The 226,120-nt window shown below is 64.1% G+C and carries 216 protein-coding genes, 1 tRNA gene, 1 pseudogene and 2 riboswitches (2 of these 220 running past the window's edge); of the genes and pseudogenes, 96 read left to right on the top strand and 122 right to left on the bottom strand.

Annotated features, from left to right (window positions below; genetic code table 11):
- Positions 1-201, bottom strand: the beginning of a protein-coding gene (locus GB927_RS06435) for a TetR/AcrR family transcriptional regulator (RefSeq protein WP_256115841.1). Its footprint begins 390 nt before the window's first position; only the first 201 of its 591 coding nucleotides appear in the window; the start codon lies at positions 199-201; its stop codon lies beyond the left edge, outside the window.
- Between the two features lie 118 nt (positions 202-319).
- Between GB927_RS06435 and GB927_RS06430 the strand changes: the two genes are divergently transcribed.
- On the top strand, positions 320-1,543 hold the full coding sequence (locus GB927_RS06430; RefSeq protein WP_256115840.1) for an MFS transporter: 1,224 nt from the start codon (positions 320-322) through the stop codon (positions 1,541-1,543).
- A gap of 63 nt (positions 1,544-1,606) precedes the next feature.
- Here the strand turns inward: GB927_RS06430 and GB927_RS06425 are convergent, their stop codons facing one another.
- Positions 1,607-2,362, bottom strand: coding sequence for an SDR family NAD(P)-dependent oxidoreductase (locus GB927_RS06425; protein WP_256115839.1), 756 nt, complete (start codon positions 2,360-2,362; stop codon positions 1,607-1,609).
- 133 nt (positions 2,363-2,495) lie between these two features.
- Here GB927_RS06425 and GB927_RS06420 point away from each other — a divergent pair, with 133 nt between their 5' ends.
- Positions 2,496-3,389: an AraC family transcriptional regulator gene (locus tag GB927_RS06420; RefSeq protein WP_256115838.1), complete on the top strand. Its 894-nt coding sequence runs from the start codon at positions 2,496-2,498 to the stop codon at positions 3,387-3,389.
- A gap of 51 nt (positions 3,390-3,440) precedes the next feature.
- Here the strand turns inward: GB927_RS06420 and pyrG are convergent, their stop codons facing one another.
- The 4 genes from pyrG to GB927_RS06400 all read right to left on the bottom strand — a co-directional run bounded on the left by pyrG (position 3,441) and on the right by GB927_RS06400 (position 7,552).
- Positions 3,441-5,069, bottom strand: a complete 1,629-nt coding sequence (gene pyrG, locus GB927_RS06415) for a CTP synthase (RefSeq protein ID WP_256115837.1) — start codon at positions 5,067-5,069, stop codon at positions 3,441-3,443.
- 148 nt (positions 5,070-5,217) lie between these two features.
- Positions 5,218-5,721, bottom strand: coding sequence for a preprotein translocase subunit SecG (gene secG / locus GB927_RS06410; protein WP_256115836.1), 504 nt, complete (start codon positions 5,719-5,721; stop codon positions 5,218-5,220).
- 123 nt (positions 5,722-5,844) lie between these two features.
- Positions 5,845-6,615, bottom strand: coding sequence for a triose-phosphate isomerase (tpiA, locus tag GB927_RS06405; protein ID WP_256115835.1), 771 nt, complete (start codon positions 6,613-6,615; stop codon positions 5,845-5,847).
- A 52-nt stretch (positions 6,616-6,667) separates the two neighbouring features.
- Positions 6,668-7,552 (bottom strand): prolyl oligopeptidase family serine peptidase, encoded by an 885-nt coding sequence (locus GB927_RS06400; protein WP_256115834.1) that lies wholly within the window; start codon positions 7,550-7,552, stop codon positions 6,668-6,670.
- 209 nt (positions 7,553-7,761) lie between these two features.
- Here GB927_RS06400 and parE point away from each other — a divergent pair, with 209 nt between their 5' ends.
- A complete protein-coding gene (gene parE, locus GB927_RS06395) occupies positions 7,762-9,825 on the top strand; it encodes a DNA topoisomerase IV subunit B (RefSeq protein WP_256115833.1) in 2,064 nt (687 codons plus the stop codon).
- A gap of 70 nt (positions 9,826-9,895) precedes the next feature.
- Entirely contained in the window at positions 9,896-10,327 is a 432-nt protein-coding gene (locus tag GB927_RS06390) for a hypothetical protein (protein ID WP_256115832.1), read from the top strand.
- Here GB927_RS06390 and GB927_RS06385 read toward each other — a convergent pair whose 3' ends face one another.
- Positions 10,328-11,455, bottom strand: a complete 1,128-nt coding sequence (locus GB927_RS06385) for a DUF2336 domain-containing protein (protein WP_256115830.1) — start codon at positions 11,453-11,455, stop codon at positions 10,328-10,330.
- Between the two features lie 132 nt (positions 11,456-11,587).
- On the opposite strand from GB927_RS06385, the gene GB927_RS06380 reads away from it, so the two are divergent.
- Entirely contained in the window at positions 11,588-12,238 is a 651-nt protein-coding gene (locus GB927_RS06380) for an aldolase/citrate lyase/malate synthase family protein (protein ID WP_256115829.1), read from the top strand.
- Positions 12,239-12,447: 209 nt separating this feature from the next.
- Here GB927_RS06380 and GB927_RS06375 read toward each other — a convergent pair whose 3' ends face one another.
- On the bottom strand, positions 12,448-13,056 hold the full coding sequence (locus GB927_RS06375; protein WP_256116180.1) for a flavin reductase family protein: 609 nt from the start codon (positions 13,054-13,056) through the stop codon (positions 12,448-12,450).
- Between the two features lie 4 nt (positions 13,057-13,060).
- Positions 13,061-13,645 carry a nitroreductase family protein gene (locus tag GB927_RS06370; RefSeq protein WP_256115828.1) on the bottom strand — a complete coding sequence of 195 codons (585 nt, stop codon included), beginning with the start codon at positions 13,643-13,645 and terminating at the stop codon, positions 13,061-13,063.
- A gap of 101 nt (positions 13,646-13,746) precedes the next feature.
- Between GB927_RS06370 and GB927_RS06365 the strand changes: the two genes are divergently transcribed.
- A complete protein-coding gene (locus GB927_RS06365; RefSeq protein WP_256115827.1) occupies positions 13,747-14,751 on the top strand; it encodes an RgsD C-terminal domain-containing protein in 1,005 nt (334 codons plus the stop codon).
- Here the strand turns inward: GB927_RS06365 and GB927_RS06360 are convergent.
- The 7 genes from GB927_RS06360 to GB927_RS06330 all read right to left on the bottom strand — a co-directional run bounded on the left by GB927_RS06360 (position 14,748) and on the right by GB927_RS06330 (position 20,922).
- A complete protein-coding gene (locus GB927_RS06360) occupies positions 14,748-15,590 on the bottom strand; it encodes a lysophospholipid acyltransferase family protein (protein WP_256115826.1) in 843 nt (280 codons plus the stop codon). The two genes, GB927_RS06365 and GB927_RS06360, sit on opposite strands and share 4 nt — an antisense overlap.
- A 75-nt stretch (positions 15,591-15,665) precedes the next feature.
- Positions 15,666-17,636, bottom strand: coding sequence for a threonine--tRNA ligase (gene thrS / locus GB927_RS06355; RefSeq protein ID WP_256115825.1), 1,971 nt, complete (start codon positions 17,634-17,636; stop codon positions 15,666-15,668).
- Positions 17,637-17,780: 144 nt separating this feature from the next.
- Positions 17,781-18,305, bottom strand: a complete 525-nt coding sequence (locus GB927_RS06350; RefSeq protein ID WP_256115824.1) for an ATP-binding protein — start codon at positions 18,303-18,305, stop codon at positions 17,781-17,783.
- A gap of 17 nt (positions 18,306-18,322) precedes the next feature.
- Positions 18,323-19,159: an AlbA family DNA-binding domain-containing protein gene (locus tag GB927_RS06345; protein ID WP_256115823.1), complete on the bottom strand. Its 837-nt coding sequence runs from the start codon at positions 19,157-19,159 to the stop codon at positions 18,323-18,325.
- Between the two features lie 346 nt (positions 19,160-19,505).
- Positions 19,506-20,033, bottom strand: coding sequence for a DUF1697 domain-containing protein (locus tag GB927_RS06340; RefSeq protein ID WP_256115822.1), 528 nt, complete (start codon positions 20,031-20,033; stop codon positions 19,506-19,508).
- A 58-nt stretch (positions 20,034-20,091) separates the two neighbouring features.
- The gene (yidD, locus tag GB927_RS06335) at positions 20,092-20,469 is read right to left on the bottom strand and encodes a membrane protein insertion efficiency factor YidD (RefSeq protein WP_256115821.1); all 378 of its coding nucleotides are present in this window, start codon (positions 20,467-20,469) and stop codon (positions 20,092-20,094) included.
- Between the two features lie 6 nt (positions 20,470-20,475).
- Positions 20,476-20,922, bottom strand: coding sequence for an iron-sulfur cluster assembly scaffold protein (locus tag GB927_RS06330; protein ID WP_256115819.1), 447 nt, complete (start codon positions 20,920-20,922; stop codon positions 20,476-20,478).
- Positions 20,923-21,254: 332 nt separating this feature from the next.
- Here GB927_RS06330 and folE point away from each other — a divergent pair, with 332 nt between their 5' ends.
- From folE to GB927_RS06315, 3 genes are all read left to right on the top strand, one after another.
- Positions 21,255-21,866: a GTP cyclohydrolase I FolE gene (gene folE, locus GB927_RS06325; RefSeq protein ID WP_256115818.1), complete on the top strand. Its 612-nt coding sequence runs from the start codon at positions 21,255-21,257 to the stop codon at positions 21,864-21,866.
- Positions 21,867-21,902: 36 nt separating this feature from the next.
- Positions 21,903-22,355, top strand: coding sequence for a phosphoribosyl-AMP cyclohydrolase (hisI, locus tag GB927_RS06320; protein WP_256115817.1), 453 nt, complete (start codon positions 21,903-21,905; stop codon positions 22,353-22,355).
- A 363-nt stretch (positions 22,356-22,718) separates the two neighbouring features.
- On the top strand, positions 22,719-23,681 hold the full coding sequence (locus GB927_RS06315; protein WP_256115816.1) for a patatin-like phospholipase family protein: 963 nt from the start codon (positions 22,719-22,721) through the stop codon (positions 23,679-23,681).
- Positions 23,682-23,758: 77 nt separating this feature from the next.
- On the opposite strand, the gene GB927_RS06310 is transcribed toward GB927_RS06315, so the two are convergent.
- Both GB927_RS06310 and GB927_RS06305 read right to left on the bottom strand, forming a co-directional pair.
- Positions 23,759-24,187, bottom strand: coding sequence for a CBS domain-containing protein (locus GB927_RS06310; RefSeq protein ID WP_256115814.1), 429 nt, complete (start codon positions 24,185-24,187; stop codon positions 23,759-23,761).
- Between the two features lie 189 nt (positions 24,188-24,376).
- Complete coding sequence (locus GB927_RS06305; RefSeq protein ID WP_256115813.1) at positions 24,377-25,117, bottom strand: rhomboid family intramembrane serine protease; 741 nt, start codon at positions 25,115-25,117, stop codon at positions 24,377-24,379.
- 292 nt (positions 25,118-25,409) lie between these two features.
- Here GB927_RS06305 and GB927_RS06300 point away from each other — a divergent pair, with 292 nt between their 5' ends.
- From GB927_RS06300 to GB927_RS06275, 6 genes are all read left to right on the top strand, one after another.
- Positions 25,410-26,045 (top strand): PAS domain-containing protein, encoded by a 636-nt coding sequence (locus GB927_RS06300; protein ID WP_256115812.1) that lies wholly within the window; start codon positions 25,410-25,412, stop codon positions 26,043-26,045.
- A 146-nt stretch (positions 26,046-26,191) separates the two neighbouring features.
- Positions 26,192-26,803: a PilZ domain-containing protein gene (locus tag GB927_RS06295; RefSeq protein ID WP_256115811.1), complete on the top strand. Its 612-nt coding sequence runs from the start codon at positions 26,192-26,194 to the stop codon at positions 26,801-26,803.
- Between the two features lie 485 nt (positions 26,804-27,288).
- On the top strand, positions 27,289-27,888 hold the full coding sequence (locus tag GB927_RS06290; protein ID WP_256115810.1) for a transglutaminase-like cysteine peptidase: 600 nt from the start codon (positions 27,289-27,291) through the stop codon (positions 27,886-27,888).
- A gap of 258 nt (positions 27,889-28,146) precedes the next feature.
- A complete protein-coding gene (locus GB927_RS06285; RefSeq protein ID WP_256115809.1) occupies positions 28,147-28,908 on the top strand; it encodes a hypothetical protein in 762 nt (253 codons plus the stop codon).
- Positions 28,909-29,042: 134 nt separating this feature from the next.
- Positions 29,043-30,509, top strand: a complete 1,467-nt coding sequence (locus GB927_RS06280; protein WP_256115807.1) for a D-alanyl-D-alanine carboxypeptidase — start codon at positions 29,043-29,045, stop codon at positions 30,507-30,509.
- Positions 30,510-30,680: 171 nt separating this feature from the next.
- On the top strand, positions 30,681-30,953 hold the full coding sequence (locus GB927_RS06275; protein WP_256116179.1) for a hypothetical protein: 273 nt from the start codon (positions 30,681-30,683) through the stop codon (positions 30,951-30,953).
- A gap of 12 nt (positions 30,954-30,965) precedes the next feature.
- Here GB927_RS06275 and GB927_RS06270 read toward each other — a convergent pair whose 3' ends face one another.
- Together GB927_RS06270 and GB927_RS06265 are read right to left on the bottom strand one after the other, a co-directional pair.
- Positions 30,966-31,403, bottom strand: coding sequence for a DUF1489 family protein (locus GB927_RS06270; protein WP_256115806.1), 438 nt, complete (start codon positions 31,401-31,403; stop codon positions 30,966-30,968).
- A 76-nt stretch (positions 31,404-31,479) separates the two neighbouring features.
- Positions 31,480-32,880, bottom strand: a complete 1,401-nt coding sequence (locus GB927_RS06265) for an L-serine ammonia-lyase (protein ID WP_256115805.1) — start codon at positions 32,878-32,880, stop codon at positions 31,480-31,482.
- 564 nt (positions 32,881-33,444) lie between these two features.
- On the opposite strand from GB927_RS06265, the gene GB927_RS06260 reads away from it, so the two are divergent.
- The 3 genes from GB927_RS06260 to GB927_RS06250 all read left to right on the top strand — a co-directional run bounded on the left by GB927_RS06260 (position 33,445) and on the right by GB927_RS06250 (position 35,728).
- Positions 33,445-34,134 carry a DUF599 domain-containing protein gene (locus tag GB927_RS06260; RefSeq protein ID WP_256115804.1) on the top strand — a complete coding sequence of 230 codons (690 nt, stop codon included), beginning with the start codon at positions 33,445-33,447 and terminating at the stop codon, positions 34,132-34,134.
- Positions 34,135-34,212: 78 nt separating this feature from the next.
- Positions 34,213-35,250 (top strand): acetyltransferase domain-containing protein, encoded by a 1,038-nt coding sequence (locus GB927_RS06255; protein WP_256115803.1) that lies wholly within the window; start codon positions 34,213-34,215, stop codon positions 35,248-35,250.
- A 4-nt stretch (positions 35,251-35,254) separates the two neighbouring features.
- Positions 35,255-35,728 (top strand): methyltransferase family protein, encoded by a 474-nt coding sequence (locus GB927_RS06250; RefSeq protein WP_256115802.1) that lies wholly within the window; start codon positions 35,255-35,257, stop codon positions 35,726-35,728.
- Positions 35,729-35,735: 7 nt separating this feature from the next.
- Here GB927_RS06250 and GB927_RS06245 read toward each other — a convergent pair whose 3' ends face one another.
- Positions 35,736-36,122, bottom strand: a complete 387-nt coding sequence (locus GB927_RS06245; RefSeq protein ID WP_256115801.1) for a MerR family transcriptional regulator — start codon at positions 36,120-36,122, stop codon at positions 35,736-35,738.
- 63 nt (positions 36,123-36,185) lie between these two features.
- Positions 36,186-37,616 carry a magnesium transporter gene (gene mgtE / locus GB927_RS06240; RefSeq protein ID WP_256115800.1) on the bottom strand — a complete coding sequence of 477 codons (1,431 nt, stop codon included), beginning with the start codon at positions 37,614-37,616 and terminating at the stop codon, positions 36,186-36,188.
- A gap of 301 nt (positions 37,617-37,917) precedes the next feature.
- On the opposite strand from mgtE, the gene GB927_RS06235 reads away from it, so the two are divergent.
- The 4 genes from GB927_RS06235 to GB927_RS06220 all read left to right on the top strand — a co-directional run bounded on the left by GB927_RS06235 (position 37,918) and on the right by GB927_RS06220 (position 39,403).
- On the top strand, positions 37,918-38,412 hold the full coding sequence (locus tag GB927_RS06235) for a peptide deformylase (RefSeq protein WP_256115798.1): 495 nt from the start codon (positions 37,918-37,920) through the stop codon (positions 38,410-38,412).
- 172 nt (positions 38,413-38,584) lie between these two features.
- Positions 38,585-38,962: a hypothetical protein gene (locus GB927_RS06230; protein ID WP_256115797.1), complete on the top strand. Its 378-nt coding sequence runs from the start codon at positions 38,585-38,587 to the stop codon at positions 38,960-38,962.
- A 2-nt stretch (positions 38,963-38,964) separates the two neighbouring features.
- A complete protein-coding gene (locus GB927_RS06225) occupies positions 38,965-39,135 on the top strand; it encodes a hypothetical protein (protein ID WP_256115796.1) in 171 nt (56 codons plus the stop codon).
- Positions 39,116-39,403, top strand: a complete 288-nt coding sequence (locus tag GB927_RS06220) for a hypothetical protein (protein WP_256115795.1) — start codon at positions 39,116-39,118, stop codon at positions 39,401-39,403. Before GB927_RS06225 ends, GB927_RS06220 begins: the two co-directional genes overlap by 20 nt.
- A gap of 66 nt (positions 39,404-39,469) precedes the next feature.
- On the opposite strand, the gene GB927_RS06215 is transcribed toward GB927_RS06220, so the two are convergent.
- Positions 39,470-39,554 (bottom strand) — tRNA-Leu (locus GB927_RS06215).
- A 195-nt stretch (positions 39,555-39,749) separates the two neighbouring features.
- Between GB927_RS06215 and lipB the strand changes: the two genes are divergently transcribed.
- On the top strand, positions 39,750-40,496 hold the full coding sequence (gene lipB / locus GB927_RS06210; RefSeq protein WP_256115794.1) for a lipoyl(octanoyl) transferase LipB: 747 nt from the start codon (positions 39,750-39,752) through the stop codon (positions 40,494-40,496).
- Here lipB and GB927_RS06205 read toward each other — a convergent pair.
- The 3 genes from GB927_RS06205 to GB927_RS06195 form a co-directional block, all read right to left on the bottom strand.
- The gene (locus GB927_RS06205; RefSeq protein WP_256115793.1) at positions 40,469-41,713 is read right to left on the bottom strand and encodes a hypothetical protein; all 1,245 of its coding nucleotides are present in this window, start codon (positions 41,711-41,713) and stop codon (positions 40,469-40,471) included. The two genes, lipB and GB927_RS06205, sit on opposite strands and share 28 nt — an antisense overlap.
- A 75-nt stretch (positions 41,714-41,788) precedes the next feature.
- Complete coding sequence (locus GB927_RS06200) at positions 41,789-43,741, bottom strand: acetyl-CoA carboxylase biotin carboxylase subunit (RefSeq protein ID WP_256115792.1); 1,953 nt, start codon at positions 43,739-43,741, stop codon at positions 41,789-41,791.
- A gap of 62 nt (positions 43,742-43,803) precedes the next feature.
- Complete coding sequence (locus GB927_RS06195; protein WP_256115791.1) at positions 43,804-44,754, bottom strand: DMT family transporter; 951 nt, start codon at positions 44,752-44,754, stop codon at positions 43,804-43,806.
- A 166-nt stretch (positions 44,755-44,920) separates the two neighbouring features.
- On the opposite strand from GB927_RS06195, the gene GB927_RS06190 reads away from it, so the two are divergent.
- The 6 genes from GB927_RS06190 to GB927_RS06165 all read left to right on the top strand — a co-directional run bounded on the left by GB927_RS06190 (position 44,921) and on the right by GB927_RS06165 (position 49,106).
- A complete protein-coding gene (locus GB927_RS06190) occupies positions 44,921-45,325 on the top strand; it encodes a helix-turn-helix domain-containing protein (RefSeq protein ID WP_256115790.1) in 405 nt (134 codons plus the stop codon).
- An 84-nt stretch (positions 45,326-45,409) separates the two neighbouring features.
- Positions 45,410-46,537, top strand: coding sequence for an S-(hydroxymethyl)glutathione dehydrogenase/class III alcohol dehydrogenase (locus GB927_RS06185; RefSeq protein ID WP_256115789.1), 1,128 nt, complete (start codon positions 45,410-45,412; stop codon positions 46,535-46,537).
- A 121-nt stretch (positions 46,538-46,658) separates the two neighbouring features.
- Positions 46,659-47,126, top strand: coding sequence for a YaiI/YqxD family protein (locus tag GB927_RS06180; protein ID WP_256115788.1), 468 nt, complete (start codon positions 46,659-46,661; stop codon positions 47,124-47,126).
- Complete coding sequence (locus GB927_RS06175) at positions 47,123-47,779, top strand: DUF1345 domain-containing protein (protein ID WP_256115787.1); 657 nt, start codon at positions 47,123-47,125, stop codon at positions 47,777-47,779. Before GB927_RS06180 ends, GB927_RS06175 begins: the two co-directional genes overlap by 4 nt.
- Before the next feature lie 18 nt (positions 47,780-47,797).
- Complete coding sequence (fghA, locus tag GB927_RS06170) at positions 47,798-48,631, top strand: S-formylglutathione hydrolase (RefSeq protein WP_256115786.1); 834 nt, start codon at positions 47,798-47,800, stop codon at positions 48,629-48,631.
- Positions 48,632-48,791: 160 nt separating this feature from the next.
- The gene (locus GB927_RS06165; protein ID WP_256115785.1) at positions 48,792-49,106 is read left to right on the top strand and encodes a DMT family transporter; all 315 of its coding nucleotides are present in this window, start codon (positions 48,792-48,794) and stop codon (positions 49,104-49,106) included.
- On the opposite strand, the gene GB927_RS06160 is transcribed toward GB927_RS06165, so the two are convergent.
- The 7 genes from GB927_RS06160 to GB927_RS06130 all read right to left on the bottom strand — a co-directional run bounded on the left by GB927_RS06160 (position 49,103) and on the right by GB927_RS06130 (position 54,585).
- Positions 49,103-49,486 carry a DoxX family protein gene (locus GB927_RS06160; protein ID WP_256115784.1) on the bottom strand — a complete coding sequence of 128 codons (384 nt, stop codon included), beginning with the start codon at positions 49,484-49,486 and terminating at the stop codon, positions 49,103-49,105. The genes GB927_RS06165 and GB927_RS06160 overlap by 4 nt on opposite strands.
- A 24-nt stretch (positions 49,487-49,510) precedes the next feature.
- On the bottom strand, positions 49,511-51,043 hold the full coding sequence (locus GB927_RS06155; protein ID WP_256115783.1) for an acyl-CoA carboxylase subunit beta: 1,533 nt from the start codon (positions 51,041-51,043) through the stop codon (positions 49,511-49,513).
- Between the two features lie 90 nt (positions 51,044-51,133).
- Positions 51,134-51,784: a hypothetical protein gene (locus GB927_RS06150; protein WP_256115782.1), complete on the bottom strand. Its 651-nt coding sequence runs from the start codon at positions 51,782-51,784 to the stop codon at positions 51,134-51,136.
- A gap of 71 nt (positions 51,785-51,855) precedes the next feature.
- Positions 51,856-52,641, bottom strand: coding sequence for an ATP12 family chaperone protein (locus tag GB927_RS06145; protein ID WP_256115781.1), 786 nt, complete (start codon positions 52,639-52,641; stop codon positions 51,856-51,858).
- Positions 52,634-53,299 (bottom strand): HAD-IA family hydrolase, encoded by a 666-nt coding sequence (locus GB927_RS06140; RefSeq protein WP_256115780.1) that lies wholly within the window; start codon positions 53,297-53,299, stop codon positions 52,634-52,636. Before GB927_RS06140 ends, GB927_RS06145 begins: the two co-directional genes overlap by 8 nt.
- Positions 53,299-54,291: an RluA family pseudouridine synthase gene (locus tag GB927_RS06135; protein ID WP_256115779.1), complete on the bottom strand. Its 993-nt coding sequence runs from the start codon at positions 54,289-54,291 to the stop codon at positions 53,299-53,301. Before GB927_RS06135 ends, GB927_RS06140 begins: the two co-directional genes overlap by 1 nt.
- 57 nt (positions 54,292-54,348) lie before the next feature.
- A complete protein-coding gene (locus GB927_RS06130) occupies positions 54,349-54,585 on the bottom strand; it encodes an Lrp/AsnC ligand binding domain-containing protein (RefSeq protein WP_256115778.1) in 237 nt (78 codons plus the stop codon).
- Positions 54,586-54,852: 267 nt separating this feature from the next.
- On the opposite strand from GB927_RS06130, the gene GB927_RS06125 reads away from it, so the two are divergent.
- The 4 genes from GB927_RS06125 to gcvP all read left to right on the top strand — a co-directional run bounded on the left by GB927_RS06125 (position 54,853) and on the right by gcvP (position 59,928).
- Positions 54,853-55,140 carry a hypothetical protein gene (locus tag GB927_RS06125; RefSeq protein ID WP_256115777.1) on the top strand — a complete coding sequence of 96 codons (288 nt, stop codon included), beginning with the start codon at positions 54,853-54,855 and terminating at the stop codon, positions 55,138-55,140.
- A gap of 149 nt (positions 55,141-55,289) precedes the next feature.
- Positions 55,290-55,391: riboswitch (glycine riboswitch) on the top strand.
- Positions 55,392-55,518: 127 nt separating this feature from the next.
- Positions 55,519-56,688 (top strand): glycine cleavage system aminomethyltransferase GcvT, encoded by a 1,170-nt coding sequence (gene gcvT / locus GB927_RS06120; RefSeq protein WP_439655472.1) that lies wholly within the window; start codon positions 55,519-55,521, stop codon positions 56,686-56,688.
- A 16-nt stretch (positions 56,689-56,704) separates the two neighbouring features.
- Positions 56,705-57,067, top strand: a complete 363-nt coding sequence (gene gcvH, locus GB927_RS06115) for a glycine cleavage system protein GcvH (protein ID WP_256115774.1) — start codon at positions 56,705-56,707, stop codon at positions 57,065-57,067.
- The gene (gene gcvP / locus GB927_RS06110; RefSeq protein WP_256115772.1) at positions 57,067-59,928 is read left to right on the top strand and encodes an aminomethyl-transferring glycine dehydrogenase; all 2,862 of its coding nucleotides are present in this window, start codon (positions 57,067-57,069) and stop codon (positions 59,926-59,928) included. The genes gcvH and gcvP overlap by 1 nt, the downstream gene beginning before the upstream one ends.
- Before the next feature lie 73 nt (positions 59,929-60,001).
- On the opposite strand, the gene GB927_RS06105 is transcribed toward gcvP, so the two are convergent.
- The 10 genes from GB927_RS06105 to GB927_RS06060 all read right to left on the bottom strand — a co-directional run bounded on the left by GB927_RS06105 (position 60,002) and on the right by GB927_RS06060 (position 69,648).
- Positions 60,002-60,409 (bottom strand): response regulator, encoded by a 408-nt coding sequence (locus GB927_RS06105; RefSeq protein ID WP_256115770.1) that lies wholly within the window; start codon positions 60,407-60,409, stop codon positions 60,002-60,004.
- Positions 60,393-62,258 (bottom strand): PAS domain-containing sensor histidine kinase, encoded by a 1,866-nt coding sequence (locus GB927_RS06100; RefSeq protein ID WP_256115769.1) that lies wholly within the window; start codon positions 62,256-62,258, stop codon positions 60,393-60,395. The genes GB927_RS06105 and GB927_RS06100 overlap by 17 nt, the downstream gene beginning before the upstream one ends.
- Positions 62,259-62,384: 126 nt before the next feature.
- Positions 62,385-62,777: a Fe-S cluster assembly scaffold SufA gene (gene sufA, locus GB927_RS06095; protein ID WP_256115768.1), complete on the bottom strand. Its 393-nt coding sequence runs from the start codon at positions 62,775-62,777 to the stop codon at positions 62,385-62,387.
- 78 nt (positions 62,778-62,855) lie between these two features.
- Positions 62,856-63,236 carry an SUF system Fe-S cluster assembly protein gene (locus tag GB927_RS06090; RefSeq protein ID WP_256115767.1) on the bottom strand — a complete coding sequence of 127 codons (381 nt, stop codon included), beginning with the start codon at positions 63,234-63,236 and terminating at the stop codon, positions 62,856-62,858.
- A gap of 12 nt (positions 63,237-63,248) precedes the next feature.
- Positions 63,249-64,490: a cysteine desulfurase gene (locus GB927_RS06085; RefSeq protein ID WP_256115765.1), complete on the bottom strand. Its 1,242-nt coding sequence runs from the start codon at positions 64,488-64,490 to the stop codon at positions 63,249-63,251.
- A gap of 15 nt (positions 64,491-64,505) precedes the next feature.
- The gene (gene sufD / locus GB927_RS06080) at positions 64,506-65,780 is read right to left on the bottom strand and encodes a Fe-S cluster assembly protein SufD (protein ID WP_256115764.1); all 1,275 of its coding nucleotides are present in this window, start codon (positions 65,778-65,780) and stop codon (positions 64,506-64,508) included.
- A gap of 21 nt (positions 65,781-65,801) precedes the next feature.
- A complete protein-coding gene (sufC, locus tag GB927_RS06075; RefSeq protein WP_256115762.1) occupies positions 65,802-66,557 on the bottom strand; it encodes a Fe-S cluster assembly ATPase SufC in 756 nt (251 codons plus the stop codon).
- A 48-nt stretch (positions 66,558-66,605) separates the two neighbouring features.
- Positions 66,606-66,767: a hypothetical protein gene (locus GB927_RS06070; protein WP_256115760.1), complete on the bottom strand. Its 162-nt coding sequence runs from the start codon at positions 66,765-66,767 to the stop codon at positions 66,606-66,608.
- 114 nt (positions 66,768-66,881) lie between these two features.
- The gene (gene sufB / locus GB927_RS06065; protein WP_256115759.1) at positions 66,882-68,351 is read right to left on the bottom strand and encodes a Fe-S cluster assembly protein SufB; all 1,470 of its coding nucleotides are present in this window, start codon (positions 68,349-68,351) and stop codon (positions 66,882-66,884) included.
- Between the two features lie 139 nt (positions 68,352-68,490).
- Positions 68,491-69,648, bottom strand: coding sequence for a cysteine desulfurase family protein (locus GB927_RS06060; protein WP_256115758.1), 1,158 nt, complete (start codon positions 69,646-69,648; stop codon positions 68,491-68,493).
- Between the two features lie 212 nt (positions 69,649-69,860).
- Here GB927_RS06060 and GB927_RS06055 point away from each other — a divergent pair, with 212 nt between their 5' ends.
- Complete coding sequence (locus GB927_RS06055) at positions 69,861-70,538, top strand: alpha/beta hydrolase (RefSeq protein ID WP_256115757.1); 678 nt, start codon at positions 69,861-69,863, stop codon at positions 70,536-70,538.
- A 58-nt stretch (positions 70,539-70,596) separates the two neighbouring features.
- On the opposite strand, the gene GB927_RS06050 is transcribed toward GB927_RS06055, so the two are convergent.
- Both GB927_RS06050 and GB927_RS06045 read right to left on the bottom strand, forming a co-directional pair.
- A complete protein-coding gene (locus tag GB927_RS06050; protein ID WP_256115756.1) occupies positions 70,597-71,775 on the bottom strand; it encodes a GGDEF domain-containing protein in 1,179 nt (392 codons plus the stop codon).
- A gap of 94 nt (positions 71,776-71,869) precedes the next feature.
- Entirely contained in the window at positions 71,870-73,003 is a 1,134-nt protein-coding gene (locus GB927_RS06045) for an anhydro-N-acetylmuramic acid kinase (protein ID WP_256115755.1), read from the bottom strand.
- 132 nt (positions 73,004-73,135) lie between these two features.
- On the opposite strand from GB927_RS06045, the gene tyrS reads away from it, so the two are divergent.
- Positions 73,136-74,389, top strand: a complete 1,254-nt coding sequence (gene tyrS / locus GB927_RS06040; protein WP_256115753.1) for a tyrosine--tRNA ligase — start codon at positions 73,136-73,138, stop codon at positions 74,387-74,389.
- A gap of 47 nt (positions 74,390-74,436) precedes the next feature.
- On the opposite strand, the gene GB927_RS06035 is transcribed toward tyrS, so the two are convergent.
- Entirely contained in the window at positions 74,437-77,829 is a 3,393-nt protein-coding gene (locus GB927_RS06035) for a DUF3971 domain-containing protein (protein ID WP_256115752.1), read from the bottom strand.
- Between the two features lie 149 nt (positions 77,830-77,978).
- Here GB927_RS06035 and GB927_RS06030 point away from each other — a divergent pair, with 149 nt between their 5' ends.
- The 5 genes from GB927_RS06030 to GB927_RS06010 all read left to right on the top strand — a co-directional run bounded on the left by GB927_RS06030 (position 77,979) and on the right by GB927_RS06010 (position 82,834).
- On the top strand, positions 77,979-78,446 hold the full coding sequence (locus GB927_RS06030; RefSeq protein WP_256115751.1) for a peroxiredoxin: 468 nt from the start codon (positions 77,979-77,981) through the stop codon (positions 78,444-78,446).
- Positions 78,447-78,467: 21 nt separating this feature from the next.
- Positions 78,468-79,295 (top strand): ferritin-like domain-containing protein, encoded by an 828-nt coding sequence (locus tag GB927_RS06025; RefSeq protein WP_256115750.1) that lies wholly within the window; start codon positions 78,468-78,470, stop codon positions 79,293-79,295.
- A gap of 97 nt (positions 79,296-79,392) precedes the next feature.
- Entirely contained in the window at positions 79,393-80,682 is a 1,290-nt protein-coding gene (locus GB927_RS06020) for a M23 family metallopeptidase (protein WP_256115749.1), read from the top strand.
- A 193-nt stretch (positions 80,683-80,875) separates the two neighbouring features.
- Positions 80,876-82,387, top strand: a complete 1,512-nt coding sequence (locus tag GB927_RS06015; protein WP_256115748.1) for a DEAD/DEAH box helicase — start codon at positions 80,876-80,878, stop codon at positions 82,385-82,387.
- 9 nt (positions 82,388-82,396) lie between these two features.
- Complete coding sequence (locus GB927_RS06010) at positions 82,397-82,834, top strand: NUDIX domain-containing protein (protein WP_256115747.1); 438 nt, start codon at positions 82,397-82,399, stop codon at positions 82,832-82,834.
- On the opposite strand, the gene GB927_RS06005 is transcribed toward GB927_RS06010, so the two are convergent.
- From GB927_RS06005 to GB927_RS05970, 8 genes are all read right to left on the bottom strand, one after another.
- Positions 82,809-84,926 (bottom strand): TonB-dependent receptor domain-containing protein, encoded by a 2,118-nt coding sequence (locus GB927_RS06005; protein WP_256115746.1) that lies wholly within the window; start codon positions 84,924-84,926, stop codon positions 82,809-82,811. The genes GB927_RS06010 and GB927_RS06005 overlap by 26 nt on opposite strands.
- Before the next feature lie 111 nt (positions 84,927-85,037).
- Entirely contained in the window at positions 85,038-85,355 is a 318-nt protein-coding gene (locus tag GB927_RS06000) for a TfoX/Sxy family protein (RefSeq protein WP_256115745.1), read from the bottom strand.
- A 3-nt stretch (positions 85,356-85,358) separates the two neighbouring features.
- Positions 85,359-86,969 carry an NTP transferase domain-containing protein gene (locus GB927_RS05995; protein ID WP_256115744.1) on the bottom strand — a complete coding sequence of 537 codons (1,611 nt, stop codon included), beginning with the start codon at positions 86,967-86,969 and terminating at the stop codon, positions 85,359-85,361.
- A complete protein-coding gene (locus tag GB927_RS05990) occupies positions 86,966-87,664 on the bottom strand; it encodes an XdhC family protein (RefSeq protein ID WP_256115743.1) in 699 nt (232 codons plus the stop codon). Before GB927_RS05990 ends, GB927_RS05995 begins: the two co-directional genes overlap by 4 nt.
- Positions 87,664-87,996 carry an XdhC family protein gene (locus GB927_RS05985; RefSeq protein WP_256115742.1) on the bottom strand — a complete coding sequence of 111 codons (333 nt, stop codon included), beginning with the start codon at positions 87,994-87,996 and terminating at the stop codon, positions 87,664-87,666. Before GB927_RS05985 ends, GB927_RS05990 begins: the two co-directional genes overlap by 1 nt.
- A 10-nt stretch (positions 87,997-88,006) precedes the next feature.
- Positions 88,007-89,233, bottom strand: a complete 1,227-nt coding sequence (locus tag GB927_RS05980; protein WP_256115741.1) for a vWA domain-containing protein — start codon at positions 89,231-89,233, stop codon at positions 88,007-88,009.
- Between the two features lie 9 nt (positions 89,234-89,242).
- The gene (locus GB927_RS05975; RefSeq protein ID WP_256116178.1) at positions 89,243-90,118 is read right to left on the bottom strand and encodes an AAA family ATPase; all 876 of its coding nucleotides are present in this window, start codon (positions 90,116-90,118) and stop codon (positions 89,243-89,245) included.
- Between the two features lie 78 nt (positions 90,119-90,196).
- Positions 90,197-90,679 (bottom strand): flavin reductase family protein, encoded by a 483-nt coding sequence (locus GB927_RS05970; RefSeq protein ID WP_256116177.1) that lies wholly within the window; start codon positions 90,677-90,679, stop codon positions 90,197-90,199.
- Positions 90,680-90,863: 184 nt separating this feature from the next.
- On the opposite strand from GB927_RS05970, the gene GB927_RS05965 reads away from it, so the two are divergent.
- The 7 genes from GB927_RS05965 (at position 90,864) to GB927_RS05935 (ending at position 96,682) form a co-directional block, all read left to right on the top strand.
- Positions 90,864-91,940, top strand: a complete 1,077-nt coding sequence (locus tag GB927_RS05965; RefSeq protein WP_256115740.1) for an ABC transporter substrate-binding protein — start codon at positions 90,864-90,866, stop codon at positions 91,938-91,940.
- Entirely contained in the window at positions 91,941-92,942 is a 1,002-nt protein-coding gene (locus GB927_RS05960; protein ID WP_256115739.1) for a P1 family peptidase, read from the top strand. It begins immediately after the preceding gene.
- A gap of 82 nt (positions 92,943-93,024) precedes the next feature.
- Positions 93,025-93,702 (top strand): ribulose-phosphate 3-epimerase, encoded by a 678-nt coding sequence (gene rpe / locus GB927_RS05955; protein WP_256115738.1) that lies wholly within the window; start codon positions 93,025-93,027, stop codon positions 93,700-93,702.
- Positions 93,699-94,433, top strand: a complete 735-nt coding sequence (locus GB927_RS05950) for a DUF2259 domain-containing protein (protein WP_256115737.1) — start codon at positions 93,699-93,701, stop codon at positions 94,431-94,433. Before rpe ends, GB927_RS05950 begins: the two co-directional genes overlap by 4 nt.
- 2 nt (positions 94,434-94,435) lie before the next feature.
- On the top strand, positions 94,436-94,966 hold the full coding sequence (locus GB927_RS05945; protein ID WP_256115736.1) for a hypothetical protein: 531 nt from the start codon (positions 94,436-94,438) through the stop codon (positions 94,964-94,966).
- Between the two features lie 59 nt (positions 94,967-95,025).
- On the top strand, positions 95,026-96,333 hold the full coding sequence (gene purB / locus GB927_RS05940; RefSeq protein ID WP_256115735.1) for an adenylosuccinate lyase: 1,308 nt from the start codon (positions 95,026-95,028) through the stop codon (positions 96,331-96,333).
- Positions 96,334-96,433: 100 nt separating this feature from the next.
- Positions 96,434-96,682 (top strand): hypothetical protein, encoded by a 249-nt coding sequence (locus GB927_RS05935; protein ID WP_256115734.1) that lies wholly within the window; start codon positions 96,434-96,436, stop codon positions 96,680-96,682.
- Positions 96,683-96,778: 96 nt separating this feature from the next.
- Here the strand turns inward: GB927_RS05935 and GB927_RS05930 are convergent, their stop codons facing one another.
- Entirely contained in the window at positions 96,779-97,582 is an 804-nt protein-coding gene (locus GB927_RS05930) for a DUF2189 domain-containing protein (protein ID WP_256115733.1), read from the bottom strand.
- Between the two features lie 171 nt (positions 97,583-97,753).
- Here GB927_RS05930 and GB927_RS05925 point away from each other — a divergent pair, with 171 nt between their 5' ends.
- Both GB927_RS05925 and GB927_RS05920 read left to right on the top strand, forming a co-directional pair.
- Entirely contained in the window at positions 97,754-98,314 is a 561-nt protein-coding gene (locus tag GB927_RS05925) for an RBBP9/YdeN family alpha/beta hydrolase (RefSeq protein WP_256115732.1), read from the top strand.
- Between the two features lie 95 nt (positions 98,315-98,409).
- Positions 98,410-100,998, top strand: coding sequence for a sensor domain-containing protein (locus GB927_RS05920; RefSeq protein WP_256115731.1), 2,589 nt, complete (start codon positions 98,410-98,412; stop codon positions 100,996-100,998).
- A gap of 60 nt (positions 100,999-101,058) precedes the next feature.
- Here GB927_RS05920 and GB927_RS05915 read toward each other — a convergent pair whose 3' ends face one another.
- Entirely contained in the window at positions 101,059-101,376 is a 318-nt protein-coding gene (locus GB927_RS05915; protein ID WP_256115729.1) for a DUF1476 domain-containing protein, read from the bottom strand.
- Between the two features lie 224 nt (positions 101,377-101,600).
- Between GB927_RS05915 and purC the strand changes: the two genes are divergently transcribed.
- The 5 genes from purC to GB927_RS05890 are packed head-to-tail and all read left to right on the top strand — an operon-like array spanning position 101,601 to position 104,037.
- On the top strand, positions 101,601-102,365 hold the full coding sequence (gene purC / locus GB927_RS05910) for a phosphoribosylaminoimidazolesuccinocarboxamide synthase (RefSeq protein ID WP_256115728.1): 765 nt from the start codon (positions 101,601-101,603) through the stop codon (positions 102,363-102,365).
- Positions 102,366-102,409: 44 nt separating this feature from the next.
- The gene (purS, locus tag GB927_RS05905; RefSeq protein WP_256115726.1) at positions 102,410-102,652 is read left to right on the top strand and encodes a phosphoribosylformylglycinamidine synthase subunit PurS; all 243 of its coding nucleotides are present in this window, start codon (positions 102,410-102,412) and stop codon (positions 102,650-102,652) included.
- Between the two features lie 19 nt (positions 102,653-102,671).
- Positions 102,672-102,929, top strand: a complete 258-nt coding sequence (locus GB927_RS05900) for a hypothetical protein (protein WP_256115725.1) — start codon at positions 102,672-102,674, stop codon at positions 102,927-102,929.
- On the top strand, positions 102,926-103,597 hold the full coding sequence (gene purQ, locus GB927_RS05895; protein ID WP_256115724.1) for a phosphoribosylformylglycinamidine synthase subunit PurQ: 672 nt from the start codon (positions 102,926-102,928) through the stop codon (positions 103,595-103,597). The genes GB927_RS05900 and purQ overlap by 4 nt, the downstream gene beginning before the upstream one ends.
- A 47-nt stretch (positions 103,598-103,644) precedes the next feature.
- Positions 103,645-104,037: a hypothetical protein gene (locus GB927_RS05890; protein ID WP_256115723.1), complete on the top strand. Its 393-nt coding sequence runs from the start codon at positions 103,645-103,647 to the stop codon at positions 104,035-104,037.
- A gap of 10 nt (positions 104,038-104,047) precedes the next feature.
- On the opposite strand, the gene GB927_RS05885 is transcribed toward GB927_RS05890, so the two are convergent.
- Entirely contained in the window at positions 104,048-104,263 is a 216-nt protein-coding gene (locus GB927_RS05885; RefSeq protein WP_256115722.1) for a DUF1127 domain-containing protein, read from the bottom strand.
- Between the two features lie 94 nt (positions 104,264-104,357).
- Between GB927_RS05885 and GB927_RS05880 the strand changes: the two genes are divergently transcribed.
- The 6 genes from GB927_RS05880 to GB927_RS05855 all read left to right on the top strand — a co-directional run bounded on the left by GB927_RS05880 (position 104,358) and on the right by GB927_RS05855 (position 110,459).
- Positions 104,358-105,776 (top strand): aminotransferase-like domain-containing protein, encoded by a 1,419-nt coding sequence (locus GB927_RS05880; protein WP_256115721.1) that lies wholly within the window; start codon positions 104,358-104,360, stop codon positions 105,774-105,776.
- A 104-nt stretch (positions 105,777-105,880) separates the two neighbouring features.
- Positions 105,881-108,118, top strand: a complete 2,238-nt coding sequence (gene purL, locus GB927_RS05875; RefSeq protein ID WP_256115720.1) for a phosphoribosylformylglycinamidine synthase subunit PurL — start codon at positions 105,881-105,883, stop codon at positions 108,116-108,118.
- 19 nt (positions 108,119-108,137) lie between these two features.
- Positions 108,138-108,371 (top strand): BolA/IbaG family iron-sulfur metabolism protein, encoded by a 234-nt coding sequence (locus tag GB927_RS05870; protein ID WP_256115719.1) that lies wholly within the window; start codon positions 108,138-108,140, stop codon positions 108,369-108,371.
- 6 nt (positions 108,372-108,377) lie between these two features.
- Positions 108,378-108,641, top strand: coding sequence for a hypothetical protein (locus GB927_RS05865; protein ID WP_256115718.1), 264 nt, complete (start codon positions 108,378-108,380; stop codon positions 108,639-108,641).
- A 152-nt stretch (positions 108,642-108,793) separates the two neighbouring features.
- The gene (gene grxD, locus GB927_RS05860) at positions 108,794-109,126 is read left to right on the top strand and encodes a Grx4 family monothiol glutaredoxin (RefSeq protein ID WP_256115717.1); all 333 of its coding nucleotides are present in this window, start codon (positions 108,794-108,796) and stop codon (positions 109,124-109,126) included.
- Between the two features lie 127 nt (positions 109,127-109,253).
- Positions 109,254-110,459: a multidrug effflux MFS transporter gene (locus GB927_RS05855; RefSeq protein WP_256116176.1), complete on the top strand. Its 1,206-nt coding sequence runs from the start codon at positions 109,254-109,256 to the stop codon at positions 110,457-110,459.
- Positions 110,460-110,626: 167 nt separating this feature from the next.
- On the opposite strand, the gene GB927_RS05850 is transcribed toward GB927_RS05855, so the two are convergent.
- From GB927_RS05850 to GB927_RS05810, 9 genes are all read right to left on the bottom strand, one after another.
- A complete protein-coding gene (locus tag GB927_RS05850; RefSeq protein WP_256115716.1) occupies positions 110,627-111,448 on the bottom strand; it encodes an inositol monophosphatase family protein in 822 nt (273 codons plus the stop codon).
- On the bottom strand, positions 111,445-112,305 hold the full coding sequence (gene ttcA / locus GB927_RS05845) for a tRNA 2-thiocytidine(32) synthetase TtcA (RefSeq protein WP_256115715.1): 861 nt from the start codon (positions 112,303-112,305) through the stop codon (positions 111,445-111,447). Before ttcA ends, GB927_RS05850 begins: the two co-directional genes overlap by 4 nt.
- Before the next feature lie 31 nt (positions 112,306-112,336).
- Positions 112,337-113,266, bottom strand: coding sequence for a glutaminase (locus tag GB927_RS05840; protein ID WP_256115714.1), 930 nt, complete (start codon positions 113,264-113,266; stop codon positions 112,337-112,339).
- Between the two features lie 72 nt (positions 113,267-113,338).
- Positions 113,339-113,956, bottom strand: coding sequence for a 30S ribosomal protein S4 (gene rpsD, locus GB927_RS05835; protein ID WP_256115713.1), 618 nt, complete (start codon positions 113,954-113,956; stop codon positions 113,339-113,341).
- Positions 113,957-114,177: 221 nt separating this feature from the next.
- Positions 114,178-115,689, bottom strand: a complete 1,512-nt coding sequence (locus tag GB927_RS05830) for an ATP-binding protein (RefSeq protein WP_256115712.1) — start codon at positions 115,687-115,689, stop codon at positions 114,178-114,180.
- A 139-nt stretch (positions 115,690-115,828) separates the two neighbouring features.
- Positions 115,829-116,551 carry a carbonic anhydrase gene (locus GB927_RS05825; protein WP_256115711.1) on the bottom strand — a complete coding sequence of 241 codons (723 nt, stop codon included), beginning with the start codon at positions 116,549-116,551 and terminating at the stop codon, positions 115,829-115,831.
- 96 nt (positions 116,552-116,647) lie between these two features.
- Positions 116,648-117,463, bottom strand: a complete 816-nt coding sequence (gene murI, locus GB927_RS05820) for a glutamate racemase (protein ID WP_256115710.1) — start codon at positions 117,461-117,463, stop codon at positions 116,648-116,650.
- Entirely contained in the window at positions 117,447-118,283 is an 837-nt protein-coding gene (locus tag GB927_RS05815; RefSeq protein WP_256115709.1) for an RNA methyltransferase, read from the bottom strand. The genes murI and GB927_RS05815 overlap by 17 nt, the downstream gene beginning before the upstream one ends.
- 68 nt (positions 118,284-118,351) lie before the next feature.
- Complete coding sequence (locus GB927_RS05810; protein ID WP_256115708.1) at positions 118,352-118,927, bottom strand: hypothetical protein; 576 nt, start codon at positions 118,925-118,927, stop codon at positions 118,352-118,354.
- A 217-nt stretch (positions 118,928-119,144) separates the two neighbouring features.
- Here GB927_RS05810 and GB927_RS05805 point away from each other — a divergent pair, with 217 nt between their 5' ends.
- Complete coding sequence (locus tag GB927_RS05805; protein ID WP_256115707.1) at positions 119,145-120,359, top strand: NADP-dependent isocitrate dehydrogenase; 1,215 nt, start codon at positions 119,145-119,147, stop codon at positions 120,357-120,359.
- A 114-nt stretch (positions 120,360-120,473) separates the two neighbouring features.
- On the top strand, positions 120,474-121,112 hold the full coding sequence (locus GB927_RS05800; protein ID WP_256115705.1) for a glutathione S-transferase family protein: 639 nt from the start codon (positions 120,474-120,476) through the stop codon (positions 121,110-121,112).
- 30 nt (positions 121,113-121,142) lie between these two features.
- Here the strand turns inward: GB927_RS05800 and GB927_RS05795 are convergent, their stop codons facing one another.
- On the bottom strand, positions 121,143-122,000 hold the full coding sequence (locus tag GB927_RS05795) for an AraC family transcriptional regulator (protein ID WP_256115704.1): 858 nt from the start codon (positions 121,998-122,000) through the stop codon (positions 121,143-121,145).
- 184 nt (positions 122,001-122,184) lie between these two features.
- Between GB927_RS05795 and GB927_RS05790 the strand changes: the two genes are divergently transcribed.
- Entirely contained in the window at positions 122,185-123,852 is a 1,668-nt protein-coding gene (locus GB927_RS05790) for a SulP family inorganic anion transporter (protein WP_256115703.1), read from the top strand.
- On the opposite strand, the gene GB927_RS05785 is transcribed toward GB927_RS05790, so the two are convergent.
- The 3 genes from GB927_RS05785 to recA all read right to left on the bottom strand — a co-directional run bounded on the left by GB927_RS05785 (position 123,849) and on the right by recA (position 129,247).
- A complete protein-coding gene (locus GB927_RS05785; protein WP_256115702.1) occupies positions 123,849-125,081 on the bottom strand; it encodes a GGDEF domain-containing protein in 1,233 nt (410 codons plus the stop codon). The genes GB927_RS05790 and GB927_RS05785 overlap by 4 nt on opposite strands.
- Positions 125,082-125,183: 102 nt before the next feature.
- Complete coding sequence (gene alaS, locus GB927_RS05780; RefSeq protein ID WP_256115701.1) at positions 125,184-127,847, bottom strand: alanine--tRNA ligase; 2,664 nt, start codon at positions 127,845-127,847, stop codon at positions 125,184-125,186.
- Between the two features lie 305 nt (positions 127,848-128,152).
- Positions 128,153-129,247 carry a recombinase RecA gene (recA, locus tag GB927_RS05775; RefSeq protein WP_256115700.1) on the bottom strand — a complete coding sequence of 365 codons (1,095 nt, stop codon included), beginning with the start codon at positions 129,245-129,247 and terminating at the stop codon, positions 128,153-128,155.
- A gap of 230 nt (positions 129,248-129,477) precedes the next feature.
- Here recA and GB927_RS05770 point away from each other — a divergent pair, with 230 nt between their 5' ends.
- Together GB927_RS05770 and GB927_RS05765 are read left to right on the top strand one after the other, a co-directional pair.
- Positions 129,478-130,425, top strand: coding sequence for a carbohydrate kinase family protein (locus GB927_RS05770; protein WP_256115699.1), 948 nt, complete (start codon positions 129,478-129,480; stop codon positions 130,423-130,425).
- A gap of 58 nt (positions 130,426-130,483) precedes the next feature.
- Positions 130,484-131,410: a pseudouridine-5'-phosphate glycosidase gene (locus GB927_RS05765; RefSeq protein WP_256115698.1), complete on the top strand. Its 927-nt coding sequence runs from the start codon at positions 130,484-130,486 to the stop codon at positions 131,408-131,410.
- A gap of 57 nt (positions 131,411-131,467) precedes the next feature.
- On the opposite strand, the gene GB927_RS05760 is transcribed toward GB927_RS05765, so the two are convergent.
- From GB927_RS05760 to GB927_RS05735, 6 genes are all read right to left on the bottom strand, one after another.
- Positions 131,468-131,956 carry an RrF2 family transcriptional regulator gene (locus GB927_RS05760; RefSeq protein ID WP_256115697.1) on the bottom strand — a complete coding sequence of 163 codons (489 nt, stop codon included), beginning with the start codon at positions 131,954-131,956 and terminating at the stop codon, positions 131,468-131,470.
- A 351-nt stretch (positions 131,957-132,307) separates the two neighbouring features.
- Positions 132,308-133,066, bottom strand: coding sequence for an amino acid ABC transporter ATP-binding protein (locus tag GB927_RS05755; RefSeq protein ID WP_305110712.1), 759 nt, complete (start codon positions 133,064-133,066; stop codon positions 132,308-132,310).
- Between the two features lie 29 nt (positions 133,067-133,095).
- Positions 133,096-134,217 carry an amino acid ABC transporter permease gene (locus tag GB927_RS05750; protein ID WP_256115696.1) on the bottom strand — a complete coding sequence of 374 codons (1,122 nt, stop codon included), beginning with the start codon at positions 134,215-134,217 and terminating at the stop codon, positions 133,096-133,098.
- On the bottom strand, positions 134,214-135,425 hold the full coding sequence (locus tag GB927_RS05745; RefSeq protein ID WP_256115695.1) for an ABC transporter permease subunit: 1,212 nt from the start codon (positions 135,423-135,425) through the stop codon (positions 134,214-134,216). Before GB927_RS05745 ends, GB927_RS05750 begins: the two co-directional genes overlap by 4 nt.
- 70 nt (positions 135,426-135,495) lie before the next feature.
- Positions 135,496-136,527 carry a transporter substrate-binding domain-containing protein gene (locus tag GB927_RS05740; RefSeq protein ID WP_439655471.1) on the bottom strand — a complete coding sequence of 344 codons (1,032 nt, stop codon included), beginning with the start codon at positions 136,525-136,527 and terminating at the stop codon, positions 135,496-135,498.
- 268 nt (positions 136,528-136,795) lie between these two features.
- Positions 136,796-137,740 (bottom strand): LysR family transcriptional regulator, encoded by a 945-nt coding sequence (locus GB927_RS05735; protein ID WP_256115694.1) that lies wholly within the window; start codon positions 137,738-137,740, stop codon positions 136,796-136,798.
- Positions 137,741-137,877: 137 nt separating this feature from the next.
- Here GB927_RS05735 and GB927_RS05730 point away from each other — a divergent pair, with 137 nt between their 5' ends.
- The 4 genes and pseudogenes from GB927_RS05730 to dsdA all read left to right on the top strand — a co-directional run bounded on the left by GB927_RS05730 (position 137,878) and on the right by dsdA (position 142,336).
- Positions 137,878-139,155: a 2-methylserine hydroxymethyltransferase gene (locus GB927_RS05730; RefSeq protein WP_256115692.1), complete on the top strand. Its 1,278-nt coding sequence runs from the start codon at positions 137,878-137,880 to the stop codon at positions 139,153-139,155.
- 16 nt (positions 139,156-139,171) lie between these two features.
- Positions 139,172-140,065 (top strand): bifunctional methylenetetrahydrofolate dehydrogenase/methenyltetrahydrofolate cyclohydrolase FolD, encoded by an 894-nt coding sequence (folD, locus tag GB927_RS05725; RefSeq protein ID WP_256115691.1) that lies wholly within the window; start codon positions 139,172-139,174, stop codon positions 140,063-140,065.
- Between the two features lie 26 nt (positions 140,066-140,091).
- Entirely contained in the window at positions 140,092-140,982 is an 891-nt protein-coding gene (gene purU / locus GB927_RS05720; protein ID WP_256115690.1) for a formyltetrahydrofolate deformylase, read from the top strand.
- Positions 140,983-141,024: 42 nt separating this feature from the next.
- Positions 141,025-142,336, top strand: a pseudogene (gene dsdA / locus GB927_RS05715) (D-serine ammonia-lyase).
- Here the strand turns inward: dsdA and GB927_RS05705 are convergent.
- Genes GB927_RS05705 through GB927_RS05695 form a run of 3 tightly spaced genes read right to left on the bottom strand, consistent with a single transcriptional unit; the run spans position 142,337 to position 145,949 of the window.
- Positions 142,337-143,497 (bottom strand): M20 aminoacylase family protein, encoded by a 1,161-nt coding sequence (locus GB927_RS05705; RefSeq protein WP_256115687.1) that lies wholly within the window; start codon positions 143,495-143,497, stop codon positions 142,337-142,339.
- Complete coding sequence (locus GB927_RS05700) at positions 143,494-144,741, bottom strand: Zn-dependent hydrolase (RefSeq protein ID WP_256115686.1); 1,248 nt, start codon at positions 144,739-144,741, stop codon at positions 143,494-143,496. The genes GB927_RS05705 and GB927_RS05700 overlap by 4 nt, the downstream gene beginning before the upstream one ends.
- Complete coding sequence (locus tag GB927_RS05695) at positions 144,738-145,949, bottom strand: diaminopropionate ammonia-lyase (protein ID WP_256115685.1); 1,212 nt, start codon at positions 145,947-145,949, stop codon at positions 144,738-144,740. Before GB927_RS05695 ends, GB927_RS05700 begins: the two co-directional genes overlap by 4 nt.
- 107 nt (positions 145,950-146,056) lie before the next feature.
- Between GB927_RS05695 and GB927_RS05690 the strand changes: the two genes are divergently transcribed.
- Entirely contained in the window at positions 146,057-146,524 is a 468-nt protein-coding gene (locus tag GB927_RS05690) for an Lrp/AsnC family transcriptional regulator (RefSeq protein WP_256115684.1), read from the top strand.
- A 14-nt stretch (positions 146,525-146,538) separates the two neighbouring features.
- On the opposite strand, the gene GB927_RS05685 is transcribed toward GB927_RS05690, so the two are convergent.
- The 12 genes from GB927_RS05685 to GB927_RS05630 form a co-directional block, all read right to left on the bottom strand.
- A complete protein-coding gene (locus GB927_RS05685) occupies positions 146,539-147,768 on the bottom strand; it encodes a CaiB/BaiF CoA transferase family protein (protein ID WP_256115683.1) in 1,230 nt (409 codons plus the stop codon).
- Between the two features lie 12 nt (positions 147,769-147,780).
- Positions 147,781-148,917, bottom strand: a complete 1,137-nt coding sequence (locus tag GB927_RS05680; RefSeq protein ID WP_256115681.1) for an extracellular solute-binding protein — start codon at positions 148,915-148,917, stop codon at positions 147,781-147,783.
- On the bottom strand, positions 148,914-149,774 hold the full coding sequence (locus GB927_RS05675; RefSeq protein WP_256115679.1) for an SMP-30/gluconolactonase/LRE family protein: 861 nt from the start codon (positions 149,772-149,774) through the stop codon (positions 148,914-148,916). The genes GB927_RS05680 and GB927_RS05675 overlap by 4 nt, the downstream gene beginning before the upstream one ends.
- Entirely contained in the window at positions 149,774-150,826 is a 1,053-nt protein-coding gene (locus GB927_RS05670) for an ABC transporter ATP-binding protein (RefSeq protein ID WP_256115678.1), read from the bottom strand. The genes GB927_RS05675 and GB927_RS05670 overlap by 1 nt, the downstream gene beginning before the upstream one ends.
- Before the next feature lies 1 nt (position 150,827).
- Positions 150,828-151,910: a hypothetical protein gene (locus tag GB927_RS05665; RefSeq protein WP_256115677.1), complete on the bottom strand. Its 1,083-nt coding sequence runs from the start codon at positions 151,908-151,910 to the stop codon at positions 150,828-150,830.
- Positions 151,910-152,668, bottom strand: coding sequence for an SDR family NAD(P)-dependent oxidoreductase (locus GB927_RS05660; RefSeq protein WP_256115676.1), 759 nt, complete (start codon positions 152,666-152,668; stop codon positions 151,910-151,912). The genes GB927_RS05665 and GB927_RS05660 overlap by 1 nt, the downstream gene beginning before the upstream one ends.
- 2 nt (positions 152,669-152,670) lie before the next feature.
- Entirely contained in the window at positions 152,671-153,450 is a 780-nt protein-coding gene (locus GB927_RS05655; RefSeq protein WP_256115674.1) for an enoyl-CoA hydratase/isomerase family protein, read from the bottom strand.
- Positions 153,451-153,453: 3 nt separating this feature from the next.
- Complete coding sequence (locus tag GB927_RS05650) at positions 153,454-154,281, bottom strand: carbohydrate ABC transporter permease (RefSeq protein WP_256115673.1); 828 nt, start codon at positions 154,279-154,281, stop codon at positions 153,454-153,456.
- Positions 154,278-155,162, bottom strand: a complete 885-nt coding sequence (locus tag GB927_RS05645) for a carbohydrate ABC transporter permease (RefSeq protein ID WP_256115672.1) — start codon at positions 155,160-155,162, stop codon at positions 154,278-154,280. The genes GB927_RS05650 and GB927_RS05645 overlap by 4 nt, the downstream gene beginning before the upstream one ends.
- Before the next feature lie 57 nt (positions 155,163-155,219).
- Entirely contained in the window at positions 155,220-156,437 is a 1,218-nt protein-coding gene (locus GB927_RS05640; protein WP_256115671.1) for an ABC transporter substrate-binding protein, read from the bottom strand.
- Between the two features lie 27 nt (positions 156,438-156,464).
- Positions 156,465-158,225 (bottom strand): substrate-binding domain-containing protein, encoded by a 1,761-nt coding sequence (locus GB927_RS05635; RefSeq protein WP_256115670.1) that lies wholly within the window; start codon positions 158,223-158,225, stop codon positions 156,465-156,467.
- A gap of 131 nt (positions 158,226-158,356) precedes the next feature.
- Positions 158,357-159,265: a LysR family transcriptional regulator gene (locus GB927_RS05630; RefSeq protein ID WP_256115668.1), complete on the bottom strand. Its 909-nt coding sequence runs from the start codon at positions 159,263-159,265 to the stop codon at positions 158,357-158,359.
- A gap of 129 nt (positions 159,266-159,394) precedes the next feature.
- Between GB927_RS05630 and GB927_RS05625 the strand changes: the two genes are divergently transcribed.
- The 4 genes from GB927_RS05625 to GB927_RS05610 all read left to right on the top strand — a co-directional run bounded on the left by GB927_RS05625 (position 159,395) and on the right by GB927_RS05610 (position 161,756).
- On the top strand, positions 159,395-159,874 hold the full coding sequence (locus GB927_RS05625; RefSeq protein WP_256115667.1) for a carboxymuconolactone decarboxylase family protein: 480 nt from the start codon (positions 159,395-159,397) through the stop codon (positions 159,872-159,874).
- Between the two features lie 65 nt (positions 159,875-159,939).
- The gene (locus GB927_RS05620) at positions 159,940-160,692 is read left to right on the top strand and encodes an SDR family oxidoreductase (RefSeq protein ID WP_256115666.1); all 753 of its coding nucleotides are present in this window, start codon (positions 159,940-159,942) and stop codon (positions 160,690-160,692) included.
- 56 nt (positions 160,693-160,748) lie between these two features.
- A complete protein-coding gene (locus GB927_RS05615; RefSeq protein ID WP_256115665.1) occupies positions 160,749-161,159 on the top strand; it encodes a cupin domain-containing protein in 411 nt (136 codons plus the stop codon).
- A gap of 237 nt (positions 161,160-161,396) precedes the next feature.
- On the top strand, positions 161,397-161,756 hold the full coding sequence (locus tag GB927_RS05610) for a VOC family protein (protein ID WP_256115664.1): 360 nt from the start codon (positions 161,397-161,399) through the stop codon (positions 161,754-161,756).
- 7 nt (positions 161,757-161,763) lie between these two features.
- Here GB927_RS05610 and cckA read toward each other — a convergent pair whose 3' ends face one another.
- The gene (gene cckA, locus GB927_RS05605; RefSeq protein ID WP_256115663.1) at positions 161,764-164,367 is read right to left on the bottom strand and encodes a cell cycle histidine kinase CckA; all 2,604 of its coding nucleotides are present in this window, start codon (positions 164,365-164,367) and stop codon (positions 161,764-161,766) included.
- A 296-nt stretch (positions 164,368-164,663) separates the two neighbouring features.
- Between cckA and GB927_RS05600 the strand changes: the two genes are divergently transcribed.
- Positions 164,664-165,668 carry a flagellar biosynthetic protein FliO gene (locus GB927_RS05600; protein WP_256115662.1) on the top strand — a complete coding sequence of 335 codons (1,005 nt, stop codon included), beginning with the start codon at positions 164,664-164,666 and terminating at the stop codon, positions 165,666-165,668.
- A 167-nt stretch (positions 165,669-165,835) separates the two neighbouring features.
- Here GB927_RS05600 and dksA read toward each other — a convergent pair whose 3' ends face one another.
- The gene (gene dksA, locus GB927_RS05595; RefSeq protein ID WP_256115660.1) at positions 165,836-166,255 is read right to left on the bottom strand and encodes an RNA polymerase-binding protein DksA; all 420 of its coding nucleotides are present in this window, start codon (positions 166,253-166,255) and stop codon (positions 165,836-165,838) included.
- A gap of 363 nt (positions 166,256-166,618) precedes the next feature.
- Between dksA and GB927_RS05590 the strand changes: the two genes are divergently transcribed.
- The 5 genes from GB927_RS05590 to GB927_RS05570 all read left to right on the top strand — a co-directional run bounded on the left by GB927_RS05590 (position 166,619) and on the right by GB927_RS05570 (position 172,489).
- A complete protein-coding gene (locus GB927_RS05590; RefSeq protein WP_256115659.1) occupies positions 166,619-168,589 on the top strand; it encodes a putative bifunctional diguanylate cyclase/phosphodiesterase in 1,971 nt (656 codons plus the stop codon).
- Between the two features lie 73 nt (positions 168,590-168,662).
- Positions 168,663-169,187, top strand: a complete 525-nt coding sequence (locus tag GB927_RS05585) for a SixA phosphatase family protein (protein ID WP_256115658.1) — start codon at positions 168,663-168,665, stop codon at positions 169,185-169,187.
- A gap of 67 nt (positions 169,188-169,254) precedes the next feature.
- The gene (locus GB927_RS05580) at positions 169,255-170,730 is read left to right on the top strand and encodes a YcjX family GTP-binding protein (RefSeq protein WP_256115657.1); all 1,476 of its coding nucleotides are present in this window, start codon (positions 169,255-169,257) and stop codon (positions 170,728-170,730) included.
- Positions 170,727-171,785, top strand: a complete 1,059-nt coding sequence (locus tag GB927_RS05575; protein ID WP_256115656.1) for a YcjF family protein — start codon at positions 170,727-170,729, stop codon at positions 171,783-171,785. Before GB927_RS05580 ends, GB927_RS05575 begins: the two co-directional genes overlap by 4 nt.
- 155 nt (positions 171,786-171,940) lie before the next feature.
- Positions 171,941-172,489, top strand: a complete 549-nt coding sequence (locus GB927_RS05570) for a hypothetical protein (RefSeq protein ID WP_256115655.1) — start codon at positions 171,941-171,943, stop codon at positions 172,487-172,489.
- Here the strand turns inward: GB927_RS05570 and folK are convergent.
- From folK to folP, 3 genes are read right to left on the bottom strand one after another with little or no spacing between them, the layout of a single operon-like run.
- The gene (gene folK / locus GB927_RS05565) at positions 172,482-173,000 is read right to left on the bottom strand and encodes a 2-amino-4-hydroxy-6-hydroxymethyldihydropteridine diphosphokinase (protein WP_256115654.1); all 519 of its coding nucleotides are present in this window, start codon (positions 172,998-173,000) and stop codon (positions 172,482-172,484) included. The genes GB927_RS05570 and folK overlap by 8 nt on opposite strands.
- Positions 172,990-173,358: a dihydroneopterin aldolase gene (folB, locus tag GB927_RS05560; RefSeq protein ID WP_023512200.1), complete on the bottom strand. Its 369-nt coding sequence runs from the start codon at positions 173,356-173,358 to the stop codon at positions 172,990-172,992. The genes folK and folB overlap by 11 nt, the downstream gene beginning before the upstream one ends.
- Positions 173,355-174,254, bottom strand: coding sequence for a dihydropteroate synthase (folP, locus tag GB927_RS05555; RefSeq protein ID WP_256115653.1), 900 nt, complete (start codon positions 174,252-174,254; stop codon positions 173,355-173,357). The genes folB and folP overlap by 4 nt, the downstream gene beginning before the upstream one ends.
- A gap of 146 nt (positions 174,255-174,400) precedes the next feature.
- Here folP and GB927_RS05550 point away from each other — a divergent pair, with 146 nt between their 5' ends.
- Positions 174,401-175,012: a DUF922 domain-containing Zn-dependent protease gene (locus tag GB927_RS05550; protein WP_256115652.1), complete on the top strand. Its 612-nt coding sequence runs from the start codon at positions 174,401-174,403 to the stop codon at positions 175,010-175,012.
- A 440-nt stretch (positions 175,013-175,452) separates the two neighbouring features.
- Here GB927_RS05550 and GB927_RS05545 read toward each other — a convergent pair whose 3' ends face one another.
- The gene (locus GB927_RS05545) at positions 175,453-175,773 is read right to left on the bottom strand and encodes a 2Fe-2S iron-sulfur cluster-binding protein (protein ID WP_256115651.1); all 321 of its coding nucleotides are present in this window, start codon (positions 175,771-175,773) and stop codon (positions 175,453-175,455) included.
- Positions 175,774-175,977: 204 nt separating this feature from the next.
- Positions 175,978-176,346, bottom strand: a complete 369-nt coding sequence (locus tag GB927_RS05540; RefSeq protein WP_256115650.1) for an Hpt domain-containing protein — start codon at positions 176,344-176,346, stop codon at positions 175,978-175,980.
- 526 nt (positions 176,347-176,872) lie between these two features.
- Between GB927_RS05540 and GB927_RS05535 the strand changes: the two genes are divergently transcribed.
- A complete protein-coding gene (locus GB927_RS05535; protein ID WP_256115649.1) occupies positions 176,873-183,466 on the top strand; it encodes an apolipoprotein A-IV repeat region-like domain-containing protein in 6,594 nt (2,197 codons plus the stop codon).
- A 183-nt stretch (positions 183,467-183,649) separates the two neighbouring features.
- Positions 183,650-184,639, top strand: a complete 990-nt coding sequence (locus GB927_RS05530; protein WP_256115648.1) for a Tim44 domain-containing protein — start codon at positions 183,650-183,652, stop codon at positions 184,637-184,639.
- A 63-nt stretch (positions 184,640-184,702) separates the two neighbouring features.
- Here the strand turns inward: GB927_RS05530 and GB927_RS05525 are convergent, their stop codons facing one another.
- The 4 genes from GB927_RS05525 to GB927_RS05510 form a co-directional block, all read right to left on the bottom strand.
- On the bottom strand, positions 184,703-185,320 hold the full coding sequence (locus tag GB927_RS05525; RefSeq protein WP_439618482.1) for an ABC-type transport auxiliary lipoprotein family protein: 618 nt from the start codon (positions 185,318-185,320) through the stop codon (positions 184,703-184,705).
- 135 nt (positions 185,321-185,455) lie between these two features.
- Complete coding sequence (locus GB927_RS05520; protein ID WP_256115647.1) at positions 185,456-186,826, bottom strand: MlaD family protein; 1,371 nt, start codon at positions 186,824-186,826, stop codon at positions 185,456-185,458.
- A 61-nt stretch (positions 186,827-186,887) separates the two neighbouring features.
- Positions 186,888-187,673 carry an ABC transporter ATP-binding protein gene (locus tag GB927_RS05515; RefSeq protein WP_256115646.1) on the bottom strand — a complete coding sequence of 262 codons (786 nt, stop codon included), beginning with the start codon at positions 187,671-187,673 and terminating at the stop codon, positions 186,888-186,890.
- Between the two features lie 8 nt (positions 187,674-187,681).
- The gene (locus GB927_RS05510; protein WP_369431629.1) at positions 187,682-188,770 is read right to left on the bottom strand and encodes an ABC transporter permease; all 1,089 of its coding nucleotides are present in this window, start codon (positions 188,768-188,770) and stop codon (positions 187,682-187,684) included.
- A gap of 201 nt (positions 188,771-188,971) precedes the next feature.
- Here GB927_RS05510 and dgcA point away from each other — a divergent pair, with 201 nt between their 5' ends.
- Positions 188,972-189,955, top strand: coding sequence for an N-acetyl-D-Glu racemase DgcA (gene dgcA / locus GB927_RS05505; protein WP_256115645.1), 984 nt, complete (start codon positions 188,972-188,974; stop codon positions 189,953-189,955).
- On the opposite strand, the gene GB927_RS05500 is transcribed toward dgcA, so the two are convergent.
- Positions 189,925-191,142, bottom strand: a complete 1,218-nt coding sequence (locus tag GB927_RS05500; protein WP_256115644.1) for an MFS transporter — start codon at positions 191,140-191,142, stop codon at positions 189,925-189,927. The two genes, dgcA and GB927_RS05500, sit on opposite strands and share 31 nt — an antisense overlap.
- Before the next feature lie 121 nt (positions 191,143-191,263).
- Complete coding sequence (locus GB927_RS05495) at positions 191,264-192,100, bottom strand: UDP-2,3-diacylglucosamine diphosphatase (RefSeq protein WP_256115643.1); 837 nt, start codon at positions 192,098-192,100, stop codon at positions 191,264-191,266.
- Between the two features lie 235 nt (positions 192,101-192,335).
- On the opposite strand from GB927_RS05495, the gene GB927_RS05490 reads away from it, so the two are divergent.
- Entirely contained in the window at positions 192,336-194,648 is a 2,313-nt protein-coding gene (locus tag GB927_RS05490) for an NADP-dependent malic enzyme (protein ID WP_256115642.1), read from the top strand.
- A 17-nt stretch (positions 194,649-194,665) separates the two neighbouring features.
- Here GB927_RS05490 and GB927_RS05485 read toward each other — a convergent pair whose 3' ends face one another.
- On the bottom strand, positions 194,666-195,028 hold the full coding sequence (locus GB927_RS05485; protein WP_256115641.1) for a winged helix-turn-helix transcriptional regulator: 363 nt from the start codon (positions 195,026-195,028) through the stop codon (positions 194,666-194,668).
- A gap of 110 nt (positions 195,029-195,138) precedes the next feature.
- Between GB927_RS05485 and GB927_RS05480 the strand changes: the two genes are divergently transcribed.
- Positions 195,139-195,846 carry a glutathione S-transferase family protein gene (locus GB927_RS05480; protein ID WP_256115640.1) on the top strand — a complete coding sequence of 236 codons (708 nt, stop codon included), beginning with the start codon at positions 195,139-195,141 and terminating at the stop codon, positions 195,844-195,846.
- A gap of 119 nt (positions 195,847-195,965) precedes the next feature.
- On the opposite strand, the gene GB927_RS05475 is transcribed toward GB927_RS05480, so the two are convergent.
- Together GB927_RS05475 and GB927_RS05470 are read right to left on the bottom strand one after the other, a co-directional pair.
- Positions 195,966-197,576, bottom strand: a complete 1,611-nt coding sequence (locus tag GB927_RS05475) for an ABC-F family ATP-binding cassette domain-containing protein (RefSeq protein WP_256115639.1) — start codon at positions 197,574-197,576, stop codon at positions 195,966-195,968.
- A 154-nt stretch (positions 197,577-197,730) separates the two neighbouring features.
- Complete coding sequence (locus GB927_RS05470) at positions 197,731-198,771, bottom strand: phytanoyl-CoA dioxygenase family protein (RefSeq protein ID WP_256115637.1); 1,041 nt, start codon at positions 198,769-198,771, stop codon at positions 197,731-197,733.
- Between the two features lie 295 nt (positions 198,772-199,066).
- Here GB927_RS05470 and GB927_RS05465 point away from each other — a divergent pair, with 295 nt between their 5' ends.
- On the top strand, positions 199,067-200,170 hold the full coding sequence (locus GB927_RS05465; protein ID WP_256115636.1) for a DUF2865 domain-containing protein: 1,104 nt from the start codon (positions 199,067-199,069) through the stop codon (positions 200,168-200,170).
- Here the strand turns inward: GB927_RS05465 and bluB are convergent.
- The 5 genes from bluB to GB927_RS05440 form a co-directional block, all read right to left on the bottom strand.
- Positions 200,163-200,855 (bottom strand): 5,6-dimethylbenzimidazole synthase, encoded by a 693-nt coding sequence (bluB, locus tag GB927_RS05460; RefSeq protein ID WP_256115635.1) that lies wholly within the window; start codon positions 200,853-200,855, stop codon positions 200,163-200,165. The genes GB927_RS05465 and bluB overlap by 8 nt on opposite strands.
- Before the next feature lie 45 nt (positions 200,856-200,900).
- Positions 200,901-201,122, bottom strand: a riboswitch (cobalamin riboswitch).
- Between the two features lie 61 nt (positions 201,123-201,183).
- Entirely contained in the window at positions 201,184-202,623 is a 1,440-nt protein-coding gene (locus GB927_RS05455) for a diguanylate cyclase domain-containing protein (protein WP_256115634.1), read from the bottom strand.
- A gap of 202 nt (positions 202,624-202,825) precedes the next feature.
- Entirely contained in the window at positions 202,826-203,653 is an 828-nt protein-coding gene (locus GB927_RS05450) for a TolB family protein (protein WP_256115633.1), read from the bottom strand.
- Between the two features lie 14 nt (positions 203,654-203,667).
- Entirely contained in the window at positions 203,668-203,994 is a 327-nt protein-coding gene (locus tag GB927_RS05445) for a hypothetical protein (protein WP_256115632.1), read from the bottom strand.
- Positions 203,995-203,996: 2 nt separating this feature from the next.
- Entirely contained in the window at positions 203,997-205,676 is a 1,680-nt protein-coding gene (locus tag GB927_RS05440; RefSeq protein ID WP_256115630.1) for an NAD+ synthase, read from the bottom strand.
- 302 nt (positions 205,677-205,978) lie between these two features.
- On the opposite strand from GB927_RS05440, the gene GB927_RS05435 reads away from it, so the two are divergent.
- The 4 genes from GB927_RS05435 to GB927_RS05420 all read left to right on the top strand — a co-directional run bounded on the left by GB927_RS05435 (position 205,979) and on the right by GB927_RS05420 (position 210,774).
- On the top strand, positions 205,979-207,913 hold the full coding sequence (locus GB927_RS05435) for an LTA synthase family protein (RefSeq protein WP_439655470.1): 1,935 nt from the start codon (positions 205,979-205,981) through the stop codon (positions 207,911-207,913).
- A 46-nt stretch (positions 207,914-207,959) separates the two neighbouring features.
- Complete coding sequence (locus GB927_RS05430) at positions 207,960-208,490, top strand: DUF1003 domain-containing protein (RefSeq protein ID WP_256115629.1); 531 nt, start codon at positions 207,960-207,962, stop codon at positions 208,488-208,490.
- A gap of 136 nt (positions 208,491-208,626) precedes the next feature.
- Positions 208,627-209,049, top strand: a complete 423-nt coding sequence (locus GB927_RS05425; RefSeq protein WP_256115628.1) for a TadE/TadG family type IV pilus assembly protein — start codon at positions 208,627-208,629, stop codon at positions 209,047-209,049.
- A 3-nt stretch (positions 209,050-209,052) separates the two neighbouring features.
- Positions 209,053-210,774, top strand: a complete 1,722-nt coding sequence (locus tag GB927_RS05420) for a pilus assembly protein TadG-related protein (RefSeq protein WP_256115627.1) — start codon at positions 209,053-209,055, stop codon at positions 210,772-210,774.
- Positions 210,775-210,777: 3 nt separating this feature from the next.
- On the opposite strand, the gene GB927_RS05415 is transcribed toward GB927_RS05420, so the two are convergent.
- The 5 genes from GB927_RS05415 to rpiA all read right to left on the bottom strand — a co-directional run bounded on the left by GB927_RS05415 (position 210,778) and on the right by rpiA (position 215,618).
- On the bottom strand, positions 210,778-211,173 hold the full coding sequence (locus GB927_RS05415; RefSeq protein WP_256115626.1) for a GFA family protein: 396 nt from the start codon (positions 211,171-211,173) through the stop codon (positions 210,778-210,780).
- Between the two features lie 122 nt (positions 211,174-211,295).
- Positions 211,296-212,669, bottom strand: coding sequence for a class II 3-deoxy-7-phosphoheptulonate synthase (locus tag GB927_RS05410; protein ID WP_256115624.1), 1,374 nt, complete (start codon positions 212,667-212,669; stop codon positions 211,296-211,298).
- 147 nt (positions 212,670-212,816) lie between these two features.
- Positions 212,817-214,205 (bottom strand): glutathione-disulfide reductase, encoded by a 1,389-nt coding sequence (gene gor / locus GB927_RS05405; protein WP_256115623.1) that lies wholly within the window; start codon positions 214,203-214,205, stop codon positions 212,817-212,819.
- A 135-nt stretch (positions 214,206-214,340) separates the two neighbouring features.
- The gene (locus GB927_RS05400; RefSeq protein WP_256115622.1) at positions 214,341-214,901 is read right to left on the bottom strand and encodes a DUF2059 domain-containing protein; all 561 of its coding nucleotides are present in this window, start codon (positions 214,899-214,901) and stop codon (positions 214,341-214,343) included.
- A gap of 18 nt (positions 214,902-214,919) precedes the next feature.
- Entirely contained in the window at positions 214,920-215,618 is a 699-nt protein-coding gene (rpiA, locus tag GB927_RS05395; protein WP_256115621.1) for a ribose-5-phosphate isomerase RpiA, read from the bottom strand.
- A 192-nt stretch (positions 215,619-215,810) separates the two neighbouring features.
- Here rpiA and GB927_RS05390 point away from each other — a divergent pair, with 192 nt between their 5' ends.
- Positions 215,811-216,485: an HAD family hydrolase gene (locus GB927_RS05390; protein WP_256115620.1), complete on the top strand. Its 675-nt coding sequence runs from the start codon at positions 215,811-215,813 to the stop codon at positions 216,483-216,485.
- A gap of 8 nt (positions 216,486-216,493) precedes the next feature.
- Positions 216,494-217,294, top strand: coding sequence for an APH(3'') family aminoglycoside O-phosphotransferase (locus GB927_RS05385; RefSeq protein ID WP_256115618.1), 801 nt, complete (start codon positions 216,494-216,496; stop codon positions 217,292-217,294).
- A gap of 4 nt (positions 217,295-217,298) precedes the next feature.
- On the opposite strand, the gene GB927_RS05380 is transcribed toward GB927_RS05385, so the two are convergent.
- On the bottom strand, positions 217,299-219,173 hold the full coding sequence (locus GB927_RS05380) for a L,D-transpeptidase family protein (RefSeq protein WP_256115617.1): 1,875 nt from the start codon (positions 219,171-219,173) through the stop codon (positions 217,299-217,301).
- 477 nt (positions 219,174-219,650) lie between these two features.
- Between GB927_RS05380 and fumC the strand changes: the two genes are divergently transcribed.
- The 3 genes from fumC (at position 219,651) to GB927_RS05365 (ending at position 223,329) form a co-directional block, all read left to right on the top strand.
- A complete protein-coding gene (gene fumC, locus GB927_RS05375; RefSeq protein WP_369431626.1) occupies positions 219,651-221,099 on the top strand; it encodes a class II fumarate hydratase in 1,449 nt (482 codons plus the stop codon).
- Between the two features lie 170 nt (positions 221,100-221,269).
- Positions 221,270-222,340, top strand: a complete 1,071-nt coding sequence (locus GB927_RS05370; RefSeq protein WP_256115615.1) for a GGDEF domain-containing protein — start codon at positions 221,270-221,272, stop codon at positions 222,338-222,340.
- Positions 222,341-222,681: 341 nt separating this feature from the next.
- Complete coding sequence (locus GB927_RS05365; protein ID WP_256115614.1) at positions 222,682-223,329, top strand: L,D-transpeptidase; 648 nt, start codon at positions 222,682-222,684, stop codon at positions 223,327-223,329.
- Positions 223,330-223,493: 164 nt separating this feature from the next.
- On the opposite strand, the gene GB927_RS05360 is transcribed toward GB927_RS05365, so the two are convergent.
- The 4 genes from GB927_RS05360 to GB927_RS05345 form a co-directional block, all read right to left on the bottom strand.
- Complete coding sequence (locus GB927_RS05360; protein WP_256115613.1) at positions 223,494-224,249, bottom strand: M15 family metallopeptidase; 756 nt, start codon at positions 224,247-224,249, stop codon at positions 223,494-223,496.
- A 28-nt stretch (positions 224,250-224,277) separates the two neighbouring features.
- Entirely contained in the window at positions 224,278-224,664 is a 387-nt protein-coding gene (locus GB927_RS05355) for a hypothetical protein (protein ID WP_256115612.1), read from the bottom strand.
- A 78-nt stretch (positions 224,665-224,742) separates the two neighbouring features.
- A complete protein-coding gene (locus GB927_RS05350; protein WP_256115611.1) occupies positions 224,743-225,351 on the bottom strand; it encodes a pyridoxamine 5'-phosphate oxidase family protein in 609 nt (202 codons plus the stop codon).
- Between the two features lie 73 nt (positions 225,352-225,424).
- Positions 225,425-226,120, bottom strand: the 3' portion of a protein-coding gene (locus tag GB927_RS05345) for an alpha/beta hydrolase (RefSeq protein ID WP_256115610.1). It continues 213 nt past the right edge of the window; the window shows 696 of its 909 coding nt (coding positions 214-909); the start codon falls outside the window, past its right edge — the gene reads right to left on this strand; its stop codon occupies positions 225,425-225,427.

Raw genomic sequence — 226,120 nt, 5'->3', positions numbered from 1 at the left:
GTCGATCTGCTGGATGACCGCCTGGAGCAGGCCCTTCTTGTCGCCGAAATGATGATAGAGCGCACCGCGCGTCAGCCCCGCCTCCGCGGTGAAATCATCCATCGACGCTTCCGCATAGCCGACGGTGCCAAAAGCACACCGCCCGGCGGCGATCAGCTTGGCTCTCGTTTCGGCGATCATTTCCTCGCGCGGCTTGCGCATGGCAGCTCCTTTTTACATACGCCGCGTATTTTATTTGACATACGTTGCGTATGCAACTATCTCCTCGACATACGCCACGTATGTAAGTGGCTGACCATTCATTTGCGAGGAGCAGGCCATGGCCAACCCGTATAAAGAGATTTTCAGCGTCCCAGGAACCGTGGGCTTCTCCGCCGCCGGCTTCCTCGCGCGCCTTCCCATCGCCATGGCGCCGATCGGCATCGTCGCCATGCTGTCGCAGACGCGCGGCGAATATTGGCTCGCCGGCGCCGTCTCCGCCACCTTCGCGCTGACCAACGCCCTCATCTCGCCGCAGGTCTCCCGCCTTGTCGACCGTTACGGCCAGGCGGCGGTGCTCACCCCGGCAACCATCGTCTCGGTCGTCGCCTTCCTGCTGCTGATCGCCGGCACCAACCAGGGCTGGCCGGTCTGGACGCTCTTCGCCAGCGCCTTCCTCGCCGCCGCCATGCCGAGCATCCCGGCCATGCTTCGCGCCCGCTGGAGCGAGATTTTTCGCGATCGGCCCGAGCTCAACACCGCCTTCGCCTTCGAATCAGCGGCGGACGAGCTGGTCTATATCGCCGGCGCCTCTCTGTCGGTCGGCCTTGCCGTCGCGCTGTTTCCGGAAGCCGGCATGCTGATCAGCACCGCCTTCCTCGCCGTCGGCAGCTTCTTCTTCCTGCTGCAACGCGGCACGGAACCGCGCATACAATACGTCGCCGGCAGCAAGCCGCAGAAATCGGCGATCCGCCTGCGCCCGGTGCAGATCATCACGCTGGCGCTGATCTTCGTCGGCTCCACCTTCGCAACCGCCGAGGTAAGCGCGGTCGCCATCACCAAGGAACTCGGCCAGCCGAATGCCGCAAGCCTCGTTATCGGCGTCTATGCCATCGGCTCCTTCGTCGTCGGCCTCGTTCTCGGCGCGCTGAACCCGAAGATGGCGCTGCAAAAGCAGTTGTTGATCGCCGTCGCCGTGCTGGCGCTCACCGCCCTGCCGCTGCCCTTCGCCGGCTCGGTGCCGCTGCTGGCCGTCGCGGTCTTCGTGAGCGGTATCGCCATCTCGCCGACCTTCATCACCGCCTTCGGCCTGGTCGAACGCCGCGTGCCCGGCGCCATGCTGACGGAAGGCGTCACCTGGGTCACCACCGGCATCGGCATCGGCATGGCTTTGGGCGCCTTCGTCGCCGGCTGGGCGGTCGACAATTTCGGCGCACAGAACGGCTTCTGGGTCTCCGTCGCCGCCGGCATCGGCGCCCTGCTGACCATCAGCCTCGGCCAGCGCACGCTCGCCGGAGAGGATTGCGACGACAGCGTCTGCCCGCTGGTGCAGGCCGCCGAGTAACCCTCGCCCCCCTGAACACAAAAAGCCCGGCCTGCGCCGGGCTTTTTCGTTTTGACGATGGCGTCAGATCACCTGGCCGCCCGACACCTCGATGCGCTGGCCGGTGATCCAGCGATTGTCGTCCGACAGCAGGCTCGCGATCATCGGGCCGATATCGTCCGGCACCCCGACCCGGCCCAGCGCCGTCATGTCGGCAAACACCGTGTTGAGATCGGGCATGTCGCGCACCGCACCACCGAGGAAATCCGTCTCGATGGCGCCGGGCGCGACCGTGTTCACCGCAATGCCGCGACTGCCAAGCTCCTTTGCAAGATAGACGCTGAGGATTTCCACCGCGCCCTTGGCCGCGGCATAGGCCGAGAAACCGGGATAGGAGACGCGGGTGAGGCCCGTCGAAAGATTGACGATGCGCCCGCCATCGGCAATCAGCGGTAGCAGCGCCTGCGTCAGGAAGAACACGCCCTTGAAATGCACGTCGACCAGGCTGTCGAACTGCGCCTCGGTCGTCTCGGCAATCGCCGCCATGTCGCCATGGCCGGCATTGTTGACGAGATGGTCGAAGGTCTCGCGCTGCCAAGTCTCGGCAAGTGCCGTGCGTAGCGCTTCGACGAAAGCCGCGAAGCCGGCGACCACGCCGGTATCGAGCCGCAGCGCAACGGCCTTGCGGCCCAGCGCCTCGATTTCGGCGACGACGATGCGAGCATCCTCCTCGCGGCTCCTGTAGGTAATGACGACGTCGCCGCCGCGGCGGGCGATGCTGAGGGCCGTATTGCGTCCGAGGCCGCGGCTGCCGCCGGTGACGAGAGCGATCTTTGTCATGGGAAACTCCTTCGGTTGGAATGGCCGATTGATACCAAGCGCCCCCGCCACTGGCGTTACCGGAAGCTCGCCGATCCTTGCCTGATCCTCCAAACCGATTTACGCGAGTGCCGGACGCGGCTAGGATGCCGGCATGACAGAGACGCTCCTTGCCACCGTCCGCCGCTATGTCGAGGCCAATGCCGACGCCACGGGCATCGCCCGCACGCCCGTGCCCGGCCTCACCACCATCCGCACCACGCAGCCTACCGGCCTCGACTACATGATCGCCCGCCCGCTGGTCTGCCTCGTGCTCCAGGGCAGCAAGCATGTGACGATGGGCGCAAACAGCTTCACGTTCCACGCCGGGGATTCGCTGCTGATCACCGCGGACGTGCCGACCGTCAGCCAGATCCTGCAGGCAAGCCCCGACGCGCCCTACCTCTCGCTCGTGCTGGACCTGAACCCCGCGGTCATCGCCGAACTCTGCGTGGAGATGCAGGCAACCGCCGCGCCCGGCGGACTGGCGATACGCTCCGCACCGACGGACAGCGAGGTAAGTGACGCGGCACTGCGCCTGATGCGCTTGCTCGATCGTCCGGCCGCCGTGCCGGTGTTGCATGCGCAGCTCGTGCGCGAACTGCATTACTGGCTGCTCGAAGGCCGTCACGGCGCGGCCATCCGCCAGCTCGGCTATCCGGATGGACAGGCGCAGCGCGTCGCCCGCGCCGTCGCGCTGCTGCGCGCGGAGTTCGCCCAGCCGCTGCCGGTCGACAGGCTCGCCGCCATCGCCGGCATGAGCCCATCCTCCTTCCACCAGCATTTCCGAAAAGTCACCTCGCTGTCACCCCTGCAATTCCAGAAGCAGTTGCGGCTGATCGAGGCGCGGCGGCTGATGCTGTCGCAAGGCGCCAATGCCAGCACCGCCGCCTATGCCGTCGGTTATGAGAGCGTGCCGCAGTTCACGCGCGAGTACCGCCGCATGTTCGGCCTGCCGCCGGCGCAGGAAACCCAGACAGCCCGCAGCCTCACGCTGGAATCGGCTTGACGCAAAAAGCCCGGCACAAGGCCGGGCTTTGTCATTCTCTCATCTCCGGCGTCAGACGAGCCGGCTCTGTTCCAGCGCCGCTTCCACGAAGCTCGCGAAGAGCGGATGCGGATCGAGCGGGCGGCTCTTCAGTTCCGGGTGATACTGCACGCCGATGAACCAAGGATGATCCGGATATTCGACGGTCTCCGGCAGAACGCCGTCCGGCGACATGCCGGAGAACACCAGGCCGCAGCCTTCCAGCCGGTCCTTGTAGTCGACGTTCACTTCGTAGCGGTGGCGGTGGCGTTCGGAAATATCCGTCGAGCCGTAGATGTCGGCGATCTTCGTGCCGCCCTTCAGCGAGGCGCGATAGGCGCCAAGCCGCATCGTGCCGCCGAGGTCGCCGGAGGCCGAGCGCTTTTCCAGCTCGTTGCCCTTCACCCATTCCGTCATCAGGCCGACGACCGGATCGGCGGTCTTGCCGAATTCGGTGGAGGATGCCTTCTCGATGCCGGCGAGATTGCGCGCCGCTTCCACGACCGCCATCTGCATGCCGAAGCAGATGCCGAAATAGGGCACCTTGCGCTCGCGGGCAAAGCGCGCCGCATTGATCTTACCCTCGGAACCGCGCTCGCCGAAACCACCCGGAACGAGGATGCCGTGCACCTTTTCAAGGTACGGCGCCGGGTCTTCCTTCTCGAAGACCTCCGACTCGATCCATTCGAGCTTGACCTTGACGTGGTTCGCAATGCCGCCGTGGTAGAGCGCCTCGATCAGCGACTTATAGGCATCCTTGAGGCCGGTATATTTGCCGACGATGGCGATCGTCACTTCGCCTTCCGGCGTCTTGATGCGATCGGAAACCGTCTGCCAGGCTTCAAGCCGCGGCTTCGGCGCCGGCTCGATGCCGAAGGCGGCGAGCACTTCGTCGTCCAGGCCTTCCTTGTGGTAGGCGAGCGGCACGTCGTAGATCGACGCGACGTCGAGTGCCTGGATGACGGCGGTCGCACGCACGTTGCAGAACAGCGAAAGCTTCTTGCGCTCGGCTTCCGGGATTTCGCGGTCGGCGCGCACCAGCAGGATATCCGGATGGATGCCCATCGCCTGCAACTCCTTGACGGAGTGCTGCGTCGGCTTGGTCTTCAGTTCGCCTGCGGCCGGAATGTAGGGCATCAGCGTCAGGTGGACATAGACGGCGGTGCCGCGCGGCAGGTCGTTGCCGAGCTGGCGGATCGCTTCCATGAAGGGCATCGCCTCGATATCGCCCACCGTGCCGCCGATCTCGCAGATGACGAAGTCGTAGTCGTCATTGCCTTCGGTTACGAAGTTCTTGATCTCATTGGTGACGTGCGGGATGACCTGCACCGTCGCGCCGAGATAGTCGCCGCGGCGTTCCTTGTCGATGATGTTCTTGTAGATGCGACCGGTGGTAATATTGTCGGTCTTGGTGGCCGAGCGGCCGGTGAAGCGCTCGTAATGGCCGAGGTCGAGGTCGGTTTCCGCGCCGTCGTCGGTGACGAACACCTCGCCGTGCTGCGTCGGGCTCATGGTGCCCGGATCGACGTTCAGATAGGGGTCCAGCTTCCTGAGACGCACGCGGTAACCGCGGGCCTGAAGGAGAGCTCCGAGTGCAGCGGCGGCAATGCCTTTTCCGAGGGAAGAAACCACGCCGCCTGTGATGAATACATATCGCGCCATGGGAGTCACCGGATACCTTTTCAAAATCGATTCCGCCACCGAAAAATCACCTTGGGCGTGATTTCGGAAGACGCAATCGTCGTTTTACACAAGAAGAAGGCCGGTTGGATTTCGCCAACCGGCCGGTTTGTTTTTCAGCCCCTGCGGCTTACTGGCCGCTCGGCACGCCGGAGTTCTGCTCCGTACCCGTTGCGCCGCCGGTCGTGCCGGTGCCCGTCGTCGTGTTGCCCGTGCCGGTCGTCGTGTTGCCGGTGCCCGTACCCGTGCCGGTCGCAGCGCCGCCTTCGGTCGGAACGGTGTCGGTGCCGGTCGTCGCAGGCGTCTGGTTGTTGTTCTGCGTGCCCTGGTTCTGCTCGGCCCCGCCGAGCGCATCGAGAACGCCGCCCGTGCCGGTCGTGCCGGGAATACGGTCGAGAATGTCGGTCGGCTGCGTCTCGTAACGGGCGAGGATGCCCATGCCGAGCGCCAGCACGAAGAACAGTGCGGCCAGGATCGCAGTGGTGCGCGTCAGGGCATTGGCCGTGCCGCGGGCCGACATGAAGCCGGAGCCGCCGCCGATGCCGAGGCCGCCGCCTTCCGACCGCTGGATCAGCACGACGCCGATCAGCGCGACGACGACCATGAGATAGATGACGAGCAAGATGGTCTGCATGTTTCAGGATCCCGGCCAGACGGCCCAAATTTCAGGTTTGCGGCTCAATATACCAAGCCGCGCACCATTCCAAGCCCTTACCGGCCAATCCGCCCGCCCTTTTGCGGGCAGGCCATTGGCGTCTCAGGCCGTGAGCTCTTCGTATGCCCGGTAGATGGCAAGGAAGTCGTCGGATTTCAAGCTCGCGCCGCCGATCAGCGCGCCGTCGACATTGGCCACACCCATCAGTTCCCTGGCATTGCCCGGCTTCACCGAGCCACCATAGAGAATGCGCATCGTGGCGCCCTCGCCGGCAAAACGCGCCGTCAGTTCCGCGCGCATGAAGGCATGCGCCTCTTCCACGTCGGCCGCCGTCGGCGTCAGCCCCGTGCCGATTGCCCAGACGGGTTCATAGGCGATCACGGTGTTGTCCGCCGTCGCCCCATCCGGCACGGAGCCGGCAAGCTGCGTCTTCAGCACGTCCAGCGTCTTGCCGGATTTGCGCTCGTCGCCGGTCTCGCCGATGCAGACGATGGCGACGAGGTCGTTCTGATGCGCGATCTCGGCCTTGGCGCGCACCAGCGCGTCGCTTTCCTTGTGATCCGTGCGGCGCTCGGAATGGCCGACGATGACGTGGCTGCCGAAGCAATCGGCGATCATTTCCGCCGAAACGTCGCCCGTATGCGCGCCGGAGGCCTTTTCATGGCAATCCTGCGCGCCGATCAGGAGCGGGCTGTCGTCGCAAAGCGCCGTCGCCACATAAAGCAGCGTTGCCGGCGGGCAGATCAGCGCCTCGACCTTTTCGGAAAGCGGTCCCTTCACGCCTTCGGCCATCGCCTTGATCTGGTCGAGCGACGCGCGCGTGCCGTTCATCTTCCAGTTCCCGGCAACGAGCGGGGTTACGTCCGGTGTCATGAGGCCTCCCTGTCCTTAAAGATTGTTGGCTTGCGGCGTAGCAAATCGAAGCCTACTGCGCAAACAGCCAGTTGAGCGTTTCGCGCCAATCGGTCATCCGCACCGGCGTGCCGTGGCCGCCGGTCTGGAACAGCACGAAGCGCGCCGGGACGCCCGCCTTCCTGAGCTTGCGGAAGACGGCGATCTGGTCGTTCGCCTGGTAGACGCTGTCGCTGTCGCCATGGGTGAAGAAGACCGGCAGTTTCGCCTTGAAGGCTGCGGTCTTGGCATAATCCCCATCCGCCGCCCCGCCCATCAGCACCATGCCCGAGAGGCTTTTCACCGCCGCTGGGTCGCGCGCCACGCGGGCGCAGATGAAACTGCCCATCGAGGCGCAGGCGAGGATGACCGGCGCATCCGGCGAAAGCGCCTTGGCGGTGAGGATGAGGCCGGAAATGCGCGCCGCCCCCTTGTCGTCGAAGGAGGGAACGCTCGCCGCATAATAGACCCCGCCACCCCGCACCGCGAGATTTTTGAGCCGGTTGAAATTGCCGCCGAAATTCCAGTCGTTGTTGCCGAGCCGCCGGTCGCCGCCGCGGCCGTGGATGAAGATGACGGTGAAGGCCGCGCCCTCGCCGTTGCCGGTCATCGCCACGTCGATCGGCCCGGCGGGTGTGTCGAGCGTCACATTCTTCTGCGCCTTCTTCACCGCCGTCGAGACATAGGCCGATTTCACCCGGCGCTCCGGCACCTGGTCGCGCCCGTTGATGTCGCGCATCTCCTGGTAATCGACGACGCTGAGCGCGCCGTCGTCGGAGGTCTCGATCACCGTGCCATAGCCGAAAAGCTCGTCCTTCCAGGGTTTCAGCGTCAACGCCGCCGCGTCCTGAACCGCAAGCGCGGTGAAAACCGCGGCGAAAACCAGCCGGCGAAGGCAATGAACTGTGGACTGAGGCATGAACTGTCGCTCCCTGGGGCTGGCGATACTTGCCATTCGCCCGCGCGCAACGCAATCCTCGCCCAGCGGTTGGCGCGGCCCGGCATCGCGAAAACCCACGGAATCTGGCAGAGTCGCGAGTGATTCGCCCGCGACCTCATTTGTGCCAAACCCCGATCTTCCCGGATCGGCGGGAGAAAATGGCAAACGGAACAAAATCTGAACGGCCCATGCAAGACGACAGCAACGACCTTTTCGCCAACGTTCCCCCCCAACCCGCCGCAGCGTCCCCTGCACCGGCGGAAAAGCCGGCTGCCGCCCCACCGCGCGAGGCGCGCGCCGTGCAGCCCATCAGCGAAGGCTCCGGCGGCTACGATGCCTCGGCAATCCGCGTGCTGGAGGGCCTGGAGCCCGTGCGCATGCGGCCCGGCATGTATATCGGCGGCACGGACGAAAAGGCGCTGCACCACCTCTTCGCCGAAGTCATCGACAACTCGATGGACGAAGCGGTCGCCGGCCATGCCAACTTCATCGACGTCAACCTCGATGCCGAAGGTTTCCTGACCGTCACGGACAACGGCCGCGGCATCCCGGTGGAAAACCACCCGCAGATGCCTGGGAAATCGACGCTCGAAGTCATCCTCACCGTGCTGCATGCCGGCGGCAAGTTCGACGGCAAGGCCTATGAGACCTCGGGCGGCCTGCACGGCGTCGGCGTCTCTGTCGTCAACGCGCTGTCCGACCATCTCGAAGTCGAGGTCGCCCGCAACAAGAAGCTCTACCGCCAGCGCTTTTCGCGCGGCAAGCCGGTCGGCGGCCTGGAAGAGCTTGGCGACGTGCACAACCGCCGCGGAACCAAGGTACGCTTCCACCCCGACCCGGAAATCTTTGGCGCCCACGCACGATTCGACCCCGGCCGCGTCTTCCGCATGGCCCGTTCCAAGGCCTATCTCTTCGGCGGCGTTGAAATCCGCTGGAGCTGCGACCCGTCGCTGCTGCTGGAAGGTTCGGAAACGCCGGAAAAGGCGGTCTTCCATTTCCCCGGCGGCCTGAAGGATTATCTCCAGGCGACGCTCGGCAAAGACTACACCGTCACCCGCGAAATCTTCGCCGGCAAAAGCGAAAAGTCCGGCGGCCACGGTTCGCTCGAATGGGCGGTCACCTGGTATGGCGGCGATTCGCTGATCCACTCCTATTGCAACACGATTCCTACGGCCGACGGCGGCACGCATGAGGCGGGTCTGCGCATCGCGCTCACCAAGGGTCTCAAGGCCTATGCCGACCTGACGCAGAACAAGCGCGCCAAGGACATCACCACGGACGATGTGATGATTTCCGCGGTCGGCATGCTTTCGGTCTTCATCCGCGAGCCGGAATTCGTCGGTCAGACGAAGGACAAGCTCGCGAGCGTCGAAGCCCAGCGCATCGTCGAAAACGCATTGCGCGACCCCTTCGACCATTACCTCGCCGACAACCCCGGCGAAGCGGCCAAGCTTCTCGAATGGGTGATCGAGCGCGCCGAAGAGCGCATGCGTCGCCGCAAGGAAAAGGAAGTCAGCCGCAAGACCGCCGTGCGCAAGCTGCGCCTGCCCGGCAAACTGGCCGACTGCTCGCAGAATTCCGCCGAAGGCGCCGAACTCTTCATCGTCGAGGGCGATTCGGCCGGCGGCTCTGCCAAGCAGGCGCGCAACCGCGCCAACCAGGCCATTCTTCCCTTGCGCGGCAAAATCCTCAACGTCGCCAGCGCCGGCCGTGAAAAGCTCGGCGCCAACCAGCAGATTTCCGATCTCGTGCAGGCGCTCGGCTGCGGCACGCGCACGAAATACCGCGAAGAGGACCTGCGCTACGAGCGCGTCATCGTCATGACCGATGCCGACGTGGACGGCGCGCATATCGCCTCGCTGCTCATCACCTTCTTCTACCAGGAGATGCCGGATCTCGTGCGCGGCGGCCACCTCTTCCTCGCCGTGCCTCCGCTCTACCGCCTCAGCCAGGGCGGCAAGACGCTCTATGCCCGCGACGACCCGCATCGCGAGGAGCTGATGCGCACCGAGTTCAACGGCCGCGGCAAGGTGGAAATCGGCCGCTTCAAGGGTCTCGGCGAGATGCTGCCGGCGCAGCTCAAGGAAACCACGATGGACCCGAAGAAGCGCACGCTCCTGAAGGTCGCAATCGACGACGTCGACTTCGAAGGAACGCGCACCGCCGTGGACGACCTGATGGGCACCAAGCCGGAAGCCCGCTTCCGCTTCATCCAAGAGCGCGCCGTCTTCGCCGACAACCTCGATATCTGAGGCATTGCCGCCTTATTTTCGCGGCAATGCCTGCCTCTAACCGGCAGCAACGAAGGCGGAAAGGACGGCCATGAAAGCTGCGCTCATCGTCATGACGATCATGGGCTGCGACGACAGCGCGACCCAGTGCCACTATATCGATACGGTCGGCAAGAGCTGGCAGACCGTGGCGCTCTGCGACGCGCAGGCCGAGACCTATATCAACCGCCACCAGGACAAGAACTATCCGGTGATCGTCGCCGTCTGCGAAAGCTCCGGCGACCGCATGACAGCGGATGTGGCAAAGCCAACGCCCGAGGCCAAACCCGCCGAAACCGTGACCACGGCCGAAGTGCCCACACCGGCCGAGACGGCCGAGGCCAAACAGGGCCTCGCCGCCCGCACGCTGAATTTCGTCAGGAAGGCCATCCCCGACAAGGCCGCGCTGAAGAACGCCGTCACAACGCCGGTGCGTTATGCCGAGGACGGCTATTCCTGGGTCGTAAAACGCTTCGCCGACTGATCAGGCCGCTTCGCGCGCCGCAATGAGCGCGTAGCTGCGCGCCGTCTGGCGCTGCTCGGCAATGGCCAGCCGCTCTACCAGTTCCAGCATGGATTGGCAGGAGGCATTGCCCGCCGCCCGTGCGCGCGACAGCAGGTGCTCGGACACCGAAAGCCCGTCGTCCTCGCCCTTCGCCTCGCGCCGCCAGAGCATGGTCGCCTCGGCGAAGAGCGCGCTGATATCCCGGCCGAGCCCGGCCGTTTCATAGAGCGCCCGCACCGCCGCCTCGCGGCCATCCGACAGGATGGAGCGGACGCGCCGCTCCGCCTGCCCCGAAAGATTGGTGATCGCCGAGGCGAAAAACTCGACGCGGCCGGTGCAGAGCGCATGCATGAGGAACACGGGCGTCAGCCGCCCGGTCAGGCGCAGGTGCTCGACCAGGGCCGGCATTTCCGCCGCGGCCACCTCGCCCACCATGCCGATCGTCGCCACGTCGCAGGCTTCGCGCGTGATGCGCTCGACGCGGCCGGTGCCGACCGCGGCCTGGATGAGCCCGAAGCCGGCCAGCGCCGTGCCGATCTTCTCGACCAGCGCATGGCGCGCATCGCTCGGCAGGTCCTCGCGGTCGAGCAGCAGCGCGCGGATTTCCGCATCGTCGCCGAGACGGTCGGCGATGCGCGTCAGGCTGCGCCGCGAAACCACCGCGCCTTCGTTTTCCAAAAGGGCGAGCACATCCGGCACTTCGCCGATCTCCGCAAGCGCTGCCGAAACGGCGCGCGAGACGAAGGAGCGGTTGGCGATCAGCATGCGCGTCACGTCATTGCCCTTGGCCGCCAGATCGACGAGATCGGCATCCGTCAGCAGCGACGAACATAGAATGATATGGGCGGCGATTTCCGGCTGGTCTTCCGCCAGCGGCAGGATCACGGCGCGCGGCGCATCCTCGCAGTCGGCAAGCGCCTCCGCCAGCGCAAGCCGCACCTTCGGCGCCGGATCGTCGAGCAAAAAGATCATCGCCATCTCGGCGGCGCGGCGATCGTCCGCACAGATCCGCGACCGTGCGTAAGCCCGCGCCAACACACTGGCCGCCTTCGCCCTGTCGGCTGCCCGGGCTGTCTCGACCCAACGGAGGAAAGCATGAACGATCAATGGACGCCCCAAACGCCTGCACCACAACTGCTACGAAAAACACGCTAGCGGCAAAGTGTTTAAGATTGGTTCACCATATCCGTTAACCGGATGGTCGTTGCCAGGAGCGGGCGCAAAGCCCTATGAAAAGGTATGGAACCGCTGCCCCACGCCATGCTTGAGACCGCCCCGCCCCCGGCGGGACGCGGCGCGCTGGTTTATGCCGGCGACTCAGGCATCAAGGGTCGTTTTGTCGTCGTAAACCCCGACGCCAGCCTCGAAATGCTCCGCCAAGCCTTTGCAGGCGGTGCCACCGGCATCGCCCTCACCGGCTGCCGCACGGGTGCCGACATCCAACGGCTGGCCGTCCTGCTCTCCGTAGCCGAAGCGGAAGAAAACCTAGCGGAAGGCAGTACGCCGATTCTCGCGATCACCGACGGCATCCTGCCGGCACCCGTGTCGCCGCAAGGCTTCTCCGGCAAAACCACACGGCTAGCCGGTCTGGTTTGGGACCAGAGGGGCCTTGTAAAAACCCTCGGCGTAGAACCGACCCGCACCGAAAGCGGCGAATGCCCCCCCACCTTCGCCGCAGCCCGCGCCGCCGTCCTGCTCACCGCCGCAGCCGCCTGCATCCCAGCCTACGATTCGGCCTCGGACCTCGCTGGAGAGCTTTTCCTGGCGGATTGCGACCGCTCACGCGACGACGGGTTCTTCGGGCGCCTCGCAAGCGACCCGGCACAGATGGCCATCATCCAAACAGTGTACGCAGGTGGCCGTGGATCCTCGGGTCAAGCCCGAGGATGACGGAGTGTGTGGGAACGACCGGCGAAACAGCACCGTCATGCGAGGACGACGGCCTGCGTGAGAACAGCGGGCAAAACAGTACGGTCGCGCGGGATGCATCAAGGGCGTCGGGGATATCAATAGGTGCGCTAACCCGCGCCGCGGCGCTCCCCCGACACAGGGCACCACCTCTCCTCCGTCATCCTCGGGCTTGACCCGAGGATCCACCCTCACCCAGCCTTCGGCCGCCCCATGGCGAAGACATCTGCCCCGCCGTCGCAATAATCCATGTAGCCCATCCGGCCGAGCGGGCGTGCGACCGCCATGTCGATCCTGCTGTCGCGCAGGATTTCCGGGCTGATGTGGATGCCGACAACCTGGCCGAACACCACCCAGTTGTCCGATTCCCGCCCGTCGAGATCGACCGGCCGCAGGATCTGCGTCGCGCGGCATTCGAGCGCCGCATAGGCTTCGCCGACATAGGGCGCATCGACGAGACGGCCGGTCACCGGCGTGAGCTTGGCAATGTCGAATTCGTCCACGCCGTAAGGAACGGCAACCGAGCTCGCATTCATCTCTTCGGCCAGATGCCGGCTCGCCAGCGAGCAGGTGAAGACGCCGGTCTCCTCGATATTCGTCACGCTGTCCTTGTGGCCGCTCGACGAGAACATCACGAGCTTCGGCCGGTCGCTGACCGCGTTGAAGAACGAATAGGGCGAGAGGTTCAGCCGCCCATCCCCCGCCTTCGTGCCGATCCAGCCGATCGGCCGCGGCGCGACGATCGCCTTGAAGGGATCGTGCTTCAGGCCGTGGGCGTTGTCCGCCGTCTCGTAGAACAGCGCGTCAGGTGTCATCGCCCACCCATGTGACGATCTCGGAAAGCTCCGGCCGCGGCCGTTCGGTCGGCGGCACGGTGGGCGTGCCGATATGGATGAAGCCGGCGATCTTCTCGCCCTCGTTGACGCCGAGGATCGCATAGGCGCGCGGGTCGTAGGCATACCACTCGGTCAGCCAGTTCGAGGAGAAACCATGCGCATTGGCCGCGATCACCATGTTGAGGCAGACGGCGCCCGCCGACATGAGCTGCTCCCATTCCGGAATTTTGAAGTGCGGTGCGGCGCGGCTGACGACGGCAACGACGACCGGCGCGCGGGTGAGCCGCGTGTTTTCCACCTTCACCATTTCCTCGGAAAGCTCCGGCTTGTCGCCGATCGCGATCTTGGCGAGTGCCTCGCTGATGCGCCGGCGCTCCTCGCCGCGATAGACGATGAAGCGCCAGGGGGCGAGCTTGCCGTGGTCCGGCACGCGCGAGGCGAGCGTCAGCATGGCCTCCACCTCGCCCTTCGAGGGGCCGGGTTCGCCCATCTGGAAGGCAGGGATCGACCGGCGGGTCGAAAGATAATCGATCAGCTTGATTTCGGTTTTCATCGGGAGGGAGTTCCAATATCTTGGCCCGCGGATGCGGCCTTGAAAATGCCATTAGCCGGGTCTTCAAGTGGAGCCTTACAGTCAGGAAGTCAACCGTCCCCATGCGCATGCCGCCCCATTCCGCCCCCCATTTCGGCATTGCCGTGAGCGTCGCGATCGTGACCCTTCTCTCGTCGTTGGCACCGGCTCGTGCGCAGGAATCGCTGGACAGTTTCTCCCAGATCGGCACCCCGCTGAAGAGCGGCAAGCTCACCTCGTTCAACCCGATCGTCACCGGCGAGGCGACGCCGGACAACCTGCGCGACGTGACCTGCGAGGCGCTGCTGACCAAGGACGGCAGCCCCATGCAGCACGGCCTCACCTGGCGCGTCTTCTCGCCGATCCCGGGTGCCGACGGCAAGCTGCCGCTGCTCGCCACCTCCGAGGGCGGCTCGGCCGCCTTCCAGCTGGTGCCCGGCGAATATTTCGTCAACGTCGCCTTCGGCCGCGCCGGCGCCACGAAGAAGTTGCTGGTGCCCACGGATGGCGACGTCGACAAGCAGGTCATGGTGCTCGATGCCGGCGGCATCATGCTGAATGCCGTGTCCGGCTCCGACGTGCGCATTCCGCCGAAGGAATTGAGCTTTTCGATCTTCGCCGCCGAAGTGCGCGAGGATGGCGAGCGCAACCTCGTCGTCGCCGAAGTGAAGCCGAATTCCGTGGTGCGGCTCAACGCCGGCACCTACCATGTCGTTTCCGACTACGGCACGGTGAACGCCGTGATCCGCGCCGATATCCAGGTCGAGGCCGGTAAGCTGACGCGCGCGACGATCCAGCACCGTGCTGCGAAGCTGACGCTGAAACTCGTCTCCGAGCCCGGCGGCGAGGCGATCGCCGACACGGCCTGGTCGATCCTCACCTCGTCCGGCGATACGGTCAGCGAAAGCGTCGGCGCCTTCCCGACGCTGGTTCTGGCGGAAGGCAGCTACATCGCTGTCGCCCGCAACAAGAACCGCATCTACCAGCGCGATTTCGCGGTGAAGGCCGGCGTCAATACCGATGTGGAAGTGCTGCTCGACGAAAACGCCAACGAGCAGAAGGCCGCCGCGGAAGACGTGGTGGACTAGCCTGCCCGCCGCATGAACGGTTTCGGCTTCGGCAGCGGCGCCATGGCGAAGACGGCCTCGTAGAGCCGCGCCATGATGTTCTTGCGGTCGCCCGCATCGAGCTCCGCCCAGGGAATGACGCCGCCGATGCGCGCGGCGATCGTCGAGCCGGAGAGTTTCTGGAACTCGCGGATCAGGAGCGACAGGCGCAGCGTCATCGAGACCTTGCTCGCCAGATGGAAGAGCCGGCCGTTCTGCCCCTCGAAGAAGACGGGAATGACGTTTGCCTGCGCCGACTGGATGAGCTTTGCCGGAAACATCTTCCACGGCAGGTCTTCCGCGCGGCCGAAAACCTTCTTCGCCGTTGCCACGCCGCCCGCCGGGAACACGATCACCGTCGTGCCCTCCTTCAGGAGCCGCACGGCTTCCGCCCGCGTCTTCATGTTGAGCGCCAGCGCCTCCTTGGTTTCCTCGAAGGAGACCGGCAGCGCATAGGGCTGCATTTCCGGCACTTTGAGCAGGTCGTTGTGGATCATCACCTTGAACGGCCGGCCGAGCTGCTCGGCGAGCGCCAGCACCGCAATGCCGTCGCCGATGCCGAACGGGTGGTTGGCGACGATGACGACGGGGCCTTGCGGCAGGTCCGGCGGCGGCCAGGAGCCCTGCACGCGCAGCCGCACATTGATGAGTTCCAGCATGTCGCCGAAGACCCGCGCGCTGTGCCCGACGATGGATTTGCGCCAGATGTCATAGAGCCGGGCGTAGCGGTTACGACCGGCGAGACCTTCCATGGAGCGGATGAACCATCGTTTGAGGCGCGGATCGTTTTCGTTGGCGTAGGAGAGTTCCTTGAACCGCACGGTATTCCCCAAAAAGATAATCCCGCACTAGCTAGCACGGGATCATTACAGTTTTCCGACAATCGGCGTAAACGTTCACGCCTTGCCGAGCTTGCGCTTCAGATCCGGGGCCATGGCTTCCAGCGTCAGCGCGGCGATCGCCTCGGTAAGCGACATCGCCGTCTGGTTCTGCGAACCCAGCCGGCGGATGTTGACGGAGCGTTCCTCCGCCTCCCGCTTGCCGCAGACCACGATGACCGGAACCTTGCTGACCGAATGCTCGCGGACCTTGTAGTTGATCTTCTCGTTGCGGAAGTCGGTCTCGACCGTCAGGCCCGCCTCGCGCAGAAGCTCCGCCACCTCGCGGCCGTAGTCGTCGGCATCCGAGGTGATGGTCGCGACCACCACCTGCATCGGCGCGATCCACAGCGGCATGTGCCCGGCAAAGTTCTCGATGAGAATGCCGAGGAAGCGCTCCATCGAGCCGCAAATGGCGCGGTGGATCATCACCGGCTGCTTCTTGTCGGAGTTCTGGTCGATGTAGAAGGCGCCGAACCGTTCCGGCAGGTTGAAGTCGACCTGCGTGGTGCCGCACTGCCATTCGCGGCCGATGGCGTCCTTCAGCGTATATTCGAACTTCGGCCCGTAGAACGCGCCCTCGCCCGGCAGGATGCCGGTCTTGATGTTGTTCGATTGCTGCTGGATCGTGTCCAGCACCTGCTTCATCACTCCCTCGGCCCGATCCCACAAGTCGTCGGAGCCGACGCGCTTTTCCGGACGCGTGGAGAGCTTGATCGTCACCTCCTCGAAGCCGAAATCCTTGTAGACCGAGAGGATGAGGTCGTTGATGCGCAGGCATTCCGCCGCCATCTGCTCGTCGGTGCAGAAGACATGCGCATCGTCCTGCGTGAAGCCGCGCACGCGCATCAGCCCATGCAGCGCGCCGGAAGGCTCGTAGCGATGCACATTGCCGAATTCCGCAAGCCGGACAGGCAGTTCGCGATAGGACTTCAAGCCATGCTTGAAGATCTGCACATGGCCCGGGCAGTTCATCGGCTTCAGCGCGAAGACGCGCTCGTCGTCGGTCTCGTCGCCGGCAACAGTCACCTTGAACATGTTGTCGCGATACCAGCCCCAGTGGCCGGAGGTTTCCCAGAGCGACTTGTCGAGCACCTGCGGCGCGTTCACCTCTTCATAGGTCCCGGCGAGACGGCGGCGCATATAGGCGACGAGCGTCTGGAACATGCGCCAGCCCTTGCCGTGCCAGAAGACGACGCCCGGCCCTTCCTCCTGGAAGTGGAACAGGTCCATTTCGCGGCCGAGCCGGCGATGGTCACGCTTTTCGGCTTCGGCGAGGATGTGCAGGTAGCTGTCGAGCTCCTCCTGCGTGCGCCAGGCGGTGCCGTAGATGCGCGTCAGCATCGGGTTGTTGCTGTCGCCGCGCCAATAGGCGCCCGCGACCTTCATCAGCTTGAAGGCCGTGCCGATCTGGCCGGTCGCGGCCATGTGCGGGCCGCGACACAGGTCGAACCAGTCGCCCTGGTAATAGATCTTCAGGTCCTGCCCCTCGGGGATCGCATCGACCAGCTCGACCTTGTACTTCTCGCCCTTGGCGGCAAAGACGTCCTTGGCCTTGTCGCGCGACCACACTTCCCGGGTGAACGGCTTGTTGCGCTGGATAATCTCCTTCATGCGCTTTTCGATCTTCGGCAGATCGTCCGGCGTGAAGGGCTCATCCTTGGCAAAGTCGTAATAGAAGCCGTTGTCGATGACCGGGCCGATGGTCACCTGCGTGCCCGGCCAAAGCTCCTGCACCGCCTCCGCCATCACATGGGCGGCGTCGTGGCGGATCAGCTCCAGCGCGCGATCGTCCTCGCGGGTGACGATCTCGATCCGGCCGTTCGAAACGGTCTCGGAGAGATCGCGCAACTCGCCATCGAGCGCAATCGCAATCGCCTTCTTGGCCAAAGACTTGGAAATCGCCTCGGCAACATCACGCCCGGTCGAGCCCGCGGGATATTCGCGGACGGAACCATCGGGAAAAGTGAGGGAAACGGGTGCAGACATCAAAAAATCTCCTATCCAGTCCCGCCAACGAATGCGGGTGGTATGCGAGGGTAAAGCCGGAATGCCGGCGCGTGCGTCGCGCGGTATAAGGGGAAAATGGGGGGATTGGAAGGGGTGGCAGTTCAGCACCCCACTCCTCTATCGCTAGGTAGTGGGCTTTCGCCAGGAGTGTTTTTTGCCTTTTACCTTAGGAACCTGCTCCAATTGGCCGCCATCCCTCAAACGATAGAACACGTTCTTCATAGTATTTTCCGACTTAATCCCAGTCAAATCGCGTGCAATCTGATTTGTTATTTCGTTGTTTTCCTTTAGGTACTCCAAAACAATTTGCTCTGGTGATGCCAAGCTTTCGTGACGCAAAATTACAAGAACTGAAGATTCAGTTTCTTGGAATTCCGGCCTCTTCAAGCGCAGCTTTTCCATGGCTTCAAAAGCGGTATTAATACCTTCGCCAACATCCTTATTTGGAGGATTCTTAAATTTATTGATAATCCTTACAATTCTAGGATTTCTGGCGAACTGTGTTTTCGCTATATTTCCAATTGTGACATGACCAGGTAGCTTTCCTGGGCTTTCTATCTCAACTCTATTATCAAATATACGAACTTGAACGTCCGCGGCAACACTATAATCACGATGAAGGACCGCATTAGTGAGAATTTCGTGCAAAGCTTCTTGTGGGTATTCTACTTTTCCATGCCAGCCGGGCCAATCTTCTCAATTCCTTCGATAATTTCCTTAACCCGGTCAACGGCATCATAGATTAGATTATATATCGGCCCTTCAATAGTTTCAGGGTCAGACGATAAGTAGTCCCTTTCAGCTTCGGCTTTCGTTTTATAACGCAATATCTTGATAGCTGAGCGCTTAGGTAGCGAGGCTTGAGGGTTGTCCGAAAAAAGAAGCACGCTCGCGACGGTTGGAGTGCCATCAATCAACAAAAATTGTTTCTTAAGCCACTCCGCAGGTTCTCCCGTCGGAACCGCATCAATAAGAAACTCGATAACAATATTCGAGTTTGTAACCTCGTCAGTCTCGACTGCCATCTTCTCATTTTCGTAAGATCGGACACCCTTATCGTATTTTAGGCGTTCAAGCGCTTCATCTTTTAACGGAAGGTTAGACGCATTATTTCGCCTATATACGCCACCATCAGTTGAATGAGCGACACTTTGTGTCTTTGAAATTGCCAAATAAAGAACTAAGCCAGGCGCGCCTTGATATCGAAGGAATTGGCCTGAAAAATTGCTTCCTAGTGGGTCTAATTCTGACATCACTTGAAATATGGCATTCGCCTCTTCCTGATCAGAAAAGCCATCCCAAGAACGCTTTTTTCCATCTGCGACGTCGAGCTCTTCAATGCCAACGTAAACTTCACCGCCACTTGCGTTTGCGAATGCTGAAATTGACCGAGACAATTTTGCGGGTGCAATTCGCTTACTTTTAAGGTCGCAAAAATAGCTCTCTTGTAACCCCAGAATTCCGCCAAATTCTTCTTTAGATACATCCCTTACGTCTACCACAATTCACCCCTTGGTTGTTGAGAACAGAATGCATCCCAGAATTTGGCTGTCAACGAAAACCCGCGACAAACAGGGGCAACACAGGCCTCAACGTCTAAATTCACCTCCATAATTTTCTCTGCCCCCAAACCTACCGTATCCTAAAAACCTCCTTCCGACGCCGGACGGATCGCGTAACGTGTCGATGCGGGCGAGAGGAGACACTTTCTTTTACTGCCGGGACATGTGGCAGGAGCGGAAGAGGCGCGAAACGCTGCGGGAATGCGAATTTCCGTTGTGACAGGCTTCCCGCTTCCCCGCGTACGCGAGGTTGGTTTAGAGCCGCCATGCAAGCCGCTCTGCCCCGTCAGCCGAGCATCGCCGCGAGGCCGTTGACGGTGTTGGCGTTGCGCAGCGTGCCGATGCCGAGTTTTTTGGTCGTCAGGTGCGAGAGCAGTTTCGTTTCGCTCGGCTTGCCGCGAAAGTCGATCCAGAGGTCGCCGTCGACGAGGGCGAGGCGCAGTTCCGGGGCGGCCAGCTTTTCGAGTTTTTCGAGGGCCGCGGGGCCGAGCGGTTCGCGCATCACGCGCACGCAGACATTGGCGCCGTCATCGCCCGGGAATGGATTGCCGGCGGCGAGCCGTTTCCAGGCGTCGGCGCGGCGCAGGATGATATCGACATGTTTGCCGAATGTTTCGCGGAATGCCGCTTCCAGCCGGTTTTCCAGCGTCGCGAGGTCCGCGTGCTGCGCATCGAAGACGAGGTTGCCGGTCGCGACCAGCGTGCGGGGATTGGCAAAGCCGAGCCTCTCGGCCATCGCCTTCAGCTCCGCCATCACGACGCGGCGGCCCGGGCCAAGCACGATCGAGTGCAGGAGGGCAACATGGCTGATCATGCGCGCCAGATATCCTGTGGCGCAGCGTGCGCGGCGTGGCGAAAATTCATCGGCACGGTCACGGCCTTGCCCCTTCCCGGCTTTTTGCCACGCGCCACAGCCGCCACGGCGCCCACCAGCGAAAGCGGCTCTCCAGCGCCTCCGGCACGGGATCGAAGCCATGCGTGCCGCCGGGGCCGCAGCGGGCGACGCGGAACAGCGCCAAAAACCCGCCCTGCCACAGGCCGTGGCGGGCGATCGCCTCAAAACCATATTCCGAGCAGGTCGGCAGGTGCCGGCAGCCATGGCCGATGAAGCCGGAGATTGTCAGCTGGTAGAGCCGGATGAAGCCCATGCCGGCAAGGCGGCCCGGCGTGCGGCGGAACGGCCCCGGCCAGTTGCGGCCCCTATAGGCGAGCCGCGCGCCGGCATGCCGGCAATCCGGGGCGTCGCACACCGCGCCTCACCCCGCCTTTTCCAGCCGCTTCGCCTCGATCTGGCCGATGGCATCCACCACGGCATCGAAGGTCAGCATGGTGGAGGCGTGGCGGGCCTTGTAGTCCTTGACGGGCTTCAGGAAGCGCATGTCCTCGAAGCGGCCGTCCGGCCCCTCGCCGTCCGCCTTCAGCATGGCGAGCATTTTTTCGCGCGCGTCGCGGATTTCGGCGGTCGTCGCGCCGATGACGTGGCGCGCCATGATCGAGGAGGACGCCTGGCCGAGCGCGCAGGCCTTCACCTCATGGGCGAAATCGGTGACGCGGTCGCCATCGAGCTTCAGGTAGATCTTGACGCGCGAGCCGCAGAGCTTGGAATGGGCGCCGGCCTCGGCATCCGCGTCGGCGAGCGTGCCGATGCGCGGGATATTGCCGGCGAATTCCAGGATGCGGCTGTTATAGATATCGTCCATCATGGCCCTGTTTTTCGCATTTTTTGCGGAATCTTCAATGATCCGAGGAGATTATTCCGGTGTCGTCGGTAAAAAAGCATGCCGCGTCGCATCGCGCCTCTTTCGCAGCCGTCGTTCGATACTATATGATAACTCGTATTGGGGTGAGCGTTTTGCAAGGCGCAAAACATTCACCTGTTGATTGGGAAACCGTGCCGGACGGTCAGCGCACTGATAAGCGAAGACCCGAAAGCCCCGGAGCCCGCCGACGGAACCCAAGCCTGCAGGGTTAGGCGAATGGCCAGTGGCGAGTCCGATATACAGGTCAGGTAGCCTGCAGAAAGGTCATTGGGTCCATGGACGCCATAGTCACCAATTTTCCGCGTGTCGACGATCCGTCCGGCCGCCCCTCGCAGAAAGAGGCGGAGGATGCCGTTCGCGTCCTGCTTCGCTGGGCGGGCGACGATCCGGAGCGCGAGGGGCTGCTCGACACCCCTGCCCGCGTCGCAAAATCCTATCGCGAGCTGTTTTCCGGCTATGACCTCGCCGCCGAGGACGTGCTCGGCCGCACCTTCGAGGAAGTTGCCGGCTATGACGACATGGTGCTGGTGAAGGACATTCCGTTCTTCTCGCATTGCGAACACCATATGGTGCCGATCATCGGCAAGGCGCATGTCGCCTATCTGCCGAATGGTCGGGTGCTGGGTCTGTCGAAGATCGCCCGCGTCGTCGAAATCTTCGGCCGCCGGTTGCAGACGCAGGAAACCATGACGGCGCAGATCGCGCGCTCGATCGACGAGACGCTGAACCCGCGTGGCGTGGCCGTGATGATCGAGGCCGAGCATATGTGCATGGCGATGCGCGGCATCCAGAAACAGGGCTCGACAACGCTCACCACCACCTTTACCGGTGCCTTCAAGACCGAACCGACCGAACAGGTGCGGTTCATGACGATGATCCGGAGCTAGGCGACAAGCCGGCTCCGCGCGACGGAGCCGACCGCCATGACGATCACCTTCAAATCCCCCTCCAAGGACAAGGCCGAGCTCGAAACCGGCCCGGACTTCACGCCGCGCTTCGACGAACACGGCCTGGTGACGGCCGTGGTGACGGATGCGAAGGACGGCGAATTGCTGATGGTCGCCCACATGAATGCCGAATCGCTGGCGCTGACCGTGGAGACCGGCATCGCGCATTACTGGAGCCGTTCGCGCAATTCGCTCTGGAAGAAGGGCGAAACCTCCGGCAACCTCCAGACGGTCGTGGAGCTGCGTACCGATTGCGACCAGGATGCCGTATGGCTGAAGGTCTCGGTCGCCGGCCACGACGCGACCTGCCACACCGGGCGCCGCTCGTGCTTCTACCGCACGGTTTCGAACGGCCCGGAAGGCGCGGTGCTGACCATTACCGGCGGCGAACCGCAGTTCGATCCGGCGGCGATCTACGGTAAAAATTAAGCATCTGCGCGGATTCCGTTCAGTTACGGCACGGATTCACCAATTGGCAACCGGTCGGGACGCCTAATGCACGCCATGGCGGCCTCTATCCCCGCCACGGATCAGGACCATGGAACCCAATCGCTGTAGTGCGTCACGACCGGTTTCCAACGCCGCCCCGCAGGGGACGACGATCCGACGGGCAAGCGCCCGCCTTCCGTTTCGACAGGACGCACACGGGAAACTCCGCAGACGGGTTTTTCTCGCCAAAGTTCCCCGCGTCACAGTCTGCATCTATCCTGTCATTTATTGTGTAGCGGATAGGCCCGAGGCTCTGGAACTGATTGCTTCGGCGCGAATTCCTCTTCGTAACGGAGGCCCGGCATGCTGAACTGGAGTTTCAATCGTAGTCTCGTAACGGCGGATGCATCAGATCCGGGCGGCCCTTCCATGAACGACATGTCTCACATTCCCGCGCCGGCCCAGCCGCGCAAACCCAAGATCGCTCTGGCGCTGGGCGGCGGTGCCGCCCGAGGCTGGGCCCATATCGGCGTGCTGCGGGCGCTCGACGAGGAAGGCATCCCCGTCGGCATGATCGCCGGCACCTCGATCGGTGCTCTCGTCGGCGGCTGCTACCTCGCCGGCAAGCTCGACGAGCTGGAGGCCTTCGCCCGCTCGCTCACCATGCGGCGCATCGCGAGCCTGCTCGATTTCACCATTCGCGGTTCCGGCCTGTTCGGCGGCATGCGGCTGACGAAGCGCATGCAGGAGCACCTGGAAAACCTGTCGATCGAGGATCTCGACCGGCCCTTCGTGGCGGTCGCGACCGAAGTCAACAGCGGCCACGAGGTCTGGATCAACAGTGGCTCGCTGATCACCGCCATCCGCGCTTCCTATGCGCTCCCCGGCATTTTCGAGCCGATAAAGTGCAACAACCGCACGCTGGTCGATGGCGCGCTGGTCAATCCCGTGCCGGTCTCTGTCTGTCGCGCGCACGAGGAGCCGCTGGTCGTCGCCGTCAACCTCAACTACGATCTCTACGGCCGCTCGGCGGTCATCAAGCACAGCGCAAGCCAGCAGAAGATCGACGATCACAAGCAGGAAGACAGTGCTGCGCGCCTCGGGCTGACGAGCGTCATGGTGCAGTCCTTCAACATCATCCAGGACCGCATTTCCCGCGCACGCCTTGCCGGAGACCCGCCGGATCTCTCGCTGCATCCCAAACTGTCGGATATCGGCCTTTCGGAATTCCACCGCGCCGGCGAAGCGATCGACCGCGGCTACCTGGAAGCCAAGGCGCGGATTTTCGAGATCAAGCGCATGCAGGAAGCCGTGCTGATGCGCTGAGCGCTTTCAGCATGCAAAAACACGAGCGGGCGGAGCGATTGACATCGGTCCGCCCGAAATCGTTCAGGATCTGGCGATTAGCCGGAGATATAGGCCTTGATGGCTTCCGCTTCGTGCTTGATCGCCCGTATATGGGACTTCACCACGTCGCCGATCGAGATGATGCCGACAAGGCGCCCTTCCTTTTCCACCGGGATATGGCGGGCACGCAGCTTGCTCATCATTTCCATGAGGCCTTCGACGGTCTGGTTCTCGTCGCAGCGATGGACGTTGCCCCACATGATGGAGGAAATGGGTTTGTCCAGGCATTCCGCCCCGTTGCGGGCGACGGCAGCTACGATATCACGCTCGGTCACGATGCCGGCGATGCGGTCGTTGCGATCGACGATGACGATGGCGCCGATATGGTTTTCATGCAGATAGACGGCAGCCTGCTTGACTGTGAGCTGCGGGCCGCCGGTCACGACGTTGCGGCCTTTTTCGTCCAATATCGTCTTTACATACATGCGTACCTCCCGTGTGCATCATAACGCAGAGAGGCGGGACACCCGTGCAGGGATGCCCTGCCAGTAACCGGCGCGACATCCGCTTCCTCCCGCGTTATGCCGCTCCCGTTCCGGTGTGCATGTGCGAACCGGAACACGTCCATGGTGCGCCACGATAGAGGCGATTGCAAGACCGCTAATGGACTATCGTTAATCCCGGCGGCTTTCGGCGACCGCGACGTCGAACAGCGGGAAGAACAGGAAGCCGAACAGGAAGCCGCCGATATGCGCTTCCCAGGCGATCGCGCCGCCGGCGACCGAACCAAAAATCTGGCCGAAGCCGATCGAAAAGTTGGTCAGGAACCAGATGCCGGAAAAGACCAGCACGGAGCGGTTGGAAAGCGCTTCGGGGATGGTGAGGCGGCGGTTGAGATGGGCGAACTGCCGGCTGATGCGGCCGCTCGGCGAGAAGACGAAGCGGGCCGCCGCCCCCATCAGGCCGGACACCACGCCGGACGCGCCGACGACGAGAATCATCGCCCCCCAATGCAGCGCCGCGTGAAAGGCGACGGCGGCAATGGCGGAGAGACACCAGAAGAGAAAGAAGCGCCAAAGGCCGATGCGCCGCACGACCGGCGCGCCGAAGGCGACCATCCAGAAAGCGTTGAAGATCAGGTGTTCCCAGCTGCCATGCAGCAGCGAATAGGTGATCGGGCTCCACAGCCAGCCGAGATCCTGCTCGGAAAAGGGAATGGAGTAGCGTCCGGGAATGAAGGCGAAATGCAGGAGCACCAGCTCGTCCGCCTGGGCCGAGATCAGATAGGTGCGTACGACATGGATGACGGTGAGCAGGGCCAGGATCGCGACGAGGCTGCCCGGCAGGTTGAATGCCGGCTCCCGCTTGCGGAGGTCCATCCCGCCGCCCTGCATTCCACCGCCATCATCCGTCATGACCGATCCACCAAATTCATAAAATACGAGTCGCGCTTATACAGAGAAAAGAAAGGCCGTGCAGCTTTCGCTGACGGCCGGTGCCCCCAATCCCCGGGGCTGAAATGATGTGCAGTAAACCATTCCCTCGTGGAGGGATGACCGGATGTTCCCCCAACCACGCCGACGATGCAATCGAAAGCATTGGTTAACCTTAACGGCGCTCTGGCACGAAACTCGCTCCTCTCTTCGAAAAACCACCGTACGCACGGCCTTTCGTGCCGGAACGGAACAGAATCGATTGGAAGCGCGCATGCAGACGAAGGCCGTCACGGCACTTTATGATTACTGGACACGGCAGCGGGGCGAGCGCGCCGTGCCGCTGCGCAGCGCCATAGAGCCCGCCGACATTGCGCCCATCCTGCCCGATGTCTTCATTCTGGAACACAACAGGCTGGACGATCCCCGCTTCCGCCTTGCCGGAACGCGCCTCTGTGCGCAGTTCGGGCGGGAGCTCAAGGGGTCCGGTTTCGACAAGCTTTTCGCGCCGGACCTGCGTAACCGCGTCGCCCGGATCACGGAAAATGTGATGGCGCATGCGGCACCTGCCATCATGCAGATCGCGCTCGTCGACGGCAGCCTGGACACGACGGAGGCGGAAGTCGTGCTGTTGCCGCTCGCCACCAAGGGCAAGGCGGCAGACCGCATCATCGGCGCTTTCGCGCCCCTGCCCGGCCAGCGGCAACCGCTTTCGGCCTTCCGCTATGCGACGCTCGGCGCGCTTTCGGTCATCGATCCGAGCCGGGCGAAGAATCTTGGCGGCAACAGGCCGGCCGTGCCTATGCCCACCTCGATCATGGCGGTCCGGCCGGCCGGCCTCGGCCAGACGATGAGCCGCGTGCTGCATCTGAGGATCTTCGAGGGCGGTCGCCAGGGTGACGATGGGTGAGGCAGAAACGCCGGACTACAACCCGAAACGCCTCTAAGTTGTCGAAATGCACGCGTGTAACGACTTTTCAATGTGCGGGAAAACCTTCTGTTAACCCCGAAAGATTAAGAGTTGGAAAGAGATAAGATCATCAGGCACGCGCGCACATGTATTCATTCCAGCAAGCATCGCCCGCCGTCCGGAAACCGCAGCCCGATCAGCGCAGCTTCCAGCGCGTCTCGGTGAACCTGCCCGGCCGCCTGATGCTGGCCAATCACGAAGAATATGAATGCACCGTGCTCGACATGTCGCCGGGCGATGCCAGCTTCATCTGCCTGGGTCGTCCGCGCATGGGCGAACGCATCATCGCCTATGTCGATCATCTCGGCCGCATCGAGGGCACCGTCGCAGCCCTCAGCGACGCCGGCTTCGCGATCCTGCTCAATGCGACGGACCGCAAGCGCGAAAAGCTGGCGGCACAGCTCACCTGGATCGCCAACAAACACGAGCTGGGCCTGCCGGAAGACCGCCGCCACAACCGCCTGACGCCGCGCAACACCAGCACCGACCTGACGCTCGACGACGGCCGGCGCTACCCCTGCCGCATCATCGACCTTTCGATGTCCGGCGCGGCGGTCGATATCGACGTGCGGCCGGCGCTCGGCACGCCCGTGCAGCTCGGCCATATGAAGGGCCGCGTCGTACGCCATTTCCAGGAAGGCGTCGCCATCGAGTTTTCGTCCGTGCAGTCGAAGGATGCGCTGACCGCATTCCTGTAGCATTTCGGGACGACCACAGCTCGTATTGTACCATGAGGGCCCTGCAGGGCCCTTTGCTGTTTCAGGACGAGACAGCGCACCCTTCTCAAAAATAATCGCAAAAATATTTTTGGCCGCCAAAAGCGCCTTCAGGCCCCCTCGCACGACGAAAGGGGTGCCGTAGCCCCGTCGCCGGCAGCAACGTCGGACTTCGTCCCATGTGCTCCAACGGCATCGCCCCCCATTATCGCACCGAATATCGCTTTGGTCTCGGCCGGAAATTTCTTTGGAATCAAGAGATTGCGCCGATTACGCCAGGATCGGTCCAACCGAAAATTCATTCAAATTTTAATCAAATGTATTTCAAGTACAACTCAAATTCATCTCGAATTTTATTCTTGTTTTATACTTATACCACCTTGATTTGAACTAAGTTATACTTCCGGTTTTCGCGCAAGCTCAAAACATCCCTGTCATTGTGACCTCATCGAACGGGGACACACACAATGAAAAAAACGATCAAGACAGGGACGTTTGCCTTTCTCTTCTCTCTGGCTGCCGCAGGCGCCGCGATGGCGCTGCCGGCCAATATTCCGCTGGCGGGCAGCACCAACCAGCCCATCGGCCACTACGAATTCTGCAAGCAATACAGCGACGAATGCGGCCCGACCGGCAAGGACAAGGGACCCTTGGCGCTGACGCAGGAAAGCTGGAAGACGATCCTCAACGTCAACTACACGGTCAACACGGACGTGCAGCCGCTGACCGACATGGAGATCTACGGCGTCGAGGAACAGTGGACCTATCCGGACACCGTCGGCGACTGCGAGGACTACGTGCTCCTGAAGCGCAAGCGCCTGATCGAAGCCGGCATCTCGCCGTCGAACCTTCTGATCACCGTCGTGCTCCAGCCGAACGGCGAAGGCCATGCGGTGCTGACCGTGCGCACCGACCGCGGCGACTTCGTGCTCGACAACATGCGCAACAAGGTCTTGCTCTGGTCGCAGACCGAATACCGCTTCCTGAAGCGCCAGTCCTCGGCGAATGCCGGCAAGTGGGTGAAGCTGCAAGACGGTCGTGCCGACGCCGTCGGTAGCGTCAAGTAATCCCCGGCGCCAGAGCGGCGCCGCATGACGAGATTGCCCGGCGGCCCCGCCGGGTAATAAAGGGCCCGGTCAGTCCCCCAATCCCCGTCCCGACCATGGCCCTGCGGCCGGTTCTGCTGTCCCGGAACCGGCCGCTTTCTTTTTCAGCACCCCACCTATGCCCGATCTCAACCGAAAATTAACCCTGTTGGCAGACGCTCCGGCAAAGGTCGCCGCCCCTTAAAACCGGCTCCGACCAGGCACAGCGAGGGATGCGAGATGACAGTGGCAGCGACCGGCAGTGACGAACACGCCCCCCTGCTTTCCAACCGCCTGCTGACGCGCCTGACGATTTCCGTCGCGGTTCTTGCCGGCGTGACCGTCGCCATCAGCCTTGCCGGCCGCATGCTTGGCGAACGCATCGCGCTTGCCGGCCATACGGAAAGCGCCCAGCCGATCGATATCGTCATCGGCCAGGACCAGATCCGGCTTCCCGCCAACACGATCCGCTTCGAGGAACAACGCCAGACCGGCCGCGCCGAACGGGTCGATCTCTACCTGACCTGGCCCGAAATGAAGGGCTATTCCAATGCCGAGCGCGTAAAATTCAACGATGCCAGCCGCCCCGAAAGCCTGATTTTCCTCAATCTTTCGCAAAGCACAATGTCGAAGGACATGTCCGGCCGGCTGGGACCGATCTACAGCCACCTCTTCGACGACCGGCCCGAGCCCGGCCCGGCGGGGCTGACTTTGCAGCCTCTGAAGGACACGTCTGGTTATGGCGGCGAGGTGTTCTTCACCGGCGTGCTGCCGGATGGGTCCGATTATGCGGTGCGCTGCATGATGCCTGCCGACCCGTCGCAATCGACGAGCGCCGACTGCCAGCGCGATATCCACATCGGCCGCGATCTTTCTGTGCTTTATCGTTTTTCGAGCAGACTTTTGCCGCAGTGGCAGGCCATGGAGGCGCGCGTTCGCGACTATCTCGGCCAGTCCTTCATCGAGGACGGCCATCCCTCGTCCGCCCGCCTGAACCGATAAACCCCGTCGATAAAACCCGGCCAATCTCAGAAACCAATGATTCATCATAAACCGATTGGTAACGCTATCCCACTACTGTGCTGGGAACGGTCGTTCCGGGAAGTCCACCTCCGGATCACATGTGCAATCCAAGCATGAAGAGTAGCCTAGTGTCCCGTTCCGTATTCCTCGATTTTCTCCCCCGCTCTTGTCAGGCAATTGCCACTGCGGCGAAAGGTCTGGTGATCGTGGGGATGGTCGCCACCGTAGCCGTCGCGACCCCGGCCGAGGCCAATCCGAAATATTCCGGCATCGTCATCGACGCGAAAACCGGCAAGGTACTCTACAGCGAAGACGCCGATGCGCTGCGTTATCCCGCTTCGCTTACCAAGATGATGACGCTGTACCTGACCTTCGAGGCGCTGGAGGCCGGAAAGATCCGCCTCAACACCCGCGTTCCCTTCTCGAAGAATGCCTCCAGCGAACCGCCGACCAAGCTTGGCGTGGGCACCGGTAATTCCATCACCGTCGAGCAGGCCATGCTCGGGCTCATTACCCGTTCGGCGAATGACGCTTCCACGGCGCTTGCCGAATTCCTCGGCGGCTCGGAAGAGCGTTTTGCCCGCATCATGACGCAGAAGGCGCGTGCGCTCGGCATGACCCGCACGGTCTACCGCAACGCGAACGGCCTTCCCAATACGGCACAGGTGACGACCGCCCGCGACCAGGCCCGTCTCGGCATCGCGCTGCGCCAGCATTTTCCGCAATACTATTCCTATTTTTCGGTGCGCAGCTTCCGCTTCGGCAAGCAGACCATCAACGGCCATAACCGCCTGCTCGGCAGCGTGCGTGGCGTGGATGGCATCAAGACCGGTTATACCCGCGCTTCCGGCTACAATCTCGTGACCTCGGCCGTCGCCGATGGCCGCAGCGTCGTTGGCGTCGTCATCGGCGGCCGTTCGGGTGCGGCCCGCGACCAGCAGATGCGCAAGCTGATCGCCACCTACATGCCGAAAGCCTCGCGCCGCGGCGGCGGCGACCTGATCGCCGAAACCAAGGATGCGCCGACGCTGACCGCCGAAGCCGTGACGAAGAAAACGGCGACCGCGTCGCTCGCCGGCGGTCTCGACCTGCCGGAAAACGGCCCGATCCCGACCTATCGCTACAACGAAGCCCGCATCGAGACGGCCTATGCCGCAACGGCGGACGAAGGCTCGGAAGTCGTCGGCAAGCGCGCGCTCGCCGCCACGCTGAAGATCCAGCGCGACAGCGCCGTTCCGCCGGAAGACCTGACCGAACAAGGCGACACCGGCGGCGACGTCGACAAGCTGACCACATCCTCCACCGTTGCCGCCGTCGCATCGGAATCCGTGCCTTCGGGCTGGGTGATCCAGATCGGCGCAACGCCGGACCGCGGCCAGGCGCAGGACCTGCTTTCCAAGGCGAAGGACCAGGGCGGCAAGGCGCTCTCCAGCGCACAGCCCTTCACGGTCGCCGTCAACAGCGGCAGCCAGCAACTCTATCGTGCTCGCTTCGGCGGCTTCGATGGCCAGGATCGCGCTGCCGCAGCCTGCAAGGTGCTGAAGCGCAAGGGTTTCGCCTGCTGGGCCAGCCAGCAGTAAAGACGATCGGAGCGCGCCAGCGTGTTCGGCGCGCTTTCAAAAAACTACCGCCTTGCGCCCGCGACGGCCACCGGACAGGTTTTGCATACCGGAGGCTGCGGGGCGAAGGCAGGCGGATACCGTGAAGACGGTTCTGCCATCCTCGATTTGGTATTGCGTACGAGGCAGATCATGGCGATGAACGAAAACCAGTTCGATGTCCCCCCGGAAGCGCGCGACGAAAAGCGCAAGTCGCTGAAGGGAACGCTTCACCCGCTGCACGAGGCGGCGATGCGGATTGCGGATATCGGGCTCGGCCGTTCACGCAACAAGACGAAGGATCTCGTCGGCATGCTGCTCGCGCACGGCGCCCGCGCCTGGCGCTCCGGGCAGCCCGCCGCCGGGATCCATCTCCACGTCGGCGTCAGCGGACGTCGCCATCCGGTGCGCCTGCGCATACGCTGAGCCAAAAAACGCTTAGAGAAGTCCGAGTTCGGCAAGTTCGCGCCGAAGCTCCAGCGGCAGGTCGGCCGTGCCGTCGCCCATGTTCTTCAGGTCACGCGGCGCATCGTCGTCGGTGAGATAGCGCCAGCCTTGAAAGGCGCGGCGCGGCTGGTATTCGGTCTCGATGACCTCCGGCCCCAGCACCAGTTCGCAGCGCGAAATGCCATCCACATCGGTAAAACTCTTCAGGCCGAGCAGCGGCTGGCGCGCCTGCACCTGGCCCTTGATCACCCAATAGAGCGAGCCGCCGTCGAGCAGCTCCTGGTCGCGCTTGGGGATCATGCGTGTGATATGGCTGGAATGCGGCTCCATGCCCGCCGCGATCGCGATCAGCGAGCGTTCGGACACCCATTCGCGCAGGTCCTCGATCGAGTCCGCGCCGACACAGAGTTTGATGAGATGCAGGGCCATGGCTCTTTGAACGCTCTTGCGGCGGCCGGGTCAAGGGGCCGCCGCGTCGCACTCCACAGGGAAGAAGTAAGGAGCCTCAGCACTCCACCACGTTGACGGCGAGGCCGCCGGTGGAGGTTTCCTTGTACTTCTCGTTCATGTCGACGCCGGTCTGGCGCATCGTCTCGATACAGGCATCGAGCGGCACGAAATGCACGCCATCGCCCTTCAGCGCGAGCGACGCGGCGGTGACGGCCTTGACGGCGCCCAGTGCGTTGCGCTCGATGCAGGGCACCTGCACGAGGCCGGCAATGGGATCGCAGGTCATGCCGAGATGGTGTTCCAGCGCGATTTCCGCGGCATTCTCCACCTGTTCCGGCGTGCCGCCCATGACGGCGGCGAGGCCGGCGGCGGCCATGGCGGAGGCGGAGCCCACCTCCCCCTGACAGCCGACTTCGGCGCCCGAGATCGAGGCATTGTGCTTGATGATGCCGCCGACGGCCGCTGCCGTCAGCAGGTAGTCGCGAATGCCGTCCTGATCGGCATCCTCATGGAAATGCAGATAGTAACGGATCGTGGCGGGCACGACGCCGGCCGCACCATTGGTCGGCGAGGTGACGACGCGGCCGCCCGCGGCATTCTCCTCGTTGACGGCCATGGCGTAGACGGAAAGCCAGTCGTTGGCGAGCAGCGGGTTCGCCTTGTTGGAGCGCCACTCCTCCTGCAGCTTGTCGTGGATCGAGCGGGCACGCCGGCGCACCTTCAGCCCGCCCGGCATGATGCCTTCGTTTTTCAGGCCACGGTCGATGCAGCTCTTCATCGCGCCCCAGATGCGGTCGAGGCCGGAATCCAACTCCATGCGCGACATGGTCGCTTCCTCGTTCGCCCGCTTCATCTGGGCGATCGTCATGCCGGAGCGCCCAGCCATTTCCAGCATCTGCTTGGCGGAGGCGAAGGGGAACGGCACTTTCTTGTCGCCGGCGCGCGCCTTGCTGGCGCGCATCTGTTCGAGCTCGGTATCGGTGACGACGAAGCCGCCGCCGACGGAATAGTAGATGCGCTTAAGGAGCAGCCGGTCGTCGCGGTCGTAGGCGGAGAAGGTCATGCCGTTGGCATGGCCCGGCAGCGGGTTCTTCTTGTCGAAGATCAGGTCGGTCTTCGGCTGGAAGGCGTAGCCGGGATGGCCGGGCGGCGTGATGCGACCGGTGCGCTCCACCTCGCCGATAATGGCGTCCATCCGGTCCGGATCGACCGAATCGGGCCGCTCGCCCATCAGGCCGAGCACGACGGCGCGGTCGGAACCATGGCCGACGCCGGTATAGGCGAGCGAGCCGTGCAGGCTCATGCGGATGGTCGCGACCTGCGCGCCGGCGGGGCGCGGCCAGTCGGACGAGAGGATGAGGTCGAGAAAGCGGTTCGCCGCCGACATCGGCCCCATCGTGTGGGAGCTCGAAGGCCCGATACCAATCTTGAAGACATCAAATACCGAAAGAAACATTCCCGGACTTCTCCTTGCCGCGGCAGGCCACGCTTTGATCCTTGAAGCTACGTTATCATGCGCCGCGCATAAGGCGATCTCCCGACATCGGGTTTTACGTGCGCGACATTGCCTTCAGGATCGGACGATAAAAACAAAAACAGCGCGCCTGGGAGAGCGCGCTGTTTATGTAAGGACGATGGCCCGGTGTTTTCAGATGCCGCCGAAGAGATAGGCGATAACCAGGACTGCGCCAAAACCAAGGACTGCACGGGCGGTGACGCCCCAGCAGGATTTCTGAACAGTGCTTTCCATGATTTCCCCGATTGGAAGACTATCGCGATGGCGTGTTCGGCCCCGCATGGCGCCCTGTTTAATGAAGATTTCATGAAACCGCAATCGCGAAAAATGGCGAAACCAAGGCTCCGGGCACATAGGAGCCCCGCGCAAATTGCATGACCTGTCGCAAAATCAGACAGTTATCGTTTCGTGCCGCCTTTTGAGGCCGCCGTCATTCCGCCCAAGGTCTAAACAAGCCTGCGGCGGCGCTTGCAAAATGCGCGATCCATGGCAAAACGCTGAGCCATGAGCACACCCGATCTCGTCGCCCTCGCCATCTTCATCCTCCTGTGGACGGGATATTCCTGGATCACGGAGCGGGCAAAGCTGTTCGACCGCGTCAGCCTCACAAGGGCGATGAGTTCGCAGCGCGCGGTTTGGATCCGCAATGCCATGCACCGCGACCTGCGCATGATCGACACGCAGATCATGGCCGGCCTGCAGAACGGCACGGCCTTCTTCGCCTCCACCTCGATCTTCGCGCTCGGCGGCTGCTTTGCGCTGCTCGGCGCCACGGAGCAGGTCTTTGCCATTTTCAGCGACCTGCCGCTGGTGTTCCAGGGCAGCCGCGCCGGCTTCGAGCTGAAGGTCGGCGGGCTTGCGGTGATCTTCGGCTACGCCTTCTTCAAGTTCGGCTGGTCCTACCGGCTCTTCAATTATTGCACGATCCTGCTCGGCGCCATCCCGATGAGCGGCGACGTGCACAAGGACCCGGCCGGCGCGGACCTTGCCGCCGACAAGGTGATCCGCATGAACATCCTTGCGGCGAAACATTTCAACATGGGCCTGCGCGCCATCTTCCTGTCGATCGGCTATCTCGGCTGGTTCATCAGCCCCTATCTCTTCATCGCGACCACCTTCGGCATCATCATCGTGCTCGTCCGCCGGCAGTTCTATTCGGAAGCGCGCCTTGCTGTGCTGGAACGCCTGGACTGACAAGGATCTCTCACCGGCCACCTTTCGGCCATCCGCCCGGCGCAAGCTTGGCGTGACATTCTCCCATGGACCAAAGCAATGCAGCGACCCCGAACCATGACGACGACGGTGATTGACGGCAATTTGGCAGAAGGAAGCGCCGCAACGCGCCGCCTGCCCCGCATCCCGTTGATCGACCAGCTCCGCGCCATCGCGCTGATCGCCATGGCGATCTATCATTTCACCTGGGATCTCGGCTTTTTCGGCTATATCGCGCCGGAGACCGCCACGACCGGCGGCTGGAAGATTTTTGCGCGGGTGATCGCCGGGAGCTTCCTGTTCCTCGCCGGTTTCAGCTTGGTGCTCGGTCACGCGCAGGGTTTTCGCCCGCGGGCGTTTTTCATCCGGTTCGGCAAGATCGGGCTGGCGGCAGCGATCATCAGCGTCGCCACCTGGTTCGCCTTCCCCGACACGTTCATCTTCTTCGGCATCCTGCACGCCATCGCCGCCGCGAGCCTCATCGGCCTTCTCTTCGTGCGCCTGCCGGTCGTCGTCACGCTGCTGGTCGCCGCGGCGGCCGTCGCCGCTCCCTTTTACCTGCGCGCACCGCTGTTCGACCATCCGGCGCTCTGGTGGGTCGGGCTCTCGGTCAACGTGCCGCGCTCGAACGACTATGTGCCGCTGCTGCCGTGGCTGGCACCGGTACTGCTGGGCATCGCGATGGCCCGGCTTTTCGTCGCCAGCCCGCTGCCGGAACGGCTTGCCGGCTATGGCGCTACAACGAAAGTCTGGTGGAAAAGCCTGCTGGAAAAAGCGGGCCGCCACAGTCTCGCCATCTATCTTATTCACCAGCCCGTGCTGATCGCGCTCGTCTATGGCTTTTCCCTCGTGGTGCCGGCGCCTGCGGCCGACCCCGTCGAGAGCTACACCAAGAGCTGCGTCAGCGCCTGCGTCAACGAACGCGGCGCCGGCTTCTGCCAGAGCTTTTGCGGCTGCACGCTCACCCGGCTGATGGAGCAAAATCTCTTCGCCGACCTGAACCGCGGCGCGATCGACGTGACGAAGGATGAGCGCATCGCTGCGATCTCGTCGCAATGCACGGCAAATGCCGAAACGGAAACCGAGCTGAAGGAATAGGATCATGAATGCCTATCGCATGAAGCCGCTGGCCTTTCCCTGGCCCCCGCTGATCTACGGCGCGGCCATAGCGGCGGCCTTCCTGCTGCAGGCGTGGTTTCCGCTGGCGGTGTCCGACACGAATATCTGGATTGCGCGCGCGGCCGGCGGTGCGTTGATCATCACGGCGATCGTTCTGGATGTCTGGGCCATGCGCACGCTGCTCGACAGCCACACAACGATCATGCCGAACCGCTGCTCGACCCATCTCGTGACCTCCGGCCCCTACCGCTTTACCCGCAATCCGATCTATCTCGGCTATACGCTGGCGACGGCCGGCATGGGCCTTGCCATGCTCAATCCCTGGTGCCTGGTCACGGCGACGGTCGCCGCCGTCGTCACCAGTATCGTGGCGATCAAGCGCGAGGAACTGCACCTGCTCTCGCGCTTCGGCATCGATTTCGAGCGCTACTGCACCGGCACGTCGCGCTGGATCTGAATGGGGATTAAGTGCCGACGCCGATCTCGGCTAGGCGCGTCAGACACGCTTCCTCGACATTGTCGAGTTCGGTCAGCGTTTCCTCGATGTCACGCCGCTTCTGGCGCAACTCCTCGCGCTTTTCACTGACCTTGGCCATCAGCAATTCGAGCTGACCGACTTCACCCGGCGGGTCCTTGTAGACGCGGATGATGTCGCGGATTTCCGCAATGGTGAAGCCGATGCGGCGCCCGCGCAGGATTTCCTGGATCAGACGACGGTCGGCCGGACGGAACAGACGCGTGCGGCCGCGGCGCTCGGGATGGATCAGCCCCTCGTCCTCGTAGAAGCGCAGGGTGCGGGTGGAAACCCCGAATTCGCGCGTCAGCTCGGTTATGGTATAAAACTTGTCCACGCCTGCTCCGATCTCGTCTGAGCGGGCATTTTATTGACTTTTACGTATAAGTCAATTTTTTGCCTATCTTATCGCAAACCACCATGTTGCGAGGCCCAGAAACGCAAAGAACCCGACGATATCGGTGACCGCCGTGACGAAGACGCTGGAGGAGACCGCCGGGTCGGCGCCGGCGCGGTCGAGCAGCATGGGGATGGTGATGCCGGCGAGCGCTGCGGCGCACATGTTGATCAGCATGGCGACCGCAATGACGCCGCCGATGTTGACGTCGTGGAACCAGAGTGCCGCCACGCAGCCGATCACGATACCGAAGGCGACGCCATGCAGCAGGCCGACGCCGGCCTCGCGTCGCACGACGCGCCAGGCATTGTGGATGTCGAGGTCACGGGTCGCAAGCGCGCGCACCGTCACGGTCATCGTCTGCGAGCCGGCATTGCCGCCCATGCCGGCGACGATCGGCATCAGCACGGCAAGCGCCACGATCTCCTCGATCGTCGCCTCGAACAGCGAAATGACGGAGGCCGCGAGGAAGGCCGTCAGCAGGTTGACCAGCAGCCACGGCGCGCGGGACCGCACGGTCTCGATGGTCTTGTCCGACAGTTCTTCGTCGCCGACGCCGCCGAGGCGCATCAGGTCTTCCTCGGCCTCTTCCTGGATGACGTCGACCACGTCGTCGATGGTCAGCACGCCGACCAGGCGGCCGTTCTCGTCGACGACGGCGGCGGAGAGAAGGTCGTACTGCTCGAAGAGCTGGGCGGCCTCTTCCTGGTCCATCTCGGCCGGGATCGGGTGGTTCGTCTCGCGCATGATCGCTTCGATCTTCGTGTTGCGCGAGGTGCGCAGCACGCGGTCGAGATCGATCGCGCCGAGCAGGCGGAAGGTCGGGTCGATGACGAAGATCTGCGAAAAGCTCTCCGGCAGGTCGGCGTCCTCGCGCAGGTAGTCGATCGTCTGGCCAATCGTCCAGAACGGCGGCACGGCGACGAATTCCGTCTGCATGCGTCGGCCGGCCGTGCTTTCCGGATAGTCGAGCGAACGGCGGAGCCGGATCCGCTCGGTGAACGGCAGCTTGGAGAGGATCTCCTCCTGGTCCTCCTGGTCGAGGTCTTCCAGGATGTAGACGGCGTCGTCCGAATCCATCTCGCCAAGCGCCGCGGCGATCTGGTCATTCGGCATGTGCTCTACGATGTCGAGACGGATCGCCTCGTCGACCTCGGTCAGGGCCGCAAGGTCGAAGTCGTCGCCGAGCAGAGAGACGAGCTGGCGGCGCTGTTCCGGCTGGATCGCCTCCAGCAGGTCGCCCATTTCCGATTCATGCAGGCGCGCGACGTGGCGGCGCAGGAAGAGCAGGTCGCGATCGGCAATCGCCGCGCCGACATACATCAGGAAATCCGAGCGGATCGAGCCGTCCTCGGCGTAGATGTCCTCGCCGTCGAAGGTACTGTGTTCTGCCTGTCCCTTATGGATGCGGTGGTCGTCGCCGGTGTTTTCCATCGGGCCGCTCCTTGCGTCGGGATCGTCCCACCTGGCGCGCCGGCCGAGCAGAAACGACAGGGATTACGTGCAGGGTTTCCTCGAAGCGCCCCTCGCCGGGCGCGCCGCTCACCATCGTGCTAAAGCAAAGCGCGCGGCCGGTCCATCACCGAAAGCGGCAAAAGCCGGCGTGGGACAAAAATTTCGCAAGCTGTTGCAATTTCATGAAAATCACACGATTCGCGGCGCCCGGAAGCACCCGGGATTTCCCGCCTGCCGCAAACAGGCTAGGGATGGGAGCCCAGACACAGCCGGAGAAACCATGGCGATCCTTCCCATCCTGCGCTACCCCGATCCGCGTCTGCGTTCGCCCTGCCGCAAGGTGGAGCTGTTCGATGCGCGGCTGGCGACGCTCGCCGACGATCTCGCCGCCACGATGCGCGCAGCACCCGGCATCGGCATCACCGCCGCCCATGTCGGCGTGCTTGAACGGCTGACGGTGATCGAGCTCGAAGGGCCGGGCTCGCTCCGCGTCTATGTGAACCCGGAAATCGAATGGTTTTCGCCGGAGCTGCAACGCCACACCGAGGGCAGCGTTTCCATGCCCGGCATGACGGACGAGGTGGAGCGCCCTGCCCGCATCCGCCTCACCTATCAGGACCTCGCGGGCGGCACGCACAGCGAGGAAGCCGACGGCCTGCTCTCCGTCTGCCTTCAGCACGAGATCGACCAGCTCGACGGCATTTTCTGGATCGACCGCCTCTCCCGCCTGAAACGCGAACGCCTCGTCAAGAAATACAACAAAAACAAGGGCTGAATCGGACACGGGAAACCGGTGTTGACAGGGTTCGGGCGGGCCTTGAAACGGCCCCAATTGATTCCTTGTCAATGCGCGACAACAAGCCCAGTGTGATGGCTCCAGCAGCCATTGCCACGGGCGCTGTTGTTTGAGGGTTGGTTACCCTGGCCCCAAAAGGAAGGAGGACGTCATGTCTTCCGACGCCAAACTTGCCGCTATTTCCGAAACAGACATGCAGACGATCCAGTCGGTCCTCTTCCGCGCAGGTTACGACGTGGGCTCCGGAATCGGCGACGACTACAAATATAGCGCGGCCGCACTTCTGTTGATGCAGAAGATTCGCACCGAAGAGACATCCGCGGTGGCGCTCGAAGCCTATCTCGACGACCGGTTCGGCCGCTCCACCAAATACAAGGTGCTCTTTGCGCCGCTCCTCCCGCGCTACGCGATCCAGGGTTTGCCGGTGGTCGCCAAGGCGCTGATGCGCCCGATCGAAAAGCGCCGCCGCACCAATCTCAAAGAGCTGAAAAGCTGGGAGAACGAGGGCGGCTCGACCAGCGGAGCATAGACATGTCTTCCCGTTTGACGATGTCGATCCTGCTCGTCGTGTTCTCGATCGGCCTCATCTGGTCCTATAGCCCGGACCAAAGCAGATATGAACGACTGAACCCCGCGGCGCTTCGCCAGCCGATTTCCGCGCAACAGGAAAGCGATGACGGAAATGACGGAACGAACGACTGAAACGGAAATCACCTTCGCCCACGCCTTCTCGCTGGATTCCCTCGTGGAGGCGTTGCAGGCGGGAACCTATCGCCTCGTCGTCGACGAAGAACTGATCGAAGGCCTCAGCTTCCCGGCCTACAGGCGGGTCGCCACGCATCTGGAAATCCCCGCGATCGCCATCGCCACCGGGAAGCGCCAGTTCCTGCAGGTCACGTCGAAAGAGATCGACGAGGCGCTCGCCGCGGATGCGGGACGACCGCCGGATGGGCCGCGCTTCGTTCCCTGATGGGAAGGCGTCAATCAGCATCAAAGGCCCAAAACAAAAGAGACCCGCCGAAGCGGGTCTCTTTTTTGGTGCGGTCGAGAAGACTCGAACTTCCACGGGTTGCCCCACAGCGACCTCAACGCTGCGCGTCTACCAATTCCGCCACGACCGCATCGTGGTAGGCGTCGTCTTGCGGCGACGGAGGTGCATGTAGCAAAAGCATTTGGGGTGCACAAGGCTGATGCGAAAGAAAAATGACGGAAAGCGAAACAATTTCAACAGGTCCTGTGCACAGCCCCGGAAACCCCTGAAATCCTTGCATGATCGCCCCTATATCTGGCAGAACGGAACGAAAAGGACGGGCCTCATGCAGCGGCAGGACATCTCCATTTCCCTTCTCGCGGTTCCCGGCTCGCCGCCGGTGCGCTGGCGCATCGCGCCGGACCTCGTTCCCTATGACGTGGCCATCGAAACCATGGAAAAAGAGGCTGCCGCCATCGCCAATGGCGAGGCTGATGAACTCGTCTGGCTGGTCGAACACCCGCCCCTCTACACCGCCGGCACGAGCGCGAACGCCGCCGACCTCATGGCGCCGGATCGGTTCCCGGTGTTTTCCACAGGCCGCGGCGGCGAATACACCTATCACGGCCCCGGCCAGCGGGTCGTCTATGTCATGCTGGATCTGAAACGCCGCCGGCAGGACGTGCGCGCCTTCGTGGCGGCGCTGGAGGCGGTGGTGATCGATGCGCTCGATTCGATGAACGTGCGCGGCGAGCGGCGCGAGGATCGCGTCGGCGTCTGGGTGCGCCGGCCGGAGCGCCCGGCCCTGCCGGATGGTTCGCCGGCCGAGGATAAGATCGCGGCGATCGGCATCCGGCTGCGTCGCTGGGTGAGTTTTCACGGCTTTTCGCTCAACGTCGATCCCGAGCTCGAACATTTCTCCGGCATCGTGCCCTGCGGCATCCGCGGCTATGGCGTGACGAGCCTCGTCGATCTCGGCCTGCCGGTTATGATGAGCGACGTCGACATGCGCATCCGCGATTCGTTCGAGCGGGTGTTCGGAGACACCGTTTCAGAAGCGGACTGTCAGCCGAGCAGCCTTTCGCAGGCATAGATGATCGCATAGCCGTGCAGCACGATGGCGGCGTAGAGGCCGAAGCCTGCCAGCAGGCGCTGCGGCGCCGTCATCGGATCGAGCGCCCGGCGCGGTTTGACGCCGCCGGCGCCGATCAGGCTCAGCGCGGTGAAAACGGCAAGGCCGGCGATCAGGAGCTGGAGCGGCAATCCGATCCGCCAGCCGACCCAAAGGATCGCCAGCGTCACGAGGAAACTTGCGACAAGCAGGCCGCGGCGTGTCGAGAAGACCTGGCGCAGCAACTGGCCGCCGTCGAACCGGTGCATCGGCAGCAGGTTCAGCAGGTTGAAGGCACCGAGGATCAGGAGGAAGACGACCAGCACGCCGCTCGCCGCGTGGCCCGAAGCATCGTGCAAGGCCACCAGAGGCGGTACGAGAAAGGCCGACATGCCGGCGCCCATCAGCGCGCAGACCGCCACCTCGAAGGTCGAATTGTAGGGTCGTCCGCCAACGGCGATGCCGCCCAGCAGCGGCACGAAGATCATGCGCACCCGCTGGTGCCCGAAAGCCCGATAGGCCGCCATGTGGCCGAGTTCGTGCAGCACGATCACCACGGTGAGCATGGTGGACAGCAGCAATCCGCGCGGGCCGAGCCCGAAGAACGGCCAGAGCAGCAGCGTCGAAAGCACGGCAAGGCCCACCTGGGTCAACGGGTGCTCCAGAACGCCGTGCACCTCGCCCTTGCCGGTCGCCAGCCACCGGTCGAGCGCCTTCATTTCCCGGCGCAGCTGGATGTAGCGGAACAGCAGGAAGGCGATACCGCGATAGCGGTCGGTCTGCTCGACGGTAAGCGCCGTGCCGCCCGGAACCGCGCGCAGAAAACGCCGCTCCACATAATTCCGCCAGAAGGAGGCATCGAGCGCGCTGTCCTCGACCACCCGCGTCTCGCAGGCGATGCCATCGGCATCCGTCGCCTCGCTGACCGAGAGCGTGCGCGTGATCGGATCGCCGCGGCGGTCGGGATAGGAAAAGGTCTGCTTCACGCGGTCGCCGGCCAGCCGCTCACTGGAAACGACCGAGGGATGCCAGTCCGCCTGTTCACCGAGCGGGCTGACCAGGGCGGCGATGCGGCCCGGCGGCGCGTGGAAGACGCGGGTGAGATGGAGGGTGCGCCTGCCGACCGGTGCGGCGATCAACAGCCAGATCAGCCCGAGATTGATCGTCAGAAGCAGGATCACCGAAAACGATATCGACATGCCGTCCTCCCCGACCGTCATGGCAGGCAGAAACGACGCTAACGGCAAAGTCCTAACAAATGTTAAGAACCGGCCTCACGCAAAATCCATGATGACCGCGTCGACCGCGAGGCTCTCGCCCGGCTTGGCGCGGATCGAGCCAACCGTCAGGTCGCGCTCGGCCCGCAGCACGTTTTCCATCTTCATCGCCTCGACGACGGCCAGCGTCTCGCCCGCCTTCACCTCCTGCCCCTCGCTGACGGCGATCGACACGACGAGACCCGGCATCGGGCAGAGCAGCATCTTCGACGTGTCCGGCGGCAGTTTTTTCGGCATCAGCGCGTCAAGTTCGGCAAGGCGCGGCGTGAAGACGCGGGTGCGCACGGAAAGCCCCTGCCAGTCGATGCGCAGGCCGTTCGCGAAAGGTCGAAGCTGCGCCGTCAAGCGACGTCCGTCGATCTCGCCGCGCCAAACCGATTGGCCCGGCCGCCAGTCGGCGGCGACGGCATCGCCGGCGGTGAGCGCATGGTAGGCATCGCCGATCTTTACCACCCAGTCCCTGCGCGCCGGCATTGTCGGGCGCAGCCGGTCGACATGGTTGGCACGGCGCTCGGCATCGACGAGATGGGTCGACAGAGAGACGCGGGCGAGGATGGCGGCCTCCTCATCTGTCGGCGCCATGGGCGCAAAACCGTCCGGATATTCCTCGGCGATGAAGCCGGTGGAAAGCCGGCCTTCCCGCCAGCGCGGATGGCGCATCAGGGCGGCGAGGAAGGGCACGTTGTGCTCGATACCGTCGACCGTAAAACCATCCAGCGCATCGCTCATCGCGTCGATCGCCTGGAGCCGCGTCGGCGCCCAGGTGCAGAGCTTGGCGACCATCGGGTCGTAATACATCGAAATCTCGGCGCCTTCGTAGACGCCCGTGTCGTTGCGCACGATCGCCTCGCCGCTCTTGCCTTCAACGGGCGGGCGGTAGCGGGTGAGCCGGCCGATCGAGGGCAGGAAGTTGCGGTACGGGTCCTCGGCGTAAAGCCGGCTTTCCACTGCCCAGCCGTTCAGCTTGATGTCGGCCTGCGCCAGCGCCAGCTTTTCACCGGCGGCGATGCGGATCATCTGTTCGACGAGGTCGATGCCGGTGATAAGTTCGGTGACCGGATGCTCGACCTGCAGGCGCGTGTTCATTTCGAGGAAGTAGAAATTGCGCTCGCGGTCGACGATGAACTCCACCGTGCCGGCGCTCTGGTAGTCCACGGCCTTGGCGAGCGCCACCGACTGCTCGCCCATCGCGCGCCGCGTCGCCGCGTCAAGGAAGGGCGACGGCGCCTCTTCCACGACCTTCTGGTTTCGCCGCTGGATGGAGCATTCGCGCTCACCGAGATAGAGCGTCGTGCCATGGGCATCGGCCAGCACCTGGATTTCGATATGGCGCGGATCGACGATGTATTTTTCGATGAACACGCGGTCATCGCCGAAGGAATTCTTCGCCTCCGAGCGGGCGCGCTCGAAACCGTCGCGCACCTCGGTTTCGTCCCAGGCGATGCGCATGCCCTTGCCGCCACCGCCGGCGGACGCCTTGATCATCACCGGGTAGCCGATCTCGCCGGCAATGCGCTCGGCATGCGCGCCATCCTCGATGACACCGAGGAAGCCGGGCACGGTCGAGACCTTTGCCGCATTGGCGAATTTCTTCGATTCGATCTTGTCGCCCATGGCGCGGATCGCCTTCGGCTTGGGGCCGATGAAGATAATGCCCTCCGCCTCCAGCGCCTCGCAGAAGCTTGCACGCTCGGAAAGGAAGCCGTAGCCCGGATGCACGGCCTGCGCACCCGTTTCCTTGCAGGCGGCGATGATCTTTTCCGCGGCGAGGTAACTGTCAGCGGCCGGCGCCGGGCCGATATGCACGGCCTCGTCCGCCATCTCGACATGCAGCGCGTCGCGGTCCGCATCGGAATAGACCGCGACGGTGGCGATGCCCATCCTGCGTGCCGTCTTGATCACGCGGCAGGCGATCTCGCCGCGATTGGCAATCAGGATTTTCTTGAACATGCTTTCCTCCGGCAGTCTCTAAAGCGAGTCTTAGCCACTCAACAGGAAGCGCTCAAGGCACCTCAGTCGAAGGCGATCTCAGCGGCGACCCTGCGGGTCCGGTGCTCGCGCCAAATGATGAACAGACCGGAGGCGACGATGACAGCGATGCCGAGCCATTTCGACGGCGTCGGGAAATCGCCGAAGATCGCATATCCGAGCACGGTCGCGGAAATGATCTCGAAATACTGGAAGGGGGCCAGCAACGAGAGCGGCGCCATGCGGAAGGCGCGCACGACCAGCATATGCGCATAACCCGACAGCGCGCCGAGGATGACGAGCAGCACCAGTGCGAAGGCGGATGCCGGCAGCGAGGGCGCAAAATCGGCGATGCCGGCCGAGTGACCGGCGAACAGGGCCACGCCCATGAAGATCGTGCCGCCGAAGCCGGCGATCGTCTGCATGGTCAGCGGGGAATCGGCGTCGCCGATGGCGCGGTTCATGAAGAGGTAGATCGAATAGAGGAAGGCGCAGGCGACCGGCAACAGCGCGGTCCAGCCGAAGAGCACGAAGCTCGGCTGGATGACGATGAGCGCGCCGCCGAAGCCGACGACGATGGCCAGCCAGCGCCGCCAGCCGACCTTGTCGCCCAGGAACGCCGCGGACATGGCGGTGAGGATGAAGGGCTCCACGAAATAGATCGCGAACACGTCGGCAAGCGGCATGTATTTGACGGCCGCGAAGAACAGCAGGCTCGCCGCGCCGTGGATGACGCCGCGCAGCAGGTTCAGCCAGGGGCGTTTCGGCCGAAGCGTTGCGCTGCCGGCTGCTGTGAAGATCAGCGGGATCGTGCAGACGACCTGGAAGAAGAAGCGATAGAAGGTCACCTGCCCCGGCGACATGTCGGCGAAGGTTGCCATGTATTTGGCGATCGCATCCATGCAGGGAAGCAGCAGCATGGCGACCGCCATGAGCATCACGCCCTGCATGGTGCCTCCGCCCGCCTGCTGGTTGGTGCCGGTTGCAGCGTTCATGATGCGACTCCCTCGTTCACCCCTGCATAGCTCTTTTCCACCGACAGGCAATGCCGGAAATCCAGCCCCGGAATGCCGGCGTGCGGGCGGCGCGAAGCGGCGCATTTGAGGTAGAATGCAATCCCGCATTGCCTGTAAACTCGCCTGATAAGAAATGGAGGCCGTGATGACGTTTCCCGGCGAAAACAACACCATCCCCTTCCCCTCGGGCCGCGCCGACGGCGACACGCTCGGCGGGCGCATCTGGCGCGCCCGCGATGCGCTGGCCCTGTCGCTCGAAGGCGTCGCTTCCCGCCTCGGCCTGCCGGAAGACACGGTGAGCGGCTGGGAACGCGACCACGCCGAGCCCGATACCAAGGCGATGTTCATGCTGGCCGGCGTGCTGTCCGTCTCGCCCTCCTGGCTGATCGCGGGCATCGGCGAAGCGCCAGCGGACCCGTCCGGCGACGAGCACCTGCATCCGCTGCTGCGCCAGCTCAACGAGGTCCACCGGCTTCACGACCAGACCGGCAAGGCCATCGCCGCTCTGGAGGCGGAGATCGCCAATTTGATCAAAAAAGATCAGGGCTGACTTTTTTCCATTTGCCGCACTTGAGGCCTCGGGCCGGCTCTGCAATGGTCCGCCCGAAAAGAATCCGCATGAGGAGAGACGAAGATGGACGTACGCGCCGCCGTTGCCGTTCAGGCCGGAAAACCGCTGGAAGTCATGACCGTGCAGCTCGACGGCCCGAAGGCCGGCGAAGTGCTGGTCGAGGTGAAGGCCACCGGCATTTGCCACACGGACGAATTCACCCTGTCGGGCGCCGACCCGGAAGGCCTTTTTCCGGCGATCCTCGGCCATGAGGGCGCCGGCATCGTCGTCGATGTCGGCCCGGGCGTCACCTCGCTCAAGAAGGGCGACCACGTCATTCCGCTCTACACGCCGGAATGCCGCGAATGTTATTCCTGCCTGTCGCGCAAGACCAATCTCTGCACGTCGATCCGTGCCACCCAGGGCCAGGGCCTGATGCCCGACGGCACCTCGCGCTTCTCGATCGGCAAGGACAAGATCTTCCACTACATGGGCTGCTCGACCTTCGCGAACTATACGGTGCTGCCCGAGATCGCGCTCGCCAAGGTCAACCCGGACGCGCCCTTCGACAAGATCTGCTATATCGGCTGCGGTGTGACCACCGGCATCGGCGCGGTCATCAACACGGCTAAGGTGGAAGTCGGATCGACGGCGATCGTCTTCGGTCTCGGCGGCATCGGCCTCAACGTGCTGCAGGGCCTGCGCCTTGCCGGTGCGGACATGATCATCGGTGTCGACATCAACAACGACCGCAAGGCCTGGGGCGAAAAGTTCGGCATGACGCATTTCGTCAATCCGAAGGACATCGGCGACGACATCGTGCCCTATCTCGTCAACCTGACCAAGCGCAACGGCGATACGATCGGCGGGGCGGACTACACGTTCGACTGCACGGGCAACACCAAGGTGATGCGCCAGGCGCTCGAATCCTCGCATCGCGGCTGGGGCAAGTCGGTGATCATCGGCGTGGCCGGTGCCGGCCAGGAGATCTCCACCCGTCCATTCCAGCTCGTCACCGGCCGCAACTGGATGGGCACGGCCTTCGGCGGCGCGCGCGGCCGGACTGACGTGCCGAAGATCGTCGAGTGGTACATGGAGGGCAAGATCCAGATCGACCCGATGATCACCCACACCATGCCGCTCGAAGACATCAACAAGGGCTTCGACCTCATGCACGAGGGCAAGTCGATCCGCAGCGTTGTGGTATACTGACAACAGCGCCGCTTTTGCTGTTCTCGCCTGCCGGGAGTTGCTAGACTTCCGGCAGCATCGTTTCAGGACGCCACCATGTCGCAGGGCATTGCCGTATCGCTGACCTTTAATGACTGACGCCATGCCCACCATCTATGTCGACGCCGACGCTTGCCCGGTGAAGCCGGAAATCCTGAAGGTTGCAGAGCGCCATGGCATGCCGGTGACTTTTGTCGCGAATTCCGGCCTGCGGCCCTCGCGTGACCCCATGGTGAAGAACGTCATCGTTTCCGGCGCCTTCGATGCCGCGGACAACTGGATCGCCGATAATGTCGGCGCGGACGACATAGTGGTCACGGCCGATGTGCCGCTGGCGGTGCGGTGTGTCGAAAAGGGCGCGCATGTGACCGGGCCGACTGGGCGCCTCTTCGACAAGGCGAATATCGGCATGGCGAGCGCCATGCGCGATCTTGGCGCGCACCTGCGCGAAACCGGCGAAAGCAAGGGCTACAACGCTGCTTTTTCGCAGCGCGATCGCTCCGCCTTCCTTGAAACGCTCGACCGCCTCTGCCGCCGGGCAAAAAATGCCAAGGCGGGACCAGCGGCATGAAGGAAGGGCCTGGACCCAGGATCTATGGGCGCCATGTGCCCTTTTATGTCGGCATCGGCGCCGCCGCCTTCAGCCTGGTCGCAGCACTCTGGCTGAAGCCGGATTTCGCCATCGATATCGGGGCCGTCGCCTTCTTCCTCTGCTATCTGCTGCTGACGGGCTGGCGCGTGCCGCGCCTGACGGCCGCCCATCTCGAACATTACGCGACGGACAGCGACGAGCCGGTGGCGATCATCTTCGCCGTGACCTTCGCAGCCGTCGCCGTCTCGATGGGCTCGCTCTTCGTCGTGCTGAACCGGCCGGCCGCCTCAGCGGCTGAATTCGTCCTCGCCTTCGCCTCCGTGGCGCTCGGCTGGCTCACCATCCACACGATGGCCGCCATGCACTATGCCCATCTCTACTGGCGGCCGGGCAGCACGGAGACCAGCCCCGATGTCGGCAGAAGCCTGGATTTCCCGGGCGATGCCGCGCCCGGCGCCTATGATTTCCTCTATTTCGCCTTCGTGATCGGTATGACGGCGCAGACCTCCGACGTCGCGATCACCTCCACGCCGATGCGCAAGGTCAACCTGCTGCACGCGATCGTCTCCTTCTTCTTCAACACCGTGCTGGTCGCCGCCGCCGTGAATGCGGCCGTGGCGCTCGCCTCTTGATACAACCGGAGTTTCTTGATGAAAGTGCTTTCCCAGAACACCGCCTTCAGCGGCATGCAGGGCGTGTTCGCCCATGATTCCGAAGCCTGCAATTGCGAGATGACCTTCGCGGTCTTCGTGCCGCCGCAGGCAATCCGCGAGCCGCGCCCGGTGCTCTGGTATCTCTCCGGCCTCACCTGCAGCCATGCCAACGTGATGGAAAAGGGCGAATACCGCCGCATGGCCGCTGAACTCGGCCTCATCATCGTCTGCCCGGATACCAGCCCGCGCGGCAACGACGTGCCCGACGAAATGACCAACTGGCAGATGGGCAAGGGCGCCGGCTTCTACCTCGACGCCACGGAAGCGCCGTGGGCAGAACACTACCAGATGTACAGCTACATCACGGAGGAACTGCCGAACTTCGCAAGCCAGCACTTCCGCATGGACATGTCGCGCCAGGGCATTTTCGGCCATTCCATGGGCGGCCACGGCGCCATGACGATCGCGCTCCGCAACCCGGAGCGCTTCAAGAGCTGCTCGGCCTTCGCGCCGATCGTCGGACCCTCGACCGCCGACTGGTCGGCCCCCGCCTTCGAAAAATACCTTGGCGCCGACAAGGCGACCTGGCGCCAGTATGACGCCTGCGCGCTCGTCGAGGATGGCGCGCGTTTCCCGGAATTCCTGATCGACCAGGGCAAGGCGGACGGCTTTTTGGAAAACGGCCTACGCCCCTGGCTGTTCGAAGAGGCGATCAAGGGCACCGATATCGGCCTGACGCTGCGACTGCAGGAGCGTTACGACCATTCCTACTACTTCATCTCGACCTTCATGGACGATCACCTGAAGTGGCATGCCGAACGCCTCGGCTAAAAGACTTGATATGGCGGGGGTGCATGGCTGACATGCCACCCCTGCCCTTGCCCTTGCCGTGCGGATCGTCAATAGTCCGCCCGGTAGACGGCTACCGCCGGACGTTTCGTCCGGTCACGATCGCGGGGACGGCCTCGCTCCTTTGAAACGGAGTGGCACCATGCCCTGGATTCTTCTGACGCTTGCCGGCCTTTTTGAAATCGGCTGGGCGATCGGCCTCAAATTTACCGACGGCTTCACCAAACCCCTTCCGACCGCGCTCACCGCCGGCTCGATGGTCATATCCATCGTGCTGCTCGGCCTTGCCGTGAAGACGCTGCCGATCGGCACGGCCTATGCCATCTGGACCGGTATCGGCACGGTCGGCACGGTGATGCTCGGCATCTTCCTCTTCGCCGAACCGGTGACGGCGATCCGCATGGGCTGTATCGCGCTCATCGTCACCGGCATTCTTGGGTTGAAGTTCGCGGCTTAACGCCGGTTGTCGAGGGCGAAAGCCCCCGGGCCCGCGGTCGTCAGATACAGGAAGACGAAGCAGAACAATACCGCGGCATCGCCGCGGTTGTTGATCGGGAAGAAGCTCTGCGGCGCATGCGCCATGAAATAGGCGACAGCCATGAAGCCGCAGAGCACGAAGGCCACCGGCCGCGTGAAAAGCCCTACGAGGATCAGCAGACCGCCGACGACCTCCAACAGACCCGCAGCGCCGATGAGATTCATCAGGTCGCCGAAAGGCTGCTCCGCGGGCGGAAAATTGAAGAATTTTTGCGTGCCATGCTCGATGAAAAGCAATGCTGCCATGATCCTGAGTGCTGAAAGCGCCTGCGGCTGGTAAGCGGAGAACCGATCGAACATGCGTGGACGTCCCTTCCGTTTCAGTCAGAGCGGAATGTTATCGTGTTTCTTCCAGGGATTTTCCAGATCCTTATTGCGCAGCAAACGGAGCGCACGCGCGATGCGCTTGCGCGTCGAATGCGGCATGATCACCTCGTCGATATAGCCGCGCTCGGCCGCCACGAAGGGTGACAGGAACCGGTCCTCGTACATCTTGGTGTGCGCCGCGATCTTCTCCGGATCGGCGATATCCTTGCGGAAGATGATCTCGACGGCGCCCTTGGCGCCCATCACCGCGATCTGTGCCGTCGGCCAGGCATAGTTGAAGTCGCCGCGCAGGTGTTTTGACGACATGACGTCGTAAGCGCCACCATAGGCCTTTCGCGTGATCAGCGTAACCTTCGGCACGGTCGCTTCCGCAAAAGCGAAGAGCAGCTTGGCGCCGTGTTTGATGAGCCCGCCATATTCCTGCGCCGTGCCCGGCAGGAAGCCCGGCACATCGACGAAGGTGACGACCGGAATGCCGAAGCAGTCGCAGAAGCGCACGAAGCGCGCCGCCTTTCGGCTGGCGTCCGAATCGAGCACGCCGGCCAGTACCATCGGCTGGTTGGCGACGAACCCGACCGTCGAGCCTTCGATGCGCCCGAAACCGCAGACGATGTTCTTGGCAAAGCTCTCCTGGATCTCGAAAAAATCACCCTCGTCGACGGTCTTGAGGATCAGTTCCTTGATGTCATAGGGCTTGTTGGCATTGGCCGGGATGAGCGTGTCGAGCGATTCGTCGATCTCCTCGACCGACTGGAAACACTCGATCTCCGGCACGGGCGACGTGTTGGACTGCGGCAGGAAGTCGATGAGGCGGCGGACCTGCAACAGCGTATCGACGTCATTGTCGTATGCGCCATCGGCGATCGAGGATTTCGTCGTGTGCACGGAGGCGCCGCCGAGCTGTTCGGATGTCACCGTCTCGTTCGTGACGGTCTTCACCACGTCCGGGCCGGTCACGAACATGTAGGACGTGTCGCGCACCATGAAGATGAGGTCTGTCATGGCCGGCGAATAGACGTCGCCGCCCGCACATGGCCCCATGATCACGGAAATCTGCGGGATGACGCCGGAGGCGAGCACATTGCGCTGGAACACTTCCGCATAACCGCCGAGTGCCGCCACGCCCTCCTGAATGCGCGCGCCACCCGCATCGTAAAGGCCGATGATCGGCGCGCGGTTCTTCAGCGCCATGTCCTGGACCTTCATGATCTTCTGGGCATGGGTTTCGGAGAGCGAACCGCCGAAAACAGTAAAATCCTTGGCGAAGACGAAGACGGTGCGGCCGTTGACCGTGCCCCAGCCGGTGACGACGCCGTCGCCGGCGATCTTCGTCTTCTCCATGCCGAAATCGGTCGAGCGGTGCTCGACGAACATGTCGAACTCCTCGAACGAGCCCTCGTCGAGAAACACCTCGATGCGCTCGCGCGCCGTCAGCTTGCCGCGCTTATGCTGCGCATCGATGCGCGCCGCACCGCCGCCCATGCGGGCGCGCTCGCGCCGGACTTCGAGCTCGTGGAGAATTTCCTTCATGATGCCTCGGTTCCTCCCGTGTCACCAAGGACTTAGCACGCGGAACCGGGGGCTTTGAAGGGGCGTTCGCCAGATCGATGGTCTAGACGATCAATCGCAGCTGATCGACTGGGTCACCACGCAGGGTGCGACCTTCTTCGTCGAGCCTTCAGCCAGCGCGCGCGAGCGCACCGTCAGCGCCGCTTCGGACGGAATGACGAGCGCGCGCTTCGGCGCGCCGGAATAGGCCTGGACGGAGCGCACCGTCGCCGTGCGACGCTTGCCGCCGGCATATTTGCGGCCCTTGCCGGGCCGCTTGCCATAGGAGGCCTTGCCCGCAGCGACCGGCGCCAGATGGTAGGCGAGCGCCACACGCTTGGCGATGGCATCGCCAAGTGCCGCCTCGCGGCCCTTGCGGGCCGGCATGAAGCTGTTGACCGTCAGCGTCTTGCGCGACGAGGCGCCGCCGCCGAGATCGGCGAGCGTCACCGTGACCTTTGCGGAACTGTGGCCATCGCCCGCCTGCTTCACGCCGATAATGCGGATATCCATGGCGGCGCGATCGATCTGCACCGGGCGGCGGGTCGCCTTGGCGGCGCGCTTCAGGTGTTCGCCGGTGCGCTTCAGCACCGTGTTGGGCACGCTATCATCGCCGCTCACCACGACCTTGCGGATATCGCGGACGGGATAGCCGTCATCGGCATGGGCGGCGGTGGAAACGAAGAGGCAGGCGGAGAGGAGAGCGCGGACAAGGATGTGCATGAAACTACCGGTATGCGATGTCGGATTTCGGCCGCGTGCCAAAATGGTGCGGAAGTCTTAACAAAGTCTTTTCAGCGCGGGATTTCCACAAGCACGGAGGCGGCCACGTCCATCTCCTCGCGGCGCAGTTCACGGCGGCGGAAGGCTTCGTCGTCCATGCCCCAATGCTCGATCTGCCAGTCCTCGTCGACATGGGCGAGCGACCAAGCCTTGTCGACATCGATGACACCTTCGGCCAGCGCCAGCGCCAGCAGCGCCGAGCCGGTGAGCGTGGTGACCGTGTGGAGGCAGGCGAGCGCCAGCGGATGGCGCCACGCGGAAAGGGCCGCAGAAAAGGCCGCAATCGCCGGCGCCGGCTGTTCCTGGTGGATGACGCCCTCGACGAGGATGAAGCGTGCGCCCTTGGCATCGGCCGCCCAGCGGATGACCGGATCCCAGCCGTCGCGCTGGCGCTCGACGAGGCCTTCGGGCGAATCGGCGCGATAGCAGAGGAGATCCGTGCCGGCGAAGCGCACGATCTCCTCGAAGACGGCGTCGAAATTGTCGGCGACGCCATCGACGGCGGTGTTGACGAGGCGGGTCACCGGCATCTTTGCCGGGTCGATTTCCTCGCCCTGCCCGTCCCACTCCGCCTTCAGGCGATCGGCGATCGGCTGTGCCGGCACCGCGAGCAGTTTCTTGGCCGGCGTGCGCACCGGGCGACCGTCGAGCAGAATACGGAAGCCTTCGTCCGCCAAATCGGTAGAGACGTCCTTGTAGAAACGCTTCGGCAGCGGGCGCTTCATCTGGATCTGTGCGCGGCGCACCGGATCGGGGTCGCTCATCGCGTCGGAAAGGTCGCTCAGGATATCACGCATCGGAAATCTCCAACCAGTCGAGGAGGTCGGCGGGCGTGCGCAGGATGTAGTCCGCCCCCGCCTCCACCAGTTCGGGCACGCTGGCATAACCCCAGGCGACACCCATGGCCTTGGCGCCCGCCGCCTTGGCCATCTGCATATCGTAGATCGCATCGCCGACCACAATGGTCTGGGCCGCATCGATGCCCGCTTCGCTGCAGCATTCCGTCACCATGCCCGGATGTGGCTTGGAGGGGCAATCGTCCGCCGTGCGCGAGACGAAGAAGGTCTTTTCGAAGCCATGCGAGGCGCGGATGAGATCGAGGCCGCGGCGCGACTTGCCGGTGACGGCGCCGAGGATGAGGTCGTCCTCGCGCTCCAGCCGCGCCATCAGGTCGGCGATGCCGGGGAAGAGCGGCTCCTGGAAGCCGGCCTCGGCACGCACGCCGCCATAGATCGCCTTGTAATGCGCGGTCATCGCCAGCGCCTCGTCGTCGACATGCGGCTTGCCCTGCATGCGGGCGATCGCGATGTCGAGCGTCAGCCCGATGATCGCCTTGGTCTCGGCAACGTCCGGCCGCGCATGGCCGAAATCGACGAAGGTGCGCGCCATGACCTCATGGATCAGCCCGACGCTGTCGACCAGCGTGCCGTCGCAATCGAAAAGAACGAGCCGCATCAGTCGTCGTCCCCTTCCGCAGCACTCAGGTCGAAGCCGAAGAGGTTCCAGGTCTGCACCATGTGCGGCGGCAGCGGCGCGGTGATCTTGAGGCGCCCCCCGGAGGGATGCGGAATGTCGATCTGGCGAGCATGGAGATGCAGCTTGTTCTGCACGCCGCCCGGGAAGTTCCAGTTGACGTCCGCATCGAAATATTTCGGATCGCCGAGGATCGGATGGCCGATATGGGCGGCGTGCACGCGCAGCTGGTGCGTGCGGCCGGTATAGGGCTCCATCTCCAGCCAGGCGAAGTTCTGCGCGGCCTGCTCGATGATGCGGTAGAAGGATACCGCGTGGTCGGCGCCGTCCTCGCCATGCTTGGCGATGCGCATGCGGTCGCCGTCCGGCGTCTGCTCCTTGACGAGCCAGGTGGAAATCTTGTCCTCGCGCTTCTTCGGCACGCCCATCACCAGCGACCAGTAGGTCTTCTTGGTGTCGCGCTCGCGGAAGGCGGCGGTAAGTTTTTGCGCGGCGCCGCGCGTGCGGGCGACGACGAGCACGCCGGACGTATCGCGGTCGAGGCGGTGCACGAGGCGCGGCTTCTCGCCCTTCTGGCTCGTCCAGGCTTCCAGCATCTGGTCGATATGCCGGTTGACGCCGGAACCGCCCTGCACGGCTATTCCGGCCGGCTTGTTCAGCACGATAACCTTGTCGTCCTCATGCAGCAGCATGCGCGACAGGAGCTCGCCATCCGGCGAATGCCTGAGGTCGCGACCGGCGATCGGCCCGGACTTCACCTTGGCATCGACCTCCATCGGGGGCACGCGGACCACCTGCCCCGGCTGAATGCGGGTGTCGCTCTTCACGCGCCCGCCATCGACGCGCACCTGGCCGGAGCGCAGCAATTTCTGGAGTTGGCCGAAGCCGAGGCCCGGATAGTGGACCTTGAACCACCGGTCGAGGCGCATGCCCGCCTCGTCGTTGTCCACCTGCCTGTGTTCGATGCCTGCCATCTTCGCCTTCTTTCGTTGCGCCGTGCTTTAGCGCAAGAACGGGCGGAGGGGAACAGCTTAGAAAGCGCGGAAAGTCAGCGTGGTCAGCGAGCGCACGATGCCGGGAATGGAGGCGACATGGTCGTTGATGAACTTGCCGATCTCTTCCTCGCTGTCGACATAGATCTTCAGGAGCAGATCGTACTCGCCGCTGGTGGAATAAAGTTCCGAGATGAGTTCCGTAGCGTAAAGCGCATCCGCGACCTCGTAGGTCTTGCCCGGAGCGCATTGCAATTGCACGAAAATCGGCTTCATTAGTCCTCCCGCGCCATTGGCGGCATGATTTTGTCTTGACGCAGTTCCGGGTGCAAAACCGCTTCACACTTTTGCTGAAACCGCTTTGTCCGCCCGATTCCGGCGGCATTCTGCGCCTGTTATGGCGGAATTGCCCCGCCGATGGCAAGGCCGACCGAAAGTCGCACAGACTGTTAAAATTCGATGAAAATACAACCATGAAGTTTTACATGCGGGAAAGGCGCAACTGATAAATTGCACCAACTCAAACCAACCCCGTTGAACGCCATGACTCAGATCGTGACAGTCTCGTCCGCCACCGCCGCCTATGCCTCGCAGGGAATGCGACCGCAGGTGCGTGCGAACACGCTGTTCGAGGAGCGCATCCACCACTGGAGCGAAGACGCCAAGATCCGCGGCGATGCCCGTGTGCTGGCCGTGCTCAACGTCATTCATCCGCCGGCGCTCGCGCTGGCGCTTATCACGGCGCCCGGCAGCACGCCGCAGGTGACCGTAGCCGAGGCGCAGCGCCTCTATGGCGAAAACGGATCTCCCCCACTGCCGGAAACCGTCTGATCCTCCCTCAGAAAAATCAGCCGTCCTCCAACTTTCTTGAAGGCCCCCGCCCCGGGGCCTTTTCTTTGCTCCTTTCCCCCTACGACAAAAAATTGCTCGGCAGCGACGCAGCGCTCTTGCCAAAGCGCAGGCAAGGTCGTTATCTGGGGCCGACCTCGCTGGGAGAAACCGGTCGCCTTTTACTAGGCAAGACCGGTGCCGAAGGAGCAACCGCCCCGGAAACTCTCAGGCAAAAGGACCAGCAAGGTGCCGTCGGAACTCTGGAGAGAAGCGTGAAAGCGCTCGCCGAAGGGATAACAATCTCAGGCGAAGGGACAGAGGGGGCTCAGGAGAACGGCGCAGGTGCGCCTGGATTGTGAGCCGGCGCCCGGAAGAATCATGGGCGCCCAAAGACTGGGAGGGCGCCTTTTGGACGTATCGTCAGACCTCAAGAAAACCCCGCTTCATGCGCTGAACCTGTCGCTCGGCGCCCGCATGGTGCCGTTCGCCGGCTATGAAATGCCGGTGCAATATGCGGCCGGCGTGATGAAGGAACATCTCCACACCCGCGCGGCCGCCGGCCTGTTCGACGTGTCCCATATGGGCCAGGTCACGGTGCGCGCCCGCTCGGGCGACAATGCAGATGCCGCGCGCGCGCTCGAAACGCTGGTGCCGGTCGATGTGCTGGGCCTCGGCGAAGGCCGCCAGCGCTATGCGCTTTTTACCAATGACGATGGCGGCATTCTCGACGACCTGATGATCGCCAACCGCGGCGACCACTTTTACGTCGTCGTCAACGCGGCCTGCAAGGAGGCGGATTTCGCTCATATGCAGGCGAAGATCGGCGATACCTGCGAGCTGACGCTGCATGACGACCGTGCACTGGTCGCGCTCCAGGGGCCGCATGCCGAGTCCGTGGTCGCCGAGCTCTGGGCCGATATCTCCTCGATGCGTTTCATGGACGTGCGCGCCTGCGACCTGCACGACGCCGACTGCATCGTCTCGCGTTCCGGCTATACGGGCGAGGACGGGTTCGAGATCTCCATTCCGACAAACCTCGCCGAAGCTGTCTGTCGCCGCCTGCTTGACCATCCGGACGTGCTGCCGATCGGTCTTGGCGCCCGCGATTCTCTGCGCCTCGAAGCCGGCCTCTGCCTCTACGGCAACGACATCGACACCGGCACGACGCCGGTCGAAGCGGCGCTCGAATGGGCGATGCAGAAGGTCCGCCGCAAGGGCGGCGAGCGTGCCGGCGGTTTCCCGGGCGCCGATATCATCCTCGACCAGCTCGAAAACGGCACGGACCGTCGTCGCGTCGGCCTCAAGCCGGAAGGCCGTGCGCCCGTGCGCGGCGGCGCCGTGCTTGCCACCGATGCCGAGGGCGAGGACGTCGTCGGCACCGTAACCTCCGGCGGCTTCGGCCCGAATGCCGATGGCCCCGTCGCCATGGGCTACGTCACCAAGGCCGCGTCCGCGCCCGGCACCCAGCTTTACGCCGGTGTGCGCGGAAAATTTCTTCCGATCACCGTATCGGCCCTGCCCTTCGTCAAGAACACCTTCAAACGCTGACCAGAAAGGTTCGTCCATGCTGAAATTTACCGAAGAACACGAGTGGCTGAAGATCGAAGCCGGCGTTGCGACCGTGGGCATCACCACGCACGCCGCCGAACAGCTCGGCGACCTCGTCTTCGTCGAACTGCCCGAGGTCGGCTCCACCTTCGAAAAGGGCGGCGATGCGGCCACCGTCGAGAGCGTCAAGGCGGCCTCGGACGTCTATTGTCCACTTGATGGGGAAATCGTCGAAGTCAACGAGGCGATCGTTGCCGATCCCTCCCTCGTCAACAGCGATCCGCAGGGCGCCGGCTGGTTCTTCAAGCTGAAACTCGCCAATGCGGCGGATGCCGACGGCCTGCTGGACGAAGCCGCCTACAAGGAGCTTGTCGGCTGATGTCTCTTCCCAAGGATTTCGCCTTTACCGATTACCAGCCCTACGACTTCGCCAACCGTCGCCATATCGGCCCCTCGCCGAAGGAGATGGAGGCGATGCTGGCGGTGATCGGCTATCCCACCCTCGATGCGCTGATCGACGACACCGTTCCCAAATCGATCCGTCAGGAAAAGCCGCTCGAATGGGGCGCGGCGATGACCGAGCGCGAGGCGCTCGACAAGCTGCGCGAGACCGCCAATCGCAACAAGAAGCTCGTCTCGCTGATCGGCCAGGGTTACTACGGCACGATCACGCCGCCGGTCATCCAGCGCAACATCCTGGAAAACCCCGCCTGGTACACGGCCTATACGCCCTATCAGCCGGAAATCAGCCAGGGGCGCCTCGAAGCGCTGATCAACTACCAGACCATGGTCTGCGACCTGACCGGCCTCGACGTGGCGAACGCCTCGCTGCTCGATGAGGCGACGGCCGCCGCCGAAGCCATGGCGATGGCGCAGCGCGTGGCGAAGTCCAAGGCGAACGCCTTCTTCGTCGACGAGAACTGCCACCCGCAGACGATCGCGCTGCTGAAGACCCGCTCCGAGCCGCTCGGCTGGCAGATCATCATCGGCGATCCCTTCACCGATCTCGATCCCGTCGACGTCTTCGGTGCGATCTTCCAGTATCCCGGCACCTATGGCCATGTGCGCGATTTCACGGGCCTGATCGCCCGGCTGCACCAGACCGGCGCGATCGCCGTCATGGCGGCCGACCCGCTGGCGCTGGCGCTCCTGAAGTCGCCGGGCGATATGGATGCTGACATTGCCATCGGCTGCACCCAGCGTTTCGGCGTGCCTGTCGGCTATGGCGGACCGCATGCGGCCTATATGGCCGTCAAGGATGCCTATAAGCGCTCCATGCCTGGCCGCCTCGTCGGTGTTTCCATTGATGCCCGCGGCAACCGCGCCTACCGCCTGTCGCTCCAGACCCGCGAGCAGCACATCCGCCGCGAAAAGGCGACGTCGAACATCTGCACCGCGCAGGTGCTGCTCGCCGTCATGGCCTCGATGTATGCCGTCTTCCATGGTCCGCAGGGCCTGAAGGCGATCTCGCAGAACGTGCACCAGAAGACCGTGCGCCTTGCCATGGGCCTGGAAAAACTCGGCTACACCGTTGAACCGGAAGTCTTCTTCGACACGATCACCGTGCATGTCGGCAAACTCCAGGGCATCATCCTGAAGACCGCCGTCGCGGAGGAGGTGAACCTTCGCAAGATCGGCGACGACCGCATCGGCATCAGCCTCGACGAGCGCTCGCGCCCCGTCACGCTGGAAGCCGTCTGGCGCGCCTTCGGCGGTGATTTCGAGGTGGCCGAGTTCGAGCCGGATTACCGCCTGCCGGAAGACCTGCTGCGCACCAGCGAATACCTGACGCACCCGATCTTCCACATGAACCGGGCGGAAAGCGAGATGACCCGTTATATCCGCCGGCTTTCCGACCGCGACCTCGCGCTCGACCGTTCGATGATCCCGCTCGGCTCCTGCACGATGAAGCTGAACGCAACAGCGGAAATGCTGCCGATCACCTGGCCGGAATTTGCGGAGATCCATCCCTTCGTGCCCGCCGACCAGGCGCAGGGCTACCGCTACCTGATCGAGGACCTGTCGCAGAAACTCTGCGACATTACCGGCTACGACGCCGTCTCTATGCAGCCGAATTCGGGTGCGCAGGGCGAATATGCCGGCCTCCTGACGATCCGCGCCTATCACCTCGCCAATGGTGATACCCATCGCGACGTCTGCCTCATCCCGACCTCCGCGCACGGCACCAACCCGGCATCGGCCCAGATGGTCGGCATGAAGGTCGTCGTCGTGAAAGTGTCCGACAATGGCGACATCGACATGGAGGATTTTCGCGCGAAGGCCGAGCAGCATGCGGACAACCTGTCATGCTGCATGATCACCTATCCCTCCACGCACGGCGTCTTTGAAGAGAACGTGCGCGAGATCTGCGAGATCGTGCACAAGCACGGCGGCCAGGTCTATATCGATGGTGCCAACATGAACGCCATGGTGGGTCTGGCCCGTCCCGGCGATATCGGCGGCGACGTCAGCCACCTCAACCTGCACAAGACCTTCTGCATCCCGCATGGCGGCGGCGGTCCCGGCATGGGGCCGATCGGCGTCAAGGCGCATCTGGCGCCCTACCTGCCGGCAAACCCGACGACTGGCGAGGCCGGTGCGGTCTCAGCCGCGCCCTTCGGTTCGGCCTCCATCCTGCCGATCTCCTGGAGCTACTGCCTGATGATGGGTGGCGCCGGCCTGACGCAGGCGACGAAGGTGGCGATCCTCAACGCCAACTACATCGCCGCCCGCCTCAAGGGTGCCTATGACGTGCTCTACAAGTCCGCCAAGGGCCGCGTGGCGCATGAATGCATCATCGACACGCGCCCGCTCGTCGACAGCGCAGGCGTCACGGTCGACGACGTCGCCAAGCGCCTGATCGACAGCGGCTTCCACGCACCGACCATGAGCTGGCCGGTCGCCGGCACCCTGATGATCGAGCCGACCGAATCGGAGACCAAGGCCGAAATCGACCGCTTCTGCGATGCGATGCTGTCGATCCGCGAGGAAGCCCGCGCCATCGAGGAAGGCAAGATGGACCGGGTCAACAACCCGCTGAAGAACGCCCCGCACACGGTGGAAGACCTCGTCGGCGAATGGGACCGTCCCTATTCGCGCGAACAGGCCTGCTACCCGCCGGGCGCCTTCCGCGTCGACAAATACTGGTCGCCGGTCAACCGCGTCGACAATGTCTACGGCGACCGCAACCTCGTCTGCTCCTGCCCGCCGCTTGAGGATTACGCGCAGGCGGCCGAATAATCACGGCACGAATTTTGAGCCCCGGCCGATCCATCGGCCGGGGCTTTTTCATTTCGGGCAGGGAGGGAAAGGCTCAGGGCGAGACGGCGACGTCCACCCAGAAGCGGGTAAAACCTTCCGCGAAATCGCGGTAGCCGCTGAGCGTCGAGGGTTTGACCGCATAGGCATTGGCGCCGTTCTCGTAGGCGCTGTTGACGTCGGAGGTGTTCGAGGAGGAGGAGAGCATGATGACCGGCGTCACCGCCGTGCGCGTGCGCCCGCGCAGCCGTTTGAGCAGGTCCATGCCGTTGGTGCCGGGCATGTTGATGTCGAGCAGGATGTAATCGAAGGCTTCCGTCGCAAGCCGGTCGCTTGCGACTTCCGCATCGGCGACATGGGTGATCTCGATGGGGCTGCCGGCATCGCTGAAGGCGCGCATCACGAAGCGCACATCCACGGGGTCGTCATCGACGACGATCAGCTTCCTAAGCAGGCTTGCCACGATCGTTCCCCCTTGATTTCACCGGATGTGGAAACGTCACGATGAAGCGTGCGCCCGGAGCATAGCTCGTGTCAAGCGCTATCACGCCATTGTGGCTCTCGACGATCCGGCGCGCCAGCGCAAGGCCGACGCCGGTGCCCTGGTAGACCGACTCATCTCGGTGAAGCCGTTGAAACACCTCGAAAATCCGTCCCACATGCTGCGGGTCGATGCCGATGCCGTCATCCTCCACGACGAAATCGATGGCGCCGTCATTGTCCCGGCTATAGACGCGAACGACCGGCGCTTCGCCGGGCCGGCAATATTTCAGCGCATTGCCGATCAGATTCTGCGCCAAGCGCTTCAGAAGCTCCGGATCGCCCTGGACGTCCGGCAGGGCCGCAACCTCGATCCTGCCGCCGCTTTCCTGCACATGGCCTTCCAGCAGCACCAGCGCATCGCGCACCACATCGGACAGCGCGACCGGCTTCGGGGCGGTGATGCGATAGGCGATCTGCGAGAATTCGAGTAGGCTGTCGATGATGCGGCGCATACGCACGGCACTCTTGCGCACATGATCGGCATAGTGCTGCAGTTCGGCGAACTCGCCGCGGTGCAGGTCTTCGGAAATCATCTCGGCGAACATGGAGAGGTGGCGCAGCGGCGCCTTCAGGTCATGCGAGACGGTGGCGGTGAACTGGTCGAGCGCCTCGTTCTTGCGGCGCAGCTCGTTCGTCTGCGCCTCCACCTGCTGCTGCTGGCGCTTCGCCTCGGTAATGTCGCGGCCGACGCTGACGACCTCGCTGACGCTTTCCCCGTCGAAGCTCGCCACCGCCGTCCAGTGCATCCACATCTCGTGGCCGTCATGGTTGTCGATGCAGATTTCCAGGGTCTTGATGGGTTGCTCGGGCGTATAGTTCGCGATGTTCATCAGTTCGGCCGTCTGCTCCGGCGCGCAGGCGACGTCCGGCAGATAGCGGCCGATCAGGGCATCGGTCGTCGAGCCGACATGGCTGGCATATTTGTCATTGGCAAAACGCACCATGAGCTTCTTGTCGAAGCGCAAAATCATGTCCGGCAGGATCTGCAGCAGCGAGAGATAGTCGCGGCGCTTCTCCTCCAGCGCCGCCTCGACGCGCTTGAGGTCCGTAACGTCGACGCGCAGCGCGACGATATCGCCGGTTTCCGTGACGTGGCTTTCCGAGCGCATCCACCGGTCGCCGCCATACGCAAAGACCGTGCCGCCCGAATCGGGTGTGCGGTGATCGCGCAGACGTTCTTCCACCAGCGCCTCCGCCTCCGGCGTGCCCTCCTCGATATTCGTATAGACGCCTGCCCTGATGTTTGCCCGAATGATGCTTTCGAGGCTCGCGCCGACCCGCACATTCTCTTTTGCGGGGCCGCAACGCTCCTTGAAGGTCCGGTTGAACATCATCAGCCGCTCTTCCTGGTCGAAGACGGCAAAGCCTTCCGGCATGGTGTCGAGCGCCGCATCGAAGCGCTGGCCGAGCAGGATCTGCTCGCCATGGCTGCCGCCGGAAAGCAGGCTGCGCAGGAGAAGCGCGTAACAGGCGCCGGTGCCCTCGTCCGGCACGGCGATAACATGCGCGGTCGCATCGAAGAGCGAGCCGTTGTCGTGGCGGAAGGAAAAGGCGTGCGCATTCTCGCGCCCGGCAGATGCGTAGCGGGCGAGGATTGCGGCGGGGGCCGGCCCGTCGATGACGGCCGATTCGGCGGGCTTCCGGCCATCGCGATTCCAGCCAAAAGTGCGCGCAGCCGCCTCATTGAACGAGACGACACGCGCCTCGGCATCGACGATCAAGGCCGGAAAGGGCAGGTTCTGGTAAAGTGCCGCGGCAAAGCCGGTCATCGCGCGCGTCCCCTCCCTGGCGATCCGCCGGCACCCGATCCGGGTGCCGCGCGTCGGAGACTAGGCAAATCCGGCGGCGAAGGAAAGTCGTGAGGTTTTGCAGTCCTGCGCCCCCGGCTTTCCGGGTCAGCCGGCGCGCACCGTGGGCTGGCCGGCGGCGGCAAGGGCCGCGAGGTCGGCGGGCTTCAGCTCGACCGATTCGCCGCAGCCACAGGCAGACGTCTGGTTCGGGTTGTGGAAGGTGAAGCCGGAGCGCAGCGTCGTCACCTCGAAATCCATCTCGGTGCCGAGCAGATAGAGCACAGCTTCCGGCGCGACCCAGACGCGCGCACCGTTGCGCTCGATGAGGTCGTCCTTGGCGTTTGCTTCGGTGACGAGGTCGATGGAATATTCCATGCCCGCGCAACCGCCCTTCTTGATGCCGACGCGGATGCCCTTGGCGTCACCGCCGGCATTGTCGACGATCGCCTTGACGCGGTCTGCCGCCGCATCGGTGAGCTTCATAACTGCAAAGGCCATGGGCCGTTTCTCCCTCGCCGACCGGGTTCAAGGCCCGGCGGTTTCCGAATCTAAATCTAGTGACCCCGCGTTAAGGGATCAATACCAGCCGACAGCAACCTGCGCCTCTTCCGACATGCGATCGGGCGTCCACGGCGGATCGAAGGTCATGCGGACCTCAACGCCGGAAACGCCCTCGACCGCGCCGACGGCATTCTCGACCCAGCCCGGCATCTCGCCGGCCACGGGGCAGCCGGGCGCCGTCAGCGTCATGTCGATCTTCACCATGCGGTCGTCTTCGATGTCGATCTTGTAGATCAGGCCGAGCTCGAAGATGTCGGCCGGGATTTCCGGGTCGTAGACCGTCTTCAGCGCGGAAATGACGTCGTCGCTGAGGCGCGCCAGTTCGTCGGCCGGGATTGCCGAATGCACGATGCCGTCGCGGACGTCGATCTTGTCTTCCGTTGCGTCGAGGGACATGGGTCCACCTCCTCAGGCAAAAAACTTGCGGGCATGATCAAGCGCATCGGCGAGAGCATCCACCTCGGCGCGCGTATTGTACAGGCCGAACGATGCACGGCATGTGGAGGTGACGCCGAAGCGTTTCAAGAGCGGCTGCGCACAATGGGTGCCAGCGCGCACCGCCACACCCGCCCGGTCGATGACCATCGAGACGTCGTGCGCGTGAATACCTTCGAGCTCGAAGGAGAAGATCGAGCCCTTACCCGGCGCCGTGCCGAAGATCTTCAGCGAATTGATCGCCGAGAGCCGCTCGTGGGCATAGTCGCGCAGATCCGCCTCGTGCGTCGAGATTGCCGCGCGGCCGATCTTTTCCATATAGTCGAGCGCATGGCCGAGGCCGATCGCCTGCACGATCGGCGGCGTGCCGGCTTCAAAACGGTGCGGCGGGTCGTTGTAGGTGACGATGTCTTCCGTCACGTCGACGATCATCTCGCCGCCGCCCTGGAAGGGGCGCATCTCCTTGAGGCGGTCCATCTTGCCGTAGAGCACGCCGATGCCGGAGGGGCCGTAGAGCTTGTGGCCGGTCATCACGTACCAGTCGCAATCGATGTCGCGCACGTCGACCGGCATGTGCACGGCGCCCTGCGAGCCATCGACCAGCACCGGAATGCCGCGCTCGCGGGCGATGCGGCAAATCTCCTTGACGGGCACGATGGTGCCGAGCGCATTCGACATATGCGTGATGGCGATGAGCTTGGTGCGCTCCGTCAGGCATTTTTCGAAATCTTCGATGTGGAACGCACCCGCATCGTCCACCGGCGCCCAGACCAGCTTGGCGCCCTGCCGTTCGCGGATGAAATGCCACGGCACGATGTTGGAGTGGTGCTCCATGATCGAGAGCACGATCTCGTCGCCCTCGCCGATCTTCGGCATGCCGTAGCCGTAGGCGACCGTGTTGATCGCCTCGGTCGAGGATTTCGTGAAGATGATCTCGTCGACCGAAGATGCATTCAGGAAACGGCGCACCTTTTCGCGCGCCGCCTCATAGGCGTCCGTCGCCGCATTGGAGAGGAAGTGCAGGCCGCGATGCACGTTTGCATATTCGTTCGAATAGGCATGCGAAATCGCGTCGATCACCGACTGCGGCTTCTGCGCCGAGGCGCCGTTGTCGAGATAGACCAGCGACTTGCCATAGACCGTCTTCGACAGGATCGGGAAATCCTTGCGGATCGCCTCGACGTCATAGCCTGCTGTGGGCAACGCATGTTCCATCTCGTCGGTCCTTTACTAGGCGTGCTTTTCGAGCCAGGCGGCGATGACGCCTTCCAGCGCCTCGACCAGCGGCTCGTCTTCCAGCTCCTCGACGATCTCGGCGACGAAGGCGTTGACCAGCATGGCGCGCGCCTTGTTCTCCGGAATGCCGCGGGCCATCAGGTAGAAGAGCTGCACGTGGTCGATGTCGATCACGGTCGCACCATGGCCGCACTGCACGTCGTCGGCGAAGATTTCGAGTTCCGGCTTGGCCGAGAAATCCGCTTCGTCCGACAGGAGCAGTGTGTTGCACGACATCTTCGCGTCGGTCTTCTGCGCATCCGGCGCCACGCGGATCTGGCCCTGGAAGACGCCGCGGGCGCGATCGAAGATCACGTTGCGGATCACCTCGGTAGAGGTCGTGTTCGGCACGTTGTGGCCGACCGTGAAGGTCACGTCATTGTGCGTCTCGCCGCCGAGCAGGTTGATGCCGCGTAGGATGAGGTCCGAGCCCTCGCCCGCCACCACGACGTGGATTTCCTGCCGCACGAGCTTGCCGCCGGCATTGATGACGTAAAGGCGCAGTTTCGCATCGGTGCCGAGCGTGATGCGGATCTGGCCGAGATGGGTATCGGCAAGACCTTGGCCCTGGAAGATGATCCAGGTGATTTCCGCGCCATCGGCGAGCGAAATGTCGCTGACAGACGTCACCAGGGCCGCGTTGTCGCTGACGGCCAGGTAGCGCTCGATGACGGTCGCCTTGGTGTTGGCGCCGAAGGTTGCCGGGAAGCGCGTGTGCGTCTGGCCGGCATTCTGGATCGCCTGGATTTCGAGCGGGGCTTCAAGCTCGGTCCCGGCCGGGAAATCGAGCACGAAACCGTCGCGCACGAAGGCGCCGTTGATGCGGCCGATCGTGTCGTCGCTGTCGCGGGCGGTGAGGCCCTCCGCGGCGGTGCCGTCGGCAAGCGCATCGGCGAAGGTGCGCAGCGTCACGCCCTCGGCCGAAGCGCGGCTATCGGCAACGCCGTTGACGACCGAAAGCACCGTCGCGCCCTCGACGAGCGGGCCGACCTTGGCGGCAGAGGCCGCCGGATCGAAAGCCGGCACGGCGCGCAGCAGCGCCTTGAGGTCCGTATAGTGCCAGGCCTCGACGCGGCGCGTCGGAAGGCCGGCATCCTTGAAGTCGCTGATCAGCACGTCGCGGGCCGCGAGCACGGCGCCATCGCCCGGCAGTTCGCCGATCGCGTGGTCGTAGGCTTCGCAGAGCGCCGTTTCGGCGACGGACAGCTTCATGCCTGTCTGCATGTTCATGAGATCACTCCTTCACCGTGCTCAGGCAGCAGCATCGATGATGTCGGCATAGCCGTTTGCTTCCAGCTCATGGGCCAGCGTCTTGTCGCCGGACTTGATGACCTGGCCCTTGTAGAGGACGTGAACCGTATCCGGCACGATATAGTCGAGCAGGCGCTGGTAGTGCGTGATGACGACGACGGCGCGGTCGGGCGAACGCAGCGCGTTGACGCCGTCGGCGACGATCTTCAGCGCGTCGATGTCGAGGCCGGAATCCGTCTCGTCAAGGATGCACAGCTTCGGCTCCAGCAGCGACATCTGCAGGATTTCCGCGCGCTTCTTCTCACCGCCGGAGAAACCGACGTTGAGCGGACGGCGCAGCATTTCCGGCGCGATCTTCAGTTCGGCGGCCGATTCCTTGACGCGGCGCATGAAGTCCGGCGTCGTCAGTTCCGCCTCGCCGCGCGCCTTGCGCTGCTCGTTCATCGCGACCTTGAGGAACTGCATGGTGGCGACGCCCGGAATTTCGACCGGGTACTGGAAGGCCAGGAAGATGCCCTTGGCGGCGCGCTCGGACGGGTCGAGTTCCAGGATGCTCTCGCCGTTATAGAGGATCTCGCCTTCGGTGACTTCGTAGTCTTCTCGGCCGGCGAGGATATAGGAGAGCGTCGACTTGCCGGAGCCGTTCGGACCCATGATGGCGGCGACTTCGCCCGCCTTCACGGTGAGGTTCAGGCCGCGGATGATCTCGGTGCCGTCTTCGGCGATGCGGGCGTGCAGATTCTTGATTTCAAGCATGGTTTCTCGGTCCTGCGTTCGGAGCGCTCAAACGCTCCCGTCTTGGTTTCAGAAGCCGAGGAAAAAATGGACCACCGGAAGCATCATGGCGGAGAAACCGCCGAGGCCAAGCCCCACTACCGTGCGTACCGCCAAATTCCGAACATTGGGCGCATACGCTGCCAGTCCACCGCAAACCACGGCATAATACGTCAAATTGACCGGATCCATGTCGTCTTCTCCCGATGAGAACCGCACCGTCTAATATAACGGATCACGCGGGAACTTCATCGAAAGACCTGTCCGGCCGCCCGGCGGAAATCCGCCGGGATATTCCTTACCCGGTCAGCCGACCGAACCTTCCAGCGAGATGCCGATCAGCTTCTGCGCCTCGACGGCGAATTCCATCGGCAGTTCCTGGATGACTTCCTTGACGAAGCCGTTGACGATCAGCGCGATCGCCGCTTCGGTCGGGATGCCGCGCTGCAGGCAGTAGAACAGCTGGTCTTCCGAGATCTTCGAGGTGGTCGCCTCGTGCTCGAACTGCGCCGTCGCGTTCTTCGCCTCGATATAGGGCACGGTATGCGCGCCGCACTTGTCGCCGATCAGCAGCGAATCGCACTGGGTGAAGTTGCGCGCGTTCTCCGCCTTGCGGTGGGCCGAAACCTGGCCGCGATAGGTGTTGTTGGAGAAGCCGGCGGAAATACCCTTCGAGACGATGCGGCTCGACGTGTTCTTGCCGAGATGGATCATCTTGGTGCCGCTGTCGATCTGCTGGTGGCCGTTCGACACCGCGATCGAGTAGAACTCGCCGCGCGAACCATCGCCGCGCAGGATGCAGGACGGGTACTTCCAGGTGATCGCAGAGCCGGTCTCAACCTGCGTCCACGAAATCTTGGAATTCTTGCCCCGGCAATCGCCGCGCTTGGTGACGAAGTTGTAGATGCCGCCCTTGCCGTCCTTGTCGCCCGGATACCAGTTCTGGACGGTGGAGTACTTGATCTCGGCATCATCCAGCGCAACGAGCTCGACGACGGCAGCGTGAAGCTGGTTTTCGTCGCGCTGCGGCGCGGTGCAGCCTTCGAGGTAGGAGACGTAGGCGCCCTCTTCCGCGATGATCAGCGTGCGCTCGAACTGGCCCGTGTTCTTCTCGTTGATGCGGAAGTAGGTCGACAGTTCCATCGGGCAACGGACGCCCTTCGGCACGAAGACGAACGAGCCGTCAGTGAAGACAGCCGAGTTCAGCGTCGCGTAGAAATTGTCGGACGTCGGCACGACGGTGCCGAGATACTTCTTCACGAGATCGGGATATTCGCGGATCGCTTCCGAGATCGACATGAAGATCACGCCGGCCTTCTTCAGCTCTTCCTTGAAGGTCGTGACGACCGAGACCGAATCGAACACGGCATCGACGGCGATCTTCGAGGTCTGCACGCCGGCCAGGATTTCCTGCTCGCGCAGCGGAATGCCGAGTTTTTCGTACATTTTCAGAAGTTCGGGGTCGACTTCGTCAATCGACTTCGGGCCGCTCTGGTTCTTCGGAGCCGCATAATAATAGAGGTCGTTGAAGTCGATCTTCGGGTATTCGACGCGCGCCCAGGTCGGCTCTTCGAGCGTCAGCCAACGCTGATAGGCCGCAAGACGCCATTCGAGCATCCAGTCGGGCTCGCCCTTCTTGGCCGAGATGAAACGGATGATCTCCTCGGAAAGCCCCTTCGGAGCCTTCTCCATTTCGATCGTCGTCTCGAAACCGTATTTGTACTGGTCGACGTCTATCTGACGGACCTGATCGATCGTTTCCTGCACCGCAGGCATATCGTTCTCCAATCTTGCCGGATACAAGGTCCGGCAGTTTGTCAACGTCTGGCGGGACCTCCCGCCGCTTATGTAGGCGCCAAAGGCGGACTTTCCCACCTTTTGGCAAGCGAAAACTTGAGTTTCCGCAAGATTCCCCTCAGGCCGCGCGCCGCCGTGAGACGACACGCGAAAAGGCCGCGAGAAAGCAGTCCACATCCGCCTGCGTAGAGCCTGAACCCAACGACACACGCAAGGCGCCAAGGGCCGCATCGAAGCCCATGGCCGTCAGCACATGGCTCTGCCCGACCTTGCCGGAGGAGCAGGCGGAACCGGCCGACAGCGCAATGCCTTCGAGATCGAAGGCGATCTGCCCCGTTTCCGACTTCAGGCCCGGCAGGCTGAAGAAGGAGGTGTTGGCGACACGTTCGATATCCGCGCCGTGGATGATAACGTCGTTTGTCGCCATGCGCATGCCGGCCTCCAGCGTATCGCGCAGCCCGCCGATCCGGGCGTTGCGATCCGCAAAATCGGCAGCGGCAGCGCGCGCAGCCGCGGCAAAGCCGGCGAGAGCGGCCGGATTTTCCGTGCCGGAGCGATGCCCCTTCTCCTGCCCGCCGCCGCGGATCAGCGGCACGGGCATCAGCACCTCGCCGCGAGACACAAGCGCGCCGGCGCCCTTCGGGCCGCCGAGCTTGTGCGAGGAGAGGATCAAAAAGTCCGCATCCAGCGCCTCGATATCGACCGGGATACGGCCGGCTGCCTGCACCGCGTCGACGACGAACAGCCCGCCGTGGCGGTGCACGATTTCAGCCGCCGATTTTACCGGCTGAACGATTCCCGTCTCGTTATTGACGAGCATGACGGCGACCATCGGCAGGCCTTTTGCCTTGTCGTGGCCCACAAGCAGCGTTTCCAGCGCGGCGAGATCGACCAGACCGGCCGGCGTGACCGGAATGGATGTCAGCTTGTCGCGCGAAAACCGTCCGCCTTCGCGAATCGCCGGATGTTCGATCTCGGAATGGTAGAGATGGCCGATGGCAAGCGGCGTGCGGCCCATGCGGTAATCGGGCGTCAGGACGAGGTTTGCGGCTTCCGTCGCACCGCTTGTGAAGATCACATGCGCCGGGGCGGCATGGACCAGAGCGGCGACGTCGCGGCGCGCGGCTTCCACCAGCATGCGCAGCGCCCGGCCCTCGCCGTGCACGGAGGACGGATTGCCGACCGTATCGAGTGCAGCGAGAACGGCCACGCGCGCCGCAGCCGAAAGCGGCGCGGTGGCGTTCCAGTCCAGATATGTGCGCTCCGTCTTCGTCATTCTTTATCCGTACCCGCCGGGCATCTCACAAAGCGGCGTGCATTTTTCTTGAAATTTCCGTCGGGCTTGCCTTATGACACCAATCTCACGGCGCCCGATGCGCCCATACAGTTTCGAATGGTTCTAAACTAGGTTCTAGAAAAGCTGACTGGTTTCGTCAAGACTTCAGTTGACAAGAATCCGTTTTGGAATCCGAACTTGCCGGAGTGAGAATGCCCGAAATCATCTTCAACGGACCCGCCGGTCGCCTCGAAGGCCGTTACCAGCCGTCCAAGCAGAAGAACGCCCCCATCGCCATCGTGTTGCATCCGCACCCGCAGTTCGGCGGCACGATGAACAACCAGATCGTCTACCAGCTCTTCTACATGTTCCAGAAGCGCGGCTTTACGACGCTGCGCTTCAACTTCCGCGGCATCGGCCGCAGCCAGGGCGAATTCGACCATGGCGCGGGTGAACTGTCGGATGCGGCCTCCGCGCTCGACTGGGTGCAGAGCCTGCATCCCGATTCGAAGAGCTGCTGGGTCGCCGGCTATTCCTTCGGCGCCTGGATCGGCATGCAGCTCCTGATGCGCCGCCCGGAGATCGAAGGTTTCATGTCGATCGCCCCACAGCCGAACATCTACGACTTCTCGTTCCTCGCCCCCTGCCCGTCGTCCGGCCTCATCATCAACGGTGATGCGGACAAGGTGGCACCGGAAAAGGACGTCAACGGTCTCGTCGAAAAGCTGAAGACGCAGAAGGGCATCCTGATCACGCACCGCCTGGTGCCGGGCGCCAACCACTTCTTCAACAGCCAGACGGAAACCCTGATGGCGGAATGCGAGGATTACCTCGACCGCCGCCTCGCCGGCGAACTGACGCCGGAACCGGCCGCCAAGCGCATCCGCTGAGCGGCCGAAAACGTGAATACCAAGCCCGATGGTCCGCCACCGGGCTTTTTTCTTGCCTTCAATTTGCCAGCTTGAAAACTTCGAGCACCACGGCCGGCGACTCCGCCTCGCGCACGCAATCGCGCCCGGCATTCTTGGCGGCGTAGAGCGCATCGTCGGCACGGCGCATGGCGAAGCGCAGCGGTTCGTTCTGGCCGATTTCCGCGACACCGAAGCTTGAGGTGACGCGAAGCGCCTCCGGCAGGCCTGGAACCGGCGACACCGCTCTTGCGGCCCGGAGAGCATGCGCGAAGAGAAGGGCCGCATCCTTGGCGGTGAACGGCAGAAAAATCACGAACTCCTCTCCGCCGATGCGCGCGACAAGGGCGTCCGCCGGCGCCGCCGCCTTCAGCATCTCCCCGAACGCGCGGATCACGGCGTCGCCGCCCTGGTGTCCATAGGTATCGTTTACCGACTTGAAGCGATCGAGGTCGCAAAGAACGATGCTGTGCGGCCCTCGCCTTGCGATCAACGCATCGACGCGACTGTCGAAGCCGCGACGGTTCAAGACGCCGGAGAGAACATCGACTTCCGCATTGGCCTTTTCGTCCGCCATGATTTCCAGCACCAGCACACATAACAGAACGAGGCCGATAGTGACGATGAGAACGGCTCCGATGCTCTGCGAATAGAGCGCGAACCGGCTGGAAAGGTAGTCACTGGCGACGCTGCCTGACCCGGCATGGACCGCGATCGCAGCCTTAAGTGGAAAATGTACGCTTGTCATGACCAACAGAACGACGAGCATCCGGTCAACGAAGGCAGCGGCGCGTGCGCGCGAGACGGCCCAGGCGCTCATGGCGACCGCGATAGCCAGCGGTGCCTGATATGTGAAAGCATGGACCAGCGTTCCACGCGGCAGATCGTAGATCACGTAGTTGAAAAGCACGAAGCCGGAAAAGAGCGCGGCCAGATGCCTACGATTGGCCTGCAAGCCGTAAAGATGACCGATGCCGACCCGAAGCATGAACGCTCCGCCGAGTATCGATGCGAAGGCCAGGACCGTCCAGAGCCTCGGTGGGGGGAAATTGGCAAGAAGAAACTCGAAAACAATGGAAAGCGAGGAGACAGCAAAGGTGCCGGCAAACCATTGCGCGGCAATACGATTGCGGCTCCTGACGGACACCGCGAGGAAGAAAAAGCAGAAACATTGCGCGATGAAAAAGTTCGCCGCCATCAGGAAGCCCGCGCCACTCATCGGTCACCTTACGCAAGACACATTGGATAAGCATCCCGTGCGGAAAACGCGGAATGGTCCGCCACGATGCTAAGAGGCCGCCGCCAAAAAAGCGTTAATCTTCAAGGGTCGGTTTCTGCAATACACCGCCGCTGACGGGTGCCTTGACGCCGGTTGTGCCCGGGAAAGTGAGCGGCAGGCCGCGGAGAGAGCGCACGGCGAGATAGGCCCAGGCCTCCGCCTCCATGCTGTCGCCGTTGAGATCGACCGCCTCGGCCACAACCACCTCCGCCCCTTCGACCTCGGCAAGGGCTGCGAGATCGCCCATGATCACCCGGTTCAGCCGGCCACCGCCGCAGACGACGTAGAGTTTCGGTCGCTCCGGCAGGTGACGGGCGGAGCGCAGGATGGCCGCCGCCGTGACATGGGCCAGCGTGCGCGCACCGTCTTCGAGGCTGGCATCCGTGCCTGCCGGTGGGCGAAAATCGTTGCGGTCGAGCGAGCGGCGCACCGGAGCGGTGAAGAAGTCGTGGCTGAGGTAGCGGTTGGCGAGGTCCGGATCGACACGGCCCTCCGAGGCGATCATGCCGCCCTGGTCATAGGGAATGCCGGCATGGGCCTCGACCCATTGGTCGATCAGCGTGTTGCCGGGGCCGCTGTCGAAGGCGACGATCTCGCCGCCGCTGCCGATGAACGTTATGTTGGAGATGCCACCAATATTGACGAAGACGACCGCCCGGCCGGTGGAGCGGGAAAGGCCGGCCGCCAAGGCTGCATGATAAACGGGAATGAGCGGCGCGCCCTGGCCGCCATGGGCCATGTCGTTCGCCCGCATATCGTAGACGACGGCGATGCCCGTCTCGCGTGCCAGAAGCCCGCCGTCGCCGAGCTGTACGGTCACACCCGCATCGGGCCGATGCAATACGGTCTGGCCGTGAAAGCCGATGACCTCGATATCGCCTGCCTTCAGGTTGTTTTCGGCGAGGAAGGCGTTGACGGCCTCGGCATGGCGCAGCGTCAGTTCGCGCTCGATTTCCCCTAGGTCACCCGGCCGCTCCTCGCGTCTGTCGATCGCCTTGGCGGTCTCCAAGGCACCTTGCAGGCGGCGGCGGAAGGCGGCATCGTAGGGGCGCCCCATGGATGGCCCGCGCTCGACGACGGCCTCGCCATCCGTGCGCAGCAGCGCGACATCGATGCCGTCCAGGCTCGTGCCGCTCATCAGACCGATTGCCGTCCGCAGTGCCGTCATCTCGTGCGCTCCAGAATCACTTTTGGAGTGATTATGCGGTGAAACAGTGATAAACGCCCGGCGGTCCGCCGGAAAATTGCATCCGGCCAAAAAACATCCCGTCCATAGCATTCCCGCCGAGAGAGACAGGCCATGTCCGAATTCAAGTCAGATTTCCTTCGCACGCTGAAAGAGCGCGGTTTCATCCACCAGATCTCCGATGAAACCGGCCTCGACGACCTTCTCGCCAAGGAAACCGTGACCGCCTATATCGGCTTCGACCCGACGGCGCCGAGCCTGCATGCCGGCGGCCTCATCCAGATCATGCTGCTGCACTGGTTCCAGAAGACCGGCCACCGGCCGATCTCGCTGATGGGCGGCGGCACCGGCATGGTCGGCGACCCGTCCTTCAAGGACGATGCGCGCCAGCTGATGACGCCGGAAACGATCAACAGCAATATCGCCAGCATCAAGAAGGTCTTTTCGAGCTACCTGACTTATGGTGATGGTCCGAAGGACGCGCTGATGATCAACAATGCCGACTGGCTGCTCGGCATCAACTACCTGGAATTCCTGCGCGACGTCGGCCGCCATTTTTCCGTCAACCGCATGCTCTCCTTCGACAGCGTGAAGACGCGCCTCGACCGCGAACAGTCGCTGTCCTTTCTCGAATTCAACTACATGATCCTGCAGGCCTACGATTTCGTCGAACTGAACAAGCGCTACGACGTGCGCCTGCAGATGGGCGGCTCCGACCAGTGGGGCAACATCATCAACGGCATCGACCTCGGCCACCGCATGGGCACGCCGCAGCTCTACGCGATGACCTCGCCGCTGCTGACGACCGCGTCCGGCGCCAAGATGGGCAAGTCGCTCTCCGGCGCCGTCTGGCTCAACCCGGACATGCTCTCGGCCTACGATTTCTGGCAATACTGGCGCAACACGGAAGACGCCGACGTCTCGCGCTTCCTTAAGCTCTACACGACGCTGCCGATGGACGAGATCGCCCGCCTTTCAGCCCTTGGCGGTGCCGAAATCAACGAGGTGAAGAAGATCCTCGCCACGGAAGTCACCGCGATGCTGCATGGCCGCGAGGCCGCCGAACAGGCCGCCGAAACCGCGCGCAAGACTTTCGAGGAAGGCGCAATCGCCGAAAACCTGCCGACGATCGACGTCACCGCGAGTGAACTCACAGCCGGCATCGGCCTCCTGAACCTCATCGTCAAGGCCGGCCTCGCCACCTCAAACGGGGAAGCCCGCCGCCACGTCCAGGGCGGCGCGGTGCGCATCAACGATGCCGCAGTGTCCGACGAGCGCCGCATGATCGGCACTTCGGACGTCTCCGACGATGGCGTCGTAAAACTGTCGCTTGGCAAGAAGAAGCACATCCTCATCCGCCCGGCCTGATCGGCCGCGCAGCGCCCCAGATCAAGGCCGCCTTCGGGCGGCCTTTTTCATTGGAACTCAAAGATGTTGCGGAAGACGCCGGGCGCGATGATCGACAGCGGGTTGATGGTCAGTTTCGGCTTGTCGAAGGGACCGGCCAGCTTGAAGGTGATGCCGATCAGGCCGCGGTCGTTGCCGTTGCCGAGGATGATGCCGATCAGCGGCAATTCGGCGAAGAGCCGGTTGAGGCCATAGGCGGGCATGAAGGTGCCGGTCATGTCGATGCGGCCGTTGGCGTCGCGCACGGTGCCCTGGAAGGTCGCGCCCACCGCCTCGCCGCGCACCACGCCGTTTTCCAGGCTGAGCGAGCCGCCGCCGGTGCGCACCTGCGCAAAACCGCGGGAGAAGCGTACGGCGCTGACGTCGATTTCGCGGCGCACCGCCTGGTTGAGGCTGCGCCCGTCCTCGCCGGCCGGCGTAGACACGAGCGAGCGCAGGCGCTCTTCGCCGACGAGCGAGAAATTGCGGATGTCGACGGAGCCGCGCCAGCCGCTGTTGGAGGTTTCCCGCAGGCGGACGTTCAGCAGGCCGCCGCGCATGTGGCTGTAAACATCGGCGAAGCGCGCCACCGCGCCGGCATCGCCGCTGGTGAGCTGGATGGCGTCCGAGCCGCCATTGCGGGCAAGCTGCGCCACCACGGGCGCGCCGCCAGCCGTCACCGCCGAAAGGTCGACACCGGAAATGCGGCTGCCGGTCGTGGCATAGCGCAGGCTGACATTGGAGAGGCTTTCGCCGTTGAAACCGACGGCCCGCGACAGGTTGGCCTGCACGGTGATGCCCTGCTTGTCGCCGCCGCTTTCGCCGCTGCCGGCGTTCTTGAGGCGCGCCAGCACCGAGCGCACGTCGGCCGCCTCACCATCCGCCACGACGGAATAGCCGGATTTGCCGCGCTCCAGCTTCAGCCGGAACCGATCATCGGCCGAAAGGCGGACGGTGGAAAAGTTTGCCGCATCCAGCCTTGCACCGCGGAAGGTGAGATCGCCCGCAACATTGAACCCGTCGCCGGCAAAGCGGAAATCGGAAACCCGAGTGACGCCTTCCTTGGTGTCCGCCGTCAGCGTGACCTTGCCGCCGATGCCCGCACCCTTGGTCCAGCCGATCCAGGGAATGGAGACCGCGGCAGCGCCCACATCCGCCTCCACCTGGCGCGGCCCGTCGCCGTCCTGCTCCATCCGCATGGCGATCGCGCCATCCAGCACATCCTCCAGGCCGGGCAACAGCTTGCGGCGGTCCTTGTTGTCGAGCGTGCCGGACAGGATCGTCTTGCGCTTGATCGTGCTCGCCTTGCCGACGGGCTCGAGCAGTTCGAGATCGAGCGTCACGCCGTCGATATCAGCCTTGGCCTTCAGGTCGGCCTTCTTGGGATCGATCGCCAGCAGGCCGTGAAGGCCGGTGACCTCGCGCCCGGCGATCGGCTTGGCGACATCCACGTCGTTGAGGGTGAGCGCGGCAGTCCATTCTGGTGGCGGCGGATTGTGCGAGGAGATGACGCCGAAATGCGCCTTCACCTTCGCCTCGACCTCCCCGGTGAAATCATCGGGCGCAAAACCGGTCGCCGGCAGCGCGCGGATCGGCCGGTAGGTCACGAGCTCCGCAATCGCATCGGCATTGCCGGCGACGCCGATGTCCATGTCGGCCATCAGCGGCTTGGTATAGTTGTCCGGCAAAACGAACGTGCCGCCCTTCAGCGCAACCGAGCGGCCGGACGGGAAATAGGCAGCACCGCCGGTAATCTGGATCTCGGTGCGCGGCCCGCGCAGACGGAACTTCCCGGACGTATCGCGCAAGGGCGGGATCTCTCCCGCCACGTTCATGCGCGCGCCCTCGATGTCGAAGTCGATCTTCAGCTCGTCCGGACCGAGATGCATCGGCACGCCCGGCAGGCGCTCGCGGCCCTCGGCAAGGTAGAATTCGATGCGGCCATTGGTGACGGTGCCGCCAAAGATGTTCTTGATCACCCAGCTTCGCGCGGTCTTGGCCATCCAGAACGGCCAGAACTGCTTGACGGCCGCCGATTCCAGTTCGCTGGCGATCATCACGAAGCTGACTTCCGGCGCACGATCGCTGAAGCGCATGGCAAGGGAGCCCGCGACATTGCCCTTCTCGCTGGAAACGGCCATCTGCTCGAACAGCAGGTTCTTCGTCTTCGGCAGGTAGTAGCCGTTGACCTTGGCGTCGAAGCGGATCGGCGCCTCGGTGGAATCGACCGGCCGGCTGATCGCATTGCTGAAGACCAGATCGATGGCAAAGCCCTTGTCCGCCCGGTCGGAGACGCGGTCGAGATCGATGAGGCCGCCGGTAAAGGGGAAATGCGACTGGCCGACGCTTGCATCCGGCGAGGCAAGCTCGATCGATCCCTTGTCGAAATTATAGACGGCCTTGAGGGTGGAAGGGCGCAGCTCCGCCGCAATGCCATCGCCATAGACCGCGCCGGCGGCGACGTTGATGGTCAGCCCGAGCACCGGTTTCGTGCCGGCGATCTCGCGCACGGAGTTGACCGAGACATCCGCCGTCGTGTCGATGCCGGCATGCACATTGCCGTTGACGTCGTTGCCGAGCAGGAATTTTGCCAGCGCCACGTTGCGGATCGAGCCGTCCAGCGTGCGGATCGCGCCCTCCGTGCCCGAGGCAGTGAGGTCGATCTCGCCTTCCGAACCGTCCAGCGAAAAATGACCGTCGATCGACATGGTGCCGTCGCCGTCGCGGGTGAATTGCAGGCTGGCGATGGCAAGCGTGATTGGCTTGCCGTCCGGCCCCTGGAATGCCGCACCAAGGTCGGAAATGCTGACGGTCTGCATGCCGTTGGCGTCGATCAGGCGGTTGACGCCGTCGAGCCGCTCGAACGTGGTTTCGAGATAGTCCGGTACGTCGGAAATGCGCAGCGCCGCAAGATCGAGCGGCTTGCTCTTCGGCAGCAGCGCCGCATTGAACATGACGCCGTCCACATCGAGCCGCGAGACGGCGAGACGGCCGGAGGCGAGCCCCAGCGGATCGAGCACGATGCCGATCGAATCGGTCGTCGCCAGTTCCTTGTCCGATTGAAGCTCAATGATGCGGACATTTTCCGCCTTCAGCGCAAACCCGTTGAAGCCGGCAAGGCGCAGCACGGTATGATCGACCGACGCGCGGTAGCGGGGGCCGAGCGCCTGGTTGAGGGCGGCGACGGCGCGGGCATTCAACGTGCTGTCGAAAAGCCCGGTCTCGACCAGGCCGATCAGCACGGCGCCGAGAAACAGGACGAGGGCGACGGTCGCGGCGACGATGCGGCAGGCGATGCCCGTGCGGCTGGCCTGCGCCGCATGCAGGACGATGGGTTCGTGCGCCTGCGCGGACGGCAATTCATGCAGCGGAACGATGTCCTGCTTGCGGAACACGACTCTCTCGCCGCGGATATCTCCCATCTCGCGCTTGTTTCCTTTGCCCCTGCGCGCACCCTATCCCACGGAATCGGTGCGCATCGTCCAGTGGCCGTTGGACGATTCTGTCTGCCACTATATATGCGGGAGGCCGGGTCCTTGACTCAAAAAGCCGGCCAAAGAAAGGAAATCCCATGGCAGAACTCGTCCCAGGCGCTGCGGCCCCGGACTTCACCCTCCCGCGTGACGGCGGCGGCACCATTTCGCTCTCCGCATTGCGCGGCCGGCCCGTCGTGCTGTTCTTCTATCCGAAAGATGACACGGAAGCCTGCACGACGGAAGCGAAGGATTTTACCGCCGCCAAGGCGGATTTTGAGGCCGCCGGCGTCGCCCTCGTCGGCCTTTCGCCGGACCCGGTGAAGAAGCACGACAAGTTCGTCAAGAAACACGAACTCGACGTGCCGCTCGCCTCCGACGAAGGCCTGGAGACGCTGCAAGCCTATGGCGTGTGGAAGGAAAAGAGCATGTATGGCCGCACCTATATGGGCGTCGAGCGCACGACGGTGCTCGTCGACGCCGAAGGCAAGATTGCGGAAATCTGGCCGAAGGTGAAGGTCAAGGACCATGTCGCGGCCGTGCTCGACGCCGCCAGGAAACTATAAAACCCCGCATAAGGCATTGGAATGATAAAACTTCCGCATATCGAAAGCCTACGCGGCGGCACCACGGCGGCAATCTCTGCCGCCGATCTCGACCTGAAGACGGAGCTCGCGCAGGAGACGGCGCGCCGCTGGTTCGCCCGCACGCTTTCGATGCGCTCGCCGCGCGATCCGGCGTTGCCCTCGCGGCCCGGCCGGCCGGAAAAGCCGGAGCTCATTCCGCCCAAGCACATGAAGAAGCGCTCGCTGCACACCGAGAAGGGCCGCATCGCGCTGCTCCATGCGCTCGCCCATATCGAGCTCAACGCCGTGGATCTCGCGCTCGACATCGTCGCCCGCTTCACCACCGAGCGCGTGCCGCATTCCTTCTTCGACGGCTGGATGCAGGTGGCCTTCGAGGAGGCGAAACATTTCCGCCTCATCCGCGATCGCCTGCGCGATCTCGGCGCGGACTATGGCGACCTGCCGGCGCATGACGGGCTGTGGCAGGCCGCGCATGACACGCGCAACGACCTGACAGCCCGCCTCGCCGTGGTGCCGCTGATTCTCGAAGCCCGCGGCCTCGACGTGACGCCGACGCTGCAGGCCAAGATGCGCGAGACCGGCGACGACGCAAGCGCCGACATTCTCGACATCATCTACAACGACGAGAAGGGCCATGTGGCGGTGGGCGCAAAGTGGTTCCGCTTCCTCTGCGCCCGCGAGAAGAAGGACCCGTCGGCCACCTTCAGGGAGCTGGTGCGCACCAATTTCCGCGGGCCGCTGAAGCCGCCGTTCAACGACGTAGCGCGCGCCGAGGCCGGCCTCACGCCGTCGTTCTACCGCTCGCTCGTTTCTGTCAGCCAGAGCTGATATTTGGCGCCAAAACGCCGCCGGGAAAGGCTTTATTAACCCTAACAATGTGTAATTCCCCGCACGAGACCAGCACAACCGGTCGGGGGTATCAACTGTGGCGGAGCGTCCTGAAAACCGCATCTTCGGAAAGCGCGCGAAGCAGCACGTCGTGATCTTCGCGAGCGGCGACAAGATCCGCCACATGACCATCCGTCCGTGGATGGCTGCCGTTACGTTCTGTTTCGCCGGCATGTTCACCGTCGGCTATCTCGCCGCCACCTCTTACTTGGTGCTGCGCGACGACCTGATCGGCGCCACCATGGCGCGCCAGGCGCGCATGCAGCACGACTACGAGGACCGCATTTCCGCCCTTCGCGCGCAGGTCGATCGCGTCACGAGCCGCCAGCTCCTCGACCAGCAGGTGGTGGAGGAGAAGGTGGAGAAGCTGATGCAGCAGCAATCCGCCCTCTCTGCCCGTCACGGCAAGCTCGACGCGCTTTTGAGCCGCGCCGAAAACAGCGGCGTGGAGGCAACCGCCCCCCTTACCGAAGAGACGCCAGTGATCGACGGCCGTCGGGCGGACGCCGCCGGCGCCATCGATGCGATCATGGGCGGCGCGGGCGCGGCGCCGCTGAAGACGACGCAACTTGCCTATGCCGCCACCAGCGAATCGGTTGCCGACCGCGCCGACCGCCTGTTCTCCAAGGTCACGCTGTCGCTGAAGGACCTCGAACACGAGCAGATCAACCGCATCCAGTCGCTGACCGCCGGGGCTTCTGAAACCGCCGACGCGATCCAGACCATCCTGCGCCGCACCGGTTTCGACGTCGCCGAGGAAACGGCCGAGAAGCCGGCTACCGATTCGGATCTCGCGATCGGCGGCCCGTTCGTCGAGCCCGTCGCCTTCACCGATCCGTTCGAAGAATCCATAAACGACCTCGACGTCGCGCTGGAACGCCTCGATAGCGCCCGTCGCACCGCCCGGAAACTGCCCTTCGGCAACCCCTCGCCCCAAAGCAGCATCACCAGCCGCTTCGGCAACCGCACCGATCCGTTCCTTGGCCGGCTGGCGCTGCATGCCGGCATTGATTTTCGCGCCCGCACGGGCACGGAAATCCACGCCACCGGTGCCGGCACGGTCGTCGTCGCCGGCCGCAACGGCGGTTACGGCAACATGGTGGAAATCGACCATGGCGACGGCCTGACGACCCGCTACGCCCACCTTTCCCGCGTTCTCGTCAAGGTCGGCGACCATGTGGACGAGGCCGATCCGGTCGGCCTTTCCGGCACGACGGGCCGCTCCACCGGCCCCCACCTGCACTACGAAGTGCGCCGCGACGGCAAGGCCATAGACCCCATGCGCTTCCTCACCGCGGGCATGAAGTTGACCACCTATATGGATTGACGTAACGCAAGACCGAGGGCTTGCGGATGGCAAAAGCATCCGCCACACAGTTCAAATTGCTCGGTGATTCACCAAATTCGCTGATTTCCTTGACTTTCCGGCACTTTCGGCATATCTGCGCTGCATCCTAGCGGCGCGTCGACCGCTGAAACCCATTGCGTTCGCAAGAACCGGAACGGAAATAGTTTTCCCTTTGACCACTTTTGCTGATCTTGGCCTGAGCCCGAAAGTCCTGTCTGCCGTCACGGATTCGGGCTATACGATCCCGACTCCCATCCAGGCAGGCGCCATTCCGCCGGCTCTGGCACGGCGCGACATCCTCGGCATCGCCCAGACGGGCACCGGCAAGACTGCCTCTTTCGTTCTGCCGATGCTGACGCTCCTCGAAAAAGGCCGCGCCCGGGCACGCATGCCCCGCACGCTCATTCTGGAGCCGACGCGCGAACTCGCAGCCCAGGTTGCGGAAAACTTCGAGAAATACGGCAAGAACCACAAGCTGAACGTCGCGCTGCTCATCGGCGGCGTGTCCTTCGACGAACAGGACCGCAAGCTGGAACGCGGCGCGGACGTCCTGATCTGCACGCCCGGCCGCCTGCTCGACCATTGCGAGCGCGGCAAACTCCTGATGACCGGCGTCGAAATCCTCGTCATCGACGAAGCCGACCGTATGCTCGACATGGGCTTCATCCCGGATATCGAGCGCATCGCCAAGCTGATCCCCTTCACGCGCCAGACGCTGTTCTTCTCGGCCACCATGCCGCCGGAAATCCAGAAGCTGGCCGACCGCTTCCTGCAGAACCCGGAGCGCGTCGAAGTCTCGGTCCGCTCCTCGACCGCGACGACCGTGACGCAGCGCCTCGTCGCCACGCACAGCAAGGATTACGAGAAGCGCGCAACGTTGCGCGACCTCATCCGCGCCCAGGAAGACCTGAAGAACGCCATCATCTTCTGCAATCGCAAGGTCGACGTTGCCGACCTCTTCCGTTCGCTCGACCGCCACGGCTTCTCCGTCGGCGCGCTGCACGGCGACATGGACCAGCGCTCGCGCACCACGATGCTGGCCAATTTCAAGGAAAACAAGCTTACCCTCCTCGTGGCATCCGACGTCGCGGCCCGCGGCCTCGACATTCCGGATGTGAGCCACGTCTTCAACTTCGACGTCCCGATCCATGCCGAGGACTATGTCCACCGCATCGGCCGCACTGGCCGTGCCGGCCGCTCGGGCGCCGCTTTCACCCTGGTATCCAAGCGCGACGGAAAGTTCGTCGACGCCATCGAGAAGCTGATCGACCGCAAGGTCGAATGGCTGAACGGCGGCCTCGATGCCCTGCCGCCGCAGGCCGAAGGCGAGGAGCGTGAACAGCGCTCGCGTAGCGGCCGCGAACGTGGCGGTCGTGATCGTGACCGCTCCCGTGGCCGCAAGGGCGAAGCCCGCGTGACCGAGACACGCCCCGCGCCCGGCATTGAGACCAGCGAGACCGAAGAGAAGGTGGAAGCCGTGAAAGCTGAACGCAAGACGGAAGGGCGGCCGCAGACTCCCGCTCGCAGCAACCCGCGGGCCGCGAACCATGCCGCCCCGCGTCCGGCCAACGACGACAACCGTGATCGTCGCAACCGCTACCGCCGCGACGACGATGACGGCCCGACGCCGCTCGGCTTCGGCGACGAGATCCCCGCCTTCATGCTGATCGCCGGCAAGGCCTGATCTACTAGCATGTCCATTCCAGGCATCGATGTGCCAGGCCTCGGTTGCGGCCTGGCCATTTTGCGTGAGGGTAGGCTCCTGCTCTACCGGCGCCTTCGTGCACCCGAAGCCGGCTCATGGAACATCGTCGGCGGCAAGGTCGACCATATGGAACGCGCCGTCGATTCCGCCCGCCGCGAGGCGGAGGAAGAATCGGGATTGACGATCGGCGCCGTCGAGCTTCTTTGCATTTCCGAACAGATCATCGCGGAGGAGCGCCAGCACTGGCTGTCGCTCATCTATGTGACGGAGGATTTTGCCGGCGAACCGCGCGTCATGGAGCCGGAGAAACTGCCGGAATTCGGCTGGTTTCCGCTCGATGCCTTGCCCTCGCCGCTCTCGCGCTTCGCTGCCGACGCAGTGAAGGCACTACGCGGCTCGATCAGAACCGCGCCGTCGCGCCGATGATGAAGGTACGGCCGCGGCCGTTCTTGACGCCGCCGTAGCTGTCCATCAGGCCGGCATTCGCCTTCATGTAACTCTCGTCGAAGACGTTCTCGATATTGACGAACACCTTGGCGTTCTCGTTGATCTGCCAGGAGGCGTGCGCGTCGAACAGCGTATAGGCGTCGAGCTCGAAGGCCATTTCCTGGTTGATATAGGCCTGCTTGCTCTTGCCGACATAACGCATGCGCCCGCCGACGGTGAGCGTTTCGTCCAGGAAGCGCATGCCGACGTCGATCGTCGCAAAATCGTCCGGCAGCCGGCCCGTATCGCCGCCGACGCCGGCAGCGGCACCCTCCGGCTGGTTGGTGTCGGCAAGCGTCAGCGAGAAGCCGGCGTAATACCGGCCGGCATCGTAGCCGCCTTCGACCTCAAGCCCCTTCATGAGCGTCGTTCCATCGACATTCACCCAGCGCGCAGCACCATCCTCGCCGATGTCATAGGTGATGTAGTCGCGGATGCGGTTGTGGAAATAACCGACCTTCAGCCAGGCGGTATCGCCGGGCGTCAACAGATCGTCCGTCGTCATGTTGACGCCGAATTCCCAGCCGCGGCTCTTTTCCGGCAAGAGGTTGGGGTTGTTGTTGACCGGGTCCGAGGAGCCGTCGAAGCTGTGGCCGCCCGGATAGAACATTTCCGCCGCCGTCGGCGGGCGCGACGTGTGGGCATAGGTCACATAGGGCTGCAGCCAGTCGAGCGGGCGCGCGGCAAGGGTGATCTTCGGGTTGACGTCGCCGCCATCGCGCGACAGTTCTTCCATCGGGCACGGCTGGCCATCGGCCGCGCAACCATTGGTGCCCGGCGCGTCGTAGCCGCTGATGCCCTCCAGCGACCAGTAATCGTAGCGCAGGCCGCCGGTCAGGTCGAAAATGCCGTGCGTGATCGTCGCCTCGCTGAAGACGCCGGCCTTGACCAGCGTTCCATCCGGATTGGCGCCGCGCTTGGCATTGCCCTCATATTGATCGCGGCTGTAGGCGCCGCCATAGGTGAGCTTCAGTTCGGTCTCGTCGCTAAGGTCGAAGCGCATGCGGTTGGAAATGTCGAAGCCCGTCGTCGTGTTGGTGCCCTTGCGGCCATCGAACGTGGTAACATTGCCGTTGCTGCCGTCGAATTCGAGATCGGTGATGTTGAGATAGGCGTTGATGCTGAGATCGATCAGGTCACTGCCGGGCTGGTAGGTATATTTCGCCGTATAGGTCTGGTTCTCGATCTGCCAGTTGTAGCCGGAGCTGCCGGGCAGGAAGTCGTTGCCGTACCAGATGGCGCCGAGCGCAAGCTTGTGATCGGAATCCGGCGAAAGGTTGATCTTGAACAGGCCGGATTTCGGATGCTGATCGCCGGCGAACGGATATGTCACGCCGTCGCCGTTGTCATAGGGGCTCTTCTTCGTGTCGCTGAGCGCGCCGACGATGCCGATCTCACCCTCACCGCCGATATCGGTGCGCGCTGCGCCCGTCAGCAGGCGGGAATAGTCGAAACCGTTCGTGCCGGCGCGCACCGAGGTCATCACGCCATAGTCGCGGCCGGGCAGCAGCACATCGTCGACATCGAGCGTGCGGAAATTGGCAGCACCCGCCAGCGTGCCCATGCCCTCGGCACCGGAGACCGCACCGCGCGTCACGTCGACGCCGACCAGCATGTTCTGCTCGACATAGAGCATGTTGTCGAACGTGCCGCCGTGGCCGGACAGGTTGCGAAAGGTCTGCGGCACGCCGTCGATCATGCTGTTGACGCGTCCCATGCCTTGCAGGCCGCGGATATTGACCGTGATGCCCGGCTGGTCCGACGGTTCGCGGGTGAAGGTGCCGGGCGAGGAGCGCAGCACCTGCGCGACGTCACCGGCGAAATCTTCCTGGATCTTGACGCGATCGGCCTTCGAAACCGCGGCCGGGATATCGATGATACCATCCCCGTCGCTGTCGCCTTCGATGTTGATCTGCTGGAGGTCCGTGGCGGCCGCATCCTGCGCCTTGACGGGTGCCGCGGTGGCCAGAAGCGCAAGCGCCATGGCCGTGCCCGCGAGAAGCGTCGACGCGGAAGAACGATCGTATGTCATGGAAACCTCACCGGACATTTCGTCCACGCAAACTCAAGCGTGAACCGTCCGGTAATGGACAACATGACAATACAAGTCAAGTTTGATTGCGGCGTTTTCCGGGCGGGCTTTTTATCGCGCGCGCAGCGCCGCCTCGTAGGCCCGGCGTACCCAGATCGCCATGACGTCGGGATCGTCGAGCGCCTCGTCGGGAATGGACCAATAGGGCATCTTCACCGGCTTGCCGCTCTTGCCATCGTAGTACCATTGCCGGCTGCCGGCGGCGGAAAAATCGGCCGCGCTTTCCTCGTCGGCCTTCAGCAGGATCTCGCCCTGCACTTCCAGCGCCAGGATGCGGCCCTCGTGATAGATGCCCTTGCCGCCGAACATGCGCTTGATCGTCACCGGCCCCAGCGCCTGGAACATCTCCTCGATCCCGTCGCGATCCATATCCTACCCTTTCAGAACGCCGCCGGCGGCCAGCACCGCCTCCGGCGTGTCGACATCGATATGCGCCGCCTCGCCGATCTCCAGGTCGACAATGTCAAGCCCGGCGCTTTCGACGATATGCCGCGCGCCGACATCGCCTTCCAGCGCGCGGATCGCGGCGAAGGTCGCGCGCGGCAGCACGACGGGATTGCCGCGCTTGCCGCCGGAAACCGCTCGCACGATGGCGTGCCCGCCGGCCGCGGTGAAGGCATCGAGCAGGAGGCGCACATCGGCGCCGGTGACATGCGGCATGTCCGCCAGCATGACCACGACGCCGTCGCAGCCCGGCCCAAGCGCGGAAATGCCGGCGCGAAGAGAGGTCGACATGCCCTGCGCGTGGTCCGGATTGCGCACGATATCGATTCTCAGCCCCGCAAGCTCCGCCTCGATCTCGTCTGCCCGATGCCCCGTGACGACCAGCACCCGCGCAGGTCTCGCCTCCAGGGCCGCTTCTGTCGAGCGGCGCACCAGCGCCTCGCCGTCGAAGGCGGCGAGCAGTTTGTGGCTGCCATTCATGCGGCTGGCGCGGCCGGCGGCCAGCACCAGCGCTGCGACGGACAGCGGCTGTTCCGGCCCGCGCAGGTCGCGCGGCTGCGGACGGGTCGGGATTTCCGCGAGAAGGCCGCCGACGCCCATTCCCGTTATCTCCACCGGCCCCGGATTCTCCCCGGCAAAGATGCGGGCGAGAATCCAGTCGAATCCGTTTTCCTTCGGGCTGCGGGCGCAGCCCGGTGCGCCGATCACCGGCACCGTGCCAACGCGGCCGAGAACCAGTAGGTTGCCCGGATCGACGGGCATGCCGACATGCTCCACCACGCCGCCCGCGGCGCGGATCGCGGCTGGGATCACGTCGTTCTGGTCGGTGACGGCGGAGGCGCCGAAGACGAGGACGAGGTCGTTGTCTGCGGCCGAGCGATGGATCGCCTCCGCAAGCGCGCGCGCGCGGTGCGGCACGCGCACCTCGCCCGTGAGCCGGCTACCGGACGGCTGTAGGCGCTGTTCGACGAGGCGACGGGTCTTGTCCATGACAGAGACCTTGAGCGTCGGCAGCTCGGTCGCGACGAGGCCGACGCGGTGCGCCGCGAAGGGTTTGACCTCCAGCGCCCGGCTGGTCGCCATGACGGCCGCGGCCTTTCGTGCAAGATCGCCGGAAACGGCAAGCGGGATGATCTTGATCGTCGCCACCATGTCGCCGGCCGCAACGCTGGCATGGTCCGGCAGGGTGGCGACGGTGATTGCCGGATCGACCCGGTTGAACCGGTCGATCGCCGCCCGGTCGGCGACAAAAAGCCCGTTCGCCGTCGCATGCAGGTTGATGCGGCCGGTCGCGGGCGGGGTGAAGGTCAGATGGTCCGGGGGGATCGCCGCGGCAATCAGCGATGCCGCCTCGTCCTCGCCGATATCGCCCGTTTCGAGCCGCACGGCGATGATGGTTGCGATGCCGGCCACGACCAGCGCCTGCCGGTCCTCCGCCGTCACCACATGCCCCTTGTGCAGCGACAGGCCCTCGACCCGCACGCCATGCGCCAGACGCGCGCCGACAGAATCGGCAACCGGGACCTCGCCGAAAATCATGGTCCGGCACCGAGCAAGGGCCGGCGGCGCAGATGCGCGACGATATCCGCCAGAATGGCGACGGCGATCTCCGCGGGGCTCGCGGCGCCGATATCGAGGCCGATGGGGGCGGAGATGCGGGCGATCGCCGCCTCGCCGTGCCCGAGCGCTGTCAGGCGTTCGACACGCTTGGCATGGGTCTTCCGGCTGCCGAGCGCGCCGACATAGAAACAGCCGGTGGCCAGCGCCTGCGACAGCGGAAAATCGTCGATCTTCGGATCATGCGTGACGGCGACGAGCGCCGTATAGGCATCGAGCGGCCGCGCCTTCAGCACATCCTCCGGCCAGTCGGCGACGAGGTCGATGCCGGCAAAACGCTCTTCGGTAGCAAAGGCCGTGCGTGGGTCGATGATGGTGATATCGAAACCGGCGACCTTGGCCATCTGCGCCAGCGCCTGGCTGATATGGACCGCGCCGATGACGACGATGCGCGCCGGCGGCAGGTGCACGTTGAGGAAGAATTTTCGGTCCTCCGCCTCCACCACGCCGGATTTGCCGGACCGCAGGGCGCTTGCGATCGCTTCGCCGAGCGGTCCCGCAACCGGATCGCCTTCGCGGATCACGCGGTCGCGCCCGTCGCCGAGATCCGTCAGGTGGATGACGGCGCGCCGCGCCGTGCGTTCCGCATTCAGCTTGCGCAGCAGGTAGGGATCCATCAGCCGATACGCTCCACATAGACGCGGATGCGCCCGCCGCAGGAGAGGCCAACGCGCCAGGCGGTCTCGTCGGCGACGCCGAATTCCAGCATGCGCGGCTCACCCTCGGAAATGACCTCCATCGCCTCGCCGATCACCGCCCCCTCGACACAGCCGCCGGAAACGGAGCCATGGAAATTGCCCTCGCCGTCGATGACCAGATGGCTGCCGACGGGGCGCGGCGCCGAGCCCCAGGTCTCGACCACGGTGGCGAGCGCCACCATGCGCCCGTCGTCCATCCAGCGTTCCGCGATGGTCAGCGGGTCGAGCATATCGTTTGCGGTTGCGTTCATCTTCACCTCCTCATGCCACCGGCAGGAAACGCCGCGGGTCGCCGGCACCACGCGGGGCAGCGCCAGAAAGCGCTACGACCAGGTCGGCCATGGCATCCAGATTGTGCACGGGCCGCAGGTCATCCACATGCGGCAGCATGGCACGCACCCCACGCGCCCGCGCCTCGAAACCCTCGAAGCGCAGCAGCGGGTTGAGCCAGATCAGCCGCCGGCAGGAGCGGTGCAGCCGGTCCATTTCCGTTTCCAGCAGTTCGATGCCCTCTCGCTCCAGCCCATCGGTGATGAGCAGCACGACAGCGCCCTGCCCCAGCACGCGGCGCGACCACAGCCGGTTGAACTCCTTCAGCGTCTCGCCGATGCGCGTGCCGCCGGACCAGTCGCTGACCGTCTGGCTGCACGCCTCGACGGCGAGATCGGGATCGCGATGGCGCATCGGGCGGGTGACGTTGCTGAGCCGCGTGCCGAACAGGAAGGCATGCATGCGGCGTCGATGGTCGGCGAGCGCATGCAGGAAATGCAGGAAGATGCGCGTATACTGGCTCATGGAGCCGGAAATATCGGCGAGCACGACGAGCGGCGGATGCACGGTCTTCGGTTCGCGATGGCGCGGCAGGATCAGCGCGCCGCCGGTGCGCATGGCGTGGCGCATCGTGGCGCGGGCATCGATCGCCACCGGCCGGGTGGAGCGGCGAAAGCGGCGCGTGCGCACCTCGTCCATCGGCAGCACGAGGTTGGAGATGGCGCGCTTGGCTTCGGCAAGCTCCGCCGCCGTCATCTGCGCGAAATCCGTGCGGCGCAGCACCTCGCTGCCGGAAGCGGTGAAACGGGCATCGATCTCGATATCCGGCTCGTCGCGAAGACGCTGCTCCTGCCGTCCGAACAGCGCATCGGACACGCGGGTCTCGCCCGCCTTGCGTTTCTCCCGCTCCTCATGCCGCGTGACGACCGGCGACATCAGCGCGATCATTTTCCCCACAAGGTCGCGCGCCCGCCAGAACAGCCGGAAGGCCTCGTCGAAGACGGCGTCGTCCTCATGGCGCTTGACGAGCGTCGCATGCAGCGCCGTGTAAAACTCCTCGCGGTCGCCGATGCCGATCGCCTGCACGGCCTCGATGGCGTCCGTCACGGCCGCCGGCCCGATGCGCAGGCCGGCCTTGCGCAGCACGCGGGCGAAAAACACGATATTGTCGGCAAGCCGTCCATCGACGGCGTTCGAAACATCGCTTTCCGCCGCCATCACCATCGCTCAGCCCGCCGCCGCCAGACCGGCCTTGACGTCGTCGAGCAGCTTGCGGCCCTCCGCGCCGTCGATGCGCGCAATATCGTCCTGGTATTTGAGCAACGTGCCAAGCGTGTCGGCAACGGTCTCCGGATCGAGCGCCACCCGGTCGAGTTCGGTCAGCGCCGTCGCCCAGTCGATGGTTTCGGCGACGCCCGGATTCTTGAAGAGATCGAGCACGCGCAGCTTCTGCACATAGGCGACGACCTGGCGCGACAGCGTGTCGTTGCAGCCGGGCACCTTGCGGCGGATGATCTCCAGCTCCTGGGCCGCCTGCGGATAATCGACCCAATGATAGAGACAGCGCCGCTTCAAGGCGTCGTGCACCTCGCGCGTGCGGTTTGTCGTGATCATGACGATGGGCGGCTCGGCGGCGCGGATCGTGCCGAGCTCCGGCACCGTCACCTGGAAATCGGAAAGCACTTCCAGCAGAAAGGCCTCGAAGGCCTCGTCGGTGCGGTCCAGCTCATCGATCAGGAAGATGGGCGCACGGCCGTCCGGCGCGGAAAGCGCCTGGAGCACGGGGCGGCGGATCAGGTAGCGCTCGGAGAAGATATCGGCCTCGATGCGGCCGCGGTCGGTGGTGCCGGAGGCCTCGGCGAGGCGGATCTCCAGCATCTGCGCGGGATAGTTCCACTCGTAGACCGCCGAGGAAATATCGAGCCCCTCGTAACATTGCAGCCGGATCAGCGGGCGGTCGAGCGAGGCGGCCAGCACCTTGGCGATCTCCGTCTTGCCGACGCCGGCCTCGCCTTCCAGGAACAGCGGCCGCTTCATGCGCAGCGCGAGAAACAGCACGGTGGCGAGCGAGCGCCCGGCGAGATAATTGCCGGCCGAAAGCATCTCCACGGTTTCATCGATCGATTGCGGGATGTGTCCGCGCTGGTAAACCACGCCGCTCCTCCGTTCCGGAGGTCGAACTTATAGCGTGTGGTAGCCCCGGTCCATATAGAGAAGCGCCGGTTTGTGCTCGCCGGTGGAAATGCCCATTACCTCGCCGATCAGGATCATGTGCGTCGCCATGACCTTCAATTCGACGAGCCGGCAATCGAAGGCGGCGCGTGCATCCATCAGCACCGGCGCGCCGGTCACCAGCTCTCCCCAATTGCCCATGGCGAAGCGCTTTTCAGACGTCATCGCCGGATCGCGGCCGGAAAAGGCATTCGCGAGTTCGACCTGGTCGGCCGAAAGCGAGTTCAGCGCGAAATGGCCACTCTTGGAGAAGATCGCATTGTTCGGGTTGGAGGCGTTGAGGCAGGCGAGGACCATGGCCGGATTGTCCGACACCGAGCAGGCGGCGGTGATCGTCACACCGCGCTTCTCGCCCTCGTGCGCCGTCGTCACGATCTGCACATGGCCGGCATAGCGGCTCATCGCATCGCGGTAGAGCGACGGGTCCAGCATCAATCTGTCCAACACGGCATTCTCCTTCAACACAGGAGATACATGGCGAAAGTGAAGAAAAATGTAAGCCCCGTCGTCGAATTTTCCTGTCCTGCCAGAGACAAGCGGAAATTGCGACGATATTTTCTTTGACCCCGCCGGTGCGGCCCTTACAAAGGGCATCATCGCGATCCATGGATTGAGAATGAAGACCTTTTTCTTCGCCAGCCTCATCGGCGCCTCGGTGTTTTCGGCCCTGCCGGCGACGGCCGCCGGCCTCACCTTCGCCGTCGTCGCGCCCGCGGACGGGCCGCTCGCGATTCTCGGCCAGCAGGTGCGCGATGGCGCGCGCTTTGCGGCGGAGGCGAATGGCGACACGATCGTGGAGATCCCGGAAGCCTGCGACGAGACCGACGGCGACGAGATCGCCAAGCAGATCCTGGCCGCCGACGCCGTCGCCGCCGTCGGCTTCCTCTGCACGGAAGGGCTTGCGGCCTCGCTGCCGGCGCTCGCCGAAGCAAAGGTGCCGGCCATCACGCTTTCCGTACGCTCGGGCATTCTGATGGAGGATGCGCTGAAGAAGAACTGGCCGCTCTTCCGCCTGGCGCCCGGGCCGAAGGCAGAGGCCGACAAGGCGGTCGAGATCATCACCCGCGACTGGAAATCCGAACCCTTCGCCCTCATCGACGACGGCACGATCCATGCCCGCGAGCTGGTCGAGGCGATCCGGCTGCGGCTGGAGGAGGTCGGCATGAAGGCCGTCTTCGTCGATACCTACCGCCCGGCGCAGGAACAGCAGCTTACCCTCGTGCGCCGCCTTTCCCAGACCGGCGTCACCCATGTCTTCGTCGGCGGCGACCGCACGGACATTGCGGTGATCGCGCGGGATGCGAAGGCCGAAAAGGTATCGCTGGCGCTGCTCGGCGGCGAAGCGTTGCTGGGTGCCGATCCCAGCGTGCCGATGACCGACGGCGTCGAGGCGATTGCGCTGCCGGACTATGGCGCGCTGCCGGAAGGCCAAGCGGTCGCGGCGGCGATGAAGGCGAAGGACATTTTTGCGGAAGGCTACGTGCTGCCCGCCCACGCCGCTATTACCGCGCTTGCAACCGCGGCGGCAAAGGGTGGCGACCTTCCGCAAAAACTCGCCGGCGGCAGTTTCGCGACGGCGATTGGCACGGTCGCCTTCGGCGCGGACCATGAGCTCGGCGACAATCCCTACCGCCTGCTTGTCTGGCGCGGGGGTGCCTTCGTGCCGGCCGGGACCGCGCCTGAGAGCGAATAGATGAAGCCTGGCGCGAAAAACAGCATCACCGATGTCGCCGGCCTGAAGGTCGGCAATGCGACGGATCATGCCCTGCGCTCCGGCGTCACCGTCGTCGTCTGCGAAGAGCCATCCACCGCCGCGGTGCAGGTGCTCGGCGGCGCGCCGGGAACCCGCGAGACCGATCTTCTGGAGCCGCACAACACCGTGCAGACGGTCGATGCCATCGTGCTTGCCGGCGGCTCGGCCTTCGGGCTCGATGCCGCGTCGGGCGTTCAGGCGGGGCTGCGCGAGGCCGGACGCGGTTTTGCCGTCGGGGCCTTTCGCGTGCCGATCGTGCCTGCCGCCATCCTGTTCGACCTGATGAATGGTGGCGACAAGGACTGGGGGCGCTACCCGCCCTATCGCGAGCTCGGCTATGCGGCGCTGGCCAATGCATCCGCCGATTTCGAGACCGGCAGCGTTGGCGCCGGCACCGGCGCGCTCACCGCGACCGTCAAAGGCGGCCTCGGCTCGGCCTCCAGCGTGCTGGAGGGCGGCTTCATCATCGGCGCGCTGGTGGCGGTCAATGCGCTCGGTTCGGCGACCATCGGCGATACAAGACATTTCTGGGCGGCCCCCTTCGAAGAAGGAGACGAGTTCGGTGGCCTCGGCCTGCCGGCACCCTTCCCAGCGGATGCCCGCGTGCCACGCACCAAAATGTCACGACGCCCGACGGGGGTGGAAAACACCACCATCGCCGTGATCGCTACCGATGCGGTGCTGAGCAAGGCGGAGGCCAAGCGGCTGGCGATTGCCGCCCATGACGGCTTTGCCCGCGCGCTCTGGCCGGCGCACACGCCGCTCGACGGCGACCTCGTCTTCGCGCTCGCCACCGGCGGCAGCGGCCGCACGCCGGCCACGGAGGACTTCATCGCGCTCTGCGCCGCCGCCGCATCCACCATGGCCCGCGCCATCGCTCGCGGCGTGCACGATGCGGTGCCGATGCCCGGCGATGTCATGCCAAGCTGGTCGATGCGGTAAATTCGCCCGTTGTTCGCCCTCACCCGGAATGGTATGGCGACGGCAAAATCCGTGCCCCACATCCTTTCTCAAGGAGCCTGACATGACCCTTCCCATCCGGATCGCGCCCTCCATCCTCGCCGCCGACTATGCGAAACTCGGCCAGGAAGTGCGCGACGTCGTCGCGGCCGGAGCAGACTGGATCCATCTCGACATCATGGACGGCCATTTCGTGCCGAACATCTCCTTCGGCCCGGATGTCATCAAGGCGCTGCGCCCGCACACCGACGCCTTCTTCGACTGCCACCTGATGATCGCGCCTGCCGACCCCTATCTCGAAGCCTTTGCCAAGGCCGGCTGCGACAGCATCACGGTGCATGCCGAGGCCGGCCCGCATCTCGACCGCTCGCTGCAGGCGATCAAGGCGCTCGGCAAACGTGCCGGCGTGTCGATCAATCCCGCGACGTCGGAAAGCGTGCTCGACTATCTGCTCGACAAGATCGACCTCATCCTCGTCATGACGGTCAACCCGGGTTTCGGCGGCCAGAAATACATTCCGTCGATGCAGGAGAAGCTGCGCCGCGTGCGTAAAATGGTCGGCGACCGGCCGATCGACATCCAGGTCGATGGCGGCATCGCGGTCGATACGATCGCGCTGCCCGCCGCTGCCGGCGCCAATGTCTTCGTCGCGGGTTCCGCCATCTTCAGCGGCGGCCATGTTGACGCCTATCGCAAAACCATCGACACTCTGCGCAGCAATGCGGAGGGTGCGCGGGCGTGACGGTTTTCGGAAGGGCGGCGGTCGCGCTGCTCGCCTCCCTGCTGGCGGCGGCCGGCGCATCGGCCGGCGACTTTGCGAGCTACCAGACGCTCGGCTTCTCGCCGGATGGAAAGGTCTTCGCCTACGAGGAATTCGGCGTCCAGGACGGCTCGGGCTTCCCCTATTCCAACCTCTATTTCATCGACACGGAGAAGGATTCCTTTCTCTCCGGAACGCCGATCCGCGTGCGCATCGATGACGAGGAGGCGGACCTCGCCAAGGCGCGCGCCGAGAGCTTCGGCAAGGCGAAAAGCCTGATCGAACAGCACAAGGTGCTCTCCAATCCCGGCGTGCTCGCAGCCTTCAACCCGGTCGGCGAAGTGGGCGTCGATCGCAAGCGCCTCGAATATCTGCAATATGCCATCGAACCGACGCCCGGCGACAGCTTTGCGCTGGCCATCGACGACATCCCGCTCGAGATTTCCGATCGATGCCGGGACCTGGTGATCGAGGGCGGCAAGGGTTTTCGCCTGAAGCTCGTCAAGCGCGACGGTGCGGCGGCCGATGAGGTGCTCCACGAGGACACGCGCGTGCCGGACAGCCGCAACTGCCCCCATTCCTACCAGATCTCCGGCGCCGTGACCTTCAGCCCGCTCGGCGCCGATCCGGTCCATGTCGCGCTGGTGCTCGTGCGCAGCTTCGGCTTCGAGGGCAGCGACGGTCGCTGGATCGCCGTTCCCTTCCGGCCTTGAGCATGGAACTTGCGGCAGGCACGACGGGCGCAGCTTTCCGCGAACCGACTCCAATCCTGCCCGCCCTGCCGCTGCATTTCGGCGGCGCCGTCGGCTGGGGACTGCTGATGGCAGTCTGCGCCTATGTCTCGCTTGTGATGCAGGGGCGCGCCGAGACCTTCCACCTCGATACGATCCTGTCCATCTATGCCGCCGGCGGCCTTGCCGCTTGGCTCATCGCCTTGCCGATGGCCCGCCTGCTGACGCGCCGCCGCAACGTCGAGACGCGTTTTGCCGCGCATTTCGCGCTGCTCGGCCTCGGCACCGTCGCCTTGACCGCCTTCTGCTTCGCCATGGATTACCGGCTGTTCTATGCGCAATGGCACCAGCCCTTCGGCACGCGCATCTGGGCCTACCAGTTCGTCTTCACGTCGCTCGGCGCCTGCTACCAGTTCCTCGTCATGGGCCTCGGGCTCTACCTGCCGGCGGGATTGCCGCTGCTTGCGGGCGCCAGCCTGTGGCTCGCGCGATGCATGCCCGCATACATGCGTTGAGCTTGCCGGCCATCTTTGCTAAAGCGGCGGCAACGCCCACCTGAGAAAGTCTTGAGCCGATGATCCCCCGCTATTCCCGACCGGACATGGTCGCCATCTGGTCGCCCGAAACGAAGTTCCGCATCTGGTTCGAGATCGAGGCACATGCCTGCGACGCGCTGGCGGACCTGGGCGTCATCCCGAAATCGGCGGCCGAGACCATCTGGGAAAAGGGCGGCAAGGCGGAATTCCACGTCGCCCGCATCGACGAGATCGAGGCCGTCACCAAGCATGACGTCATCGCCTTCCTGACGCATCTCGCCGAATTCGTCGGCCCGGACAGCCGCTTCGTGCACCAGGGCATGACGTCGTCCGACGTGCTCGACACGACCTTCAACATCCAGCTCGTGCGCGCCGCCGATATCCTGCTCGCCGACATGGACCGCGTGCTGGCCGCGCTGAAGGCCCGCGCCTTCGAGCACAAGGACACGATCCGCATCGGCCGCAGCCACGGCATCCACGCCGAGCCCACGACGATGGGCCTGACGCTCGCCCGCTTCTACGCCGAGATGGACCGCAACCGCGCCCGCCTCGTCGCAGCCCGCGCCGAAATCGCCACCGGCGCGATCTCCGGCGCCGTCGGCACCTTCGCCAATATCGATCCGCGCGTCGAAGAGCATGTCTGCGCCAAACTTGGCCTGACCCCGGAGCCGGTCTCCACGCAGGTCATCCCGCGTGACCGCCACGCCATGTTCTTCGCCGTGCTCGGCGTCATCGCCTCGTCGATCGAGAATGTCGCAATCGAAATCCGCCACATGCAGCGCACGGAAGTGCTGGAAGCCGAAGAGTTCTTCTCGCCGGGCCAGAAGGGCTCGTCCGCCATGCCGCACAAGCGCAACCCGGTGCTGACGGAAAACCTGACGGGCCTTGCCCGCCTGGTGCGCATGGCCGTGACGCCGGCGATGGAAAACGTGGCACTCTGGCACGAGCGTGACATTTCGCACTCCAGCGTCGAGCGCGCCATCGGCCCGGACACGACGGTGACGCTCGACTTCGCGCTGAACCGGCTTGCCGGCGTCATCGAGAAGCTGGTGATCTACCCGGACAACATGCTGAAGAATCTCAACAAGTTCCGCGGCCTGGTTCATTCGCAGCGCGTCCTGCTTGCCCTTACGCAAGCCGGCGTTTCGCGCGAGGACGCCTACCGCCTCGTGCAGCGCAATGCGATGCGGGTCTGGGAACAGGGCAAGGATTTCCTGGAAGAACTGCTCGCCGACACGGAGGTACGCGCCGCCCTGTCCGAAGAGCAGATCCGCGAAAAGTTCGACCTCGGCTACCACACCAAGCACGTCGACACGATCTTCCGTCGCGTCTTCGGCACCGTCTGACATCGATCCCCAAACGTGCCGGCGAAGCCCCTTCGCCGGCCGGAAACTCTGTATTAGACTTCCCTTGCGTGCAATGCCGCACGCATCCTGGGGGCTGAACATGAAGTTTCTTGCTGCCGCATTTTGTTCTGGAATTGCTCTGGCCGCGTCATTCGCCGGCACCGCGCAGGCGCAAACGCCGCAATCCATCGTCGAACTGCTGAAGGCCGGCTACGACATCATCAACGTGGCGCCGATTTCCGAAAGCTACGCGGTCTTTCTGCAAAAGGACGACGGGGTCGTCGTCTGCCAGATGGGCTTCAACGACGGCGCATTCTCCACAGACAAGTGCTATCCGTTGACCAAGTGAGGGCCAGAAACGGCGATGGCGCCAATGGCGCCATCGCCCCCCTCTGACGGGCGGCCTTGCGCCCTCCTCCTGGCGCTCGTTCCACCCGCGAACGTTCTATTGCGGCTCGTCGACCACGATCTTGCGGTAGAGATGCCAGGTGGCATGGCCGAGGATCGGCATGACCACGGCAAGGCCGACGAAGAGCGGCACCGTGCCGATGATGAGCAGCGCCGCGACGATCAGGCCCCAGCAGGCGATCGGCACAGGGTTGACCAGTGTCGCCCTAAGCGACGTTTCCATCGCCGAGACGGCGCCGACATCCCGGTCAAGCAGCATCGGAAAGGCGATGACGGTCGTCGCCAGCACGACGAGCGCGAAGCAGAAGCCGATGGCATTGCCCGCCAGCATCAGCAGCAGCCCGTTTTCAGAACTGAAGATGGAGGCGAGGAACAGGGCAAGCGACTGCGGCGGCTCCGGCCCGAACAGGTTGGTATAGAGGATCTGCGCGAAGACGAGCCAGGCCACGAAAAGCGCCATCAGCATGGCGCCGACGGCAAGGATGGAGGGCAGCGCCGGCGAATGGCGCACCTCCAGCGCATGGCGCCAGGACGTGTCCATCCCGCGCTCGCGCCGCCGGCTGATCTCGTAGAGGCCGATGGCGAAGAAGGGACCGAGCAGCGCGAAACCGGCGATCAGCGGAAAGATCAGCGGCAGCAGGTTGGCGCCGGAACTCCAGGTGACCAGCACGACGCCCGAAATCGGATAAATCAGGCTGAGGAAGACATAGTGCGAGGGTTTTGCGCGAAAATCGTCAAAACCGCGCGCCAATGCATCCCACACGTCGGACAGCCCGATCCGGCGGATCGCCGGACGCGCCACCACGCTGTCTGGGCCTGCCATCACATGAAAAGTCGCCATGATCACGCCTCCTTGCCGGTTTGAAACCGTCACGGCCCGTGCGCGCGTGGAGGGCAATCGTCCGCCAGTACGGCCGGCCGTCATTGCATCGAAGATGGCAGATTATACACCCGGGCGGCGATTTGTCCTCCCCTCTTGACTTCAGGACTTCGTGAACGCACATGCGACCGCATGAAAGCGTCAGAAGCAGAAATTCTCATCGTTCCTGGCTACACCAATTCCGGGCCGGAACACTGGCAGAGCCGCTGGCAGAACAAGCTCGGCTCGGCGCGCCGCGTCGAGCAGGCCGAGTGGTCGAAGCCCGTGCGGGAAGACTGGGTCCAGCGCGTGGTCGAGGAAGTGGCGGCAGCGACTAAGCCCGTCGTCCTCGTCGCCCATTCGCTCGGCGTCGCCGCCGCCATCCATGCTGCGCCCCATTTCGGCAACAAGGTCGCGGGCGCCTTCCTCGTGGCGCCGCCGGATGTCGCCAACCCGGACATCCGCCCGAAACACCTGACGACCTTCGGGCCTTATCCGCGCGAGCCGCTGACCTTCCCGTCTCTGGTGGTCGCCAGCCGCAACGATCCGTTCGGCACCTATGAACATGCAGACGATATCGCCGCCGCCTGGGGTTCGCTGCTGCTCGATGCCGGCGAGGCCGGGCATATCAACACGGAATCCGGCCACGGCCCCTGGCCGGAGGGCACGATGGTCTTCGCGCAGTTCCTGAGCCGCCTGAAGGCCCCCGAATGAAGCTTTTATGACGAAGGTGGTATTTCGTCATTAAGAGGAATTTCATAGAAATCCTGCACGCTCTGGCTGTTTAGTTCAAGCAGGCGCCGCGTTTCATGGCCAAACCTTTCGGTTCGACCTCCATTGCCGTGCGAGAAGCGGAGCCCGAGCCGTTTTATCGCCAGCTTTTTGCGCGCTCCGGCTTCGGTTTTGCGGCGCTTGATGCGGAAGGCCGCATCATCGATGCGAATGCCAGCCTGCTGCGCGCATTCGGCGTCGCATCCTTCGCGGATCTCCCGCCTTTCACGGATTGCGTCTCGTCCAAGGATCGCCCGGCCATCGCCTTCGCCATGCGCCCGCACCTCGCCGAACAGGCGCCTTGGGAAGTGCGCCTGCTGCGGGCGGACGGCAGCGAATTCTGGGTACTCGCCTCCTTCATCGAGCCGCCCGCCCTTCCCGGCGAGGCGCTAAGCCCGGCCATGATCGTCCAGACGATCGATGTTGACGAACGCAAGCGCAACGCCCTCGAACTGGCGGAGCGGGAAAGCCGCTGGAACCATGCGCTGGAATCCGCCGGCCAGGGCGTCTGGGACCATGATTTCGCACGCGGCGACCTCTTCTATTCCCGCCAATGGCGCACCATCCGCGGCCTGCGGCCGGACGATCCGATCGACACCTCGCTCGACACCTGGATCCAGACCGTGCATCCGGACGACCGGGCGCATGTGCTGGCCGAAATCGCCAAGCAGGAAAGCGGCGAAGCATCCTTCAACGTCTTCAGCTACCGCGAACGGCACAAGGACGGACACTGGATCTGGATCGAGAGCCGTGGTGCGGTCGTCGAATACGGCCCGGACGGCAAGCCGAGCCGCATCGCCGGCACGGACACGGACATCACGGAGCACAAGGAAGCGGAAGAACGGCTCGCGCAGATGTCCCGCCGCCTGGAACTTGCGCTCGACATATCGCGCATCGGTGTCTTCGAGATCAATCTCAAGACGTCCGACGTGCGCTGGGACGACCGCATGATCGGGATTTACGGCCTTGACGGAGACCCGGATTCCGAGACCTGGGAGCGCGCGCTTCATCCTGAGGATCGCCTCAAGGCCACGATGACCGTCGCCGACGGCATCTTCCGCGGCCAGGACTTCGTCAACGAGTTCCGTATCATCCGCGGCGATGGCGAGATCCGTCACGTGCGGGGACGCGCCGCACCCTATGTCGACCTCACCGGCGTACCCCGCCTCATCGGCGCGAACTGGGACGTCACCGGCGACGTGCGCCTGCAGGAAGAGCTGAAGCGCGCCAAGGATCTTGCCGAAGCCCGCAACGACGAATTGGAAGCGGCAAGGGCGCGCATCGAATATACCGCGCTGCACGACCACCTGACCGGCCTGCCGAACCGCCGCTATCTCGACGCGACCATCCAGGCGGCCGCGAAGGCGGCGCAGGAGACCGGTAGCCGGCTCGCAGTGCTGCATATCGACCTCGACCGCTTCAAGGAGATCAACGATACGCTCGGCCACCTCGCCGGCGACCAGATGCTGGTGCATGCCGCGGGCCTGCTGAACGCATTGAAGGGGCCGGACGATTTTGTCGCACGCATCGGCGGCGACGAGTTCGTCTTCCTCTCCACCGGCTCGGGCGGGCGCAACCTTGCGACGCTTGCCGAAGCGATCGTCGATGCCATGCGCAAGCCCGTCACCTTCAACGGCCATATCTGCCGCTTCGGCGCCAGCGTCGGCATTGCCAGCCTTTCGGGCGCGGCGATCGATGCCAAGCAGCTGCTCGTCAATGCCGACCTCGCGCTTTACCGCGCCAAGAACCGCGGCCGCAGCCGGCATGAATTCTTCACCAGCGATTTCCAGGCGCAGATCATCGTCAACAAGCAGACGGCCGACGAGATCCTCTCCGGCATCGAGCAGCGGCGCTTCCTGCCCTATTACCAGCCGCAGTTCTGCGCCCGCACGCTCGATATCGTCGGCGTCGAGACGCTCGCACGCTGGGATCACCCGACGCGCGGCATTCTCGCACCTGATGCCTTCCTGAAGATCGCGGAAGACCTCGACTGCGTGGCGACGATCGACCGCATCGTGCTGGAACAGTCGCTTGCCGATTTTGCGCGATGGGAGGCGCAGGGGCTGGGCATCGCCAAGATTTCGGCCAACGTCTCGTCGAAACGCCTGCACGACCCGGAGCTTGCCCATTCGCTGCGCACGCTCGACATCCGCCCGAAATCGCTCTCCTTCGAACTGCTGGAATCGATCTTCCTCGACGATTGCGACCGCACGGTGCTGGAGAACCTCGCCGAGATGCGCAGGCTCGGCATCGATATCGAGATCGACGATTTCGGCACCGGCCATGCCTCCATCGTCAGCCTGATGAAGCTGAGCCCCCGGCGCCTCAAGATCGATCGCCAGCTCGTCAAGCCGGTCAGCCGCTCGCCGGGCCAGCGCAAGCTCGTCGCCACCATCGTGGAGATCGGCCGCTCGCTGAACATCGAGGTGGTGGCCGAGGGCGTCGAGACACCGGCGCATGTCGCCATCATGCGCGATCTCGGCTGCGATATCCTGCAGGGCTACGCGCTCGCCCGCCCCATGCCGGCCGACGCCATACCGGATTTCGTGCAGCGGCAGGAATGGCGCAGCCAGGCCGGCACCGTGCGCGACCTGCAGAACGAAGTCCGCCGCGCCATCATCCGCTAGAAACGAAAAAGCCGCCCGGCATCACCAGGCGGCTTTCCTATGCGTGATTGCATCCGCTGATTAGGCTTCGACCTGCGCGATCGCGACGGCGAGAAGCTCCAGCATCTGGACGCGGATTTCGTCTTCGCTGCGGGCAACACCGGCAGCGTCGAAATCGGCCTTGATCTTGCGCACGACATCCTCATGGCCGACTTCCTCGAAATCAGCGGCGACGACGTCCCTCGCATAGCTGTCCGCGTCAGCGTCCGTCTTGCCGAGCAGGCCGGCAGCCCAGAGGCCGACCAGCTTGTTGCGGCGTGCCTCAGCCCTGAAGCGCAGCTCCTCGTCCAGCGCGAACTTGGCCTCGAAGGCCTTTTCCCGATCCTGCATGTTGGTCATCCATGACTCCCGTAGATTCTTTTGCCCGTTGGGTTCCCCGCCCATAAATCAAAACGACGGCAAAAGTGCAACGCGAACTTTCGTGACTTCGGAAGTTCCGGGAAGGCCGGAAAACGGGGGATCGGGCGAGACGCCGATTGTTAAAGTGCAGCATTTCGTTTATGGGAGCGCAAACGAACGACACCTGCGCGGCCCCCAAGCGCGCCAACAACAGAGAAAAATCCATGAACCGTCGCCGCCGTATCTACGAGGGCAAGGGCAAGATTCTTTATGAAGGCCCTGAGCCAGGCACGCTGATCCAGTTCTTCAAGGACGATGCGACCGCCTTCAACAAGAAGAAACACGATGTCATCGACGGAAAGGGCGTGCTGAACAACCGCATCTCCGAGTTCCTCTTCACGCAGCTCAACAAGATGGGTATTCCGACCCATTTCATCCGCCGCCTCAACATGCGCGAGCAGCTGATCAAGGAAGTCGAGATCATCCCGCTCGAAGTGGTCGTGCGCAACGTTGCCGCAGGCTCGCTCTCCAAGCGCCTCGGCATCGAGGAAGGCACCGTCCTTCCGCGCTCCATCATCGAATTCTATTTCAAGGCCGATGCGCTCGAAGACCCGATGGTCTCCGAAGAGCACATCACCGCCTTCGGCTGGGCGAGCCCGCAGGAACTCGACGACATCATGGCGCTCGCCATCCGCGTCAACGACTTCCTCTCCGGCCTCTTCCTCGGCGTCGGCATCCAGCTCGTCGATTTCAAGATCGAGTGCGGCCGCCTCTATGAAGGCGACATGATGCGCATCATCATCGCCGACGAGATTTCGCCGGACAGCTGCCGCCTGTGGGACATCGCGACCCAGGAGAAGATGGACAAGGACCGCTTCCGCCGCGATCTCGGCGGGCTGCTGGAAGCCTATCAGGAAGTCGCTCGGCGCCTGGGCATCATCAACGAGAACGAGCCCGTGCGCGGCACCGGTCCGGTCCTGGTGAAGTAACCCTTCACCGGCCAGCCGAACATATTTGGTTTGAAGAGGAAGACATGATCAAGGCACGCGTAACGGTGACGCTCAAGAACGGTGTTTTGGACCCGCAGGGCAAGGCGATCGAAGGCGCGCTCGGCAGCCTCGGCTTCGAGGGCGTCGGCGCTATCCGCCAGGGCAAGGTTTTCGACCTGGAACTCGCCACCGCCGACCGCGCCAAGGCCGAAGCCGACCTCAAGGCAATGTGCGACAAGCTGCTGGCCAACACGGTAATCGAGAATTATACTATCGCCCTCGCCTGACGGTTGAAGGACATAGGCAATGGCAGAGGTCACGAACGAACTGCTCTACGAGGTGCTGAAAAGCATCCATGCCCGAATGGACAAATTGGACACGGGCCTTTCCGACCTTCGTAGCGAGATGATCACGATGCGCGGAGCAATCGTGACCGTGCAGCAGGACGTTCATCACATCTATTCGCGGCTGGAGCGCGTCGACCAACGCCTCGACCGTATCGAAAACCGCCTCGAACTGCGTGAACTCGCCGAGGCCCAGGCAAGGTTTGAACCACACCCATGAAGTCCGCCGTCGTCCAACTTCCCGGCCTCAACCGTGACCGCGACATGATCGCGGCGCTGACCAAGATTTCCGGCGTAGCACCGGTCACCGTCTGGCAGACGGAAACAGACCTGCCGGATGTCGACCTGATCGTCATTCCGGGTGGCTTCTCCTATGGCGATTACCTGCGCTGCGGCGCGATTGCCGCGCGCATGCCCGTCATGCAGGCGATCAAGGCGAAGGCGGAAGCCGGCGTGAAGGTTCTGGGCGTGTGCAACGGCTTCCAGATCCTGCTCGAAGCGGGCCTGCTGCCCGGCGCGCTGATGCGCAATTCCTCGCTGAAATTCGTCTGCCGCGAAGTGAAGCTGGAAGTGGCCAATGCCGAGACCGACTTCACCCGCGCTTACGACAAGGGCCAGATCATCCGCTGCCCGGTCGCCCACCACGACGGCAACTTCTTTGCCGATGCCGAGACGCTCGCCGCGATCGAAGGCGATGGCCAGGTCGTGTTCCGCTATGCCGAAGGCACCAACCCGAACGGCTCGCTGAACGACATTGCCGGCGTCATCAACGCGAAGGGCAACGTGCTCGGCCTGATGCCGCATCCGGAAAACCTCATCGAAGCCGCGCATGGCGGTTCGGATGGCCGCGGCCTCTTCGCATCGGTGCTCGACGTAATCGCTGCTTAACGCACGCTTGTTATCAAGGGCGCATATCCATTCCCGAAAGGCTTTTCATGCGCCCTCTTCTCCCAGCCAAGCTTCTCCTGCCGCTCGCCGCCGTCGCGGCTCTGGCCGCTTGCCAGACGAAGACCCCGGCGCCGAAGGTCAATGGCGGCGCGCTGCCGACCATGGAGCGGGTGGCGCTTGCCGCAAACAGCTGCTGGTTCAAATCGGGCGACCCGGCCTTCAAGGCCTATCGCCTCGCGCCGGAGCTGAACTCCTTCTCCGGCCGCCCGCGCATTCTTGTCGTGCACCGCAACTCGCCGGAATCCCGCCCGCTGCTCGTCGTGCAGGCGGAAGGCAACCCGGCAAAGCTCGATGCCTTCGGCCCGATGATGGGCGAAGCCGTCGGCGCGCGCATCGCGAGCGACGTCCAGCGCTGGGCCGGCGGCGGCAAGGGCTGCTGAGCGTTAAAACTCAATCCCAGTAGAACGATTTCCGGACCTCGCGGTGCGCCTCGGTGCGGGTGATGCCGATGTCGCGCAGCTCGTCGTCGGTGAGCTCCAGCAGGGCATGGCGCGTGCGCCGCTTCAGGCAATAGGCCCGCAAGGCGAGCCAGCCGCGGTAGGCAATTGCCCGCAGCGATCTCCGGGGCCGAATGCCGGATTCGGCGAAGATTGTATCAATTGTCATTGTCAATTCTCGTGAAAAGCCACTGAAATAGTAGCAATCGATACATTAAAGAGATAATTGACTCTGTCAGCGGTGCAATATAAGAATTGGCACCATGACAAATTGGCTTCCCGATCTCCAGGCCTCCGACGGGCCGCTTTATGTCCGCATCGCCGACCAGATCGAGCAGGCGATCAATGCCGGCGCGCTCGCCTCTGGCAGCAAGCTGCCGCCGCAGCGCAACCTCGCCTATGATATCGGCGTCACCATCGGCACCGTCAGCCGCGCCTACAGCATGGTGCGCGAACGCGGCCTCGTCAGCGGTGAAGTGGGGCGCGGCACCTATGTGCTGGGCACGTCGGAGCACAATCCCTCCCCTGCCGTCGATCCGGTCAGCGCAAGGCTCGCCGGCACGCGCGCCGCCAATGCACCGCCCGGAAAACTGCGCTTCGACACGACCGCGGCGACCGATATCGGGCAATCCGCAGCCGTGACCGATATTCTCGCGGCAATCTGCCGGGAGCAGCCGAACGAGATTGCGAGCTACACCCGCAACTTCCCCCGCCACTGGCTGGAAGCCGGCCAGCGCTGGCTGGGCAGCGGCAACTGGCAGCCCGGCATCGACAGCATCGTGCCGACGCTTGGCGCGCATGCTGGCATCATCGCGGCCGTCTCCGTCATCACCGCGCCCGGAGACCGCATCGTCTTCGAGCACCTCACCTATTCGCAGGTCAGCCGCGGCACCGCCCTGCTCGGCCGCCAGACAGCGCTCGTCGAATCGGATGCCTATGGCGTGATCCCGGACGATTTCGAGCGCGTTTGCGTACAGCAGCACCCGAAACTCGCCTTTCTGATGAGCGCCGCGCAGAACCCGACGCTCGCCACCATGCCGGAGGACCGCCGCCGCGCCATCGCGGCCATCGCCAAGCGGCACAATGTCTGGCTGATCGAGGACAATCTCTACGGCGCCACCGTCGACAACGGCATTCCTCTGCTTGCCGAGATTGCGCCGGATCGGACCTTCCTTGTCGGCGGCCTGTCGAAAAGCGTGGCTGCCGGTGTGCGCGGCGGCTGGATCGCCTGCCCGCCGCATCTGGCGCAGCGCGTGCGCATCGCGCACAAGATGGTGAGCGGCGGCCTGCCCTTCCTGCTCGCCGAAGTCGCCGCCCGCCTCGTGCTTTCAGGCACGGCCGATGCCATCCGCAGCGCCGTCGCAGACGAGGTGCAGGCGCGCGAGGCCATTGCGCGCGAGATTTTCGCCGGGCTGGATTTCGCGTCGCATCCGCGTGTGCCGTTCCTCTGGCTGAAGCTGCCCGATCCCTGGCTGTCCGGCACGTTCCGCCAGGCCGCTTTCGCCGAGGATATCCTCATCGACGACGAGGACGAGTTCAAGGCTGGCCGCTCGGAGAAGACGTTCCACCGCGTCCGCATCGGCTTCTCGCCGCCGGAAAACCGCGAGGATGTCGTGTCCGGCCTGACGCGGCTACGCCGCCTGCTCGTCCATGGCCCGACCGGTTACGACAGCCTCGCCTGACGGCCTCGTTCGCCTGTGATTGCAGGTCATTTTCCTGTCGCACTGCAAAGCAGCATGAGGTAAAGAGACCGCAAAGCTGCCCTCCACCGACAAGACGAGCGACGATGACCATTTCGAACACCCGCCCGATCACCCCGGAGCTGATTGCCGCCCACGGGCTGAAGCCGGATGAATATGACCGCATCCTCTCGCTGATCGGCCGCGAACCGACCTTCACCGAACTCGGCATCTTCTCGGCCATGTGGAACGAGCACTGCTCATACAAATCCTCCAAGCGCTGGCTGCGCACGCTGCCGACCAAGGGTCCGCGCGTCATCCAGGGTCCGGGCGAAAATGCCGGCGTGGTCGATATCGACGATGGCGACTGCGTCGTCTTCAAGATGGAGAGCCACAACCACCCCTCCTATATCGAGCCCTACCAGGGGGCTGCGACCGGCGTCGGCGGCATCCTGCGCGACGTCTTCACCATGGGCGCACGCCCTGTCGCGGCGATGAACGCCCTGCGCTTCGGCGCGCCGGACCATCCGAAGACCCGCCACCTCGTCTCCGGCGTCGTCGCCGGTGTGGGCGGCTACGGCAATTCCTTCGGCGTGCCGACGGTCGGCGGCGAAGTCGAGTTCGACGAGCGCTACAACGGCAATATCCTGGTCAATGCCTTTGCGGCAGGCCTTGCCAAGTCCAACGCGATCTTCCTGTCGGAAGCCAAGGGCGTCGGCCTGCCGGTCGTCTATCTCGGCGCCAAGACCGGCCGTGATGGCGTCGGCGGCGCGACCATGGCCTCGGCCGAATTCGACGAGTCGATCGAGGAGAAGCGCCCGACCGTTCAAGTCGGCGACCCCTTTACCGAAAAGTGCCTGCTCGAAGCCTGCCTCGAACTGATGCAGACCGGCGCCGTCATCGCTATCCAGGACATGGGTGCCGCCGGCCTCACCTGCTCCGCCGTCGAAATGGGCGCCAAGGGCGACCTCGGCATCGAGCTGAACCTCGATCTCGTGCCGGTGCGCGAAGAGCAGATGACCGCCTACGAGATGATGCTGTCGGAAAGCCAGGAGCGCATGCTCATGGTTCTGGAGCCCGCCAAGGAAGAGGTCGCCAAGGCGATCTTCGTCAAGTGGGGCCTCGACTTCGCTATCGTCGGCTACACGACGGACGACCTGCGCTTTCGCATCCTGCACCAGGGCGAGGAAGTCGCGAACCTGCCGATCAAGGACCTCGGCGACCAGGCCCCGGAATATGACCGCCCATGGCGCGAGCCCGGCAAGCCCTCGCCGCTGCCGGCCAACCTGGTGGCCGAGCCCGCCGACTACAATGAGGCCGTGCTGAAGCTCGTCGGTTCGCCGAACCAGTCGAGCCGCCGCTGGGTCTACGAGCAGTATGACACGCTGATCCAGGGCAACTCGCTGCAGATCCCCGGCGGCGACGCCGGCGTGGTGCGCGTCGAAGGCCATGCCACCAAGGCGCTTGCCTTCTCCTCCGACGTGACGCCGCGTTACGTCGAGGCCGATCCGTTCGAGGGCGGCAAGCAGGCCGTCGCCGAATGCTGGCGCAACATCACGGCAACCGGCGCAGAACCGCTCGCCTCGACCGACAACCTGAACTTCGGCAACCCCGAAAAGCCGGAAATCATGGGCCAGTTCGTCAAGGCCATCCAGGGCATCGGCGAAGCCTGCCGCGCGCTCGATTTCCCGATCGTCTCCGGCAATGTCTCGCTCTACAACGAGACGAACGGCATCGCGATCCTGCCGACCCCCACCATTGCCGGCGTCGGCCTGCTGCCGGATTGGTCCGTCATGGCCAAGATCGGTGGCGCGAAGGACGGCGACCAGCTCATCCTCATCGGCGTCGACGGCAGCCATCTCGGCCAGTCCGTCTACCTGCGCGACGTGCTCGGCATCGTCGACGGCCCGGCGCCGGAAGTCGACCTGCATGCGGAACGCCGCAACGGCGATTTCGTGCGCTCGGCCATCCGCAACGGCCAGGTCACCGCCTGCCACGACATTTCTTCGGGCGGCCTCGTGGTCGCACTTGCCGAAATGGCGATGTCGTCCGGCAAGGGCGCCACGGTCGATCTCTCGGGTTCCAACGGCCCGGCGCATGCCCTGCTCTTCGGCGAAGACCAGGCGCGTTACGTGATCGCCGTCCCGGCCGATCTCGCCAACTTCCTCAGCGCCAATGCCGAGGGTGCGGGCGTGCCGTTCCGCCGTCTCGGCACGGTGGGCGGCGATGCGCTCGTCGTGGAGGGCCGCCTGTCGCTCGCCATTGAGCAATTGCGCAACACCCATGAATCGTGGTTCCCTGACTTCATGGATGGCAACGGCAACGCCGCTGCCGCCGCGGAATAATTATAAGGGAGCAGTCCACATGCCTATGTCACCCGGCGATATCGAAGACATGATCAAGTCCGGCATTCCCGGCGCGAAGGTTGTCATCCGCGATCTTGCCGGCGACGGCGATCACTATGCAGCCGAGGTCGTCGCGGAAGCGTTTCGCGGCAAGACCCGCGTGCAGCAGCACCAGATGGTCTATGACGCCCTAAAGGGCAATATGGGCGGGGTGCTGCATGCGCTCGCCCTCCAGACCTCCATTCCGGAGTAATCCGCCATGGCCGGTCTCCTCGATGAACTCGTCTCCGGCGTGGTCGATGCGGCCCTCAAGGAAGTGCTGAAGAAGACCGGCGTGCGCAAGACAACGGCCAAGCGCACGCGCCGCAGGACGACGACGCGCAAGAAGGCGTCCGGCGGCCTCCTCGGCGACATCCTCGAAGCGGCGCTGAAGCCGGCGGCGAATAAGCCGGCCCGGCGCCCGCGCAAGCAGGTGAGCCGCCGCCGCACGGCTGCCAGCCGCTCGCGCCAGCGCAGCCGGTAGGGCGCGACCATCGCGCAACAGCCCCGGAAATCGTAAGGGAGCCCCTTGCGTTTTTTCTGAGGGCCTTCTGGCAATTGTCATCCGAGATTGTTATCTAGGGCGGACGGTTCATCGCATCGGCCCTTGAAGCCGATTTGCCAAGGAATACTGCAATGAGCATCCACGATTTCATCGCAAACGAAGTAAAGAACAACGACGTCGTCGTCTTCATGAAGGGCACGCCGGAATTCCCGCAGTGTGGGTTCTCCGGTCAGGTCGTGCAGATCCTCGACTATGTGGGTGTGGACTACAAGGGCATCAACGTGCTCGCCGACGCCGACATCCGCCAGGGCATCAAGGACTATTCCAACTGGCCGACCATCCCCCAGCTTTATGTGAAGGGTGAGTTCGTCGGCGGTTGCGACATCGTGCGCGAGATGTTCCAGTCGGGCGAATTGCAGTCCCATCTTCAGGAACAGGGTATTTCGATCAAGGGCGCTGCCTGACGCTTCACGGTCCTTCCGGCCGGCCAAGCTTTTAAAGGCGCCGCATTCCCAGCGGCGCCTTCTCTCTTTTATGGAATAAATTCTTATGTCCGGACTATCCCCCGAATCGGCCCAGCGCCTCAAAGGCATGGGCAAGATAGAATTCATTGCGCTCATGGCGCTGCTGATGGCGCTCAATGCTCTCGCCATCGACATCATGCTGCCCGGCCTGCAGGAGATCGGCGCCAGCCTTGGCGTCGAGAACGAGAACCACCGGCAATATGTCATTTCCGCCTACCTGATCGGCTTCGCCTTCGCGCAGTTGCTCTATGGCCCGATATCGGACCGGTTCGGCCGCCGCGCGCCGATGTTCTTCGGCCTCGGCGTCTATGTCGTGTCGTCGCTGGCGGCGATCTTCGTGCCGAGCTTCGCGGCGCTGCTCGCGCTGCGCTTCATCCAGGGCATCGGCTCGGCCGCCATGCGCGTCATCACCATCTCCATCGTGCGCGACATTTTCGGCGGCCGCGCGATGGCGGAGGTCATGTCGCTCATCATGATGGTCTTCATGGTCGTGCCGGTGCTGGCGCCGGGCACGGGCCAGGTCGTCATGCTGTTCGGAGATTGGCACCTGATCTTCGTCTTCATGGCCGTCATGGCCTCTGTCGTCTGGGCCTGGATGTATTTTCGCCTGCCGGAAACGCTGCATGCCGATGACGTGCGCCCCTTCACGGTGCGTTCGGTGCTGCAAGGCTTCCGCATCGTTCTGACCAACCGCGTGGCGCTCTGCTACACGCTGGCGAGCACCTTCATCTTCGGCGCACTGTTCGGCTTCATCAACTCGGCGCAGCAGATCTATGTCGGCATCTACGGGCTTGGCGTCTGGTTCCCGGTCGCCTTTGCCGGCGTCGCGGCCTTCATGGCGCTGTCGTCCTTCGTCAATGCGCGGCTCGTCGGCCAGTTCGGCATGCGTCGGCTGTCGCATGGCGCATTGCTTGGCTTCCTCGCCGTCAACACGCTGTGGCTGCTTCTGACGCTCGTCTGGGCGCCGCATGTGCCGTTCGCCATCTTCATCGTGCTCTTCGCGCTGTCGATGTTCCAGTTCGGCTGGATCGGCTCGAACTTCAACTCGCTCGCCATGGAGCCGCTCGGCCACGTCGCCGGCACCGCCTCCTCCGTGCTCGGCTTCATGGGCACGGCCGGCGGCACGATCCTCGGCGCGATCATCGGCCAGGCCTTCAACGGCACCGCGCTGCCCCTCGTCATGGGCTTCTTCTCGCTGTCGATCATCGGCCTGATCTTCGTGCTGATCGCCGAACACGGGAAGCTGTTCCAGCCGCATAACCAGCCGGTCTGACGAGCTCCATACCTCTCCGCCGTCATGGTCGGGCTAGACCCGACCATCCACGCCGCGGGTGCGGATGGATCCTCGGGTCGAGCCCGAGGATGACGGGAGGAGAAGTTGCAGGCAAAGAAAAAGCCCGGTTGCGGATGCAGCCGGGCTTTTCTTGTTGGAAAACCGCCTCAGTCGACAAAGACCTCGCGGCGCAGCATCTCCCAGCTGTCCTTGTCCGGCGCAACGAGCAGGCCGCCCTCGACATGGTGCGGCTGGTAGGGCGAGCCGTCGAAGCGGGCGGCGTAGGCACCGGCTTCCTGGGCGATCAGCGTGCCGGCCAGGTGGTCCCAGGGCATCAGCTTGTTGTACATCAGGTAATGCAGGTGGCCGCCGGCGAAGGTGCGGTATTCGTGCGCCGCGCAGCGATAGTTCGAAACGAAGGCCACCTTGGCGAGGTTCGACAGGATGCGCGCGCGACGCTCGCGATCGAGAAAGCTGGTGGAGGCCATGCCGGTCATGGCGTCGAGCGGGGCCGCACCGCGCGTCTTCAGCTTGACGGCCGGGCGGTGGTCGCCTGTCTGCCAGGCGCCGCCGCCCTTTTCCGCCATCACGAAATCATCGCCCATCGGGTCATAGATGATGCCGCCGACAGTCTCGCCACCGGAGACGATCGCCGCCATGACGCCGAAGAGCGGCACGCCCGAGGCGAAGTTGAAGGTGCCGTCGATCGGGTCGACGACGATGGCAAGCTCGGCATCGGCGAGTTTCGGCAGCAGCGCCGGATCGGCCGCGACTGATTCCTCGCCGACGAAGAGCACGCCCGGGAACTGTGCCGCGACCTCTTTCTTGATGAAGCGTTCGGCCGCTTCGTCGGCCTCCGTCACCAGGTCGTTGGCATCCGCCTTGGTGCGGATGTCGCTCTTGGCGAGTGCGCGAAAGCGCGGGCGGATTTCGGCCCCTGCCGCCTGTGCAAGCACCAGCGCCAGGGCATTGATGTCAATCGTCGTCATTCGTGTCTTACCGTTTCGAGGGAGGAGAAATCGAAAAGTTTCGGGTCGAGAAGATGGGACGGGTTGGTGTGGCCAAGCGCCCGCAGCATGGCGTCCTTGCGGCCCGGCATGCGCGTCTCGATATCGGCCAGCATCGCCTTCATCGCATTGCGCTGGAGGCCGTCCTGCGAACCGCAGAGGTCGCAGGGGATGATCGGGAACTGCATGGCGGCCGCGAATTTCGCGAGATCCTCCTCCGCCGCATAGGCGAGCGGGCGCAGCACCATCAGGTCGCCTTCGTCGTTCAGGAGTTTCGGCGGCATGGCGGCGAGCCGGCCGCCGTGGAAGAAGTTCATGAAGAAGGTTTCGAGAATGTCTTCCCGGTGATGGCCGAGCACCAGCGCGTCACAGCCCTCTTCGCGCGCGATGCGATAGAGATTGCCGCGCCGCAGACGCGAGCACAGCGAACAATAGGTCGCCCCCGCCGGCACCTTCTCCTTCACGATGGAATAGGTGTCGCGGTATTCGATGCGGTGTTTGATGCCGATCGAGGACAGGTATTCCGGCAGGATGTGTTTTGGAAAATTCGGCTGGCCCTGGTCGAGATTGCAGGCGATAAGCTCTACCGGCAGCAGGCCGCGCCATTGCAGGTCCATCAGCAGCGCCAGCAGGCCATAACTGTCCTTGCCGCCGGAGACGCCGACGAGCCAGCGCTTCTGGCCCTTCAGCATGGAAAAGTCGTCCATCGCCTGGCGCACCTGGCGAAGCAGGCGCTTGCGCAGCTTGTTGAAGGAGACGCTTCTGGGCGCGTCCGCAAAGAGCGGATGACGGCCGTCGTCCGGTGCGTCGTCGTCGGTATCTGCAAATGCGAGGGTCATGGGTTTGCAATGCCCCGAACGCGGCTCACAATCAAGCCCCGAAGACCGACCAGCCGGTGCGCGCCGCCAGCATTTCCAGCGCCAGCGAGCCGAGCAGCGAGTTACCGTTGTCGTTCAGCCCCGGCGACCAGACGGCAACGGAAGCCTTGCCCGGCGCCACGGCCAGGATGCCGCCACCCACGCCGCTTTTGCCCGGCAGGCCGACGCGATAGGCGAAATCGCCCGAACCGTCATAGTGGCCGCAGGTCAGCATCAGCGCGTTGATACGCCGCGCCCGCATATGCGAGACGACGCGGTGGCCGGTCAGCGGGTTGGTGCCGCTGTTGGCCAGGAACAGCCCCGTCTTGGCGAGCTGCCGGCAGCTCATCGCCAGCGCGCATTGGTGGAAATAGACGCCAAGCACCAGTTCGGCCGCGTGGTCGAGCTTGCCGAAGGAGCGCATGAAATTGGCGAGCGCGAAATTGCGGAAACCCGTCGCCTGCTCGGAGCGCGCCACGGCTTGGTCGATGATGATGTCGTCCTCATCGGCCAGGTAGCGCAGGAAGCGCACGATCTCGCCGATCGCCTCCTTCGGCGTATGGCCGGCCAGAATGAGGTCCGTGATGGCGATGGCGCCGGCATTGATGAAGGGATTGCGCGGAATGCCGCCTTCGTGCTCCAATTGGACGATGGAGTTGAAGGCGGACCCGGAGGGTTCCCGGCCCACCCGCTTCCAGATCGCTTCGCCATGTTTGCCGAGCGCCAGCGTCAGCGTGAAAACCTTGGAGATGCTCTGGATCGAGAAGGCCTCTTCCGCGTCGCCCGCGAGATACGTCGTGCCATCGACGCTGACGACGGCCATGCCGAACTTCTGCGGGTCCACATGCGCAAGCTGCGGAATATAATTCGCCACCCTGCCCTCGCCGCGCCGTGGCGACAGCGTCGCATGGATTTCATCCACGATAGCCTGCAAATCCGTCATGCCATTCCCCCAAAAGAAAAAGCCGCCAATCTCTTGGCGGCTTTTCCAGATTTCGCAAGGTGTCGACCGCGATTAACGCGAGTAGAATTCGACGACCAGATGCGGTTCCATGACGACGGCGTAGGGCACGTCGGAGAGAACCGGGATGCGGACGAAGGTGGCGACCATCTTGTTGTGATCGACTTCGATATAGTCCGGAACGTCGCGTTCAGCGAGGCCAACGGATTCCAGAACCGTGACGAGCTGCTTGGACTTGTCCTTGACTTCGATGACGTCGCCCGGCTTGCAACGGTAGGAACCGATGTTGACGCGAACGCCGTTGACCTTGACGTGGCCGTGGTTGACGAACTGACGGGCAGCGAAGACCGTCGGAACGAACTTGGCGCGGTACACGATCGCGTCGAGGCGCGATTCGAGCAGGCCGATCAGGTTTTCCGGGGTGTCGCCCTTGCGGCGCTCGGCTTCAGCGAAGATCGCGCGGAACTGCTTCTCGCGGATGTCGCCATAGTAGCCCTTCAGCTTCTGCTTGGCGCGGAGCTGAACACCGAAGTCCGAAAGCTTGGACTTGCGGCGCTGGCCGTGCTGGCCCGGGCCGTATTCGCGGCGGTTGACCGGGGACTTCGGACGACCCCAGATGTTTTCGCCCATACGGCGGTCGATTTTGTACTTGGATGCAGCGCGCTTGCTCATCGCATTTCCTCTAGTCTTGTTATTGCCTGCCCGTTGCCGGACCGGCTGAAGGAAACACGCCCTCCTCTGAACCTTTTCGAGGCTCCGACAGGTTTCTCACGATCGCGACCGGAGAATCCACGGGACATGTCAAATGAAACACCGGACATTGCTGCCCGGCGTTGGCGGGTCATTAGGCGGGTTTCACAAATTTGTCAACGCGCGGCGCCCGGAAAATCCGACTATTCCGCCGCATCCTGCCGGGAATCGGTCAGGTCCGGCCCGTTGGCGTCGCCGGGCTTCGTCTCGCAACCGAGATCCGGGAAGGCGACGATGCGATGGCCGGCGAGATCGCTGTGCACCACGACAAGCCCCTGCTCCTCGAAATAACCGAGCAAACGCCGCGCACGGCGGGCGGAATGGGTGCCGTAGGCGCGCGCGATCATCGCATCCGACGGGCAGGCAAGGCCACGCACGGCGCTTTGCGCGACGAGCAGGAAGACGCCCTGCAGGTCCTCGGTGACGCTGCGGGACAGATCGAGCGCCCTCGCCCAGATTTCCGTTCCCGCCGTCTCTGCATCGACGCCCGAGCGCGCGACCGCCATCTTGCGGCGGAAGGCCGGCAGCGACAGCGGCGCGCCGGGTACGCGGCGGATGCGGCAGCGCACGAGGAAATCCTGGAACAGCTCGGCATCGGCCCTAAAGGCCGCATCGGGATGGCCGAGGATTTCGGCCAGCGTGCGGTCGAGCAGGTCTTCGCGTTCCTCGGCGGTGATTTCGGGCGCCGCCGCTTTCGCGGGTTCCGCCACCGGCTCCGGCCGGGCGCGGGACAGTTCGGCGAGGATATCCGTCGTCGGCCGCGGCGCGGGCGGTGCGCGGCGAACGAGCGGACGGGAAAACTCTTCCGGGTCGGGCGTGAAGATCAGGTCTTCGACGTCCTGCGGCGCATCCGGCAGCGGCATCAGCTTGGGGCTGGTCGAACGCGCGGAGGTCTCGACGGCGCCGATTTCCACCGGTAGCGGGCGGCGCGACAGCGCCGGCCCGAGCGCCACGAAGGAGCCGCGCGGCAGATCGCGGAACATTTCCGCCTGCCGGCGGTCGAGGCCGAGCAGGTCGGCGGCGCGCGCCATGTCGATATCGAGGAAGGTGCGGCCCATCAGGAAGTTGGAGGCCTCCGCCGCGACGTTCTTGGCGAGCTTGGCGAGGCGCTGCGTGGCGATGACGCCGGCAAGGCCGCGCTTGCGGCCGCGGCACATCAGGTTGGTCATCGCGCCGAGCGAGAGTTTTCGCGCTTCTTCGGAGACTTCGCCGCCGGAGGCCGGCGCAAAAAGCTGCGCCTCGTCCACAACGACGAGCACCGGATACCAGAAATCCCGGTCCGCATCGAACAACGCATTGAGGAAGATGCCGGCGGCGCGCATCTGCTCATCGGCTTCAAGCCCTTCGAGCGAGAGTACGCAGGAAACGCGGTGCTGGCGGATGCGGTTGGCGATGCCGACGAGTTCGGCTTCCGTGCGCTCGCCGTCCACGACGACATGGCCGAATCGGTCCGACAGCGTGACGAAGTCGCCTTCCGGGTCGATGATGACCTGCTGCACCCATTGCGCGGACTGTTCGAGCAGGCGGCGCAGCAGATGCGACTTGCCCGAGCCCGAGTTGCCCTGCACCAGCAGGCGGGTCGCCAGCAGTTCCTCGATATCGAGCCTGGCCGGTGCACCGCCCTGCACCGTTCCCATGTCGATGCCGACCTTCATGCCATTCCTCGTTTCCGTCCGAAAGACAGCCGCGGTTCTATTGGACCGCGCGCATGGCGGGAGGTCTATCACCGATCCGCGCGATTTGTCCGCAACAACGCGCAAAACCCACAGTTTTGCGGCGGCCCCCGGATGAGGGTCAGACGAAGAAGTCGACCTTTCCTTCATCGAGGTCGTAACGGGCTCCGACGATCTTCAGCTTGCCGGCCTCAAGTTTGCTGGTGATGACGTCGGTGGAAATCCGCAAGCGCTCAACCACGCGCTTGACGTTTTCCCGAACGGAATTGTCCAGCAAATCCCCCTCCAGCCTGGTGGAATGCAGGACGGAGGGCAGGATCGGTGCCACCATCGCCTCGATCGCGCTGTCGTAGTCCTCACCATCCTTCACCGCCGCGACGGCCGCGGCCACCGCACCGCAGCGTTCGTGGCCAAGAACCACGACCAGCGGCACGCCGAGATGCTCGACCGCATATTCGATGCTGCCGAGTCCGACCATGTCGACCGTGTTTCCGGCGACGCGCACGATGAACAGATCGCCCAATCCGCACGCAAACAGCAGTTCCGGCGGAACGCGCGAATCGGAGCATCCCACAAGCACGGCAAAGGGGTGCTGCGCTTCGGCGATTTCCAGTCGGCGCTTGCGGTCGATGTGGAGAACCGGAACACGATCGGCGACGAAATCGTCATTCCCTTTTTTCAAGAGCGCTAGCGCCTCGTCCGGCGAGAGACCGTTCGGCGCGGGCGCATGCGCAACGACCGTATTGTCTGCGGCGGAGGCAGACGCTGCAAAGCCGGTGCCGAGCACAGCCGCGCCGCAGCAGGCGCCCTTCAGGAAAAGACGCTTCGAAAGTTTCATTTCCATGTGTTCCTCTTCACGGAGCCGATGGCAATAACCGCACATCCCAGACAAGGACGCCAGGATGCCCCTCAACGCCGACATCCCGTAAATTCAGGCGCCTCAACGGTTTGTGCGTGAGTTCGATTCGATTTGCAATCCAAAGCCCTGCATCAGCCGGCAGGTGGAGAAATCGGGGTTGCCGGAGGTGAAGACGGCGATGTCCTCGCCCGGCGCCAGCGTTTCGAGCGGCGGCACGAGGCGGCGGGCCTGGCGGGCGATGGCTTCGGCGGGGTCGAGCCAGTCGACCGGCCAGGGGGCGAGCTTGCGGAAGAGGTTCGCCATGAAGGGATAATGCGTGCAGGCGAGCACGACGATATCCGTCTTGCGGCCGTCCTGTTCGATGAAGCATTGCGCGATCTCGGCGCGCACCGCGTCGTCCGCCAGCGTTTCGCCACGGATATAGGCTTCCGCCATCGGCGCAAGCCGCTCCGAGCCGACGAGGCGCACGTCGCATTGGCTGGCGAAGGACTGGATGAGGTCGCGCGTATAGGCGCGCTTGACCGTGCCGGGGGTGGCGAGCACCGAAACGAGGCCGGAGCGCGTGCGCTCGGCGGCCGGCTTGATGGCGGGCACGGTGCCGACGAAGGGCATGGCCGGAAAGGCGGCGCGCAGACCCGCCCCCACCAGAGTGAAGGCGGTGTTGCAGGCGATGACGCAGATTTCCGGGTCATGTTCTGCGAGCAATCTGTCGAAGAGCGCGATGACATGCGCCTTTAGCGCCGGCTCCTCCCAAGGACCGTAGGGAAACCCGGCATCGTCCGCGACATAGATGAAGTGCCGCTCCGGCATCAGCACGCGTGCCTCCCGCAGAACGGTCAGCCCGCCGATGCCGCTATCGAAGACCAGGATAGGTTTGGCGCTATTCGTCGTCGTCACGGGGCACCTTGGGCCGGCGGTTGCGTGTGCGGTTCGGGTTCGTCGCGCCGCGCGGCGATTCCGGGGTGAAACGGTCGAGGCAGGAGACGATGCCGCGCAGCACCTGGATCTCCGTGCCGGTGAAGGAGGGACGCGTCAGGATGGCGCGCAGGTTCTCCACCAGTTTGGGCTTTTTTTCGGCAGGCCGGAAATAGCCGCGCGCATCGAGCGTTTCTTCCACATGGTCGAACAGGCCCTGCAACTCTTCTTTCTTGGCCGGGCGCTGCGGCAGCGCGTCGAACGGCGTGTCCTCGACGGAGGCAAGGCCGCTCTTCATCCACTCGTAGCTCATCAGCAGCACCGCCTGCGCGAGATTGAGCGAGGCGAAGGCGGGGTTGACCGGGAAAGTCACCAGTTCGTCGGCAAGCGCGATTTCCTCGTTGGTGAGGCCCGTGCGTTCACGGCCGAAGAGAATGCCGGTCTTTTCGCCAGCCCGGAAACGCACGCGCAGGTCATCGGCGGCAACGACGGGGGAACGCACTTCCTTATAGCCGTAGCGGTCGCGCGCGGTCGTCGCATAGACGAATTCGAGGTCGGCGACGGCTGCCTCCAGCGACGGATAGACCTTGGCCGCCTCGATGACGTGGTCGGCCTTGCTGGCGGCGGAGATCGCCTTGTCGCTCGGCCAGCCGTCGCGCGGATTGACCAGGCGCAATTCGGCAAGGCCGAAATTCGCCATGGCGCGCGCCACCATGCCAATGTTTTCGCCCAGTTGCGGATGAACGAGGATGATCGCCGGTCCTTCGGCGATCAGCGTGCGCTCGCTGTTCGTGCCTGCCATACCCATATTTCCTTAGAAAAGTCGGTCTTCACTGGCACAATTGGCCGAAAATGAAAAGCGGCAGCCGCTTATTCCGGGTTTTCCTCTGCCGTGCCGCTCCCGCCATTGGCGCCCTCCTGGGCAATCTCCTGCAACTCCTTCTTCAACGACGCCGCCTCCTCGAAGCTCGGGCGCTCGATATCGTTGATGACGGCCCGGCCGTCCTCGTCGATCACCTTGAAGACGAGCTTTTCCGGCTCCCAGTCCGCGGCGCGCTCGCCAAAGCAATGGCTGTTATCGAAGGTCACCGTGACATCTTCCGCGCCGCCTGCGGGCTGGCCTTCCGTCACCGTGATGTCCTTCAGCGCGCAGCCGTCCTGGCCGCCGATGATCGGGTCGTAATCGAAGGGCGAGCCGCCGTCGTCATAGGCGGGGTACTTCGCGGCTTCCTTGTACTTGGCCACGAAATCCTTGCTGTAGAGCCGCGCCAGAAAATCCTCGGAAAAGTAGTCGGTGTAGGGCGGCGGCGTGTCGCTGTCGGTGCCCATATCCTGCCAGTTGGTGGTCGCCGCAGACATGATTTCCGACACCGGCGCTTTGTAGTCGGCCGCCTCGGCGGAAACGGGAAGCAGAAGGACGAGCGCAACGAGACCGAAACGCGACATGACATTCTCCATTGGGTGACGGCAGGCCCGGATGGGCGCCGTGAGCGAACTTTCCTGGAACGGAATTTTGGCGAAACTTATTCCGTCCGCCGGCGAAAATAAACCGCCTCATCCGATCGTTGGCTTTGCCTTGCCGGCCTTGAATGCTATAGGGCCAAACGGTTCTTTCAAGTCCACGATCCGGGGCGCCCAGCCCCTACAAAACACGAGGCTCTCCATGGCAAAGATCAAGGTCGCCAACCCCGTCGTCGAGCTCGACGGCGACGAGATGACGCGCATCATCTGGCAGTTCATCAAGGACAAGCTGATCCATCCCTACCTGGACGTCGACCTCGAATATTACGACCTCGGCATGGAAAACCGCGACGCCACCGACGACCAGGTGACGATCGACGCGGCCAACGCCATCAAGAAGCACGGCGTCGGCGTCAAGTGCGCGACGATCACCCCGGACGAAGCCCGCGTCGAAGAGTTCAAGCTGAAGAAGATGTGGAAGTCGCCGAACGGCACGATCCGCAACATCCTCGGCGGCGTCATCTTCCGCGAGCCGATCATCTGCAAGAACGTGCCCCGCCTCGTACCCGGCTGGACCAAGCCGATCATCGTCGGCCGTCACGCCTTCGGCGACCAGTACCGCGCCACCGATTTCAAGTTCCCCGGCAAGGGCAAGCTGACGATGAAGTTCGTCGGCGAGGACGGCAAGGAAATCGAGTACGACGTGTTCGACGCCCCGTCCGCCGGCGTCGCCATGGGCATGTACAATCTCGACGATTCGATCACCGAATTCGCCCGTGCCTCGCTGAACTACGGCCTGCAGCGCAAGGTGCCGGTCTATCTTTCGACCAAGAACACCATCCTGAAAGTCTATGACGGCCGCTTCAAGGACATCTTCCAGGAGGTCTTCGACAAGGAATTCGCCGACAAGTTCAAGGAAGCGAAGATCTGGTACGAACACCGCCTGATCGACGACATGGTCGCCTCGGCGCTGAAGTGGTCGGGCGGCTACGTCTGGGCCTGCAAGAACTATGACGGCGACGTGCAGTCCGACATCGTCGCCCAGGGTTTTGGCTCGCTCGGCCTGATGACCTCGGTTCTGATGACGCCGGATGGCCAGACGGTGGAAGCGGAAGCCGCACACGGCACGGTGACGCGCCACTATCGCCAGCACCAGAAGGGCGAGGAAACCTCGACCAACTCGATCGCCTCGATCTTCGCCTGGACGCGTGGCCTCGCCCACCGCGCCAAGCTCGACAACAATGCGGAGCTGGCGCGCTTCGCCGACACGCTGGAAAAGGTCTGCGTCGACACAGTCGAATCCGGCTTCATGACGAAGGACCTCGCCCTTCTCATCGGCCCCGACCAGCCCTGGCTCTCCACCACCGGCTTCCTCGACAAGATCGACGAAAATCTTAAGAAGGCCATGGCGGCCTGAGCCAAAAAGCCTACCGAAAGCCCGGCCTCGCGCCGGGCTTTTTCTTTGTCCTTCCCTTGCGGCGGCAACCCCGCGCCCTATCCTCCCGTCCACCATTTGTGAGAGGAGAACAGCATGGCCGAGGACCTGATCTTCTACGCCAATCCCATGTCGCGTGCGCGCATTGCGCGCTGGATGCTGGAGGAAGTCGGCGCGCCCTATCGCACGGAATGGCTGACCTTCGACGGATCGATGAAATCGCCCGACTATCTGGCGATCAACCCCATGGGCAAGGTGCCGTGCATCCGCCACGGCAAGACCATCGTGACGGAAGCCGCCGCGATCTGTGCCTATCTCGCCGATGCCTTTCCGGAAGCCGGCCTTGCGCCGCCGACCGACCAGCGCGGCGACTATTACCGCTGGCTGTTCTTCGCCGCCGGGCCGCTGGAAATGGCGGTCTCGATCAAGGCCTTCGGGCTGGAGGTGCCGAAGGAGCGCCACCGCAGCATCGGCTGCGGCAGCTACGAATCGGTGATGGACACCCTCGCCTATGCCGTCACGCGGCATCCCTACATCACCGGCGACAGCTTCACCGCCGCCGATGTCTATGTCGGCGCCCATATCAGCTGGGGCCTCCAGTTCGGCTCGCTGGAGCCCCGGCCGGAATTCAAGGCCTATTGGGACCGGTTGAAGGAACGCCCGGCGAGCAAGCGCGCCACTGCCATCGACGACGAGGAAATGCACCGCCAGCTTGCGGCAGCGAAGGCCGGCTAGGGCGGGTTTTCACCCGCCCCGCCTTCATCATCAAGCCGGCTGAAGCGGCAGGTGGATTTCCGTCAAAAGCTCGCTTGGCGGCACCTCGCGCGGATTGTTGAGATAGGTCTCGAACATGACCTCGTCGCGGATGGAGCGGCCGGAGGCCGGCAGCCAGGTGGCGTAGAGCCAGCGGTAAGCCGCGCCCATATTGGCGTAGGGTCCCTGGTGGCGCAGCACCGCATAATCGCCGCCTGCAAGCGTGCGGCGAACCAGCGGCGCTTCGGCTGAAACGGTTTCCTTCGCCGTGACGCAGGCGAAGGAGCGCAGCTTGTCCTCCGCCACGAGATCCGGATCGTCGAGAAAAACCCCGACCATGCGCATGTCCGGCCGGAAGATGTTGCGAGAGAACAGCGCGCCGTAAAGCGCCTCGAAGGCCTTGCCGATGCCCATATAGGACCCGGCATGGGGAACGCCGAGCAGCGTCTGTTCAGGTAGGGTGCGGATGGTGATGTCGTACATGCGGGTCGGCTCCTTGCCGCTTTGCGGTTCGAAGGCGCGATGGCTCCCCTCCCGCCGGTAGCGCGCCGGCGGCATGCCATAGTGAGCCGCAAAGGTGCGCGTGAACGACTGGAGATTGGGGTAGCCCCATCGCGCGGCGATGTCCCGTACGGTTTGGTCGGACCGCACCAGGTCGCCCGCGGCCCGGTGCAAGCGAAGCCGGCGGACGGTCGCCGCAAGCGTTTCGTTGTGCACGGCCCGGTAGACGCGGTGCCAGTGATGCGCCGAAAGGCAGGCGATCTCCGCCAGCCGGTCGAGGTCGATATCCTCGTCCAGATGATCGTAGATATAGGCGGATACGCGCGACAGACGCTTCTCGTAGCTCGCCCAGATTTCATTCTCGCCCATGCCGCACCTCTTTCGTCGGAACGCATTCAACCAAGCATGCGGCGATTTCACAAATCCTGCGCTTCTGCCTTGCCTTGCAATTTTCACAAGGCTTTGACGTCCGTCATTGCAAAAACGGGCGACTCGGCGTGAGATGCCCTCGCCGGCCAGCCTTTCTCCTTCCACCGGCCTCCTGAGGCGCCCCATGACCGATACCCTGATGCCAAAGCTCGCCAGCGTTTTCGCGGAGGGTTACGGGCCGGCGCGGCTGAAGGCGGACGTGCTGTCCGGCCTCACCGTCGCCATCGTCGCGTTGCCGCTCTCCATGGCGATCGCCATCGCCTCCGGCGTCACGCCCGACCGCGGCCTCTATACGGCGATCGTCGGCGGCTTCCTCGTCTCCGCACTCGGAGGCAGCCGCTTCCAGGTGGGGGGACCGGCCGGCGCCTTCATCGTGCTCGTCGCGGCAACGGTCGCGCGGCACGGCGTCGAAGGCCTGCTGCTTGCGACATTCCTCTCCGGCATCATTCTCGCGCTCGCCGGCTACCTGCGGCTCGGCAAATTCATCAAGTTCATTCCCTATCCGGTGACGGTCGGCTTCACCGCCGGCATCGCCGTCATCATCTTCGCCAGCCAGATCGGCGAACTTCTCGGCCTGAAGCTTGGCGGACAGGAGCCGGGACCGATCCTCGAAAAGCTCGCGGCACTCTGGGCGGCACGGCCGACCTTCAGCCCCGCCGCCTTCGGCGTTGCCGGCGTGACCATCGCCATCATCCTGCTGCTGCGCCGTTTCCGTCCCGCCTGGCCCAATCTCCTCATCGCCGTCGCCGTCGCATCCGCGGCAACCGCCCTCCTCTCCTTGCCGGCCGATACGATCGGCACCCGCTTCGGCGGCATTCCGCGCGGCCTGCCGGTGCCGGCGCTGCCGTCCTTCTCGCCGGACCTCGTCATCGCCGTGCTGCCCGATGCGGTCGCCTTCGCGCTGCTCGGCGCCATCGAATCGCTGCTCTCCGCTGTCGTCGCCGACGGTATGACGGGGCGGCGCCACCGCTCCAGCATGGAGCTGATCGCGCAGGGATTCGCCAATATCGGCTCGGCGCTGTTCGGCGGCATCTGCGTGACGGGCACGATCGCCCGCACGGCGACAAATGTGCGTTCCGGCGCCACCAGCCCCGTTTCCGGCATGCTGCATTCGGTTTTCCTGCTGCTCTTCATGCTCGTCGCCGCACCGCTCGCAAGCTACATTCCGCTCGCGGCGCTCGCCGGCGTGCTGGCGGTCGTGTCGTTCAACATGGTCGAACGGCCCGCCATCGCCGCCCTCTTCCGCTCGTCGCGGGGTGACGCGGCGGTGCTCGCCGTCACCTTCCTGCTCGTCGTCTTCCGCGACCTGACGGAGGGCATCGTCGTCGGCTTCCTGCTCGGCGCCGTGCTGTTCATCGACCGCATGGGCAAGGCGGTGAACATCCGCGAGGAGACGGTGCCGCAGATCGTGCGGGCCATCGAGAATGCCGGGGAGGACACCGGCCTGCCGGAGCGGCCCGTCGTCGCGAACGATCCGGATACGGTGATCTACCGCATCAGCGGCGTGTTCTTCTTCGGTGCTGCGGCCAGCGTCGGCTCCGTACTCGACCGCATCGCCGACCAGCGCCGTACCTTCGTGCTCGATTGTGCGGACGTGCCATTGCTGGATTCGACGGCGGCGAGCGTGATCGAAGGCCTGGTGCGCAAGGCGGAACGCGCCGGCGTGCGCGTTTTCATCACCGGGCTGAAACCCGACATGCGCCGCATGCTGGAAGCCCACGAGCTGCACCCGCCGCGCGTCACCTTCACCGCGACGGTAGACGCGGCCATGGACGAGATTGCCGCGCGTTAGCCGATGGCGATGCCGACGGGGGAAATGACGGGTGCGCGCATGCGCTCCGCGAGATCGGCAAGGCCGGCGGTGGGCACTGCGCGCATGACCTGGTTGCGCCCGCCCTCCTTCGCCGCATAGAGCGCGGCATCGGCCGCCGAATGCAGGCGGTCGAAATCCGTGCCGAAGGTGGCGACATCGGCAAGCCCGATGCTGACGGAAACCGCGATGTCGCGGCCCTCGTTGCTGATCGCGAGCGCCTCGACCTCGCGCCGCAGCCCTTCGGCGAACTGTTCGGCGCGCGCGATGTCATGCCCCGGCGCGTAAAGCGCGAATTCTTCGCCGCCGAAGCGGCAGAACAGCATGTTCGCCTCCAGCCCGGCGGAAATGCGGGCGGAAAACCGTTTCAGCACGATATCGCCCGCGACATGGCCATGCGTGTCGTTGATCGCCTTGAAGCGATCGAGGTCGAAGATCATCAGGGTGCCGGGCGAACGGTCGGCCAGCCGCTTCTGCATGTCGTCCAGGAAGGAGCCGCGATTGGCGATGCCCGTCAGCGCGTCGGTGCGGGACGCCTTGCGATAAAGCGCCTCGCCGCGCTCCTTGATGAGCACCAGCATGGCGACGGCGGCGAGAATCGTATGGGCGAATAGCTCCAGCGAGAAGATCGCAAACCAGGCGGAATAGGCGGTGCCGTGCTCAATGGGTGCGGGCGCGAGGATCGCCATGGGGATGCGCAGCGAATAGATGATGCCGTGCGACAGGAAGAAGAATGCTGCAAGTACGCGGGTCGGCAGCGGTTCGGTGCGGCGTTCGCGCCAGATATCCGCGCCAATCCACAACGAATAGGCGGTGATGATTACCGAGATCACGACGATGCGATTGTTCACGTCACCCGTCACCGGCGGCACCAGCAAATAAAGAAGCGACCACGCAAGGGGACCGGCCAGCACCACGGCAGGATAGACACGGCGGCGATCGAAGACGCGGAATCCGGCCCACATCAAGGCATAACCGCAGGCGCCAAGTGCATTTCCCAGCCCAACGGTGAGGAGCGGCGGTCCGACTGGACGCAATGCAAAGAGGATGGTGCACAGCGAGCCGACCCACATGGAAAGGCACCAGTACCCCGCCGCTGCCGCATGCCGCCGGTCGGTCAGCCAGACCTGCAACATGAAAATCCCGACGACAGTCGTCGCCAGGAAAGTACAGATCATCAAAGTCGATATGCTGATGACGTCTTCAATCAATACACACACTCCGCACGGCCGACAGGCTAGGCGGAAACGTTGAAGACTTCGCAAACGAAAACGGCGGGCAAGGCCCGCCGTTCTACCGTGAAAAAGCTTTCGTCAGCCGGCTATGGCACCGGCGACCGCCTCGATGGCGTCGGCCGCTTTTGCGCCGTCCGGACCGCCGGCCTGCGCCATGTCGGGCCGTCCGCCGCCGCCCTTTCCGCCGAGCGCCTCGGAGGCGCGGCGCACCAGATCGACAGCACTGAAGCGGCCGGTCAGGTCGTCGGTCACGGCGACCACGGCGCTTGCCTTGCCGTCCGGCGAAACGCCGACGAAGGTGACGACGCCGGAACCGAGGCTCTTCTTGCCCTCGTCCGCCAGGCTCTTCAAATCCTTCGGCTCGACGCCGGTGACGACCTTGCCGAGATATTTGACACCCGCGACCTCGCGCATGCCATCGTCGCCGCCACTCGTGCCGCCGCCGCCGAGCGCCAGCTTCTTCTTCGCCTCGGTCAGTTCACGCTCCAGCTTGCGGCGCTCGTCGACCAGCGCTTCGACGCGGGCGAGCACTTCGCCGGGCTGGGCCTTCAGTGTCGTGGCAAGCGCCTTCACGCGCTCGTCCTGCTCAGCGAGATAGGCGCGGGCCGCCTCGCCCGTCAGCGCTTCAAGGCGGCGGATGCCGGAGCCGACGGCGCTATCGGACAGGATGCGCACGAGGCCGATCTCGCCGGTGGCCGCGACATGCGTGCCGCCGCAGAGCTCGACCGAATAGGGCCGGTTCGCCTTGGCGCCGCGCACGCCGGTGCCCATGGCGACCACGCGCACCTCGTCACCGTATTTTTCGCCGAACAGCGCCATGGCGCCTTCCGCAATCGCGTCGTCCACCGTCATCAGGCGGGTGGTGACCGGCGAATTCTGCACGATGATCTCGTTGGCCATGTCCTCGATGACGCGCAACTCTTCCGCCGACATCGGCTTGGGGTGCGAGACGTCGAAGCGCAGGCGTTCGGGCGCGACCAGCGAGCCCTTCTGGGCGACGTGGGTGCCGAGGACTTCGCGCAGCGCCTCATGCAGCAGGTGGGTCGCCGAATGGTTGGCGCGCAGGCGCGAGCGACGGGCGTGATCGACGGTGAGCGCCACCGCGTCGCCGACCTTCAGCGTGCCGTCCCTGACGGTCGCGACATGGACGAAGACGCCCTCGCCCTTCTTCTGCGTGTCCGACACGTCGAGCTTGGCATTGTCGGCGGAAATGACACCCGTATCGCCCATCTGGCCGCCGGATTCCCCGTAGAACGGCGTCTGGTTGACGACGAGCTGCACCTCGTCGCCGGCGGAAGCAGCATCGACCGCCTTGCCATCACGCACGATGGCCTGGACGACGCCTTCGGCGGTCTCGGTGTCGTAGCCGAGGAATTCGGTCGCGCCGAACTTTTCCTTGAGCTCGAACCAGATCGTCTCGGTCGCCTTGTCGCCGGAACCGGCCCAGTGCGAGCGGGCCTCGGCCTTCTGGCGCTCCATCGCATCGGTGAAGCCGGACAGATCGACGCCGATTTCGCGAGCGCGCAGCGCGTCCTGCGTCAGGTCGAGCGGGAAGCCGTAGGTGTCGTAGAGCTTGAAGGCGGTCTCGCCGTCCAGCATGTCGCCCTTGCCGAGCGTGGTCGTTGCGTCGGAAAGCAGCGTCAGGCCGCGTTCCAGCGTGGTGCGGAAACGGGTTTCTTCCAGCTTCAGCGTCTCGGAGATCAGCGCTTCGGCGCGCTGGAGTTCCGGATAGGCGCGGCCCATCTCGCCGACGAGCGTGGGAAGCAGCTTCCACATCAGCGGATCCTTGGCGCCGAGCAGCTGCGCGTGGCGCATGGCGCGGCGCATGATGCGGCGCAGCACGTAGCCGCGACCGTCCTTTGCCGGCAGCACGCCATCGGCGATCAGGAAGGCGGAGGAGCGCAGGTGATCGGCGATGACGCGATGGCTGGCGCGCGCCTCGCCCTCGGCCTTCACGCCGGTCGCCTCGACGGAAGCGTCGATCAGCGCGCGAAAGAGGTCGATGTCGTAGTTGTCATGTTTACCCTGAAGGAGGGCCGCGACGCGCTCCAGGCCCATGCCGGTATCGATCGACGGGCGCGGCAGGTCGACGCGCTCTTCCTTGGTGATCTGCTCGAACTGCATGAAGACGAGGTTCCAGATCTCGATGAACCGGTCGCCATCCTCTTCCGGCGAGCCGGGCGGGCCGCCCCAGATATGATCGCCATGGTCGTAAAAAATTTCGGAACAGGGACCGCAGGGGCCGGTATCACCCATCGCCCAGAAATTGTCGCTGGTCGCGATGCGGATGATGCGGTCGTCGGAAAGCCCGGCGATCTTCTTCCAGAGGTCGAAGGCCTGGTCGTCGGTGTGGTAGACGGTGACGAGCAGGCGGTTCCTGTCGATCCCGAATTCCTTGGTGATCAGGTTCCAGGCAAGCTCGATCGCGCGCTCCTTGAAATAGTCGCCGAAGGAGAAATTGCCGAGCATCTCGAAGAAGGTGTGGTGGCGCGCGGTATAACCGACATTGTCGAGGTCGTTGTGCTTGCCGCCGGCGCGCACGCATTTCTGCGCGGAGACCGCCGTCGAATAGGGACGCGATTCCAGGCCGGTGAAGACGTTCTTGAACTGCACCATGCCGGCATTGGTGAACATCAGCGTCGGGTCGTTGCGCGGCACGAGCGGGCTGGACGGCACGACCTCGTGTCCGTTCTTTCGGAAATAGTCGAGGAAAGTCGACCGGATTTCATTCACGCCGTTCATATCGCGTCCTTCATCTCTGCACCGTCTGCACCTGAAAACCGGCGCATTACCCACCCAATTGTCCCGCAACGACGGCGCAACGCCGTAGAGTGCCCGCCCGGAATGTCCGTGAAGGCCATCCACCCACGAATTCCGTCGAAACTGCGCGCCTCCCGCCTGTCTTGCGGAAGGCCGGAAACCTCTGGTCGCGCGCGAGAACTGAAGGCTTTTATCGCCCGCCTCGGCACCTGTCCAGACATCAAAAAACCGGCCCTTCACGAAGAAGAGGCCGGTTTTTCGATATTCTTGCGGGCGTTGCGCGGCGATTACATTGCCGCGGCGTCGTCGTCGCTGGAATCGTTCGGATCAGGGCCACCGTTTTCCAGGAAGCGGTCGGCGATGAGGCCGGCATTCTGGCGCAGCGACGTCTCGATCTCGTTGGCGAGATCCGGATTGTCGCGCAGGAACGTCTTGGCGTTCTCGCGGCCCTGGCCGAGGCGCTGGCTGTTATAGGAGAACCAAGAGCCCGACTTCTCGACGATGCCGGCCTTGACGCCGAGGTCGACGAGCTCGCCCGTCTTGGAGACGCCCTCGCCATACATGATGTCGAACTCGACCTGCTTGAAGGGCGGCGCCATCTTGTTCTTGACGACCTTGACGCGGGTCTGGTTGCCGATGACCTCGTCACGCTCCTTGACCGCGCCGATGCGGCGGATGTCGAGGCGGACGGAGGCGTAGAACTTCAGCGCGTTACCGCCCGTCGTCACTTCCGGCGAACCATAGACGACGCCGATCTTCATACGGATCTGGTTGATGAAGATCACCATCGTGTTCGACTTGGAGATCGAGGCCGTCAGCTTGCGCAGCGCCTGGCTCATCAGGCGGGCCTGGAGGCCGGGCAGGCTCTCACCCATCTCGCCCTCGATTTCGGCGCGCGGCGTGAGCGCGGCGACCGAGTCGATCACGAGCACGTCGATTGCGCCGGAGCGCACCAGCGTGTCGGTGATTTCCAGCGCCTGCTCGCCGGTGTCGGGCTGCGAAATCAGGAGGTTTTCCAGATCGACGCCGAGCTTGCGGGCATAGACCGGGTCGAGCGCGTGTTCGGCGTCGACGAAGGCGCAGATGCCGCCCTTCTTCTGGGCTTCCGCAATGGTCTGCAGGGCCAGCGTCGTCTTGCCCGAGCTTTCCGGGCCGTAGATCTCGATGATGCGGCCCTTGGGCAGGCCGCCGACGCCGAGCGCGATGTCGAGGCTCAGCGAACCGGTCGGGATCGTCTCGATCTCGATGACGCTGTCCTTACCGCCGAGCTTCATGATGGAGCCCTTGCCGAAGGAGCGCTCGATCTGGGAGAGTGCCGCCTCGAGTGCCTTGCTTTTATCCACTGCTTTATCCTCTACGAGCCGCAAAGTGTTCTGTGCCATTCCGTCCACCTTTAGGTTATTGAAGCAAGACAGGCAACGAACCCGCCGATGAAAGCTATGTACACATTTTGTTCTCATTTCGCAAGGTGCATTTATCCATTTGAATGTTTTTGTGAATCGGGGGCGTGTTCTATTTTCGTTTCGGTGGGATAAAGTCACGCAGGAACAAGCGTATACCCGCCCTGGTGCCGGGCCTTCGGGCCCGAATCGGGCGGGTGCGAAGGAAGACGATGACGGGAAAGACGATACTGGTGATGGGCGGCGCCCATGTGGACAGGCGCGGACGCATTGCCGGCGAGACGACGCCGGGGGCGAGCAATCCCGGCGGCTGGTTCGTGGAAGCGGGCGGCGGCGCCTTCAATGCGGCGCGCAACCTCGCGCGGCTGGGGCATGCGGTGCGGCTCGTCTCGCCGCGCGGCGGCGATGCGGACGGCAACATCGTCGCGGCGGCCGCAGCGGCGGCGGGCATCGAGGACACCCCTTTCACCTTCCTCGACCGGGCGACGCCGAGCTATACGGCGATCATCGAACGTGACGGCAACCTCGTCATCGCGCTCGCCGACATGGACCTCTACCGGCTGTTCTCGCCGCGGCGCTTGCAGCAGCGGGCCATGCGCGAGGCGGTCGCGGCGGCCGGCCTCATCCTCACGGATGCCAACCTGCCGGCCGAAACGCTCGCCGCCATGGCGAAGGCCGCGGCGGCGGCCGGAGTGCCGATCGCCGGTATCGCCATCTCGCCGGCCAAGGTCGTGCGGTTCGAACAAACCCTTTCCGCCCTCGCCTTCCTGTTCATGAACGAGGCGGAGGCACGCACGCTGACGGGGGCTACACCGGAAAACCCGGCCGACTGGCCGAAGGCGTTGCGCGCCGCAGGCCTCGCCGCGGGCGTGGTGACGCGTGGCGGGCGTGGCGTGATCGCTTTCGATGCGACGGGCGCGGTGCTGGTCACGCCGCCCGAAATCCCCGCGCTCGGCGACGTCACCGGTGCGGGCGATTCGCTGGCCTCCGGCTTCATCAGCGCCTGGCTTGCCGGGCGGGATTTCGGCGAAGCGCTGCGCCATGGCGTAGCGGCGGCCGCGATCACCGTGCGCTCGCCGCTGGCCGTGGCTGAAGAAATGTCGCAGGCGGCCCTTGCCGCCGCACTTTCTCTTGTGCCCCAGGCCGAATGGATGGCATGAGACTTTCTTGCCGAAAATTCCGCCTGAAAATTCGACCAGATTTCCGCAAGGATCCAGCATGACCAGACCCGCCTCCGCCCTCCTGCCGATGCAATATTCGGAAGAAGTTGCCGCCGCCAAGGCGCGCGGCGCGCCGATCGTCGCGCTCGAATCGACGATCATCACCCATGGCATGCCCTATCCGGGCAACCTGGACATGGCCCGCAGCGTCGAGCGCATCATCCGCGAGGAAGGCGCCGTGCCGGCGACCATCGCCGTCATCGACGGCGTGCTGCATATCGGCCTCGACGATGCGACGCTCGAAACGCTCGCGAAGACCGAAGGCGCCATGAAGCTGTCGCGCGCGGACCTCGCCTTCGCGATCGCGGAGCGGCGCACGGGCGCCACCACCGTCGCCGCGACGATGATCGGTGCCGCGCGCGCCGGCATCCGGGTTTTTGCCACCGGCGGCATCGGCGGCGTGCACCGCAAGGCCGAAGAGACCTTCGACATTTCCGCCGACCTCGACGAGCTGTCGCGCACCGGCGTCATCGTCGTCTGCGCCGGCGCCAAGGCGATCCTCGACATCCCGAAGACGCTGGAAGTGCTGGAAACCCGCGGCGTACCGGTCGTCACCTATGACAGCCCGGTCTTCCCCGCCTTCTGGTCGCGCGATTCGGGGCTGAAGAGCCCGCTGACGCTGAACAGCCCGGCGGCCATCGCCAATTTCCAGACGGTGCGCGACCAGCTCGGCGTCGACGGCGGCATGCTGATCGCCAATCCCGTGCCGGAAGCCGATGAAATCCCGCGCGAGGAAATGGAGATCTACATCGCCCGCGCGCTCGACAATGCCGAACGCGACGAGATCGCCGGCAAGGCCGTGACACCCTACCTGCTCGACAGCCTCTTCCGCCTGACGGACGGCCGCAGCCTGAAGACGAACATCGCGCTGGTCGAGAACAACGCACGACTGGCGGCGGAAATCGCCGTGGCGCTGGTGGATTGACGATCCGGAGGTGGCCGGTTTGCGCCGGCCGCCGCCTCCGCTTTTATCCGACCTGGATCAACCCGCGCGTTTCAACACCCATTGGAAACTGCTCTGCCAGAGCGTGGTCGGGATTTCCTGCTCCAGGGTCTGGACAAGTGCCGCGAGGCTGACGCTGCGCAGCTTTGCGCGCCATGCCTCGTCCGCATCCCACATGACGCGGGCGACCGCGCAGGGGCCGGCCTCGCAATAACCTTCGGGACGGCAGGGATTGTTGGCGCGGATATTGCTGCAGGCGAAGGTCCGTTCCTTGCCTTCCACCGCCTCTACCACATCGAGAAAGGTTATTTCCGCGGTCGGGCGGGCGAGGCGATAACCGCCGCTCGGCCCCAGCGTCGATTCGACCAGCTTCGCCTGGGACAGACTCTGCAACGCCTTGGAGAGATATTCCTTCGGCAGGCCATGGAATTCGGCCAAAGCCTTGGTGGAAAGATAACGCCCCTCTGGAAGTCCGGCGAGAATGGCACAACAGTGCAGTGCCCATTCGACTTGGCTCTTGAGGATCATCAAACCCATCCGCGCAATAAGGATATTTATTATCCGTATTCTATGCTTTTTGTAAACGGCGGGGTGAGGAGATTTCTCCGGAGCGGCGCAACGGCGGATTCTTTATCCTGAGCACGGAAGCCCAAGGAGCGCTAACGAGTAAAATTTGCGTTGAAAGGAGAATGCCGGAAGCCTGAAAGCTCAAGGCCTTGCCGACGGTCGGAGTGAAGAGATCCAAAACCCCATATACCGTTGAACACCAACGGTAATTTCTACTCTTTACAACTTTGGCAAGCTTGCCTTTTATCGCTAATTTTCTTGGTCCGTATAGCGGCGAAGAGAGCGGCTTGCAATATGCCGCGTCATAGCGCCTCAATGCTTCAGCACGCGTGCAAGGAAAGAGCGGGCGCGGTCGTTCTTTGGGTTGTCGAAGAATTCGTCCGGTTTGCCGATTTCGAGGATCGCGCCCTGGTCGATGTAGACGATGCGGTCGGCGACTTCGCGGGCGAAACCCATTTCGTGGGTGACGATCATCATCGTCATGCCGTCGGCGGCGAGTTCGCGCATGACGTCGAGCACCTCGCCGATCATTTCGGGGTCGAGCGCGGAGGTCGGTTCGTCGAAGAGCATCAGGTGCGGTTCCATGGCGAGCGAGCGGGCGATGGCGACGCGCTGCTGCTGGCCGCCGGAAAGCTGGCCTGGATATTTATAGGCATGCGCCTTTAGGCCGACGCGTTCCAGGAGCTTGAGCGCCGTCGCCTCGGCTTCGTCCTTCGATTTTTTCCGCACGCGCATCGGCGCTATAGTGATGTTCTCGACCACCGTCTTGTGCGGGAACAGGTTGAACTGCTGGAAAACCATGCCGACGCCCTTGCGGATGGCGACAAGCTCCTTCTCGCCGCCCAGCAGCCGATCCTCCTCGACCGGCATCTGGTAGCCATCGACCAGCAGGCTGCCGTTCTGGTACATTTCGAGCCCGTTGACGCAGCGAATGAGCGTGGATTTGCCCGATCCGCTCGCGCCGATCACCACCACCACCTCGCCGCGCGACACTGACAGATCGACGTCCTTCAGAACGTGATGGCTGCCGTAGAATTTGTTGAGGTTTTTCATGTCGACGATGGTGTTCATCGGGGTGGCTCCTGGAGTATTGGCGTCGGTCATCGGCTGCCTCGCGCGAGATGGGCCTCGAGCTTGCGGGCGACGAAGGTGATGAGCGAACCGACGAGGAAATAGGTGAAGAACAGGAACGAATAGACTTCGTAGGTGCGGTTGCCATATTGCGGATTGGCGAGGATCATCTGGCCGGCGCGCAGAAAATCCGTAAGCCCGATGATGAAGACCAGCGGCGCGGCGTTGAAGATATCGAGCACGTTGCCGACGAGCGGCGGCACGACGACGCGCAGCGCCTGCGGCAGAACGATCGACCGGTTGATATCGAATTCGCTCATGCCGAGCGAACGGGCGGCTTCGGTCTGGCCGCGCGGCACGGCCTGTAAGCCGCTGCGCACATATTCAGCGACGTAGGCGGAATAGAACAGCGTGAAGCCGACCATGCCGCGCACGACATCCGCCAGGTTGAGCTCGGGCGTCAGCACCGGCATCAGAATCCAGATCCAGTAGACGACCAGGATCAGCGGGACCGAGCGCATCACCTCGATATAGGCCGTAGAGATCATGCGCAGGCTGGAAAAGCGGCTGCGTCGTCCGAAGGCGAGCAGGACGCCGATCGGCAAGGACAGGACTGCTGTGACCAGGGTGAGCAGGACGCTGAGCAGCAGGCCGCCCCAGAGGCCGGCACCGGGCGGCGACATGACCGCGAAGATGGCGATCAGCCCGGTAAAACTCGCCGGTATCAGCACCCTGCGCGACATCGGCACATAAGAGGTCAGGATCCAGGCGCTGGCGAAGATCACCAAAACGGCGGTGAGCGCAGCAAGGGTGTTCACGCCCGTCATCGATACCAATATGGCGAGAACCAGCGCCAAGAACCCGGCATGGCGGGTCCGGAAGGCGAAGACGCATCCGAGTGCGGCGCCCAGCAGCGCCGCGATGATGGCAACCGCCACCCAGGAACGCCAGGCCTGGTCCGCCGGAAAAATCCCGATCATCAGCACGCGAAGGCTCTGCGGGATGATATCCCACTGTGCCATCCCCACGGCCCAGGCAACGGCCTGGTAGATCAGCCAGAGAGTGCCGGGAATGACTGTGAGGGACAGCAGCACATCGAAAGGCTTACCGAAAAGGTTGTGGCGGGACCACGTCAGGGATCGTGCGATCATCGCATTGCTCCGGGATTGCTCAGGCGGCGGTCAGCCCAGCTGACGGCCGCACTGATGATCCAGCTGAGGATCAGGTAGGACGCCATGACGATGACGATGCCTTCGAGGCTGTGGCCGGTCTGGTTGGCGATGGTGCCGTAGATGTTGAACAGTTCCGGATAGCCGATCGCGATGCCGAGCGCAGTGTTCTTCGTCAGGCTGATATACTGGTTGCCGAAGGACGGCAGCACGACCCGGAAGACCTGCGGGAGGATGATATCGTTGACGGTATCGCGCCGGCCAAGGCCGAGCGACGCCGCCGCCTCCCATTGGCCTTTCGGCAGGGCATCGATGGAGCCGCGCACGATCTCGGCGATATAGGACGCGCTGTTGAAGACGATAGCCAGAAGCAGCGCCGCCATTTCCGGGCTGATGCTCGTGCCGCCGCTCGCCTGAAATTTCGAGGCGACGGGGAAGTCCAGTGCCAGGGTGCCGGTGGCAAGCATCAGGGACGGCAGAGCGACGAGCGCGCCGAGACAAATCCAGCGGGTCGTCCTGTGCCTGTCGAAAACCAGCCCGAGCACGGCGACCCAGCAGGCGCTTGCGAGCGCAATCGCCACCGCAGAGCCCTCGCCCTGCCATGTGAGCGCCGGGACATAGAGGCCCTGCTGGCTGATGATGACGCCGTAGAATTTCGCGGCGGCGGCGATCGGCGGGAAATGCAGGACGACGGCGAAATACCAGAAGACGAGCTGGATCAAGAGCGGCGTGTTGCGAACGAACTCGACGCACCAGAAGGAAAGGTTGCGAACCACCCAATTGGTCGAAAGACGGCCGACGCCGAGCAGGGTTCCGAGCACCGTGCTGAGCACGATCGCAAGCACCGCGACCTTGATCGTGTTCACGATGCCCGCGACGAAGGCCTGGGCGATCGAGCGGTCCGACGTGAAATCGCTGAAACCAAGCCAGAATCCGCTATCGAAGACGAAGGTCTTGCCCTCGCTGATGTCGAAGCCGGCCGCATCCCAGAGGAACGAGAAGCTGAACTTGATGCCATGCCGCGCCAACCCCTCCTTGACCGCAACGGCAAAGAGCACGACGAGGGCCAATGCCGCAACGACCACGGCAAGCTGCGTGGCGTGATATCGGATCCGGTTGCGCCGCCGTCGCGCCACTGTCAAGTCACGCTCGACCGTGAGGCCGGTCGCGTTCGTATGTTCCAGGGTCATATCGCAGTTCCAGACGCTCGAAAGAAAGCCGAGGCAGACGGGCTCCGCCTCGGCTCACGCGGCAGAGGGATCAGTTCCAGAGGGGCGAATAGATGGCGCCGCCCTCGGTCCAGAGCGCGTTCGGCGTGCCCTTGCGGTCGAGGAACATCTTGGTGTCGGGGCCGAGATTGCGCGCATAGATCTCGCCGTAGTTTCCGACGGCCTTGATCGCCTGCGCCACGAAGTCGTCGGGCAGGCCGAAATCCTTGCCGTAACCGCCGCCCACGCCGAGGAATTTCTGGACGAAGGGGTCCTCGCTCTTCAGCTTCTCATCGAGATTGGCCTGCGAAATCCCGGATTCTTCTGCCTGGAACAGGCCGTAGGAGGACCAGCGCAGCGCATTGCGCCACCTGGAATCATTCGCCACGACGAAACCGCCGAAGGGCGACTTGTCGAGCGTGTCGGGCAGGATGAGGTAATCGGCCGGCTTGGGCGAGTTGCCGGCCCAAGCGGCGAGCGCCGACTTGTCGGTGCTCATGGCGTTGCAGCGGCCGGAATTCAGCGCGGCGAAAAGCTTTTCGAGGTTCTCGTAGGTCAGGACCTTGGAGGCCGTCCAGCCGCGCGCCTTGAAGGCGCTGGTCAGCACCGTCTCGGTTACCGAGCCCTGCGTCGTGCAGAAGGTGGCGCCGTCGAGGTCGTCGAATTTCGCGACGCCGGACTCGGTCTTCACCATGACGCCGGTGCCGTCGTAGAAATTGATCGGCAGGAAATCGATGGCGATCGAGGATTCGCGGGCGGGCTTGATGGTTGTGTGGGCGAAGACGACATCGACCTGGTTGGTCAGCACCGCGTCGAAACGGCTCTTGTCCGTGACCGTGACGAACTTGACCTTGGACGCATCGCCGAGAACGGCGGCGGCGATCGCCTTGCAGAAATCGACGTCGAGCCCTTCCATCTGGCCCGTCGTGGTGTTGAGGTAGCCGAAGCCGGGCGCCGTGTTGTCGGTGCCGCAATTCAGCGTCCCGCGCTGCTTGACGGTATCGAGCACAGAGGCGGAAGCGTGGCTCGCCACGAGGGCTGCGCCGGCAAAGGTGCCGGCCATCAGTATGTGTTTGAAATTCATTGTATTCCCCTGTTCTATCGCGAGTTGGCCTGCGTGAACGCGCAGGACAGCCGGTGTTGCCGAGACGTGCTTGGGCGATAGGGCAACAGCGGCTCTTGCCGTTCTGAAGCTGATGTTCCGTCGTTGGCCTGAGGTCGCTGCGGCTATCCGATGCGCGGCCCATATCAATCGACAGGGGAACGATAGGAGGCGTGTTTATACAGGTCTACTTAATTCTACTTTACATACCACTTAGAAAAACTGTTGATTTATTCATGCTTCGGTGCCGTCAACCGCCCTCCCCATTAGCCGCTTGCTCCACGATGGAGGTCGGCCGGCGGCGCCCGCCGACCCGCTGGTTGACCTCGGCAATGAAGGCCTGCACGGCCGGGCTTTTCTTCTCGCCCTTCCGGAAGGCGAGAGAAATCTTGCGCCGGATTTCCGGCACGACCTTGCAGACCCAGACGTCCTCCAGGTCGTAGCTTGCGCGTAGACCGGGCAGGATCGAGATGCCGTATCCCTCGCGAATGAGCGCGATCGTCACCTCAAAACCCTTGCAGCGCGCCACGATGTTCGGCGTGAAACCCGCCTCCTGGCAAGCATCGGAAATCATCCGGTTATAGGTGGAAGACGCGGTGTCGAGCGCCCAGCGCTCGTCCCGCAATTGGTGCAGCATGACGGTCGGCTGGTTGGCGAGCGCGTGCGTCTGGGAGACCATGACGTTGAAGACGTCCTCCATCAGCGGGATCGTCTCGATGTTCGGGTCCAGCGCTCCGGGCGGCACGTTGAGATCGTCGATGAAGGCGAGATCGGTCTGCCAGCTTCGAAGGGCGGCCAGGCTTTCCGCGGGTTCCATTTCATCGAACTGCACGGTCAGGCGCGGGTGCAGACGGTGCAGGTCCTGGATCGCGCCCGCCACCAGCGCCGCCGCGATGGAGGGAAAGGCGGCAACCCGCAACTCGCCGGCAATGACCTTCTTCAGCTCCGCAATATCGGCTCGCGCCGATTCCAGCTCGATCAGGATACGCTCGGCCCGCTCGACAAGCTGCTTGCCGGCCGGTGTCAGCTCGACACCGCGCCCGCGGCGCTCGATCAAGTCGATGCCGACCTCCTGTTCGAGCAGCGCGATCTGCTGCGACACGGCCGAGGGCGAGACATAGAGCGCCTCGGCGACGGCGGCCATCGTCTTGCGGATCGACAATTCTCTGAGTGCGCGCAAGCGGGCGAGGTCCATCATTCGTCTCCCTGACGTGAGATTGAATGATTAGCAAATCAGAACGTATGTGCAAATATTATTAACTTTTTCTGGAATGAGCGTCCGACTAGCTTTCCGACGAACCCAAGACAGCGGCATTCGCCGGGAGACAGGTCATGACCGAACAGACACAAGCCTATTTCAACGCCTCGGTTCACGAGCGCGATCCCCTCGTGGCCGAGGCGCTCGACAACGAGCGCAAGCGCCAGCAGGACCAGATCGAACTCATCGCGTCCGAAAACATCGTCAGCCGCGCCGTGCTCGACGCGCTGGCGCATGAAATGACCAACAAGACGCTGGAAGGCTATCCGGGCAACCGCTTCCACGGCGGCGGCCAGTTCGTCGACATCGTCGAGCAGGCGGCGATCGACCGCGCGAAGGAACTGTTCGGCTGCGCTTACGCCAACGTCCAGCCCCACTCCGGCACCCAGGCAAACCTCGCCGTCTTCTTCCTGCTGCTGAAGCCGGGCGACAAGGTTCTCTCGCTCGATCTCGCCGCCGGCGGCCACCTGTCGCACGGCATGAAGGGCAACCTGTCTGGCCGCTGGTTCGAATCGCACAATTACAATGTCGACCCACAGACCGAAGTCATCGACTACGACGCGCTGGAGCGCATTGCCGAAAAGGTCCGCCCGACCCTCCTCATCACCGGCGGCTCGGCTTATCCGCGTGAACTGGATTTCGAGCGCATGGGCAGGATCGCCAGGAAGGTCGGCGCCTGGTTCCTCGTCGATATGGCGCATATTGCGGGCCTCGTTGCCGGCGGCGCCCACCCCTCGCCGTTCCCCCATGCCGACATCGTCACCTGCACGACGACCAAGACGCTGCGCGGCCCGCGCGGCGGCCTGATCCTCACCAACAACCCCGACTGGTTCAAGAAGCTGCAGGCTGCCGTTTTCCCCGGCGTCCAGGGCTCGCTGCACAGCAATGTGCTCGCCGCCAAGGCGATCTGCCTCGGCGAAGCGCTGCGCGACGACTTCAAGGTCTATGCCCATCAGGTGAAGGCCAATGCGCGCGCGCTTGCCGAAACGCTGATCGAGCGCGGCATCCGCATCGTCTCCGGCGGAACCGACACGCATATCGTCCTGGTCGATCTGTCGAGCAAGGGGCTCAACGGCAAGCAGGCGGAGGACCTTCTCGCGCGCGCCAATATCACGGCGAACAAGAACCCGATCCCGAACGACAGCCCGCGCCCGCCCGAATGGGTCGGCATGCGCCTCGGCGTCTCCGCCGCCACCACGCGCGGCATGAAGGAAGACGAGTTGCGCACGCTTGGCACCATCATCGCCGACCTCATCGAGGCGGAAGCGGCCGGCAAGGCCAATGACATCGTGCCCGGAGCCAAGGCGAAGGTCGCAGACCTGACCCGGGCCTTCCCGGTCTACGCCCAATGATCATCGGGGAACAATGATGGGAATGGACAGGATCGCCGGCACCGCCGTCATCGATGGCAAACGGTTCGCTGCCGAGCTGCTCGAAGACATCAAGCTGCGGGTGGAAAGCGCCAGGCAGAGAACCGGCAAGGTTCCGGGGCTCGCCGTCGTGCTCGTCGGGTCCGACCCGGCAAGTGCCGTCTATGTCGGCTCGAAGCATCGCCAGACGGTGGCCGCGGGCATGCATTCGTTCAAATACGAGCTTGCCACCGACACCGGACAGGCCGAGCTGATGGCGTTGATTGGCAGGCTCAATGTCGATCCGGACGTGCACGGCATCCTGGTCCAACTGCCGCTGCCGGCCCATCTCGATGCGGCCGCGGTCATCCAGGAAATCAATCCCGACAAGGACGTCGACGGCTTCCATATTTCCAATGCCGGCCGTCTTTCGACCGGCCAGCCAGCGCTGGTGCCCTGCACGCCGCTCGGCTGCCTGATGCTGCTGAAGGATCGGCTCGGCCAAAGCCTTTCCGGCCTTCACGCCGTCATCATCGGCAAGTCCAACATCGTCGGAAAGCCGATGGCGCAGCTTCTCCTTGCGGAAAACTGCACCGTGACGATCGCCCATTCGCGCACAAAAAACACGCCGGCGCTCTGCCGGGCGGCTGATATTCTGGTCGTCGCAGTCGGACGCCCCGGATTGGTTCGCGGCGACTGGATCAAGCCCGGCGCGGTGGTCATCGACGTCGGCATCAACCGCATCGAGGTGGACGGCAAATCGCGCATCGTCGGCGACGTCGCTTTCGAGGAAGCCGGCCACGCGGCCGCGATCACGCCCGTGCCCGGCGGCGTCGGCCCCATGACGATCGCCTGCCTGCTCTCCAACACCCTGACGGCCTTCTGCCGCCTGAACGCTATCAGCGCCGATTGACCGGCGCAGCCAGAGGAATTCCAGCCATGTCCACCCACCGATATGCGCTTCGCGTCGCCTGCCCTTCGATCCGCGGCGTGACCGCCGCGATCGCCAACTATCTTTCCACGAACGGCTGCAACATTTCCGACAGCGCCCAGTTCGACGACAAGAGCACCGGTCGGTATTTCATGCGCGTCAGCTTCCATTCGGAAGAAGGCCGCACGCTCTCGCAACTGCGCGAGGGTTTCGCGGAGATCGTCGAAAGATATGCGGCCGACGCCGAGTTCTTCGACGAAACGGCCAAGCGCAAGGTCGTGCTGATGGTCTCGCGCTTCGGCCATTGCCTGAACGACCTGCTGTATCGCTGGCGCATCGGGGCGCTGCCGATCGACATCGTCGGCGTCATCTCCAACCATACGGACTACCAGAAGCTCGTGGTGAACCACGACATTCCGTTCCATTGCATCAAGGTGACGAAGGAAAACAAGCCCGCGGCCGAAGCCGAACAGATGCGGATCGTCGAGGAATCCGGCGCGGAGCTCATCGTGCTCGCGCGCTACATGCAGGTCCTGTCCGACGAGATGTGCCGCAGGATGTCCGGCCGCATCATCAATATCCACCACTCTTTCCTGCCCTCGTTCAAGGGCGCCAATCCCTACAAGCAGGCCTTCGAGCGCGGCGTCAAACTCATCGGCGCAACATCCCACTATGTGACCGCCGATCTCGACGAAGGCCCGATCATCGAGCAGGACACCGTTCGCGTCACCCATGCGCAGAGCGCCGACGACTATGTCAGCCTCGGCCGCGACGTGGAGAGCCAGGTCTTGGCGCGCGCCATTCATGCCCATATTCACGGCCGTGTCTTCGTGAACGGCAACAAGACGATCGTCTTCCCGCCATCGCCGGGTTCCTATGTCTCCGAACGCATGGGCTGAGCCAGCCGCTATGACTAAGCCGTAACCAGAATGGAAGCCGCGATGACATTTCAGCTCCCGAACGACCCCGACCGCGACGATGTGCTTGCTGCCCGCCCGACGCTCTGGACCAATCCGCTCTATCGCGACAACGCGATCGGCGACGCTTCCCTGCCGCTCACCCCCGACCACGTCGACGAGGCGCAGGCGAACTGGGCCCGGCTGGCACCGCTGCTTGAAACCTGCTTTCCCGAGTTAAAGGCGACGGCGGGTGCAATCCGCTCGAACCTGATCGAACTGGAGGCCCTTCGTGATGCCCTCGGCTATGGCGGCGCCGAATTCGGCCGGGTGTTCGTGAAGGCGGACAGCGCGCTGCCGGTCGCCGGGTCGATCAAGGCGCGCGGCGGCGTCTACGAGGTCTTCGTTTTCGCCGAGGCGCTCGCCAGGCGCGAAGGCCTCCTGAAGGACGGTCAGGATATCGGCGACCTGGCCGGCGCCGAGGCAAAAGCGCTGTTCTCCCGCCACACGATCGCCGTCGGCAGCACGGGAAACCTGGGGCTTAGCGTGGGCGTCGCCGCCCGCGCCCTCGGCTTCAAGGCCACTGTGCACATGTCGTCCGACGCCAAGGCCTGGAAAGTGGAGCGGCTGCGGAAGCTCGGCGTGGAGGTCGTGCAGCACGAGGCGGACTACACCACCGCCGTCGAGAACGCCCGCCTCGTCGCGGAAAGCGACCCGTCCATCTATTTCGTTGACGACGAACAATCCCGGCAGTTGTTCCTCGGATACAGCGTCGCGGCGCTGGAACTCGCAGAACAGCTCCATGCGCAAAGCATCGTCGTCGATGCCGAGCATCCGCTGTTTCTCTACCTGCCATGCGGCATTGGCGGCGCACCCGGCGGCGTCACCTATGGCGCCAAGAAAGTCTTCGGCGACTTTGTCCATCGTCGAGCCCGTCCAGTCGCCCTGCGCGCTCGTCCACATGATGAGCGGCTCGGACGAACTGGTCTCGGTCTACGATGTGGGCCTGAGCAACAGGACCGAGGCAGACGGCACGGCGGTTGCCCGCATGTCGGCCTTCGTGGCGCACGTCATGCGCAACATGCTCGCCGGCATCTTCACGGTCGACGACATATCGCTCTTCCGCTGGCTGCTTCTCGCCCATGAGACCCAGGGCTTGCGCCTGGAGCCATCAGCGACCGCAGGCTTCGCAGGGCCGGAATTCGTCGTGAAACATCCGCAGGGACGTGCGTTCTGCGAGCGGCTGAACATCGCCGATCACCTGTCGCAGGCGACCCACATCGTCTGGACGACCGGCGGATCCTTCGTGCCTCAGGAGCAGTTCGAGGCCTTTCTGGAAATCGCCAGAAAACTCTGATCACCCGACCACGCATCTGCGCCGGATCATTCCGGCGTGGAAATCCGCGCCGTGCAGGAGCCCTTCATCGTTGAAATCGTAGGTGGGATTGTGCAGCGGCGCCGACTCCCGGCCATTGCCTAGGAAGACAAAGCAGCCGGGCACATGGGCGAGGAAATGCGCAAAATCCTCCGACCCCGTCATCGGCTCGGCCGCGAGCCGGACGTTATCCGGCCGCAGGAAATCACGCGCTACGGCGAAGGCTTCTTCGACGAGTGCGGCATCGTTCAAAAGCGGAACGAACTCCCTCGTATAGGTGACCGTCGCGGTGACGTTGTGCGCCAGCGCTGTGCCCTCTGCGATGATGCGCATCTGCTTTTCGATGGAAGCGCTCACCTCCGGTCGAAAACTGCGGGCATCGCCCAGCACGCGCGCCAGGCCCGGCAGCGCGTTGCGCGTGCCGTCGGTGATGAGTTCCGTGACCGAGACGACACCCACATCCGTCGGGCTCAGCCGGCGCGAGACGATGGTCTGCAGATTGGTGACCAGCGCGCAGGCCGCGACGAGCACCTCGTTGCCCCAGTGCGGCCGCGCCGCGTGGCCGCCCACACCTTGAAGCACGATCTCGAAATTGTCTTCCGCGGACATGAAAGGGCCGGGCCGCGTCTCGAAATGCCCGACCGGCAGGCCCGGCATATTGTGGATGCCGTAGATCTCGTCGAAGGGAAACCGCTGCATGAGGCCATCGTCGAGCATGGCGAGTGCGCCCTTGCCCCATTCCTCTGCCGGCTGGAAGATGAACCGGACCGTGCCATCGAAACCGCCCTGCTCGGCCAGCATCTTCGCGGCGCCGAGCAGCATCACCGTGTGTCCATCATGGCCGCAGGCATGCATGACGCCGGGGTTTCGCGAGCGATAGGCCTTGTCACCCTGCTCGGGAATCCTCAGCGCATCCATATCCGCCCTGAGCGCGATGGCGCGATTGCCCGACCCGCGCTTCAGCGTTCCGACGACACCCGTGCCACCGACGCCTTCAACAACCTCGCCGAGGCCGAATTCGCGAAGCTTCGCCGCCACGAAGGCCGCGGTGCGTTTCTCCTCGAAGCCGAATTCGGGATGGGCGTGCAGGTCTCGCCGCCATGCGGTCATTTCGGCGTGAAGCGCCTTCCTGTCGATGGTCATGCCGTTTCTCCTTCAGCGGCCAGGCGGCGAACGACATCGAGCAGGATGTTGGCCCCGGCAACAAGGTCGTCGTCCGCGGTATATTCCTTCGGATTGTGGCTAATGCCACCGGCGCTCGGCACGAAGATCATCGCGGCGGGCGCGATGCGGGCGATCATCTGCGCATCGTGGCCGGCGCCGGATGTCATGCGTTTGCAGGAAAGACCGCGCTCTCCGGCCGCTGCCTCGATGTGCTCGACAATCCCCCGGTCGAACGTGACCGGTTCGAACCGGGCCAGCCGCTCGACGGAAACCGAAAACCGCTCTTCCATCGCCAAAACGTCGAGGAATGCGGCAAGGGCCGCCTCCTCCTGCGTCAGGCGCCCCTCGTCCGGATCGCGCAGGTCGACCGTGAAGGTCGCGCGCGACGGGATGACGTTGATGGCGTTGGGCTCGAAGCGCATGCAGCCGACCGTGGCGACTGTTGGCGTGTTGGCGGCCACCGCGCGCTCCCGCAGGAAGGTGACGACGCGTGCGGCCGCATGGCCGGCATCCCGGCGCATCGACATCGGCGTGGTGCCGGCATGATTGGCGTCGCCGTCGATCGTCACCCGCTGCCAGGAAATCCCCTGCAGGTTCTCGACCGCACCGATCGAGATGCTCTCGCGCTCCAGCGCGGGGCCTTGTTCTATGTGCAGTTCGAGATAGGCCTGCGGCCTCAGGAAGCCGGGTTCATAGTCGCCGGCGTAGCCGATGCGGGCGAGTTCGTCGCCGAGCACCGTTCCATCCGTCCCGACCGATGCAAGCGCCGCATCGACATCGAGCCCGCCCGCATAGACCAGCGAGCCCATCATGTCGGGCGCGTAACGCACACCTTCCTCGTTGGTAAAAGCGGCGACAACCACCGGGCGCGATGGCCGAAAACCCTCGGCTTTCAAGGTCTCGATCACCTCCAGCCCCGCAAGAACGCCGTAACATCCGTCATAGATGCCGGCATCGATGACCGTGTCGATATGCGAGCCGAGCATCAGCGGCGCCGCATCGTCCAGACCTTCCGGCCGCCAGATGCCAAAAATGTTGCCCATGCGGTCCACGGCGACGGCGAGTCCGGCTCCCTCCAGCCAAGCCACGAACTGGTCGCGCCCGAGCTTTTCCGTATCGGACGCGGCGAGGCGAACAAGCCGGTCTTCGCCATCACGACCGATGGAGCCGAGGGTTCGGATACGCCCGAGAAGCCGCGCCGCGTTGATCGATGGATGGCTCATGCACCGGCACCTCTGTTGTTGCGCGCCGCGACGACCACAGGCGAAAACCCGACGATTTCCGCGTATTTTCCGGGGTCCGTGGCCCCCTCCGTGTTCACGAGGAATATCCGCGACCGGGCATCGATACCCAGCGCAGCCTTGGCCGCCGGATCGGCCATCGCACGCATCAGGCCCGCAAGCCCGACACCGCCGCTTTCGCCCGCAACGATGGCGGGATCGCCGGCCACCGGATTGGCGAGCTGCCGCATCACCGCGACCGCGTCCTCCTCGTCGACGGTCATGAAGGCATCCGCGACGCGCGACAGGACACGCCATGCGATGAGCGACGGCTCGTAACATTCGAGCATAGCCATGACAGTCGGCGCACCATGCGCGATCGTCACCGGATGGCCAGCCCGCGCCGTCTCGAAGAGGCAGGCGGCGCGGGCCGGATCGACGACGGTGAAGACAGGGCGGGCTTCGCCGAATTCGAGCGCGAGGTGGCCGGCAACGGCAGCGGCGATGCCGCCCACGCCCGACTGGATGAAGACATGGGTCGGAAGCTCCGGCAGTTTCCGCAGCGCCTCGCGAACGAGCGCGGTGTAGCCCTGCATCACCAGTCCGGGGATGCGTTCATAGCCCGGCCAGGACGTGTCCGAGACGATCGTCCAGTCCCTCTCGGCCGCCACGCGCGCCGCCTCGCGGACAGAATCGTCATAGGTGCCCTCGACGCGGACCATCTCCGCACCGAAGCGGGCAATGGCGGCCACCCGCTCATCGCTAACGCCTGAATGCACGAAGATCGCCGCGCGTGCGCCCACGAGCTCAGCGCCCTGCGCGACCGAACGGCCGTGATTGCCATCCGTGGCGCAAGCGACCGTCATGCTGCGCGCGACGGCCTGCACCTCCGGCGCATGAAGCTCGGATATGTCGATGACCCGGTCGAGCCGCCTGCCGGCCTCCTCCAGCACGAGCCGGATCACCGCATAGGCCCCGCCGAGTGCCTTGAAGCTGCCGAGCCCGAGACGGTGCCCCTCATCCTTGATGTGGACCGCGCCAACACCGAGTTTTTCCGCCAGCCCTGGCAGCGCGACAAGCGGCGTCTCCACGTGGTTGTCACGGAAGGAGAGATAGCGTTCGACCTCTGCCGCGGCGGCGACGCCGAGGGTCTCGGCATCGCGTGGATCGAGCGGAGCGCGATAGTCGACATGGGAATTCTTGAGAAACATGGGCGGCCTCCTTCGATGTGGCTGCTGAAAGATATTGCAACCACACCGAAATGAGCGCTGATATTCGGCCTCTGTTTTGCAAGTTTGTTTCGTCCGGAGACCCATTCGTGCGCCTTGATGCCTTCGACCGAAAAATCCTCGCGATCCTGCAAAAGGACAACACGACGCCGCAGCGCACCATCGGCGAGGCCGTCAATCTCTCCGCACCGGCCGTCCAGCGCCGCATAAAACGCATGACAGAAGAGGGCGTCATCCGGGCGAATGTCGCGGTCGTCGATCCGGTCGCCCTCGGGCAATCCATTACCATCTTCGTGGAGGTGGAGGTGATCAGCGAAACGGCGGCACAGATCGAGGCGGCCAAGCGGGAGTTCGCCGCCGCCCCGGAAATCCAGCAGTGCTACTATGTCACCGGCGAAGCCGACTTCATCCTCGTCGTCGTCGTGCCGGCGATGGCCGACTACGAAGCCCTCACCCGCCGCCTGTTCTTCGGCAACAACAACGTCAAACGCTTCCGCACCTTCGTTGCGATGGATCGCGTGAAGGTGGGCCTGGGCGTCCCGGTCGAGGGCTATTAGCCCGGAGGCTACTATTATGCAGAAACCTCGTCGGCATAGACGACGCCCGAAGCCAACCACGCCTCGATCTCATCCTGGCTGTAGCCGAACTCGCTCAGGATCTCGCGGCTATGCTGCCCGACCAACGGTGCGGGTCGCCGGATCGTGGCGGGCGTTTCCGAATGGCGCACGGCAGGCGCGACGACCTTCACCGTGCCGGCGCGCGGATGCTCGTAGCTGGTCACCAGTTCCATGTGGCGCACCTGCGGGTCTTCCGCGGCCTGCAGGTGGGATTTCACCTCTCCGCACCAGATATCGGCATTGAGCAAGGCCTCCAGCAGCGCGGAACTCGTCCATTTCCCCGTCTCTGCCGCAAGCGCGCGCCAAATCTCGTCTCGCTGCGCAAAGAGCTTTTGCGGGTCGTCGTAGACGAGCAGATCGTCATTGCCGAGGACGCCGACTAGGGTGCTGTAGGGGCTCATAGCGATCGTCACCCAGCCGTCCTTGGTCGGATAGGTGCCAAACGGCGCGTCCATGCCGGGGTGGCCGATGCCCGAGCGGGGGCGTTGAAAATCCTCATTGAAGTTCAGTGCCATGACCATTTCCTGGTTCTGGTGCGCCAGCATGCCGGCGAGAAGGTTCACTTTGACCTCCTGCCCGAGCCCCGACTTTTCGCGCCAGTAGAGTGCCGAAAGGATGCCGTAGACCATATTCATCGCGCCGACCTGATCGGAAAAGCCCGCCCCGACGGGCGTTGGCGGTGCATCGGCCTGCCCGGTCGCCGCCATGATGCCGGTGAGGCCCTGCACCAGCATGTCCTGGCCGGGCCGGTCGACATAGGGACCGTCTTCGCCATAGCCGGACCCGGAGCAATAGATGATGCGCGGATTGACGGCGCGAAAATCCTCGTAGCCGTACCCCATCGCCTTCATCACGCCGGGCCGGAAATTCTGCACGACGATGTCGGCGCTCTTCGCCATCTCCATGAGAACGGCCTTCACCTCCGGCGCCTTGAGGTTCAGTGCGATCGAGCGCTTGTTGCGGTTCCAGGCGAGGAAATTCGGGCTCTCGCTGCCGCCGACCCACTTGTTGCGGAAGGTGAGCGAGCGGAAGAGATCACCCTTGCCGGGGCGCTCGATCTTGATGACATCCGCCCCCATATCCGCCAGGAGCTGCGTAGCGAACGGGCCTTGCAGCAGATGCGAAAAATCGAGGATGCGAATGCCCGCCAAGGCCGCGGGAGTGTCGGTTTGTGGTTCGGTCATCGGGAAAGCCTTTCAGGTATCGAGCAGCCCGCGTGCGGCATGGCGCGCGCGGAACCAAAGGGTGCGAAGGATGGCAAGAGTGGTTTCCGGCTCTTCCCGGCGTTCCAGCGCGCTGCGGATCCGTTCCGCCGCCGCTGTCTGGAAAGCGATGTAACCGTCGAAACGAGGGCGCAGCAGCGCGGTTTCCGCTGTGGCCAGCGTGTTGCGGTAGAAATCACCCCAGACCGCGTTGACCGCCGCGTCTTGCCACGCGGCGCGCGCGGACGGCTGGCCGCCGAAAGCGGGTAAGGTTTCGACCTGCGTCGGCACCGAGAGCAACGATGCGATATGGGCGAGAAGCTCCGGCGTCGGTCGGCACCGGCGCGAAAAGGCGATGCCCGTGCCCCCTATTACGCCGCCCTTTCCCCCGGACATGCGGATCGTGTCCGAAAACCCGATCGTATGGGGCGCATGGCCCAGCGCGGCATAGGTGACGTAACCGAAGACCAGCGGCACGAGCGCAATATCGTCGCTTCGCGCCATGCTTTCGAGAAGACCGATGGGATTGAGATCCTCGCTGCCGGGCGGGCGGCGGGCATAAAGGCGGTGCATGATTTCAAGCGCGGCGGCACCTTTGGCGTCGGACACGAAATCCTCCCCGCCAACACGACCGCCGGCACCCGCCACCATCGAGATCAGGCTCAGCACCGCATGAGGCCCGGCGAGCGATTGCGCCACCGGCTGGCGCTTTGCCAACGTCGTGACTTCGTCCCAACTCTGGGGAGGCCTGGCGATTCGGTCGGTGCGGCGCGCCGTGACCTGCGTCGCGACATCCAGCGGCAAGGCCCAGGTCCTGCCGTCCCAGCGATAGCTTTCGGCCGAGGGGCCGACGCTCTCCTGCTGCCAAGCCTGCAACTGCTCGGCGGAATAGAGGTCTTCTAGAGGCATGAAGCACCCTTCCGCAAAAGCCTCGCCGATATGCGGATGATCCATCACCAATAGATCGTTGTTTTCGGCAAGTTCGCGAATCGACGCGCTTTCAAAGCCTTCGAGCGGCTGCTTTTTCCAGTGGATCAATGGTTTCGTGCGGCCCGTATTCACGCGGCGCGCGGTCTCGGCGAGCGCATTGTAGCCGCGCGGATGGTCCCAGGTCAGGCCGATGAAGGTCATAGTGTTTCCCTCCAGAGCGGCGGTGCCCCGACATCACACTCGATGGCCGCGATGTGCCAGCGGCCGATATTGGCGGCAAAGAGTGTCGTGCCGTCGAAGGCAATGTTCGTCGGATGGCAGAGCACATGCGCCGTCGGGTCTTCGGCAAGCACGCGCACGTTTCCCGCACTGTCGATGCGCAGGATGCGCGAAGGTTCGTAAAGAGAGATCAGCAGATTGCCTTCGCCGTCAAAGGCCACGCCGTCCGGATAGCCGGGCAGATCGGTAACGAAAGGGCGGATGGCACCGGCGGCGCCATCCGCTTCGATCTCAAGACGCGATACCCGTTGCGCGAAGGTCTCGCAGACATAGAGCGCGTTTTCGCCGGGCCGCATGGCAAGCCCATTGGCGAAGGTGAAATCGGCGCAGCACCAGAGCCGACCTTCTCCACCGGAGAGGTCGAAGGACCATATGCCCGGCCCGGGTTTCGCGGAATCATGGCTGTCCGAAACGAGGAGCCGGCCCCGGCGCCGATCGATGATGGGGTAGTTGGGAATGCGCAGTCCCGCTGCTTCGAGCCGCGCAAGCGCGCCGGTCACGAGATCCAGCCGAAACACGGCCGCGTGTTTCAGGTCGCAGGCATAGAGCGCCCGGTCGCCGTCGAAGGCAAGGCCGAGGATGAAACCGCCGGTTCCAGCGACACGCTCGATGCGGCCGCCGTCCGGGGCGATACGGCAAATATCGCCGTCTTGGTTGCCGCACCAGATCCACCGGTCCGGCCCGATGGCGACGCCTTCCGGATGGCTGAGCCTTGGCTCGCTCCAGATGCCGTCGAAGAAGACCCGCAGGCGATCCGAGGGGAGAATGGGCGTTGACATCACGCCTCTCCCCGGCGCTCACCGCTTGCCGTGTCGAAGAGATGCATGCGTCCCCCATCGAAGCTCAGGCTGACAGGCGCCCCCCTTTCAAAGCCCGTCTCCGGCGGCAACTTGGCGGCGACCAGAGCTTCGCCCGCCTTGACGATCAGGATCGTGCAATCGCCGAGCAGTTCCGAAGAAAAGACGGTGCCGGAGAAATGGCCACCGCCTTCCGGGGCGAGCCGAACATGCTCCGGCCGCACCCCGAGCGTCACATCGCCCGCTGCCTGCGCCAAGGGGAAACGCCCGCCATCACTGGCGAACCATCCGTCCCGCAGATGGCCGGGCAAGAGGTTCATCGGCGGTGAGCCGATGAAGCCGGCGACGAAGGTGTTTGCGGGACGGGCGTAGATTTCGGCCGGCGTTCCGATCTGCTGGATCGTTGCTTTGTTCAGCACGACGATGCGGTCGGCGAGCGTCATGGCCTCAACCTGGTCGTGGGTTACGTAGATGGTGGTGACCCCAAGGTCCCGTTGCAGGTTCTTCAAATCGCCACGCATCACCGTGCGCAGCTTCGCATCGAGGTTGGAAAGCGGTTCGTCCATCAGAAAAATCTGCGGACGGCGCACGATGGCGCGGGCGAGTGCCACGCGTTGGCGCTGGCCGCCGGAAAGCTCGGCCGGGCGCCGCGTCAGGAGATGCAGCATATCCACGCGCTGGGCTGCGGCGCGAACCAGTTCCTCCCGCTCGGGCTTTGCCACTTTGCGGACCTTCAGCGGGTAGGCGATGTTCTCGCCAACCGTCATGTGTGGGTAGAGCGCATAATTCTGGAACACCATGGCGAGGTCGCGGTCGCGGGCCGGGATATCGTTGACCCGGCGCCCGCCGATCAGGATCTCCCCCGATGTGGGCTCTTCGAGGCCTGCGACGATCCGCATGGTGGTCGACTTGCCGCAGCCGGAGGGGCCGAGCAGGACGAGAAATTCACCGTCGCCGATGGAGAGGTCCAGTCCGCCCAGCGCCGTGTAAGCGCCAAAGCTCTTGGTCAGTTTGCGCAATTCGATTGCGGCCATGTCATTCATGTCCTTTCAGGAAGTCACGGCGCCACGGTAGCGACACTTGCCGCCCGGCGTCGTCCGAAATGGTAAGCCGGTCACCCGCGACGGATATGCCGGCAATCTCCGTCCAGCCGGAGGGACGCGGCACGGCGCCCATTACATGGCGGACGGTGTGGCTGCGACCTTCGCCAAGTGGCAAGCCGGTCGCCACGCCTTCAGCCGCGATCGGGTTTTCCCGCAGTGCTGCGGCTTCGCCGGTCGCCCCCGCGCAGCAGGCGTCTTCGATGCCGGTGACGCCGAGAACACGTCCGTTCCACGGCGCATGGTCGCGCCCGCCATTGGAGAACCACAGCATGGTGATCGGCAGGACGGACGGGTCCTTGAGGAAGAAGACAATGTCGTTTTCATCGTCCCGGATCACCGCTGACCAGCCGAGCGTGGCGCCGGGCGCCTCCACCAGGGTGACGAAATCCTCGTTGCGGATGCCGATCGGCCAGCGCGTCAGGTCCACCGGCTTGCCACTTGCGCCGGCGATATGCTCCAGCTCGGTTGCCCGCGTCGGATAGGCAAGGCAGGAGCGCCCCGGCTGGAAAACCTGTCCGGGCGTCAGTATCGCCCGTTTCTTCGAGGTGAAGAAGCGCCCCTGCCCTGAAAGATGCAGCATCGGATGGTGGGATACAGGCAGCAGACTCTCGCCGCCCTCGATCTGGTGCTCCTGGTAGACAAGCGGCGCATCCTCGGCGAGCGCAAGATCCTTGGTGATCCTTGCACCGTGCACGTCCTGAGCAAGGGCAAGACGCAGCCCGCCGGGCTTGCGCGCTTCGAGACGCCAGGGGCTGTTGGCCGTCCAGCCATGGGCGGGCACGTCCGGATCCACGGCGGCGGCGAAAGGCGCACAGAAAAAATCCCCTGCCAGCCGGCGCTCGGCAGGCGAAAGGTTCGCATCCGCCTGCGCCTCCGGCTCGTCGCGCCAGGGCGCCGCGTAAAGCGGCTCAATCGTGTGGCCCGCCCAATGGAAGCGCAGCCGGGGAATGTTGCCGACGGCGGGGTCGAACTGCAACGCGCCGCAGGCAGTCTCTATGGAAAGCAGATCCTGCATCACTCACCCCGAATGGCGAGACCACCGTCGCAGCGCACCACCTCGCCGGTGATGAAGCTTGCCCGGTCCGAGGCGAGGAAGGCAACGAGCTCGGCAACCTCCATCGGCTGGCCGAAACGGCCGATCGGGTGCGCCCGGTTCCAGCTGTCGATCAGCGCCTGGGCGTCGTCGGTCTCCTCGAAGATCTTCTCGTTCATCGGAGTCATGATCGTACCGGGCGCCACCGCATTGACGCGGATGCCCGCCTTGGCGAGGTCGATGGCGCATTGTCGGGTCAGCGAAATGATCGCGCCTTTCGCGGCCGCATAAGCCGGCCACCCCTGGAAGCCGATCAAGCCCTGGACGGAGGAAAGATTGACCACCGCACCGCCGCCGCGCTTGCGCAGCAAGGGCACACAGGCCTTCATGGTCCGCCAGAAGCCGGTCAGGTTTGTGTCGATCACCGTCGTCCAGCGCTCTTCGTCGATCTCGTCGATCACGCCGTTGAGGGCGACGGCGGCATTGTTGACGATGATGTCCAGCCCACCGAACTGCGTCTCCGCCAAGGCCGCCATTGCCTGCATATCGGCAAGGCTGCGCACGTCGCCGCGCAGGAACACGACGGATTGGCCGAGTGTGCCCGCGAGCGAATCGCCGCTTGCCTCGTCAATATCGGAAAAGACGACCTGGCCGCCGCGTGCCGCAAACAGTTCCACGCACGAGCGGCCGATGCCCTTGGCGCCACCCGTTACGACGATGACTTTGCCTTCGAATTCCATGATTATTCCATCCTGAACTGGGGATCGCGCTTTTCCAGGAAGGCATCGATGCCCTCCTGACCATCGGCCGTCGAATAGAGGCGAAACAGCACCTCCTGCTCCAGGCTCTTGGCGGTCTCGATGCCGGCATCCTGCCCTTCGCGCAGCAGCCGCTTCATTTCGGCGGCCGCTAGCGGCGCGATCTTGAGACAGGCACGCGCCCGGCGCAGGATCGCCTCGTCCATGTCTTCCGCCGGCACGACATCGGCGGCGATCCCGAGCGCCAAGGCACGCTCCGCCGATAGCCGCCATCCCGCCAGAAGCAGGTCGGACGCAGCGTATTTGCCGATCGCCCGCAACAGCCTCTGCGTGCCGCCACCGCCGGGACTGAGCCCGAGCCGGCCTTCCGGCAGGCCGATTTGCGCGGCTTGCGACAGGATCAGGATGTCGCAGCAGAGCGCGATCTCGAAACCGCCGCCGAGCGCAAAACCGTCGATCGCACAGATGACCGGCTTGCTGATGCGTTCGAGCCGGTCGAAGACGCGACGGGAATTGAGCTGATAGGCGATGAATTCCGCCCGTTTGTTTCCCTGGTATTCGGCAATATCCGCCCCCGCGACGAAGGCCTTACCGCCGGCGCCACGCAACACGATGACGCGGACGGCAGGGTCCGCCGCCGCGGCGTCGAGCGCGGCCTCGAATTCGTGCATCAGGGGCGTGGAGAGCGCGTTCAGCTTCTCCGGCCGGTTGAACAGGATCTGGCGGATGCCCGGTAGGAGATCGGAAGGTTCGATCAGCGCCATGGCCTATCCTTTCACCGCACCGGCGGTGATGCCGGCGACGAAATAGCGTTGCAGGAAGAAGAAGACGGCCATGACCGGCAGGGAGACCATGACCGAGGAGGCCATGAGTTCGCCGTAGCGGATGCCGTACTGGCCGATGAAGTCGTTGAGCCCGACCGGCAGCGTGCGCATCTCTTTCGTGGAGGTGAAGGAGAGCGCAAAGAGGAATTCCTGCCAGGTGACGATCAGCACGTAGACCGAGGTGGCGATGAGGCCGGGTCGCGACAGCGGCACGACGATATCCCAAAACACGCGCAGCGGCGTCGCGCCATCGATCGCCGCGGATTCTTCGAGTGCTGCCGGCAACTTCAGCAGGAAGCCCCGCAGCATCCAGATCGCCACCGGCAGCGTCACTGACACATAGGCCAGGATCAGCGACCAATAGGTGTTGAGCAGGTTCGCGCTGCGCATCATCTTGTAGATCGGAATGATGATTGCGGAATGCGGGAACATCTGCGCCAGAACCACCAGCCCCACCAGCGCGGAGATCACGCCGAGCTGCGCCCGGGTAAAACTGTAGGCGGCGAGCAGGCCGAGCGTGACGCTAATGACGACCGTCGACAGCGAAACCACCAGCGAATTGAAAAAATAGGTGCGAAATTCCGGCCGGAATGCGGTGATGTAATTGTCGATCGTCGGATTGTCCGGCCACAGCCGGGCCGGGATCGCAAAGGGTTCTGCCGGCGGCTTGAGGCTGACGGAAAACATCCAGAAGAACGGCAGGAGCACAAGCAGGGCCAGCAGAAGCTGGAGCAACATCAGTCCGATACGGGTCGAGCGGGTCTGTTTCATGCCGCGGCCCTCCGGCGATTGGCGCCACCCTGGACGATGGCATAGAGCGCCACGAGCACAGCGAGCACGAGGATCGAGAAGACGCCGTAGGTCGCCGCCTCGCCGAAGCGGAACTGGCCGAATCCGGTCTCGTAGATCTTGGTGGGGAAGATATGAGTCGCCGATTGCGGGCCACCCTTGGTCAGCACCCAGATGATGTCGAAATAGTTGAATGTCAGGATCATCGTCAGCACGATGTTGACAACGACCACGTCACGGATCGCTGGCAAGGTGACATCGACTAGCCGGCGAACCGGCCCCGCGCCGTCGAGCGTCGCCGCCTCGATCTGGCTGCGATCGACATTCTGAAGCGCTGCAAGATAGATCAGCATGGAGAAGGGAAAGCCCTTCCAGACCGCCGCGATAATGACGGAGGCCATGGCTATGCGGCTGTCGGCAAGCCAGGCGACGCTGTTTTCGATCAGGCCAATCTGGAGCAGCAGTGAATTCACCAGCCCTAGCTGCGGATCGTACATGAAGCGCCAGAGGATGGCGGCAACGACACCCGGCAGGATGAAGGGCAGCAGCACGATGGCGCGCAAGGTGCCCTGCATGGGCAGGTTCTGGTTGAGCAGCAGTGCCGTCAGGAAACCGAGAATGTTTTGCAACAGCACGACGCCGAGCGTCCAGACGATCGAATTTACCAGAACCTCGATAAAGGTGCCGTCGGCCAGAACGCGCCGGTAGAGCGCGAGGCCGGCGAACTTCGGGTCCGGATTCAGAAAGCTCGTCTCGTGGAAGCTTTCATAGACCGTACCGAGCATCGGGTAATACAGCATGACCGCCATCAGAAGGAGAGCGGGTGCAAGAAGCAGCCAGTGAAGCCGGCGATCTTGGCGCATGGGAAAAGCCTTGTCCTCTTGCCGCACCCCGTTTCCGGGATGCGGCAGACGCTGGAATTACTTGAGGGAATTGATGACGTCGCAGGCCTTCGCCGTCGCCGCGGCCACATCGTTGCCCGCATAGATGTCCTGGAACATCGCGACTTGTGCATCCGCCAGTTCGAGGTAGCGCGGCGAGAGCGGCCGCGCCTTCGCATTGTCGAGATGCGTCATGATCGTCTGCGGGTCCTGCCGGTTCTTCGCGAGGAAGGCCTCAGCGGCTTTCTTGTTGGCCGGGATGAGATCGACCACATCGCCGTTCACATCCTCACGCACCATGAACTGGATGAACTTCCAGGCCGCGTCCTTGTGCTGCGACGTTTCGAAGACAGCGAGATTCCAGCCGCCGAAGGTGCCGACCGGCGTCTTGCCCTCAGGTGCGGTCCCATTGACAAAGCCCCAGCTGAGGCTGCTCTTCTGCAAGGTCGGCTGTTCCAGCGCCGGCCAGAACTCGATGGCGAGCGAACCGTTGAGGAACAGTTCGCGCATGTCGCCGGACGACGCGTTGAGAATGCCGGCGGGCGCGAACTTCGACAACCCCTGGAGGTAGGTGAGCGCCTCGACGGCGGGTGCCTCCGTCAGCGCGCAGCTGCCGTCGTCGTTGAGGATCTTGCCGCCGTTGGAGAAGATGAAGGAATCCCCGACGACCACCGTATCCTCGCCCTTGTGGCCGAACAGGCCGACCCCGAACTTGCCATCCGCCGTCAGCTTTTCGGCCGCAGCCTTCAGGCCATCGAAGGTCGAAAGGCTCGCCGGATCGATCTTGGCAGCGTCGAGCAGGGCCTTGTTATAGTAGCTGAACTGCCAGACATCCACGTTGAACGGAATGCCGTAGAGCTTGCCGTCCAGCACGGCCGAATCCCACGCGCCGCCGAAGAAGCCGTCACGGGCAAGACCAGCCGCACCGGCCTGCGCCGTCAGGTCGGAGACCGCGCCCGCCTTGGCAAAGGCGCCGACCCAGATCTGGTCGAGCGTCGCGATGTCCGGTGCGTTGCCGCCCTGCACGGCGGTGAGCAGCCTCTGCTGGTATTCCGGATAGGGAACGGTCGTCACCTCGATCTTGATATCGGGGTTTTCCTTCATGAACCGCTCGACGGCGGCCTTCTGCACGTCCGAAAGGCCGCTTTCGGTCTGCTGGTTGTCCCAGAATTGCAGTGTGACCTCCTGGGCCAAAACCGGCGCTGCTGCCAGCAACCCAACTCCCAGAGCCACAGTCGTCAAAAATGATCGCTTCATGGTTTCCTCCCTCGCGATGTGATTGTTTCAGGTTTGATTTCGATAGTTCCCGCCCGCTTCGAAGGCCGGCTCGGGAAGCGCTTCGCCGGCAATCAGCACATCGACGCCGACCGAACGGAAGCGCTGCCGATCCTCCGGCAGTGCGCCGTCATCCGTCAGAACCGAGCGAACCTGCGATATACCGGCAATGCGGTGGTTGGCGTCGGAGCCGAGCGCCACGCTGTCGGCCAGCACGATGCTGATCTCGGCCGCGTTGATGAAACGCTGGGCGGCGAGCGCCCGCCGCTCGTCGAGCGACGACAGGCCGAAGCCCGGCGTCACGCCGTCCGACGCGATGAAAGCGAGATGCGGGCGAACCCGCTCGAATATCGCGCCGAGACTTGGGCCGACCAGGCAGCGATCGGCCTTCTGATACTCACCGGCCGTCAGGATGACCTTGACGGCGGAGGTGTCCTCAAGCGCGTGCAGGACGTCGAAGGAATTGGTCAACACGGTCACGCCCTGCAGGCGCTCCGACTTTTGCGCCGCGAGATTGCGCAGTTCCTCCGCCAGGAAGAGATTGACCTGGCCCTCATTGAGCGCGACCACCATTCCCGGCCGCAGCAATTGCGCCGCACTCTGCGCGATTTCACGCCGCAACCGGGCGATTTCGGCCGAAATGCCGTGGTGCGGCGGCGCGGTGACCAGCGTCGCTCCATAGACCAGGCAGCGGTCCTGCATGGCGATCGCCATGCTGCGATACCAATCATGCGCCGGATAATGCGGCAGGAAACCGATGCGCCGCGACCGCAGGAGCTTCGTGTTGAATCCCAGCCGTACGCTGCTCAGTCGTTCGAGCACATCCTCCTTGAGCCGCCAGGTCCCTGCCGAATTATCGAAGTAGTCGGCGAGACTTTCCGGCGTGATGACGGCGTGCGGCGTGATCGTGTCTTGCAAGGATTGCCCAAGAATTCCCAACACGGCCATATCGATACCGAGGCGTCCCACCACTTCCGGAAAGAGCGCGCCGACCGCCCGAAGCGGTCCGGCCTCGGCAAGCCGCGCCATGAAGCCTGCGCTTTCGCCGCCCATCGAATAGACGGCAACCTGCCTGTCGAGACGCTCGGCGGCCTCGATCCCGGCAATGGCGGCATGGTCGTTGACGGCGAAGACAAGGTTGATCGCCTCATCCGCAGCAAAGGCGTCGTGGGCCACGCGCAGGCCGATCCTATAACTGCCTTGACCGTTGACCCGATGGATCATCGTCGGCCTAACGCCGGCTTCAGCCAGCCCCGCCTCGAAGCCCGCCACGCGCTCGCGCGTATTGGGCAGCTCGGCGACACCGATCACGAGCATAGAGACCAGCTTGCCGCCCATCTCCTGCCCCGCCAGCCGGCCAAGCTCGACGCCGGCGACAAAGTTGTCCGGACCGAGATAGGCGCCACCCTGCTGCGGCGCGCTCTCCGCGATGAAGGGGATACCCCGGCGAACGATCTCGCGCCGCAGCACGTCGCTTCCACGGCCCGAAATCGGCGGCAGGATGACCGCATCCAGCGAATCGAGATCGGAAGCCAGTGGGCTCGCCTCGGACCCCGGCAATGTGCCGCGCGCCCGAAGCAGCGTCTCGTCCGACAGCACGGCTCCACCATGACGGCGCCGGATCGCCCCGAGCTCATCGAGTTGCGCCAGATCACGCCGCAGCGTTACCGCGGCGACGCCCGGCATGGATCGGCGCAGCTCTTCCATGCTGACGACGCCCTGCTGGCGCAGCATGGAAATGATCCGCGCATGTCGCTGTTCTTTGATCATTTGATCTCCTTACGGCGCACAGTTGCGGATCGATACCGCCACATCAAGCGCGTTGCGGGCCGTTCAGGCCATCAAGGAGAGTCATTCCGCTTCAAACGATCAAAAACGATCAAGCCATTCTTGCGCCGGACCTATGCTTCCGATGCGCGCATCAGTGGATCGTCGTGAACCGCCTCGGCCAGGAATTCCAGCACCACCTTCGTGCGCAGCGGCATGTTGCGCCGTGAGGGATAGACCACGCTGATCGGCAGTCGCGTGGGCCGGAAATCCGGCATGACCTCGACAAGCCTGCCGCTTTGCATGTCCGGCAGGGCGAGAATGTGGGAAAGCACCGAGAGGCCCGCGCCCGCGACGGTCGCGCGATGAACCGCGACGGCATTGTGCGCGATCAGCCGCGGCGTGATGCGAACCGCCACGTCGCACGCCCCATCGGAAAAGGACCAGGCGCGATTGTCGCCCGCCCGCTGGTAGCAGATGCAGGCGTGGTCGGTGAGGTCTTCGAGCACGGTCGGGGGACAGCACGTCGCGAGATAGGCGGGAGAGGCGACGAGAAACGCCGTCGTCCATCCGATCCGCCGACAGATCAGGCCATTGTCCGAGACCGGGCCGATCCGCACCTCAAGATCGATCCCGTCCTGCACCAGATCGGAGGCGTCCTCCTTGAAGATCAGCTCGACCGAAAGCCCGGGATGGCGCGCGAGCAGGCTTTCCACCCGGTCGGCGAGAAAAAGCCCGAGCGGCGCCGGAACGCTGAGCTTCACATTCCCTGTCAACGTGGCGGCATCCTGACCGAGGCTGTCGCCAAGCTCGTCCACGGCTTCCAGCACGCGCAGCGCCATGGGGATGATGCGCTCCCCCTCGGCCGTTAGGGCCAGCGCGCTGGTCGTGCGGTGAAGAAGGCGGACGTTGAGACGCGCCTCCAGGGCGGAAATCTGCCGCGATACCGCCGGCTGCGTCAGGTGGAGATCTTGCGCGGCAGCCGAGAAAGAAGAGGTCTCCGCCACACGCAGGAACGTGCGCAACGCCGATACGATGTCCATCGCCCGCCTCATACTCTTCGACATAAGACTTATACGCGAAGCTTATGCCGTTTCGGCTTTACAGTCCAGCAATTAAGGATATTTTATATCCATAAGGATGCTTAATATCCTTAATTAAGGAGAGCGAATATGACCCAACGCCTGAACTACGCGCAGCAGTCCCCCGAACTGTTCAAGAAGATTTCCGATCTGAGCATGGCGCTCGCGGGCAGCGTCATCGAACAGAAGATCCGCGACCTGGTGAACATCCGGGCCTCGCAGATGAATGGCTGCGCCTTCTGCCTCGATATGCATGTGAAGGAAGCCAAGATCCACGGCGAAAGCGAACTGCGCGTCCATCACGTCGCCATCTGGCGTGAATCGACCCTGTTCATCCCGCGCGAGCGCGCGGCGCTTGCCTGGACCGAAGCCCTGACGAAGCTGCCCGAGGGTGGCATTCCGGACGAGCTTTACGAGCGCGTGCGCGGTCAGCTTTCCGAGAAGGAAATTTCCGACCTCACCTTCGCGATCATGGCGATCAACGCCTGGAACCGCGCCAGCATCGCCTTCAAGTCCGTGCCGGGCTCGGCCGACAAGGTCTACGGCCTCGACAAGGCCGGCCTCAGCTAATCCGCAGCGATCATCACGAACACTGGAACCGTGGCGCTACCCAGCGCCGCGAAGGGAGACCTATCATGAAAATCGTCATCATCGGCGGCACCGGCCTCATCGGCTCGAAGACCGTGGACCGCCTGCGCAAAAATGGCCACGAGGTCATCGCCGCCTCGCCCAACACCGGCGTCAACACGATCACCGGCGAAGGCCTGGCCGAAGCGCTTGCCGGCGCCGACGTCGTGCTCGACCTCGCAAACTCCCCCTCCTTCGCCGACGCGGATGTGATGGCGTTCTTCGAGACCTCCGGGCGCAACCTCCTTGCCGCCGAAAAGGTGGCAGGCGTGAAGCATCATATCGCGCTCTCCGTCGTCGGCACGGAGCGCTTGCAGGAAAGCGGCTATTTCCGCGCTAAGCTCGCGCAGGAAAAGCTGATCAAGGCGTCCGGCATTCCCTACACGATCGTGCATTCGACGCAGTTCATGGAGTTCGTGAGCGGCATTGCGCAGTCTGGAACGATCGGCGATACCGTCCATCTCCCTGCCGCCTACGTCCAGCCGATCGCCTCGGACGACGTCGCGGATGCGATGGCCGACGTGGCGCAGGCCGCGCCGATCAACGGCACGATCGAAATCGCCGGCCCCGAGCGCTTTCGGCTTCACGAACTGGTCGCGCTCTACCTCCAGGCCATGAACGATCCCCGCCAGGTCGCGGCCGACCCTGAAGCCCGGTATTTCGGCGCCCGGCTCGAAGACGGCTCGCTCGTCTCGGACGACAGCCCACGCCTTGGCAAAAGCACCTTCAAGCAGTGGTTCGCTACCGCCCCGCGCCGGTAACCGCGTGCCGCCATGGTGCGGCACATCCTTTCCTTCCCACCATCAGGAGCATCGACATGACCAGAACATCCCTCCTCTTCGCAGCGCTTGCCGCCGCAATCGCCACCGCCAGCCCTTCGCTTGCCAGCGAGGCCGCGAAGGTGACGCTCGTCTATGAACACGAGCTGCCGAACGTGCCGGGCAAGAGCATCCGCGGCGTGCTGGTCGAATATGGTCCGGGCGGCTTTTCTGAAGGCCATACCCACCCGACTTCGGCCTTCATCTATGCGACCGTGCTCGAAGGCGCGATCCGCAGCCAGGTCAATGACGGCCCGGTCAAGGTCTACAAGGCGGGCGAAAACTTTTCCGAACTGCCCGGCGACCGCCACGGCGTCAGCGCCAATGACAGCACGACGGACCCCGCCAAGCTGCTCGCGGTCTTCGTGGTTGATTCGGCGGAGAAGGAACTCGTCTATCCGATGAAATAAGGGTTTCCGGCGGCGCGTCGTGCGGAGGCTCGGTATGCTGATTGCCAATCTTTGCCGGAGACCGTTACGATCTCATGCGACGAGGCCGCCTGTTCCCCCATGAGGGCGGCCACAGTTCGAAGAAAAATATGTTAGCAATGAAAACAAAACGCGGCTGGCCAAAATCACCGTGATGCTGGTGAATTGATTTTTTGGCGGTCGGCTTACTCACCCGCCCCCTCTTGCTCGGAAAATGCCATGCCGCTGACGCGAATCCTGCTCTATGTGCGTGATGTCGAGGAGACGGCGCGTTTCTACACGGCGCCATTTGGTTTCGAGGTTCATCGCGCTGATGGCGACCGGATCGTAGAACTGCTCGACCCTCGTGGCGGGGCAAATCTCATGCTCTATCCCGCCGCAAAAAGCCAGAAGATGGGACAATCAGCCGTGAAGCTGGTGTTTTCTGTGGAAAATGTAGACGCATTTTGCGCTGAGAGCGCTGTGCGAGGCGTTCCCTTCGGCCCAATCCACCGCACCGCCTCCTACGACTTTGCAAACGCAAAAGGCCCGGACGGAAACTCCATTTCCGTTTCGAGCCGCGGCATCACCGCGCGCTGAAAAACCATCACGCGTCCAGCATCTCCCGCACCGCTTCCGCAAGCTGCTTCAACGAGAACGGTTTTGGCAGGAAGCCGAATTTGGCGTCGGCGGGGAGGTTTCGGGCGAAGGCGTCTTCGGCGTAGCCGGAGACGAAGATGAACTTCATGTCGGGATAGCCTTTGCGCAATTCGCGCAGCAGCGTCGGGCCGTCCATTTCGGGCATCACGACGTCCGAAACGACGATGTCGACAGCGCCGTTCAGCTCGTCCATGATGTCGAGCGCTTCGACGCCGGAGCCGGCTTCGTGCACGGTATAACCGCGGGTTTCCAGCATGCGTTTTCCGCCGCGGCGCACCGCCTCCTCGTCCTCGACGAGCAGCACGACGGCCGAGCCGCCGGTGAGGTCGCGCGGTTCCTTCTCCACGGCAGGCACGGCGGCGACCGGCTGCTTTTCGCCGGCTTGCAGGGCGGTCGCATCGACCGGCAGTTCTTCCTCGGTGTGGCGCGGCATGAGGATGCGGAAGGTCGTGCCCTTGCCGACTTCGGAATCGAGATAGATGTAGCCGCCGGACTGTTTGACAATGCCGTAGACCATGGAAAGGCCAAGACCGGTGCCCTTGCCGACTTCCTTGGTGGTGAAGAAGGGCTCGAAGATCTTGTCGATGATCTCCGGCGGGATGCCGGTGCCCTGGTCGGCGACCTCGACTTCCACATAGTCGCCCTCCGGCAGGTCGCGCAGATTGCGGGCGGCGGCCTCCTCGGCCTCCACGTTGCGGGTGCGGAAGGTGATCGTGCCGCCCTCCGGCATGGCATCGCGGGCATTGACCGCAAGGTTGATCAGCACCTGCTCGAACTGGCCGAGATCGGTCTTCACCGCCCAGAGGTCGCGACCGTACTCGACCTCGATCTTGACGTTCGTGCCGGTCATGCGGTCGACGAGCATGCGCAGGTCGCCGATGACGTCGGTGAGGTTCAGGACGGTCGGGCGCATCGTCTGCTTGCGCGAGAAGGCGAGCAGTTGCCGTACGAGCACGGCGGCGCGGTTGGCGTTGCGCTTGATCTCCATGAGATCGGCAAAACTCGCATCCGACGGGCGGGCGGAGAGCAGCAGGTGGTCAGAGGACAGCAGGATCGCCGTCAGCACGTTGTTGAAATCGTGCGCGATGCCGCCGGCGAGCGTGCCGACCGCATTCATCTTCTGCGTCTGCGCCATCTGGGTTTCGAGCGCCTTCTGCTCAGTGCTCTCGACGGCATAGACGATGGCGGCCTCTTCCGGCGCCTCGTCGCTCTGGTCGATGACGGCGTTCACGTAGAAGCGGAAATGCCGCGTGTCGTCGGCCGGGTGCAGCGAATCGAGCGGCGCGATGTCGCCCTGCCGGTCCTTGGCCGCGTCGAGCGCCGATTGCAGGCGCAACCGGTCCGTCTCGTGCACGATAGTTTCAAGCTTGGCGCCGTGGTCGATATCGTCGCGCGAGACGACGGTGGAAAACAGTTTCAGGAACGGCGCGTTGGTGCGCAGGATCCGGCCGTTACCATCGACGGAGGCGATCGCCATCGGCGTATTGTTGAAGAAGCGCGTGAAGCGCATCGAGGCGATCGAGGCGGACTGGTCGCCCTCGCCGCCTTCTTCGCGGGCGAGCACGATGGTGCGGCTTTCGCCCGGCGCGCCGTCGCGCATCGAGGTGACGCGGTGCACGATGCGGACTGGAAGGCTCTGGCCATTGGTCTTGCGCAGGTCGAGGTCGAGCATCTCGGTGCGCTTCAGGCCGGGCTCGGCCTGCACGGACTGGATGAGGGCCAGCCCCTCGCCCGCCACGACATCGGCGATGGAGAGCGCGCCGGGATGGAATTTCGCGAGATCGATGCCGAGCCATTCGGCAAGCGTGGCGTTCAGGTAGACGATCTCGCCCTTGCGGCCGGCGGAGAAGAAGCCGGCCGGCGCATGGTCGAGATAGTCGATCGCGTTCTGCAATTCCTTGAAGAAGCGCTCCTGATCGTCGCGCTCGGAGGTGATGTTGGAGACCTGCCAGATATAGAGCGGCTGCTTGGCCTTCTCGCGGTTCGGCAGCACGCGGGCCTTGAGGCGATACCATTGCGCGCCGGATCCGTTGGCGGCGGAGGGATTGAGCGGCTTCTGGACGCGGAATTCCTCCGCCCCTTCCTTGCCCTCGTGCAGGCCGTTCGTCAGGCGGTAGACGGCCTCGGTGGCGTCGCGGTTGCGCGACAGCAGCGTTTCGAGCGTCTGCACCTCCGCCTCGCCGTTTGCCCCCGTCAGCGCGCCATAGGCGGCGTTGGCATAGACGATGCGGCCCTTGCGATCGGTGATGACGGTGCCGTCCGGGTGCGAATCGAGGAAGGCGCGGGCGAGATCGTCGGAGCGCGTCGCCTGCGGCATGATCTCGATGAAGCCGATCAGCGCCGAGACGACGAAGAAGATGCCGGCCATGGCGAGCACGCCGAGAACGCCGAGCACGAGCTCGTTGTCGAGCTGGTTCTTGAACACGATGAACGCGCCGGCCGAGGCCGCGAGCACGATCGCCAGCAGCACGACGCGAAGCGCCACCGCCGGCCGCACACCGCGGTCCACGATCGGCAGATTGTCCTCGCCCGGCCGCTTCATCGTCGTCATCAATCCCTCGTCTGCATCCGTCCGGCCTTGCGCTTGGCCGGGACCCGATGCGAGAATCATGTTTATCCGCACGAGGGAAGCGCAAAAAGCCATCGAGGGGAAGCAAGGCCGCGAATTCACAGGGAATATTCCCGGCTCAAACATCGCAATTTTCGTAACCTGCCATACTTACGCGACGATGACGACGGCATTCGGTGCTGGACAAGCGCGGCGAAGCGCTTGTAGGACCCCGTAAAAAGCCGTCAAATGCAGCAATCTGCCCAAAAAGGGCAAATGCCCGAAGGAGTGACCGCGCCATGTTCCAGGAGATTCTCGCAGAGAACGGCACGAAGTTCGTCATCGCCGCCGTGGTGGTGCTGCTCGGCCTGCTCTGCCTTGCACTGGTGCTGTGGATCATCCGGGGCCGTCCCTCCTCGCCCTTCATTCGCGGCGGACGCAACCGCACGCCGCGGCTTGCCGTGCTCGATGCCGCGGCGATCGACACACGCCGCCGCCTCGTGCTGGTGCGCCGCGACGACGTGGAACATCTCCTGATGATCGGCGGCCCGACCGACATCGTCATCGAAACCCGCATCGCAACCGCCTCGACCGAAACCGCCCAGCCCGCCGACAAGGCAACCCTGGCCGTCGAAAAGGCGACCCAGACCATCGAACGCGCCGAACCCGCGCCCGTCCTGCGCGAAACGCCGGTCAAGGCCGTCGAGACCGCCGCCGCCGCACGCTCGGCAGCGTCCTCCAGCGCCGCCACCACGACGGCAGGCGCCGTGGAACGCCGCGCGGTCGCGACGCCGGATGGCGTCTCTGCCATGGCCAAGGTGCTCTATGCCGGCGACGACGAGGGCGCCGCACGCGCCGTGCCGGTGCGCACCGTCACCCAGCCGGTGACGACAAACCAGCAGGCGCAGGTGAATGCCGAGCAGCGCTCGTCGGAGCGCCGCATCGAGGATGTGCTGGAACAGAGCCGCCAGCGCGTGCTGAGCCCACAATCCGTGGCGACGACGAGCGGTCAGGCAACCACCGGCCAGGTTGTACAGCGCCCGGTGACGACCCCGGTGCTCGCCAAGCCGACGACCAACATCACCGACAATCCGGCCCTCGTCAGCGAATTCGAAAAGATCCTCGAAGCTGAAATGGCCAGCAACGCCGGAGCGAGCAGCGCTGCCCGCACCAGCGCGCAGCCCACCTCGAACCCCACACAGACCGCAGCGATGAGCGGACAGGCGAGCGCCAAGAGCCGTGAAGAGACCGAAGCCGAAATGGCCCGCCTGCTCGGCGAAATCGCCGCCAACCGCAAGGCCTGAGTCAATTTACGCGGCGTGAGGACAGAAAAAAGCCGTTGGAAGAAAAGCTTCCAACGGCTTCAATTTTTGACCCTGCCGATGCCGCGCAGTAAAAAAGCTGCCGGCACCGGAGATCTCCGGTGTTCGATCGTCGTCAACGCCGCCTGCGGAAATCCCGCAGAAAACGCTTACTCGTCGCGATACACCTTTTCCCGACGCTCGTGGCGCTCCTGCGCCTCGATCGAAAGCGTGGCGATCGGTCGGGCGTCGAGACGCTTGAGGCCGATCGGTTCGCCCGTTTCCTCGCAATAGCCGTAGGTGCCTTCGTCGAGACGTTGCAGCGCCGCATCGATCTTGGAGATCAGCTTGCGCTGGCGGTCGCGTGCCCGAAGTTCAATGGCACGATCGGTTTCCGAAGAAGCCCGATCCGCGAGGTCCGGATGGTTTGCGCTTTCTTCTGCCAGGTGGTCGAGGGTTTCGCGCGCTTCGCGCAGGATGTCGTTTTTCCAGGCGTTCAGCTTCGCTCGGAAGTAAGCCCGCTGGTTGGCACTCATGAATTCATCGTCCTCATTGAGGACGAGATTGCTAAGATCGATCTTCTCACTCAACGCGATTCTCCTGAAGAACATCTCAAGGCGCGCTGTATATCCCCACGGGTTGCGTGATTCAAGCCTGCCGGGACTTACCCACGGATTTTCGCGCCTGCCTTTGTTTTGAACCTTGCCAGACTAATATTTCATCAAGATTACAACGAGATGGCAAAACCGGCCGGTAAAGGCCCGCAAACCATTCCGCATTCGGGGGCCGCAATGGCCTGCCCGGCATGCCGTCCTGCCGCAAATATAGGCAGAAGCATTCGCTATGCGAGGAATGGTAGGAGAATTTTCTTTCGCGAAACTGTCTCGCCTGTGGATTCAGATTTATTTTAGCAACTCGTGCTTTTCTTCGCATAAGGGCAGGAGCACGCATTGATGTTCAGCAGGGCAAAGGCCGTTCTCACGATCGAATCCGGTAATCCGGAACTCGTACAGGCGCAGCTTGCCGCTTTTACGAAGCAGGTGCCGCTGCTCTACTTCATGCTGGTCACCAATACCGTTGCCCTTACGGTCACGCATTTCCAGGCGGCGCCCGCCCTTCTCACCCTCTATATTCCGTCCATGCTTTACGCCGTCAGCGTGTTCCGCCTGGTGCACTGGTGGTTCAGCCGCAACCGGACCTATACGCATGAGGAAGCGACCGGCCGGCTGCGCTCGACCTATCGGCTGACCGCGCTGCTCGGCGCCGGTTTCTGCGCCTGGTCGCTCAGCCTGTTTTCCTACGGCGATGCCTACCAGCAGTCCCATGTCGCCTTCTACATCGCCAACACGGTGATCGGCTGCATCTTCTGCCTGATGCATCTGCGCGCGGCAGCGCTCGCGCTGACGGCGATCGTGCTCGGGCCGTTCACGATATTCTTCGGCACCTCGGGCAACCCGGTCTTCACGGCGCTGGCGCTCAACGTCGCGCTCGTCACCGTCGCCATGGTGTTCATCCTGCTGACCTATTACCGGGATTTCGGCGCGCTCATCCAGTCGCAGAAGGATCTGACTGAGCGTCAGGCGGAAACCCAGCGGCTCAGCGACGAAAACCATCGCCTTGCCAATCTCGACAGCCTGACCAACCTGCCGAACCGCCGACAGTTCCGCGCCGAGCTGGAAAAGCGGATCGCCGAGGCGGAGAAGAACGGCGCCGGCCTCGCCCTCGGCCTCATCGACCTCGACGGCTTCAAGCCGGTCAACGACGCGTTCGGCCACGGCATCGGCGACAAGCTGCTGATCGAAGTGGGCGAACGACTTTCCAGCTTTTCCGGCGAGGGCGTGTTTCCCGCCCGGCTCGGCGGCGATGAATTCGGCATTGTCTTCGAGGGCAGCCCCTGCCCCGACCGGCTGCACGGACTGGGCGAAGAAATCTGCGCCGCACTCCAGGAACCCTATGTCTTCAACGGCCAGACGGCGCGGGTTTCCGGCTCGCTCGGCATCTCGATCCTGGGCGACGCCGGCACGACGGCTGACAGGCTGTTCGACCGCGCCGATTTCGCCCTCTACCTCGCCAAGCAGAATTTTCGCGGCACCGCGGTGGTCTTCTCCGCGGAGCACGAGGCCGAGATCAACGAGCAGGGCCGCATCCAGCAGGCGCTACGCGCCGCCGACTTCGAAAACGAAATGTACCTCGTCTTTCAGCCAATGGTCGACGCGGACACCAACGGCATCTCCGCTTATGAGGCGCTCGCCCGCTGGGAGAGCCCCACGCTCGGCCTCGTACCCCCGGCGGTCTTCATCCGCGCAGCGGAGCGCGCCGGCATCATCGGCCGCCTGACGGAGACCCTGATGCGCAAGGCGCTCGTGGCGGCGAAAAGCTGGCCGGACCACATACGCCTCTCCGTCAACCTGTCGACCCGCGACGTCGTGTCCAACAAGACCGTCGACGCCCTGCTCGACATCATCGCCGAAAGCGGCGTCGATCCCGCCCGCCTTGACATCGAGGTGACGGAAACCGCCGTCATGCGCAATTTCGCGCTCGCCGCGGAAAACATCCGCCGCCTTGCCGAGCGCGGCATCGGCATCGCGCTCGACGATTTCGGCACGGGCCATTCCAGCCTCAGCTACGTGCACAAGCTGCCGCTCACCAAGATCAAGATCGACCGCGGCTTCATCGTCGACATCGCGACGAACGAACTCAGCCGCAGCATCGTCAAGACCATCGTCGACCTGTCGCGCAATATCGGCTGCGTCTGCGTCGTCGAGGGCATGGAAACCCACGAGCAGATGGTGGCGCTCCGGGCGCTCGGCTGCCGCATGATGCAGGGTTATTACTTCGCAAGGCCGCAGCGGCTGGAAGACACGCTCGCCTACCGGGCGGTTTCCGACACGATCGTGAATGCCCCCATTCGCAAAACCGGTTGATCTTTCCGGCGAGGAAAGACATGAAGTCGGAAGCGGCGCGGATCATCGGCCGCGAGGCGGATGGAGGACAGACTTGGCATCTCTCGGTACGCCGGCATTCCGGCTCTATCTGCTTCGCCACGCCCGCGCCGCCTGGGCCGAGCCCGGCCAGTCGGATTTCGACCGCTCGCTCGACGATGACGGCTTTGCCGAAGCCGAGGTGATCGCCGAGGAAGCCGCCGACCAGGGCTACAAGCCGGCCCTCATCTTTTCCTCCACCGCGGCGCGCTGCCGGCAGACCGCCGAACCGTTCCACCGCTCGGTCAGCCAGGATTTGACGATCGAGCATGTCGACCAGCTCTATTCCGGCACGATCGATGCCTATGCCGAACTCGCCTTCGCCAGCCGCCAGGAGACCTCCGTGATGATCGTCGGCCACAATCCGATGATCGAGGAACTCTTCCACCGCCTGGTCGGCAAGGAGATCGCGGAGGCCGCCGCCCCGTTCGGCTACCCGACCGCGGGCCTCGCCATCCTCGATTTCGACGAGCGGCCGAGCGAGGATGCCTATGCCGGAGCCTGCCTTGCCGGCTTCATGACGCCGCGGCCGGCGCGCTGATCATAGGGCAACCTCTTTTCCCGCCGGATTTCGTTTCCTATATCGCCTTCGATGCTGGAAAGAGACCTTGCCCCCTAGCCTGACCACCCTCACCGACGAAGCCCTGCTCGCGCTCGACGCCTTGACCGGCCGCGCCACCAATCTCGTCAACCCGTCGATCCGCCTCGGCGTGACGGGTCTGTCGCGCGCCGGGAAAACGGTCTTCATCTCCTCGCTCGTGCACAATCTGCTGAACGGCGGCCGCCTGCCGCTGTTCGAGGCCGGCCGCTCCGGGCGCGTGTCAAAAACCCGGCTGGAGCCGCAGCCGGACGACGCGGTGCCGCGCTTCCAGTACGAGGACCATATCCGCGCGCTCGTCGCCGATCGCGTCTGGCCGGATTCGACGCGCGCCATATCGCAGCTTCGCATCACGCTCGATTATGAGAGCGCCTCCGGTTGGGGCCGGCTGTTCTCGCCCGGCAAACTGTCGATCGACATCGTCGATTACCCAGGCGAATGGCTGCTCGACCTGCCGCTGCTGGCGCAGGATTTTCGCACCTTCAGCGAAAACACTGTGGCGCTCGCCGGCTCCGGCATCCGCGCGGAGCTGGCGCGCGACTGGCTGGCGCTGTCGGCCACGGTCGATCCGGCCGCGAGCGGAGAGGAGGCAACCGCCCGCTCGCTCGCAGACGCCTTCACTGCCTATCTGAAAGCCTGCAAATCCGACGAACGCTCGCTCTCGACGCTGCCGCCCGGCCGCTTCCTGATGCCCGGCGATCTCGAAGGTTCGCCCGCGCTCACCTTCGCGCCGCTGGCGAACCTTCCCAAGGGCAGCCCCGCCAAGGGCTCGCTGCATGCGATGATGGAACGGCGCTACGAGGCCTACAAGACCCATGTGGTGCGCCCGTTCTTCCGCGAGCATTTCGCCCGGCTCGACCGGCAGATCGTGCTCATCGACGCGCTGCAGGCGATCAACCGCGGTGCCGAGGCCGTGCACGACCTGGAGCGCGCGCTTGGTGACGTGCTCGACTGTTTTCGCGCCGGCTCCAACAATTTCCTGTCGTCCTTCGTGACGCGCCGCATCGACCGCATCGTCATCGCCGCTACCAAGGCCGACCACCTGCACCATGAGAGCCATGCGCGGCTGGAAGCGGTCACGCGGCGGCTCGTCGAACGCGCCATCGAGCGCATCGGCATGAGCGGGGCCGGCATCGAGGTGATGGCGCTCGCCTCCGTGCGCGCCACGCGCGAGGCGACCGTGCCGCATGACGGACAGGTGCTGCCGGTCATCGTCGGCACGCCGATGGCGGGCGAGAGGATCAATGGCGAGGTCTTCGACGGCGAACGCAAAACAGCGATATTTTCCGGGGACTTGCCGGAGAATCCGGATTCACTTTTCAAAGCGCTTGATGCCGCTCCCGAAGGCGAGCCGCCGCATCTCCTGAACTTCGTGCGCTTCCGCCCGCCGCATATCGAGGAGACGGGCGGCGGCCTGAAATTGTCCGTGCCGCACATCCGGCTCGACCGGGCGCTGCAATATCTGATCGGAGACCGGCTCGCATGAACGACCGTCCGCGCAAGCCCGCCGCCTTCTCGCTGCCCGCCGATACCACGCCGGAACGCGCCAAACCCCGCGCACCCGCCGCCTTCGACGAGGCCGTCCGGCTGACGCCGGATGCCGAAGATCCCTTCATCGCGACGACGGCGGACGTGCCCGAACTGATCCCGCCGGTCGCCACCCCGCGCCGGCGCCGCCTCACGCTCGGCCGCATCGCCTTCGGCGCGCTCGGCCTGCTCGTCTCGCTTGCGATCGGCCTGTGGGTCGATTCGCTGATCCGCGATCTGTTCAGCCGCAACGACTGGCTCGGTTATCTGGCGATCGGTGCCGCGGCCGTCGCCGTCCTCGCGGTGCTCGGCCTCGTGCTGCGCGAACTGATCGGCCTGCGGCGGCTTGCGGCCGTCCAGGATTTGAAGCGCGATGTCGTCGACGCCACGCTGTCGCCAACCCCGTCGGTCGGCCGCGCCATCGTTGCCCGGCTGGTCCACCTGCTCTCCGCCCGCCCGCAGACGGCGCGCGGCCGGGCACGGCTTGCCGAGACGGAGGGCGAGATCATCGACGCGGCCCATCTCGTCGATCTTGCCGAGCGCGAACTGATGGCGCCGCTCGACCGCGAGGCGCGCGCGCTGATTCTCGGCGCCGCCAAGCGCGTCTCCATCGTCACGGCGGTGAGCCCCCGGGCGCTGGTCGATCTCGGCTATGTCATCTACGAAAGCAGCCGGCTGGTGCGCGGCATGGCCGAACTCTACGGCGGAAGGCCCGGAAAGATCGGCATGCTGCGCCTGATGCGCGACGTCATTGCCCATCTCGCCGTCACCGGTTCCATCGCCATGGGCGACAGCCTTGTGCAGCAGGTGCTGGGCCATGGGCTTGCCTCAAAACTCTCCGCCCGCCTCGGCGAAGGCGTCATCAATGGCCTCATGACGGCACGAATCGGCATTGCCGCCATGGACCTCTGCCGCCCGATGCCCTTCCGCGCGCTGAAACGGCCCGGCATCGGCGATTTCATCGGCGATCTGACGCCGGGCACCTCGGCCGGCCGGCGCGACGAGGCGCTGTAGAACTGTGGAGTAGCGGCAACACCCCGGTTTTCCGGGGGTGCGATCCGATCAAATGACGAAGCGCAAGGCTGTCGGAAACCGTCCATTAACCATTTTCGCGCAAATCTCATCGCACAACAGCAGGCCAGATGGCCGTCGCCCATCAAGGATCGTTCATGTTTTCGCGCACCTCTTTGATCGCCCGCGCCTCCGTAGCGGCCTTCCTCGCAGCCACCACCGTCGCGGTTCCGGCGTCCGCCGGCTCGCGCGACAAGGCCTTCTTCGAGCAGGTCACCGGCAACTGGCAGGGCAAGGGCGAAATCGTCGCCGGCAAGTACAAGGGCACAAAATTCTCCTGCGACCTGACGGGCGACACGGCGCCGGCCAAGGGCGCCGGCATCCAGCTTGACGGCTTCTGCCGCGTCGGCGTCTTCAAGCAGCCGATGTCCGCGCTGATCAGCAAGGCGGGCAGCACCTACAAGGGCAAGTTCCTCGACGGCGCAGCCGGCAAGGGCCTCGACATCACCTCGGGCCAGGTCAACGGCAACAAGGTCGTGATGGGCATCAACCGCCAGAAGCTGAACGGCGCGATGATCGCGCGCCTCGAAAGCGACAACAAGCTGAACATCACCATCTCGGTGAAGGTCGAAAACAAGATGATCCCGGTCATCGGCGTCTCGCTCGACCGCAACCTCGACGACATCGCCGTCGGGTCGATCAAGTAACCTTCCACCATTCGGCGCCGGCGCTCGCCGGCTCGATGCCCGCGACATCCGCATCCTTCAGCCAGGATCCGACCGTGCGCCCCTGCACCTCCAGCGTGGGCGCCACGTCGGCGAGCGGCATCAGCACGAAACCGCGGCCCGTCATGCGCGGATGCGGCAGTTCCAGTCGCCCGCCGGATTGCGCGACACCCTCAAAGGTCAGAACGTCGATATCGATGGTGCGCGGACCCCAGCGTTCCTTGCGCTCACGCTTCATGTCGCGCTCGATGCCGAGGCAGGTATCGAGCAGCGGCTCAGGCTCCAGCAGCGTCTCGACCAGCGCACAGGCATTGAAGAACCAGTCCTGGTCCGTCTTGCCCCAGGGCGGCGTGCGGTAGAGCCTGGACACGGCCGTGACACGGCAGTCGGGCCGCGCATCGAGTGCCTGGAGCGCCTGCGCCATCGCCCGCGCCGGATCGCCGATATTGCCGCCGAGGCCGAGCGAGGCCTGGCGGAAGGCGTCAGACGGCATGGTCGACCGTGACCTGCACATAGTCGAGCACGCCGGGCACCGGCGCGTTCGGCTTGCGCACCGTGATGCGCGCGCGCGAAATCTGCGGGAAGCGGGCACAGAGCACGGTGGCGATCTCCTGCGCCAGGGCCTCGATGAGGTAGCGGCGCTGGCCGGTGACGATCTTCTCGATCTCCTGGAAGGCCACGCCATAGTCGACGGTCGATTCGATCGCGTCGTCGGAAAGCGGGCGCAGCGGCCGCACCTCAAGCTCCGCATCGACGAAGAATCGCTGGCCTAAAAATTCTTCCGCATCGTGCAGGCCGTGGCGGGCGAAGAAGGCGCAGTTCTTGAGCGTGATCGTGTAGGTGGTGGTCATGATCTTTCCTGTCTGGCCGGCTCTGCGGCGCGCGCCTCGCGCGCCTTCACCGTGCGCCCTGCGGCAAGCATAGCATCGGCAATGGCGAGCGCATCCCTGTTGATTGCGACATCGTGCACTCTGAAGACCGCAGCGCCTGCGACCCGCAGCAGCGCCGTCGTCGCGGCGGTGCCGACATCCCTGTCGGCCGCATCGCGCCCCGTGACCGCGCCGACAAAGCGTTTTCGCGAGGTGCCGGCGAGCATAGGCAGCGCAAAACCGTAAAGCTCGCCGAAACGCGCCATCAGTTCGAGATTTTCGTCGGTATCCTTGGCAAAGCCGAAGCCCGGATCGAGCACCATCGCCTCGCGCGCCACGCCGGCCTCACGGGCGATCTCCAGCGAGCGGCCGAGGAAGAGATACTGGTCCTCCACCACGTCCGGCCGCTTTTCGCGGTCGCGGCCCGTATGCATGATGCAGAGGCCCGCCCCGGTTTCCGCGGCCACCCGGGCAATGTCGGGCTCGCGTTGCAGGCCGTGCACGTCGTTGACGATATGCGCGCCGGCGGCAATGGCGAGGCGGGCCGTCTCGGCGCGAAAGGTGTCGACGGAGAGGATGGCGTCGGTGGTGCCGGCCAGCGCCTCGATGACCGGGAGGATGCGATCCTGCTCCTCGGCCGCCGTCACGGGGGCGGCGCCGGGCCTCGTCGATTCGCCGCCGATATCGACGATTTCGGCACCCTGGTCCAGACAGAGGATCGCCTGCGCCACCGCGGCATCCGCGCTGTCGAATTTTCCGCCGTCGGAAAAGGAATCGGGCGTCACGTTGACGATCGCCATCAGGATGCCGCGCGGGCCGAGCTCCAGAAACCGGCCATGGGCGAGCGCCCAGCGGAAGGGATCGAACGGCGAGAACATGGCGGTTTCCTTCCGCAATTAACCAGCGCCGGGGAAAGAGTGTTGCGCTTGCCGAGCCTATGCCCCAAGCTTAAGGGAAGTTCAACCGGCGCCGTCCGCCGGCACTGCATCGGGCACACCCGATGGCGAAAGGAATACGGAACCGAATGAAGACCATCGCTCGCCTGATGGCCGTTGCCGCCCTCACCTGCCTCGCTCTTCAGCCGGCCGCCGCCCAGACGATCACGTCGAAGACCTTCGCCTATTTCTCCGTCGGCGGCCACACCGCGGCGGAGCTCGATGCGGAACTGTCGAAGCGCGGCCCGATGATGAAACACAGCGGCGCGCGCCATCCCGGCGCCACCAAGATCAAGTGGGGCGGCTCGGTCACCTATGTGCGCCGCGGCAGCCGTTGTGCTGTCGGCGAGGCGAAGGTGACGCTTTCCACGCAGATCATCCTGCCGCGCTGGAAGAACCGCAACCGCACGACCGCCTCGCTCGCCCTCATCTGGGATACGCTGGCAAGCGACATCCGCCGCCACGAGGAGCGCCATGCCGAAATCGCCCGCCAGCATGCCCGCGGCCTGGAGCGCGATCTGAAAAAGCTGCGCCCCGAATCCGATTGCGAGCGCATGCAGGCGCGCGTTGACCGGGTGACAGCCGATGCCGTGACGAAACACGATGCCGACCAGGCAAGGTTCGACCGCGTCGAATCGAAGAACTTCAACGACCGCATGATGCGGCTCCTGGTGCACCGGCTGAAGAACCGCGGCGAGTAAAAGCCGGCGGCGCATGTATTTCTTGAAAGAGTTTTAATGGATTCGGACCGGGGCAAGGCCCGGGTGCCTGCGCATGCATGAAATTAATGGTTAGTTTTAGCGATAGCGCAAATCCGCAAATCACCGTATCTTCATTTCAACAGTGAACGGGAAGACGATTTTCCTTCCCGAAGTTGCATGAAACGGTTTGTAACAGGTTCTCCTGGCGCGTCCTTATCTTAGCAGCAGGTGTCTCCTCCCTCTCCTGTCTGCGATGCGCCCTCCTGGCCTCGCTCGTCCTTATCGACCGGCGAGGCTCTTTTTTTGCCCCTCTATTCTTTCCAGCCGGCAGAACAACCGATTCTCTTCTTCAAGTGCGTAGAAGACATCGCATGGTCGAGCGCCGTCCGCCTGCCGGATGGGCAGAGGCGCGAATACAATTCCAGCGAAAATGGGAGATGTCAGGCCTGGCGTTCCGGCACGTGAACCACGAGCCCGTCAAACGCATCCGACATCTTGATCTGACAGGAGAGCCGCGAGGTCGGGCGGACGTCGTAGGCGAAGTCCAGCATGTCCTCTTCCATCGCTTCCGGCGGGCCGACGGTGCCACTCCAGGCATCGTCGACATAGACATGACAGGTCGCGCAGGCACAGGCGCCGCCGCATTCGGCCTCGATGCCGGGCACGGAGTTGCGCACGGCATTCTCCATGACCGTGGAGCCGTTGGCGACATCCAGTTCGTGGCGCGTGCCGTCGAAGGCGACGATGGTGAGTTTGCTCATGATGGGTCCGGATCCTGTAGGCTGCCCGAGGAGGCGAAAGACGGGCCGGCGAAGGGACGGTGCCGAACCGCCGGTTTTCCGGCGGTTGTTTCCAACAAAACCCCTTCCCAGTCAACATCGCGCGCCCGGCAGGGCTGTGGCAGGTCCGGACGCGCCATCGGCTTTGCCCACCGCGCCACGTCCGGGGCGGCGAGCCTGCGACGATCAGCGGCAGAGTTTGAGGATGAAATTTTCAGCTTCGACGACGGCGGCGGCAACGGCGGAAAGCGCGATCGCATCGGCCGGGTTTGCCTCCAGCGCCTCGGCAGCCTTGCTGACGACGGTGGCGCCGACCGACTGGGCGGACCCCTTCAGGCGATGCGCGACGGCAGCGCGGGCCTCGCCTTCGGAGCCGGCAAGCTCCTTCATGCTCTCGCGGGCGGCCCGCGCAAACATCTGCAAGACTTCCAGTTCCAGTGCCTTGTCGCCCATGGTCTGGCGCGCAAGGTGTATCAGATCGATCGGCCGTCCCCCGGAATGGGACATGCCGCCTGCATTGTCGGGCGCCTCGAATGCAATGTTGAGCGCTGCCATTTGCCAATATCCTTATATACGCTACGTACGCTTGTTTCGTTGTGATGCACGCAGATGTCGAAGCGGTCCGGGCGCCTGGCCTGCAACCGGCTGGGACATGGACAGCCATTCTGCGTGGCCGGCGCGCCTATCCGATTAAAAGGCGGCGCAAAAGGGGCATGAATCGCAAACTATGGTTAACGGCTGAAAAATTGCCTTTTTCATAACTATTCCATCGCGATACAAATCTGTGGAATGTTAACTTCCTGTTAAGTTTCGACCTAAGGGAGATGGCAATGAATTGTGTGATACAGGCTAATGTGTCACTACGATACGACCGGATAGTGCCGGTGGATAAGCCGTGGGCGGAGATACACCGCTTCGCCTTTTCGGTCTATCGAGCGAATTGGAATGAACGGCGGTCCGGACGCTGCTTGCCATGAGGGTAAGCAGCAAGACCGGCCACCAACCGGACGGTTCGAATGCGCCTGAGCAGCGGCAGCGCGTATGAAGCCCGATCCCGGACATGGTAACGAGGCGTAACCGCATGGCGACGAACAAGTCCACCGAGTCGATCGACGACAAGGCCTTTCAGGCCCTCGAAGAGGCGCTTAAAATCGACTTTGACGATCTAGCTCCGGAGACGCCCTCGAAGAAGGACGCTTCGGAGGCCCATGTGTCTGAACCAGCAAGTCGCATTCCGAACAAGACGCAGGAAAAGCCCGCCACGCGCCCGGCCTCCGGCGAGACGGCGCGCAGCCTGACGCCTGATCCCGCACCGAAGACACCGACCTTCCAGCCGGCCAATGACGGTTCGCGCAAGACGCCCGCCGCGATTCTCAAGTCGCTCGACGTGCGCTCCGGCCGCACCTCGATCCGCATGGCCATCCTGATGTCCGTTCTCTGGGTCATCGGCGGCCTCGGCGTCGCGAACCTGCTTTATGCACCGCAGATCTGGCAGATCCGCTCGGTCGCCGATCTCGTGGCGCTGCCCGGCGCCATCGGCATGCTGGTCGCCATCGTCATGCCGATCATGCTGTTCTTCGCTTTCGCCATCATGATTTCGCGCGCCCATGAGCTGCGCAGCGCCGCCCGTTCCATGGCGGAAGTCGCCCTTCGCCTGTCCGAGCCGGAAACCGTTGCCACCGACCGTATCATGACCGTCGGCCAGGCCGTGCGCCGCGAAGTCTCGGCGATGAACGAAGGCATCGAGCGCACCATCGCGCGCGCCACCGAACTCGAAACCCTCGTGCATTCCGAAGTGAACGCGCTGGAACGCAGCTACGCCGACAATGAAATGCGCGTGCGCACGCTCGTGCAGGAACTCGGCTCCGAGCGCGAGGCGATCGTCAGCCATGCGGAACGCGTCCGCTCGTCGATTTCCGGCGCGCATGAACAGTTGAAGGATGAGCTGGCAAGCGCCGGCGAGAGCATAACGAACCGCCTTGCGACGTCGGGCGAGGCCTTCGCCTCCATGCTCGACACCCGCGCCGCCATGCTGATGGAAAAGTCCGACAGCGCGACGCAGACTATCGGCGCCATGCTCTCGGCCCGCACCGACAGCCTGCTGTCCACCCTCTCCTCCTCCGGTCTGGCGCTCGCCCAGGAGTTCGACACCCGCCTGGACCACCTGACCAAGAGCCTTGATTCGCGCGGCCGGGACCTGCTGAACCAGTTCGAGACCCGCGCCACCTCGCTCGACACCAACACGGAAAAGCTGAACGCGGCGTTGAACGAACGCGCCAAGCAGCTCAACGAGACGCTGATCGCCCGCACCCGCGAGATCAGCGAAAGCCTGTCGATCGGCCAGCAGGCCGTCACCGGCGGCCTCGACCATGTTCTCGAATCGATGAACGCGGCCCTCGACGAAAAGGGCGCACAGTTCCGCCAGAGCCTGAAGAACGCCGCCGACGACACGGTCATGGACCTCGACTTGCGCTCCGGCTTCTTCGACGAGCGCATGCAGGCGACCGTCGGCCAGATCGCCAGCGCCTTCGACCAGCGCGTCGAGGAATTCGCCACCGCCTTCGACCAGCGCGCCGGCTCGCTCGATTCCAAGCTGATGGAAAGCCTCGCCCGCATCAACGAGACGGTCGCCAGCGGCCATGAGGCGATCGACGGCATCCTCACCTCCAGCATCGACCGCCTCGGCAACACGCTGACCGACCAGTCCTTCGCGCTGGCGACGACGCTTGGCACCGGCCAGGAAGTCTTCGAAAGCGCCGTGACCGGCCACGCCGACGCCATTACGAATGCCGTCACCGGCGCGCATGAGCGCATGAACTCGGTGCTCTCGGAAAAGTCCGCAGCCCTGCTCGGCGGCCTCGCCGACGTGCAGAACCGCATCGAAACCGGTTTTGGCGCCCGCGCCGAGGCTCTGGCGGAAAGTGTTTCGGGCAGCGAACGCCGCCTGACGGAAGCGCTCGACAGCCGCGGCACAGCCATCGCCACCGATATCGAGGCCGCCCAGGCCCGCATGGAAAACGCCCTTGGTGCCCGCGCCGAAGCGCTGGTCGAAAGCATTTCCAGCAGCGAACGCCGCCTGACGCAGGCGCTCGACAGCCGCGGCACGGCCATCGCCACCGATATCGAAGCCGCCCAGGCTCGCATGGAAGACGCGCTCGGTGCGCGTGCCGATCAGATCACCTCCACCATCGCCGCCAGCCACGGCCGCATCGACAACGCGCTTTCCGAGCGCACCGCCGCTCTCTCCTCCATGCTGAACGAGACCGGCAGCCAGCTCGAACAGTCGGTCGGCTCGGCCGCCAGCCGCGTCGAGAACGCGCTGACCGGCGCCGCCCGCCAGATCGACGAGGTCATCACCGGCCGCACGGCCAACCTCGCCTCGGTGCTCTCCAACAGCGCCGGCTCCATGCAGTCGTCGATCGACGCCGCAGCGAACCGTGTCGAGACTGTTCTGTCCGAAGGCACGCAGCAGCTCGGCGGTGTGTTGCACGGCCAGGCGGCCGAATTCGCCGAGGCCTTCTCCGGCCGCGCCGCCAACATCGCGGAAGCCTTGTCCGGCCGTGCTTCGGAGCTTGCCGGCTCGCTCGTCTCCACCCAGGAGCAGATCCGCGCAACGCTCGACGACCGCATCAACGCCATCAATCTCGCGATCACCGAGGGCCGCAACCAGCTCACCGAGACCCTGAACGACCAGGTCACCTCGATCGGCACCTCGATCGCCACCAGCGCCGGCATGCTGGAAATGTCGATGGAGCAGCTCTCCGGCCGCGCCTCGGAGCTCACGGGTTCGCTCGTCTCCACCCACGACCAGATCCGTGCGACGCTCGACGACCGTATCGACGCGATCAATGCCGCGATCACCGACGGCCGCAACCACCTCAACGAGACCCTGAACGACCAGGTCACCTCGATCGGCACCTCCATTGCCACCAGCGCCGGCATGCTGGAAATGTCGATGGAACAGCTTTCCGGCCGGGCCTCCGAGCTTGCCGGTTCGCTCACCTCCACCCATGAGGAGATCCGCGCGACGCTGGACGACCGCATCAACGCGATCAACCTGGCGATCACCGAGGGTCGCAACCACCTCACCGAGACCCTGAACGACCAGGTCACCACAATCGGCACCTCGATCGCCACCAGCGCCGGCATGCTGGAACTGACCATGGAGCAGCACGAGGAAGCGCTGCGCCGCACGATCGACGGCAGCGCCGCCGTGCTCGACCAGCGCGTGCGCGAAAGTGCGGGTGTCGTCGCCGAGCGCCTCATCGAAAGCTCTTCGAAGATCGCCGAGGCGGCCGTCACCTTCGGCAACCGCATGGAGCAGACCGTCGACAGCGTCGCCACTCGCTTCGACACGACGGGCAGCCGGCTGGAGGAAAACCTCGGCAAGCTCGAAGCCCGCATCGAACACAGCGTCGACAACGTCTCCGGCATCGTCGATACGGCGGCGCTGCGCATCTCCGACACCCTGTCGGAACGCCTTTCCGATCTCGACCGCGTGGGCAGCGATGTGTCGCTGCGCGTCTCCGACGCCCTCTCCCGCCCGATGGCCGAGGTCGACCGCATCGGCGACGAGACGACGGCGCGCATCGCCGCGACGCTTGCCGGCCGCGTCACCGATATCGAGCGCGTCAGCGCCGATGCCGCACTCCGCATCGAAGGTGCCCTGTCGGGCCGCATCACGGATATCGAACGGGTGACCGGCGAAGCCGCCGACCGTATCGACGGTTCGCTCGCCAACCGCGCCGAACAGATCGCCCGCGTCACCGGCGAAGCCGCCGATCGCATCGACGGCACGCTTGCCAGCCGCGCCGAGCAACTCACCCGCGTTGCCGGCCAGGCAGCAGACCGCCTTGAGGAGACCCTCAACGGCCGTGCGGACCAGATCGAGCGCAGCGTCAATGAAGCTGCCGAACGCATGGATGGCGCCCTCGTCAGCCGCGCCGGCGAAATCCAGCGCGCTGTCGGCGAGGCCACCTCGCTGATCGACGGCACGCTTGCCGCACGCGGCAGCGAGATCGCCCGCCTTGCCGGCGAAGCCGCCGAACGCATCGATGGAACGCTTGCCGAACGCACCAGCCAGATCGAACGCGTCACCGACGAGGCTGCCACGCGCATCGGCGTCACCATCGACGAGAAGACCGGCCGCATCGAGGAACGCCTCGGCACGATGGACCGGGCACTCACCATCGGTCTCGACAGCGTCAACCGCACGATCGACGGCAAGGCCGCGGGCCTTGCCCACACGCTGCGCGAAGCCGTCTCGCAGGCCGCGCAGGACATGGACGCCGAGGCGATCCGCTCGGCCCAGTCGCTCGCCAAGACCGGCGAGGAGTTCGCCAGCCTCAGCTCGACGCTGCGCGGCGCGGTTTCCCGCGCGGCCCAGGACATGGGTGCGGAAGCCCAGCGCGCCGCCGAAACCATCGCCCGCACGGGCGAGGAATTCGCCGGCAACCTTACGGCTCGCAACGAAGCCTTCACGCGCGCCGTGGACGAAACCACCACGGCCGCCGTCGCCCGCTTCGCCGAGACGGAAAACCGCCTTGCCGGCCAGGCGCAGTCGCTTCGCACCGGCCTCGGCGAGGTCGAGAAGGCGCTGGAAACCCGCGGCGCGTCGATCCGCTCGACGCTCGACGAGCGCACGCGCGAACTCAACTCCATGCTGGCCAGCCGCACGGAAGAACTGTCGCGCGTGATCAACGAGGAAGCCCGTCCGGTCATCGACGACTACGCCGCCGTCGGCCGCGAGGCTGCGGAAAGCATCACCGGTGTCGCCCGCGAGGCCGCCGAGCGCTTGAGCGGCGTCGCGCAGGAGAGTGCAGAACGTCTGAGCGGTGTCACCCGCGAGGGTGCAGAGCGCCTCAGCGGCGTCGCCCGCGAAAGCGCCGACCGCATGCGCAACGAGAACGCCGCGCTGATAAACGCGATCTCCGCCCGCACCGCCGATACGCTCGCCGCCATCTCCAGCCGCACGGAAGAAGCCGCCGGCCAGATGCGCGAGATCGAAAGCGGCCTGCAGGCGAATGTCCTGAGCCTGATCGCCCGCCTTTCGGAAAGCAATGGCGCGATCGCCGGCCTCGTCGATGCCGCAAGCCAGACGCTCGGCGCCGTCGACCAGCAACTGACCACGACCACCGAGCGCTTCTCCGCCTCCGCCGACCGCGCGGCCGACATGGTCTCCACCACGTCGCGCCTGCTCGAAGGCAAGGTCGATCGCCTCTCCGACATTTCCTCCGGCACGCTGTCGCAGATCGGAGGCATCGTCGGACGCTTCGAGGATCACTCGAAGATCCTGTCACAGGCCTCCGACCTGCTCGCCGCCGCCCAGTCGAACCTCGTCTCGACGCTGGAAGAACGCCAGGACGCGCTGCGCTCCCTCTCCGTCGGCCTCGTGCAGCGCTCGGAAGAGATCGAGAAGACCATGCAGTCGCTCGAGGGCATGGTCGAGGGCGTGTTCAGCCGCGCCGAGGAACGCTCCGGCCTCATCGCCAGCAACCTGCGCGGCGGCATCCAGAGCTCCTTTGCCGATGTCGGCCGCATTCTCGGCGAAACCGAGAAGCGCGCCGAGGCAACGGCCGCAGCACTGCGCGATTCGATGGTGAAGGCTGGCGAGGAAGCGAGCCAGTCCGTCGAGGGCGCGTTCAACCGTGCGGAAGAACGCACCAAGGAAGTGGCGAACCGCCTGCGCGGCAGCGTCGGCGCCTCGCTCTCCGATGTCGATCGCCTGCTCACCGAATCCGGCAAGAAATCCGACGCCGCCACGACCGTCATGCGCGAAACGCTGCGCCAGGCCGTCGAGGAAGCCGTTGGCAAGTTCTCCGGCGCCACCGAGGAAATCCGCCGCGCCGCCACCGATATCCGCAAGGAACTCGACCAGACGCGCGGCGAGCTGAAGCGCGGCGCCTTCGACCTGCCGGAAGAAGCCAAGGAAAACGCCGCGCAGATGCGCCGCGCCGTCAGCGAGCAGATCAAGGCGCTGCAGGACCTTTCCGACATTATCGGCAAGTCGTCTTCCGCGCTGGAAGTCTCGCGCCCCGCCGTGGTCCAGGCCAAGGCCGTGCAGCAGCCGGTGCAGGAAACCCGCGCAGAACCGCGCCGTGAGGAGAGCGTGCCGCTGCGCGGCAGCCTCGGCCTCGAGCGTGCGGCGACCGCCACGGTGCCGCAGCGCGCGCAGCCCCTGCCCGCCGCCGAGGCGGAGAACAAGACCGCCGGCGAAGGCGGCTGGATGCGTGACCTGCTGCGCGGCGCCGTCTCGCGCGAGGAAGCCCAGTTCGCCCAGCCGCGCGGTGATGCCCAGGCGGCCCGCCCGGCCGACACCCGCAACCCGCGCCATGTCGTCGAATCGCTGAACTCGCTCTCGGTGGATATCGCCCGCGCCATCGATCACGATGCCTCGGTCGACCTGTGGCGGCGCTACCAGCGCGGCGAGCGCGACGTCTTTACGCGCCGCCTCTACACGCTGAAGGGCCAGCAGACCTTCGACGAGATCAAGCGCAAATATGAGCGCGAGCCGGAATTCCGCACCGCGGTCGACCGCTACATCTCGGACTTCGAAAAGCTGCTCGCCGACGTCGCCCGCAACGACCGCGATAAGGTGATGACGCAGACCTACCTCACCTCCGACACCGGCAAGGTCTACACCATGCTGGCGCATGCGGCAGGCCGCTTCAGCTAAGCATTTCCGGCCGAAGCGCATCGCTTTGGCGAAAAATCGAACAGAGACGGCCGCCTCCGGGCGGCCGTCTCGTTTTTGTGAACGATCACGGCGTCTTTTCGCGGCCAAAACCCTTAAATTCCGCGCTCTTACCCTCTATATGCGTTTCGACGCGCCGGTCGGCGCATGGGAAGAGAGACGGAAATGATCTTGATACAGGGCTTTGCACGGTTTCTGGCGACGATCGCGGTGGCGGTCATGGTGATGATGACGATGGTCGATTTTGCGGAAGCGCGCCGCGCCGGCGGCGGTTTCGGCAGCCGCGGCACACGAACCTTCCAGACCCCCTCGACGACGCGCACCGCGCCGCTGGATGCCCAGCCGATCGACCGCACCATGACGCGCCAGCAGTCCGCCCAGCCCTCGGCAAACCGCACCACGACGGCAAATGGCCAGCGCCCCGGCCTGTTCGGCGGCTTCGGCGGCTCGCTCATCGGCGGCCTGATGCTCGGTGGCCTCGTTGGCATGCTGCTCGGCCAGGGCCTTGGCGGCGGCATCGGCTTCCTCGGCCTCATCCTGCAAGTGCTGCTGATCGCCGGCGTCTTCCTGTTCCTGCGCCGCATGTTCGCGCAGAAGAACGCACCCGCCTATGCCGGCCCCGGCAATGCGCAAGCCCGCAACGCCTATCAGACTGGCGGCTCGGACTTCGAAATCCCGCGCATCGGTGGCGGCAATCGCCAGGCGGCAGCAGCGGCGGTTCAGCCGAAAACCGGCGGCGACGAGATCGGCGTCAAGCCGGAAGACCTCGAACAGTTTGAAGGCCTGCTGAATGAATTGCAGGCGGCCTATGCGGCGGAAGACTTCCGCACGCTGCGCCAGATCACCACGCCGGAGGCGATGTCCTATCTCGCCGAAGAACTCAGCGACAATGCCACCCAGGGCCTGAAGAACGAGGTGCGTGACATCCATCTCGTGCAGGGCGACGTTGCGGAAGCCTGGAGCGAAGGCACGGACGACTATGCGACGGTGGCCATGCGCTACGAGAGCATCGACGTGATGCGCGACCGCGCGACCGGCAAGCTCGTCTCCGGCGATCCCGACAACCTCACGGAAGCCGTCGAGATCTGGACCTTCGTGCGCCGCAACGGCGCCGAGTGGAAGGTCTCGGCCATCCAGGGCGTGCAAGGCGCCTGATGTGACAAGGCCGTGCGCTGCGATCCGCAGCGCACGGCCTTTTTGATTCTCACGAATGCCGGATCAGATCGCGGCGAGCGTCCAGCCGACGATGTCGGCGGTGACCGTGGCGAAGGCCGCGTCGAGCGCCTTCACGAAGGCCGTATTTCCCGTTCCGCCAACCGGCACCGCCGCGCGAAAGACCTTTTGCGCCCGCACCGTGCCGTTGCGGTCGTTGAGCAGCTTTGCGGAAATTTCCACCACCGCGGTATCCGCGCCGGCAGTCTCCACCTCGAACGTGCGGATGTCGGTGGCAACCTGGTAGTCGATCGCCAGGCCCTCGCCCGGCTTGCCGACACCGCCGACAAGGCCGGTATTTTCAAACGCCTGCACGAGCTTCGCCTGCACCATCTTGGTCAGGCTGTCGCTCCATTGGGCGCCGGCGAGATACTGGATTTCCGAGGCGGACGGGCGGATTACGATCTGTCCGCTGTCGAGCGCCTTCAGCGCGGACGGCTGCGGCACGAGGATCTGCCGGTTCTTAGCCGACGGGCCTTCCACGGAAGCGGTGGAAGAGAGCGCGTAGGTATCGTTCTTCGCCTGTGTGCTGCCGCAGGCGGCAAGCGTGGCGGCCAGAACGGCGATCAGCGCGGCGCGCGCCGCAGTCCCGTTCCGCAACAAACCCATACCCGATACCGTCATGTCGTCCTCAAACCCTTACGCCACGAATCTGTATCAGGGGCATGGCACGCTGTCACGGCTGCGGGGGCGGACAAAATCGCGTCCTGCATCCGGCTGTTAACCATTGTGGAGATAGAGCCACACTTGCGGGCGAAATCAACGCCTTGTGCGGCCGTCATACTGCTTGACCGTCTCGCCGCCGAAGAGCAGGCGCTGCGGATCGCGCTCGAAACCGGAGATCGCGCTGTCGAGATTCTGGATCGTGCGCCGCGTATCGAGCACCAGCGCCTCGACGTCACGCAGGCCGGAGCCGGAGAAGCGTTGCAGCCCGTCGGCGATCGGGCCGATCCGGCCGTTCAGCGTGTCCGCCGCCTGCTTGATCGATTGCAGCGTCGCCTTGGCTTCCGCGAAGAGCGATTCGGAATCGCCCTCGCCCAGGAAGCCGTCGAGCTTGGCGAGCACGCCGTCGACGCGCGTGGAGGCGGCGTTCAGCTTGTTCGACATCTGCTGCACGTCGGTGATGATCTGGTCGATATCCTCTTTGCGCGCGCCGATGCGGTCGGCGACACCGGTCACCGAGGCGATGGCCTTGCGCGCATCTGCGGTCGCGACGGAGATATTGTCGATCGCACCGCCGACCTTCTGGGGGTCGACCGCGGCGACCAGGCCGTCGACCTTGTCGAGCGTCGTCGTCGCCCGCTTGCCGAAGGTGTCGAAGGTCTCGGCCGTCTTGCGGAAGCCTTCGACGGTGGTCTTGATGTCGCCGGAGGCGTCCGCGATGTCCTTGCTGATCTTGTCGACATTGCCGACGAAGTCTTCGACCTTCTTGGGATCGACCGCCTTGATCAGGTCGTCGACGGAAGCGAGCGTCGTATCGAGCCGGGTCGAGAGATTGCGGAAGGTTTCCGACAGGCCGCCGACGCTTTGCAGGAATTCGTCGATCTTCTCGCCGTTGCGGGCAAGCGAGCCGGAAAACTGCTCGGCATTGCGGATCGTCGTGGTGAGCGGCCCGCGCGCATCGGCGACGAAACCCTGGATGTCGGTGATCGCCGTGTCGGCGCGCTTCAGGATCTTGTCGGCGGTCGACAGGATGTTCGTCACGCTCGACTGTTCGGCCTTGAGAACCGCCGGCACTTCGCTGTCGAATGCCTGGCGAAGGATGTTCTCATCGCCGCCATTGCCGCCCGAAAGCTCGATGTAAGCCGCACCGGTCAGCCCCTGTACTTCCAGAACCGCCGTCGTGGACTTCTTGACCGGCGCGCTGGTCGAGACTTCCGTCATGGCGACGGAGAAACGCGGGTCTTCAGCATCGATCGCGAGGCTGCGCACCGAGCCGACGGGGATACCGTTGAAGCGCACCGGGGAGCCGATGCTGAGGCCGTTCGCGGAGCCCGGAATGCGGATCGCGAGCTGCGCCATCTCGCCGCCGCGGCCATATTGCGACATCCAGTAGACGAAGGCGAAGGCGGCGGCCATGACGAGCACGGTGAAGAAACCGACAAGGGCGTAGTTGGCTTTCGTTTCCATGCGTTCCGGTTATCCTGCTCGCAAATCCATCCACCGGGGCGAAAAAGCCCCGGACACTCCTTCACGCATTGCGGACGATCGACCGCGCGCGTTTGCCCTGGAAATAGGACTGCACCCACGCATCGTCAAAGGCCAGCATGTCCTCGATCGTGCCTTCGACCATGACTTTCTTGTTCCCGAGAACAGCAATGCGGTCGCAGACCGAAAACAGGCTGTCGAGATCGTGAGTCACCATATACACGGTCAGTCCCAGAGTGTCGCGCAGTTTGGCGATCAGCTCATCGAATTCGGCCGCGCCGATAGGGTCGAGGCCAGAGGTCGGTTCGTCGAGGAAAACGAGGGCCGGGTCCAGCGCCAGCGCGCGCGCCAGCGCCGCACGCTTGATCATGCCGCCGGAAAGTTCGGACGGATATTTGTCCGCCGCTTCCGGCGCGAGGCCCACCAGCTCGATCTTCAGCCGCGCCAGCTCGTCCATCATCGCCTGCGGCAGGTCGAGATATTCGCGCATCGGCACCTGGATGTTCTCCTTGACCGTCAGCGCGGAAAACAGCGCGCCGTGCTGGAAAAGCACGCCGAGCTTCATGTCGAGCCTCAGCCGCTCCTCCTCCGTCGCCTTGTCGAAATCCACGCCGAAGATGCGGATGGCGCCGGAGCGGCGCGGCAGCAGGCGCAGGACCGTGCGCATCAGCACGGACTTGCCGGTGCCGGACGCGCCGACGAAGCCGAGGATTTCGCCGCGATAGATGTCAAGGTTGAGTTCGTCGAGCACGACATTGCTGCCGAAGCCGACGGTCAGGTCCTTCACCGAGAGCACGACGTCGTCCTGTTTTGCCGAAACCTGATCCATCAGCGTCCTCAGAAGTCGATTGCGGCGTAGAACATGGCGAAGAGGCCGTCGACGAGGATGACCACGAAAATGGACTTCACCACGGCGGCGGTGACGTGGCGGCCGAGCGATTCGGCGCTGCCGCCGACCTTCAGGCCTTCCACGGAGGCGACGATGCCGATGATCAGCGCCATGAAGGGCGCCTTGATCATGCCGGAAACGATCGTCGAAAGGTCGATCGCCTCGCGCAGCCGCGACAGGAACGTATCGAAGGTGATGCCGGAATAGGACCAGGAGACGAAGGCCGCCCCGAGCAGTGCGGCAAAATTGGCGATAATGGTGAGAAGCGGCAGCGCGATGGTGAGCGCCACGAGCCGCGGGAAGACCAGCACGCCAATCGGGCTGAGGCCCATGACCTTCAGCGCGTCGATCTCCTCCCGCATCTTCATCGAGCCGATTTCGGCCGTGATCGCGCTGCCGGAGCGCCCGGCGATCATGATGGCGGTGAGCAGCACGCCGATTTCGCGCAACTGGAGAATGCCGACGAGGTCGACGACGAAGACTTCCGCGCCGAAGTAACGAAGCTGGAAGGCGCCCTGCTGCGCGATGATCGCGCCGATAAGAAAGGACATCAGTAGGATGATCGGCACGGCGCGAACACCCATGCGGTCGATCTGGTGGACGATCGCCGCCGGCGACAGGCCGCTTTGCCGGCCGAGCTTGAGCTGGGCACCGCGCACCGCCGAACCGAGGATGAACATGGCAGCGACCGTGTCGTCCCACACCTCCACCATCACGCGGCCGACGGGTTCGAAAACGCGCTCGAACAGCGTCTTGCGCTCGCCGTCACCATCGCCGGGCTCGGCAAGCTTTTCCGGCAGGGCAGAGATCAGGTCGGCGTAATTGGCGCCTTCGCGGTCCGTCAGGCTTACATCGGCGCCACCGGCCTGCCGCTCGGTGATCGCGCGGCGCAACAGCCAGGCGCCGGCGGTATCCATGGCCGCGACGCCGCTGAGGTCGATCTCCAGCGCGCCGCCCTGCCCGCGGCCGAGCTCCTCAAGCCGCTTGCTGGCGGCAACTGCGGACGCGTTCACCCATTCGCCGGTGAGACGCCAGATCTCCCCGCAATTGCCGGGCAGGCTTTCGGTCGCGATGTCGAGTGAGGTACGGGCAGCGGCGGTCAAGTCTCTTGCATCTTCCCGTGTGCTGGGGACAACATGCGCCTGTCTTATCGGCTCGCCGCCCCTCTGTCACCGAACGAACCGGCAAAAGCCGCGCCACGCCCCGATTTTTTCGGGGACCATGCCAGGATCGACACAATGCACCGCACCTTGCTCGCCACGCCGGAAACCTTCCCGATTGCCGGAACCTTCACGATTTCGCGCGGCGCGAAGACGATGGCCGAGGTGGTGACCTGCACGATCGGCGCTTCGGGCCTAATCGGCCGCGGTGAATGCGTGCCCTATGCGCGCTACGGCGAATCGGTCGCCGGCGTGCTCGCGGCCATCGAAGAGATGCGCGGCGCGATCGAGGACGGCATCGGCCGCGAGGAGCTTGCCCAAGTCATGCCGGCCGGTGCGGCGCGCAACGCGCTCGACTGCGCGCTCTGGGACCTTGAAGCCAAACTCTCCGGCGTGCCGACCTGGCAGGTGATCAACACGAGCGCCCCGCAGAAACTCGTCACCGCCTATACGCTCTCGCTTGGCGAGCCCGAGGCAATGCAGCGGCAGGCGGCGGAACAGGCCTGGCGGGCGCTGCTGAAGGTCAAGGTCGGGACAGTGGACGATGCCGCGCGCATCCGCGCCGTGCGCGCCGGGGCACCCGAAAGCGCCATCATCCTCGATGCCAACGAAGGCTGGACGGCGGAAAACCTCGCCCATCATTTTTCGATCTGCGCCGAGGCGCGCATCGCCCTCGTCGAACAGCCGCTTCCGGCCGGCGATGATTCGGCCCTGCGCGGCCTCGCCCGCCCCATTCCCGTCTGCGCAGACGAGAGCGTGCACCGCACCGAGGATGTGGCAAGCCTCATCGACCGCTACGACGCGATCAACATCAAGCTCGACAAGGCGGGCGGGTTGACGGAGGCGCTAGCGTTGCGCGAGGCGGCAAAGCGCCATGGCCTCAAGATTATGGTGGGCTGCATGGTCGGCACATCGCTCGGTATGGCGCCGGCCGTTCTCTTGGCGCAGGGCGCCGATTTCGTCGATCTCGACGGCCCCTTGCTGCTGGCGCGCGACCGGGAGCCGGGCCTGCATTACGAAGGCTCGTCTGTCTATCCGCCGGACGCAACACTCTGGGGCTGAGCGCTTGGCGCGACCAGCCGCCCGGCAATGACCGAGACGAGGCCGGCCGCCGCGACGACCGACATCAGGTAAAAACCCTGCACGCCGTACCAGCTGAAGGCATAGCCCGACAGGAAGGTAGCGAGCGCCGTGAAGATGCCGGTGTAGAAGAAATAGAGCCCCTGCGCCGCCGCTTCCTGCTCCTCCGCCACGCGCTCCACCAGCCGGCTCTGCACGCTCATGTGGATGATCGCGTAAGTGAAGGCATGCAGACATTGCAGCATGAAGTAGCCGGCGAAGGACATTTCCATCGGAAAGAGGATCCAGCGGGCGACGGCGACCGTGCTGCCGAAGATCATCATCGACCACAAATTGAAGCGCCGCCGGAGCTGGACGGCGAAGAGGAAGAATACCACCTCCGCCAGCACGCCGGCGCTCCACAGGATGCCGACATCCACTCCGCTGAAACCCATCTTCTGCCAGTAGATCGCCGAAAAGGCGAAGAGCATGGCGTGGCTGGCATTGACGAGCGAGACGCCGATCAGCATGAGCTGCACATCTCGCTGGCGCAGCGTGCTCGTTCGCGGCACTTCGGCAATCGCAGTGATCGGCGAGGGCCGGCGTGGCTTGCCGATCCTGGGCGCGATCACGGCGCCGAGCACCGTCAGCACGAAGGCGGCCGCCATCGCCGGCAGCACCATGGCGCCGCCATAAAGCCCGGCAAGCCAGCCGCCGATCATCGTCGCGACGATGAAGGCGAGCGAGCCCCAGAGACGCATCTTGCCATAGTCGAAATTCCAGCGCCGCACGCCGGACAGCATGATCGCCTCGGTAATCGGCACATAGGGTGAATAGACCGCACCTTGCAGCGTATAGAGCAGCAGCACCGGCCAGAAGGAGCCGGTGGCAAAGAGCGCGATCGCGGTTGCGAGCGAAAGCAGCGCCGACCAGATCAGCACGATCGAGCGCTCGCCAATCCGGTCCGCGATGATACCGGCCACCGGCGCCGTGAAGACGCGCACGAACAACGGCACGGCCAACACGATGCCGATCTGGAAATCGCTCATCGACAGGGTTTCGAGCCAAACCGGAAAGAACGGCAGCGCAATGCCGTTGACCATCATCGGCGCACAGAAAACGAGGGCGATGCGCGCGGCGAAGAACGGCGGCGCGCCTGAGGTCACGGTAAACCCGGAAGGGGCAGTCATTGGCGGGAAACCTGCGTTGGGAGACGCTCCGGGCTCTAGCACGCCGATGTACGTACGCCAATCCGCTATTTCTACCGGACGCCATTGCCGCCGAAATCGGCGGCAATACGGGAATGCCGCGTCAGGCGGCTTCCGCCCCGGCAGGCTCGATGGCGCCGATGTTGCGCGAGGCGAGCGCGACCGGCACGGTCGAGGTCGAAATCTTCTGCCAGGTAATCAGTTCCATCTCGCCGTCATGGTGCTCGGCGATCGCCGTGCAGCTTTCCACCCAGTCGCCACTGTTGATGTAGCGGATGCCGTCGATCTCGGTGATGACGGCATGGTGGATGTGGCCGCAGATCACGCCATCGGCATTGTTGCGCCGCGCCTCTTCGGCCACCACCTTCTGGAACTCGCCGATGAAGTTGACGGCCGATTTCACCTGCTGCTTGGCCCAGGAGGAGAACGACCAGTAGGGCAGCCCCAGCCTGCGGCGCACCGCGGCGAACACGACGTTGATGGCGATGGCGGCGTCATAGGCCCAGTCGCCGAGATAGGCGACGACGCGGGCGTGGCGCACCACGACGTCGAACTCATCGCCATGCAGCACGAGGTAGCGCTTGCCGTCCGCACCTTCATGGATGATGCGCTGCGCCACCTCGACACCGCCGAAATGCGTGCCGGGGAATTCGCGCAGGAATTCGTCGTGGTTGCCGGGGATGTAGATGATGCGCGTGCCCTTGCGCGCCTTGCGCAGGAACTTCTGCGTGACGTCGTTGAAGGCCTGCGGCCAGTACCAGTTGCGCTTGAGGCGCCAGCCGTCGACGATGTCGCCGACGAGCACGATCGTCTCCGCTTCATGGTGACGCAGGAAATCGATCAGGAAATCCGCCTTGGCCGCTTTCGATCCCAGATGCACATCCGAGATGAACAGCGTGCGGAAATGACGGACATTCGGGTCGGCGAGGGTCGCAGTCATGCCTTGGTCTCCGGGTGGCCGGCCGCCGCAAACATCTTCATAACGGGCGGCTTTGGCTCCGTTGAAAACCAGACTCCTGTTTCAAATTGATGACACACCTATGCATTTCCGGTCCGTAAATAGGCATTGCACAGGTCGCTGATTGCGGCTTTATGGAATGTTCCGGAAACTTCACGTAGCGGCGGTTTCATGGCAGAAAGAGCCGCAACGAAAACAGCATATGACAGGGAGCACCATGAGCACGGGCGATAAATCGAGGACGCAGGACGGACCCGCAAGCGGCGATATCGATCAGCAGGCTCTCTTCTTCCACCGCCATCCCCGCCCCGGCAAGCTCGAGATCACCCCCACCAAGCCGCTCGGCAACCAGCGCGACCTGGCGCTCGCCTATTCGCCGGGCGTTGCCGCCCCCTGTCTCGCCATCCGCGACGACCCGAGCACGGCCGCCGACTATACAGCCCGCGCCAACCTCGTCGCCGTCGTCTCGAACGGCACGGCCGTGCTCGGCCTCGGTAATATCGGCCCGCTCGCCTCCAAGCCCGTGATGGAGGGCAAGGCGGTGCTCTTCAAGAAATTCGCCGGCATCGACGTCTTCGACATCGAGATCGACGCGCCGACCGTCGACGAGATGGTCAATGTCGTCTCCGCCCTGGAGCCGACGTTCGGCGGCATCAACCTCGAAGACATCAAGGCGCCGGAATGTTTCGAGGTCGAGCGCCAGCTGCGCGAGAAGATGGACATCCCCGTCTTCCACGACGACCAGCACGGCACGGCGATCATCGTCGCGGCGGCAGTGCTGAACGGCCTGGAGCTTGCCGGCAAGTCGCTGCATGAGGCGAAGATCGTCGCTTCGGGTGCCGGTGCGGCAGCGCTCGCCTGCCTCAACCAGCTCGTCGTGCTCGGCGCGAAGGTGGAGAACATCTGGGTGCACGACATCGAAGGCCTCGTCTACAAGGGCCGCGAAGCGCTGATGGACCAGTGGAAATCCGTCTACGCACAGGAGACGGACAAGCGCCAGCTGTCCGAATCGATCGACGGCGCCGACGTCTTCCTCGGCCTTTCGGCTGCCGGCGTGCTGAAGCCGGAACTGCTCGCCCGCATGGCCGAGCGCCCGCTCATCATGGCGCTCGCCAACCCGACGCCGGAAATCATGCCGGAAGAGGCACGCGCCGCGCGTCCCGACGCGATGATCTGCACCGGCCGTTCGGATTTCCCCAATCAGGTCAACAACGTTCTCTGCTTCCCTTACATCTTCCGCGGCGCGCTCGATTGCGGCGCGCGCACGATCAACGAGGAGATGAAGATGGCGGCGGTGCGCGCCATCGCAGCGCTCGCCCGCGAGGAGGTGTCGGACGTCGCCGCGCGCGCCTATTCCGGCGACACGCCGAGCTTCGGGCCGAACTACCTGATCCCCTCGCCCTTCGACCAGCGCCTCATCCTGCGCATCGCGCCGGCCGTGGCGCGCGCGGCGGCCGAAACCGGCGTCGCGACGCGCCCGATCACCGATTTTGACGCCTATCTGGACCAGCTCAACCGCTTCGTCTGGCGCTCCGGCTTCATCATGAAGCCGATCTTCGCCGCCGCGAAGAACGCCGCCAAGAAGCGCGTGATCTTTGCCGAAGGCGAGGACGAACGCGTGCTGCGCGCCGCCCAGGTGCTGCTGGAGGAGGAGATCGCCAAGCCGATCCTCATCGGCCGTCCGCACATCATCGAGACGCGCCTGAAGCGTTACGGCCTGCGCGTGCGCCCGCATGTGGATTTCGAAGTGGTGAACCCGGAAGACGATCCGCGCTTCCGTGATTATGTCGACGACTATTTCCGCATCGTCGGCCGCAAGGGCGTGATCCCGGAAGCCGCCCGCACCATCGTGCGTACCAACCAGACGGTCATCGGCGCGCTCGCCGTCAAGCGCGGCGAGGCCGATGCGCTGATCTGCGGCGTCGAAGGGCGCTATGCCCGCCACATGCGCGATGTCAGCCAGATCATCGGCAAGAAGGGCGGCGTGCTGAATTTCTCCGCCCTCAGCCTACTGATCTCTCAGCGCGGCGCGACCTTCTTCACCGACACCTACGTCACCTGCGAGCCGACGGCTGCGGAAGTGGCGCAGATGACGGTGATGGCCGCCCAGGAAATCCGCCGCTTCGGCATCACGCCGCGCGCCGCCCTTGTCTCGCATTCGAATTTCGGTTCACGCGATTCGGAAAGCGCCTTCAAGATGCGCAAAGCCATGGCGCTGGTGCGCGACATGGACCCGACGCTGGAAGCCGACGGCGAAATGCACGGCGATGCTGCCATCTCCGAGGCGCTGCGCCAGCGCGTCATGCCGGATTCGACGCTGACCGGTGAAGCCAACCTGCTCGTCTTCCCGAACCTCGACGCCGCCAACATCGCGCTCGGCGTGGTGAAGACCATGACGGATTCGCTGCATGTCGGCCCGATCCTGCTCGGCGCTGCGCTTCCCGCCCATATCCTGTCGCCGTCCGCCACCTCGCGCGGCGTCGTCAACATGGCGGCGCTTGCCGTGGTGGAAGCCTCCTACCCGGTTTGATCGGAAATCCTTGCGCCTTACGAAACGGCCGCCGCCTCGGCGGCCGTTTTCGTTTGCGCGGCCGGTCGCGCCGCGTCGTGCGCCTCCCACCAATCGCCCAGCGCATCGACCAGTGGCATCAGCGTGTGGCCGGCGGGCGTGAGGTCATACTCGACGCGCAGCGGATAGCCGTCGAAGACGGTGCGCTCGACGATTCCGGCCTGTTCCAGCTTGCGCAGTTCGAGCGTCAGGATGCGGTGCGAGACAGTGGGATTGTCGCGGCGCAGGTCGCTGAATCGCTTCGTGCCGTCCTTCAGATAGTAGATCAAGAGCGTCGGCCAGCGGCCACCGAGCACCTGCATGACCTCCTCGATCGGGCAACGGGAAACGAGATCCTTCATGGCGGGCTCCGGCGTGGTGACAAAAATGTGCGTAATTTACATGGGGGCGGAGAGCGCTTAGGTCCAGTGTCGCTGCGCAGCGTGGTCAACAGAAATCACGGAGAACACCATTGGAACCGATCCTCATCTACGGCTTTCCCGCCGGAAGCTCCATGGGCCTCGTCTCGTCCCTCGAATGGCTCGGCAAGCCCTACAGGCTCTGCCGCGTAGACATGCTGGGCGAAATGCGCGACCCATCCTATGCCCGCCTCAACGCCCGGCATGAAACACCGGCGCTCGTCACCGACGACGGCCGGGTCATCACCGAAACCATGGCGATCGCCCACTGGTTTGCCGCGCGGGACACCGAACGCCGCATCAGCTTCGCCCCCAAGTCCCCCGAGGCCGATCGCATGCACCAGTTGATGGCCTATCTCAACACCGGCTTCACCGGCGCCTTCAGCCCGCTCTGGTCCGCGCTCGAAATGGAGACGCCGGACCCGGTCTTGCAGCAATCGCTCAGGACATGGGGCCGCAAAGCCGTCATCGAGCGGCACGACAAGCTGGAAGCCATGCTCGGCGACACGGCCTACCTCGTCGGCGACCATCCCACCCTCGCAGACGGCGTCCTGATCGGCGTCGCCCGCTGGCTGGACTACCACGAGGTGGCCCCCGCCAGCCGCTGGCCCCGCATCGAAGCCATCCGCCGCCGGCTGGAGGCAGACCCGGCGGTGCGCTTTGCAACAGCCCTGGAGGACGGCGAAACCCCGGTCGGCTCCGGTGCCTTCAAGGGGCACATACCACTCGCCGAGGTCATCGAACACTTCGGCCGCGCCTAACGGTGGTGGACCGGGTCGTGCACCCGGTTCAGATCGCTGCCGAACCTCGCCCCCACTCTCTACGTCATCCTCGGGCTCGCCCCGAGGATCCAGGCGGCCCCGCTGCGTGGATGGTCGGCTCAAGCCCGACCATGACGGAGGAGAGATGCACCCAAAAGCTCCAGCCGCCGTGTGATGCCGATCGCCTCCAGGAACGGTTCGTCATGGCTGACGACGAGCAATGCACCGTCATAGGCGCGCAGGCCCGCCTCCACCGCCTCGATCGAGTCGATGTCCAGATGGTTCGTCGGCTCGTCGAGGATGAGCAGCGGCGGCGGTGTGGCGCCGCCGAGCACGCAGGCAAGGCCGGCGCGCAGCAGCTGGCCGCCGCTGAGGCTGCCAACGATCTGCAAGGCGGCGTCAGCGCGGAACATGAAGCGCGCCAGCGCTGCCCGGCAGGCGTTTTCATCGGCAGCCGGGTTGATCCGGCGAAAGTTGTCGCGGATCGACAGCGCCGGATCGAGCAGGCTCACGCGCTGGTCGAGCATGGCGAAGTCGGTGAAGCGGCGCACGCTTCCCTGCCATGGCTGGATGTCTCCGGTGACGAGCCCCAGAAAGGTCGTCTTGCCGGAACCGTTCGGCCCCGTCACGGCGACCCGCTCCGGGCCGGTCATGGCGAAGGAGAGGTCACGGATAACGGGCCGCTCCGGCAGATAGCCTGCCGTGACGCCCTCCATCTTCAGCACCGATTTTCCCGTGGCGAGATGGGTCGGCGGCACGCTGACGGTGAGCGGCTGGAGGATTTCGATGCGTTCGCGCGCCGCCGCCACGGCATCCGCCGCCTGCCCCTGCCGGCTTTCGGCAAGCCGGGCATTCGCACCGCTGGTCAGCTCGCTGCGCTCCTTCATCGCGCCCAGCATGATGCGCGGGATGTCGCCCCTCGCCTTCTTGCGGCGTCCGGCGCTGTCCTTGCGCGCCTTGCGCTCGGCGATGGTCTGCATGGTGCGCGCCACCTCCGCGGCCTGCTTTTCCGCATCCGCGAGGTCGCGATGCGCGGCGGCGAGCTCCTGCGCCTTGCGGGCGCGATAGGCGCTCCAATTGCCGCCGTAGCGGGTGGCGCCAAGCGTGGTGAGTTCGACGATCGCGTCCATGGTTTCGAGCAGCTCGCGGTCGTGGCTGACGACGATCGCGCCGGCCCGCCAGCCGGCCAGCATGTCGATCACTGCCCGGCGCCCATCGCGGTCGAGATTGTTCGTCGGCTCGTCGAGCAGCAGGAAATCCGGTTCCGCGAAAATCAGGGCAGCAAGTGCTGCCCGCGTGCGCTGCCCGCCGGAGAGCGACGCAAGCGGCGTTTCCGGCGCGGCCTCCAGCCCGACACGCGCCAGCGCTGCGGAAAGCCGCGCCTCCAGCGTCCAGTCAGCGTCAGCGAGTTCAAGCGCCTCAGCCTCGCCGCGCTCGGCGCGGGCGAGCAGATCGAGCGCGTCGACGATGCCGAACAGGCTGGCGATGGTCTCGTCGGCAAAGACTTGCACGCTCTGGCGCAACAGGCCGAGCGTGCCATCGACGGTGACGGTGCCGGCCTGCGGCACCAGATCGCCGGTGACGAGTTTCAGCAGCGTGGTCTTGCCGACGCCATTGCGGCCGATGAGGCCGGCGCGCTCGGCGCCGAAGGTCAGGTCGAGATCGGAAAGAAGGGTGTGGCCGTCAGGCGTGGACCAGGTGATTTTGGAAAGCGTGATGGAATGCGGCATGGATGGAAAATTCCCCGAGGACAAAACGACGTCGATTTGTGGTCGGGTTGAAATCCATGGTGCACCATCCGGTCGGCATTGACGATGCCGGACATTTAGGGCCGGACCGGCCGCCTTGCAAGGGCAGCACGGCCGATCCGACGATTCGTCAGGGTCAGGCCGAAGGCTGCTTCAGCCGCTTCGACCATTCATCGGCCTTGCCCTTGCCGGCATCCTTCCAGGGCGAGCCCTTGAGGCCGAGCTTGGCGCGAAAACCCATCGCATTGATGATCAGCCGGTTCATGCCGGACGCGATGAAAGGCAGCGAGGCGATGTGCAGGCCGGTGAACGGCAGGAACGGATTGCGGCGCAGCGACCCGTAGATCTCGATGCGCGTCGTCGTCTTGTAGCTCGGGCTGCGGGCATGGAAACCATGCGTATCGGCGACGATCAGCGTGTTGGCCTTGACCGTCATCTTGACCGGCTGGACATAACCCAGCGCCGAAAGCTCGTCCGGCATGATGCGCAGCGAGCCGCGGGCGGAATATTTGTTCTCGATCGAATCGGCGTTCTCGCTGATGCGGCGCTCCCAGGCGAGGCGCTGCGGCGTCATCTCGTGCGAGCCCGGCACGTAGGAGAACGGACCGTCCTCCTCGCCGACATCGCGCAGGAACAGCCAGGCCTTGGCGGTCGGCTGGAACGTATCGCTGTGCAGCGCGGTCTGCGGGTCCGTCGAGCCCTGCGTGACGACCGACGGCAGCGCCATCACCACCTGCACGACGAGCAGCGGCTGGCCGTCATGCGAGGAGACGTAGCGCAGCAGATTGGTGACGCGCGGATCATTGCGCGCGGCCTTGAAGCCCGGCAGGCTTTCCAAGTCGCTGTCGTCGATGATGGCGCGGCGTGTGACGGTCTCTCCCTGCAGCATGTCGTAGCGCTCGAAATCACGCTCGGCGATCTCGCGGGTCACCGCGGCAAAAACCTCGGGCGACAGAAAGTCCTCGATCTTCACAAAGCCGTTTTCGGCATATTGCCGGCGATATTCCGGAGCGACGAGCTTTTCCAGCTTGGTGCGGCGCCAGGCGGCCATGCGCATGGCGAGCGAGACGCGCTTCTCGTGCAATCCCTTGCGGTTCAGCCATTTGCTGCCGATGACGGGATTGTCGGCGAAGGATTTTGCGCCGGATGCGAGCTGGAGCGCGTAGAATGGGCTCAACAAAACTGACGAAATCCGCATGTTCACCTGCCTGTGAAGGGCCGGTCTTCCGCCAAACGGCGGCTGCGCGGCGACGGGCGCATAACCGGCTGTTGTATGTGCGCAGAGTGCTACACCAAGCCCCCGGCGAGATCAATTGCGGGCAGCAGGCAAAAAGATGAATACGCAACTCATATTTTCCCGCGCGCATTAATCACAAATGCGGGAGCACGTTGCGCTTCCCTTCATGCAGCCTATGATAGGATATGCTTATGCGGCCGGACCACGGCCCCGACAGTTTCACAGGATCGACGATTTGAAAGGTTTGACCCGCCTTCTGTTTGCCGTTGCGACCGGCTTGCCGCTCTTGTTTTCGGGCGGCACGGCGGCAGCGGCGGTGTGCGAGCAGATACAGGCGGAGCTTGCGAACCTGCCCAAGGTGGTGGTCGACACGGCGAGCGCGCGCAAATATGCCGGCGCCATCGCCCGCCAGAACATCCAGCTTCGCAAGGCCAAGAGCGACCAGCGTCGGCTCGGCTGCTCCGGCGGCAGCATCATCGTCGTCGGCGGCGCCAATGCGGCGGCCTGCGACACGCTCTCGACGGTCATCGGCAAGATGGAGCGCAACCTCGACATCCTCGACAAGAAGCGCCGCGAATTCGCCGGCGGCACCTCGTCGCAGGGCAAGCGCACCCGCCTGACCGCGCTGCTCGCAAGCAACGGCTGCAATGACGAGGCGAAGATGGTGCCGATCGCGGCGACCGAAACGCTGCGCACGCTCGATGAAAAACGCACGCTCCCGCTCGGCACCACGCCGGAGGGCAGCGAGCGTCTGCAATTGCGCTCGCTCGGCGGTGGTTCCGGCCATGGCAACCTGCGCACCGTCTGCGTGCGCACCTGCGACGGCGGCTTCTTCCCGATCTCGTCGGGCGCAACCCCGCTCGATTTCCGCCGCGACCAGCAGGTCTGCGCGATGATGTGCCCCGAGACGCAGACCGAACTGTTCTACCAGTCGATGACGAGCGGCCAGGAGACGGACCAGATGACCTCTACGGTCACCGGCCGGCCCTATTACGAAATGCCGAACGCCTTCTCCTACCGCACGCGCGACCTCTCCAAGCCCGGCGCCTGCGGCTGCAATCTCTCGGCCTATTACCAGGAGATGATCAAGCGCGAGAAGGCGCTGAAGGGCAGCGAGACTGCGAGCACCGGCAGGGATAATGACGAGCAAGGTGGCTCGATCACCACCATCCACACGCTGCCGAAGAAAGACGAAACGCCGGCCAAGCTGCCGGTGAAGGTCGAGGAACGCGACTACGACCCGGCGAAGAGCAAGGTGCGCACGGTCGGCCCGGTCTTCCTGCCGGCCAACGAATCCGCCATCGATCTCGGCCGCCCGGCCGATGCCGGCGTCAACTGACGCCCGCGTCCGGCCAGCGCTCCTCGAACACCAGGTCCTCCAGCGGCAGGCGCTGCCGCCATCCCTTCACCGCAAGCTCCGGCTCGGCATAGAGCCGGTCGACCAGGCCGACGCAGAGCCAGGCGACGATCTCGACATGCTCCGGAATGCCGAGGATATTTCGGATGTCGGCGTCATGGAAGATGCTGACCCAGCCGACGCCCACACCTTCCGCCCGCGCCGCAAGCCAGAGGTTCTGCACCGCACAGACCGTGGAATAGACATCCATGCGCGGATTGTGCGTGCGCCCCAGAACGACGGTCCCGCCGCGCGTCGAGTCGCAGGTGACGCAGATGGAGAGCGGCGCCTTGAGGATGCCCTCGAGTTTTAGCGCGCGGTATTGCGTCTGTCGCTCACCATCGAACATCGCAGCCGCTTCCGCATTCGCCTTCAGGAAAGCGGCATGCACCGCGCGCCGGGTCGCCTCGCTGCGCACCAGCAGAAAATTCCACGGCTGCATGAAGCCGACCGAGGGCGCGCTGTGGGCGGCGTGCAGCAGGCGCCCCACAAGATCGTCCGGCAAGGGATCTGGCAAAAACTGGTCGCGCACGTCGCGGCGCGTTTCGATGGCATGGTAGACGGCGGCCTTGTCCTCGCTGGAAAAGGCGCCCGCCCCGACCAGAAGGTCGCACGGTTCGGCTCGCATCGTCATCTCCCCAACAATGCGCAAAACCTTCCGCCGTCCGCGCGGTTCGGTCTATCTTGCCAGGCCGGTCTTCTGACTTCGGGTCACGCGCCCCGCACCTGCCTTCCCGGTTGAACAACCAGTGGCAAAAGCCTGAATCGATTCAAGCTTTTACGATGCGAACCATCCCCGTCACAGCGCTGGGCACGTTCCGGACTTGAGGCTCTCACCCGCACCGGATTCCCGATTCTCCTGCGAAACGCAGGCACCTGACGGAAACGATATGCGCATGGCTTGGCGGCGCGATCAAGCCTGCCCGCGCCGCGCACCGGCCTGTCAGCGCCCTATATCAGGCCGCGCGCGCCTCGCCGGCCTCGATGATCATCTCCTGGCCGACATGATCCGCATGGACGGCGCGGTTTCGGCCGGCGTTCTTGGCGGCGTAGAGCGCGGCATCCGCCATCACCATCACATCGTGCACCGAGCCGCCGTGCTGCGGGAACTGCGCGATGCCCGCGCTGCCGCCGATGACGAGCAACTGGCCGTCATAGGCGATCGGCACCTGCGTATCGCGCACGAGACTACCGGCAAGCTCCAGCAGCGCCTCGCAGCTCCGCTCGCCGGTGAGCAGCACGGAGAATTCATCGCCGCCAAGACGGGCGACGCAGCCCTGCTTGCCGATACGATCGGAAAAACGCCGGGCGACGGCCTGTAGCACGGCGTCACCGGCCGCGTGGCCATGCCGGTCGTTGACCGCCTTGAACTTGTCGAGGTCGAGCGCGAGAATGGCGAAGGGCTTGGTCTCGCCCTTGCGGATGGCGCGGCGCACCTCCTCGTCGAAGCCGCTGCGGTTCTTCAGCCCCGTCAGCGTGTCATGCCGCGCGAGGAAGGCGTTTTTCGCCTCGCTACGCTGGAGCGCCTTGATGAGGGCAGAGAAGCGCAGCGTGACGAAGAGCATGACGCCGGCGAAGACCAGCACGAACATCGCGATCTGCGGCAGCGCCGAGCGCCAGACGAAGGAGCCCGGCATATTCGGCCGCCAGGAGGCGACCATGGGATTGTAGGCATCGGCGCCGACCGGCGTCATTACCAGCCCCGGCTCCTGCGTCACGATGGGGGTAAAGCCGAGATCGTGCACGCCGAGTCGTCGCTCGGTGTTCGCCAGCATCTTTTTCGAGACCGGCTTGACGGTGATGAGCAGTGTCGGCTCCAGCCGGTGGGCCGGGATATAGAGCGACTTCGGAACGACGGCCTGCACGACGACGATGCTCATGACGCGGTCGATGAGGCGCATGCCGGTGACATGGATTTCCGGCAGCGCCGGGGTCAGGAGGTCGGGATCCTCCTTCGCGCGCGCCACCTGCCAGCCGCCGCGGTCCGGCGAGAGCGCCTCACGATACTTGCGCTCGGCCTTGTGGGTGAGATCGCTTACCCAATGCAGCTTTTCGCGCGCCTTGCTCTCGGAAACCTTTTCCCCGCGATAAACGCCGAGCACCTTTTCGCCGTCCGGCGAAGCGAAGATCATCCAGGAGAAACCGAAGTCGGACCACATCCAGTCACGCAGCTGGTCCCGCACGAAGGCGTCGCCCGGCATGCCGTCTGCAAGCTCGTTGAAGCTCTTGTCCCAAAAGGAAAGCTGGCTCTGGTACTGTACGACCTGGTCGATCTGGTGGCCGAACTCGTTGCGCACCAGCGTGCGCTCGGTCTCGGCGACAAAACTGTCGGCCCGCTCGATCGCGTAGTCGAGCACGAGGTAATTGGCGGCGCCGAACAGCAGCACGATTATCACGGCCGCCGTCCGGATCACCAAACCAACACCGCGTCGCCGTGTCGCGCGGCTTTCTTCCGCTTTGCTCGTCATCTCTGCCCCTGCCTGTCCCCCGCCCGGTTTTCCGGACATTGTTGAACAAAGGCTACAGGCAAGACGGCAAAAATCGCTTAAGCGGGCTGGTGAGCAAAAACTTAACTTGCGCTCACCGGATATCGAGAGATCAGGCGGCCGGCGCGTAGCGCACGAATGCGAATTTTTCGCCGTCCGGCGCCCAGTTCGGCACGTTCATCGTGCCCTGCCCGCCGAACAGCGGGAAGAGTTCGCGTGCATTGCCGCCATCCATGTCCATCAGGCGCAGGCGCACGTTGAGATCGCGCGGATGGTCGAAGACATCGCCATCATAGGAGAGCACCAGCAAGTGCCGGCCGTCGGGCGACGGATGCGGGAACCAGTCGCCATAGGGGCTGTCGGTGATGCGCGTGGGCTCGCTACCGTCGGGTCGCACCCGCCAGATCTGCATGCGGCCGGTGCGGCTGGAGTTGAAATAGATCCATTCGCCATCCGCCGAATAATCCGGCCCGTCGTTGCGCCCTTCGCCAAAGGTCAGCCGCCGCTCCTCGCCGCCCGCGACCGGGATCGTGTAGATATCGAAGAGATCGCCGCGGATGCCGCAATAGGCGAATGTCGGCCCATCCGGCGACCAGCCATGCCAGTAGGACGGCAGGTTCGGCGTCACCAGCCGCGGCGTCCCGCCCTCCGCCGGCAGCACATAGATCGCCGACTTGCCGAACTCCACCTTGTCGCTGATCGCCAGCAACGTGCCATCGGGCGAGAGCCCGTGGTCGTTGTTGCAGAGCGTCGCAAACCCCGTGTCGATCTGCACCGGCTCGCCGCCATCCAGCGAAAGGCGATACAGCAACCCGTCGCCATTGATCACCAGGAAACGCCCATCCCGCGAAAAATTCGGCGCCTCGACCAACCGCTCCGTTTGCCAGACGACCTGGGTCTCACCGGTGACGATATCGTGGATCTCGACGGAACTGCGCATGGGTTCTCCTGCCGTTATCGCTGCTCATCCATCGCCGGCAACAGCTTCCGGCAGATCGATTGCATCAGCACGACATTGCTCTGGTCGCGCCAGGTCGAAACGAAACCCCAGACCAACAACAAAAGGATGCAGGTGAAGGCCACACCGACGATGACGAGGCTGCCGGTCGCAAGGCCGTAGATTCCGAACACCGCCGGTGTTGCGAAATAGGCGACCTGCGCCGAAACCTGCCGGGCGGCCGACATGTCGCTCAGCGACCACAACCGGATGAGCCTGATCTCCTCGGTCGTGAAATCCGGGCGGTTTTCATCACCGCCCGGCTCGCTGGAGCGCGCCTCCATGTTCAGCCCCGATCCCGGAACCGGTTGGTGATCGGGTAACGGCGGTCGCGGCCGAAGTTCTTCTTGGTGATTTTTACGCCCGGCGCCGACTGGCGGCGCTTGTATTCGGCGATGTAGAGCAGGTGCTCGATGCGATGCACCGTCGCCACGTCATGGCCGCGCGAAACGATCTCCTCGGTGCTCATCTCCTTTTCGACGAGGCATTCGAGGATGTCGTCGAGCACCGGATAGGGCGGCAGCGAATCCTGGTCGGTCTGGTTGGGGCGCAGCTCGGCGGACGGCGCCTTGTCGATGATGTTCTTCGGGATCACCTCGCCCGTGGGGCCGAGCGCGCCCGGCGGCGTGTGCTCATTGCGCCAGCGCGACAGCGCATAGACCTGCATCTTGTAGAGGTCCTTGATCGGGTTGAAGCCGCCGTTCATGTCGCCGTAGAGCGTGGCGTAACCGACAGACATTTCCGACTTGTTTCCGGTGGTGACGACCATCGAGCCGAACTTGTTGGAGACGGCCATCAGGATCGTGCCGCGCGTGCGGCTCTGCAGGTTTTCTTCCGTGATGCCCTCTTCCGTGCCTTCGAAGAGTTCCGAAAGCGAGGAGAGGAAGCCGCTCACCGGTGCTTCGATCGGCACGATGTCATAACGGCAGCCGAGCAGCTTGGCGCAATCGGCCGCATCCTTCAGCGAATCCTTCGAGGTATAGCGGTAGGGCAGCATGATGCAGCGCACCCGCTCCTCGCCCAACGCATCCACGGCGATCGCCGCGCAGATCGCCGAATCGATGCCGCCGGACAGCCCGAGCACGACATTCTTGAAGCCGTTCTTGTTGACGTAATCGCGGAAGCCGAGCAGGCAGGCGCGGTAATCCGCCTCCTCGTGCTCGGGAATGCGCGACATCGGCCCGCCGTCGCAGACCCAGCCGTCGCCGCGCTTCTTCCAGGTGGTGAGCGCGATCGTTTCCTCGAACTGGCTCATCTGGAAGGCAAGCGACTTGTCCGTGTTAAAGGCGAAGCTCGCGCCGTCGAACACCAGTTCGTCCTGGCCGCCGAGCTGGTTGGCGTAGATGAGCGGCAGCCCGGTCTCGATGACCTGCTTCAGCACCACCTGGTGGCGCACGTCGACCTTGGCGCGATAATAGGGCGAACCGTTCGGCGACAGCAGGATTTCGGCGCCGCTTTCGGCCAGCGTCTCGCAGACGCCGAGCTCGCCCCAGATATCCTCGCAGATCGGAATGCCGAGGCGCACGCCGCGGAAATTGACAGGGCCGGGCATGGCGCCCTGGTCGAAGACGCGTTTCTCGTCGAACTCGCCGTAGTTCGGCAGATCGACCTTATCGCGCACCGCGATCACCTTGCCGCCGTCGAGCACGGCGACGGCGTTGTAGCGACCGGTCTCGTCCTGCCGGGGAAAGCCGATGATGACGCCGGGCCCACCGTCGGCGGTGTCGTTGGCGAGGTCGTCCACCGCGCGGCGGCAGGCCTTCAGGAAGGCGGGTTTCAGCACGAGGTCTTCCGGCGGATAGCCGGAAATGAAGAGCTCCGTCAGAAGCAGCAGGTCGGCGCCCTGGCGGGCGGCGTCCTCGCGCGCGGCGCGCGCCTTGGCGAGATTGCCGGCAACGTCGCCGACGGTCGGGTTCAATTGCGCAATAGCGATGCGCAGCGTCGCCTTTTCAGTCTCGGAAGTCATGTCTGCGGACCCGTTTCCTCATGGTGTCCGATCCTGCGGCCGCGCCTCGCTGCCGCACTCTCGAACGGTCGACAAGCTCTTTAGAGCATGACGGGCGCTTTGGGAATGAAGGCCGGTGGGGTTTGCGTGCGGTTTGCGCGCGCTTTCGGCGCAAACCCCGGTTTTTCAGCGTCTCGCGCCGAACATTGCCGCGATGCAACAGGGGGAACCAAAGCACTGGATGAACGTTGCAGAAACCGTTCATCTCCTGTTCAAGATGACATCCATATGACAATGGTACGAAAGTTTTATGAAGTTTGGAGATGGCCTTGGCCCTGTTCACTCCCACCGCCGTGGCTATCGAAGCCGCCGAAGGCCTTGCCGTTGAAGCAGGCTTTTTCGCGCGTCATATCAAGGCGTTGGCGGTCCTGCGTTCGCTCGCCGTCTCCCTGCTTCTCGCCCTCCTGACCGTCGTTGCCGTCGAGCTTATCACGCGCGGCTCGGTCGACCAGACCTGGCTCTACTTCACCAACCCCGAACAGCCCGCCTGGACCACCACGGGCGTGTTCTTCCTGCTCTACCTCGCCATCGATGCGCTTATCGGCCGGCAGCACAAGGCCGTGCTGCTCGTCTCGCCGCTCGTCGTGCTGATGGGTGTCATTTCTCAGCAGAAACAGGTCTTTCTGACCGATCCGCTCTATCCGACCGACCTGCTCTTCGGCCGCCAGATCATGGAGCTGATGCCGGTGCTGGTGCAGGACCGGCCGTGGACGGCCGCAGCCCTTGCACTGACCGTCGTCGCGTCCGTCGTCGCCCTCATCAGCCTCTGGGTCTTCGCCTGGCGCCGCTTCCGGCCGCTGACGAAGAAGGAGCGCCTGACGCGGCTCGCCGTCGCGCTGCCGCTCATCGCGGGCTTCGTCTCCATCATGGACTACAACGAGTTCTCCTGGGTCCGCGACCGGCTCAAGGTCTTCCCGATCATGTGGGACCAGGCGGAGAACTATCGCCACAACGGCTTCGTCATGGCTTTCGCCATCAACCTGCCGATGGCCAACGTGCAGGCGCCTGCCGGCTACATGGTCGATGCGATCGACAAGATCCCGTCGAAGCCGCTGCCGGCCGGCACCACGCACCGCTCCAAGCCCGATGTCATTGTGGTGATGAGTGAATCGCTGTGGGATCCGACGCGCATCCAGAGCGTGAAACTCTCCGCCGATCCGATGCCGGTGATCCGCGAAAGCCAGAGCGGCAACGTCTTCTCGCCGGAATTCGGCGGCCTCACCGCCAATGTCGAGTTCGAGGCGCTGACCGGCTTCTCCAATGCCTTCCTGCCAACGGGCAGCATTCCCTACCAGCAATATGTGCGCAAGCCGATCCCGTCGCTTGCCACCTTCTTCCGGGCGGAAGGCTACACGGCGCGCGCCATCCATCCGTTCTCCGGCTGGTTCTGGAACCGCTCCAGCGTCTACAAGGCCTTCGGCTTCCAGACCTTCAAGGACGTCGACAAGATGCCGCCGCTCGCAAAACGCGGCAACTTCACATCGGACGAGGCGCTGACCAAGGAGATCATCCGCCAGGCGGATGCGCAGGAAGACCCTTTCTTCTTCTTCACCGTCACGCTCCAGGGCCACGGCCCTTATGATGACGGGCGTTATGCGAAGACGGACATTGCCGTGGACGGCAAGCTCGATGCGCGCGACAACCGCATGCTCGCCAGCTACGCCCAGGGCGTGAAGGAAGCGGACCAGAGCCTGAAGATGCTGATGGACTGGGCGAAGACGCGCGACCGCGAGACGATCATCGTCGTCTTCGGCGATCACCTGCCGCCGCTCAACACGGTCTACCAGAACTCCGGCTACATGAAGGGCATCACCGCCTCGCGCAAGGGCTCGCCCGAGCAGATGCAGAAGGAGCACGAAACGCCGCTCGTCATCTGGTCGAACAAGACCGGCACGGAAAAGGAGATCGGCACGATCAGCCCGGCCTTCCTGTCCTACTACATCCTCAAGGAAGCCGGCTTCGAGCATCCCTACTATACCGGCTTCCTCGGCGCGGTGCATGACAAGCTGCGCGTCATCGACCGCTACATGCTGATCGACGCCAAGGGCAAGGGCACGGCCGGCTGGGCGCGCAAGAAGACGATCGACCCGCTGGTGCGCGACTTCCGCTTCCTGCAGCACGACATCATGTTCGGCAAGCAATACGGTCTCGAACGCTTCTTCAATTCCCATGCGGAACTGATGGCGGCGGGCTTCTAAACAGGTCTAGGCTAGGGCTCCGATTCCCCTTTCCGGAGCCTGGCCCATGAGACCCTTCGACGACGCCGCCCAGATCCTTTTCGGCAAAGCCGCCAGCGAACTCGACGAGACCGAGCGGGAAGTGCTGCTGCACTCCCGCGAAGGCCGCATCCTGTCGGAAGACAGGAACGTCGCCTATGAGGCCAAACAATCGTTCGGCGAACGCATAGCCGACGACATCGCCCGCATCGGCGGCTCGTGGGGCTTTATCATCGGCTTTTTCATCTTCCTGGTCGTCTGGACGGTTTCCAATACGATCCTGCTCACCCGCGACGCCTTCGACCCCTACCCCTTCATCTTCCTGAACCTCGTTCTGTCCATGCTCGCTGCCATCCAGGCGCCGATCATCATGATGTCGCAGAACCGGCAGGCCGCCCGCGACCGCTTCGAGGCCTCCAAGGACTATGAGGTCAACCTCAAGGCGGAGATCGAGTTGATCGCTCTACACCACAAGATTGATACGCACTTCATCGACGAGATCGCAGGGCTCAAGCGCGAAGTTCTGCGCTTGCACAACATATTAGAAGGGCGAAACTAAATAGCGCACAATCAAAAAGTGCTTCAGAATAAAACAGCGCAATCTAAAGGGGAACTTAAGATTCAGGGTGCACCATGACCTCAGCATCCATTGGTGGATGCGGACAGCCTCGTCACAATCCTAAGGAGGAGATGTCATGTATGCTCTGTCCCGCCTTTGCAAGGATCGCGCTGGCACGTCGGCAATCGAGTTTGCGATCATCGCGCCACTCTTCTTTCTCGTGCTCTTCACGATCATTGCCTACGGCATCTACCTGAGCGTCGCGAGTTCCGTGCAACAGATCGCCGCCGATGCAGCCCGTACGGCGGTCGCGGGTATTAATTCGACGGAACGGGTCACGCTGGTAAACCGCTATCTCGAAGCGTCACGGTTTGATTACTCCTTTATAAATCGCTCGAAGATGCAGGTGGTGATTGGGGACGATCCTGGTAATTCGGATCAATTCACGGTCGTCATCTCCTACGATTCAAGCGATTTGCCCATCTGGGGCCTCTTCACCTTCGTGCTCCCCGGGAAAAAGATCGAGCGCTATGCCACTGTTCGCGTAGGAGGGCTTTGACGCATGAAGGTGCCCAAAACACTCCTCAAGGATCGCGCAGGCAACATCGGCACCCTCGCAGCCCTGAGCCTGCCCCTCCTGATTTTTTCGATCGCGCTCGGCGTTGACTATAGCTACCTCACGCTGCAACAGCGCCAATTGCAGACGGAAGCGGATCTTGCCGCCATCGCCGCCGCTGCAAGCGTCGGCGATGCCGAACAATCGGCCGCCACCTACTTTGCACTCAACAACCTGCCGATCTCCGTGACCGGTAAGGACGGCAAGGTCATCCCCGCGGTGATCACGCCCAGCAACGCCAAGTTGACGCAGGGAACAGCGCTTGTCGAGCGCGGGCGCTATACTGCAGACCCCGCTATTGCACCGGAAGCGCGCTTCAAGACTGCCACCACGGATGCGGACGCCGCCCGCGTCATGCTTTCAAGGAAAGCCGACCTCTTTGTCTCCTCGCTCTTCATGCAGAACTCGCTGACGCTTTCGGCCACGGGCTCCGCCGCCCGCTCCAAGACAGCCTCCTTCTCCATCGGCACGCGTCTTGCCAGCCTCAATGGCGGCATCCTGAATGCGCTGCTCGGGAAACTCCTCGGCACGAACCTCTCGCTCAACGTCATGGACTACCGGGCGCTGGTCGATACCGACATTTCGGTCCAGCCGTTCCTGAAGGCGATTGCGACGAACCTCAACCTGACGGCCGGCACCTATGAGGATGTGCTGAACGCCGGCGTGACCATGCCGCAACTTCTCACCTCGATGGCCGCCGTCGAGGGGCTTTCCGGCCCCGTACGGTCAGCCCTGCGGCTGCTGGAGCAGGCAACGGCCGGCAGCAAGGTGAAACTGCCGCTGTCGCGCATCCTTAACCTCGATCCGAAGAAAGGCCTAACGATTGGAACCGGCGGCGACTGGAAGATGTCGATCAACGCCTTGCAGATGATCTCTTCCGCGGCCGCGCTGGCGAATGGAACGAACCAGGTCGCCCTCGACCTCGGCACGGTTGTGCCCGGCCTTGGCGCCGTTACCGTGGACCTCGCAATCGGCGAACCGCCGGTGGAGACACCGTCGAACAGGCTTGGCGCGCCGGGCACCGCGGTGCGCAGCGCCCAGACGCGGCTTGCGGTCGAGGTGAACATTGATGGCCTCGCAGTGCTTGCTGGCCTGCGTGTCAAGCTGCCGCTTTATATCGAGGTCGCCGCGTCGGAGGCAAAGCTTGCCGATATCCGCTGTCTTGGCGGTTCGGCCAGCAATGCCAGTGTGGCCATCGACGCAGTGGCGGGCGTTGCGGAAATCGCGCTTGGCAAGGTCAACCCCTCGGTGCTGTCGCATTTCTCCGATGAGCCCCGCGTGGAAAAGGCCCGCATTGTCGATTCGGCGCTTTTAAGCGTCGATGCGCGAGCACCCGGCGAGGCGATGAATCTGACAAAAACTCACCTCACCTATACATCGGCAGAAGTCGCCGCCGGAACGACGAAATCCATATCGACCCGCGACACGCTCTCCTCCACCATTCAGACCATGCTGGGAGACATGGAGCTGGAGATCAACGTCAAGCTGCTCGGCCTGCCGATCAACGCGTCGATCCTGACGTCCGCGCTCGCCACCACGCTCGGCGCCGTGACGCCGGCGCTCGACCAGCTGCTCTACAACCTGCTGCTGGTTGCCGGCGTCAGGATTGGCGAGGCCGACATCCGCGTCACGGGCGTCTCCTGCAAACGCCCTGCCCTCGTCCAGTAGCCCTCAGTGGCCCTGGGCGAAGCGCGGTGCGTCGTCGTTGATCTCGTAATAATCGCCCTTGTCGGCGCAGAAGATATGCACGCCGATCCTGAGCCCCGTCGGCTGGTCGAAGGCGCCGGCCATGATCGAGGTATAGTCGGAACCGTCGCCCTTCCAGAACAGGGCGGAGCCGCAGACGCGGCAGAAGCCACGGCTTGCCGTGTCGCTCGCCCTGTACCAGGTGACGTTCTCGCCGCCCTCCACGGCAAGCGCATCGTCGCGCACATTGGTCGCGGCATAAAAATGCCCGGTCTGCCGGCGGCACTGGCTGCAATGGCAGGCAACCACCTCGCGCAACTGGCCCTGGGTGCGAAAGCGCACCGCGCCGCACAGGCAATGCCCCGAATGTTCTTCGCTCATATGTCCTCCCAAACGAAACCGGGCCAGCTTTGCGAGCCGGCCCGGTTCCTGTCAAATTCACGTTTCTGAATGCATGCATCAGCCCCGCTAATTTACGGAGACGAAGCACGAACGAAAGGCGATCAGCCGTTCACGACCATGCGCTTTTCGTCCCGGCCGCCCTTCATGCGCTCGGCAAGAAGGAAGGCGAGTTCGAGCGCCTGGTCGGCATTGAGGCGCGGATCGCAATGGGTGTGGTAGCGGTCGGCGAGGTCGTCGCCCGACAGCGCCCGCGCGCCACCCGTGCATTCCGTCACGTCGTTGCCGGTCATCTCGATATGGATGCCGCCCGGATGCGTGCCTTCCGCGCGGTGGATCTGGAAGAAGCTTTCGACTTCCGACAGGATCCGCTCGAACGGACGGGTCTTGTAGTTGTTGAGCGTGATCGTGTTGCCGTGCATCGGATCGCAGGACCAGACGACCTTCTTGCCTTCCCGCTCGACGGCGCGGATGAGGCGCGGCAGGTTGTCGGCGACCTTGTCGTGGCCGAAACGGCAGATCAGCGTCAGGCGGCCGGCCTCGTTTGCCGGGTTCAGGAGGTCGATCAGCTCCAGCAGGCCGTCGCTGGTCAGCGTCGGGCCGCACTTGAGGCCGAGCGGGTTCTTGATGCCGCGGCAGTATTCGACATGCGCATGGTCTGCCTGGCGCGTGCGGTCGCCGATCCAGATCATATGGCCGGACGTCGCGTACCAGTCGCCCGAGGTCGAATCGACACGCGTCAGCGCCTGCTCGTAGCCGAGCAGCAGCGCCTCATGGCTGGTGAAGAAGTCGGTCTCGCGCAGGTTCGGATGGTTTTCCGAGGTGATGCCGATCGCCTTCATGAAGTCCATCGTCTCGGAAATCCGGTCGGCGAGCTTGCGGTAGCGCTCGGCCTGCGGGCTATCCTTGACGAAGCCGAGCATCCACTGGTTGACGTTTTCGAGATTGGCGTAGCCGCCCATCGCGAAAGCGCGCAGCAGGTTCAGGGTGGCGGCCGACTGGCGGTAGGCCATGAGCTGGCGTTCCGGGTTCGGAACGCGCTCTTCCTCGGTGAACTCGATGCCGTTGATGATGTCGCCGCGGTAGGACGGCAGCGACACGTCACCCTGCTTCTCGATGCCCGAGGAGCGCGGCTTGGCGAACTGGCCGGCAATACGACCGACCTTCACGACGGGCTGCTGGGCGCCAAAAGTCAGCACCACGGCCATCTGGAGGAAGGCGCGGAAGAAGTCGCGGATCGTATCGGCGCCGTGTTCGGCGAAGCTTTCGGCACAGTCGCCGCCCTGGAGCAGGAAGCCCTTGCCCTCGGAAACATTGGCCAGCGCCGACTTCAGGCGGCGTGCCTCGCCGGCGAAGACGAGCGGCGGAAACTTCGCGAGGCGCTCTTCAGTCGCCGCCAATGCGGCGAGATCCGGATAATCCGGAACCTGCTGGATGGGCTTCTGCCGCCAGCTGGTCGGGGTCCAATTCTGTGCCATGATACTCACCTGTCCTGAAGCGCCCGCGAAAGCCTGCGAACGCCCCTCCGTTTTGAAGATGCGGGCTTATAAACCGTTAGATGGTTCTTGCATAGCCGAAGTTCCAGCCGAGGCTGGCCGATTTGCGTCACCGTGAGCGGCGGGCTTTCAGACCCGCTGGCCGCCGCGCACGCGATAGCTCGGCTGGTACATGGTGACGAGCTCTTCGGAGGCCGTCGGGTGCACCGCCATCGTGCGGTCGAAGTCGTCCTTGGTGACGCCCGCCTTCAGCGAAATGCCGAGAAGCTGCGCCATCTCGCCGGCATCGTGGCCGAGGATATGGGCGCCCAGCACCTTGCGGTCGGCGGCGTTGACCACGAGCTTCATGATCGTCTTTTCCTGCCGGCCAGAGAGCGTCGCCTTCATCGGGCGGAATTCGGCGCGGTAGATTTCGAGATCGTCGAAGGCCTTTGCCGCCTCCTCCTCGCTCATGCCGACGGTGCCGATCTCCGGCTGCGAGAAGACGGCGGTGGCGATCATGTCGTGGTCCGGCGAGACCGGGTTGCCGTGGAACTCCGTCTCGATGAAGCACATGGCCTCATGGATCGCGACAGGGGTAAGCTGCACGCGGTCCGTCACGTCGCCCAGCGCGAAAATGCTCTCGACATTGGTGCGCGAAAACGCGTCGACGATGATCGCGCCCTTCTCGTTCGTCGCCACGCCCGCCGTTTCCAATCCGAGGCTGCCGGTGTTCGGCACGCGGCCAAGCGCCAGCATGACCTGATCGACGGTGAGCGTTTCGCCCGCCTTGGTGATGACGGAACGGCGGCCGTCCTCCGTTTCGGACACGTTCATGATGATATCCTCGCAGATCACGCGGATACCCTTGGCGACCATCGCGGATTGCAGGCCCTGGCGCATGTCCTGGTCGAAGCGCGACAGGATCTGCTTGCCGCGATAGATCAGCGTCGTCTCGACGCCGAGGCCATGAAAGATATTGGCGAATTCGACCGCGATATAGCCGCCACCGGCGATCAGGATGGCTTTTGGCAGCGCCGGCAGATCGAACGCCTCGTTCGAGGAGATGCAGAGGTCGAAGCCGGGAAGGCCGGGATGCGGCGTCGGGTGGCCGCCGACGGCAATCAGGATGCGCTCCGCCGTCACCAGCTCGTCGGTGGCGGTCAGGCGGATGGTGTTCGGGCCGACCAGCACGGCACGCGTCGCGAGGATCGTGGCGCCCGCATTGTCCAGCCCCTTGCGGTAAAGCCCTTCCAGGCGGGTGATTTCCTTTTCCTTGGCGGCGATGAGCGCCTGCCAGTCGAAGCTTGTCTCGCCGACCTGCCAGCCGAAGCCCGCCGCATCCTCGAAATGCTCGCGGAACTGCGAGGCATAGACGTAAAGCTTCTTCGGCACGCAGCCGCGGATGACGCAGGTTCCGCCGAAGCGGAATTCTTCCGCGATCGCCACTTTCTTGCCCATGCTTGCCGCGAGCCGCGCGCTGCGCACGCCGCCGGAGCCCCCACCGATGACGAAGAGGTCGTAGTCGAATGTCGCCATGGGTAGATCTCCTGCGGGCAAGCGTGGCCGTCTGACGGGACCGGCAGCGCGAATCCGTCACCGAGCCGAAGAACATATAGGAGCAGGTGGTGCAAAAGAAAAAGGCGGCTGACGCCGCCTTTTTTGGAAAATCGATTACTGCTGCGGCTGCTGCGCTTCGCCACCCTCGGTGGCCGCACCATCGGTGGCCGGCACGCTGCCGAGGATCGGGTTGAGCTTCTTGGCGCTTTCGGCCCGCAGGTCGCGGTCGACGCCGACAGCCCAGATCTCGGCGGCCTTCATGACTTCGCGCGTGGCGATCGGTCCATCCGAAAGCAGCTTCTTGCCGACGGGCGACGTGTAGAAATCGGCGATCGCCTTCAGCTCATCCTGGGTGAAGGTCTTTGCGTAGATCGACGCGGCCTCGCGCTCCAGATCGGCGCGGCGCGGCGCAAGCGCCAGCGCCTGCTCGTCGACGGTCGCATTGATTTCCGATTCGTGGTTCGGCGAGGCCTGAACCAGCGTGCTCTTGATGCGCACGGCAAGGCCCGGCAGGATGTTGTCGAAACCGTTCGTCGCGCCGATGGCGTCGATGGCAGAGCGGGCGGTCTTGATCTGTTCGTCCGTGACGTCCTGCGCCGTGGCAGCGCCAGCAAGGCTTGCCGAAACGATAAGGGTCACCGCGAGGGTCCGGCCGAAACCAGCAAATTTGATCATATCGGTCTGTGCTCCTGTCTATTCTTTTGCCGTCAGCGTGCGCGCACCAGCGGGTCCCGCGATGATGGCCAGCGACGCCATATTGATGAAGAGTCCGTGTTCGACGACACCGGGTATGTCATTGAGGCTGCTTGCGAGCGCATCTGCATCAGGAATGAGGCCAAAAGATGCGTCGAGAATGTAGTGTCCACCATCGGTCATGAAGGTGCCGTCGCCCGACGCACGCAGCACGATGGCGCCCGAAAGGCCAAGCCGGGCGGCCGCCTTCTCGATGGCGATGCGCGTGGCGGCAAGCCCGAACGGGTTGACCTCGATCGGCAGCTTGAAGGCGCCGAGCGTCTCGACCACCTTGCTCTCGTCGGCAATGACGATCATGCGCGTCGAGGCGCTGGCGACGATCTTTTCGCGCAGCAACGCGCCGCCGCCGCCCTTGATGAGGCTCAGCCGGCCGTCGACTTCGTCGGCGCCGTCGATGGTGAGGTCGAGTTCCGGCAGCTCGTCGAGCGACTTCAGTGGCACGCCGAGTTCGACGCAGAGCCGCGCCGTGCGCTCGGATGTGGGCACGCCCTCCACCTTCAGGCCGCCTGCGACCCTTTCCGCCAGAAGCCGTACGAACTCTTCCGCAGTCGAGCCGGTGCCGATGCCGAGGCGCATGCCGTCCTCCACATGGGAGAGTGCAGCCTCGGCGGCCTTGATCTTCATTTCCCGGGCGTCCATGCCCCAAAACTCCCTGAATACGCGTCAGCCGGCGCCCGAAGCGGCCGGAATTCCGGTGAGACACTTACACGCCCTGAAAGGCAAACGAAAGCCAAAATCGCCGCATCCCCCTGGGCGAGAAGCCGATTGCAAATGCCGGCGCCATCGCATACCGGAGAGGCCTGCCCTCGCTCTCCACACAAGGTTTCCCGCATGTCCGCATCTCTCGTTGTCTTCGATCTCGACGGTACGCTCATCGATACCGCACACGACCTCGTGGCAAGCCTCAACCACACGATCGGTCTCGAAGGCCTGGACCCCATCACCTATGACGACCTCACCTATCTCGTCGGCCATGGCGGGACGGTGATGATCAAGCGCGCCTTCTCGCTGCGCGGCCGCGAGATCAGCGAGGAGGAGCTGGCCCGCATGCTCGGCGTCTTCGTCGACCACTATGCGCAGGCCATGCCGGGCGTCTCGGTGCCCTATCCGGGCCTCGTCGATGCGATGGACCGTCTTTCCGGTGCCGGCTACCGTCTCGCCGTCTGCACCAACAAGATGGAAGGCCTCGCCCGCCGCCTCGTCGACGGCCTAGGCCTCACCACGCGCTTCGCGGCCATCACCGGCGGCGATACGTTCGCGGTCCGCAAGCCGGACGCCGAACACCTGCTTGGCACGGTCCGCCTCGCCGAAGCCGATCCGCTTCGCACCGTGATGATCGGCGACAGCCTCAACGACATGCTCGTCGCCCGCAATGCCGGCGTGCCGTCGATCGGCGTGCCCTTCGGTTATTCCGACGTGCCGGTCGCCGAGCTGCAGCCGACCCATGTCATCACCCATTTCGACGAGCTGACGCCCGACCTCGTCGAGCGCCTGCTCGCCCGCTGAGCGAACCCATGGACTGGGCCGGAACGCTCCTGGATATCAACGCCGGCTGGGTGCCGGCGCATCAAGGCGAATCCGGCGACCGGGTTTTTCGCAGCCCGGATGGGCGCAGCTATGCGAAACTCGCGGCCGGACCGCGCGCTTTAGAGCTTGCCGGCGAACGCGACCGGCTCGCCTGGCTGGCGGGCAAGGGCATCGCCTGCCCTGCACTTCTGGATTGGCGCGAGAACGAACAGGGCGCCTGCCTCATCATGAGCGCCGTGGCGGGCGTGCCGGCGGTGACGCTTTCGGGCGCCGATCTCCTCAACGCCTGGCCGTCCGTGGTGGAACAACTCGCCGCGTTCCACGCCCTTCCGGTCGAAAACTGCCCGTTCGAGAAAAACCTCGCCGGCATGTTCGCGCGCGCCGCCGATGTCGTAGCGCGCGACGCCGTCAATCCGGATTTTTTGCCTGATGAGGACAAGGAGCGGCCGGCAGGCGAGCTGCTCGCCCGCGTCGAGGCAGAGCTTCCGCTGCGGCTGGCACAGGAACGGCAGGAGCGCGTCGTCTGCCACGGCGATCCCTGCATGCCGAATTTCATGGTGGATCCGCAGACGCAGCGCTGCACGGGCCTGATCGATCTCGGCCGCCTCGGCACGGCGGATCGTTATGCCGATCTCACGCTCATGCTCGCCAATGCCGGGGAAAACTGGACGACGGAAGCGGAGGCCGTAAAAGCATTCGACATTCTCTTCGCCACGCTGGCAATCGAGGCGCCCGACCGGGAGCGCCTCGCCTTTTATCTGCGGCTCGACCCGCTGACCTGGGGCTGAACGGTCAGCCCTGGACCTGCCGCGCCTTCTGCGTGGCGGCAAAAGCCTTGCGCATGTAGTCGTCGCGGCCATAGACGTCGTCGAAGAATTCGACCACGCCGTCCTTGTTCGGCCAAGCGGTGAAATAGGCGATGTAGATCGGGATATCCGCCTTGACCGGCAGCGCCTTGTTGTGGCCGGCGGCGATCTCCTTGCCGACCTCTTCCTCGCTCACGCCGAGCACGGCGGCCGCCATCTTGCGCGGTTCGGCAAGGCGCACGCAGCCGTGGCTGAGCGCGCGCATGTCCTTCTTGAAGAAGCTCTTCGAAGGCGTGTCGTGCATATAGATGGCGTGGCTGTTCGGGAACAGGATCTTCAGTTCGCCCAGCGCATTGTCACCGCTCGGCGGCTGGCGCACGGAAACGCCCGAGGTCGAGCCGTACCAGTTCACCGACGACGACGGCACGGCACGGCCGCCGACGGCGACCTCGTAGCCCATGCGGTCCAGATAGGACGGATCGCTGCGAAGTTTTGGCAGCATCTCGTTGATGATGATGGACTGCGGCACGCCCCAATAGGGGTTGACCTCGACGGTTTGCACCTTGTCCTCGAAGAAATAGGTCTGGTTCGACTTCGAACCGACGACCGTGCGCATCGAGAACTTTTCCGCGCCGTCCTCGTAATAATAGACCTGGAAGGCCGGCTGGTTGATGAAGACGTGGCGAGCGCCGAGATCGACCGGCAGCCAGCGCGCCTGCTCCAGCGCCACCTCGACCTTGGCGACCTTGTCGGCAACGCTGTCGCCGCCCGTCATCTTGCGGATCGAGGCCTTGCCGACGACGCCGTCCGGCTTCAGGCCATTTTCCTTCTGGAAGGCCTCGACGAGGGCGACCAGTTCCGGCGTGTATTCCGGCGTGCCGGTGTACGTGGCAATCGTCACCGAATGATCGGTCTTCAGTGCGTCGGAGCCGTGCTTGACGATGCCCTTGACGACATTCGCGAGTTCCGGATTGCTCTGGCCGGGCTTCAGGAGCGTGCCTTCGGCGATGACCACGCGGTCTTCGCCCGCAGTCTCAGCCTTCAGCTTGGCAAGCTCGGCTTTAAGCGCCTGGAAATCGGCGCTCGAAGGCGAGCGGCTTTCGAGGTAGCCCTTGACGTTACTGCTCATCGCCACGTTCTTCAGCGCCGCGACGAGATTGACGTCCTTGCGCTTGAAATCGTGGTAGCCGGAAATCTTGTTCGGATCGATGCGGCCGCGCACGGCATCCTGCACATAGGTCGCGACGGCGGCCGAAAGCGCTACCTCGAAGGTCGCAAGCTCGCCGTAGCGCTTGTTCATGTCGGCGCTGTCGAAGCTGTCCGACGGAATCTTGACCGCATAGTCCCACGGATCGAGGCCGACCGAAGCGGCATCGGCCAGAACCGCGATGGCGCTCTTCGCCTTCTCGTTGATGCCCGTGCCGTCGATCCAGACGAATTTCTTCTGCTGGCCGTAAAAACTCTCGACCGCCTTGGCGGGCCCCTCGGTCGTGCGCACGTCAACGGTGGCGAAGGCGGCGCGGATGCCCGCATCGCCGGCCGGCTGGACGGCGGCAGAAATCGAGCTGGTGATGACGGGATCGGCCAGCTTGTCGACGGCGACGCGCTTCAGCGCATCCGCTTTGTAGGTATAGTAGCGCGGACCGGTGACGCGGGGCAGCGGCTTGACTGCCTGCTTTACTTCGGCGCCCGGCTGGGTGAGGCCGGTGTCGACGCCTGGAAGCGGCTCGGCCTTCTGCTTTTTCTTGCCGTTCAGCCATTCCATGACGGTCAGGGCGTTTGCGGGCGTCGCGTTGAGCGAAACAGTGGCGCAGGAGAGAGCCAGCGCGGCGGCCAGCACGGCAGTCTTGGTAAGCTTCATGTATTCCATTCCCCGATTGACCCGCGCGTGTCGCGGTCTCTGGTGGCGCCCGAACCAGCAGGCCGGTAAGTTATAGGAAAGGATGGTGAATGAAAAGGAAACGCCCCACCCCGCCAGCCTTGCCAAACCTCACGAAACCGTCATTTCGGACCTCGGCAAGCGAGACGGATGGGCAGGCGTAAAAATTTGAATTGGCGTGGAATTTTCCCGCTGGAAACGAAAATTTCGCCTGGAACGCCAGCAAGGCGCGAAAAACAAGCCGACGATTGTGATGGAAAAAGCACAGCCCCGCGAGCGGTCCGCGCGCCCTCATCCCGCCCGTCCGCGGCCTAATCGATTTTAACCGAAAGTCTCGTCCCGCGCGGCCATTCCGCCCCTTGCAACCGGGTCACAGATGGGCCAGAGATTTTCGCGATTTTTTCGCGCCAGCGCGGCCTTTTATGAAACGGCCCGCGCTCGCCCGGCCTGCCGCGCCCCATGCGGCGGCATCGCCGGCGGCAGGACGAAGCGCATGGGTTTTTAGCGGGAAGCACAATGACATCGACGCGCACGGAAACGGATACATTCGGCCCCATCGAAGTGGACAACAGCCGCTACTGGGGCGCGCAGGCCCAGCGCTCGCTCGGCAATTTCAAGATCGGCTGGGAGAAGCAGCCGCTTTCGGTCGTGCGTGCGCTCGGCATCGTCAAGCAGGCCGCCGCCCGCGCCAATGCCGAACTCGGGCGCCTCGACCCGGCACTCGCCAAGGCCATCACGGAAGCCGCGCAGGAAGTCATCGACGGCAAGCTCAACGACCATTTCCCGCTCGTCGTCTGGCAGACGGGCTCCGGCACCCAGTCGAACATGAACGCCAATGAGGTGATTTCGAACCGGGCGATCGAAATGCTCGGCGGCGTCATGGGCTCGAAGAAGCCGGTGCACCCGAACGACCACGTCAACATGAGCCAGTCGTCGAACGACACCTATCCGACGGCCATGCACATCGCCTGCGCCGAGCGCATCGTGCACGACCTGCTGCCGGCGCTGAAGCACTTGCATGCTGCCCTTGAAGCGAAGGTGAAGGCCTTCGACCACATCATCAAGATCGGCCGCACGCACACGCAGGACGCCACTCCGCTCACCCTCGGCCAGGAGTTTTCCGGCTACGCCGCGCAGGTCGCCTCCTCGATCAAGCGCATCGAACTGACGCTGCCGGGCCTGTGCGAACTCGCCCAGGGCGGCACCGCCGTCGGCACGGGCCTCAACGCGCCGGTCGGCTTTGCAGAGAAGGTCGCCGACCACATTGCGCAAATCACCGGCATCGCCTTCAAGACCGCGCCGAACAAGTTCGAAGCGCTCGCCGCCCACGATTCGATGGTCTTCTCGCACGGCGCAATCAATGCCGCCGCCGCAGCGCTCTTCAAGATCGCCAACGACATCCGCTTCCTCGGCTCCGGCCCGCGCTCCGGCCTCGGCGAACTGGCGCTGCCGGAAAACGAGCCGGGCTCGTCTATCATGCCGGGCAAGGTGAACCCGACCCAGTGCGAAGCCCTCACCCAGGTCTGCGCCCAGGTCTTCGGCAACCACGCCTCGCTCACCTTCGCCGGCAGCCAGGGCCATTTCGAGCTGAACGTCTTCAACCCGCTGATGGCCTACAACTTCCTGCAATCGGTCCAACTGCTGTCGGATGCCGCAATCTCGTTTACCGACAATTGCGTCACCGGCATCGAGGCGCGCGAGGACAACATCAAAGCAGCCCTCGACCGCTCCCTGATGCTCGTCACCGCGCTCGCCCCGAAGATCGGCTACGACAACGCCGCAAAAATCGCGAAAACCGCCCATAAAAATGGGACGACGCTTCGCGAAGAGGCCGTCGGCGGCGGTTACGTGACCAACGAAGAATTCGACGCGGTTGTACGTCCTGAAAAAATGATTATGCCGGGTTGAGATAGAATTTTTGAATATTCCGCCTTGAAAGGCCGCAGGTCATTGTATCTGCGGCCTTTTTTGCGTCCAGCCTTCCGTAACGAGAGTTGAGAAGCGTTAATCATTCCCAAAGTATTTCCGCCTTATTTTGCGGGTCGGGAGCCAACCAACGAAATTCAGGAGCAGCCGACATGAGCACGGCAGTTGCGCAGAAGGTCCAGGTGCCGGATATCGCGGCCCAGGTGACCTATGCCATGCGCATAATGGGCGTCGCGCCCATCCCGCGGAACTACGAGCTGTTCTACGAAGCCTATATCGGTTCCAATCCCAAGCTGACGCGCGAACTCGCCGCCCTCGGCAGCAAGGCCTCGCAGGAAGAGTTGGACGAGATCGGCGCGAAATATTTCGGCCATCACCACGGCGCGACCGCCATCGACGGCGCGCACACCAAGATCGTCGGCGAGCTGGAAGGGCTGCTGCGCCTGCTGAAGCAGGAGCAGACCTCGCTCGAAAGCTACAACAAGCTGCTCGACGAGACGTTCGGGCGCATCACCGGCAAGAACGCAACAAGCGTCGAGATCATCAAGAGCGTCGTCGGCGTGCTGACGCAGGCGACTGGCGACACCATCAACCAGGGCAAGGAGATGGTGGAGAACGTCGCGCAGAAGTCGATCGAGATGGACAATGTGCGCAAGGAACTCGACGAGTACAAGCGCATCGCCAACACGGATTCGCTGACGCAGCTCTCCAACCGCCGCGCCTTCGACGACAAGCTTTCCGCCATCTACAATTCGACGATGTCGCGCGGCGTGACCGCGCTGATCCTCGCCGATATCGACCACTTCAAGAAGATCAACGACACCTACGGCCACCCCGTCGGCGACAAGATCCTCGCCTCTGTCGGCAGCCTGATTCGCGCCAATGTGCGCAAGGACATTCTCGTCGCCCGCACCGGCGGTGAAGAATTCGCGATGATCGTGGAAGGCAACACCGAGGAAGAGGCGATGGCCATCGCCGAGCGCATCCGCGTCGCGCTCGAACACACGCCGTTCAAGAATTCCAAGACCGGCGTCAATTACGGCCCGATCACCATCTCGCTCGGCTTCTGCATGGCGTCCTGGGCGGAAGGCCCGGGCGAGCTCTACTCCAAGGCCGACATCGCCCTCTATTGCGCCAAGAACGGCGGTCGCAACCGCACCATGCCGTTCGAGGACGGCATGAAGAAGGATTTCGCCAAGAGCTGGCTGATCTACCGCAAATAAGCGGCCTCGCACTGCCTTCGAAACGGCGCCTTCGGGCGCCGTTTTGCGTTTGGCACGAAATTTTTCCTCGCCCGCCAAATCCGGCGGAACCGCGGCGGCAGTCGCGCGTTTTTGCGGCACGGGAGGAACGCGCCATGCAAACCGGATTTTTCGAACTGACGATGATCGCCGCCCTGATGCTGAGCAGCCTCGTCTGGATCCAGCCCTTCTAGGGGCTCGAAAAGGCCGGCGGGAGACCTGTTCCCGCCGGAACATCGTGGCGCGCGCCGCTGTCCTAGAAAGTCCCCATCAGAACAAAGCGCCGAGCATCAAGCCAACGGCCGCAAACAGGGACCAGGACAATGAAAAAGCTCGCTATCGCTCTTCTCGCAGGTCTTCTTTCCACCGCAGGCGCGGCCTTCGCCGCCGACAATGCCGTCGACCCGATCGAGGTCGCCTCACTCTCGTCCTCGGCCCAGAAGACGGGCTGGCTGCAGGTTCTGTCCGGCGGCAAGCCGGTCAAGTCGGAAAAGAAGATCGCCGCCGTTTCCCGCGCGCCGATCGCCCGCGAACTCGTCGCCTTCAACGAGAAGGTCGCACCCGGCACGATCATCGTCGACAATTCCGAACGCCGCCTCTACCACGTGCTCGGTTCAGGCCTTGCCATGAAATACGCCGTCAGCGTCGGCCGCGAAGGGTTCATCTGGACGGGTGCGGAAAAGGTCACCCGCAAGACCGAATGGCCGACCTGGACGCCGCCGGAAGACATGCGCGCCCGCGAAGCCAAGAAGGGCAAGATTCTGCCGGTCTCCATGAAGGGCGGCCTCGACAACCCGCTCGGCTCGCGCGCCATCTATCTCGGCTCGACCATCTACCGCATCCACGGCACCAACCAGCCGTCCTCGCTCGGCAAGGCCCAGTCTTCCGGCTGCATCCGCATGGCGAACGAAGACGTTGAACACCTCTATGCCCAGGTCACCGCGGGCGTGACGGTCATCGTTCGCGATTGATCAAAAAGCTGAAACCGATCAGCGGCAGGCGGAGAAGCGCCCTGCCGCCCCAACCACTCCGTCATCCTCGGGCTTGACCCGAGGATCCATTATTTTCAAAGGGTTATGGATCCTCGGGTCAAGCCCGAGGATGACGGAGGAGAGGTTTGGCGGACCATATCGTCTCAGCGGCAGGCGGAAGCGCCTGCCGCTTTTGCTATGGCGATGAGATCGGGGCGATACTCGAAATGCATAGTATCGTAGTGATACCAGCGGCCGCCCCAGACATAGCCGTGCCGCTCGAAGATATCGACGATCTCCAGCGGGTACTTGTTGGCATATTTTGGCACCTTGCCCGGCTTGCCGCCGGACCAGATCCAATAGTCCGCAAACTTGGTGTTGAGATCGATCGCCGCGCCAAAACTGTGCACCGACATGTTGGGCGCGCCGGAAACCTTGCGCCAGTTGAAGGTGCCGGCCGACGGCGCCAGATAGCGCTTCAGCTCCGGTTTTGCCGCAAGCTCGTCCCGCACCTTCTCCAGCGCCGCAGCCGCCCCCTGTCGCTTGGTCACGCGAACCGTCGCGCCGAACCATTTGACCGGCACAAGATCGGCCTGCACCGCCTTCGCCGATTTTCCGTAAAGCCGCATCATCAGCGCGTCGCTGCGAATGCGGCCGGGGTCGAAATTCACCACCGGTTTCGCGTCGCAGGCGCCGAGTGGATAGATCTGCTGAAGGCTGTCCTCGACGTCGCCGGTGGCGAGCGCCGCCTGATGGTCCTTCGTCTTGCCGTCGTCGATGTCGAGCGGCGCCCCACCGTCCTTGAAGACGAGGCTGTTGCCCTCGATACCGGCGAGGCTGTCGGGATAGGCCTCGACAAGCAGTTTCAGGCGGGCCGCAAGTTCGGGCTCCGCAGCGCCCGCCACTGAGGCGGCGAGCACGAAGAGAGCGACACCCGCAAGCGCGCGCTTAGTCCACGGAAATGTTGATATAATCGCCTCCCCCGCCGCGCCAGATTTCGACGTGAATCTGCACGTCGCCGTTCAGCAAGCGTCGTGCGGCGCTGCCGTCGATGCGGCCGCTGCGGATCATGCGCTCGGCAAGTTCGCGATTGCGCGCCGAGGCGAAGAAGTTGTCGAAATCGTCGCCGGGCTGGCTGACGCCGAAGCGATGCACATTTGCGCGGTCCTGGCGGATGACCTGCCAGGGCTGCGTCAGGCGCTCGTTGCTGGAGTTGTAGAGGTCGTCCTGGCCGATATAGGCGCCGTAGCTTTCGATCAGCTCATCCGCCTTGGCCGCTCCGGCCGAAGCCGCAAGCACTGCGGCGATCGCCGCCGCAAAAATTCCTATCCGCATTCCCAACTCCACCTATCGGCCGTGGCCGCTTGCAATCGCTAACAAGACGGGTCGGGAGGGCAAGATATTCGCCGTCCCTCACCACATGGTCTTGGCGGCCCGGCCGGGCCATTCCCGATCATAGGCCGTGCCGTCGAAACCCTTCTTGGCCGAGGCGAGCATCTGGCCCACGGTCGGCAGGCAAGAGGTATCGCGGAACTTCTCCGGGTTCCAGAGGTCGGCACGCAGAACGGCGCGCGCGCATTGCGAATAGACCTCTTCGATGGAGATCACGACGACGGATCGCGGGTGTTTGCCATCCATCACGAAGCGCTCGGTGAGCGCAGCGTCGATGCGCACCACGGCGCGGCCGTTGAGGCGCATGGTCGTGTTGGAGCCGGGAATGAGGAACATCAGCGCCACGCGCGGGTCCCGCACGATGTTGGAGAGCGAATCGATGCGGTTGTTGCCGCGCCAGTCCGGCAGCATCAGCGTGCGCTCGTCCTCGATGTGGATGACGGCGCCGGCATCGCCGCGCGGCGAGCAATCGAGCCCCTCCGGCCCGACGGTGGCGAGCGCCATGAAGGGCGAGGCCTCGATCATCGCGCGATATTCCGGCAGCAGGAAATCCGTCACCTTGACGAGCGAGGCTTCGCCCGGTTCGCCATAAAGCGTGTTCAACTGGTCGACCGAGGTAACGATGGTCATGTTTGCCTCCTGTGCTGCTTGCCGTTTCCGGCGCATCGCACCCTGGCATGACAGGTTCATGACGAAAAGGTCGTCATGCGGCGATGCGTTGCCCGTCTTCGGCAAGGAAGCGCACGATGCGGTCGATCACCGGCTCGGCGGAAACGATGCGGCGATGACCAAAACCGTTCGCCCATTCGAGCGTGACATTCGGCCCCGAAGCGGCATAACGCCGGGCATGCAGCGCCGGCACCTCCTTGTCGTCTTCCGCATGAAGCACCAGCATCGGCACCTTCAGCCGCCCGGCCCCGTTCGCCGCGTCGAAGGCCGAAAGCGGGGCGCCGGCAATCTTTTCCACATGGCTTTCCAGCGCCACCTGCGCCCTCGCCCCGAGCTTCAGGAACCGGCCGAGATCCTTGAACAGCCACGTCATTTCGCTGGGCGAACCGATAGTGACGAGCCGGCGCGGCCGGTGCGCGGGAACCGACGGCACGAGGCCGCTTGCCGCGCAGGCGAGCGACGCCCCGCCAAAGGAATGGCCGCAGAAATAGTCGAACCCGCCAAAACGCTGCCAGGCCGCGTCGATCGCCCGCACCGCCATCGGCAGCGTCAGCGTTCGCCCGCGCGAGGCGCCATGGCCCGGCAGGTCGAGCGCCACGACCTCGTGGCCGGCGGCGACCAGCGCCTCGGTCAAAGTCGAGAGATAGGCCGCGCGCGAGCCCCAGCCATGCACCACCAGCACCCGGCCGGAAAAGGCCTGGCAGGGCCGCGCGGCAAAGCGGTGCGCGAC

It is taken from the genome of Shinella lacus (genome assembly GCF_010994755.1).
Lineage (GTDB): Bacteria > Pseudomonadota > Alphaproteobacteria > Rhizobiales > Rhizobiaceae > Shinella > Shinella lacus.
This window is presented reverse-complemented; position numbering and strand designations above follow the sequence as displayed.

What these genes read in the sequence shown, in the direction of transcription:
- GB927_RS06380 (WP_256115829.1), top strand. Translation starts at nt 11,588, where the DNA reads ATGGAACCGCTGCCCCACGCCATGCTTGAGACCGCCCCGCCCCCGGCG.
- GB927_RS05800 (WP_256115705.1), top strand. Translation starts at nt 120,474, where the DNA reads ATGGCCGAGGACCTGATCTTCTACGCCAATCCCATGTCGCGTGCGCGC.
- GB927_RS06175 (WP_256115787.1), top strand. Translation starts at nt 47,123, where the DNA reads ATGAAGGAAGGGCCTGGACCCAGGATCTATGGGCGCCATGTGCCCTTT.
- GB927_RS06085 (WP_256115765.1), bottom strand. Translation starts at nt 64,490, where the DNA reads ATGGAACATGCGTTGCCCACAGCAGGCTATGACGTCGAGGCGATCCGC.
- GB927_RS06025 (WP_256115750.1), top strand. Translation starts at nt 78,468, where the DNA reads ATGATAAAACTTCCGCATATCGAAAGCCTACGCGGCGGCACCACGGCG.
- GB927_RS06005 (WP_256115746.1), bottom strand. Translation starts at nt 84,926, where the DNA reads ATGACATACGATCGTTCTTCCGCGTCGACGCTTCTCGCGGGCACGGCC.
- GB927_RS06255 (WP_256115803.1), top strand. Translation starts at nt 34,213, where the DNA reads ATGCAGCGACCCCGAACCATGACGACGACGGTGATTGACGGCAATTTG.
- GB927_RS06250 (WP_256115802.1), top strand. Translation starts at nt 35,255, where the DNA reads ATGAATGCCTATCGCATGAAGCCGCTGGCCTTTCCCTGGCCCCCGCTG.
- GB927_RS06070 (WP_256115760.1), bottom strand. Translation starts at nt 66,767, where the DNA reads ATGGATCCGGTCAATTTGACGTATTATGCCGTGGTTTGCGGTGGACTG.
- GB927_RS05630 (WP_256115668.1), bottom strand. Translation starts at nt 159,265, where the DNA reads ATGGACATCGTATCGGCGTTGCGCACGTTCCTGCGTGTGGCGGAGACC.
- GB927_RS05380 (WP_256115617.1), bottom strand. Translation starts at nt 219,173, where the DNA reads ATGAAGCTTACCAAGACTGCCGTGCTGGCCGCCGCGCTGGCTCTCTCC.
- GB927_RS06315 (WP_256115816.1), top strand. Translation starts at nt 22,719, where the DNA reads ATGCTGAACTGGAGTTTCAATCGTAGTCTCGTAACGGCGGATGCATCA.
- gor (WP_256115623.1), bottom strand. Translation starts at nt 214,205, where the DNA reads ATGGCGACATTCGACTACGACCTCTTCGTCATCGGTGGGGGCTCCGGC.
- GB927_RS05600 (WP_256115662.1), top strand. Translation starts at nt 164,664, where the DNA reads ATGTTCCAGGAGATTCTCGCAGAGAACGGCACGAAGTTCGTCATCGCC.
- GB927_RS05490 (WP_256115642.1), top strand. Translation starts at nt 192,336, where the DNA reads ATGAGCACGGGCGATAAATCGAGGACGCAGGACGGACCCGCAAGCGGC.
- GB927_RS06430 (WP_256115840.1), top strand. Translation starts at nt 320, where the DNA reads ATGGCCAACCCGTATAAAGAGATTTTCAGCGTCCCAGGAACCGTGGGC.
- GB927_RS06260 (WP_256115804.1), top strand. Translation starts at nt 33,445, where the DNA reads ATGAGCACACCCGATCTCGTCGCCCTCGCCATCTTCATCCTCCTGTGG.
- GB927_RS05400 (WP_256115622.1), bottom strand. Translation starts at nt 214,901, where the DNA reads ATGATCAAATTTGCTGGTTTCGGCCGGACCCTCGCGGTGACCCTTATC.
- GB927_RS06205 (WP_256115793.1), bottom strand. Translation starts at nt 41,713, where the DNA reads ATGTCGATATCGTTTTCGGTGATCCTGCTTCTGACGATCAATCTCGGG.
- hisI (WP_256115817.1), top strand. Translation starts at nt 21,903, where the DNA reads ATGACGATCACCTTCAAATCCCCCTCCAAGGACAAGGCCGAGCTCGAA.
- GB927_RS06000 (WP_256115745.1), bottom strand. Translation starts at nt 85,355, where the DNA reads ATGGATCGCGACGGGATCGAGGAGATGTTCCAGGCGCTGGGGCCGGTG.
- GB927_RS06045 (WP_256115755.1), bottom strand. Translation starts at nt 73,003, where the DNA reads ATGACGGCACTGCGGACGGCAATCGGTCTGATGAGCGGCACGAGCCTG.
- GB927_RS05655 (WP_256115674.1), bottom strand. Translation starts at nt 153,450, where the DNA reads ATGGCGCTGATCGAACCTTCCGATCTCCTACCGGGCATCCGCCAGATC.
- GB927_RS05410 (WP_256115624.1), bottom strand. Translation starts at nt 212,669, where the DNA reads ATGGCACAGAATTGGACCCCGACCAGCTGGCGGCAGAAGCCCATCCAG.
- GB927_RS05805 (WP_256115707.1), top strand. Translation starts at nt 119,145, where the DNA reads ATGGCAAAGATCAAGGTCGCCAACCCCGTCGTCGAGCTCGACGGCGAC.
- GB927_RS05525 (WP_439618482.1), bottom strand. Translation starts at nt 185,320, where the DNA reads ATGACGGTATCGGGTATGGGTTTGTTGCGGAACGGGACTGCGGCGCGC.
- GB927_RS05980 (WP_256115741.1), bottom strand. Translation starts at nt 89,233, where the DNA reads ATGGCGGCGGAAAGCGATGTTTCGAACGCCGTCGATGGACGGCTTGCC.
- GB927_RS05840 (WP_256115714.1), bottom strand. Translation starts at nt 113,266, where the DNA reads ATGACGGATTTGCAGGCTATCGTGGATGAAATCCATGCGACGCTGTCG.
- GB927_RS05695 (WP_256115685.1), bottom strand. Translation starts at nt 145,949, where the DNA reads ATGTTTCTCAAGAATTCCCATGTCGACTATCGCGCTCCGCTCGATCCA.
- GB927_RS05635 (WP_256115670.1), bottom strand. Translation starts at nt 158,225, where the DNA reads ATGATCAAAGAACAGCGACATGCGCGGATCATTTCCATGCTGCGCCAG.
- folB (WP_023512200.1), bottom strand. Translation starts at nt 173,358, where the DNA reads ATGACCACCACCTACACGATCACGCTCAAGAACTGCGCCTTCTTCGCC.
- GB927_RS05650 (WP_256115673.1), bottom strand. Translation starts at nt 154,281, where the DNA reads ATGAAACAGACCCGCTCGACCCGTATCGGACTGATGTTGCTCCAGCTT.
- GB927_RS06340 (WP_256115822.1), bottom strand. Translation starts at nt 20,033, where the DNA reads ATGATCAGCCATGTTGCCCTCCTGCACTCGATCGTGCTTGGCCCGGGC.
- gcvT (WP_439655472.1), top strand. Translation starts at nt 55,519, where the DNA reads ATGGGCGCCCAAAGACTGGGAGGGCGCCTTTTGGACGTATCGTCAGAC.
- GB927_RS05535 (WP_256115649.1), top strand. Translation starts at nt 176,873, where the DNA reads ATGGCGACGAACAAGTCCACCGAGTCGATCGACGACAAGGCCTTTCAG.
- GB927_RS05920 (WP_256115731.1), top strand. Translation starts at nt 98,410, where the DNA reads ATGGCCAAACCTTTCGGTTCGACCTCCATTGCCGTGCGAGAAGCGGAG.
- GB927_RS05735 (WP_256115694.1), bottom strand. Translation starts at nt 137,740, where the DNA reads ATGGACCTCGCCCGCTTGCGCGCACTCAGAGAATTGTCGATCCGCAAG.
- GB927_RS05500 (WP_256115644.1), bottom strand. Translation starts at nt 191,142, where the DNA reads ATGACTGCCCCTTCCGGGTTTACCGTGACCTCAGGCGCGCCGCCGTTC.
- GB927_RS06130 (WP_256115778.1), bottom strand. Translation starts at nt 54,585, where the DNA reads ATGAAGCCGATTTTCGTGCAATTGCAATGCGCTCCGGGCAAGACCTAC.
- GB927_RS06300 (WP_256115812.1), top strand. Translation starts at nt 25,410, where the DNA reads ATGCAGACGAAGGCCGTCACGGCACTTTATGATTACTGGACACGGCAG.
- rpsD (WP_256115713.1), bottom strand. Translation starts at nt 113,956, where the DNA reads ATGAGCAAGCGCGCTGCATCCAAGTACAAAATCGACCGCCGTATGGGC.
- GB927_RS05935 (WP_256115734.1), top strand. Translation starts at nt 96,434, where the DNA reads ATGAAGTTTCTTGCTGCCGCATTTTGTTCTGGAATTGCTCTGGCCGCG.
- folP (WP_256115653.1), bottom strand. Translation starts at nt 174,254, where the DNA reads ATGTTCTCGCCGTTCGATCCCTTCCGCTGGGCGCTCGCCCATGGCCGG.
- GB927_RS05540 (WP_256115650.1), bottom strand. Translation starts at nt 176,346, where the DNA reads ATGGCAGCGCTCAACATTGCATTCGAGGCGCCCGACAATGCAGGCGGC.
- GB927_RS06390 (WP_256115832.1), top strand. Translation starts at nt 9,896, where the DNA reads ATGAAAGCTGCGCTCATCGTCATGACGATCATGGGCTGCGACGACAGC.
- GB927_RS05665 (WP_256115677.1), bottom strand. Translation starts at nt 151,910, where the DNA reads ATGCAGGATCTGCTTTCCATAGAGACTGCCTGCGGCGCGTTGCAGTTC.
- secG (WP_256115836.1), bottom strand. Translation starts at nt 5,721, where the DNA reads ATGCAGACCATCTTGCTCGTCATCTATCTCATGGTCGTCGTCGCGCTG.
- GB927_RS05825 (WP_256115711.1), bottom strand. Translation starts at nt 116,551, where the DNA reads ATGGAAATGAAACTTTCGAAGCGTCTTTTCCTGAAGGGCGCCTGCTGC.
- GB927_RS05590 (WP_256115659.1), top strand. Translation starts at nt 166,619, where the DNA reads ATGTTCAGCAGGGCAAAGGCCGTTCTCACGATCGAATCCGGTAATCCG.
- tpiA (WP_256115835.1), bottom strand. Translation starts at nt 6,615, where the DNA reads ATGACACCGGACGTAACCCCGCTCGTTGCCGGGAACTGGAAGATGAAC.
- GB927_RS06310 (WP_256115814.1), bottom strand. Translation starts at nt 24,187, where the DNA reads ATGTATGTAAAGACGATATTGGACGAAAAAGGCCGCAACGTCGTGACC.
- gcvH (WP_256115774.1), top strand. Translation starts at nt 56,705, where the DNA reads ATGCTGAAATTTACCGAAGAACACGAGTGGCTGAAGATCGAAGCCGGC.
- purQ (WP_256115724.1), top strand. Translation starts at nt 102,926, where the DNA reads ATGAAGTCCGCCGTCGTCCAACTTCCCGGCCTCAACCGTGACCGCGAC.
- GB927_RS05830 (WP_256115712.1), bottom strand. Translation starts at nt 115,689, where the DNA reads ATGAAGGTCGGCATCGACATGGGAACGGTGCAGGGCGGTGCACCGGCC.
- GB927_RS05900 (WP_256115725.1), top strand. Translation starts at nt 102,672, where the DNA reads ATGGCAGAGGTCACGAACGAACTGCTCTACGAGGTGCTGAAAAGCATC.
- tyrS (WP_256115753.1), top strand. Translation starts at nt 73,136, where the DNA reads ATGTCCGAATTCAAGTCAGATTTCCTTCGCACGCTGAAAGAGCGCGGT.
- GB927_RS06055 (WP_256115757.1), top strand. Translation starts at nt 69,861, where the DNA reads ATGCCCGAAATCATCTTCAACGGACCCGCCGGTCGCCTCGAAGGCCGT.
- thrS (WP_256115825.1), bottom strand. Translation starts at nt 17,636, where the DNA reads ATGTCTGCACCCGTTTCCCTCACTTTTCCCGATGGTTCCGTCCGCGAA.
- fghA (WP_256115786.1), top strand. Translation starts at nt 47,798, where the DNA reads ATGAAAGTGCTTTCCCAGAACACCGCCTTCAGCGGCATGCAGGGCGTG.
- GB927_RS05770 (WP_256115699.1), top strand. Translation starts at nt 129,478, where the DNA reads ATGACGGGAAAGACGATACTGGTGATGGGCGGCGCCCATGTGGACAGG.
- lipB (WP_256115794.1), top strand. Translation starts at nt 39,750, where the DNA reads ATGCAGCGGCAGGACATCTCCATTTCCCTTCTCGCGGTTCCCGGCTCG.
- GB927_RS05890 (WP_256115723.1), top strand. Translation starts at nt 103,645, where the DNA reads ATGCGCCCTCTTCTCCCAGCCAAGCTTCTCCTGCCGCTCGCCGCCGTC.
- GB927_RS05795 (WP_256115704.1), bottom strand. Translation starts at nt 122,000, where the DNA reads ATGGGCGAGAATGAAATCTGGGCGAGCTACGAGAAGCGTCTGTCGCGC.
- mgtE (WP_256115800.1), bottom strand. Translation starts at nt 37,616, where the DNA reads ATGGAAAACACCGGCGACGACCACCGCATCCATAAGGGACAGGCAGAA.
- alaS (WP_256115701.1), bottom strand. Translation starts at nt 127,847, where the DNA reads ATGAACGGCGTGAATGAAATCCGGTCGACTTTCCTCGACTATTTCCGA.
- purS (WP_256115726.1), top strand. Translation starts at nt 102,410, where the DNA reads ATGATCAAGGCACGCGTAACGGTGACGCTCAAGAACGGTGTTTTGGAC.
- GB927_RS06265 (WP_256115805.1), bottom strand. Translation starts at nt 32,880, where the DNA reads ATGTTTCTTTCGGTATTTGATGTCTTCAAGATTGGTATCGGGCCTTCG.
- GB927_RS05865 (WP_256115718.1), top strand. Translation starts at nt 108,378, where the DNA reads ATGGCCGGTCTCCTCGATGAACTCGTCTCCGGCGTGGTCGATGCGGCC.
- GB927_RS05915 (WP_256115729.1), bottom strand. Translation starts at nt 101,376, where the DNA reads ATGACCAACATGCAGGATCGGGAAAAGGCCTTCGAGGCCAAGTTCGCG.
- GB927_RS06330 (WP_256115819.1), bottom strand. Translation starts at nt 20,922, where the DNA reads ATGATGGACGATATCTATAACAGCCGCATCCTGGAATTCGCCGGCAAT.
- GB927_RS06165 (WP_256115785.1), top strand. Translation starts at nt 48,792, where the DNA reads ATGCCCTGGATTCTTCTGACGCTTGCCGGCCTTTTTGAAATCGGCTGG.
- GB927_RS06155 (WP_256115783.1), bottom strand. Translation starts at nt 51,043, where the DNA reads ATGAAGGAAATTCTCCACGAGCTCGAAGTCCGGCGCGAGCGCGCCCGC.
- GB927_RS06100 (WP_256115769.1), bottom strand. Translation starts at nt 62,258, where the DNA reads ATGACCGGCTTTGCCGCGGCACTTTACCAGAACCTGCCCTTTCCGGCC.
- folK (WP_256115654.1), bottom strand. Translation starts at nt 173,000, where the DNA reads ATGCCGTCTGACGCCTTCCGCCAGGCCTCGCTCGGCCTCGGCGGCAAT.
- GB927_RS05970 (WP_256116177.1), bottom strand. Translation starts at nt 90,679, where the DNA reads ATGCTGGACCCGTCGCTCTACCGCGATGCGATGAGCCGCTATGCCGGC.
- GB927_RS06295 (WP_256115811.1), top strand. Translation starts at nt 26,192, where the DNA reads ATGTATTCATTCCAGCAAGCATCGCCCGCCGTCCGGAAACCGCAGCCC.
- dgcA (WP_256115645.1), top strand. Translation starts at nt 188,972, where the DNA reads ATGCACCGCACCTTGCTCGCCACGCCGGAAACCTTCCCGATTGCCGGA.
- GB927_RS05675 (WP_256115679.1), bottom strand. Translation starts at nt 149,774, where the DNA reads ATGTCAACGCCCATTCTCCCCTCGGATCGCCTGCGGGTCTTCTTCGAC.
- GB927_RS06220 (WP_256115795.1), top strand. Translation starts at nt 39,116, where the DNA reads ATGACGGAACGAACGACTGAAACGGAAATCACCTTCGCCCACGCCTTC.
- GB927_RS05515 (WP_256115646.1), bottom strand. Translation starts at nt 187,673, where the DNA reads ATGGATCAGGTTTCGGCAAAACAGGACGACGTCGTGCTCTCGGTGAAG.
- rpiA (WP_256115621.1), bottom strand. Translation starts at nt 215,618, where the DNA reads ATGGACGCCCGGGAAATGAAGATCAAGGCCGCCGAGGCTGCACTCTCC.
- GB927_RS06365 (WP_256115827.1), top strand. Translation starts at nt 13,747, where the DNA reads ATGCGCATGCCGCCCCATTCCGCCCCCCATTTCGGCATTGCCGTGAGC.
- GB927_RS05815 (WP_256115709.1), bottom strand. Translation starts at nt 118,283, where the DNA reads ATGGCAGGCACGAACAGCGAGCGCACGCTGATCGCCGAAGGACCGGCG.
- GB927_RS06150 (WP_256115782.1), bottom strand. Translation starts at nt 51,784, where the DNA reads ATGCACATCCTTGTCCGCGCTCTCCTCTCCGCCTGCCTCTTCGTTTCC.
- GB927_RS06275 (WP_256116179.1), top strand. Translation starts at nt 30,681, where the DNA reads ATGGCGATGAACGAAAACCAGTTCGATGTCCCCCCGGAAGCGCGCGAC.
- GB927_RS06190 (WP_256115790.1), top strand. Translation starts at nt 44,921, where the DNA reads ATGACGTTTCCCGGCGAAAACAACACCATCCCCTTCCCCTCGGGCCGC.
- GB927_RS06370 (WP_256115828.1), bottom strand. Translation starts at nt 13,645, where the DNA reads ATGAAAACCGAAATCAAGCTGATCGATTATCTTTCGACCCGCCGGTCG.
- GB927_RS05445 (WP_256115632.1), bottom strand. Translation starts at nt 203,994, where the DNA reads ATGGAGGCGCGCTCCAGCGAGCCGGGCGGTGATGAAAACCGCCCGGAT.
- GB927_RS05435 (WP_439655470.1), top strand. Translation starts at nt 205,979, where the DNA reads ATGGCCTTGGCCCTGTTCACTCCCACCGCCGTGGCTATCGAAGCCGCC.
- GB927_RS05430 (WP_256115629.1), top strand. Translation starts at nt 207,960, where the DNA reads ATGAGACCCTTCGACGACGCCGCCCAGATCCTTTTCGGCAAAGCCGCC.
- GB927_RS05610 (WP_256115664.1), top strand. Translation starts at nt 161,397, where the DNA reads ATGCCGCTGACGCGAATCCTGCTCTATGTGCGTGATGTCGAGGAGACG.
- purB (WP_256115735.1), top strand. Translation starts at nt 95,026, where the DNA reads ATGATCCCCCGCTATTCCCGACCGGACATGGTCGCCATCTGGTCGCCC.
- GB927_RS05425 (WP_256115628.1), top strand. Translation starts at nt 208,627, where the DNA reads ATGTATGCTCTGTCCCGCCTTTGCAAGGATCGCGCTGGCACGTCGGCA.
- GB927_RS06400 (WP_256115834.1), bottom strand. Translation starts at nt 7,552, where the DNA reads ATGCCTCAGTCCACAGTTCATTGCCTTCGCCGGCTGGTTTTCGCCGCG.
- GB927_RS06060 (WP_256115758.1), bottom strand. Translation starts at nt 69,648, where the DNA reads ATGACGAAGACGGAGCGCACATATCTGGACTGGAACGCCACCGCGCCG.
- GB927_RS05670 (WP_256115678.1), bottom strand. Translation starts at nt 150,826, where the DNA reads ATGGCCGCAATCGAATTGCGCAAACTGACCAAGAGCTTTGGCGCTTAC.
- GB927_RS05925 (WP_256115732.1), top strand. Translation starts at nt 97,754, where the DNA reads ATGAAAGCGTCAGAAGCAGAAATTCTCATCGTTCCTGGCTACACCAAT.
- GB927_RS06125 (WP_256115777.1), top strand. Translation starts at nt 54,853, where the DNA reads ATGACTCAGATCGTGACAGTCTCGTCCGCCACCGCCGCCTATGCCTCG.
- GB927_RS06145 (WP_256115781.1), bottom strand. Translation starts at nt 52,641, where the DNA reads ATGCGTGATATCCTGAGCGACCTTTCCGACGCGATGAGCGACCCCGAT.
- GB927_RS06225 (WP_256115796.1), top strand. Translation starts at nt 38,965, where the DNA reads ATGTCTTCCCGTTTGACGATGTCGATCCTGCTCGTCGTGTTCTCGATC.
- GB927_RS05640 (WP_256115671.1), bottom strand. Translation starts at nt 156,437, where the DNA reads ATGAAGCGATCATTTTTGACGACTGTGGCTCTGGGAGTTGGGTTGCTG.
- GB927_RS06235 (WP_256115798.1), top strand. Translation starts at nt 37,918, where the DNA reads ATGGCGATCCTTCCCATCCTGCGCTACCCCGATCCGCGTCTGCGTTCG.
- grxD (WP_256115717.1), top strand. Translation starts at nt 108,794, where the DNA reads ATGAGCATCCACGATTTCATCGCAAACGAAGTAAAGAACAACGACGTC.
- GB927_RS05575 (WP_256115656.1), top strand. Translation starts at nt 170,727, where the DNA reads ATGAACGACCGTCCGCGCAAGCCCGCCGCCTTCTCGCTGCCCGCCGAT.
- GB927_RS05440 (WP_256115630.1), bottom strand. Translation starts at nt 205,676, where the DNA reads ATGACTTCCGAGACTGAAAAGGCGACGCTGCGCATCGCTATTGCGCAA.
- GB927_RS05965 (WP_256115740.1), top strand. Translation starts at nt 90,864, where the DNA reads ATGAAGACCTTTTTCTTCGCCAGCCTCATCGGCGCCTCGGTGTTTTCG.
- fumC (WP_369431626.1), top strand. Translation starts at nt 219,651, where the DNA reads ATGCGGCGGCATCGCCGGCGGCAGGACGAAGCGCATGGGTTTTTAGCG.
- GB927_RS05995 (WP_256115744.1), bottom strand. Translation starts at nt 86,969, where the DNA reads ATGATTTTCGGCGAGGTCCCGGTTGCCGATTCTGTCGGCGCGCGTCTG.
- GB927_RS05530 (WP_256115648.1), top strand. Translation starts at nt 183,650, where the DNA reads ATGATCTTGATACAGGGCTTTGCACGGTTTCTGGCGACGATCGCGGTG.
- GB927_RS06160 (WP_256115784.1), bottom strand. Translation starts at nt 49,486, where the DNA reads ATGTTCGATCGGTTCTCCGCTTACCAGCCGCAGGCGCTTTCAGCACTC.
- GB927_RS05495 (WP_256115643.1), bottom strand. Translation starts at nt 192,100, where the DNA reads ATGACTGCGACCCTCGCCGACCCGAATGTCCGTCATTTCCGCACGCTG.
- GB927_RS06195 (WP_256115791.1), bottom strand. Translation starts at nt 44,754, where the DNA reads ATGAACGCTGCAACCGGCACCAACCAGCAGGCGGGCGGAGGCACCATG.
- GB927_RS05755 (WP_305110712.1), bottom strand. Translation starts at nt 133,066, where the DNA reads ATGAACACCATCGTCGACATGAAAAACCTCAACAAATTCTACGGCAGC.
- GB927_RS05485 (WP_256115641.1), bottom strand. Translation starts at nt 195,028, where the DNA reads ATGAAGGATCTCGTTTCCCGTTGCCCGATCGAGGAGGTCATGCAGGTG.
- purC (WP_256115728.1), top strand. Translation starts at nt 101,601, where the DNA reads ATGAACCGTCGCCGCCGTATCTACGAGGGCAAGGGCAAGATTCTTTAT.
- GB927_RS06230 (WP_256115797.1), top strand. Translation starts at nt 38,585, where the DNA reads ATGTCTTCCGACGCCAAACTTGCCGCTATTTCCGAAACAGACATGCAG.
- GB927_RS05620 (WP_256115666.1), top strand. Translation starts at nt 159,940, where the DNA reads ATGAAAATCGTCATCATCGGCGGCACCGGCCTCATCGGCTCGAAGACC.
- GB927_RS05700 (WP_256115686.1), bottom strand. Translation starts at nt 144,741, where the DNA reads ATGAGCCATCCATCGATCAACGCGGCGCGGCTTCTCGGGCGTATCCGA.
- ttcA (WP_256115715.1), bottom strand. Translation starts at nt 112,305, where the DNA reads ATGACCCTCGCATTTGCAGATACCGACGACGACGCACCGGACGACGGC.
- GB927_RS05370 (WP_256115615.1), top strand. Translation starts at nt 221,270, where the DNA reads ATGAGCACGGCAGTTGCGCAGAAGGTCCAGGTGCCGGATATCGCGGCC.
- folD (WP_256115691.1), top strand. Translation starts at nt 139,172, where the DNA reads ATGGGAATGGACAGGATCGCCGGCACCGCCGTCATCGATGGCAAACGG.
- GB927_RS05550 (WP_256115652.1), top strand. Translation starts at nt 174,401, where the DNA reads ATGAAGACCATCGCTCGCCTGATGGCCGTTGCCGCCCTCACCTGCCTC.
- GB927_RS06090 (WP_256115767.1), bottom strand. Translation starts at nt 63,236, where the DNA reads ATGTCCCTCGACGCAACGGAAGACAAGATCGACGTCCGCGACGGCATC.
- GB927_RS06180 (WP_256115788.1), top strand. Translation starts at nt 46,659, where the DNA reads ATGCCCACCATCTATGTCGACGCCGACGCTTGCCCGGTGAAGCCGGAA.
- GB927_RS05705 (WP_256115687.1), bottom strand. Translation starts at nt 143,497, where the DNA reads ATGACCATCGACAGGAAGGCGCTTCACGCCGAAATGACCGCATGGCGG.
- parE (WP_256115833.1), top strand. Translation starts at nt 7,762, where the DNA reads ATGCAAGACGACAGCAACGACCTTTTCGCCAACGTTCCCCCCCAACCC.
- GB927_RS05880 (WP_256115721.1), top strand. Translation starts at nt 104,358, where the DNA reads ATGACAAATTGGCTTCCCGATCTCCAGGCCTCCGACGGGCCGCTTTAT.
- GB927_RS05790 (WP_256115703.1), top strand. Translation starts at nt 122,185, where the DNA reads ATGACCGATACCCTGATGCCAAAGCTCGCCAGCGTTTTCGCGGAGGGT.
- purL (WP_256115720.1), top strand. Translation starts at nt 105,881, where the DNA reads ATGACCATTTCGAACACCCGCCCGATCACCCCGGAGCTGATTGCCGCC.
- bluB (WP_256115635.1), bottom strand. Translation starts at nt 200,855, where the DNA reads ATGCGAGCCGAACCGTGCGACCTTCTGGTCGGGGCGGGCGCCTTTTCC.
- GB927_RS05740 (WP_439655471.1), bottom strand. Translation starts at nt 136,527, where the DNA reads ATGAATTTCAAACACATACTGATGGCCGGCACCTTTGCCGGCGCAGCC.
- recA (WP_256115700.1), bottom strand. Translation starts at nt 129,247, where the DNA reads ATGGCACAGAACACTTTGCGGCTCGTAGAGGATAAAGCAGTGGATAAA.
- GB927_RS05870 (WP_256115719.1), top strand. Translation starts at nt 108,138, where the DNA reads ATGCCTATGTCACCCGGCGATATCGAAGACATGATCAAGTCCGGCATT.
- gcvP (WP_256115772.1), top strand. Translation starts at nt 57,067, where the DNA reads ATGTCTCTTCCCAAGGATTTCGCCTTTACCGATTACCAGCCCTACGAC.
- GB927_RS05850 (WP_256115716.1), bottom strand. Translation starts at nt 111,448, where the DNA reads ATGACGACGATTGACATCAATGCCCTGGCGCTGGTGCTTGCACAGGCG.
- GB927_RS06050 (WP_256115756.1), bottom strand. Translation starts at nt 71,775, where the DNA reads ATGAGTGGCGCGGGCTTCCTGATGGCGGCGAACTTTTTCATCGCGCAA.
- GB927_RS05645 (WP_256115672.1), bottom strand. Translation starts at nt 155,162, where the DNA reads ATGCGCCAAGATCGCCGGCTTCACTGGCTGCTTCTTGCACCCGCTCTC.
- GB927_RS06185 (WP_256115789.1), top strand. Translation starts at nt 45,410, where the DNA reads ATGGACGTACGCGCCGCCGTTGCCGTTCAGGCCGGAAAACCGCTGGAA.
- GB927_RS06420 (WP_256115838.1), top strand. Translation starts at nt 2,496, where the DNA reads ATGACAGAGACGCTCCTTGCCACCGTCCGCCGCTATGTCGAGGCCAAT.
- GB927_RS05615 (WP_256115665.1), top strand. Translation starts at nt 160,749, where the DNA reads ATGACCAGAACATCCCTCCTCTTCGCAGCGCTTGCCGCCGCAATCGCC.
- GB927_RS05990 (WP_256115743.1), bottom strand. Translation starts at nt 87,664, where the DNA reads ATGGATCCCTACCTGCTGCGCAAGCTGAATGCGGAACGCACGGCGCGG.
- GB927_RS06305 (WP_256115813.1), bottom strand. Translation starts at nt 25,117, where the DNA reads ATGACGGATGATGGCGGTGGAATGCAGGGCGGCGGGATGGACCTCCGC.
- GB927_RS05960 (WP_256115739.1), top strand. Translation starts at nt 91,941, where the DNA reads ATGAAGCCTGGCGCGAAAAACAGCATCACCGATGTCGCCGGCCTGAAG.
- GB927_RS06035 (WP_256115752.1), bottom strand. Translation starts at nt 77,829, where the DNA reads ATGGGAGATATCCGCGGCGAGAGAGTCGTGTTCCGCAAGCAGGACATC.
- GB927_RS05985 (WP_256115742.1), bottom strand. Translation starts at nt 87,996, where the DNA reads ATGAACGCAACCGCAAACGATATGCTCGACCCGCTGACCATCGCGGAA.
- GB927_RS05365 (WP_256115614.1), top strand. Translation starts at nt 222,682, where the DNA reads ATGAAAAAGCTCGCTATCGCTCTTCTCGCAGGTCTTCTTTCCACCGCA.
- GB927_RS06270 (WP_256115806.1), bottom strand. Translation starts at nt 31,403, where the DNA reads ATGGCCCTGCATCTCATCAAACTCTGTGTCGGCGCGGACTCGATCGAG.
- pyrG (WP_256115837.1), bottom strand. Translation starts at nt 5,069, where the DNA reads ATGGCGCGATATGTATTCATCACAGGCGGCGTGGTTTCTTCCCTCGGA.
- cckA (WP_256115663.1), bottom strand. Translation starts at nt 164,367, where the DNA reads ATGACGACGATGAAGCGGCCGGGCGAGGACAATCTGCCGATCGTGGAC.
- GB927_RS05810 (WP_256115708.1), bottom strand. Translation starts at nt 118,927, where the DNA reads ATGTCGCGTTTCGGTCTCGTTGCGCTCGTCCTTCTGCTTCCCGTTTCC.
- GB927_RS06285 (WP_256115809.1), top strand. Translation starts at nt 28,147, where the DNA reads ATGACAGTGGCAGCGACCGGCAGTGACGAACACGCCCCCCTGCTTTCC.
- GB927_RS05570 (WP_256115655.1), top strand. Translation starts at nt 171,941, where the DNA reads ATGTTTTCGCGCACCTCTTTGATCGCCCGCGCCTCCGTAGCGGCCTTC.
- GB927_RS06200 (WP_256115792.1), bottom strand. Translation starts at nt 43,741, where the DNA reads ATGTTCAAGAAAATCCTGATTGCCAATCGCGGCGAGATCGCCTGCCGC.
- GB927_RS06290 (WP_256115810.1), top strand. Translation starts at nt 27,289, where the DNA reads ATGAAAAAAACGATCAAGACAGGGACGTTTGCCTTTCTCTTCTCTCTG.
- GB927_RS05765 (WP_256115698.1), top strand. Translation starts at nt 130,484, where the DNA reads ATGACCAGACCCGCCTCCGCCCTCCTGCCGATGCAATATTCGGAAGAA.
- GB927_RS05730 (WP_256115692.1), top strand. Translation starts at nt 137,878, where the DNA reads ATGACCGAACAGACACAAGCCTATTTCAACGCCTCGGTTCACGAGCGC.
- sufC (WP_256115762.1), bottom strand. Translation starts at nt 66,557, where the DNA reads ATGCTTGAAATCAAGAATCTGCACGCCCGCATCGCCGAAGACGGCACC.
- GB927_RS05975 (WP_256116178.1), bottom strand. Translation starts at nt 90,118, where the DNA reads ATGCTTTCGGCCGGCAATTATCTCGCCGGGCGCTCGCTCGCCACCGTG.
- GB927_RS05420 (WP_256115627.1), top strand. Translation starts at nt 209,053, where the DNA reads ATGAAGGTGCCCAAAACACTCCTCAAGGATCGCGCAGGCAACATCGGC.
- GB927_RS05760 (WP_256115697.1), bottom strand. Translation starts at nt 131,956, where the DNA reads ATGATCCTCAAGAGCCAAGTCGAATGGGCACTGCACTGTTGTGCCATT.
- GB927_RS06010 (WP_256115747.1), top strand. Translation starts at nt 82,397, where the DNA reads ATGTCCATTCCAGGCATCGATGTGCCAGGCCTCGGTTGCGGCCTGGCC.
- GB927_RS05350 (WP_256115611.1), bottom strand. Translation starts at nt 225,351, where the DNA reads ATGACCATCGTTACCTCGGTCGACCAGTTGAACACGCTTTATGGCGAA.
- GB927_RS05945 (WP_256115736.1), top strand. Translation starts at nt 94,436, where the DNA reads ATGGAACTTGCGGCAGGCACGACGGGCGCAGCTTTCCGCGAACCGACT.
- GB927_RS05885 (WP_256115722.1), bottom strand. Translation starts at nt 104,263, where the DNA reads ATGACAATTGATACAATCTTCGCCGAATCCGGCATTCGGCCCCGGAGA.
- GB927_RS05475 (WP_256115639.1), bottom strand. Translation starts at nt 197,576, where the DNA reads ATGCCGCATTCCATCACGCTTTCCAAAATCACCTGGTCCACGCCTGAC.
- folE (WP_256115818.1), top strand. Translation starts at nt 21,255, where the DNA reads ATGGACGCCATAGTCACCAATTTTCCGCGTGTCGACGATCCGTCCGGC.
- GB927_RS06280 (WP_256115807.1), top strand. Translation starts at nt 29,043, where the DNA reads ATGAAGAGTAGCCTAGTGTCCCGTTCCGTATTCCTCGATTTTCTCCCC.
- GB927_RS06140 (WP_256115780.1), bottom strand. Translation starts at nt 53,299, where the DNA reads ATGCGGCTCGTTCTTTTCGATTGCGACGGCACGCTGGTCGACAGCGTC.
- rpe (WP_256115738.1), top strand. Translation starts at nt 93,025, where the DNA reads ATGACCCTTCCCATCCGGATCGCGCCCTCCATCCTCGCCGCCGACTAT.
- GB927_RS05545 (WP_256115651.1), bottom strand. Translation starts at nt 175,773, where the DNA reads ATGAGCAAACTCACCATCGTCGCCTTCGACGGCACGCGCCACGAACTG.
- GB927_RS05680 (WP_256115681.1), bottom strand. Translation starts at nt 148,917, where the DNA reads ATGACCTTCATCGGCCTGACCTGGGACCATCCGCGCGGCTACAATGCG.
- GB927_RS06030 (WP_256115751.1), top strand. Translation starts at nt 77,979, where the DNA reads ATGGCAGAACTCGTCCCAGGCGCTGCGGCCCCGGACTTCACCCTCCCG.
- GB927_RS06425 (WP_256115839.1), bottom strand. Translation starts at nt 2,362, where the DNA reads ATGACAAAGATCGCTCTCGTCACCGGCGGCAGCCGCGGCCTCGGACGC.
- GB927_RS05660 (WP_256115676.1), bottom strand. Translation starts at nt 152,668, where the DNA reads ATGGAATTCGAAGGCAAAGTCATCGTCGTAACGGGTGGCGCCAAGGGC.
- GB927_RS05855 (WP_256116176.1), top strand. Translation starts at nt 109,254, where the DNA reads ATGGGCAAGATAGAATTCATTGCGCTCATGGCGCTGCTGATGGCGCTC.
- GB927_RS05450 (WP_256115633.1), bottom strand. Translation starts at nt 203,653, where the DNA reads ATGCGCAGTTCCGTCGAGATCCACGATATCGTCACCGGTGAGACCCAG.
- GB927_RS06135 (WP_256115779.1), bottom strand. Translation starts at nt 54,291, where the DNA reads ATGGCAGGCATCGAACACAGGCAGGTGGACAACGACGAGGCGGGCATG.
- GB927_RS05625 (WP_256115667.1), top strand. Translation starts at nt 159,395, where the DNA reads ATGACCCAACGCCTGAACTACGCGCAGCAGTCCCCCGAACTGTTCAAG.
- GB927_RS05355 (WP_256115612.1), bottom strand. Translation starts at nt 224,664, where the DNA reads ATGCGGATAGGAATTTTTGCGGCGGCGATCGCCGCAGTGCTTGCGGCT.
- GB927_RS05930 (WP_256115733.1), bottom strand. Translation starts at nt 97,582, where the DNA reads ATGGCGACTTTTCATGTGATGGCAGGCCCAGACAGCGTGGTGGCGCGT.
- purU (WP_256115690.1), top strand. Translation starts at nt 140,092, where the DNA reads ATGTCCACCCACCGATATGCGCTTCGCGTCGCCTGCCCTTCGATCCGC.
- GB927_RS05385 (WP_256115618.1), top strand. Translation starts at nt 216,494, where the DNA reads ATGGACTGGGCCGGAACGCTCCTGGATATCAACGCCGGCTGGGTGCCG.
- GB927_RS05745 (WP_256115695.1), bottom strand. Translation starts at nt 135,425, where the DNA reads ATGACCCTGGAACATACGAACGCGACCGGCCTCACGGTCGAGCGTGAC.
- sufD (WP_256115764.1), bottom strand. Translation starts at nt 65,780, where the DNA reads ATGAACATGCAGACAGGCATGAAGCTGTCCGTCGCCGAAACGGCGCTC.
- GB927_RS05390 (WP_256115620.1), top strand. Translation starts at nt 215,811, where the DNA reads ATGTCCGCATCTCTCGTTGTCTTCGATCTCGACGGTACGCTCATCGAT.
- sufA (WP_256115768.1), bottom strand. Translation starts at nt 62,777, where the DNA reads ATGGCCTTTGCAGTTATGAAGCTCACCGATGCGGCGGCAGACCGCGTC.
- GB927_RS05520 (WP_256115647.1), bottom strand. Translation starts at nt 186,826, where the DNA reads ATGGAAACGAAAGCCAACTACGCCCTTGTCGGTTTCTTCACCGTGCTC.
- GB927_RS05415 (WP_256115626.1), bottom strand. Translation starts at nt 211,173, where the DNA reads ATGAGCGAAGAACATTCGGGGCATTGCCTGTGCGGCGCGGTGCGCTTT.
- GB927_RS05685 (WP_256115683.1), bottom strand. Translation starts at nt 147,768, where the DNA reads ATGACCGAACCACAAACCGACACTCCCGCGGCCTTGGCGGGCATTCGC.
- sufB (WP_256115759.1), bottom strand. Translation starts at nt 68,351, where the DNA reads ATGCCTGCGGTGCAGGAAACGATCGATCAGGTCCGTCAGATAGACGTC.
- GB927_RS05750 (WP_256115696.1), bottom strand. Translation starts at nt 134,217, where the DNA reads ATGATCGCACGATCCCTGACGTGGTCCCGCCACAACCTTTTCGGTAAG.